Annotated in this window: 203 protein-coding genes, 2 tRNA genes, 1 pseudogene and 1 riboswitch (1 of these 207 cut by a window edge); of the genes and pseudogenes, 105 read left to right on the top strand and 101 right to left on the bottom strand. The window is 62.1% G+C overall.

Annotated elements, in window-relative coordinates:
• Nucleotides 1–246, top strand: partial view of a hemolysin Ahh1 gene (gene ahh1, locus PG897_RS08450; protein WP_024942851.1) — the end only. Its footprint begins 1,620 nt before the window's first position; 246 of the gene's 1,866 nt are visible here — the last part of the coding sequence; its start codon lies off the left edge, out of view; it ends in the stop codon at nt 244–246.
• Between the two features lie 67 nt (nt 247–313).
• On the opposite strand, the gene PG897_RS08445 is transcribed toward ahh1, so the two are convergent.
• A complete protein-coding gene (locus tag PG897_RS08445; RefSeq protein WP_270828867.1) occupies nt 314–1,222 on the bottom strand; it encodes a hydrogen peroxide-inducible genes activator in 909 nt (302 codons plus the stop codon).
• A 146-nt stretch (nt 1,223–1,368) separates the two neighbouring features.
• Between PG897_RS08445 and PG897_RS08440 the strand changes: the two genes are divergently transcribed.
• Nucleotides 1,369–1,971 (top strand): peroxiredoxin C, encoded by a 603-nt coding sequence (locus PG897_RS08440; RefSeq protein ID WP_005299113.1) that lies wholly within the window; start codon nt 1,369–1,371, stop codon nt 1,969–1,971.
• A 212-nt stretch (nt 1,972–2,183) separates the two neighbouring features.
• Here PG897_RS08440 and PG897_RS08435 read toward each other — a convergent pair whose 3' ends face one another.
• The 6 genes from PG897_RS08435 to PG897_RS08410 form a co-directional block, all read right to left on the bottom strand.
• Complete coding sequence (locus tag PG897_RS08435; RefSeq protein ID WP_005299117.1) at nt 2,184–3,149, bottom strand: alpha-L-glutamate ligase-like protein; 966 nt, start codon at nt 3,147–3,149, stop codon at nt 2,184–2,186.
• Between the two features lie 3 nt (nt 3,150–3,152).
• On the bottom strand, nt 3,153–4,691 hold the full coding sequence (locus PG897_RS08430) for an inactive transglutaminase family protein (protein ID WP_005299120.1): 1,539 nt from the start codon (nt 4,689–4,691) through the stop codon (nt 3,153–3,155).
• A gap of 3 nt (nt 4,692–4,694) precedes the next feature.
• Nucleotides 4,695–5,483 (bottom strand): ATP-dependent zinc protease family protein, encoded by a 789-nt coding sequence (locus PG897_RS08425; protein WP_005299122.1) that lies wholly within the window; start codon nt 5,481–5,483, stop codon nt 4,695–4,697.
• Nucleotides 5,484–5,535: 52 nt separating this feature from the next.
• A complete protein-coding gene (gene cmoB, locus PG897_RS08420; RefSeq protein WP_010634491.1) occupies nt 5,536–6,513 on the bottom strand; it encodes a tRNA 5-methoxyuridine(34)/uridine 5-oxyacetic acid(34) synthase CmoB in 978 nt (325 codons plus the stop codon).
• Entirely contained in the window at nt 6,510–7,253 is a 744-nt protein-coding gene (gene cmoA, locus PG897_RS08415) for a carboxy-S-adenosyl-L-methionine synthase CmoA (RefSeq protein ID WP_024942850.1), read from the bottom strand. The genes cmoB and cmoA overlap by 4 nt, the downstream gene beginning before the upstream one ends.
• 393 nt (nt 7,254–7,646) lie before the next feature.
• Nucleotides 7,647–8,495: a DUF72 domain-containing protein gene (locus PG897_RS08410; protein ID WP_024942849.1), complete on the bottom strand. Its 849-nt coding sequence runs from the start codon at nt 8,493–8,495 to the stop codon at nt 7,647–7,649.
• Nucleotides 8,496–8,927: 432 nt separating this feature from the next.
• Between PG897_RS08410 and aspS the strand changes: the two genes are divergently transcribed.
• The 3 genes from aspS to PG897_RS08395 all read left to right on the top strand — a co-directional run bounded on the left by aspS (nt 8,928) and on the right by PG897_RS08395 (nt 13,412).
• Nucleotides 8,928–10,694 carry an aspartate--tRNA ligase gene (gene aspS, locus PG897_RS08405; protein ID WP_024942848.1) on the top strand — a complete coding sequence of 589 codons (1,767 nt, stop codon included), beginning with the start codon at nt 8,928–8,930 and terminating at the stop codon, nt 10,692–10,694.
• Between the two features lie 102 nt (nt 10,695–10,796).
• Complete coding sequence (locus PG897_RS08400) at nt 10,797–11,537, top strand: YebC/PmpR family DNA-binding transcriptional regulator (protein ID WP_005299136.1); 741 nt, start codon at nt 10,797–10,799, stop codon at nt 11,535–11,537.
• A 258-nt stretch (nt 11,538–11,795) separates the two neighbouring features.
• A complete protein-coding gene (locus PG897_RS08395; protein WP_024942847.1) occupies nt 11,796–13,412 on the top strand; it encodes a phosphoethanolamine transferase in 1,617 nt (538 codons plus the stop codon).
• Between the two features lie 111 nt (nt 13,413–13,523).
• Here the strand turns inward: PG897_RS08395 and nagC are convergent, their stop codons facing one another.
• Genes nagC through nagB form a run of 3 tightly spaced genes read right to left on the bottom strand, consistent with a single transcriptional unit; the run spans nt 13,524 to nt 16,698 of the window.
• Nucleotides 13,524–14,738 (bottom strand): DNA-binding transcriptional regulator NagC, encoded by a 1,215-nt coding sequence (gene nagC / locus PG897_RS08390; RefSeq protein WP_010634486.1) that lies wholly within the window; start codon nt 14,736–14,738, stop codon nt 13,524–13,526.
• 4 nt (nt 14,739–14,742) lie between these two features.
• Nucleotides 14,743–15,888, bottom strand: coding sequence for an N-acetylglucosamine-6-phosphate deacetylase (gene nagA, locus PG897_RS08385; protein ID WP_024942846.1), 1,146 nt, complete (start codon nt 15,886–15,888; stop codon nt 14,743–14,745).
• A 9-nt stretch (nt 15,889–15,897) separates the two neighbouring features.
• The gene (nagB, locus tag PG897_RS08380; protein WP_005299147.1) at nt 15,898–16,698 is read right to left on the bottom strand and encodes a glucosamine-6-phosphate deaminase; all 801 of its coding nucleotides are present in this window, start codon (nt 16,696–16,698) and stop codon (nt 15,898–15,900) included.
• Between the two features lie 273 nt (nt 16,699–16,971).
• Between nagB and nagE the strand changes: the two genes are divergently transcribed.
• The 3 genes from nagE to glnS all read left to right on the top strand — a co-directional run bounded on the left by nagE (nt 16,972) and on the right by glnS (nt 23,219).
• Nucleotides 16,972–18,426, top strand: coding sequence for an N-acetylglucosamine-specific PTS transporter subunit IIBC (gene nagE, locus PG897_RS08375; RefSeq protein WP_270828864.1), 1,455 nt, complete (start codon nt 16,972–16,974; stop codon nt 18,424–18,426).
• Nucleotides 18,427–18,548: 122 nt separating this feature from the next.
• The gene (locus PG897_RS08370) at nt 18,549–21,212 is read left to right on the top strand and encodes a beta-N-acetylhexosaminidase (protein ID WP_024942844.1); all 2,664 of its coding nucleotides are present in this window, start codon (nt 18,549–18,551) and stop codon (nt 21,210–21,212) included.
• A gap of 345 nt (nt 21,213–21,557) precedes the next feature.
• Entirely contained in the window at nt 21,558–23,219 is a 1,662-nt protein-coding gene (gene glnS, locus PG897_RS08365; protein ID WP_017781826.1) for a glutamine--tRNA ligase, read from the top strand.
• A 98-nt stretch (nt 23,220–23,317) separates the two neighbouring features.
• Here glnS and fur read toward each other — a convergent pair whose 3' ends face one another.
• Entirely contained in the window at nt 23,318–23,746 is a 429-nt protein-coding gene (fur, locus tag PG897_RS08360) for a ferric iron uptake transcriptional regulator (RefSeq protein WP_005299160.1), read from the bottom strand.
• Between the two features lie 241 nt (nt 23,747–23,987).
• Here fur and PG897_RS08355 point away from each other — a divergent pair, with 241 nt between their 5' ends.
• Complete coding sequence (locus tag PG897_RS08355; RefSeq protein WP_024942843.1) at nt 23,988–24,470, top strand: DUF4442 domain-containing protein; 483 nt, start codon at nt 23,988–23,990, stop codon at nt 24,468–24,470.
• 59 nt (nt 24,471–24,529) lie between these two features.
• On the opposite strand, the gene fldA is transcribed toward PG897_RS08355, so the two are convergent.
• The 4 genes from fldA to PG897_RS08335 are packed head-to-tail and all read right to left on the bottom strand — an operon-like array spanning nt 24,530 to nt 26,452.
• Nucleotides 24,530–25,054 (bottom strand): flavodoxin FldA, encoded by a 525-nt coding sequence (gene fldA / locus PG897_RS08350; protein ID WP_005299167.1) that lies wholly within the window; start codon nt 25,052–25,054, stop codon nt 24,530–24,532.
• Nucleotides 25,055–25,093: 39 nt separating this feature from the next.
• Complete coding sequence (ybfE, locus tag PG897_RS08345) at nt 25,094–25,390, bottom strand: LexA regulated protein (RefSeq protein ID WP_005299169.1); 297 nt, start codon at nt 25,388–25,390, stop codon at nt 25,094–25,096.
• A 20-nt stretch (nt 25,391–25,410) separates the two neighbouring features.
• Nucleotides 25,411–25,632 carry a DUF2788 domain-containing protein gene (locus PG897_RS08340; RefSeq protein WP_005299172.1) on the bottom strand — a complete coding sequence of 74 codons (222 nt, stop codon included), beginning with the start codon at nt 25,630–25,632 and terminating at the stop codon, nt 25,411–25,413.
• Between the two features lie 55 nt (nt 25,633–25,687).
• On the bottom strand, nt 25,688–26,452 hold the full coding sequence (locus tag PG897_RS08335; RefSeq protein WP_201880959.1) for an alpha/beta fold hydrolase: 765 nt from the start codon (nt 26,450–26,452) through the stop codon (nt 25,688–25,690).
• A gap of 292 nt (nt 26,453–26,744) precedes the next feature.
• Here PG897_RS08335 and seqA point away from each other — a divergent pair, with 292 nt between their 5' ends.
• Nucleotides 26,745–27,254, top strand: a complete 510-nt coding sequence (gene seqA, locus PG897_RS08330) for a replication initiation negative regulator SeqA (protein ID WP_005299178.1) — start codon at nt 26,745–26,747, stop codon at nt 27,252–27,254.
• Nucleotides 27,255–27,311: 57 nt separating this feature from the next.
• The gene (pgm, locus tag PG897_RS08325; RefSeq protein ID WP_024942841.1) at nt 27,312–28,961 is read left to right on the top strand and encodes a phosphoglucomutase (alpha-D-glucose-1,6-bisphosphate-dependent); all 1,650 of its coding nucleotides are present in this window, start codon (nt 27,312–27,314) and stop codon (nt 28,959–28,961) included.
• A gap of 84 nt (nt 28,962–29,045) precedes the next feature.
• Here pgm and PG897_RS08320 read toward each other — a convergent pair whose 3' ends face one another.
• Nucleotides 29,046–29,927, bottom strand: a complete 882-nt coding sequence (locus PG897_RS08320; protein ID WP_024942840.1) for a DMT family transporter — start codon at nt 29,925–29,927, stop codon at nt 29,046–29,048.
• Between the two features lie 96 nt (nt 29,928–30,023).
• On the opposite strand from PG897_RS08320, the gene PG897_RS08315 reads away from it, so the two are divergent.
• A complete protein-coding gene (locus tag PG897_RS08315) occupies nt 30,024–30,506 on the top strand; it encodes a MarR family winged helix-turn-helix transcriptional regulator (protein WP_024942839.1) in 483 nt (160 codons plus the stop codon).
• A 24-nt stretch (nt 30,507–30,530) separates the two neighbouring features.
• On the opposite strand, the gene PG897_RS08310 is transcribed toward PG897_RS08315, so the two are convergent.
• The gene (locus PG897_RS08310) at nt 30,531–31,121 is read right to left on the bottom strand and encodes a TetR/AcrR family transcriptional regulator (RefSeq protein WP_024942838.1); all 591 of its coding nucleotides are present in this window, start codon (nt 31,119–31,121) and stop codon (nt 30,531–30,533) included.
• A gap of 112 nt (nt 31,122–31,233) precedes the next feature.
• Between PG897_RS08310 and PG897_RS08305 the strand changes: the two genes are divergently transcribed.
• The gene (locus tag PG897_RS08305) at nt 31,234–31,899 is read left to right on the top strand and encodes a peroxiredoxin-like family protein (RefSeq protein ID WP_024942837.1); all 666 of its coding nucleotides are present in this window, start codon (nt 31,234–31,236) and stop codon (nt 31,897–31,899) included.
• Between the two features lie 77 nt (nt 31,900–31,976).
• On the opposite strand, the gene mltB is transcribed toward PG897_RS08305, so the two are convergent.
• From mltB to PG897_RS08265, 8 genes are all read right to left on the bottom strand, one after another.
• Nucleotides 31,977–33,080, bottom strand: a complete 1,104-nt coding sequence (gene mltB, locus PG897_RS08300; protein WP_010634473.1) for a lytic murein transglycosylase B — start codon at nt 33,078–33,080, stop codon at nt 31,977–31,979.
• Nucleotides 33,081–33,175: 95 nt separating this feature from the next.
• Entirely contained in the window at nt 33,176–33,778 is a 603-nt protein-coding gene (locus PG897_RS08295) for a CDP-alcohol phosphatidyltransferase family protein (protein ID WP_024942836.1), read from the bottom strand.
• Nucleotides 33,779–33,792: 14 nt separating this feature from the next.
• Nucleotides 33,793–34,431, bottom strand: coding sequence for an ATP-binding cassette domain-containing protein (locus PG897_RS08290; RefSeq protein ID WP_024942835.1), 639 nt, complete (start codon nt 34,429–34,431; stop codon nt 33,793–33,795).
• 29 nt (nt 34,432–34,460) lie between these two features.
• Nucleotides 34,461–36,131, bottom strand: a complete 1,671-nt coding sequence (locus tag PG897_RS08285; RefSeq protein WP_024942834.1) for an ABC transporter permease — start codon at nt 36,129–36,131, stop codon at nt 34,461–34,463.
• Nucleotides 36,131–37,327 (bottom strand): ABC transporter substrate-binding protein, encoded by a 1,197-nt coding sequence (locus tag PG897_RS08280; protein WP_024942833.1) that lies wholly within the window; start codon nt 37,325–37,327, stop codon nt 36,131–36,133. The genes PG897_RS08285 and PG897_RS08280 overlap by 1 nt, the downstream gene beginning before the upstream one ends.
• A gap of 17 nt (nt 37,328–37,344) precedes the next feature.
• Nucleotides 37,345–39,495 carry an FAD-dependent oxidoreductase gene (locus PG897_RS08275; RefSeq protein ID WP_024942832.1) on the bottom strand — a complete coding sequence of 717 codons (2,151 nt, stop codon included), beginning with the start codon at nt 39,493–39,495 and terminating at the stop codon, nt 37,345–37,347.
• A complete protein-coding gene (locus PG897_RS08270) occupies nt 39,495–40,076 on the bottom strand; it encodes a carboxymuconolactone decarboxylase family protein (RefSeq protein ID WP_017786574.1) in 582 nt (193 codons plus the stop codon). The genes PG897_RS08275 and PG897_RS08270 overlap by 1 nt, the downstream gene beginning before the upstream one ends.
• Nucleotides 40,077–40,087: 11 nt before the next feature.
• Nucleotides 40,088–40,762 (bottom strand): DUF1499 domain-containing protein, encoded by a 675-nt coding sequence (locus PG897_RS08265; RefSeq protein WP_024942831.1) that lies wholly within the window; start codon nt 40,760–40,762, stop codon nt 40,088–40,090.
• A 51-nt stretch (nt 40,763–40,813) separates the two neighbouring features.
• Here PG897_RS08265 and PG897_RS08260 point away from each other — a divergent pair, with 51 nt between their 5' ends.
• Entirely contained in the window at nt 40,814–41,374 is a 561-nt protein-coding gene (locus tag PG897_RS08260) for a peptide-methionine (S)-S-oxide reductase (RefSeq protein WP_201880912.1), read from the top strand.
• Between the two features lie 14 nt (nt 41,375–41,388).
• Here the strand turns inward: PG897_RS08260 and PG897_RS08255 are convergent, their stop codons facing one another.
• Nucleotides 41,389–41,667, bottom strand: coding sequence for a peptidylprolyl isomerase (locus PG897_RS08255; RefSeq protein ID WP_024942829.1), 279 nt, complete (start codon nt 41,665–41,667; stop codon nt 41,389–41,391).
• A gap of 81 nt (nt 41,668–41,748) precedes the next feature.
• On the bottom strand, nt 41,749–42,123 hold the full coding sequence (locus tag PG897_RS08250; RefSeq protein ID WP_010634464.1) for a hypothetical protein: 375 nt from the start codon (nt 42,121–42,123) through the stop codon (nt 41,749–41,751).
• Nucleotides 42,124–42,702: 579 nt separating this feature from the next.
• Here PG897_RS08250 and tamA point away from each other — a divergent pair.
• Both tamA and tamB read left to right on the top strand, forming a co-directional pair.
• Complete coding sequence (tamA, locus tag PG897_RS08245; RefSeq protein ID WP_024942828.1) at nt 42,703–44,478, top strand: autotransporter assembly complex protein TamA; 1,776 nt, start codon at nt 42,703–42,705, stop codon at nt 44,476–44,478.
• A gap of 79 nt (nt 44,479–44,557) precedes the next feature.
• Nucleotides 44,558–48,325, top strand: a complete 3,768-nt coding sequence (tamB, locus tag PG897_RS08240) for an autotransporter assembly complex protein TamB (protein WP_270828860.1) — start codon at nt 44,558–44,560, stop codon at nt 48,323–48,325.
• Between the two features lie 128 nt (nt 48,326–48,453).
• Here tamB and PG897_RS08235 read toward each other — a convergent pair.
• Nucleotides 48,454–48,538, bottom strand: a tRNA-Tyr gene (locus PG897_RS08235).
• Between the two features lie 52 nt (nt 48,539–48,590).
• Nucleotides 48,591–48,675: transfer RNA gene (locus PG897_RS08230), tRNA-Tyr, on the bottom strand.
• Nucleotides 48,676–48,800: 125 nt separating this feature from the next.
• Between PG897_RS08230 and PG897_RS08225 the strand changes: the two genes are divergently transcribed.
• Nucleotides 48,801–49,310: a VC2046/SO_2500 family protein gene (locus PG897_RS08225; protein ID WP_024942826.1), complete on the top strand. Its 510-nt coding sequence runs from the start codon at nt 48,801–48,803 to the stop codon at nt 49,308–49,310.
• Nucleotides 49,311–49,387: 77 nt separating this feature from the next.
• Here the strand turns inward: PG897_RS08225 and hpf are convergent, their stop codons facing one another.
• Nucleotides 49,388–49,726 (bottom strand): ribosome hibernation-promoting factor, HPF/YfiA family, encoded by a 339-nt coding sequence (hpf, locus tag PG897_RS08220; RefSeq protein WP_010634460.1) that lies wholly within the window; start codon nt 49,724–49,726, stop codon nt 49,388–49,390.
• Nucleotides 49,727–50,096: 370 nt separating this feature from the next.
• Here hpf and PG897_RS08215 point away from each other — a divergent pair, with 370 nt between their 5' ends.
• The 5 genes from PG897_RS08215 to yciA all read left to right on the top strand — a co-directional run bounded on the left by PG897_RS08215 (nt 50,097) and on the right by yciA (nt 57,411).
• Nucleotides 50,097–52,589 (top strand): putative bifunctional diguanylate cyclase/phosphodiesterase, encoded by a 2,493-nt coding sequence (locus PG897_RS08215; protein WP_024942825.1) that lies wholly within the window; start codon nt 50,097–50,099, stop codon nt 52,587–52,589.
• Nucleotides 52,590–52,698: 109 nt separating this feature from the next.
• On the top strand, nt 52,699–54,615 hold the full coding sequence (locus tag PG897_RS08210; protein ID WP_024942824.1) for a transglycosylase SLT domain-containing protein: 1,917 nt from the start codon (nt 52,699–52,701) through the stop codon (nt 54,613–54,615).
• Nucleotides 54,616–54,794: 179 nt separating this feature from the next.
• Entirely contained in the window at nt 54,795–55,793 is a 999-nt protein-coding gene (locus PG897_RS08205) for a LacI family DNA-binding transcriptional regulator (RefSeq protein ID WP_005299251.1), read from the top strand.
• A gap of 258 nt (nt 55,794–56,051) precedes the next feature.
• A complete protein-coding gene (locus PG897_RS08200; protein WP_024942823.1) occupies nt 56,052–56,864 on the top strand; it encodes an NAD-dependent epimerase/dehydratase family protein in 813 nt (270 codons plus the stop codon).
• 148 nt (nt 56,865–57,012) lie between these two features.
• Nucleotides 57,013–57,411: an acyl-CoA thioester hydrolase YciA gene (gene yciA, locus PG897_RS08195; RefSeq protein ID WP_024942822.1), complete on the top strand. Its 399-nt coding sequence runs from the start codon at nt 57,013–57,015 to the stop codon at nt 57,409–57,411.
• Between the two features lie 6 nt (nt 57,412–57,417).
• Here yciA and PG897_RS08190 read toward each other — a convergent pair whose 3' ends face one another.
• Nucleotides 57,418–57,642 (bottom strand): hypothetical protein, encoded by a 225-nt coding sequence (locus tag PG897_RS08190; protein ID WP_005299261.1) that lies wholly within the window; start codon nt 57,640–57,642, stop codon nt 57,418–57,420.
• 111 nt (nt 57,643–57,753) lie between these two features.
• On the opposite strand from PG897_RS08190, the gene PG897_RS08185 reads away from it, so the two are divergent.
• On the top strand, nt 57,754–58,599 hold the full coding sequence (locus PG897_RS08185) for an endonuclease/exonuclease/phosphatase family protein (protein WP_010634455.1): 846 nt from the start codon (nt 57,754–57,756) through the stop codon (nt 58,597–58,599).
• Nucleotides 58,600–58,686: 87 nt separating this feature from the next.
• Here PG897_RS08185 and PG897_RS08180 read toward each other — a convergent pair whose 3' ends face one another.
• Complete coding sequence (locus PG897_RS08180) at nt 58,687–60,234, bottom strand: lytic transglycosylase (protein WP_017779259.1); 1,548 nt, start codon at nt 60,232–60,234, stop codon at nt 58,687–58,689.
• 70 nt (nt 60,235–60,304) lie between these two features.
• Nucleotides 60,305–61,069: a hydroxyacylglutathione hydrolase gene (gene gloB, locus PG897_RS08175; protein ID WP_024942821.1), complete on the bottom strand. Its 765-nt coding sequence runs from the start codon at nt 61,067–61,069 to the stop codon at nt 60,305–60,307.
• Nucleotides 61,070–61,140: 71 nt separating this feature from the next.
• On the opposite strand from gloB, the gene PG897_RS08170 reads away from it, so the two are divergent.
• Nucleotides 61,141–61,863 carry a methyltransferase domain-containing protein gene (locus PG897_RS08170; RefSeq protein ID WP_005299274.1) on the top strand — a complete coding sequence of 241 codons (723 nt, stop codon included), beginning with the start codon at nt 61,141–61,143 and terminating at the stop codon, nt 61,861–61,863.
• A 43-nt stretch (nt 61,864–61,906) separates the two neighbouring features.
• Here the strand turns inward: PG897_RS08170 and rnhA are convergent, their stop codons facing one another.
• Entirely contained in the window at nt 61,907–62,371 is a 465-nt protein-coding gene (rnhA, locus tag PG897_RS08165; protein ID WP_005299276.1) for a ribonuclease HI, read from the bottom strand.
• Nucleotides 62,372–62,423: 52 nt separating this feature from the next.
• Here rnhA and dnaQ point away from each other — a divergent pair, with 52 nt between their 5' ends.
• Nucleotides 62,424–63,158 carry a DNA polymerase III subunit epsilon gene (dnaQ, locus tag PG897_RS08160; RefSeq protein ID WP_005299278.1) on the top strand — a complete coding sequence of 245 codons (735 nt, stop codon included), beginning with the start codon at nt 62,424–62,426 and terminating at the stop codon, nt 63,156–63,158.
• A complete protein-coding gene (locus tag PG897_RS08155; protein WP_024942820.1) occupies nt 63,155–64,423 on the top strand; it encodes a TIGR03503 family protein in 1,269 nt (422 codons plus the stop codon). The genes dnaQ and PG897_RS08155 overlap by 4 nt, the downstream gene beginning before the upstream one ends.
• Before the next feature lie 94 nt (nt 64,424–64,517).
• Here PG897_RS08155 and PG897_RS08150 read toward each other — a convergent pair whose 3' ends face one another.
• Nucleotides 64,518–66,035 (bottom strand): HD domain-containing phosphohydrolase, encoded by a 1,518-nt coding sequence (locus tag PG897_RS08150; RefSeq protein WP_005299285.1) that lies wholly within the window; start codon nt 66,033–66,035, stop codon nt 64,518–64,520.
• A 165-nt stretch (nt 66,036–66,200) separates the two neighbouring features.
• Nucleotides 66,201–68,657, bottom strand: a complete 2,457-nt coding sequence (gene fadE, locus PG897_RS08145) for an acyl-CoA dehydrogenase FadE (protein WP_024942819.1) — start codon at nt 68,655–68,657, stop codon at nt 66,201–66,203.
• A gap of 245 nt (nt 68,658–68,902) precedes the next feature.
• On the opposite strand from fadE, the gene lpcA reads away from it, so the two are divergent.
• The 3 genes from lpcA to PG897_RS08130 all read left to right on the top strand — a co-directional run bounded on the left by lpcA (nt 68,903) and on the right by PG897_RS08130 (nt 71,068).
• A complete protein-coding gene (gene lpcA, locus PG897_RS08140) occupies nt 68,903–69,481 on the top strand; it encodes a D-sedoheptulose 7-phosphate isomerase (protein ID WP_005299294.1) in 579 nt (192 codons plus the stop codon).
• 152 nt (nt 69,482–69,633) lie between these two features.
• Nucleotides 69,634–70,413: a class II glutamine amidotransferase gene (locus PG897_RS08135; protein WP_005299296.1), complete on the top strand. Its 780-nt coding sequence runs from the start codon at nt 69,634–69,636 to the stop codon at nt 70,411–70,413.
• Nucleotides 70,414–70,732: 319 nt separating this feature from the next.
• On the top strand, nt 70,733–71,068 hold the full coding sequence (locus PG897_RS08130; protein ID WP_005299299.1) for an Hpt domain-containing protein: 336 nt from the start codon (nt 70,733–70,735) through the stop codon (nt 71,066–71,068).
• A gap of 51 nt (nt 71,069–71,119) precedes the next feature.
• On the opposite strand, the gene PG897_RS08125 is transcribed toward PG897_RS08130, so the two are convergent.
• Nucleotides 71,120–72,031 (bottom strand): gluconeogenesis factor YvcK family protein, encoded by a 912-nt coding sequence (locus PG897_RS08125; RefSeq protein WP_024942818.1) that lies wholly within the window; start codon nt 72,029–72,031, stop codon nt 71,120–71,122.
• Nucleotides 72,032–72,143: 112 nt separating this feature from the next.
• On the opposite strand from PG897_RS08125, the gene PG897_RS08120 reads away from it, so the two are divergent.
• Nucleotides 72,144–73,328 carry an FIST signal transduction protein gene (locus tag PG897_RS08120; protein ID WP_024942817.1) on the top strand — a complete coding sequence of 395 codons (1,185 nt, stop codon included), beginning with the start codon at nt 72,144–72,146 and terminating at the stop codon, nt 73,326–73,328.
• A gap of 18 nt (nt 73,329–73,346) precedes the next feature.
• Nucleotides 73,347–75,443: an ATP-binding protein gene (locus tag PG897_RS08115; protein ID WP_024942816.1), complete on the top strand. Its 2,097-nt coding sequence runs from the start codon at nt 73,347–73,349 to the stop codon at nt 75,441–75,443.
• Between the two features lie 230 nt (nt 75,444–75,673).
• Here PG897_RS08115 and PG897_RS08110 read toward each other — a convergent pair whose 3' ends face one another.
• From PG897_RS08110 to narQ, 3 genes are all read right to left on the bottom strand, one after another.
• Complete coding sequence (locus tag PG897_RS08110) at nt 75,674–76,249, bottom strand: LON peptidase substrate-binding domain-containing protein (protein WP_005299312.1); 576 nt, start codon at nt 76,247–76,249, stop codon at nt 75,674–75,676.
• 104 nt (nt 76,250–76,353) lie between these two features.
• Nucleotides 76,354–76,992: a two-component system response regulator NarL gene (gene narL, locus PG897_RS08105; protein ID WP_005299317.1), complete on the bottom strand. Its 639-nt coding sequence runs from the start codon at nt 76,990–76,992 to the stop codon at nt 76,354–76,356.
• Complete coding sequence (gene narQ, locus PG897_RS08100; RefSeq protein WP_005299320.1) at nt 76,992–78,704, bottom strand: nitrate/nitrite two-component system sensor histidine kinase NarQ; 1,713 nt, start codon at nt 78,702–78,704, stop codon at nt 76,992–76,994. The genes narL and narQ overlap by 1 nt, the downstream gene beginning before the upstream one ends.
• A gap of 79 nt (nt 78,705–78,783) precedes the next feature.
• A riboswitch (molybdenum cofactor riboswitch) is annotated at nt 78,784–78,923 on the top strand.
• On the opposite strand from narQ, the gene moaA reads away from it, so the two are divergent.
• From moaA to PG897_RS08020, 16 genes are all read left to right on the top strand, one after another.
• Nucleotides 78,911–79,906 (top strand): GTP 3',8-cyclase MoaA, encoded by a 996-nt coding sequence (gene moaA, locus PG897_RS08095; RefSeq protein WP_041203111.1) that lies wholly within the window; start codon nt 78,911–78,913, stop codon nt 79,904–79,906. Its footprint overlaps the riboswitch before it by 13 nt.
• 248 nt (nt 79,907–80,154) lie before the next feature.
• Complete coding sequence (gene napF / locus PG897_RS08090; protein WP_017781797.1) at nt 80,155–80,664, top strand: ferredoxin-type protein NapF; 510 nt, start codon at nt 80,155–80,157, stop codon at nt 80,662–80,664.
• 29 nt (nt 80,665–80,693) lie between these two features.
• Nucleotides 80,694–80,957 carry a chaperone NapD gene (locus tag PG897_RS08085; RefSeq protein WP_201880921.1) on the top strand — a complete coding sequence of 88 codons (264 nt, stop codon included), beginning with the start codon at nt 80,694–80,696 and terminating at the stop codon, nt 80,955–80,957.
• Between the two features lie 147 nt (nt 80,958–81,104).
• A complete protein-coding gene (napA, locus tag PG897_RS08080; RefSeq protein WP_017781794.1) occupies nt 81,105–83,594 on the top strand; it encodes a nitrate reductase catalytic subunit NapA in 2,490 nt (829 codons plus the stop codon).
• A gap of 15 nt (nt 83,595–83,609) precedes the next feature.
• Complete coding sequence (gene napG / locus PG897_RS08075; RefSeq protein WP_201880929.1) at nt 83,610–84,344, top strand: ferredoxin-type protein NapG; 735 nt, start codon at nt 83,610–83,612, stop codon at nt 84,342–84,344.
• Complete coding sequence (gene napH / locus PG897_RS08070) at nt 84,341–85,216, top strand: quinol dehydrogenase ferredoxin subunit NapH (protein WP_201880938.1); 876 nt, start codon at nt 84,341–84,343, stop codon at nt 85,214–85,216. The genes napG and napH overlap by 4 nt, the downstream gene beginning before the upstream one ends.
• Nucleotides 85,216–85,671: a nitrate reductase cytochrome c-type subunit gene (locus PG897_RS08065; protein ID WP_005299342.1), complete on the top strand. Its 456-nt coding sequence runs from the start codon at nt 85,216–85,218 to the stop codon at nt 85,669–85,671. The genes napH and PG897_RS08065 overlap by 1 nt, the downstream gene beginning before the upstream one ends.
• 11 nt (nt 85,672–85,682) lie before the next feature.
• Nucleotides 85,683–86,273, top strand: coding sequence for a cytochrome c3 family protein (locus PG897_RS08060; RefSeq protein ID WP_005299345.1), 591 nt, complete (start codon nt 85,683–85,685; stop codon nt 86,271–86,273).
• 268 nt (nt 86,274–86,541) lie between these two features.
• The gene (gene moaB / locus PG897_RS08055; protein ID WP_017781791.1) at nt 86,542–87,048 is read left to right on the top strand and encodes a molybdenum cofactor biosynthesis protein B; all 507 of its coding nucleotides are present in this window, start codon (nt 86,542–86,544) and stop codon (nt 87,046–87,048) included.
• A 9-nt stretch (nt 87,049–87,057) separates the two neighbouring features.
• Nucleotides 87,058–87,582 carry a cyclic pyranopterin monophosphate synthase MoaC gene (gene moaC, locus PG897_RS08050; RefSeq protein ID WP_010634440.1) on the top strand — a complete coding sequence of 175 codons (525 nt, stop codon included), beginning with the start codon at nt 87,058–87,060 and terminating at the stop codon, nt 87,580–87,582.
• On the top strand, nt 87,579–87,824 hold the full coding sequence (gene moaD, locus PG897_RS08045; RefSeq protein WP_270828855.1) for a molybdopterin synthase sulfur carrier subunit: 246 nt from the start codon (nt 87,579–87,581) through the stop codon (nt 87,822–87,824). Before moaC ends, moaD begins: the two co-directional genes overlap by 4 nt.
• 2 nt (nt 87,825–87,826) lie before the next feature.
• Nucleotides 87,827–88,300, top strand: coding sequence for a molybdopterin synthase catalytic subunit MoaE (gene moaE / locus PG897_RS08040; protein ID WP_024942809.1), 474 nt, complete (start codon nt 87,827–87,829; stop codon nt 88,298–88,300).
• Between the two features lie 103 nt (nt 88,301–88,403).
• Complete coding sequence (gene modA, locus PG897_RS08035; protein WP_099358471.1) at nt 88,404–89,132, top strand: molybdate ABC transporter substrate-binding protein; 729 nt, start codon at nt 88,404–88,406, stop codon at nt 89,130–89,132.
• A 153-nt stretch (nt 89,133–89,285) separates the two neighbouring features.
• Entirely contained in the window at nt 89,286–89,966 is a 681-nt protein-coding gene (gene modB, locus PG897_RS08030) for a molybdate ABC transporter permease subunit (protein WP_026140934.1), read from the top strand.
• Nucleotides 89,963–91,039 (top strand): molybdenum ABC transporter ATP-binding protein, encoded by a 1,077-nt coding sequence (gene modC / locus PG897_RS08025; RefSeq protein ID WP_201880940.1) that lies wholly within the window; start codon nt 89,963–89,965, stop codon nt 91,037–91,039. Before modB ends, modC begins: the two co-directional genes overlap by 4 nt.
• Before the next feature lie 64 nt (nt 91,040–91,103).
• Nucleotides 91,104–91,880 carry an alpha/beta fold hydrolase gene (locus tag PG897_RS08020; RefSeq protein ID WP_270828853.1) on the top strand — a complete coding sequence of 259 codons (777 nt, stop codon included), beginning with the start codon at nt 91,104–91,106 and terminating at the stop codon, nt 91,878–91,880.
• 84 nt (nt 91,881–91,964) lie between these two features.
• On the opposite strand, the gene moeB is transcribed toward PG897_RS08020, so the two are convergent.
• Nucleotides 91,965–92,720: a molybdopterin-synthase adenylyltransferase MoeB gene (moeB, locus tag PG897_RS08015; protein ID WP_024942806.1), complete on the bottom strand. Its 756-nt coding sequence runs from the start codon at nt 92,718–92,720 to the stop codon at nt 91,965–91,967.
• Nucleotides 92,717–93,943, bottom strand: coding sequence for a molybdopterin molybdotransferase MoeA (gene moeA, locus PG897_RS08010; protein WP_024942805.1), 1,227 nt, complete (start codon nt 93,941–93,943; stop codon nt 92,717–92,719). The genes moeB and moeA overlap by 4 nt, the downstream gene beginning before the upstream one ends.
• Before the next feature lie 304 nt (nt 93,944–94,247).
• Here moeA and folE point away from each other — a divergent pair, with 304 nt between their 5' ends.
• Together folE and PG897_RS08000 are read left to right on the top strand one after the other, a co-directional pair.
• Complete coding sequence (gene folE, locus PG897_RS08005; protein WP_005299391.1) at nt 94,248–94,904, top strand: GTP cyclohydrolase I FolE; 657 nt, start codon at nt 94,248–94,250, stop codon at nt 94,902–94,904.
• Between the two features lie 394 nt (nt 94,905–95,298).
• Nucleotides 95,299–96,954 (top strand): methyl-accepting chemotaxis protein, encoded by a 1,656-nt coding sequence (locus PG897_RS08000; protein ID WP_270828852.1) that lies wholly within the window; start codon nt 95,299–95,301, stop codon nt 96,952–96,954.
• A gap of 96 nt (nt 96,955–97,050) precedes the next feature.
• On the opposite strand, the gene PG897_RS07995 is transcribed toward PG897_RS08000, so the two are convergent.
• On the bottom strand, nt 97,051–98,781 hold the full coding sequence (locus PG897_RS07995; RefSeq protein ID WP_201880942.1) for a formate--tetrahydrofolate ligase: 1,731 nt from the start codon (nt 98,779–98,781) through the stop codon (nt 97,051–97,053).
• A 66-nt stretch (nt 98,782–98,847) separates the two neighbouring features.
• Between PG897_RS07995 and PG897_RS07990 the strand changes: the two genes are divergently transcribed.
• Complete coding sequence (locus PG897_RS07990; RefSeq protein WP_024942802.1) at nt 98,848–99,264, top strand: hypothetical protein; 417 nt, start codon at nt 98,848–98,850, stop codon at nt 99,262–99,264.
• Nucleotides 99,265–99,289: 25 nt separating this feature from the next.
• Here PG897_RS07990 and PG897_RS07985 read toward each other — a convergent pair whose 3' ends face one another.
• On the bottom strand, nt 99,290–100,192 hold the full coding sequence (locus PG897_RS07985) for a LysR family transcriptional regulator (RefSeq protein ID WP_010634428.1): 903 nt from the start codon (nt 100,190–100,192) through the stop codon (nt 99,290–99,292).
• 111 nt (nt 100,193–100,303) lie between these two features.
• Between PG897_RS07985 and PG897_RS07980 the strand changes: the two genes are divergently transcribed.
• From PG897_RS07980 to PG897_RS07965, 4 genes are all read left to right on the top strand, one after another.
• Nucleotides 100,304–100,864: a YceI family protein gene (locus PG897_RS07980; protein ID WP_017781777.1), complete on the top strand. Its 561-nt coding sequence runs from the start codon at nt 100,304–100,306 to the stop codon at nt 100,862–100,864.
• On the top strand, nt 100,864–101,601 hold the full coding sequence (locus PG897_RS07975) for a hypothetical protein (RefSeq protein WP_024942801.1): 738 nt from the start codon (nt 100,864–100,866) through the stop codon (nt 101,599–101,601). Before PG897_RS07980 ends, PG897_RS07975 begins: the two co-directional genes overlap by 1 nt.
• 186 nt (nt 101,602–101,787) lie before the next feature.
• The gene (locus tag PG897_RS07970; protein ID WP_017781775.1) at nt 101,788–102,909 is read left to right on the top strand and encodes an adenosylhomocysteinase; all 1,122 of its coding nucleotides are present in this window, start codon (nt 101,788–101,790) and stop codon (nt 102,907–102,909) included.
• Between the two features lie 37 nt (nt 102,910–102,946).
• Complete coding sequence (locus tag PG897_RS07965; RefSeq protein ID WP_019840718.1) at nt 102,947–103,258, top strand: SelT/SelW/SelH family protein; 312 nt, start codon at nt 102,947–102,949, stop codon at nt 103,256–103,258.
• A gap of 62 nt (nt 103,259–103,320) precedes the next feature.
• Here the strand turns inward: PG897_RS07965 and PG897_RS07960 are convergent, their stop codons facing one another.
• A complete protein-coding gene (locus PG897_RS07960; RefSeq protein WP_024942800.1) occupies nt 103,321–105,045 on the bottom strand; it encodes a lysophospholipid acyltransferase family protein in 1,725 nt (574 codons plus the stop codon).
• Nucleotides 105,046–105,197: 152 nt separating this feature from the next.
• The gene (pepT, locus tag PG897_RS07955) at nt 105,198–106,421 is read right to left on the bottom strand and encodes a peptidase T (protein WP_024942799.1); all 1,224 of its coding nucleotides are present in this window, start codon (nt 106,419–106,421) and stop codon (nt 105,198–105,200) included.
• A 33-nt stretch (nt 106,422–106,454) separates the two neighbouring features.
• Here pepT and PG897_RS07950 point away from each other — a divergent pair, with 33 nt between their 5' ends.
• Nucleotides 106,455–106,754 (top strand): hypothetical protein, encoded by a 300-nt coding sequence (locus PG897_RS07950; RefSeq protein WP_017779231.1) that lies wholly within the window; start codon nt 106,455–106,457, stop codon nt 106,752–106,754.
• A gap of 735 nt (nt 106,755–107,489) precedes the next feature.
• Nucleotides 107,490–109,391 carry a biosynthetic arginine decarboxylase gene (gene speA / locus PG897_RS07945; protein WP_017781770.1) on the top strand — a complete coding sequence of 634 codons (1,902 nt, stop codon included), beginning with the start codon at nt 107,490–107,492 and terminating at the stop codon, nt 109,389–109,391.
• A gap of 78 nt (nt 109,392–109,469) precedes the next feature.
• Here the strand turns inward: speA and PG897_RS07940 are convergent, their stop codons facing one another.
• The 3 genes from PG897_RS07940 to PG897_RS07930 form a co-directional block, all read right to left on the bottom strand.
• The gene (locus PG897_RS07940; RefSeq protein WP_024942798.1) at nt 109,470–109,988 is read right to left on the bottom strand and encodes a hypothetical protein; all 519 of its coding nucleotides are present in this window, start codon (nt 109,986–109,988) and stop codon (nt 109,470–109,472) included.
• Nucleotides 109,985–111,967, bottom strand: a complete 1,983-nt coding sequence (locus tag PG897_RS07935) for an alkyl/aryl-sulfatase (protein WP_201880953.1) — start codon at nt 111,965–111,967, stop codon at nt 109,985–109,987. Before PG897_RS07935 ends, PG897_RS07940 begins: the two co-directional genes overlap by 4 nt.
• A 311-nt stretch (nt 111,968–112,278) precedes the next feature.
• Entirely contained in the window at nt 112,279–113,199 is a 921-nt protein-coding gene (locus PG897_RS07930; protein ID WP_024942796.1) for a LysR substrate-binding domain-containing protein, read from the bottom strand.
• Nucleotides 113,200–113,512: 313 nt separating this feature from the next.
• Between PG897_RS07930 and PG897_RS07925 the strand changes: the two genes are divergently transcribed.
• The gene (locus PG897_RS07925; RefSeq protein ID WP_010634417.1) at nt 113,513–113,701 is read left to right on the top strand and encodes a hypothetical protein; all 189 of its coding nucleotides are present in this window, start codon (nt 113,513–113,515) and stop codon (nt 113,699–113,701) included.
• 55 nt (nt 113,702–113,756) lie between these two features.
• Here the strand turns inward: PG897_RS07925 and PG897_RS07920 are convergent, their stop codons facing one another.
• The 3 genes from PG897_RS07920 to PG897_RS07910 all read right to left on the bottom strand — a co-directional run bounded on the left by PG897_RS07920 (nt 113,757) and on the right by PG897_RS07910 (nt 117,840).
• Nucleotides 113,757–114,047, bottom strand: a complete 291-nt coding sequence (locus PG897_RS07920; protein WP_024942795.1) for a hypothetical protein — start codon at nt 114,045–114,047, stop codon at nt 113,757–113,759.
• Nucleotides 114,048–114,344: 297 nt separating this feature from the next.
• Nucleotides 114,345–116,351, bottom strand: coding sequence for a methyl-accepting chemotaxis protein (locus tag PG897_RS07915; protein ID WP_270828850.1), 2,007 nt, complete (start codon nt 116,349–116,351; stop codon nt 114,345–114,347).
• Nucleotides 116,352–116,544: 193 nt separating this feature from the next.
• Nucleotides 116,545–117,840 carry an amino acid permease gene (locus PG897_RS07910; protein WP_005299451.1) on the bottom strand — a complete coding sequence of 432 codons (1,296 nt, stop codon included), beginning with the start codon at nt 117,838–117,840 and terminating at the stop codon, nt 116,545–116,547.
• Nucleotides 117,841–118,097: 257 nt separating this feature from the next.
• On the opposite strand from PG897_RS07910, the gene PG897_RS07905 reads away from it, so the two are divergent.
• The 4 genes from PG897_RS07905 (at nt 118,098) to PG897_RS07890 (ending at nt 121,235) form a co-directional block, all read left to right on the top strand.
• Nucleotides 118,098–118,481 carry a Rid family detoxifying hydrolase gene (locus tag PG897_RS07905; RefSeq protein ID WP_005299455.1) on the top strand — a complete coding sequence of 128 codons (384 nt, stop codon included), beginning with the start codon at nt 118,098–118,100 and terminating at the stop codon, nt 118,479–118,481.
• Between the two features lie 22 nt (nt 118,482–118,503).
• Nucleotides 118,504–119,793 (top strand): L-cysteine desulfidase family protein, encoded by a 1,290-nt coding sequence (locus PG897_RS07900; RefSeq protein ID WP_024942224.1) that lies wholly within the window; start codon nt 118,504–118,506, stop codon nt 119,791–119,793.
• Nucleotides 119,794–119,851: 58 nt separating this feature from the next.
• On the top strand, nt 119,852–120,505 hold the full coding sequence (locus PG897_RS07895; protein ID WP_005299461.1) for a helix-turn-helix transcriptional regulator: 654 nt from the start codon (nt 119,852–119,854) through the stop codon (nt 120,503–120,505).
• Between the two features lie 142 nt (nt 120,506–120,647).
• Nucleotides 120,648–121,235, top strand: coding sequence for a histidine phosphatase family protein (locus PG897_RS07890; RefSeq protein WP_024942223.1), 588 nt, complete (start codon nt 120,648–120,650; stop codon nt 121,233–121,235).
• A gap of 49 nt (nt 121,236–121,284) precedes the next feature.
• On the opposite strand, the gene PG897_RS07885 is transcribed toward PG897_RS07890, so the two are convergent.
• Nucleotides 121,285–124,428 carry a DUF3427 domain-containing protein gene (locus PG897_RS07885; RefSeq protein ID WP_024942222.1) on the bottom strand — a complete coding sequence of 1,048 codons (3,144 nt, stop codon included), beginning with the start codon at nt 124,426–124,428 and terminating at the stop codon, nt 121,285–121,287.
• Nucleotides 124,429–124,582: 154 nt separating this feature from the next.
• Between PG897_RS07885 and PG897_RS07880 the strand changes: the two genes are divergently transcribed.
• Both PG897_RS07880 and PG897_RS07875 read left to right on the top strand, forming a co-directional pair.
• Nucleotides 124,583–125,050 (top strand): hypothetical protein, encoded by a 468-nt coding sequence (locus PG897_RS07880; protein ID WP_017781761.1) that lies wholly within the window; start codon nt 124,583–124,585, stop codon nt 125,048–125,050.
• Between the two features lie 153 nt (nt 125,051–125,203).
• A complete protein-coding gene (locus PG897_RS07875) occupies nt 125,204–125,572 on the top strand; it encodes a VOC family protein (protein ID WP_005299484.1) in 369 nt (122 codons plus the stop codon).
• 114 nt (nt 125,573–125,686) lie between these two features.
• Here the strand turns inward: PG897_RS07875 and PG897_RS07870 are convergent, their stop codons facing one another.
• Nucleotides 125,687–127,270, bottom strand: a complete 1,584-nt coding sequence (locus PG897_RS07870; protein ID WP_024942221.1) for an alpha/beta hydrolase — start codon at nt 127,268–127,270, stop codon at nt 125,687–125,689.
• Between the two features lie 471 nt (nt 127,271–127,741).
• Here PG897_RS07870 and rluF point away from each other — a divergent pair, with 471 nt between their 5' ends.
• A complete protein-coding gene (rluF, locus tag PG897_RS07865) occupies nt 127,742–128,776 on the top strand; it encodes a 23S rRNA pseudouridine(2604) synthase RluF (RefSeq protein WP_024942220.1) in 1,035 nt (344 codons plus the stop codon).
• Between the two features lie 77 nt (nt 128,777–128,853).
• Here the strand turns inward: rluF and PG897_RS07860 are convergent, their stop codons facing one another.
• From PG897_RS07860 to PG897_RS07850, 3 genes are all read right to left on the bottom strand, one after another.
• Nucleotides 128,854–130,734: an exotoxin A binding domain-containing protein gene (locus tag PG897_RS07860; protein ID WP_201883028.1), complete on the bottom strand. Its 1,881-nt coding sequence runs from the start codon at nt 130,732–130,734 to the stop codon at nt 128,854–128,856.
• A 344-nt stretch (nt 130,735–131,078) separates the two neighbouring features.
• Nucleotides 131,079–132,299, bottom strand: coding sequence for a cyanate transporter (locus PG897_RS07855; protein WP_201883026.1), 1,221 nt, complete (start codon nt 132,297–132,299; stop codon nt 131,079–131,081).
• Nucleotides 132,292–132,795: a nucleoside deaminase gene (locus PG897_RS07850; protein WP_024942217.1), complete on the bottom strand. Its 504-nt coding sequence runs from the start codon at nt 132,793–132,795 to the stop codon at nt 132,292–132,294. The genes PG897_RS07855 and PG897_RS07850 overlap by 8 nt, the downstream gene beginning before the upstream one ends.
• 105 nt (nt 132,796–132,900) lie before the next feature.
• Between PG897_RS07850 and PG897_RS07845 the strand changes: the two genes are divergently transcribed.
• Nucleotides 132,901–133,749: a LysR family transcriptional regulator gene (locus tag PG897_RS07845; RefSeq protein ID WP_024942216.1), complete on the top strand. Its 849-nt coding sequence runs from the start codon at nt 132,901–132,903 to the stop codon at nt 133,747–133,749.
• A 22-nt stretch (nt 133,750–133,771) separates the two neighbouring features.
• Here PG897_RS07845 and PG897_RS07840 read toward each other — a convergent pair whose 3' ends face one another.
• From PG897_RS07840 to PG897_RS07815, 6 genes and pseudogenes are all read right to left on the bottom strand, one after another.
• The gene (locus PG897_RS07840) at nt 133,772–134,971 is read right to left on the bottom strand and encodes an MFS transporter (protein WP_024942215.1); all 1,200 of its coding nucleotides are present in this window, start codon (nt 134,969–134,971) and stop codon (nt 133,772–133,774) included.
• A 109-nt stretch (nt 134,972–135,080) separates the two neighbouring features.
• Nucleotides 135,081–135,548, bottom strand: a complete 468-nt coding sequence (locus PG897_RS07835) for a GyrI-like domain-containing protein (RefSeq protein WP_024942214.1) — start codon at nt 135,546–135,548, stop codon at nt 135,081–135,083.
• 40 nt (nt 135,549–135,588) lie between these two features.
• Nucleotides 135,589–135,744, bottom strand: coding sequence for a pleiotropic regulatory protein RsmS (gene rsmS, locus PG897_RS07830; RefSeq protein ID WP_010634402.1), 156 nt, complete (start codon nt 135,742–135,744; stop codon nt 135,589–135,591).
• Nucleotides 135,745–135,826: 82 nt separating this feature from the next.
• On the bottom strand, nt 135,827–136,297 hold the full coding sequence (locus PG897_RS07825) for an acyl-CoA thioesterase (protein WP_017766008.1): 471 nt from the start codon (nt 136,295–136,297) through the stop codon (nt 135,827–135,829).
• Nucleotides 136,298–136,317: 20 nt separating this feature from the next.
• Nucleotides 136,318–136,617: a hypothetical protein gene (locus PG897_RS07820; protein ID WP_024942213.1), complete on the bottom strand. Its 300-nt coding sequence runs from the start codon at nt 136,615–136,617 to the stop codon at nt 136,318–136,320.
• A pseudogene (locus PG897_RS07815) lies at nt 136,614–137,464 on the bottom strand (EamA family transporter). Before PG897_RS07815 ends, PG897_RS07820 begins: the two are co-directional and overlap by 4 nt.
• 62 nt (nt 137,465–137,526) lie before the next feature.
• On the opposite strand from PG897_RS07815, the gene PG897_RS07805 reads away from it, so the two are divergent.
• Both PG897_RS07805 and PG897_RS07800 read left to right on the top strand, forming a co-directional pair.
• Nucleotides 137,527–138,177, top strand: coding sequence for a tellurite resistance TerB family protein (locus PG897_RS07805; RefSeq protein WP_024942211.1), 651 nt, complete (start codon nt 137,527–137,529; stop codon nt 138,175–138,177).
• A gap of 137 nt (nt 138,178–138,314) precedes the next feature.
• The gene (locus tag PG897_RS07800) at nt 138,315–138,833 is read left to right on the top strand and encodes a GNAT family N-acetyltransferase (protein ID WP_080689561.1); all 519 of its coding nucleotides are present in this window, start codon (nt 138,315–138,317) and stop codon (nt 138,831–138,833) included.
• Nucleotides 138,834–138,873: 40 nt separating this feature from the next.
• On the opposite strand, the gene PG897_RS07795 is transcribed toward PG897_RS07800, so the two are convergent.
• Nucleotides 138,874–140,313 (bottom strand): aminotransferase-like domain-containing protein, encoded by a 1,440-nt coding sequence (locus tag PG897_RS07795; RefSeq protein WP_024942209.1) that lies wholly within the window; start codon nt 140,311–140,313, stop codon nt 138,874–138,876.
• 122 nt (nt 140,314–140,435) lie between these two features.
• Between PG897_RS07795 and PG897_RS07790 the strand changes: the two genes are divergently transcribed.
• The 8 genes from PG897_RS07790 to PG897_RS07755 all read left to right on the top strand — a co-directional run bounded on the left by PG897_RS07790 (nt 140,436) and on the right by PG897_RS07755 (nt 146,891).
• On the top strand, nt 140,436–142,007 hold the full coding sequence (locus tag PG897_RS07790; RefSeq protein WP_024942208.1) for a cytochrome ubiquinol oxidase subunit I: 1,572 nt from the start codon (nt 140,436–140,438) through the stop codon (nt 142,005–142,007).
• Complete coding sequence (cydB, locus tag PG897_RS07785; RefSeq protein WP_017779409.1) at nt 142,007–143,146, top strand: cytochrome d ubiquinol oxidase subunit II; 1,140 nt, start codon at nt 142,007–142,009, stop codon at nt 143,144–143,146. Before PG897_RS07790 ends, cydB begins: the two co-directional genes overlap by 1 nt.
• Nucleotides 143,147–143,162: 16 nt before the next feature.
• A complete protein-coding gene (cydX, locus tag PG897_RS07780; protein ID WP_017766001.1) occupies nt 143,163–143,285 on the top strand; it encodes a cytochrome bd-I oxidase subunit CydX in 123 nt (40 codons plus the stop codon).
• A gap of 78 nt (nt 143,286–143,363) precedes the next feature.
• Nucleotides 143,364–144,323 (top strand): MBL fold metallo-hydrolase, encoded by a 960-nt coding sequence (locus tag PG897_RS07775; protein ID WP_201883024.1) that lies wholly within the window; start codon nt 143,364–143,366, stop codon nt 144,321–144,323.
• Nucleotides 144,316–144,645, top strand: coding sequence for a hypothetical protein (locus tag PG897_RS07770; protein WP_024942206.1), 330 nt, complete (start codon nt 144,316–144,318; stop codon nt 144,643–144,645). Before PG897_RS07775 ends, PG897_RS07770 begins: the two co-directional genes overlap by 8 nt.
• A complete protein-coding gene (locus PG897_RS07765; RefSeq protein WP_201883022.1) occupies nt 144,633–145,493 on the top strand; it encodes a DUF692 domain-containing protein in 861 nt (286 codons plus the stop codon). Before PG897_RS07770 ends, PG897_RS07765 begins: the two co-directional genes overlap by 13 nt.
• A 43-nt stretch (nt 145,494–145,536) precedes the next feature.
• Complete coding sequence (locus PG897_RS07760; protein WP_024942205.1) at nt 145,537–146,280, top strand: putative DNA-binding domain-containing protein; 744 nt, start codon at nt 145,537–145,539, stop codon at nt 146,278–146,280.
• On the top strand, nt 146,277–146,891 hold the full coding sequence (locus PG897_RS07755; RefSeq protein ID WP_201883020.1) for an HvfX family Cu-binding RiPP maturation protein: 615 nt from the start codon (nt 146,277–146,279) through the stop codon (nt 146,889–146,891). The genes PG897_RS07760 and PG897_RS07755 overlap by 4 nt, the downstream gene beginning before the upstream one ends.
• An 84-nt stretch (nt 146,892–146,975) precedes the next feature.
• Here PG897_RS07755 and PG897_RS07750 read toward each other — a convergent pair whose 3' ends face one another.
• From PG897_RS07750 to PG897_RS07715, 8 genes are all read right to left on the bottom strand, one after another.
• Nucleotides 146,976–148,157, bottom strand: coding sequence for an MFS transporter (locus tag PG897_RS07750; protein WP_024942203.1), 1,182 nt, complete (start codon nt 148,155–148,157; stop codon nt 146,976–146,978).
• A 580-nt stretch (nt 148,158–148,737) separates the two neighbouring features.
• Nucleotides 148,738–149,541, bottom strand: coding sequence for a 2,5-didehydrogluconate reductase DkgB (gene dkgB, locus PG897_RS07745; protein WP_024942202.1), 804 nt, complete (start codon nt 149,539–149,541; stop codon nt 148,738–148,740).
• Between the two features lie 46 nt (nt 149,542–149,587).
• Nucleotides 149,588–149,884, bottom strand: coding sequence for a putative quinol monooxygenase (locus tag PG897_RS07740; protein WP_024942201.1), 297 nt, complete (start codon nt 149,882–149,884; stop codon nt 149,588–149,590).
• 130 nt (nt 149,885–150,014) lie between these two features.
• Complete coding sequence (locus PG897_RS07735) at nt 150,015–150,986, bottom strand: hypothetical protein (protein ID WP_270828841.1); 972 nt, start codon at nt 150,984–150,986, stop codon at nt 150,015–150,017.
• A 282-nt stretch (nt 150,987–151,268) separates the two neighbouring features.
• The gene (locus tag PG897_RS07730) at nt 151,269–151,634 is read right to left on the bottom strand and encodes a VOC family protein (RefSeq protein ID WP_024942200.1); all 366 of its coding nucleotides are present in this window, start codon (nt 151,632–151,634) and stop codon (nt 151,269–151,271) included.
• A 20-nt stretch (nt 151,635–151,654) separates the two neighbouring features.
• On the bottom strand, nt 151,655–152,041 hold the full coding sequence (locus PG897_RS07725; protein WP_017779401.1) for a DUF6404 family protein: 387 nt from the start codon (nt 152,039–152,041) through the stop codon (nt 151,655–151,657).
• A gap of 142 nt (nt 152,042–152,183) precedes the next feature.
• Complete coding sequence (locus PG897_RS07720; RefSeq protein WP_162791134.1) at nt 152,184–152,405, bottom strand: hypothetical protein; 222 nt, start codon at nt 152,403–152,405, stop codon at nt 152,184–152,186.
• 72 nt (nt 152,406–152,477) lie between these two features.
• Nucleotides 152,478–152,864, bottom strand: coding sequence for a DUF6404 family protein (locus tag PG897_RS07715; RefSeq protein WP_024942199.1), 387 nt, complete (start codon nt 152,862–152,864; stop codon nt 152,478–152,480).
• Between the two features lie 190 nt (nt 152,865–153,054).
• Here PG897_RS07715 and PG897_RS07710 point away from each other — a divergent pair, with 190 nt between their 5' ends.
• Nucleotides 153,055–153,957 (top strand): LysR substrate-binding domain-containing protein, encoded by a 903-nt coding sequence (locus PG897_RS07710; RefSeq protein WP_024942198.1) that lies wholly within the window; start codon nt 153,055–153,057, stop codon nt 153,955–153,957.
• A gap of 92 nt (nt 153,958–154,049) precedes the next feature.
• Here PG897_RS07710 and PG897_RS07705 read toward each other — a convergent pair whose 3' ends face one another.
• The 4 genes from PG897_RS07705 to PG897_RS07690 all read right to left on the bottom strand — a co-directional run bounded on the left by PG897_RS07705 (nt 154,050) and on the right by PG897_RS07690 (nt 159,041).
• Nucleotides 154,050–154,286 (bottom strand): hypothetical protein, encoded by a 237-nt coding sequence (locus tag PG897_RS07705; protein WP_017779399.1) that lies wholly within the window; start codon nt 154,284–154,286, stop codon nt 154,050–154,052.
• A 186-nt stretch (nt 154,287–154,472) separates the two neighbouring features.
• Nucleotides 154,473–156,449: a methyl-accepting chemotaxis protein gene (locus PG897_RS07700; protein WP_201881708.1), complete on the bottom strand. Its 1,977-nt coding sequence runs from the start codon at nt 156,447–156,449 to the stop codon at nt 154,473–154,475.
• Nucleotides 156,450–156,635: 186 nt separating this feature from the next.
• Nucleotides 156,636–158,138: a glycerol kinase GlpK gene (glpK, locus tag PG897_RS07695; RefSeq protein ID WP_201881712.1), complete on the bottom strand. Its 1,503-nt coding sequence runs from the start codon at nt 158,136–158,138 to the stop codon at nt 156,636–156,638.
• Between the two features lie 54 nt (nt 158,139–158,192).
• Entirely contained in the window at nt 158,193–159,041 is an 849-nt protein-coding gene (locus tag PG897_RS07690) for an MIP/aquaporin family protein (protein WP_005299554.1), read from the bottom strand.
• 487 nt (nt 159,042–159,528) lie between these two features.
• On the opposite strand from PG897_RS07690, the gene glpT reads away from it, so the two are divergent.
• Both glpT and PG897_RS07680 read left to right on the top strand, forming a co-directional pair.
• Nucleotides 159,529–160,884, top strand: a complete 1,356-nt coding sequence (gene glpT / locus PG897_RS07685) for a glycerol-3-phosphate transporter (protein WP_005299556.1) — start codon at nt 159,529–159,531, stop codon at nt 160,882–160,884.
• A 101-nt stretch (nt 160,885–160,985) separates the two neighbouring features.
• Nucleotides 160,986–161,744: a DeoR/GlpR family transcriptional regulator gene (locus PG897_RS07680; protein WP_005299558.1), complete on the top strand. Its 759-nt coding sequence runs from the start codon at nt 160,986–160,988 to the stop codon at nt 161,742–161,744.
• A 79-nt stretch (nt 161,745–161,823) separates the two neighbouring features.
• On the opposite strand, the gene PG897_RS07675 is transcribed toward PG897_RS07680, so the two are convergent.
• Nucleotides 161,824–161,961, bottom strand: a complete 138-nt coding sequence (locus PG897_RS07675; protein ID WP_201881713.1) for a hypothetical protein — start codon at nt 161,959–161,961, stop codon at nt 161,824–161,826.
• Between the two features lie 104 nt (nt 161,962–162,065).
• Between PG897_RS07675 and glpD the strand changes: the two genes are divergently transcribed.
• From glpD to tyrA, 4 genes are all read left to right on the top strand, one after another.
• Nucleotides 162,066–163,553, top strand: a complete 1,488-nt coding sequence (gene glpD, locus PG897_RS07670) for a glycerol-3-phosphate dehydrogenase (RefSeq protein WP_201881715.1) — start codon at nt 162,066–162,068, stop codon at nt 163,551–163,553.
• A gap of 99 nt (nt 163,554–163,652) precedes the next feature.
• The gene (gene glpQ, locus PG897_RS07665) at nt 163,653–164,732 is read left to right on the top strand and encodes a glycerophosphodiester phosphodiesterase (protein ID WP_017779395.1); all 1,080 of its coding nucleotides are present in this window, start codon (nt 163,653–163,655) and stop codon (nt 164,730–164,732) included.
• 319 nt (nt 164,733–165,051) lie between these two features.
• A complete protein-coding gene (locus PG897_RS07660) occupies nt 165,052–166,125 on the top strand; it encodes a 3-deoxy-7-phosphoheptulonate synthase (RefSeq protein WP_024942195.1) in 1,074 nt (357 codons plus the stop codon).
• A gap of 118 nt (nt 166,126–166,243) precedes the next feature.
• Nucleotides 166,244–167,383 carry a bifunctional chorismate mutase/prephenate dehydrogenase gene (gene tyrA / locus PG897_RS07655; RefSeq protein ID WP_024942194.1) on the top strand — a complete coding sequence of 380 codons (1,140 nt, stop codon included), beginning with the start codon at nt 166,244–166,246 and terminating at the stop codon, nt 167,381–167,383.
• A gap of 70 nt (nt 167,384–167,453) precedes the next feature.
• Here tyrA and hdfR read toward each other — a convergent pair whose 3' ends face one another.
• The 10 genes from hdfR to PG897_RS07605 all read right to left on the bottom strand — a co-directional run bounded on the left by hdfR (nt 167,454) and on the right by PG897_RS07605 (nt 180,791).
• Complete coding sequence (gene hdfR / locus PG897_RS07650; RefSeq protein WP_005299567.1) at nt 167,454–168,329, bottom strand: HTH-type transcriptional regulator HdfR; 876 nt, start codon at nt 168,327–168,329, stop codon at nt 167,454–167,456.
• Entirely contained in the window at nt 168,329–168,685 is a 357-nt protein-coding gene (locus tag PG897_RS07645) for a DUF413 domain-containing protein (protein WP_010634377.1), read from the bottom strand. Before PG897_RS07645 ends, hdfR begins: the two co-directional genes overlap by 1 nt.
• 302 nt (nt 168,686–168,987) lie before the next feature.
• On the bottom strand, nt 168,988–169,470 hold the full coding sequence (gene eco / locus PG897_RS07640; protein WP_005299572.1) for a serine protease inhibitor ecotin: 483 nt from the start codon (nt 169,468–169,470) through the stop codon (nt 168,988–168,990).
• 230 nt (nt 169,471–169,700) lie between these two features.
• Nucleotides 169,701–170,258 carry an Lcl C-terminal domain-containing protein gene (locus PG897_RS07635; protein ID WP_005299575.1) on the bottom strand — a complete coding sequence of 186 codons (558 nt, stop codon included), beginning with the start codon at nt 170,256–170,258 and terminating at the stop codon, nt 169,701–169,703.
• On the bottom strand, nt 170,255–171,628 hold the full coding sequence (locus PG897_RS07630; RefSeq protein WP_270828836.1) for an Lcl C-terminal domain-containing protein: 1,374 nt from the start codon (nt 171,626–171,628) through the stop codon (nt 170,255–170,257). The genes PG897_RS07635 and PG897_RS07630 overlap by 4 nt, the downstream gene beginning before the upstream one ends.
• A gap of 58 nt (nt 171,629–171,686) precedes the next feature.
• On the bottom strand, nt 171,687–174,101 hold the full coding sequence (locus PG897_RS07625) for a proprotein convertase P-domain-containing protein (protein ID WP_024942192.1): 2,415 nt from the start codon (nt 174,099–174,101) through the stop codon (nt 171,687–171,689).
• 32 nt (nt 174,102–174,133) lie between these two features.
• Nucleotides 174,134–176,200 (bottom strand): prolyl oligopeptidase family serine peptidase, encoded by a 2,067-nt coding sequence (locus tag PG897_RS07620; protein WP_024942191.1) that lies wholly within the window; start codon nt 176,198–176,200, stop codon nt 174,134–174,136.
• Nucleotides 176,200–178,362 carry a TonB-dependent hemoglobin/transferrin/lactoferrin family receptor gene (locus PG897_RS07615; protein ID WP_201881717.1) on the bottom strand — a complete coding sequence of 721 codons (2,163 nt, stop codon included), beginning with the start codon at nt 178,360–178,362 and terminating at the stop codon, nt 176,200–176,202. Before PG897_RS07615 ends, PG897_RS07620 begins: the two co-directional genes overlap by 1 nt.
• A gap of 307 nt (nt 178,363–178,669) precedes the next feature.
• Complete coding sequence (locus PG897_RS07610; RefSeq protein WP_201881719.1) at nt 178,670–180,520, bottom strand: DUF3413 domain-containing protein; 1,851 nt, start codon at nt 180,518–180,520, stop codon at nt 178,670–178,672.
• Nucleotides 180,521–180,563: 43 nt separating this feature from the next.
• Nucleotides 180,564–180,791: a YejL family protein gene (locus tag PG897_RS07605; protein ID WP_005299589.1), complete on the bottom strand. Its 228-nt coding sequence runs from the start codon at nt 180,789–180,791 to the stop codon at nt 180,564–180,566.
• 73 nt (nt 180,792–180,864) lie between these two features.
• Between PG897_RS07605 and yejK the strand changes: the two genes are divergently transcribed.
• The 5 genes from yejK (at nt 180,865) to PG897_RS07580 (ending at nt 187,341) form a co-directional block, all read left to right on the top strand.
• Entirely contained in the window at nt 180,865–181,926 is a 1,062-nt protein-coding gene (gene yejK / locus PG897_RS07600) for a nucleoid-associated protein YejK (protein WP_026140927.1), read from the top strand.
• 395 nt (nt 181,927–182,321) lie between these two features.
• On the top strand, nt 182,322–183,503 hold the full coding sequence (malE, locus tag PG897_RS07595) for a maltose/maltodextrin ABC transporter substrate-binding protein MalE (protein ID WP_005299593.1): 1,182 nt from the start codon (nt 182,322–182,324) through the stop codon (nt 183,501–183,503).
• A 75-nt stretch (nt 183,504–183,578) separates the two neighbouring features.
• Entirely contained in the window at nt 183,579–185,231 is a 1,653-nt protein-coding gene (gene malF, locus PG897_RS07590; protein WP_005299595.1) for a maltose ABC transporter permease MalF, read from the top strand.
• Nucleotides 185,232–185,243: 12 nt separating this feature from the next.
• Complete coding sequence (gene malG / locus PG897_RS07585) at nt 185,244–186,134, top strand: maltose ABC transporter permease MalG (RefSeq protein ID WP_005299600.1); 891 nt, start codon at nt 185,244–185,246, stop codon at nt 186,132–186,134.
• A gap of 70 nt (nt 186,135–186,204) precedes the next feature.
• Complete coding sequence (locus PG897_RS07580; RefSeq protein ID WP_005299602.1) at nt 186,205–187,341, top strand: ABC transporter ATP-binding protein; 1,137 nt, start codon at nt 186,205–186,207, stop codon at nt 187,339–187,341.
• Nucleotides 187,342–187,456: 115 nt separating this feature from the next.
• Here the strand turns inward: PG897_RS07580 and ppk2 are convergent, their stop codons facing one another.
• Nucleotides 187,457–188,272, bottom strand: coding sequence for a polyphosphate kinase 2 (gene ppk2 / locus PG897_RS07575; protein WP_024942186.1), 816 nt, complete (start codon nt 188,270–188,272; stop codon nt 187,457–187,459).
• Between the two features lie 168 nt (nt 188,273–188,440).
• Between ppk2 and PG897_RS07570 the strand changes: the two genes are divergently transcribed.
• The gene (locus tag PG897_RS07570) at nt 188,441–189,241 is read left to right on the top strand and encodes an alpha/beta fold hydrolase (RefSeq protein WP_024942185.1); all 801 of its coding nucleotides are present in this window, start codon (nt 188,441–188,443) and stop codon (nt 189,239–189,241) included.
• A gap of 74 nt (nt 189,242–189,315) precedes the next feature.
• On the opposite strand, the gene PG897_RS07565 is transcribed toward PG897_RS07570, so the two are convergent.
• Genes PG897_RS07565 through PG897_RS07555 form a run of 3 tightly spaced genes read right to left on the bottom strand, consistent with a single transcriptional unit; the run spans nt 189,316 to nt 191,490 of the window.
• Nucleotides 189,316–190,104 (bottom strand): MipA/OmpV family protein, encoded by a 789-nt coding sequence (locus PG897_RS07565; protein WP_024942184.1) that lies wholly within the window; start codon nt 190,102–190,104, stop codon nt 189,316–189,318.
• Nucleotides 190,105–190,160: 56 nt separating this feature from the next.
• Nucleotides 190,161–191,231, bottom strand: coding sequence for an AI-2E family transporter (locus PG897_RS07560; protein WP_017786655.1), 1,071 nt, complete (start codon nt 191,229–191,231; stop codon nt 190,161–190,163).
• Nucleotides 191,232–191,247: 16 nt separating this feature from the next.
• Nucleotides 191,248–191,490: a sulfurtransferase TusA family protein gene (locus PG897_RS07555; protein ID WP_010634366.1), complete on the bottom strand. Its 243-nt coding sequence runs from the start codon at nt 191,488–191,490 to the stop codon at nt 191,248–191,250.
• A 129-nt stretch (nt 191,491–191,619) separates the two neighbouring features.
• Between PG897_RS07555 and PG897_RS07550 the strand changes: the two genes are divergently transcribed.
• Nucleotides 191,620–193,074: a beta-barrel assembly-enhancing protease gene (locus PG897_RS07550; protein ID WP_367273673.1), complete on the top strand. Its 1,455-nt coding sequence runs from the start codon at nt 191,620–191,622 to the stop codon at nt 193,072–193,074.
• A gap of 130 nt (nt 193,075–193,204) precedes the next feature.
• On the opposite strand, the gene PG897_RS07545 is transcribed toward PG897_RS07550, so the two are convergent.
• Entirely contained in the window at nt 193,205–193,687 is a 483-nt protein-coding gene (locus tag PG897_RS07545) for a TlpA family protein disulfide reductase (protein ID WP_024942182.1), read from the bottom strand.
• Nucleotides 193,688–193,747: 60 nt separating this feature from the next.
• Here PG897_RS07545 and arsC point away from each other — a divergent pair, with 60 nt between their 5' ends.
• Together arsC and PG897_RS07535 are read left to right on the top strand one after the other, a co-directional pair.
• Nucleotides 193,748–194,098 carry an arsenate reductase (glutaredoxin) gene (gene arsC / locus PG897_RS07540; protein WP_024942181.1) on the top strand — a complete coding sequence of 117 codons (351 nt, stop codon included), beginning with the start codon at nt 193,748–193,750 and terminating at the stop codon, nt 194,096–194,098.
• Nucleotides 194,095–194,478: a DUF2069 domain-containing protein gene (locus PG897_RS07535; protein WP_124250144.1), complete on the top strand. Its 384-nt coding sequence runs from the start codon at nt 194,095–194,097 to the stop codon at nt 194,476–194,478. Before arsC ends, PG897_RS07535 begins: the two co-directional genes overlap by 4 nt.
• Nucleotides 194,479–194,621: 143 nt before the next feature.
• Here the strand turns inward: PG897_RS07535 and PG897_RS07530 are convergent, their stop codons facing one another.
• Complete coding sequence (locus PG897_RS07530; protein WP_201881758.1) at nt 194,622–196,904, bottom strand: hypothetical protein; 2,283 nt, start codon at nt 196,902–196,904, stop codon at nt 194,622–194,624.
• An 843-nt stretch (nt 196,905–197,747) separates the two neighbouring features.
• Nucleotides 197,748–198,362: an acyl carrier protein phosphodiesterase gene (locus PG897_RS07525; RefSeq protein ID WP_024942794.1), complete on the bottom strand. Its 615-nt coding sequence runs from the start codon at nt 198,360–198,362 to the stop codon at nt 197,748–197,750.
• Nucleotides 198,363–198,537: 175 nt separating this feature from the next.
• Between PG897_RS07525 and iadA the strand changes: the two genes are divergently transcribed.
• Nucleotides 198,538–199,668, top strand: coding sequence for a beta-aspartyl-peptidase (gene iadA, locus PG897_RS07520; RefSeq protein WP_024942793.1), 1,131 nt, complete (start codon nt 198,538–198,540; stop codon nt 199,666–199,668).
• A 111-nt stretch (nt 199,669–199,779) separates the two neighbouring features.
• Here the strand turns inward: iadA and PG897_RS07515 are convergent, their stop codons facing one another.
• Entirely contained in the window at nt 199,780–200,682 is a 903-nt protein-coding gene (locus PG897_RS07515; RefSeq protein ID WP_024942792.1) for a lysine exporter LysO family protein, read from the bottom strand.
• Nucleotides 200,683–201,214: 532 nt separating this feature from the next.
• On the opposite strand from PG897_RS07515, the gene PG897_RS07510 reads away from it, so the two are divergent.
• The 4 genes from PG897_RS07510 (at nt 201,215) to PG897_RS07495 (ending at nt 204,399) form a co-directional block, all read left to right on the top strand.
• The gene (locus PG897_RS07510) at nt 201,215–201,985 is read left to right on the top strand and encodes an ABC transporter ATP-binding protein (protein ID WP_024942791.1); all 771 of its coding nucleotides are present in this window, start codon (nt 201,215–201,217) and stop codon (nt 201,983–201,985) included.
• 64 nt (nt 201,986–202,049) lie between these two features.
• Nucleotides 202,050–202,823 carry an ABC transporter substrate-binding protein gene (locus PG897_RS07505; RefSeq protein WP_017765964.1) on the top strand — a complete coding sequence of 258 codons (774 nt, stop codon included), beginning with the start codon at nt 202,050–202,052 and terminating at the stop codon, nt 202,821–202,823.
• Between the two features lie 139 nt (nt 202,824–202,962).
• Nucleotides 202,963–203,703, top strand: a complete 741-nt coding sequence (locus PG897_RS07500; protein ID WP_005299635.1) for an ABC transporter permease — start codon at nt 202,963–202,965, stop codon at nt 203,701–203,703.
• A gap of 3 nt (nt 203,704–203,706) precedes the next feature.
• Nucleotides 203,707–204,399: an ABC transporter permease gene (locus PG897_RS07495; RefSeq protein ID WP_005299639.1), complete on the top strand. Its 693-nt coding sequence runs from the start codon at nt 203,707–203,709 to the stop codon at nt 204,397–204,399.
• Between the two features lie 51 nt (nt 204,400–204,450).
• On the opposite strand, the gene PG897_RS07490 is transcribed toward PG897_RS07495, so the two are convergent.
• The 3 genes from PG897_RS07490 to PG897_RS07480 all read right to left on the bottom strand — a co-directional run bounded on the left by PG897_RS07490 (nt 204,451) and on the right by PG897_RS07480 (nt 209,002).
• Complete coding sequence (locus PG897_RS07490) at nt 204,451–205,092, bottom strand: energy-coupling factor ABC transporter permease (RefSeq protein ID WP_024942790.1); 642 nt, start codon at nt 205,090–205,092, stop codon at nt 204,451–204,453.
• Between the two features lie 86 nt (nt 205,093–205,178).
• Nucleotides 205,179–205,997 (bottom strand): pyruvate formate lyase 1-activating protein, encoded by an 819-nt coding sequence (pflA, locus tag PG897_RS07485; protein ID WP_017765948.1) that lies wholly within the window; start codon nt 205,995–205,997, stop codon nt 205,179–205,181.
• 65 nt (nt 205,998–206,062) lie between these two features.
• The gene (locus PG897_RS07480; RefSeq protein ID WP_201881735.1) at nt 206,063–209,002 is read right to left on the bottom strand and encodes a sensor domain-containing phosphodiesterase; all 2,940 of its coding nucleotides are present in this window, start codon (nt 209,000–209,002) and stop codon (nt 206,063–206,065) included.
• A 134-nt stretch (nt 209,003–209,136) separates the two neighbouring features.
• On the opposite strand from PG897_RS07480, the gene PG897_RS07475 reads away from it, so the two are divergent.
• The 3 genes from PG897_RS07475 (at nt 209,137) to pbpC (ending at nt 218,281) form a co-directional block, all read left to right on the top strand.
• On the top strand, nt 209,137–210,825 hold the full coding sequence (locus PG897_RS07475) for an FAD-dependent oxidoreductase (protein WP_024942788.1): 1,689 nt from the start codon (nt 209,137–209,139) through the stop codon (nt 210,823–210,825).
• 165 nt (nt 210,826–210,990) lie between these two features.
• A complete protein-coding gene (locus tag PG897_RS07470) occupies nt 210,991–215,880 on the top strand; it encodes an alpha-2-macroglobulin family protein (protein ID WP_024942787.1) in 4,890 nt (1,629 codons plus the stop codon).
• 10 nt (nt 215,881–215,890) lie between these two features.
• A complete protein-coding gene (gene pbpC / locus PG897_RS07465) occupies nt 215,891–218,281 on the top strand; it encodes a penicillin-binding protein 1C (RefSeq protein ID WP_024942786.1) in 2,391 nt (796 codons plus the stop codon).
• A gap of 100 nt (nt 218,282–218,381) precedes the next feature.
• Here the strand turns inward: pbpC and PG897_RS07460 are convergent, their stop codons facing one another.
• Nucleotides 218,382–219,341, bottom strand: a complete 960-nt coding sequence (locus tag PG897_RS07460) for a hypothetical protein (protein ID WP_201885059.1) — start codon at nt 219,339–219,341, stop codon at nt 218,382–218,384.
• A gap of 178 nt (nt 219,342–219,519) precedes the next feature.
• On the opposite strand from PG897_RS07460, the gene thiI reads away from it, so the two are divergent.
• Nucleotides 219,520–220,968, top strand: coding sequence for a tRNA uracil 4-sulfurtransferase ThiI (thiI, locus tag PG897_RS07455; protein ID WP_010634336.1), 1,449 nt, complete (start codon nt 219,520–219,522; stop codon nt 220,966–220,968).
• A gap of 73 nt (nt 220,969–221,041) precedes the next feature.
• Here the strand turns inward: thiI and PG897_RS07450 are convergent, their stop codons facing one another.
• Nucleotides 221,042–221,398, bottom strand: coding sequence for a hypothetical protein (locus PG897_RS07450; RefSeq protein WP_010634335.1), 357 nt, complete (start codon nt 221,396–221,398; stop codon nt 221,042–221,044).
• A gap of 136 nt (nt 221,399–221,534) precedes the next feature.
• Entirely contained in the window at nt 221,535–222,167 is a 633-nt protein-coding gene (locus PG897_RS07445; protein WP_005299661.1) for a trimeric intracellular cation channel family protein, read from the bottom strand.
• 415 nt (nt 222,168–222,582) lie between these two features.
• On the opposite strand from PG897_RS07445, the gene flaA reads away from it, so the two are divergent.
• The 5 genes from flaA to fliS form a co-directional block, all read left to right on the top strand.
• The gene (gene flaA, locus PG897_RS07440; RefSeq protein WP_024942783.1) at nt 222,583–223,500 is read left to right on the top strand and encodes a flagellin A; all 918 of its coding nucleotides are present in this window, start codon (nt 222,583–222,585) and stop codon (nt 223,498–223,500) included.
• Between the two features lie 589 nt (nt 223,501–224,089).
• Nucleotides 224,090–225,004 (top strand): flagellin B, encoded by a 915-nt coding sequence (flaB, locus tag PG897_RS07435; protein WP_024942782.1) that lies wholly within the window; start codon nt 224,090–224,092, stop codon nt 225,002–225,004.
• Nucleotides 225,005–225,042: 38 nt separating this feature from the next.
• A complete protein-coding gene (locus PG897_RS07430) occupies nt 225,043–225,486 on the top strand; it encodes a flagellar protein FlaG (protein ID WP_024942781.1) in 444 nt (147 codons plus the stop codon).
• A gap of 27 nt (nt 225,487–225,513) precedes the next feature.
• Complete coding sequence (fliD, locus tag PG897_RS07425) at nt 225,514–226,923, top strand: flagellar filament capping protein FliD (protein WP_024942780.1); 1,410 nt, start codon at nt 225,514–225,516, stop codon at nt 226,921–226,923.
• Nucleotides 226,924–226,948: 25 nt separating this feature from the next.
• The coding region (gene fliS / locus PG897_RS07420) for a flagellar export chaperone FliS (RefSeq protein WP_270828830.1) at nt 226,949–227,362 on the top strand (414 nt) is incomplete at its 3' end.

Raw genomic sequence — 227,362 nt, 5'->3', positions numbered from 1 at the left:
ACCCGCCGCTGCCTGGACGGCAACAACCTCGGCCAGCTGCAGAGCTGCAGCCTGAGCCTGGGCCAGCGCTGGGAGTGGAAAGCGGACAGCGATGCGCTCAGCAACCTGAGTGCCCATCAGCTGCTGGGTCACGACAAGCAGAGCGGAGCGCTGGGGCTCTACGACGAGAACGGCAATCCGCAGAATGTGAGCGTACGGACCCTGACCTCCTACACCCGCATCTTCGGGCCACCGGCCAGCCACTGACAGAGCAGGGCCTTGCGCCCATGACAACAACGCCGGCATGTGCCGGCGTTTTTTATGGGAGTGAGCTTCAACCCTTGTTGTCGATGAGCGGGGTGAGCAGCTCCGCCAGCTTGTAGAAGGTCTGCACCCGGGTGGTGCTGGGGCGCCACACCAGCCCGATCTCGCGGTAGGGGTGCTCCCCCGGCAGCGGAATGGCCACCAGATCCGTGTTGTCGAGGATGCCCGCATCGATGGCCATCTGCGGCAGGAAGGTGGTGCCGAGCCCGGCGCCGACCATCTGCACCAGGGTGTGCAGGCTGGTGGCGGCAAACGGGTTGATCTTGCTCTTGTCCCGCAGCCGGCAGGCGCTCACCGCGTGTTCGGTGAGGCAGTGTTCCCGCTCCAACAGGAAGATGCTCTGGTTGGGCAGCTCCTTGTAGTCGAACGGGGTGTGCAGGCTGGCCGCCATGCTGGCGGGCATCACCATGTGGAAGGGGTCCTGGCCGACCGTCTTGCAGTGAAAACCGCCGATCTCCACCGGCAGCGCCAGGATCAGCAGGTCGAGCTGGCCCTGCTCCAGCTGCTTGAGCAGGTTGGTGGTGGTGTCTTCACGCAGCAACAATTCCAGCTCAGGATAGGTTTTGCCGCACTCTTGCAGCAGCTTGCTGAGCAGGAAGGGGGCTATGGTGGGAATGCAGCCGAGGCGCACGGTGCCGTGCATGACGCCCCCCTGATGCTGGCCGAGTTCCATCAGATCCCGCGCATCGGAGAGCAAATTGCGAGCCCGCTCGACGATTTCCATGCCGACCGGGGTCATAATGAAGCTCTTGTGGTCCCGCTCCACCAGTTGCAGGTTCATCATGTCCTCCAGAGTCTGGATCCCGGTACTCAGGGTCGACTGGCTGACATGACAGGCCTTGGCGGCGCGGTTGAAGTTCTTGTGCTCGTCGAGAGCGACCAGATATTGCAGCTGTTTCAGGCTGGGCCAACGTTGCATAGGAAAACCCGATTAATGCTATCTATTTAATTTGATTTAACTAATCTACCATCGGGGTTATAGTTTGTCGCTTTAATTAGACGGACTTGGCTCTAGGTAGCCCAATCCTGACAGGATTGTTCACTTCACATAAAGAGGAATTGAATATGGTATTGGTAGGCCGTCCCGCACCCGATTTCACCGCTGCTGCCGTTCTGGGCAATGGCCAGATCGTTGACTCCTTCAACCTGGCATCCCACATCAAGGGCAAGGCAGCCGTCCTGTTCTTCTATCCGCTCGATTTCACCTTCGTCTGCCCGTCCGAGCTGATTGCCTTCGATCACCGTCTGGAAGAGTTCAACAAGCGTGGCGTGGAAGTGATCGGTGTTTCCATCGATTCCGAGTTCTCCCACAACGCCTGGCGCAACACCAAGATCGAAGACGGCGGCATCGGCCCGGTCAAGTACCCGCTGGTTGCCGACATCAAGCACGAAATCTGCAAAGCCTATGACGTCGAACACCCGGAAGCCGGCGTGGCATTCCGTGGCTCCTTCCTGATCGACAAGAACGGTGTCGTTCGTCACCAGGTTGTCAACGATCTGCCGCTGGGCCGCAACATCGACGAGATGCTGCGCATGGTCGACGCTCTGCAGTTCCACGAAGAGCACGGCGAAGTGTGCCCGGCTCAGTGGGAGAAAGGCAAAAAGGGCATGACCGCCTCTCCGGACGGCGTTGCCAAGTACCTGTCCGAGAACGCCGCTTCCCTGTAATCGGGTCGGTACACCGGATAGTGAAAAACCGATGCCCTGGCATCGGTTTTTTATGGCCGCTATTTGGCGGTCTGGCTTGGTAACATTATTTAGTAACCACGGCTCAGTAACCATGCATAGCTCAGCAGGATTGTTGTTGCCGGCAGATTGCCGATAAACGGCAGGCATAAAAAAGCGCGCCCTTTGGCGCGCTTTTGTCATCCAGCTCCGGACTACTCGTCAAAGATACCGAAGTGATCCTTGGCGAAGTTGACCCGCTGCTCCACGTTCATCTTCACCTGACCCAGCTTCTCGATGGTCTTGAGGTTGGGCACCAGGCCGCGGCCGTTGGCGATCTGGATGGCGAGGCCCGGACGGGCGTTGAGCTCCAGCAGCATGGGGCCGCGGAACTTGTCCAGCACCATGTCGGTCCCGATGTAGCCGAGGCCCGACATCTCGTAGCAGGAGGCCGCCAGGGTCAGCAGGGTGTCCCAGTGGGGCACCTTGAGATCGTACAGATCGAGGCCGGTATCCGGATGGTGACGCAGCGGATTGCCAAACTGCACTGCCCGCAGCGCGCGGCCGGTGCGCAGGCACAGACCCACCCCCACGGCGCCCTGGTGCAGGTTCGCCTTGCCGTCGGAGGCGGCGGTGGAGAGGCGCATCATGGCCATCACCGGGAAGCCCTTGAAGATGATCACCCGGGCATCGGGGACCCCTTCAAACGAGTAGCCGTCGAACACGTCATCGAAGTTGATGAGCCCTTCCACCAGCGCCACGTCAGGCTTGCCACCCAATGAGTAGAGCCCCGCCAGGATGTTGGAGACATGACGCTCCAGATCCTGGCCGTTGCTGGCGCTGCCGTTCGGCTTGTAGAAGAGGCCGTCCTCCTGGCGCAGGATCACCAGGATCCCCTTGCCGCCGGAGCCGCGCGCCGGCTTGATGCAGAAGCCCGGCCAATCCTTCACCAGCTCGGTGATGCGGCTCACGTCGTGCTGGGCACGGATGGTGCCGATCAGTTCCGGCACCGTCACCCCCGCATCCAGCGCGATGCGCTTGGTCTGCAGCTTGTCATCCACCAGCGGATAGAGGCTGCGCGGATTGTAGCGGCTGATGTAGGAGTGGTTGCGCTTGTTCATGCCGAGGATGCCTGACTGAGACAGGCTCCACGGGGTGGTGTACTTTTCCCAGAACCACATCTGTTACTTGTCCTTACCCGGGGTGGCACCGGAGCGCATCTCGTCCACCAGCGGCTTGAAGCGCTTGAGCTCGCTCAGCTTGTAGCCGGTGTAGTTACCCATCAACAGCACGGTCGCCATCAGCACCAGCTGCAGACCGAGGAAGTTGAAGGTGAGGTGGCGGATCAGTTCGTTGTCCATGGCCAGGTAGGCGATGATGGCCACCAGCAGGGAGCCGCCGCCCTGGCGGAACACCTCTTTCGGGCCCTCTTCTTCCCACAGGATGGACATCCGCTCGATGGTCCAGGAGAGGATGATCATCGGGAAGAAGGTGATCTTCATGCCGTCGGTCAGCCCCAGCTTGAAGGCAAACGCCGAGAAGATGCCGATCATCGAGATCACCATGATGATGATGGCCGATATCCGCGCCACCAGCAGCAGGTTGAGCCGCGACAGGTAGGAACGGATCACCAGACCCGTGCCGACGATGAGCAGGAAGCCCACCAGACCGGTGATCAGCTGGGTCTGGATGAAGGCGACCGCGATCAGCACCGGCATGAAGGTACCCGAGGTCTTGATGCCGACGATGACCCGCAGAAACACCACCATCAGCACGCCGATGGGGATCAGCAGCAGGCCCTTGAACAGGGTCTGCTCTTCCAGCGGCAGGCTGTGGATGGAGAAGTTCATCATCTCCGATTTTTCAAACTTCTGGGCCAGCGCCACGCTCACCGGTTGCTCCTGCGCGATCATCGAGAAGCTCACCTTGGAGTTGTGGCCACCGGTCACGTCCAGCAGGGCACCGGAGTTGTACTCCCACAGCAGCAGGTTGGCCGGGCGACCCTGTTCACCGGTTTGCGGGTTGAACAGCTTGTAGTCGGTCGGGCTGTTGAACACCTGCAGGTAATCCACCAGCTCCTGACGACGGCGACCGTCTTCCAGGCTCAGGGCATGGACGACACGGGCCGGTACGTCGGCGTTGTTGAGCAGCTCGGCGATCAGGTTGGCACGACTCTTGTGCTTTTTCAGCAGCTCGGCGTTCTGCTCCTGCTTCTCGATCTCCTTGATGATCTCGCGAGTCAGGGTGTAGCCGTCGGCGGAACGCTCCTGGGCACGCTCCAGGATCTGCTGCATGGCGGTGGCGTAGGGCTCGCTCTCGATCTGCTTCTCGATGGCCGGCGGCTGCGGGTTGGCAGCCGGCTTGGCGTGGGCATCGGCCATCATGTCGACGCGGTAGTAGAGCTCTTGACGGCCGGAGGCGGTGCGGATCGACCACTCGGCACGGGCATCGCCATCCTTCTCGACGAAGGAGAGGCCGTAACCCGGGCTCGCGGCGTTCTCGTTCATCAGGGTGAAACCGGGCTGGGTGCCCGGAATGGCCAGGGAGGCGATCACCGGCTCGCCGGTGGCCTCGAACTCCAGCTTGGCTTCGATGGACCAGATCTGGCGTTTTTCACCCGGCGTGAGCGGTACGTCCAGCGCGATGTGGTGATAGAACGTCATCCCCAGGCCGACAATGTACAGCAGGGCAACCAGCAAATAGAACGGCTTACGGGAAACCATGGATTATTTCACATCCTTGAGCTTGGGTTTTGGTTGGATATATTCGCGGGCCACATCAACCACGGCGATGTCTTTGAGGAATTCACGACCCAGCAGCACGGGGAAGGCCATGTCGCTGCGATCTTTCAGGGTAAATTCGGCCTTCTCGGTCATGTCGCCGATACGTACGGCGAGGCGTACCACAGGGCGGCGGTCGAGATCGTCGGCGGAGGCCTGACGCACCCGCACGTGGCGCACCAGCGGCGCTTCAATCTGGATCTTGTCGTCCATCTCCTGATGGCTCAGGAAGAAGCGCACCCAGTTCTTGCCGTTGCGCTCGAAGATGGTGATGTCCTGGGCGCTGATGGAGGAGGTGGTGGCACCGGTATCGACCCGCGCCTGGAAGGCGTCGTTGGCCGCGTCAACCCAGATCCACTCCGCCTCGCCGACCAGCAGCTTGCCGTCGACGGTGTGACCCTGGCTCGGGGCCTGGCACTTCTCGGTCGGGATCGCCATGGGTTTGGGCGGCTCGGGCGGCAGGTGTTCCAGCTTGCTGCCGACTTTGTTCACGGACTCTTTCATGTTGTTGACATCAGTGTTGAGCTGAACCAGCAGGTGCTGTTGCTGCACATACTGCTTCTGTTGCTGTTCCATGGATGTTTGCAGGCGCTGCTCGCTCAGATTGATCTCGTTGCGAAGCTCGGCCAGCGTCAGGGTAGGTACCGGGGGCGCTTTTTCCATCGTGACACACCCGCCGAGACTGAGCAGGGAGAGCAGGGTCATTCCTTTTAATTTGCTTTTCATGTCATTCATTTAACTGTGCTTCCTGGAATTGGGTCAGTGTAACTTCCACCGCGGCCATCGGCTAGTCTTTGGCCTTTCTGGCAATCAGTACGGCACGTTTGGGTGCCGGGTGTCCTTCTACCGTGAGTGCTGGATTGGCTGGATCCAGATAATCACTCAGGGATTCATTAATCATCCAGTCGGTACGACGCTGTTCGTCCGTGCTGGTCATATTCTCGTCGACTATCCGCACATCGGTGAACCCGCAGCGCTCGACCCACAGCTTGAGCGCCGCGCTGGAGGGAATGAACCAGACGTTGCGCATCTTGCCGTAGCGATCGGTGGGCATCAGCACGTCGTTGACGCCGCCGTCGATCACCAGGGTCTCCAGCACCAGCTCGCCGTCGTCCTTGAGCTGGTTGCGCAGCTGCTCGATGTGCTCGATGGGGGATTTGCGGTGATAGAGCACCCCCATGGAGAAGACGGTGTCGAACGCCCGCAGCTCCGGCAGCTCCTGAATGCCGAGCGGCAGCAGGTGGGCGCGCTGGTCGTTGCCCGCGAAGTGGCGAATGGCCTCGAACTGGCACAAGAACAGCGGGCTCGGATCGATGCCGACCGCCAGCTTGGCCCCTTCGCCCACCATGCGCCAGAGGTGATAGCCGCTGCCGCAGCCCACGTCCAGCACGTAACGGCCGGCAAGCGGGCTGATGTGGGGCAGCACCCGATCCCACTTCCAGTCGGAGCGCCACTCGGTGTCGATGTGGATGCCGTGCACCGTGAACGGGCCCTTGCGCCAGGGCATGAAGTGGCGCAGCAGGCTCTCCACCTTCTTGCGCTCCCCTTCGCCGAGGCTCTCGGCCGAGCCGATTTCGACCCGGCTGGTCAGCTCGACGTGGCCGGGGGCTACCTGCGGCAGCTTGTTGAGGGCGCGGTTCCAGCGCGGCAGATCGCCGTGCTGGTTGTCGTGTTGCCAGGCGTGCAGCTGGGCGGGCAGGGTGTGCAGCCAGTGGCTCAGCCGGTTCTTGGCGATCAGCTGATAGAAGTTGGCAAAGTCGATCATGGCTGGGCAGGCTCGCTGGATTTGATGGCGATCATGGAGCCGAAGTTGAAGCACTGGAACCAGAGATCCTGATGGGCGAAGCCGGCCTCCCGCAGGCGGGCCTGATGCACCGGCAGGCTGTCGGTGCGCATCACGTTCTCAAGGGCGGTGCGTTTCTGGCTGATCTCCAGCTCGCTGTAACCGTTGGCGCGCTTGAAGTCGAGGTGCAGGTCGATGAGCAGCTCGTTGACCTGCTCGTCCTCGAAGCGAAACTTCTCGCTCAGGATCAGGATCCCGCCCGGGCGCAGGCCGTCAAAGATGCGCTGGATGAGGGAAGTCCGTTTCTCGGGCGCGACGAACTGCAGGGTGAAGTTGAGCACCACCACGGAGGCGTTCTCAATCTCGATGTCGCAGATGTCCGCCTCGATGAGCTCCACCGGCACCTCGGACTTGAAGCCTGAGAGGTGGGCGCGGGCCCGCTCTATCATGGGGTGGGAGAGATCCACTGCCGTGATGCGGCAGCCGGGCTGGGCAACATGGCGACGCATCGCCTGGGTGGCGGCACCCAGGGAGCAGCCGAGATCGTAGAGTCGGCTCTCGGGCTGGGCGTAGCGGGCGGCCATCATGCCGATGGCGGAGATGATGTTGCTGTAACCCGGCACCGAGCGCTGGATCATGTCGGGAAAGACATCGACGACCTGTTCGTCAAAGCAAAAATCCCCCAATCGGGCGATGGGGGCGGCAAAAATCTGATCGTGCATGCTGGCGCAACCTGACAGCCGGTGCGCGAACCGACTGTTTTGTTCAATTGAATCGTTGGGTGACACCCGTCCGGGTCGTGTCGTCACCGGTTCACGAACGGGGTGGCGGGCCTTGAGATCCATCGGGCCGCTTCCGTTCGCAATGGACCATCATCCTGGTCCTTTTGATGGGCTGCGCCCTGGGCGACAAGCGGTTGTCGTCAAGGGGCGTCGGGGCCCTGTTACCGGAGCCGGATGCTCGCCTGCAATCAAGTGCGATGGGCGGGCAGACCGGGTCCTTGCATGGGGCGCTAGTGTAGAGGAAAGGCGGCCGTTTGTCTTGACGCCAAGCCCCGTCAGAACAGAAAAAAACGGCTTTTTTTCGCGCCGAAGCGGGGGCGGCGAAAGCGCCGCTCAAAAGGGCAGCACGCCCTGGCGCGCGCGATCGTTTTCCCCCGGCCAGGGGGCCATCTCCTGCCCCAGCAGGCGGGCCACCTGACGGGCCAGTTCGGGGGCCTGGGCGTTGTCGGCAGTATGTATAAAGAGGTAGAGATCTTTTCCCTCCGCCAACCACTGACGCCAGTGAGGGAGCCAGCCTGGCAGGAAGGGGTGGTTGTCCTCGGGATGTGGCAGGCCGATGAGCCGCACCACGGGGGCATCGGCGGTGGCCAGCAGGTGCACCGGCAGCCTCGGTTTCTTGCCCTGGGCATCGATCATGGCCGCCGAGGTGGCGGGCACCGAGAAGAGCGGCCGGCTGTCGAGCATGATGCGGTTGATACCTCTCTCCATCAGCAGCCGGTTCAACTGCCGCTCCGCCTCGCCCTTGGTGAAGAAATCGGGGTGGCGCACCTCGAGGGCATAGTTAAATTGTGTCGGCAGCCGTTCGAAGAAGGCCGCCAGGCGAGGAAGACCGTCGGGTCCGAAGCGGGCGGGCAGCTGCAGCTTGAGCAGCCCCAGCTTGTCATGCAGAGGGGTCAGCAGGCGGATAAAGTCGCTCACCTGCTTGTCGGCGCTCACCAGATCGCTCTGGTGACTGATGGTTTGCGGAAACTTGAAGCTGAAACGAAAGTCCGATGGCACCGCGTCGGCCCAGCGCCGGACCGTGTCGGGGGTCGGCGAGGCGTAGAAGGTGGTATTGCCTTCCACCGTGTTGAAGACCCGGGCATAGTGGGCGAGGTGCTCGGCGGGCTTGGCGCCCACCCCCAGCAAGTGACCGGGCCAGGCCGGGTGCGACCATTGTGGCAGGCCCAAAAAGAGGCTCATGAGGGATCCTGTCTGCGGGTTTGTCTCGATTTTCCCCTTTTTTTGCCCCGGGATGTAAAAAACAGGGCAAAGGAGGCTGCTGGCCATTTTACCCAAATGGGGGTTTTCCTCTATAATGCCAGCCCTTTTGTTTGCCAATTTGTTGTGACTCACGCCGCTGTACGCATATTGTGACGACGGCAGCGGCCATGATGCGGCCAAACAACAATCGCTTGCCGATGCCCTCCGCCCGACAACCCGGCCGCTTGCCAGCCGCCTCTGGTCGAGCCGATATCGGCGGCAGGTGTCCGATCCCGGCGGTCGGACGGTACGAGACAGATTTCAAACCGGGCAAGAAGCAGGATCTGGCCAGCTGTGAGACAGACGGTGCTTGCCAGTCGTGCCCGGCGACCCAGGTTAACCGTCTCTCTACAATTTCGAAGGAAGAAGTCCATGCGCTCTATCTATTGCGGACAGGTCAATGAGGCCCATGCAGGGCAGACCATTACATTGTGCGGTTGGGTCCATCGTCGTCGCGATCTGGGCGGCCTCATCTTTATCGACATGCGTGACCGCGAGGGCATCGTCCAGGTGTTCTTCGATCCGGACAAACCGGACGCCTTCGCCCTGGCCTCCGAACTGCGCGGCGAGTTCTGCATTCAGGTCTCCGGCGTGGTGCGCACCCGTCCCGACTCCCAGCGCAACAGCGACATGGCCACCGGCGCCATCGAGGTGTTCGCCCACGAGCTCACCATCATCAACCGTGCCGAGCCGCTGCCGCTGGACTTCAACCAGGTCAACAGCGAAGAGGTGAGCCTCAAGTATCGCTACCTGGATCTGCGTCGCCCCGAGATGGCCAAATACCTGAAGACCCGTGCCAAGGCCAGTGCCTTCGTGCGCCGCTTCATGGACGAACACGGCTTCCTCGACATCGAGACCCCGATGTTGACCAAAGCCACCCCGGAAGGGGCCCGTGACTATCTGGTGCCGAGCCGCGTGCACAAGGGCAAGTTCTACGCTCTGCCGCAGTCCCCCCAGCTGTTCAAGCAGCTGCTGATGATGTCCGGCTTCGACCGTTACTACCAGATCGTCAAGTGCTTCCGTGACGAAGACCTGCGTGCCGACCGCCAGCCGGAATTCACCCAGATCGACGTGGAGACCTCCTTCATGACCGCACCGCAAGTGCGTGAAATCATGGAAGAGATGATCCGTAAACTGTGGCTGCACATCCTGAACGTGGATCTGGGCGACTTCCCGATCATGACCTTCGACGAAGCCATGCGTCGCTACGGCTCCGACAAGCCGGACCTGCGTCTGCCGATGGAGCTGGTGGATGTGGCTGATCTGCTGACCGCGGTCGAGTTCGCCGTGTTCGCCGGCCCCGCCAACGATCCGAAAGGCCGCGTGGCAGCCCTGAAAGTACCGGGCGGCGCCGAGCTCTCTCGCAAGCAGATCGACGAGTACACCAAGTTCGTCGGCATCTATGGTGCCAAGGGCCTGGCCTGGATGAAGGTCAACGAAGCGGCCAACGGCATCGAAGGGGTACAGTCCCCGGTGGCCAAGTTCCTCTCCGACGCCATCGTGCGCGAGATCCTGACCCGCACCGGCGCAGCCGACGGTGACATCATCTTCTTCGGCGCCGACTCCAAGAAAGTGGTGTGCGATGCCATGGGCGCCCTGCGTCTGAAAGTGGGCCGCGATCTGGGCCTGCTGGAGAACAGCTGGAAGCCGCTGTGGGTCATCGACTTCCCGATGTTCGAGGAAGATGGCGAAGGCGGTCTGGCCGCCATGCACCACCCCTTCACCGCGCCGAGCGGCCTGAGCCCGGAGCAGCTGAAGGCCAACCCGGTAGGCGCTTACGCCAACGCCTACGACATGGTGATCAACGGTTACGAAGTGGGTGGCGGTTCTGTCCGTATCCACAACAGCGAGATGCAGTCCACCGTGTTCGACATCCTGGGGATCACCCCGGCCGAGCAGCGCCTGAAGTTCGGCTTCCTGCTGGATGCCCTCAAATACGGTACCCCGCCGCACGCCGGCTTGGCGTTCGGTCTGGACCGCCTCAGCATGCTGCTGACCGGTACCGAGAACATTCGGGACGTGATTGCCTTCCCGAAAACCACGGCGGCCGCCTGTCTGATGACCGACGCCCCCAGTTTTGCCAACCCGACCCAGCTGGGCGAGCTGGCGATTGCGACCACCGTCAAGGGTGACGAATAAGCCTTTATCGGCAACCAGGGCCGCAGCAATGCGGCCTTTCCCGTTTCCCCGGGTAGTCGCAACCTGTGTTACTGAAATTTCAAACTATAACGGAGAGTCCCTATGGCAGGTCACAGTAAATGGGCCAACATCAAACACCGCAAGGCGGCGCAAGACGCCAAGCGCGGCAAGATCTTCACCAAGCTGATCCGCGAAATCACCACCTCCGCGCGTCTCGGTGATGCCGACCCGGCCAACAACCCGCGCCTGCGTGCGGCGGTGGCGGCGGCCCTGACCAGCAACATGACCCGTGACACCATCAACCGTGCCATCGCCCGTGGGGCCGGCGGTGGTGACGGCGAGCAGCTCGAAACCATCGTCTACGAAGGTTACGGCCCGGCCGGCTCCGCCGTCATGGTGGAGTGCCTGACCGACAACCGCAACCGCACCGTGGCCGAAGTGCGTCACGCCTTCAGCAAGTGCGGCGGCAACCTGGGTACCGATGGCTCCGTGGCCTACCTGTTCACCAAGAAGGGTGTACTGACCTTCGTGGGCGCCGATGAAGATGCCCTGATGGACGCCGCCCTGGAAGCGGGTGCCGACGACGTGGTGACCGAAGAAGATGGCACCATCGAGGTGTACACCACCCCGAACGACTTCGGCACCGTGCTGGACGGTCTGGAAGCCGCCGGCTTCAAGCCCGAGAGCGCCGAAGTGACCATGATCCCTTCCACCGAAGCGGAGCTGGATGCCGAGACCGCGCCCAAGCTGATGCGCCTCATCGACATGCTGGAAGATCTGGACGACGTGCAGGAGGTGTACCACAACGGTTCCATCTCCGACGAAGTTGCCGCCACCCTGTAATCAGATCGGCAATATTCCTCGAAACGGCAGCCTCGGCTGCCGTTTTTTTTCATCCGTATAACCCGCATCGACCCGCCCTTCGGCCAGAACAGGCCCCGCCTTAATTCTCCCTTAAGTTTGGTTTTCTACCCTGCCTGCGTCCCGGGGCCCTCGCGCCTACGGCCGGTCTGCACCTCGGGAAGAGGGCGCCGGCGCGGAAGATCCAAAGAGGGGCTGTTGCCAAGCCCCCTGTCTTGTCTGGTTTGTCGGAGTATCGTTATGCGTATCACCTTGGGTGTGATGAAGGTGAATCTGTTGTTGGTGCTGCTGTTTGCACTGCTCTTCAACTGGCCCATTTTCCTCCACTTCTACACCATTCTTACCAAGCTGGAACACGTCAAGGCGGGCTTCGTCGTCTCGATCCCCTTCGTGCTGCTGGCCGCGCTCAACGCGGTGTTCCTGCCCTTTACCTTTCGCTATCTGCTCAAGCCCTTCTTTGTGCTGCTGATCCTGATGGGATCCGTGGTCAGCTACGCCATGCTGAAATACGGCGTCATCTTCGACGTGAGCATGGTGCAGAACATCGTCGAGACCAACAGCGGGGAGGCGGCCTCCTACCTCAATGGTTCCGTGTTGCTCTGGTTCGCGCTGACCGGCCTGCTGCCGGCCTTGGCCCTGCTGTGGGTGAAGATTGACTATCCCCGTCCCTGGTACAAGGGGCTGGGCCTGCGGCTCGGCTCCATCGCCCTCTCCTTGCTGTTTCTGGTGGGGGTGGCCTCCCTCTATTACCAGGATTACGCCTCGGTCGGGCGCAACAACAAGTCCCTCGGCAAGGAGATAGTGCCCGCCAACTACGTACACGGCCTCTATCGCTACGCCACCGACATCCTGTTCGCCACCCCGATCCCGTATCAGCAGCTGGGCACGGACGCCAGGGTGGTGGGGCAGGGCAGCAAGCCGACCCTGATGTTCCTGGTGGTGGGGGAGACGGCGCGCAGCCAGAACTACTCCCTCAACGGTTACGGCAAGGCTACCAACAGCTTCACCGCGAGGGAGTCGGGCATGGTCTCGTTTCGCAACGTGCGCTCCTGCGGCACCGCCACCGCGGTCTCGGTGCCCTGCATGTTCTCCAACCTGACGCGACGCGGCTATGACGACACCCTGGCCCAGTCCCGTGACGGCATGCTGGATGTGCTGCAGCACGCCGGCGTCTCCGTGCTGTGGAAGGAGAACGACGGCGGCTGCAAGGGGGTGTGCAAGAACGTGCCCACCATCGAGATCGAGGCCAAGGATTTTCCCCAGTACTGCCAGAAGGGTTCCTGCTACGATGAGGTGATGCTGGAGGGGCTGGATCGGCAGATCGCGCAGATGAAGGGCAACAAGCTGGTGGCCTTCCACCTGATGGGCAGCCACGGCCCGACCTACTATCGCCGCTATCCCGCCAGTGAACGGACCTTCGTGCCAGACTGCCCGCGCAGCGACATCGAAAACTGCACTAATGAAGAGCTGGTCAACACCTACGACAACACCATCCGCTACACCGACAAGGTGGTGGCCCGTCTCATCGACAAGCTCAAGACGCTGGAGAAGGATTACAACGTGGGGCTGGTCTATCTGTCGGATCACGGCGAATCCCTCGGGGCCATGGGGCTCTACCTGCACGGCACCCCCTACAAGTTCGCGCCGGACGATCAGACCCGGGTGCCGCTGATGACCTGGTTCTCCCCCCAGTTGCAGGCGGACCGCAAGCTGGATCTGGATTGTCTGCAGCAGGAGGCGGCCGGCAAGCGCTTCTCCCACGACAACTTGTTCCACTCCATGCTGGGGATCATGGATGTGCAGACCCAGGTCTACAACGGCGCGCTGGATCTGTTCAAGCCGTGCCGGGCTGGGTGAGTCACCGCGTCCGATTACGCCGCTATGCGGCTAATCGAACCTACGCTCGAAGAATCTATCAATAAAAACGGCAGCCACTGGCTGCCGTTGTTGTTTCGCAAGGCCTCGGCCCTACTTCTGCTCCATGATGATCTGCAGCAGGTCTCCCTCCAGCAGGGCCCGCTTCACCAGCGCGAAACCACCGACGGTGGGTTGATTCTGGAAGCGTGCCTTCACGATGGGCAGGCCGCGATGGAAGCTTGGCAGGGACTGGTGCTCCACGCAGCGGCGGATGGCCGGGAACAGGATCTCTTCGGCGGCGGTGATTTCGCCGGCGATCAACACCTTCTGCGGGTTGAACAGGTTGACCGTGATGGCCACCGCCCGCCCCAGATGTTCACCCACGTTCTCGATCACGCTGCGGGCCAGCTCGTCACCGGCCATGGCCGCCTTGCACACCTCCTGGATGGTGATGTGCTTCTCCTGCAGCGAGCTCAGGTGGCCGCGGCTGATAAGCTCCTTCACCTTGTCGACGATGGCCTCGTTGGAGGCGATGGTCTCCAGGCAGCCGAAGTTGCCGCAGTGACAGCGCTTGCCGAGCGGTTCGACCTGGATGTGACCGATCTCGCCGACGTTGCGGTTCTGACCGAGGAACACCTTGCCCTTGGTGATGATGCCCGAGCCTGCCCCCTGGTGGACGCTCACCAGAATGGAGTCCATGCAGTCGCGGGACTCGCCGAAGAAGTGTTCGGCCAGTGCCAGCGAGCGGGTGTCGTTACCCACGTAGCAGGGCAGGTTGAAGTGGTTTTCCAACAGCTTGGCCAGCGCCAGATTGCGGATCTGGTACTTGGGGGTGTAGATGACCATGCCCGATTCCGGATTGACCAGGCCCGGCATGGTCAGCGCTATGCTGATGAGGTTTCGGCTGCGATCCTGCTGGGAGTCGATGAAGGCACCGATCTCCCGCAGCAGCATGTCTACCACCGGTTGTTGCTCGATCTCGGTCACCTGGGTGACATGCTGGTCGAGCTCCTTGCCGTCGAGATCATAGAGACTCAGCTGCAGGTAGCCGCGACCCAGCTTGGCGGACACAAACTGGAAGCGATGCTTGATGGTGGTCAGGGAGATGGCGCGCCGTCCACCGGTGGAGGCTTGCGGCGAGGTCTCCTTGATCAGGCCATGCTCGATCAGTTGCCGGGTGATCTTGGTCACGCTGGCCGGGGCCAGCTGACTCAACTCGGCAATTTTGACCCGCGAGATGGGCCCCTGCAGGTCGATGAGCCGATACACGGCTGCACTGTTGACCTGCTTGATAAGATCTACGTTTGCTATTTGTCCGCCAGTCATAGTGTCACTGTGTTGTGTAGTGTCCGTTAACCACGGTCCCGCAGACCGTGAAGGCCTGATCAAAGACAGTCAGGTTGGCTATTTTTCCGACCTGGATACTACCGAGACGTGAGTCCCATCCAATGGCGCGTGCAGGGTAAAGGGTGGCCATTCTCAGTGCTTCATCGAGCGGTAATCCGACCTGTTTGACCAGATTCTCCACCCCCTCAATCATGGTGAGGGCAGAGCCGCCGAGTGTACCATTCTCGTCGACGCACTGACCATCGCGGAAATAGACGGTTGCGCCACAAAAATCAAACTTCTCAAAGCCTTCCGGTGCCCCTGCCGGCGCGGTCGCGTCGGTGACCAGCACCAGCCGTTCCCCCAGCATCTTGTGCGCGAGACGCACGTTGGCCCAGTGCACGTGATGGCCGTCGACGATGACGCCGGCGTAGACATCCTTGCGATCATAGATGGCACCCACCACGCCCGGCTCGCGGCCGTTCAGGGTCGGGGTCATGGCGTTGTAGAGGTGGGTCGCGAAGCGAATGCCGCTGTCGAACCCGGCCATGGCCTGATCGTAATTGGCGGCGGTGTGGCCGGCGGAGACCAGAATGCCGGCCTCCACCAGACGACGGATGTGCTCCGGCTTGTTGCGCTCCGGCGCCAGAGTGATCTTGGCGATGGCATCCGCGTTGGTGCAGAAGAAGTCGATCATCTCGTCGGCGGGCTGGCGGATCTGCTCGGCCGGGTGGATCCCCTTGCGCTTGAGGTTGGTGTAGGGCCCTTCCAGGTGCACGCCAAGGACTTCGTTGGGGTGCGCCGCCATGTAGTCGCGGGTGACGGCGACGGCCTGCTTCATGTCCGCATCCGGACTGGTGATCAGGGTCGGCAGGAAGCTGGTGGTACCGGATTTCAGATTGGCGGCCTGCATGGTCGCCAGGGTCTGGGTGGTGATGTGGCCGTTGAACATGACGCCGCCGCAGCCGTTGAGCTGCACGTCGATGAAGCCGGGGCTGAGGTTGGCACCCTTGAGGTCAATCTGTTCGATGCCGGCTGGCAGTTCGGCCTGATGGGAGATGGCGACAATCTGGTCGCCCTCGATCACCACCCCGTAACCGGTCAGCACGCAGCTGCCGGTGTAGAGGGTGCAGTTGGTCAATGCGTACATGGTGACTCCTTACAGACGGCCGATGTTGGCGGCTTCGAGCTGCTGGAAGTAGCGTACCGTCTTGACCTTGAGCTCCATGGTGGAGGGCTCGTCACACACCATCATTCCCTTCGGATGCAGTTGCAGGGTGGAGATGGTCCACATGTGGTTGACGCTGCCTTCCACCGCGGCCTGCAGGGCCTGCGCCTTGCCGTGACCGGTCACCAGGATCATGATCTCCTCGGCATCCATCAAGGTGCCGACGCCCACGGTCAGCGCCAGCTTGGGCACCTGCTCCATGTCGCCGCCAAAGAAGCGGGAGTTGGCGATGCGGGTGTCTTCGGTCAGGGTCTTGACCCGGGTGCGGGAGGCCAGGGAAGAGGCCGGCTCGTTGAATGCGATGTGGCCGTCGTTGCCGACGCCACCCATGAACAGGTGGATCTTGCCGTAGGACTTGATTTTCTCTTCGTAACGCTTGCACTCGGCCACCAGATCCGGCGCGTTGCCGTTGAGGATGTTGATGTTCTCGGGGCGAATGTCGATGTGGCTGAAGAAGTTGTTGTGCATGAAGCTGTGGTAGCTCTCGGGGTGGTCTTCCGGCAGGCCGACGTACTCGTCCATGTTGAAGGTGACCACGTTCTGGAAGCTCACCTCACCGGCTTTATGCAGCTCAATCAGGCGCTTGTAGGTGTTGAGCGGAGTGCCGCCAGTGGGCAGGCCCAGTACGAAGGGGCGATCGGCAGTGGGTTTGAACGCATTGATACGGTCAACGATGTAACGGGCGGACCACAGCCCCACTTGGCTGGCAGATTTCAACGGGATCAGGCGCATTGTAGATACCTCTGTACGGGTTGCGGCCGGGATGTCGGCGGCAAGAAGAGCGGGACGGATTTAAGTTGTTTTATAGCGTAAATAAAGATTGCGAACTAAGCCACATCTATCCGCCACCTTTATCTCGTTTGGGTGATAATGATCACGATTACAGGTTTATTAATTTGCGCAGCGAAATAAAAGCCCTAGACTGCCAATCAAGCCTTGATGGCTTATGCGTCAAACGTGATAAGCACTTAATTTCTAGAAAAACATTAACTAAGGAGAGGAACCGTGAACATTCTCGGTTATTTGCAAAAGATCGGCCGGGCCCTGATGGTGCCGGTAGCGGTATTGCCTGCCGCCGCGATCCTGATGGGGGTTGGCTACTGGATTGACCCGAATGGTTGGGGTGGTGACAGCGCGCTGGCCGCCTTCCTGATCAAGGCGGGTGCGGCCATCATCGACAAGATGGCCATCCTGTTTGCCGTGGGTGTTGCCTATGGCATGTCCAAAGACAAAGACGGTTCCGCCGCGCTGGCCGGTCTGGTCGGTTTCCTGGTGGTGACCACCTTGCTGAGCCCGGGCGCGGTATCCCAAATCCAGCAGATCCCGCTGGACCAGGTGCCTGCTGCGTTTGGCAAGATTGAGAACCAGTTCATCGGTATCTTGACCGGTGTGATCGCGGCCGAGCTCTACAACCGCTTCAGTGGTGTGGAACTGCACAAGGCGCTGGCCTTCTTCTCCGGTCGTCGTCTGGTGCCGATCGTGACCTCCGTGGTGATGATCGTGGTCTCCTTCGTCCTGATGGCCGTCTGGCCGGTCATTTACGGTGGTCTGGTGAGCTTTGGTGAATCCATCGTCAACCTGGGCTCCACCGGCGCCGGTATCTACGCCTTCTTCAACCGTCTGCTGATCCCGATTGGTCTGCACCACGCCCTGAACTCCGTGTTCTGGTTCGACGTGGCCGGCATCAACGACATCCCGAACTTCCTGGGCGGTCAATCCTCCATTGACGCCGGCAAGGCGGTCGTGGGTGTGACCGGCATGTATCAGGCCGGCTTCTTCCCCATCATGATGTTCGGTCTGCCGGGCGCCGCACTGGCCATCTACCATTCCGCCAAGAAAGAGAACAAGGACAAGGTTGCGTCCATCATGATCGCCGCCGCCTTTGCCTCCTTCTTCACCGGGGTGACCGAGCCGCTCGAGTTCTCCTTCATGTTCGTGGCGCCGGTACTGTACGTCATCCACGCGTTCCTGACCGGTATCTCCGTGTTCATCGCCGCCTCCATGCACTGGATTTCTGGCTTCGGCTTCAGTGCTGGTTTTGTCGACATGTTTATCCAGTCACGTAACCCGCTGGCGACCCACTGGTACATGCTGATCCAGCAGGGTCTGGTGTTCTTCGGTCTCTACTACGTGGTCTTCCGCGCAGTGATCGCCAAGTTCAACCTGAAAACCCCGGGTCGTGAAGATGACGAAGCGGTACCGGCACAGGCTCAAACCACCGACCGCACCGAGCTGGCCAAGCAATACCTGGAAGTGCTGGGCGGCCAGGAGAACCTGGTGACCATCGATGCCTGCATCACCCGTCTGCGTCTGACCCTGAAAGATCGCAGCATCGTTGACGAGCGCAAGCTCAAAGCCCTGGGCGCGGCCGGTGTGGTCAAGCTCGGTGAGCAGAACCTGCAGGTGATTCTGGGCCCATTGGCCGAAATCATCGCCGGTGAGATGAAGGCCCTGCGTTAATCGGGCGCCAAGCTCGCCTCAAGTCTAAGTCCATTGTTGACATAACTAAGGGCCCCGCCTCGGGGCCCCATATAAAAAAAGCCAAGAAAATCCAACCTTTACTTCAAATGAGAGCAGCAGTTATGAACTTGAAACATTCTCTGTTAGCCATTGCCATGTCTACCGTTTTCGCCGGTCCGGCACTTGCAGCCGATGCCGCCAAGCAAGCCGTGGTCGACGCCCTCGCCAGCAACCTCGTCGTCAAGTACGAAGTCGTCACCAACGACGGTGCCGGCGCCGGCCTCGACTGTCAGGCGCTGGGCTCCGAGTGGGCGAGCTGCGGCGTTGCCAAGCTGCACCTGACCAACACCGGTGCTGACGTCACCTCCAAAGACTGGAACATCTATGTCTCCTCCATCCGTCGCATCCAGCGGGTAGACAACGACCAGTTCACTATCACCCATCTGACCGGCGACCTCTATCGTTTGACGCCGACCGAGAAGTTCCAGGGCTTTGCCAAGGATGCCACGGTCGAAGTGCCGCTGGTGGTGGAGTACTGGGTACTGTTCGAATCTGACATCATGCCGAACTGGTATGTCGCCAGCGAAGGGGCCGAGCCGAAAGTGCTGGCCAGCATGAGCAACATCGACGATGCCACCACCTACGAGAAGCCGATGCCGGCCGATGGCTGGAAGCGGACCAAGGATGACAACAACATCCTGATGAACAGCGAAACCCGTTTCGCCGCCAACCAGACCAGCACCTTGCTGCCGGCTGGCAAGGTCGACAACCAGATCCTGCCGACCCCGATGAAGCAGGTGGTCAAGGCCGGCCCGCAGGTCGACTTCTCCACCATCAAGCTCAATGCCCTCGACCTGCCGAGCGATCGCGCCGAAGCCCTGAAGGCTCAACTGACCAAGCTGGGTGTTACCCTCTCCGACACCGGCTACCCAGTGACCATCAAGCTCGGCAGCAAGCTCAAGCAGGCTGAAGGCTACGACATGACCATCGGCAAGAAGGGTACCGTCATTCAGGGGCACGACATCGAAGGCGCCTTCTGGGGTGCCCAGTCCCTGATCTCCCTCTTGGGAGTCAACGACAAGCTGGTCAGCCAGATGACCGTCGAGGATGCCCCGCGCTTTGAATACCGCGGCATGCAGACCGACGTGGCCCGTCACTTCAGAAGCCCCGAGACCCTGAAGAAGCTGGTGGATCAGATGTCCGCCATGAAGCTCAACGTGCTGCACCTGGGGCTGACCAACGATGAAGGCTGGCGTCTGGAGATCCCGGGCCTGCCGGAGCTGACCGACGTCGGCAGCCAGCGTTGCCATGACGAGTCCGAAACCAAGTGCCTGATGCCGCAGCTGGGCTCCGGCCCGACCAGCGACAACCAGGGTTCCGGTTTCTACAGCAAGGCCGACTACATCGACCTGGTGCGCTATGCCAAGGCCCGCGGCGTGACCGTGATCCCCGAGATCAACATGCCGGCCCACGCCCGTGCCGCCGTGGTCTCCATGGAGGCGCGTTACAAGCGTCTAATGGCTGAAGGTAAAGAGGCCGAGGCCAACCAGTTCCGTCTGACCGACCCGGCCGATACCTCCAACGTCACCTCGGTGCAGTTCTACGATAAGATGTCTTTCATCAACCCCTGCCAGCCGGGCGCCGCCACCTTTGTGGCCAAGGTGATGGACGAAGTGGCCCAGATGCACCAGGCCGCCGGTCAACCGCTGACCGCCTGGCACTACGGTGGTGACGAGGCGAAGAACATCATGCAGGGCGGTGGTTACCAGGACCCGGCCGTCACCAAGAAAGAAGATCTGGTGGCCTGGAAGGGCAACGTCGACTCCAGCAAGCAGGACAAGCCGTTCGGCAAGTCCCCCATGTGCCAGAAGATGGTGGATGAGGGCAAGATCAAGGACGTGGCCGAGCTGCCGGTCTACTTCGCCAAGGAAGTGAGCGAGATGGTCAAGGGCCACGGCTTCTCCACCCTGCAGGCGTGGGAAGATGGTCTCAAGTACGCCACTGACGCCAGCGTGTTCGCCACCGACAAGACCCGGGTCAACTTCTGGGAAACCCTCTACTGGGGTGGCTTCAACGAAGCGATGAAGTGGGCGCACAAGGGCTATGACGTGGTGCTCTCCAACCCGGATTACCTCTACTTCGACTTCCCGAACGAGGTACACCCGGCCGAGCGCGGCTACTACTGGGCCACCCGCTTCAACGACACCCGCAAGGTGTTCGCCTTCGCCCCGGAAAACCTGCCGCAGAACGCCGAGACCTCGGTTGACCGCGACGGCAACGCCTTCGTGGCCAAGGGTGACCAGGATCCGGTCAAGTTCAAGGGGATCTCCGGTCAGCAGTGGAGTGAAACCGTGCGTACCGACGCGCAATACGAGTACATGGTCTACCCGCGCATCTTCTCCATGGCCGAGCGCGCCTGGCACAAGGGTGGCTTCGAGCTGGACTACGTGAAGAACCGCGAGTTCTCCGGCACCACCAAGTTCGTCAACAAGGCCACCCTGAACAAGGAGTGGAACCAGTTTGCCAACGTGCTGGGTCAGCGCGTGCTGCCGAAACTGGATCAGGCCGGGGTGGAATACCGCCTCTCCGTACCGGGCGCCAAGGTGGTGAACGGCGTGCTGGAAGCGAACGTTGATCTGCCGGGTCTGCCCATCCAGTACAGCCTGGATGGCAAGAGCTGGAGCGCCTACGACGCTGCCGCCAAGCCGAGCGTCAACGGCAAGGTCTACCTGCGTACCACCAGCTTCGACGGCAAGCGCACCAGCCGCGTCACCGAGCTGAACTGATAGCCCTCAGTCCATAACGCAAGGTGGGTCGCAAGACCCGCCTTTCCCAAGGGCGATGGCCATCGGGCTTGGGAAAGGTTGACTGTGCGTGTGAGCCTTTGTTGTGTGTGTATTGTCTGTTTTTGTTTTTCATCACCTTGAACCCCGCCTCGTGCGGGGTCTTTTTTTCGCCAGTCAGTCAAACCGGCCACCAGTGCGGGGCGTTTTGCGGCGCCAGTACCCCGAAACGGGCAAATTCAGGTTGAGACAGGGCGCGTAATGAGGGATCATATCCGGCTTGACGGCGGGGGGTTGAGGGTGCCAGCCGGCACAACTTCCGCCAGTGACGCATTTTTGAGGTGAGCCATGAGTCAGGCGAACAGCCCAACTAACTTTATTCGTCAGATCATTGATGAAGATCTGGCCAGCGGTAAGCACTCCAGTGTGCATACCCGTTTTCCGCCCGAGCCGAACGGTTATCTCCATATCGGTCACGCCAAGTCCATCTGCCTGAACTTCGGCATCGCCCGCGACTACCAGGGCCAGTGCAACCTGCGCTTCGACGACACCAACCCGGTGAAGGAAGATATCGAGTACGTTGAGTCCATCAAGCAGGACGTGCAGTGGCTCGGCTTCCAGTGGAACGGCGAGATCTGCTACTCCTCCGACTATTTCGACAAGCTGCACGGCTATGCCATCGAGCTCATCGAGAAGGGGCTGGCCTACGTGGACGAGCTCTCTGCCGAGCAGATGCGTGAATACCGCGGTACTCTGACCGCGCCGGGCAAGAACAGCCCGTTCCGCGATCGCAGCGTGGAAGAAAACCTGGCCCTGTTCGAGAAGATGAAGAACGGCGAGTTTGCCGAAGGCACCGCCTGCCTGCGCGCCAAGATCGACATGGCTTCCCCTTTCATGGTGATGCGTGACCCCGTCATCTATCGCATCAAGTTTGCCCACCACCACCAGACCGGTGACAAGTGGTGCATCTACCCCATGTATGACTTCACTCACTGCATCTCGGACGCCCTGGAAGGGATTACCCACTCCATCTGTACGCTGGAGTTCCAGGACAACCGTCGCCTGTACGACTGGGTGCTGGACAACATCACCATCGATTGCCACCCGCGCCAGTACGAGTTCTCTCGTCTGAACCTCGAGTACACCGTCATGTCCAAGCGCAAGCTGAACCTGCTGGTGACCGAGAAGCACGTGGACGGTTGGGACGATCCGCGTATGCTGACCGTCTCCGGCCTGCGCCGCCGCGGCTACACCCCGGCCTCCATCCGCGAGTTCTGCAAGCGCATCGGCGTCACCAAGCAGGACAACATCGTCGAGATGAGCATGCTGGAAGCCTGCATCCGCGAAGATCTCAACGAGAATGCCCCGCGTGCCATGGCCGTGCTGCATCCGGTGAAGGTGGTCATCGAGAACCTGGCCGCCGATGAGGTGCTGACTGCACCGGCGCACCCGAGCAATGCCGAGATGGGTACCCGCACGCTTCCCTTCACCCGCGAGATCCTCATCGATGAAGCGGACTTCAAAGAAGAAGCCAACAAGCAGTTCAAGCGACTGGTGCTGGGCAAGGAAGTGCGCCTGCGCAATGCCTATGTCATCAAGGCCGAGCGGGTCGAGAAGGATGCGGACGGCAAGGTCACCTGCATCTATTGCTCTTACGATCCCGAGACCCTGGGCAAGGACCCGGCCGATGGCCGCAAGGTGAAAGGGGTGATCCACTGGGTCAGCGCCACTCACTCCCTGCCGGCCGAAGTGCGCCTCTACGACCGCCTGTTCAAGGTGCCGAACCCGGGTGCCGAAGAGGACTTCGAAGCGGCCCTGAACCCGGAATCCCTGGTGATCATCGAGGGTGCCCGCGTGGAAGCTTCCCTCAAGGATGCCAAGCCGGAGCAGGCTTACCAGTTCGAGCGTGAAGGGTATTTCTGCGCCGACAACAAGCTCTCCAGCCCGGAACACCTGGTGTTCAACCGCACCGTGGCCCTGCGCGACGTGTGGGGCAAGGCCGAGGCCTGATGAAGGAGGGCAGGGGAGACCCTGCCCTTTCTTGTCCGGAATATGGGCACAAAAAAGCCAGCATCATGCTGGCTTTTTTATTGCGCGGGTTCTGCCAATCAATCGTCGTGCTTGCAGTCGCCGGCGGCGCAGTGGCCATAGAGATAGAGGCTGTGATTGGTCAGACGGATGTTGTGCTTCTTGGCGATCTCGGTCTGGCGCTGCTCGATCACCTCGTCGGAGAACTCGATCACCTTGCCGCAGTCGAGGCAGACCAGGTGGTCGTGGTGTTCCTGGGTGGCCAGCTCGAACACCGACTTGCCCCCTTCGAAGTGGTGACGGGTGACGATACCGGCATCATCAAACTGGTTGAGAACGCGGTAGACGGTAGCGAGACCAATCTCTTCACCCTGGTCGATCAGTCGTTTGTACAGATCTTCCGCACTGGTGTGCTGGCAGTCCGGCTGTTGCAGGATTTCCAGGATCTTGACGCGGGGCAAGGTGATCTTGAGCCCGGCCTTTTTTAACGCTTGGTTGTTGTCTGCCATTTCTATTTATTCGCATTCTCGAAGGTGTGGTTATTCTGATTGACTGCCGCTGTAATGGCAACCACGAACTCGCTTGGCCTGTCATTATAGGTCGTAGCTCACCTAAAAATAAACCCAGTAATTCAAGGGCTTTAGCGCGATCGACCGCCTATCCACGAATTGTGCGGATTGTGACGGCGGCTTGCTCACCCGCCGAATGTTGATAAAATGTAACCTTCTTCACTCTGGTCGGATGAGATCCATGGATTGGCTTTTTGACAACGCGGCCTGGGTGCGCTGCGCCCTCAACGCCTGGCCCCCCTTCTGGGGCGCGGGCATCAAGATAGAGACATTGAGCGATGATTTTCGCTTCTGCCGGGTCACCCTCAAGTCCCGCTGGTGGAACAAGAACGCCAACCGCACCCAGTTTGGCGGCAGCATGTTTGCGATGACCGATCCCATCTATCCGCTGATGCTGATGGGTTATTTCAAGAACCGCTATTACGTCTGGGACAAGGCGGGCAGCATCAACTACATCAAGCCGGGCAAGGGCAAGCTGGTGGCCGAATTCAACCTGACCGACGGCAAGCTGGCCGCCATAGTCGCGGCGACCGAAGGGGGAGACAAGCACTTTCCCGAGTTCGAGGTGACGGTACAGGATGGCCAGGGCGAGCTGGTGGCCCAGGTCAAGCGCACCCTCTATGTGCGGGCCAAGCCCGAGCACAGGGGCGGCGAGAGCGCATGACCAGAAAACAACAAGGGCCCCGCGGGGCCCTTGTTGTCAGAGGTGCTGGCAAGCGTGGATCACTCCAGCTCGGCCAGGCACATCTCTTCATGCAGCTGTTTGCACCAGCCCTTGACGCGCTCGGCAGTCATCTCGGGTTGGCGATCTTCGTCGATGCCCAGACCCACGAAGTGCTTGTCGTCCACCAGCGCCTTGGAGGCTTCGAACTCGTAACCGGCGGTCGGCCAGTGGCCGATGACGATGGCGCCTTTGGCTTCGACGATGTCACGCAGGGTGCCCATGGCGTCGAGGAAGTACTCGGCATAATCTTCCTGATCGCCGCATCCGAAGATGGCGACCAGCTTGTTGGTGAAGTCGATCTCTTCCAGCTCGGGGAAGAAGTCGTCCCAGTCGGCCTGGGCTTCGCCATAGTACCAAGTCGGGATACCGAACATCAGCAGATCGAAGCTGTCGATGTCGGCCTTGCTGCTCTTGGCAATGTCACGGACTTCAATCAGTTGTTTGCCCAGTTCTTTCTGGATCATCTTGGCGACAGCTTCGGTATTACCGGTATCGCTGCCGAAAAACAGACCTACACTAGCCATAGTGTTTAGTTACCCGTATCTGGTGTTAATGCTTAACGGTCAGATTGCGATGCCTGCTGCATGTGCAGACTCAATCTGTTGCTTCAGGATAGATTGGATCAGCTCGGCTCGGCTGACGTTCTGTTGTAACGCAAGTTGATTCAGGCGCTCCAGCAATTCGGCCTCCACCTTTAACTCTACCCGCTTCAGGCCGTTCTCTCGATCGCGCTTGAGCTGGTTGCGCTTGTTGATCTTGAGCTGGGTCTCGCGGGGGAGTGGGTTGGTCTTTGGCCTGCCGGGGCGCTTCTCGTTTGCGAACAGATCCAGTGTTGTTCGATCAGTTTGCTGTTTGGCCATACATCACAGATGGAAATAAGTTAGCCGATGCCTGAGCCTTCCCAGCCCAGTTCGATCAGCCCCTTGGCGACAAAACCTGCACAACCCAGGAAGAGTACCAACCAGACGATGAATCGGCCGAAACGGGGCACATTGCCGCGTTTGAGCACGTCCTGAATGGCCAGGCCAATCAATACGAAAATGGCCACAAAGAATAACTTCAGGCCCAGACTCTCGATCAGGTCGATATGTTCACTTAGCATGGATTGCGCACACTCCTTATGACGGGCGCACTATATCACAAAGGATTTGAAACTGTTAACCGCCTGTCGACAGGAAATCCACAACCAGTTTGTTGAACAAAACCGGCTTTTCCGCGTGCAGCCAGTGACCGGTGCCGGCGATGACCCGGGCCTTGGCAGCGGGAAATTGGGCCATAACCGTCTCGGTATGCGCGGGCAGCATGTAGTCGGAATCGCCCCCCTTGATGAAGAGCGCAGGCCCCTCGAAACGGCTCTGTGGATCGGGCCAGCCCATGATGTTGGCGTAGTTGCGCTCAAGGGCCGGCACGTTGAAACGCCAGCCCCAACCCGACTCCCCCTTGGCGAAGGACTTGAGCAGGAACTGGCGCACGCCGGCGATCTCGACATGCTCGGCCAGGATGGCTTCCGCCTCGCCGCGGCTTTGCGGAGCCTGTTCGAGCGTGGCATTGAGGCCGGCAAACACGTTCTGGTGGCGGGCGTGAGGGTAGGCGACCGGCGCTATGTCGGCCACTACCAGCCTGGCGACGCGGGTCGGCGCCTGCTTGGCAACCTGCATGGCCACCTTGCCCCCCATGGAGTGGCCCACGAGCGCCACCTGTTCAAGCCCCAGCTGATCGAACAGGGCGAGCAGGTCGGCGGCCTGGGTCGGGTAGCTCATCTCGTCGGAGTGAAAGGAGGCGCCGTGGTTGCGCAGATCGACGCTGATGACCCGGTATTGTTCGCTCAGCGGGCGTGCCAGCAGGCCCAGGTTGTCCAGGCTGCCGAACAGCCCGTGGATCAGCACGACGGGTTGGCCCTGGCCCTGCTCCTTGAAGTTCAATAATGGGTTTTGTTGCAAAATGACACCTTGTCGGTCGTGAGTACGTTGCTCGCCATGATTTAACGCACTGGAAAGAAAAGGATTTCACTCATCACGGAGCAAAAAAATGTGGTTTTTTTCCTAAAAAAAGCCAGCCAGATCGGCTATCAGTGCGACGGATCACACACTTGGGCCGCTATTATGCCGTATTCTCGATGAGATTCATGCACATCTGTCCGCCCCTTGCTTGGGCTGCCGGGTTTGCCTATGTATAATCGCCGCATCCGAATTTCGACGAGTCCAGCGCATCCCTATGAAAACCATCGAGCTTGATGACGATCTCTACTTCTATATCGCCAGCCAGACCCGGCACATCGGTGAGAGTGCCTCCGATATCCTGCGCCGCCTGCTGGAACAGCCCGCCCGCCAGGCCTCGCCGGTCGCAGCAGAGGTGACGGCGGCTCCGTCGCCCACCGTGGCCGACGCCATGGGGCTGGAAACGCTGCTCGATTCCGGCGAGCTGCAAAAAGAAGAGAAGTCCATCAACCGCTTCATGCAGGTGCTCAGTACCCTCTACCGGGATGATCCGGTCGGGTTTACCCAGGCCACCGAAATCAAGGGGCGCAAGCGCGTCTATTTCTCGCGGGATCCCGATGCCCTGCGCGCCAGCGGCAGCACCACCAAGCCCAAGCAGGTGCCACAAACCCCGTTCTGGGTGATCACCAACACCAACACCAGTCGCAAACAGAACATGGTGGCCCAGCTGATGGCCAGCATGGGATATGGCGACGAGGTGATCGCCCGGGTGTGCGGCGCAATCTAACGGTTCATCAGACTCAGGCCTTGCCGGGCAAGGCCGCCATCAAGCAAGGACAACGCCATGGCACAGCATTCCCACGCCGGTCAGCCGGCCCGTTTGAGCGACCTGACCAACATTCCCCGTCTGGTCAGCGCCTACTACCTCAACAAGCCGGACATGAGCCGCCCCGAGCAGCGGGTTGCCTTCGGCACCTCCGGCCACCGCGGCAGCGCTCTGCACAATGCCTTCACCGAATCCCACATCCTGGCGGTGACCCAGGCGCTGGTGGAGTATCGCCAGCAGGCCGGCATCACGGGCCCGCTGTTTGTCGGCATGGATACCCACGCTCTCTCTGAATCTGCCTTTGCCAGCGCAGTCGAAGTGTTGGCCGCCAACGGCGTCGAAACCCGCATTCAGGCCGGCCTCGGCTTTACCCCGACCCCGGTCATCTCTCACGCCATCCTGCGCCACAATGCTGGCAAGCCCGCCGCCCGTGCCGACGGCGTGGTGATCACCCCGTCCCACAACCCGCCGGAAGACGGTGGCTTCAAATACAACCCGCCCCACGGCGGCCCCGCGGAAGGGGAGATCACCAAGTGGGTGGAGGATCGCGCCAACGCCATTCTGGAAGCGGGTCTGGCCGGGGTGAAACGGATGCCGTTCGCCGAGGCCCTCAAGAGCCCGTTCGTGGTGGAGCACGACTATGTCACCCCCTATGTGGATGATCTGAAGAACGTGCTGGACATGGAGGCCATCAAGCAGGCTGGCATCAAGATCGGTGTCGATCCGCTGGGCGGCTCCGGCGTCGCCTACTGGGACGTCATCGCCAAAACCTATGGTCTGAACATTGAGGTGGTGAACTACAAGGTCGACCCGACCTTCTCCTTCATGACCCTGGATAAAGACGGCAAGATCCGGATGGACTGCTCCAGCCCGTTCGCCATGGCCAGCCTGATCGCCCTCAAGGACAAGTTCGACATCGCCCTTGGCAACGACCCCGACTACGACCGCCACGGCATCGTTACCAAGTCCGGCCTGATGAACCCGAACCACTATCTGGCGGTGGCGATCCAGTATCTGTTTACCCATCGCACCGGCTGGTCTGCCGATGCGGCCGTCGGCAAGACGCTGGTCTCCTCGTCCATGATCGACCGGGTGGCCGGCGAGATTGGCCGCACCCTCAAAGAGGTGCCGGTCGGCTTCAAGTGGTTCGTGGATGGCCTCTACAGCGGCGAGTTCGGTTTTGGTGGCGAGGAGAGCGCGGGCGCCTCTTTCCTGCGCAAAGACGGCACCGTCTGGACCACTGACAAGGATGGCTTCATCCTGGCGCTGCTGGCAGCGGAAATTCTGGCGGTGACCGGCAAGGATCCGCAGGCTCACTACGATGCGCTGGAAGCCAAGTTCGGTCGCTCCAGCTATCGCCGTATCGACGCCCCGGCCAACAGCGCCCAGAAGGCGGTGCTCTCCAAGCTGGATCCGGCGTTGGTGGAAGCCTCCACCCTGGCCGGCGAGCCCATCGTCGCCAAGCTGACCAAGGCGCCGGGCAACGATGCCGCCATCGGCGGCCTCAAGGTGGTGACCGAGAACGGCTGGTTCGCGGCGCGCCCCTCCGGTACCGAGTCCATCTACAAGATCTACATGGAGAGCTTCAAGGGCGAGGCGCACCTGGACCTCATCCAGCAGGAAGCCCAGCAGATCGTCTCCGCCGCACTGGCCAAGGCCGGGGTCTGAGTTCGACTCATCCCCCTGCGGAATGTGAAAGAGGAGCCTTGATGGCTCCTCTTTTTTATTGCGCTTGAGCTGGATGGGTCGTGCTCACGGCTTGCCGCACTGGTCGGTGCACGCCCGGCGGGCCTGCCAGCGCTTGAAGAAGGGGCGGGCAGGCAGCTTCATCAGGAACAGGGATAGCAGGATCACCCCGATGCCGAGCCATTGGCGAGCATCCAGCGTCTCGCCCACCATCAGCACGCCGCAGGAGACCGCCACCATGGGGTTGGTGAGGGCCAGCATGCCCATCACCTCCGGGCCGTGGCGCTTGAGCCCCCACAGCCAGGCCCAGTAGGCCAGCGCCGTATTGAGCAGGATCAGCCAGAGCAGACCAGGGGCGCTTGCCGGCTGTGGCAGCGGCATGGGGCCGGCCAGCCACCAGGCGAGCGGGATCAGCATCAGGCCGCCCAGCAGCAGTTGCCAGGCGGTCAGTGCCAGCAGATCGCTGACCGGCCAGTGGCGCATCCAGCGGCTGGACTGGCCGATGAGCAGGGTGGCCAGCAGGGCGCAGGTCACGCCGACAGGATCCAGATTGGCGGAAGGGTTGAGCAGCAGCAAGACCCCGCCCAGTCCCATCAGGCCCAGCAACAGCCATTTCAGGGATGGCCTGACGCCATCCTGCAACCAGGCCAGCAACATCAGGATCAGCGGCAGAGTGGCACCCAAGGTGCCCGCCACGGCCCCGGGCAGTCGGAAGGCGGCCACGAACAGCAGGGCGAAGAAGGCGGCGATGTTGCAAAACGCCAGCAGGCTCTGCTTGCCCCAGGACAGGGGGGGCAGGCGCGGGTGCACCAGCAACAGGAGCAGGCCGGCTGGCAACGCCCGCCATACCGCCACCCAGTAGGGGGAGTAGTCGGTCAGGTAGAGGCTGACGACGGCATAGGTGCTGCCCCAGAGCAGGGGGGCCAGCAGGGCGATCAGCATGGGCATGTATTTGTCTCTTTATGAAGTATCTTTAAGTAAAGATAAATTAGCCTCTAATTGGTTTACCATCAAGTATCTCGATAAAAAGATAAGTGGCCGAAGATGGAATCAGATCATGTAGACCTGCTGCTGGCCCAGTGGGCCCGGCAGCGACCGGATCTCGACTGCTCTCCCATGGGCGTGCTGGGACGGGTGGCGCGAATGGCGGCGATCGCCGGACGGGAAGTGAGCGAGGAGCTCAAGGAGTGCGGCCTGCTCGGCAGCGACTTCGACATTCTGGCGACCTTGCGCCGGGCCGGCGAACCGCTCACCCCGACCGTGCTCTATCAATCCGCCATGTTGAGCTCGGGGGCCATGACCGCCCGCCTCGACAAACTGGCAGAGCGGGGCTTGATCGAACGCCAAGCCGCCCCGAGCGATCGGCGCAGCTTGCTGGTCTGTCTGACCGAGGCGGGTCGAGAATTGGTTGACCGGGCGGTGGAGCGACACGTGGCCAATGAGCGGCGCCTGCTGGCGCCATTGAGCCTGGCCGAGCAGGAGCAGCTGGCCGCCCTGCTCAAGCGCTGGCTGCTGGAAAACGAGTGACCCCCAGAGCCTGGTGAGCGGTCGTCACGCGTCCGCAGACAAGATGGCCTGCATCTGGGCCAGCACGGCGTTCACCTTGGCGGCGGGCGGATGGGTGCGGCCCAGCACGCGCAATCCCCACACCATGGTCATCAGCAAGGCGGCGGTGGCGTCGACGTCGCGCCCGGCGGCCAGCTCCCCTGCCGCCTGCGCCTGGCGCAGGGCTGCACTGACCCGCAGCTCGACCTCGGCGAGGTGGCTGCTGACGGTCTCCTGAATGAGCGGGTGGTGGCGGCCGATCTCCAGCAAGGTGTTGACCAGCAGGCAGCCACGGTGCGCCTCGCTGGCGATGGCATCCCGGGCCACTGCATCGAGCAGGGCCTGCACGCCCGCCAGGGGGGAGGCAGCTGAACCCAGGATCTGCTCGATCTGCGCCAGGCTCTGCGCCGAATAACGCTGCAGCACCTCCATGAACAACCCCTCCTTTGAGCTGAAGGCGCCGTACAGGCTGCTGGGCTTGAGTCCCATCCGTTCGACCAGCGCGGCAATGCCGGTGTTGCTGAAGCCGGTATCCCAGAAGGCGTTGAGGGCGATTTCCAGTACCTGTTCTCTGTCAAATGATGCGGGTCTTGCCATCTCGATTCCTGCCTTGTGAAACGTTATTTTGGAGTGATCGCTAAAAAACAACTTGACCATGGAGCTTGGTCCGCCTGATATTGTAGCGACCACTACAAAAAGGATGGTCATGATGCACACACTCGAGCAAAAAATCAAAGCGTACGATGAGCAGAAGCAGCGCCAGGTACCGGCCCCGGTGCTGGCCCTGATGGAGGAGGCGACCCGCAGCCTGCAGGCAAGCGGGCTGGAGCAGGCTGCGCTGGGACGCGGAGAGCGGATGCCCGACTTCGCCCTGCCGGATCAGCACGGGGTGGTGCGCCCGCTCTCCCACTATCTGGCTGAGGGGCCTGTGCTGCTCAACGTCTATCGCGGTGGCTGGTGTCCCTACTGCAACATGGAGATGCAGGCGCTCAACGCCGTGTTGCCGGCGCTGCGCGAGCGCGGCGTGAACCTCATCGGCATGACGCCGGAAACCCCCAGTTCGGCGCAGGATACCCTCACCGCCAACGGGCTGGCGATCACAGTGCTGAGCGATGAGGGCAACCGGGTCTCGGCAGCGCTGGGACTGGTGTTCGAGCTGCCGGAGGCGCTCAGGCCCATCTATGCCGGCTTTGGCATCGACATCCCGGCGAGCAACGGCGACGAGAGCTTTACTCTGCCGGTGCCGGCCAGCTACATCATCGGCCAGGACCGCACCGTGCTCTACCACTTCATCAACGCCGATTACACCCGTCGGGTGGAGCCGGCCGCCCTGCTTGCCGAGCTGGATCGTCTGGCGAAGGCGGGGGCGCTGTAAACGCACACTGCGCCCGAAGGCGCAGTGTGGATGATTGGCGAGGCGGCCCCGAGGGCCGCCTTTTTTATCCGGCCGGATCAGTAGCCGCCGCGGGCATCCTTGACCGCCAGCCCCAGCTGCCACACCGCCATGGCGTAGTGGGTGCTGTGGTTGTAGCGGGTGATGGTGTAGAAGTTGGGCAAGCCGTACCAGTACTGATAGCCGGTGCCCACGTCCAGGCGCAGCAGGCTCGCCTCGCTGTGGTTGCCAAGGGTGCTGGTGGGAGTCAGCCCGGCGCGGCGCAGGGAGGCGACCGGGTAGCGGGTCTGGAAGCCGTGTTCGTAGCCGGGCAGCTGGCCCTGACCGCGCACCGCCACCGGTTGTCCCTTCTCCCAGCCGTGGGCTTTGAAGTAGTTGGCCACGCTGCCGATGGCATCCACCGGATCCCACAGGTTGGTGTGGCCGTTGCCGTTGAAGTCTACCGCGTAGCGCTGGAAGCTGGAGGGCATGAACTGGCCGTAGCCCATGGCGCCGGCGTAGGAGCCCTTGGGTTCGGTGGGATCCATCCCCTCGTCGCGGGTCATCACCAGGAAGGATTCCAGCTCGCTGGTGAAGAACTCGGCCCGGCGCGGGTAGTCGAACGCCAGGGTCGCCAGCGCATCCAGGATGCGGGTCTTGCCCATCACCCGGCCCCAGCGGGTCTCCACGCCTATGATGCCGACGATGATCTCCGGCGGCACCCCATAGATCTGCTGGGCGCGGTTTAGCTCGTTCTCGTACTCACGCCAGAAGCTGACGCCGTTCTGTACGTTGTCCGGAGTGATGAACTTGGCACGGTAGCGATTCCAGGCGCCGGTCGGGCCGGTGGGCGGCGTGGTGGTGGGGGCCTGGGCATCCATCAGGCGGATGATCCAGTCATAGCGCTCGGCCTGGGCCAGCACCCGGTGCAGCTCGGCGCCGTCGAAGCCGTGCTTTTGCACCATCCGCTGCACGAAGTTGTTCACATTGGCGCGATTGGCGAAGTCCCCTTTGCTGACTCCCGGCTGGCTCACCTGCCCGTAGAAGGGTTTGCTCGGCGGCGTCTGGTTGATGAAGGCGCTGTTGGGCTGGGGCTTGACCACGGGCTTGGCAGCCGGCGTGCTGCTGCAGCCATAGAGCATGGGAAACAGGGAGAGGGTGAGCACGGAGACAAGGCGACGCATAAGGTTCTCATGAGCCTGAAAAAGAGTGTCGCCATGGTAAAACATTGTCGTCCATGCGCAAGTGTTCCGTAGCGGCCCCCTCCCGCCGTCCTGCCTCAACGCAGGGTGTGGTAGCCGCTCCAGAGCCGGGTCAGGGTGGTGATGGCGCAGAGCAGGGCAAAGCCGTAGGCGAGCGGGGCGAAGGCGGCGGGCCACAGGCACATCAGCACGAACAGGGTTATGGTCTCGCTCCCCTCGGTGAGGCCGCCCAGATAGTAGAGGGACTTGTGGTGGTAGACCGGATTGTCGATGCCCCGCTTGCCCGCCATGATGGCAAATGCCAGAAAGCTCGAGCCGGTGCCCATGAAGGCAAACAGCAGGGTGGCGGCGGGCAGCGCATTGGCGGGGACGGCGAGGGCAAAGCCCAGCACCACGGCGGCGTAGAAGATGAAGTCGAGCGTGATGTCGAGAAAACCGCCGCAGTCGGTGATGCCGGTCTCCCGCGCCACGGCGCCGTCGAGCCCGTCCAGCAGCCGGTTGAGCAGGATGGCCGCCAGCGCCCACTGATAGCAGCCAAAGGCCAGCAGCGGCAGCGCCAGCATGCCGATGGCAAAGCCGGTGAGGCTGACCTGGTTGGCGCTGATCCCGGCGCGACAGAGCGGTCTGGCGAGCCGGGTGAGGGGGCTGCGGATAACGGGGATCAGGTGGCGGTCAAACAAGGTGAACTCCTCGGTCAAAAACGGGATTCGGTGAGCTGGATTATGGTGCCCGGCGCGTCATCTTCGTCGTGGGTCACCAGAATGGCGGGGATGGCCAGCGCCTTGATCTGCGTGAACACCAGCGCGCGAAAGGCGGCCCGCAGCGGCTTGTCGAGGCGGGAGAAGGGCTCGTCCAACAACAATGCCTCGGGCTCGGCCAAGAGCGCCCGCAGCAGGCTGACGCGGGCCTTCTGGCCGCCGGAGAGCGCCCCCGGCAGCTTGTCCGCCTGATCTGTGAGATCCACCTGCGCCAGCGCGGCCACCGCCTTTTCCCGCCGCACTCCGTGCCCCTTCACGCTGGCCGGCATGCCGAACATCAGGTTCTCCGCCACCGTCAGATGGTCGAACAGCAGATCATCCTGAAACAGCATGCCGATGCGTCGCGCCTGGGGCGGCAGCTGGGTGAGCCGGCGCGCGCCCAGGGTCACGTCCCCCTCCAACCGGAATGGGCCGCTTACGGGCAATACCCCCGCCAGCGCCGCCAACAGCGAGCTCTTGCCACAGCCGCTGGATCCCATCAGGGTCAACACCTCGCCCGGTGCCACCTGCAGGGCGGGCAGCGAGAGCAGCAGGTTCTCCTCCAGATAGAGGCGAAGAGGCGTGGTGCTCAGCATATGGCTATCTCCATCATGAGAGTTCATTGTTAGCTGCCCCCCTTGAGCGCCGGATTGATCCGGGCCGGCAGCCAGAGCGCCAGCAGATAGATAACGAGCGGCAGCAGCAGTTGCAGCAGGCCGTAGAGGCCCGCCAGCCGCCGGTTGAGGCCGCTGCCGATGGCCACCGCCTCGGTGGTGATGGTGACCACCCGGCCTGCACCAAACAGCAGGGTCGGCAGGTATTGGGCCAGGCTCACCGCTGCTCCGACACCGAAGGCAAACAACAGCGGACGGGCCAGCAGCGGCCCTTTCACCTGCCACCAGGCTCGCCACGGGGTTGCCCCAAGCAGCAGGGCACTCTGGGTGCTCCGTGGGTCGAACTGGCGATAGGGGCCCTGCAGGCACAAGTAAACGTAGGGAAAGACAAACAGCAGCTGGCTCCAGAGCACCCAGCCCCAGCCGATGCCATCACCCCCCCACCCGAGGCTGAACCAGTCCACCCCGAGCCGAATGCCGAACAGCAGGCTGGCCTGCGGCAGCAGCAGCGGCAGGCAGATGAGCCAGAGCGGCCAGGGGCGGCGGCCCGCCTGCGCTTCCAGGCTCAGTACCGCCATCATCAGCGCTATCGCCCCGCTCGCCAATGCTAGCAGCATGCTGGTGGTCAGCAGCGGCGACAGGGTCGGCAGCAGTTCGAGCCAATGGCGGCCGCTCCACTGGCTCGGCCAGAGGGCGGGAAAGGGCCAGCGCCGGGTCAGCGACCAGAGCAGCAGCGCCCCCAGTACCGCCAGATTGAGGACGATCAGCGTCACCACGCTGCCGGTGGCAAGGGTGTGACCAAGAGCGCTTGGGGTTGATCGTCTGCCATCGAGCCAGCCGGGTTTGCCAAGGGTTCGATGGGCCAGTTCCAGCAGCCGCAGCAGGGCCAGCAGCAGCGCCGTGATGGCGAGCAGCAGCAGGGCGCCGCTGGCAGTGGCGCCGCGCCAGGCAAGGTCCGGGTCCTGATACCAGAGCCACAGGCGAACGGCCAGCGGGGCGGGGGCATCGGGCCCGAGCAACTGGGCCAGATCCACTACCGCCACCCCGTAGGCGGCCACCGCATAGAGGGGCAGACGCAAGGCAGGCCAGAGCGCCGGCAGCAGCAGGCGCCACCAGGTCTGGGGGGCGCTGAAGCCAAGGCTGGCCCCCAGCCACTGCTGACGCGCCACCTTGGCGGGGTCTTGTGCACCGAGCGCCATCAGCAGCAGAAAGGGGGTCTCCTTGAGGGTCAGGGCGAGGATGAGCCCGAGCCCGACGGGATCGCGCAGGGTCTGCCAATCGGGAGGCAGCTCGAACCCGGTGAGAGTCGGCGAGAGCAGGCGCAGCAGCCAGCCGGAGGGGGCGAGCAGAAAGGCAAAGCCGATGGCAAAGGCGACGTGGGGCAGCGCCAGCAAGGGCGAGAGCAGCCGGCGCAGCCAGCCGACGGCCCGGCTGTCGCTGTGGGCCAACAGCATTGCGGTCAGCAGCAGGCTGGCCAGGCTCGAGGCGGCGCCAATCCACAGGCTCAGCAGCGCAGAGTGCCAGATGCCCGGCTGGGCCAGCAGCCGCTGCAGGTGGGCCTGACTCAGCCCCTCGGCCAGCAGTTGCCAGCCCCCCGCCAGCAGCGGGAGGCCAAAAACCAGGGCGCACCCCGCCGTAAACAGGGGGCGCCAATCACTCAAAGAGCGGCCAAAGCGGCTCATCAGTGGCCGTAGCGCTCGGCCCAGGCCGCTTCGAGCCTGAGCTGCCAGCTGGGATGGGGCTCTGCCACCGATTTGAAACGCAGTGCCGGTGCCTGCTGCTGGGTGGCTGGCAGGGCATCGGCGCGCAGCACGCTGGGATCGCCCCAGAAGGCGGGCTCGGCCTTGCGCTCCTGGGCGGCGGGGCTCAGCAGGAAGTTGGCCACCACCTTGGCACCGGCACGGGCGTTGGCGTTGAAGGGGATGGCGAGGAAGTGGCTGTTGGTCAGCGCCCCTTTCGCCATGGCCACCGCCACCACGTTGGGGGGCAGGGTACCATTTTGCACCGCGCTCTGCGCCTCCTGCGGGTTGAAGCTGATGGCCATGGCGAGCTCGCCATCATCGAGCAGCTGGCGGGTCTCGGCGGCGCTGGTGGGGAACAGCTTGCCCTTGCGCCAGAGCGTCGGGTGCAGCTCGTCCAGCCAGGCCCAGAGCGGGGCGGTAACTTTGGCAAAATCGCTCTCGGTCGCCTCCCGATAGAGGGGGGCGGGATCCGGGGTCAGCTCCAGCAAGATCTGCTTGAGGAAGCTGGAGCCGTGAAACTGGGGCGGTTTGGGATAGGTGAAGCGGCCGGGGTGGGCCTTGCTCCAGGTGAGCAGGGCCGCCGCCGAGGTGGGCAGCGGGCTGACCTCTTCGCCGTTGACCATCAGGTTGAGCTGGCCTATGCCCCAGGGGGCTTCCAGCCCCTCCACCGGCACGGTGAAGTCCTCGCTCACCGGCAGGGTACCGTCGACCAGCGCCATGTTGGGCAGCTCCCGGGTAAAGGGGGCGCCGAGCAGCCCCTGCTCCTTGAGCGCCTTGAAGTTCTCGCCGTTGACCCAGAGCAGGTCGATGGGGCCGCCACTGCGCTTGCCGGCCTGCTTGCCGGCCTGCTTGTTGGCCAGCAGCTGGCTGACGCTCTGGGCGATGTCATCCACCTTCACCTGCACCAGCTTGACCTGGTATTCGCGCGCCAGCTCCTGGCCGGCCCACACCAGATAGGCGTTGATCTCCGGGCTGCCGCCCCAGGCGTTGAAGTAGACGGTCTGCCCTTTGGCCTCGTCGAGGGTCTGCTGCCACTGCGGGTTGTCACCAGCGTTGGCCTGGGTGAAGAGGAGGCTGCCTGCCAGCAGGGGCAGGGTGCGCAGCAGCTGTTTGAACGAGGGCAATGAGTGTCGCATCTGGGTTACCTGGTTGGTCAGGCGCCGCGGCGCCAGCGGTGATAACGGGTCAGCAGCGCCAGCAGGGTGGCGGGCTGACGGGCCCGGCGCCACTCGCCCGCCAGGTACTTGTTCCCCTCCATCAGGGTGGGGTAGGCGTGGATGGTGGCGAGGATCTTGCCAAGGCCGAGGCGGTGGCGCATGGCGAGCACGAACTCGGCGATCCGCTCGCCGGCGTGAGTGCCCACTATGCTGGCACCCAGGATCTGATCCTTGCCCGGCACGGTGAGCACCTCGATAAAGCCCTGGCGCTCGCCGTCGGCGATGGCCCTGTCCAGCTCGGCCAGCTCGAAGCGGGTCAGCTCGAAGGGGATGCCCTGCGCCCTGGCCTCTTTCTGGTTGAGGCCGACCCGGGCGATTTCGGGGGTGGTGTAGATGGCGGCCGGCATGACCCGATAGTCGGCCCGAAAGCGCTTGAACGGGCTGAACAGGGCATTGATTGCGGCATACCAGCCCTGATGGGCGGCGGCATGGGTGAGCTGGTAAGGACCCGCTACGTCCCCCACCGCCAGAATGCTGGGGTAGTTGGTGGCGAGGAAGCCATCGACCGCCACAGTGCCGCGCGGGGTCAGCGCCACCCCCAGTTCTTCGAGCCCGAAGCCGCTGACGTTGGCCACCCGGCCCAGCGCCAGCAGCAGCTGATCCCCTGCAACGGTTTGCGTCTCGTCGCCCCGCCGCAGTTGCAGCCGGATGGGGAGATCCGCGGCCGCTGGCAGATAGTCGGCTCGCTCGGCGCGCCAGCCGGTGAGTACCCGCACGCCATCGCGGGCCAGCTGCTCCGCCAGCAGTTCGGCCACCTCCCGCTCTTCACGGGGCAGCAGCTGATCCGAGAGTTCTACCAGGGTGACGGGCACCCCAAGCAGGGCGAAGCTCTGGGCCAGCTCGCAGCCGATGGGGCCGCCGCCCAGCACCAGCAGCTGGCGTGGCGCGCTGCGCAGTTGCCAGAGGGTGTCGGAGGTGAGCCAAGGCACCTGATCCAGCCCCGGCAGCTCGGGCACCAGCGGCCGGGCGCCGGTGGCGAGCACGATATGGCGGCTGGCAAGGCGCTGACCGTTCACCTCCACCTCCCAGGGAGAGACCAGCCTTGCCTCCCCCTGGATACACTCCACCCCCAGCCCCTGATAGCGCTCGATGGAGTCGTGGGGTTCAACCTCCGTGATGACGCGGGCGACCCGTTCCATCACGGCGGCGAAATCGGCGCTGGTCTGGCTTGGGCCAAAGCCCAGTTCACTGGCCCGGCGCTGCTCGGCGGCAAAGCGGGCGCTTCGGATCAGCGCCTTGGAGGGGACGCAGCCGCTGTTGAGGCAATCGCCCCCCATCTTGTGCTTCTCGATGAGGGCCACCTTGGCCTTCACCGCCGCGGCGATATAGCTGGTGACCAGACCGCCGGCCCCGGCGCCAATCACCAGCAGGTTGTAGTCATAGTGCGTCGGCTTGCGGTAGGGGGCGTGCAGCCGATGCAGGGCGAGGCGCCGCTGCAGCCCCTTGAGCAGCATCGGCATCAGCCCGAGCAGGGTCAGCGCCACCATCAGGCCGGGGGAGAGGATATTGCCGGTGCTGGTGAGGTTGGCGAGCTCGCTGCCCGCCAGCACGTAGACGAAGGTGCCGGGCAGCATGCCGAGCTGGCTCACCCAGTAGTAGGTGCTGACTCTGATGGGGGTGAGCCCCATCAGCAGGTTGACCAGAAAGAAGGGGAAGATGGGGATGAGGCGCAGGCTCAGCAGATAAAGCGCTCCTTCCTGCTTCATGCCGGCCTGCAAGCTGGCCAGCTTGTCGCCAAAGCGCCGCTCGACCCAGTCGCGCAGCAAAAAGCGGGCGCTGAGAAAGGCCAGGGTCGCGCCAATGCTGCTGGCAAAGGAGACCAGCAAGAGCCCCCAGGCAACGCCGAACACGGCGCTGCCAGCCAAGGTGAGCAGGCTGGCGCCAGGCAGGGAGAGGGCGGTGCTCACCACATAGACGACGACGAACAGCAGGGCGGCGGCGCCAAAATGGCGCTCGACCAGGGCGGCCAGCTCGGCCTGACGGGCCTGCAGCTGGGGCAGGCTCAGGTAGTGGCCCAGGTCGAAGGCGAAGAAGGCGCCGATGAGGCAGCCCATGACCAGCACCAGCAGCAGGCGGGAGCCTCTCATCAGGCGTCCTTGCTGTTCGGCTGGGCCGGGCGCTCGGGTTGCACCGGCAGCTGGCAGAAGCCCTGCGGGGCGATATCGAGGGCGGCGTTGAACTTGGCCGACATGTTCTGGAAGGCGATGAGGCCGGTCAGCTCCACCATGGCGTCGTCATCGAACCAGGGCTTGAGGCGGGCGGCCTGCTCGTCGCTGACCCCATCGAGGCCCGTCATCGCCTCTGTGTAGTCGAGTACGGCTTTTTCTCGCTCATCGAACAGCGGGCTTTCGCGCCAGTTGGCGAGCGCCTCCACCTTCTCGCTGGAGCCGGCTCTTTTTACCAGGGTCATGGCGTTGATGTCGACGCAAAAGCGGCACCAGTTGAGCTGGGAGACCCGCACCGTTACCAGGGAGCGCAGCACGGGGTCGATGGGGGAGCGCTTGCGGTTGATGACGCCATAGAGGGTGGCGACGGCGGCAAACAGGCGCGGCGAGCGGCCCCAGCACTTGCCCGGAATGAGCACCTGGCCGTAGTTGCGTTTTTGCAGCCAGAAAAAGGGGCGGATGAACCAAGCATATTCCCGATCGGGCTTGACCTCGACGCGCATGGATGACCTTCTTATTGCTTCAAATTGGGTTTGTAGGCCTGACCCAGCCGCTCGTTGAGGCGGATCAGAAACTCCTCTATACGGGCCCGGTTGGTGCCCAAGTCGCTGCGTCCCTGGCGGGAGGCGGAGCGCATGTCGATGCGGGTTTCGCTGGGCCCGGCAAAGACCCGCAGCGCCACGTCATCCTGAAAACCGAACCAGCCGGTGGTGACCACCGCCTCGAGCCCTTGTGGGCTTGGTCGCACCCGCCAGCCGAGCTGCTCCATCAGGGCGTGGGCCTCGGTGATCACCTCGGCCGGGGGGGCGCTGGTAAAGAGAGGACCGGGTTTCCCCTCAAATGCTTTCAAAGGAGCCGGATTAATGGGCAGATCCTGCGCCGTTCTGAGTTCGGCTGCCCAGCGCAGCTGGGGCGGGTTGCTGGGATCCGTGCTCACGTCGTTGACCAGCGGCGTGCGCAGCGCCTGCACCACGAAGGCCAGGGGCAACAGCAGGGGGACGGCGCCCCAGCCGTTGGCGCAGCGGCTGCGAGACCAGGGCAGGCGAACCAGCAAGACGAGGGAGACGAGGGTCCCGAGCAGGCAGAGGGCGAATCCCAGCCACCAGGGCCAGAGGTGAACACGGCTGCCGAGGGCGCCGGCGAGCGGCAGCAACCAGGCCAGCAGTGGCCACCACAAATAACTGGGCATAACGGGGATCCCCTGGTTATGATGAACAAGTGCCCAGAAGGATAAACTTAATTGACTGATAACGTTAGTAAATTTATCTCAATCCTGTTGCTTTTCCCAAGCGTTCCGCTGTGGGCGGACAGCGCCGTGCTGGCGGCGGGGGACATGTGGCGCGCCGAGGCCGTCTACGAGACCCTGCCCGGGGTCAGCCGGGTGGAGCCGGGCTATGTGATTCAGCGGGTGACGACGGGGTCGAGCTGGCGGGAAGTGCCACCGCAGCGCCAGGCGGTGCGCATCGACTATGACCCGGTCAAGGTGGGGTATGGGGATCTGCTCAACGTCTTCTGGCAGCTGGTGGATGGGAACGATGGCGACGGCCAGTATTGCAACCGGGGGCTGGCATTTGCGCCGGCCCTGCTGCCGAAGGATGACTATCAGTGGCGCTTGGCCCAGGTGAGCCTGACACGCTGGCAGGCCCTGCACGGGCGGCCGAGCCGGGTTGCGCTCTGGCCGCAGAGCCGGTTCACCCCGGCGCCGGAGATGGAGGACTGGGCGGCGCGCCACCCCTGGCGTTTCGGCTTCTATGCCCGCCGCTGCGGCGGCTGGCCGGTGGAGCTGAACCCAGAACCCTGAACCGGGCCCTGAACTCAGCTGCGGTAGAGCACCTTGATAAGGTGGAAGCCGAACTTGGTGCGCACCGGGCCGAGCACCGTCAGCAGCTCGCCCTTGAACACGGCATCGTCAAACGACTTGACCATGTCCCCTTTCGAAAACTCCCCCAGATCGCCGAAGCGCTTGCTGGAGGCGCAGGTAGAGAAGCGCTTGGCCATCTGGCCGAAGTCGGCTCCCTTGGCAATCTTCTCCTTGATCTCCAGACACTCTTTCTCGGTCTTGACCAGGATGTGCTGGGCACAGGCTTTTTTCATCGGGGTGCTCCTCGGTAGCGGGCAAATCGGGGGCGCAAAGAGTACTCCAATTCCTGCCGCGCGTCAGCCGTCATCGGCATATCAGCTACGGGCGCGGGCCCCGAGCCGGGTTCTGGGGCGCGCCTGCCAGAGGATCTCCAGCCCAAGCAGGGCATGCAGGCTCCAGATGGCCAGCGGATTGAGCCAGTTGCCCCCCAGTTGCAGGGTCGCCAGGGCGCTGCCCGCCAGCAGCAAGGTGATGCCCGGCAGGCGCCAGTGGGTCGGCAGCGGTGCCAGCATGGCCATGCCCAGCAGGATGGCGAGCCCGAACGGCAGGTTCAGCGCGGTGAAGGCCAGCGCCTGCTGGCCGTTCATGCCGGTCAGCAGGGCCAGCAGGGCGCTGCAACAGGCGAGAAAGGTGATGAATTCGAGTCTATCGGCGATGTAGTCCGCCATCTGTTCGCTGCGTGCGTGCATGCTGTGTCTCCTCTGGTGGGGCAGGGGTCTGATCCAATGGCTCCAGTGTGGGCGAGAAGTGAGCAGGGGGGCAGCGGGATAAATCGATTGGGTTGAACGAGGCTTTGATTGTGTGACGGCAACTGTTTGATCCGGCAAGATAAAATCCGCAGTCCCGCGGAGGGGGGAGTGAGATGGCCGAGTACCGGCCCAGTGTCGGCCAGGGGCCTGGCTGTGCCGCTTGGGGAGGGGGCGTCGCTGCTATCTTGACCCGTTGCCGACAGTTGGTGTCGCGCCCATCGGGAAATCGGGGAGATTGCGCCGTCGGGCCGGATTGGCCGGCAGGGGCCATCTGGCCAGGCCCTGAGGGTCATGGATTGCCCTTTTGGGCCCATAGTGGCATAAGTCTGCGGGGGAATGCCTGAAAAATGGGCGGCCCGCGCGGGCAAAGGCTTCAATAATATGGCGAAATTCGCGGTCAACCCGCTCTGATGTCGAGCCGGGGATATGCTAGGATGAGGCGCGCTTGCGATCGAGTGAGCCTCATATTCGTTCTGAATATCGCATTATTTTAATCATGTTCTTCGGGGAAATTGACGTTTGACAGGATGCAATCCGCCCCTGCCTGCAGGGATCTCACCGCCCGCACGGGCTTTTCGTCGTGGGCTTCGCGCGCTGGGACTGAGCCTCTGTCTGCTGCTGTTCGTCACGCCCGCCATGGCGGCCAAACTCACCTATCAGATCAAGGGATTGAAAGGGGAGAACAAGGACAACGTCGAGGCCTACCTCAATGCTCTGCCGGTCTATCAGGAGCGCCAGTACCGTCCGGCCCGCCCCAAGATCACCGAGAGCGTGCAAAAGGCGCTGCAGGTCTATGGCTACTACCAGCCCAAGATCACCCTGAGCCGGGACAAGAAAACCCCCTCTAAAGTGATCATTGAGGTGGATCCCGGCAAGCCGGTCATGATCTCCCGCCTCGACATCCTGCTGGAAGGGGATGCCGGCAGCGACGAGCTCTACAGCGAGCTGTTGGACAAGCTGCCCCTGAAAGAGGGGGATCCCCTCAACCACGGCAAATACGAATCCATCAAGGCGGATCTGGGCAGCCTGGGGCTGGCCCGCGGCTACTTCGACGCCAAGATCAGCAAGAGCCAGGTCAAGGTGTTCCCGGATCAGGGCACCGCCGAGATCTACATCCTGTTTCGCTCCGGCCCGCGTTACCACTTCGGCGAGATCCGCTACGACGCAACGCCGGAGGCGCTGCGCCTCATCCGTCCCCTCATCAACATCAAGAGCGGCGACCCCTATCTGGCGATCCGGCTGGCGGAGATGTCGCAGGATGTCTCCTCCACCAAGCTGTTCAAGCAGGTGGACATCAAGCCCCTCATCAGCCAGGCCGAGCATAACCGGGTGCCGGTGCAGGTGACTCTCTCCAACCGGGTCGATCACGAGATTGAAACGGGTATCGGCTATGCCACCGACGTGGGGCCGCGCATGAGTGCCACCTGGGAGAAGCCCTGGGTCAACCGCTACGGCCACCGGCTCAACGCCACCGCCAAGGTATCCCAGCCCGAGGCGGAGCTCAGCTTCGACTATCAGATCCCGGTGGGCAACCCGCTGCGGGACTACTACTCGCTGCAGGCCGGCTATCAGTACAAGGACAACAACGATACCCGCTCCGATCTGACCACCTTCAGCGTGCACCGCTGGAAGCGGCGGCCGGAGAGCTGGGACCGGGACGTGTTCATCCGGCTGGAAAACGAGGTCTATACCCAGGGTGCTGACGAGGGCAACAGCTTGCTGTTGATCCCCGGCGTCTCCTGGTCGCGGCTGCGGGTGCGCGGCGGTCTGGTGCCCGACTGGGGCGATCGCCAGCAGCTCACCCTGGAGTTCTCCGACCCCTACTGGGGCTCCGACATCAGCTTTGTGCGGGTGTGGGGGCGCAGCAAGTGGCTGCGCACCCTGGGGGAGGATCACCGCTTCCTGCTGCGGGCCGAACAGGGGGCCATCATAGGGGACAGCTTCTCGCTGGTGCCGCCCTCCCTGCGCTTCTTTACCGGTGGTGACCAGACGGTGCGGGGCTACGGCTACGAGACCATCTCGCCGCGGGGCAGCGACGGCAAGCTGCTGGGGGGCCGCTACGTGAGCGTCGCCAGCGCCGAGTACAACTACCGCTTCAGCGACAAGTGGCTGGGAGCCCTGTTCGTCGACAGCGGTACCGCCACGGTCGACTACAGTGAGGCCTGGAAGATAGGCACCGGGGTCGGTGTGCGCTGGGTGACCCCCATCGGCCAGGTCAGGCTCGATCTGGCGGTGGGCATTTCCGAAGATGAGAAGCCGCTGCGGCTCCACTTCGCGCTGGGGCCTGAACTATGATCCGGCCCTGCTCCACCTCTCTTCTCTTATGTTCTTCTGACCGGCCGCTGCGGCTGCATCTTTCGCGGGGGTCTGCATTGTGATCTGGGTAAAACGTATCTTTCTGTGGCTGATGGGGCTCATCTTCCTGCTGCTCATCGGCGTCAGCCTGCTGGGCTTCACCCATCAGGGCAACAAGTGGCTGTGGCAGCAGGCTAGGGCTGCTCTTCCCTCCCTCAAGGGGGAGCTGGTGGCGGGCCAGCTCGGCTACGGCTGGACCCTGGAAGGGGTCGGCTGGCAGGACGAGCTGGTGGACGTCACGGTGGATCGCGCCGTGCTGGACTGGGATCTGGGCAAGCTGCTGCAGGGCAAGCTCTGGATCAAATCCCTTAACGTTACCCACCCGGTGGTCAAGGTGGCCGACTCGGAGCCGGCCCCGGAAGAGCCGTCGGAACCCTTCGTCTGGCACCCGCTGCCGCTGAAAATCCAGGTCGACAGTCTGACGGTGGCGGATCTCGATGTGACAGTGCCTGGGGTGGGAGTGAGCCTCAAGTCCCTCGACATCGGCGCCACCCTCAGCCGCAAGGGGCTGATCGTGCAGGGGCCGGTGCTGGACGGCCTCAAGGTGACCCTGGCCGAGACTGCCAAACCGGCTGGCGTCAAGGCGGCCCCCAACCCGCAAAACGTGGCCAAGGCTGCCGGCAACGGGAACAAAGCGGCAAATGCGGGCAAGGCGCAACCGCCCAAGCCGGCGGAGCCTATCGCGCTGCCCGCCATCCGGCTGCCTTTCCCCATCCAGCTGGAAGGCTTGCAGGTCACGGCGTTTCGCTATCAGCAAGGTGAATTGATTGAAGGGCTCGACAAGCTGCTGCTGTCGGCCAGCGCCGAGGGGAGCGACATCGCGCTGCGCGAGCTCTCCTTGCGCCACGCCATGGCGGATCTGGCGCTCAAGGGCAAGATCCAGCTCAAAGAGGATTACCCGCTCGCCCTGACCCTGGATGCCAAGGCCCGCAAGGGGCTGCTGGATGGCGAACTGCAGGGGCAACAGGCCAGCCTGACCCTCGGCGGTTCGGTGGGCAAGCTAGCACTGGCGCTGCAGGCCAAGGGGCCGGTAGCCGCCAACCTCAAGGGCTCTCTGGCTGCCCTCGACCCCGACTTGCCGTTTGATGCGGGGCTGGAGTGGAAGAGCCTGGGCTGGCCGCTGCACAAGCCTGCCAAAGACGAGCCCAGCTACCGGCTGGAGAAGGGTACGCTGAGCGCCAAGGGCAAGCTCTCCGGCTACCAGTTTGCCTTGAATACCGCCGGCAAGGGCACGGACGTGCCCCCCTTCAAGCTGGCGCTGACCGGCAAGGGGGATCTGACGCAGCTGAACCAGATAAACCTGCTGCTCAACGCCCTCAAGGGGGAGCTCAAGCTGGACGGCAAGCTCGCTTGGGACAAGGGGGTACGCTGGCAGGGCACCACGGAGTTCAAGGGGATCAACCCGGCCGAGCTGGTGCCCGATCTCAAGGGGGCGCTGGCGGGCAAGATTGTCAGCCGCTTCGAGCTCGATGAGGCAGGTCACTGGCAACTGCAACTGCCCGAGCTGAAGGTGGACGGCAAGCTCAACCAGTATCCGCTGGCCATCAAGGGCAGCGCGAGCGGCAACGACAAGATGGAGTGGACCATCCAGGCGCTGGCGCTGCAAAGCGGCCCCAACCAGCTGCAGGCCAAGGGCAGCCTGAGCCAGCAGGCGTGGAAGCTGGATGCGGATCTCGACGCCCCCAACCTGGCCGGGCTCTACCCCGGGCTCAAGGGGGACATCAAGGGGCAGGTGCGGCTGACCGGCAATCAGCAGGCGCCGCGGGTTACCACAGATCTGGCCGCCAGCCGCCTCTATTATGCCGGCACCGATCTGAAGGGGATCGCCATCAAGGGCAATGCCCTGGTCGGCGACAAGCCGGCAGGGGAGGTGGCCCTGACGGTGGCCAGCCTGGTGCAGGGGACGACCAGCCTCAGCCAGCTGGCGCTCAACCTGAGCGGCGATCTCAACCAGCACGCCCTGTCGCTCACCATGAAGGGCGACCCGGTGGCGGCCAACCTCAAGCTGAGCGGCGGCCTGCGCGGGGATCGCTGGCGCGGCGCCCTCGGCGAGCTCAAGTTGAAGACGCCGCTGCGGCGCTGGGAGCTGAGCGCACCCTGGGATCTGGATGTGGATCTGCCGCGGCAGCGGCTGACCATGGGGGATCTCTGCCTCGGCTCCCAAGGGGCCAGCCTCTGCGTCAAGGGCAGTCAGGTATCGGCCCAGCAGGGCAGCCTGGAGTTTGCCCTCAACCAGTTCGACCTCAAGCGCCTGCGGCCCTGGCTGCCGGACAACTTCCGCTGGCAGGCGGTGCTCTCCGCCGACGGGCGGGCCAGCTGGCGCGGCAATCAGCCGACCCTGCACGCCACCGTGCGCACCACGCCGGGCACCTTCGTGGCCGACGAACTCAAGACCGACTATCAGCGCCTCGAGCTCGGGGTGGACTTCGAGCGCCAGCAGGCGGCCATCCGGCTCGACTTTGCCTCCGGGCAGATCGGCAACATCGATACCAAGCTCTATATCCGGGAGCCATCCGGTCGCGGCAATCTCTCCGGCCAGCTCAAGTTTGACGACCTCAAGCTGACCACCTTCGCCCCGCTCATCCCCGAGGTGCGCTCACTGCAAGGGGTCATCTCGGCCGATGCCCGCTTCGATGGCACTCTGGCCTCGCCGCTGCTGTTTGGTCAGCTCAATCTGCTGGATGGGGAAGTACAGACCCACTCCGACATGGTGACCCTCTCCAAGCTGGTGACCCGCCTCAAGATTGAAGGCAACCGGGCCGAGCTGGACGGCACCATGCTGGTGGGCAAGGGCCCGCTGGCGCTGGGGGGCTGGCTGAGCTGGGCGCAGCTGCCAGTTACCGGTAGCCTCACCATCGAAGGCAAGGAGCTGGAGGCCCAGTATCCTGGCATGGGCCGGGTGCGGGTCTCCCCGGACATCGCCATCTCGCTGGGAGAGGAGACCCGGATCACCGGCCAGGTGGATATCCCCTGGGCGCGGATCCTGGTCAAGAGTCTGCCCGAGAGCGCGGTGGCGGTGTCGGATGACGTGACCGTGGTCTACGACGATCTGCCGCCGGTGCCCAAGGCCGCGCCGCTGCCGATGGAGATCAAGCTGGCCATCCGGCTGGGTGATGACGTGCGGCTGGAGGCGATGGGACTCAAGACCAAGGTGGGGGGCAGCATCAACATTCGCCAGGATCCCTCGCGGCCGCTGGCGGGCAATGGTCAGCTGGTGCTCAACGATGGGCGCTTCAAGGCCTATGGCCAGAACCTCATCATCAAGGATGGCCGCATCCTCTTCTCCGGCCCCCTCGATCAGCCCTACCTCAACATAGAGGCGTATCGGGATCCCGATACCATAGAGGACAAGGTGACGGTGGGGGTGCGGGTGACCGGGCCGGCCAGCAAGCCCAAGATCACCGTCTACTCGGAGCCGCAGATGGCCCAGTCCGAGCAGCTCTCCTACTTGCTGCGCGGCAAGGGGCTGCAGACCAGCGGCGAGGATGGCGGTTTCAACGGCCTGCTGGTGGCGGGCGCAGTCAGCCAGGCCAACGGCGTGGTCTCCAGTCTGGGGGAATCCCTCGGCATGAGCGACGTGGCCCTCGACACCGCCGGCAGTGGTGAGAACACCCAGGTGACCCTGTCGGCCTACCTGCTGCCTGGACTGCAGTTCCAGTACGGGGTCGGGGTGTTCAGCCCCATCGCCGAGTTCAAGCTGCGCTACGAACTGATGCCAAGGCTCTATCTGCAGGCCATGAGCGGGGTGGCCCAGGCGGTGGATATCTTCTATCGCTTCACCCTGTAACGGGCGGCAAGAGACAAAAACGGGAGGCGCAGGCCTCCCGTTTTTATGGGGGCGTTGAAGGTGCCGATGAATGTGGTGGGACGCTGAAAAGCGAAAACCCGGCGCGAGGCCGGGTTTTCTTGAATAGATGGTGGAGGGAGAAGGATTCGAACCTTCGAAGGCAGAGCCGTCAGATTTACAGTCTGATCCCTTTGGCCGCTCGGGAACCCCTCCACGGGGCATTGCTGATTTTGCATCACAACCTGGGGCGTGACGGCACTTGAAATGGTGGAGGGAGAAGGATTCGAACCTTCGAAGGCAGAGCCGTCAGATTTACAGTCTGATCCCTTTGGCCACTCGGGAACCCCTCCACAAGTGCGAGGCGCATACTAACAGATCTTCTGCGGTTGTGAACCCCTCGGCGGGATTTTTCCTGCTCAAAGGATCGGATTTACGGCCGATAAAGGATGAAACCACCGTTTCCAAGAGTTATCCCATGCTACCCAGCGCAGTTCGTGAGCAATGGCTGGTGGACGAAGCCCAGCTCGGGCAACGTCTCAACCAGGATCTCCAGCACGGAGACAGGGCGGACTTTCGTCTGCATCTGGCCCTGCTGACCGATGCGGTGGAAGAGCAGCCCTGGTTTGATCCCAGGCAGCCAGCAAAGGCAGAGAGTCGGGTCTGGCGCAGCCGCTTTGAGCTGCCAGCGGCTACCCCATTGCAGGGGAGCGAGGATGATGCCGAGGCAAGCGTGCTCAACGAACGGCTGCAGCAGGGGGGCTCCATGGTGGATGTGCGGCTCTGGCTGGCGCTGCGTTCGCCGCCGCTGCTCGGTACCCCGCCTGCGCTGGAGCCCGCCGTCTATGACAACCTCTCGCCGCTTGGGCGCGAACGCTGGCGAGGCAAGCTGGCGGATCAGCCCAGACGCGAGGATCCCTTGCTGATGCTGCCCGTGCTAGATGCGCTCAAGGAGGGGGTGGATGCCGGCCTGCACTGGCTCAGCTGAGGGTGTGCCCAAGGCGTCAGGCAGCAAAAAGGCGGGGAGACCCCGCCTTTTGTGTGATGGATGTGTCGTGCCTTGGATCAGGCGTCGGCTTCGTCCGGCAGCGGGACTTCCTTGCCGGCCGCAGCGGCGCGACGGGCGATGGGTTTCTCGGTGTGGCGGTTGATCTGACGCTCCAGTTTTTGCCCCAGTTCGGTGATGGCGGCGTACAAGTCCTCATGTTCTGCCTGGGCAAACAGTTTGCCGTTGGGGATGCCAGCAGTGGCTTCAACGATAAACATCAGACGCTCTTTGGAGACAATCACATGGGGTGTGATAAGAGGCACCTGAAGACGTTCGAGCTTGTCAAAGCGGGATTCAATGCGCTCGCGGATAGCCGGGGTGATCTCGATGATTTTGCTGGTAATTTCGATTTTCATATTGGCCCCCTTCGGGTCGTATTGCTTGTGTCTTCACCTTCAGATTACTCATGGCTGAACATTAAAATGTGATCTGCATCACTAAATGGCGTCTTGCTGCGAAGGGGAGGGGGAAATTGTGATCTTTTCCCGTTCTGCACCAAAAAGCACTTGAGCTCGACGAAACAGGCAGGCAGTATGGGGAAACTTGGATCGTTTCTGTCCCTTCGTGGCAGCGCCGCATGTCGACCTCATGTCCGGTTTTCACCGCTTAGTCTCGCATCTTTCGCACTTCCCCCCGCACCGCCCTTGCCGACGTGCGCGCTGAGAATGTGGGCGCTATCGAGTCGTCAGGGACTTGAACGTGGTTGTTGTGGTGTTGGAGTAGTACATGAAACAGCAAGCCACTCAGATGATGTGGTTTTATGATCGGCAACATGCCCAGTGGAGCCTGTCCGATCATGCCTCCTACCAGCTCTGGCAAGGGGAGGGGCCTCACCCCTGGTTCGGGCAACTGGCGGCAGATGACGAGGCCGGCTTTGCCGACTTTCTCGCCAGACTCTATCACTCCCAGCAACCGGCCCAGTTCATCGGCCACCTCGGCGACGAGAACGGCGAGGTGCGTCACGTGCTCTGGAGCGGCCAGTACGTACCGGCCCAGCAGATGTGCTGTGGCTGGATTGCGCCGCTCGACACCACCCGCAGCACCCAGTTGCCTGCCGATCTCTCCCAGCAACTGCCACTGCTGCAAGACCCTCTGCTGACCCAGCTGGCCCAGGCGCTCTCCGCCCGTACCGGGCTCGATTTCTTCAATACCCTGGTCAGCCAGCTTGCCCACATTCTGGTGGCGGATGCGGTCTGGCTGGCGGAGCGCACCGGCAGCGAGCGGCTCAAGGTGCTGGCCTGTCACGGCATCGACCTCAAGGAGTACGAGCTGGCGGGCATGCCGTGCCAGCAGGTCTATCAGCGCGGCGAGACCTGCATTCTGCCGCTCACCGCCGAGCATCTGCACTGCGCCGGCTTCAAGGCAGGGCAGGGCTACTACGGCCTGCCCCTGTGCGATCGCAACGGCCAGCTGCTGGGGCACCTGGCGCTGCTCTTCTCCGATCAGAGCGCGATCCCCAATCTGGGCTCGGTGCTGACCACCTTCTCCATGCGCATGGTGGCGGAGCTGGAGCGGCTGCAGAGCGATGCCCAGCTGCGCCTCTCGGCGGTGGCCTTCGAAACCCACGAAGGGATCATCATCACCGACCCCGACTTCAAGATCCTGCGGGTCAACCACGCCTTCAGCCAGATCACCGGCTTTGACAGCCAGCGGGTGATCGGTTTGCACCTTGGAAACGATCTCTGGTGCGGGCTGGGGGGGCTTGGCTACGAGCTCGGCAGCCTGAGCCGCTGGCAGGGGGAGACCCAGCGCCTGCACGCGGATGGCTATCCCTATCCTCAGTGGGAAATCGTCACCCCGGTGCAGGATGACAGGGGGGCGATCAGCCACTTCGTCATCTGCTTCGAGGATATTTCCGAGCGCAAGGAGGCGGAGCGCCGCATTCAGGATCTCGCCTACTACGACGAGTTGACCGGCCTGCCCAACCGCCGCCAACTGCACGAGACCCTGGCCCACGCCTTTGGCGAGGCGAGCCGCGACTATCTGATCGGCGCCCTGCTGTTCATCGATCTCGACCACTTCAAGACCATCAACGACTCCCTCGGCCACGCCACCGGCGACTGGCTGCTCAAGGAGGTGGCCAGCCGGCTCAAGCGGCTGGTACGCCAGGGGGATTGTCTGGCGCGCCTTGGTGGCGACGAGTTCGTACTGTTGCTGCCCTCCCTCTCGGCCAGTCCCCCCCAGGCGGAGATGCAGGCCGACCTTATCGCAGAGCGGCTCATCAGCGAGATTGCAGCCCCCTACAACCACGCCGGTCAGGTGCTGCACATCGGCGCCAGCGTCGGCATCACCCTCTTCCCCGGCCGGGAGCAGGGGGTGGACGATCTGCTCAAGCAGGCGGACACCGCCATGTATCAGGCCAAGTCGGCCGGTCGCAAGACCCGGCGCTTCTTCGACGCCTCCATGCAGCTGCAGGCGGATCGCCGGCTGCTCATCCACAACGAGCTGCGCAGCGCCCTCAACCAGCAGGAGCTGACCCTCTACTACCAGCCCCAGCACATGGTGGAGGGGGGAGACATCATCGGCGTCGAGGCGCTGATCCGCTGGCAGCCGCCCGGTCGGGCGCTGGTGTCGCCTGCCGAGTTCATCCCCATCGCCGAGGAGACGGACCTTATCGTCGACATCGGCAACTGGGTACTGTACGAGGCCTGCGCCCAGTACGTACGCTGGGAGGAGAATGGCATCCACATCCCGCAGCTGTCGGTCAACGTCAGTGCCAAGCAGTTTCACGCCGCCGATTTTGTCGACCGGATCCACGACGTGCTGGCCTCCACCGGCATGGATCCCGCCAGCCTGAATCTGGAGATCACCGAATCCGTGGTGCTGGGCCACGCAGAAGACACCATCAGCAAGATGAGCGAGCTCAAGGCGCTCGGCATCAGCTTTGCCATCGACGATTTTGGCGCCGGTTACTCCTCCCTGAGCTACCTCAAGCGGCTGCCGGCGGACGAGCTCAAGATCGACCGCTCCTTCATCCAGGACATACCACGCGATGGCGACAACATGGCCATCGTCGAGGCGGTGATCGCCATGGCGCGTCACATGGGATTCAACGTGACGGCGGAGGGGGTGGAGTCGCGCCAGCAGCTGGAGTTTCTGCAGGCCCAGGGCTGCCACTTCTACCAGGGCTACCTGGCCTCCAAGCCACTGCCGGTGACCTACCTGGAGCGCTACGTGCGGCGCCTCGCCCGCAGTGAAAGCCTCGCCAGCGGCGAGTAAAAATAGTCTCGCCGGCGAGCTGTAGCCCCCGAGGTTAACGGGTAGAATGAGGGAATATGACACCACCGCCAACGGGCGGTGGCATTGCCTCTCAATGGAGACGTCTCTCGTGAAAGCCGTGCAGGGAATCATTTTATCGGCGCTGTGCGTGCCGGGGCTGCTGACGCAGGTGGCGGCGCAGACCCTGGAACAATCTCTCTATCGCCAGGCTTATGACGCGGTGCGGGCCGACGATCAGGCCCGTTTTCAGCAAATTCGTGCCCGTTTGACCCATTATCCGCTGCTGCCCTATCTCGACTACTACCAGCTGGCCTTCCGGCCCGGGGCCGCGGACTATGGCGACGTGACCCGCTTCATCCGCGAGCACGGCGATACCCCCCAGTCCAACCGGCTGGAGCGCAGCTACCTCACCTATCTGGCCCAGAGCCAGCAGTGGTCCCAGTTCCTGCGCTTCTACCCGGCCAAGCCGAACTCCACCGATCTGCTCTGCATGCACTATCAGGCGCGCTACTACACCGGTCAGCAGAGCCAGGCGCTGCAGGAGGCGGGCAAGCTCTGGCTGAGCGGGCAGTCCCGTCCCGATGCCTGCGATCCCCTGTTCCAGCTCTGGCAGCAGGCGGGCTTGCGCACCCAGGAGAAGATCTGGACCCGCATGACCTTGGCCTTCGAGGCGGAGAACCCTAATCTCATCCGCCACCTCGGCGCCCAGCTCGGTAGCGGCATGAAGGCCTATGGGGATCAGATGATCACCCTGTTCGAGCAGCCCGCCAAGGCGATGAACACGACCTATTTCACTAACGCAGCCCCTTCCCGGAAGTTGCTGCTGCTGGGACTGGCCCGCTATGCCAACCAGCAGCCGGAGGCGGTGTTGGGGCAGCTCGGCTATCTGCGCTCGCGTTTTGCACTGAGCGCGGCCGAGCTCAAACCGGTGGAACGGGCGGTGGCCAGACGGCTGCTGCTGGATCGCTCCACCGCCCAGCGCAGCTGGCTGGATGCAACGGTAGTGCGCCAGGCCGACCCGGATCTGCTGGAGCTGCGGGCTAGGCTCGCTATCTGGGAGCAGGACTGGAAAGGGCTCTCCGGTTGGGTCAAGCGCATGCCCATGGGCCTGCAGAAGGAAGATCGCTGGCGCTACTGGCTGGCGCGCTCGCTGGAAGTGCAGGGCCAGCAGAAGCCGGCGCGGGATCTCTATCTGGAGACCGCCAATCTGCGCGGCTTCTACGGCTTCATGGCGGCGCAGCGCACCGGCGTGCCCTATCGGATGAAGAACCAGAGCGTGGCGCACAAGGTGCCGGACTGGCGCACCGCCAGTCGCCGCTGGCCCTTCCTGCTGCGGGTGCGCGAGTTGCTCGACATGAACGAGATCACGGCGGCGCGGGCGGAGTGGATCCACAACATGGATCGCAACCCGGTGGCCCAGCGCCTCGAGTTTGGTCACATCGCCCTCAATCAGGGCTGGCACGAGTTGGCCATTCTGGCCAGCATCCGGGCCGAGGCCTGGGATGCCCTCGACTTGCGCTTCCCGCTGCCGCTCAAGCACACCTTCTCCCAGATGGCGCAGGAGCGAACCATGAACACCAGTCTGCTCTACGCCATCTCCCGCCAGGAGAGCGCCCTCTACCCGCTGGCGCAGTCGCCGGTGGGGGCGAGAGGGCTGATGCAGCTGATGCCGACTACCGCCAAGGAGACGGCCAGCAAGCTGGGGGTGCCCTATCGCAACGAGCAGCAGCTGTTTGATCCCGCCATGAACATCCGCCTTGGCAGCGCCTATCTCAAGCGGCTGCTGGATGTGTATGACGGCAACCGGATCCTGGCGGCGGCGGCCTACAACGCCGGCCCCGGCCGGGTCAAACGCTGGCGCGATCAGAGTGCGGACAAGCCGATGGATGTCTGGGTCGAGAGCATTCCCTACAAGGAGACGCGCAACTATGTGCAGAACGTGCTGTCGTTCGACCTCATCTATCAGCACAAGCTGCAGCAGCCACTGCGCTTCATGTCCGAGCGCGAGCTGAGTCACGCTTATTGAGACGGCTGCCGCCCTGGCGGCAGCCGGATTCCCATTCCTTCCCCAAAATGGTTATTATCCCATAAGGTTTTGTTACAAAAGGAAACCTGCCAGGTGATCGGGCGCCCTCTCTTGGTCTGGCAGGTTCGTTATAATCGCCCGTTCAACACAGACAGGCTTCCCCAACAAAGGAATTGATAGTGGCAACGATTAAAGACGTTTCCCGGTTGGCTAATGTGTCCATTTCAACTGTGTCGCGAGTCATCAACAACACGGCGCAGGTGGCACCAGAAAAGCGTGAGGCCGTATTGGCGGCCATGAAGGAACTGAATTTTCGTCCCAACAGTTTTGCTCAGGCGCTGGTCAGCAAGCGCTCCAACTGCATCGGCGTGCTGGTGGGGGATCTGTGTGGTGGCCCCTTCTTCGCCCAGATGATGCGCGGCATCGAGAGCGTGGTGGACAAGGCGGACAAGTTCACCATCGTCATGTCCGGCAATCACGACGAGGTGCGCGAGCGTCACGCCATCCAGGCGCTGCTGCAGCGCCAGTGCGATGCGCTGATCCTGCACAGCAAGGCGTTGCCCGACGAGGAGCTGAGCGAGCTGGTGGCGGGTAGCACCCCAGTGGTCTTCATCAACCGCCAGGTGCCGGGCGCCGAAGATCGCTGCGTCTGGCTGGACAACCAGGCCGGCATCACCACCGCCTGCCAGCACTTGCTGGATGCAGGTCATCGCAAGATTGCCTTCGTCACCTCGGACGATGAAGAGTTCGTCGATGGCCAGCAACGGATGGCCGGGTATCACCACGCCCTGCAGCGGGCCGGCATCGCTCTTGATCCTGCCCTCATCGGCCGCGCCTTTGCCGACGAGAACGGTGGCTACGTGGCGATGGGCGAGCTGCTGGATCGGGGGGTTGAGTTTACCGCCGTGCTCGGCTTCAACGACGCCATGGTGGCGGGGGCCATCTCTTGCCTGCTGGAGCGCGGTTACAAGATCCCGCAGCAGATTTCGGTGGTGGGCTTCGATGACATTCCCTATGCCCGCTACATCTATCCCAAGCTCACCACGGTGCGTTACCCCATCGAGGAGATGGGCGGCCGGGCCGCCGAGCTGGCGCTGAGCCTGCTGGATCACAAGCCGGCCGAGGGGCTGGAGCTCAAGTTCGAGGCCGAGTTGGTGAGACGGGAATCCGTCGCCTGAGTGGTCGACATTGGCCCTGAACGGGCCAATGTCGCTCCCGAATTTTGCAGAAAAATTGAAAGCGTTTTCAGAAATCCTTTTCAACTGTGATCCGCTTCAAAGCTTTTTGGACTGCCTGCCACTAGCATAGGCCCCACGAATTAGGAGCCTACGCTCCCGATTTTCCCGCTGTGGGAGGTAACTGGTTAATCCAGCTATTTCCTTCGTTACTTTCGACGGTCATCATGGATGGCCGTTTTTTTTTGCCAGGATTTTGTCATGACAACAGAGCGTGAATACCAGACCGGGATCGTGGGGGCAGGCTGGCTGGGACTGCCGCTGGCCCGGGCGCTGCAGGCCGAGGGCCGCCAGGTGGCGGTGACGGTCAGCTCGGCCGAAAAAGCCGCGCAGCTGACAGCAGAGGGGGTGAAGGCCTGGCCGCTGCAACTGGGCTCCGGGCTGGCGGTCCTGCCGTTTCGCTGCCGCGAGCTGGTGATCTGCGTGCCGCCGAGCAAGGTCGAGGATTATCCGACCGCCATCGCGCGGGTGGCTGAATTGGCTAAGGGGGCCGGCGTGCAGCGGTTGCTGTTCGTGAGCGCCACCTCGGTCTGGGCGCCGGGGCAGGGGGAGGATGAACACCCCATGCCTGCCCACGAGCGCGGAATGCGGATGCTGGCCGCCGAGCAGGCGGCGATGGGGGCCGGCATTGCATGCTCCATGGTGCTGCGCCCGGCCGGGCTCTACGGGCCAGAGCGCCATCCCGGCCGTTTCCTGGCGGGCAAGACCCTGGAGGGGGGCGGCCAGGCGGTGAACCTGGTGCATCTGGATGATGTGGTGGCCGCCTGCCTGCTGCTGCTGAAACAGGGCAAGGATGGGGATGCCTACAACCTGAGTGCGCCAGTGCACCCGCGCCGGGAGCAGTTCTATCCCTTTGCCGCGCGCCAGCTGGGCCTGCCGGCCCCGATCTTCATCGAGCCGGTCGGCCGGTTTGCTCCCGTCGAGGGGCTGCGCATCTGCGAGCAGCGCGGGTTTGTCTACCGCTGGCCCGATCCGGCGCACTGGTTTGCCGAGCTGGCAGCTCGGGGGCACTGAGCATACTACCCGGTGCTATGTGTGAGTATGGCGGTGGGGCACAGGCGGCTCCGCTCCTTGGTCGGGCCTGCCGTTTGACGGGCAATTGAGGTTTGCCAAGGGGGAGCTCGCCCCCTATCATGCCGCCATCCATATAGAGAGAGCGGTAATGATGGTAGATACAAGACGTCACCCCGATGGGGAACTGTTGTTGAGAACCCTGGCAATGCCAGCCGATACCAACCCCAATGGCGATATCTTCGGGGGCTGGATCATGTCCCAGATGGATATAGGTGGGGGCATCATGGCCAAGGAGCTGGCAAAAGGACGTATTTGTACCGTATCCGTCGAGGGCATGACCTTTCACAGCCCGGTCAAGGTGGGAGACGTGGTGTGCTGCTACGGGCGCTGCCTGAAGATTGGTCGCAGTTCCATGCGGCTGAAACTGGAGGTGTGGGTCAAGCCGGTACTGCGTGAAAACGAAGCCCAGCGCTACTGCGTCACCGAGGGGATCTTCACCTATGTCGCCATCGACGAACAGGGAAAATCCCGCCCGGTACCGGTCTGATCCGGGTCAGATAAGCCGGGCATTGATGATGGATATTTCCTGCTCAAACCCGGTTTTTTGCCGTATCATGCGTTCCAGCATCTCTTCCGAGCCGACGCACTGCTGGGTGTCGAACAGGCAGAGATCGCACTGGGGATCCCGTCTGATCTGATAGACGGTGGAAAGCTCCACTTGATGACAATTTCCTTGTTGATCATAAAACGTCACGCGGTACTGGTGCTGTCTCGCCATCGTTGAATTCCTTCTGGATGAGCCGGGCCGGACACGAGTTATGAGCCTAGTCGGCAGCGATGACGTTTGGGATGGTCATGACACAATGCAGAGGCAGGTGGTTGTTAGCCAATGAAAAATAGTTATCGCATTCTGGGTACGTCGCTGCTGACGTTGGGACTGGTCGGCTGTTTCGAGGTGCCGGATCAGGATCACCTGGTCACGGCGCAGGGCATCATTCCCGGCGCCAGCTGCCAGAAGCCGCCGCTGGTGGCGCTGGCCTCCACCGCCTTGCCCCGCGAGTTTGGCATTACCGTCTGGAATCTCTACAAGGGTCAGCGCAAAAACTGGCGCGAGGGACTGGACGAGTATGCCAAGGCCCAGGATCTGGTGCTGTTGCAGGAGTCGGCGACCCGCCCCGAGATGCTGGCGTGGCTCAAGGCCGGTGATTTCCAGTGGCAGCAATTGCAAGCCTTTACTCAGGGCGGCGTCTCCTTCGGCGTGATGACGGTCGCCAAGACTCCGCAGGCGTTCGTGTGCGGCGTGCGCTCCCCCGAGCCGCTGCTGCGCATCCCCAAATCCGGTCTGGTCAGCCTCTACCCGTTGCAGGGGGATCCTGACGGTGTGCTGGTGGTCAACCTGCATGCGGTCAACTTCGAGCTGGGGATGGCGACCTTTCGCGAGCAGATCAACGATCTGACCGCCCTCATTCATCGTCACCAGGGGCCCGTCATTCTGGCCGGGGATTTCAATACCTGGAGCGACAAGCGGGAGTTCTGGCTGAAGCGGCTGGTAAGCGATCTGGGGCTGCAGGAGGCGATCCCGATGCCGGATCTGCGCCGGACCGCGTTTGGCCGGCCGCTCGATCACCTCTATTACCGCAATCTGGATCTGGTGGAAGTGAGCAGCCCGGCGACCGATGCCTCGGATCACAATCCCATCGTGGCCCGTTTCGCGGCCCAGGCCATCACCCCCTAAGCCTGTTGATTGGCCGCTACGGCGGCCTGCTCCAGATAAAAAAATACCCCGCATCAGGCGGGGTATTTTTTATGAAGTGATGAACGATCAGCTGTTGTTCTTCACGAACAGGGTCAGCTCCTGACCCGGCTTGAGATAATCGCTCTTGCCCAGCTGATTCCAGCGCATCACGTCCATCACGGCGACCTGAAAGCGGGCTGCGATGGAGGAGAGGGAATCGCCGCGGCGCACCTGATAGACCATGGACTTGTTGCCACCCTTGCCCTGCTTGGGCCAGACCACCAGCTTCATGCCCGGTTTCAGGGCCGATTTGGCGTTGAGACCGTTCCACTTGGCCAGCTCGTCATGGGTCACCCCGTGTGCCTGGCTGATGCTCCACAGATTGTCGCCGGCCCGTACCTTGTACTGGATCTTGCCGCTGCCACGGCTGGCGAGCTGCTGTGGCTTGCTCTGGACGCTCTGGCTGACCACCGGTTTGCTGCCGCTGGTCGGGATCATCAGGGTCTGACCACGGCGCAGGTTGTTGCTGCGCAGGTTGTTGGCCAGCTTGATCTGCTGCACGCTCACCCCGTGATTCTGGGCGATGCGGGAGAGGGTGTCGCCACTGGTAACCTGATAGGAGCGGGTGCGGATGCGCTCGCTCTGCGGCAGGTCGGCCAGGGCCAGCTCCAGGGTATCGGCATATTCAACCGGTACCAGCAGGCGATAGGGGCCCTTGGGCGAGGTCGACCAGCGGGTCAGCGCCGGATTGACCTCTTTCAGCTGGGCCGGGCGCAGGCCCGCCAGCTGGGCTGCCACGTTCAGATCGATCTGACCTCCCGTGTTGACCACCCGCAGTTGCGGTTTGTTGGCCAGCACCGGCAGGGTGACATTGTACTTGTCCGCATTGCGGATCATGTCAGCCATGGCCAAGATCTTGGGCACGTACATCCGGGTCTCGCGAGGCAGATCGAGCGACCAGTAGTCGGTCGGTCGGCCAGCCTTCTGATTGCGGATGATGGCGTTGCGCACCCGTCCTTCACCGGCATTGTAGGCGGCCAGCGTCTGCAACCAGTCGCCGTCGAAGAAACGGTTCAGGTACTCCAGATAATCCAGCGCGGCATTGGTGGAGGCCAGTACATCGCGGCGGCCGTCGTACCAGTTGTCGTGGCGCAGGCCGAAGTTCTTGCCGGTCGCAGGAACGAACTGCCACAGACCCACCGCATTGCTGCGGGAACGGGCGTGGGGATCGAACATGCTCTCGATCATGGGAATGGTAATAAGCTCCATTGGCAGCTCACGCCGTTCGATTTCCTCTACCATCAGATACAGGTAGGGCTCAGCCCGGCTGGCAATGGTCGCCAGATGCTTATCATTGCGCAACAACCAATCACGCTGCTGGCGGACACGGTCGTTCTCCTGCGGATCAAACTGCATATCATCGCTGATACGCACCCACAGGTTATCGGTGTCATCCAGTTCGTCGATCTGTTCGTCACCGAACAGGAAGCGCGCAGAATGTTTTTTATACGCTTTTTTGTTGACTTGGGGGGACTTGATCGGCTCGATTGCCGTTAGCGCCCGGTCATCCTGATGGCTCAGGTTTTGGCAGCCGCTGAGAAACAGCGCCGCCAATAAGGCCGTTCGTACCTTCATCTCGCTCAGGTCATCTTTGGGAAAAACAGCTCGCATCATAAGGGGCAATGGCCCCCTGATCAAGGTTTGTTCAAAAAACATCCTTCCATTGGCGCAGGATCGTGAAGGTATCTACCGGATTTTCCACGCATTTCAGAGCATGTTTCTCAGCAGAAAATTTCACGGAATCCTGTTCGCAACGCAGAAAAACATTGAAGCGCTTCTCATCCCCCAGCCGTGAGGGGAGACTCGGCAGGCCCTGCTGGCGCAGCTTGCTGATCAGCCCGATCTGTTGCTGGATCGCCTGGTTGTCGGGCTCGACAGCGTGGGCGAAGCGCAGGTTGGAGAGGGTGTACTCGTGGGCACAATAAATGAGGGTGTCATCAGGCAGGGCGGCGAGGCGCTGCAACGATCCGAACATCTGGGCCGGGGTCCCTTCGAACAGGCGGCCGCAGCCGGCACTGAAGAGGGTGTCGCCACAAAACAGCATGCCGTGACCGTGGTAGGCGATGTGACCGTGGGTGTGACCGGGCACGTGGATCACCTCGAGGCTCAGGCCGTGCCAGTTGATCTGATCCCCGTCATCGAGCCACTGGCCGTGGTACGCCGGCATGGGGTCAAGCTTGGGGCCATAGAGGCGGGCATGGGGAAAATGTTCCAGCAACTCACCCACGCCGCCCACATGGTCGTGATGGTGGTGGGTGAGCAGGATGGCATCCAGTTGCAGCTCCAGCACGGCCAGCCGTTCCAGCACGGGAGCGGCCTCGCCCGGATCGACGACCAGGCAGTGATTTTCGTGTCGGATCAACCAGATGTAGTTGTCGTTAAAGGCTGGAACTGTGATCACTGGATACATGAGTCTGCTTCTCTTTATGGAGGGTATCTTATATAACTGGATGGCGTTCGAACCCCAAGTTGAGCCCTATTATGCAGGTGGCACGTACCGAACAACAAATCGAGATCCCGACCAGCTGGTCGGCACTGCCCATGGGGGACTGGGTAGCGGCCGAGATCCAGGAGCGACTCGACAGCTGGTGTCCGCATCTGTTTGGTTATCATCTGCTGAAGGTTGGCGCGCTGAGCGCCGAGCTCTCCTGCGGTTGCTCCTCCATTCGCCACCAGATAGGGGTCGCCCCTGGCGGTCGCCTGCTGGATCTCAAGGGGGATCCGCTGGCCTTGCCGGTACGCACCGGCAGCGTGGATGCCTGCCTGCTGGCCCACTGTCTCGATTTTTCGCCCGACCCGCACCAAGTGCTGCGGGAGGCGGAGCGGGTACTGACCGACGATGGCTGGATCATCGTCAGCGGCTACAATCCGCTCAGTCTGGTCGGCATCGGCCACTGCCTGCCTTTCCTGCGTCAACATCTGCCCTGGTCCGCCCGCATGTTCACCCCGGCACGGGTCACCGACTGGTTGCAGCTGCTCGGCTGCGAGGTGATGTTTGACGAGCGCTTCGGCTATTCGTTCATGGGCAGGCAGAGCCGGATTGGCTGGTGGCGGGAGAGTGTGGGGCGGGATTACTGTCGGCCGTTTGCATCTGTCTACGTGATAGCGGCGCGCAAACGGCGCTTCCCCCTGACACCGGTGCGCCGTCGCTGGCGTCTGCCGGGTTCCATCGCCACGCCGGGGATGGCGCGCCAGGGCGGCTAGTCGTCAGCCGCCGGGCAGGCTTATGTGCCAGCGGGGAAGGTGGTCAGGGTTGATAGCCGGTATCTTCGGCCAGCTGTTTGCCGCTGGCGGCCTCGCGGGCCAGCTCATCGCAGCGCTCGTTCTCCGGGTGTCCGGAGTGCCCCTTGACCCAGAGCCACTCGATCTGGTGGCGACTGACTTCCGCATCCAGCGCTTTCCAGAGATCGACGTTCTTGACCGGTTGACGGTTGGCGGTCATCCATCCCTTCTTCTTCCAGCCGATGATCCACTGGGTGATCCCCTGGCGCACATACTGGCTGTCGGTGGTGAGGCGAACCTGGCAGGGCTCGTTCAGGGTGCGCAGCCCCATGATGGCGGCCATCAGCTCCATCCTGTTGTTGGTAGTGAGGCGAAAGCCGGCGGCGATCTCCTTGCGATGCTTGCCGTAGACCATGACGGCACCATAACCACCCGGGCCCGGGTTGCCGAGGCAGGAACCATCCGTATACAAATCAATCTGTTTTAACATGAGGCTTGGGGTAAACTAGCGGGTAAAGCCGAAGTTTGACATAGATTGGATCATGAGCACACCCCAACTGAATCGCCAGATCATTCTGGATACTGAAACCACTGGTATGAACACGGCCGGTGGCCCCGTCTATCTGGGACACCGGATCATCGAGATCGGCTGTGTGGAGGTGATCAACCGCAAGCTGACCGGGAACCACTTCCACGTCTACATCAAGCCGGACCGGCTGGTGGACCCGGAAGCCATCCAGGTGCACGGCATCACCGACGAGTTTTTGCGTGACAAGCCGTCGTTCAGCCAGATTGCCGACGAGTTCATCGAGTTTATCCGCGGCGCCGAGCTGATTGCTCACAACGCACCGTTTGACGTGAGCTTCATGGACTATGAGTTCAGCAAGCTCGGCCTCAACTTCAAGACCGCCGACATCTGCGGCATCACGGATACCCTGGCGATGGCGCGGGACCTGTTCCCGGGCAAGCGCAACAACCTGGACGTGCTGTGCGATCGCTACGGTATCGACAACTCGCACCGTACCCTGCACGGGGCCTTGCTCGATGCGGAGATCCTGGCAGACGTCTACCTGTTGATGACGGGTGGCCAGACCAAACTGAACCTAGCCACCGAGAGCAATGAGAATGAAAGCAACCAGGACACCAGTATCCGGCGGCTGGAGAGCAACCGTCCGCCGCTCAAGGTGATCCGGGCCAGTGCCGAGGTTGAGGCGGTACACGAGGCGCGGCTGGATCTGGTGCAGAAGAAGGGAGGAGCCTGCCTGTGGCGGCAATGAGCAAGCTATGGGGCGGCCTGCTGCTGCTGGCCTCGCTGACGGCTGGGGCCAACGAGGTATTTGCCCCCTCCGACATCCCCCTGCTCGATAATCGCTTCCGCATCGATTACGGGGTGAAGGAGATCACCTTCATCGTGACGCGCAAGCCGGGCACTCCGTCGGTGATCCTGGTGCGGCCCGATGGCAGCAAGCTCTATGTGAGCAAGGTGACGCCGCCTGATGTGGGCTGGCTGGCGCTCAAGGATCAGGATCTCATCACCATCCGCAACCCTATGCCGGGCCCCTGGCAGGCCATCGGCGAGGTGGACCCCGACAACCGGGTGCGCCTGCTGTCGAACATCAAGCTGGAAACCGATCTGTTGCCGACCCAGCTTTATCAGGGGGAGAAGGTCAAGCTCAAATCCTGGCTGCTGATCGACGACGCGCCACCCAAGGATGGTTATTACCTGTCCGATCTCGGCATGACGGTACGGCTGCAGCGTTTCAATGACGCCAAGCCGGAAGGGGAGCCGGTGGTCGATGAGGTGCTCGGTCACTATCGTGACGATGGCAAGGGGCTCGACGAGGTACCAGGCGACGGCATCATGACCGCCGAGGCGGTGCTGGATGTGCCTGCCGGGAAATACCGGGCCATGTACAGCACGGGCAATCAGGTCTTCTCCCGTGCCCGCTATCAGGATGTGCTGATCTATCCGCTACCTGTCAGTTACTCCCTCGCGCCTCCCTCTCAGGAGTTCGGGGCCAAGCTCTCCTTCCTGATCGACGTGGATGAACTGGATCCCGCTTCCGTGGTGATCCAGGGCAAGGCGACCAGCGCGGTCGGGACCAGCATGCCGTTCAATGCGGTGGCCACCGAACCCAAGGTGGAGGTGGATCTCTCTGCCATCAAGGAAGTCGGCCAATATGAGGTGACGGCCACCCTGTTTGGCACAACCCGGCTGGGCCGCGAAATTCAGGTGAGCCTGCCAGTCAAATCCTTCAATATCTTCCCGGTGCTGGCAACGCCGCCATCGGCCGCCTCTGCCGCGTCAGAAGCCTCGGCGGCAATTCCGAGCCAGGTCAAATTCGAGGAAAAGGAGAGCGGCGGCTGGCTGGTCTGGCTGCTGGGTGGCGCTGGCATATTATTGCTGCTCCTGCTCGGCGGCGTGGGCTTCATCGTGCTGCAAAAGCGGCGGGCGCTGAAAAAAGCCATGGCATCGCAAAAAGCCGAGAGCGAGAGCGCCAAGCCGGAGGCCAAGCTGGATCTCAACCTGCCCGAACAGTAGGCGAGGGGAATGCTGGAAGCAGTAAAAAGCCGCCTGTCAGGGCGGCTTTTTCTATATGGGCAGATTATTGGGGTGGTTGAACAACCCATCCAGCTCAATGTTCCCCGACGTAGATATCCTTGTGCTGTTCGCGGATCTCGAGGAATTTATCGAGGTTGGCCAGCATCAGCTCCACCAGCTGGGGGTCGAAGTGCTGGCCTTTCTCCTCCTGGATCAGCGCCAGTACCTTGTCCAGCGGCCAGGCCTTCTTGTAGCAGCGATCCGAGCCGAGTGCATCGAACACGTCGGCCAGCGCCACCACCCGCCCTTCCAGCGGAATGGCATCGCCCTTGAGGCCACGGGGATAGCCGCTGCCGTTCCACTTTTCGTGGTGGTTGCCGGCGATGGTGGCACCAATCTGGAACAGCGCCAGATCGCTGCCGGAGAGCATGTCCTGCCCCAGCTGGGCGTGGGTCTTCATGATCTCCCACTCCTCCGGGGTCAGCTTGCCCGGTTTGTGCAGGATGGCATCCGGAATGCCCACCTTGCCGATGTCGTGCAGCGGAGAGGCGCGCTTGATGAGCTCGCTCTGCTCCTCGCTCATGCCCAGCAACTGGCAGAACAGCTCGGTATAGAGGGCGACCCGCTTGACGTGCAGGCCGGACTCCTTGGAGCGGGTCTCCACCAGTTCGCCAATGCGGTAGATGATCTCGCGCTGGTTGTCGGCGATGACCTCGTTGAGTCGGATGTTCTCCAGCGCCACTATGATGTTTTCGGTGAACAGGCTGAGCAGGCCCGTATCCATCTGGCTGAGCTGGCGAGTGGTCTCGATGTGAAACAGCAGATGATGGCGTGGATTCTGGCAGTAGAGCACCATCTGGTTGCCGTCATAGACGTTGGCGCGATTGTTCATGGCCTGACGCAGGATGACGGGAGCGTCGGCCAGACGCAGCGACGGATGGCCCGGCAGCAGAGGTTCCAGGATCTGATCCCGTACCTCGTAGGCATACTGCTTCACATCATAGATATGTGAATCTTCCAGATTGAGCAGGGCACTGAGCTGCTCCTGGGCCCCTTCGACAAACTGCCGCAGTGCCCGCTTCTCGAAGATCCCCTTGGAGGCCTCGATGACCTTTTCCAGCCCCTGGCGGTTGCTCTCGAGAGTACGGATGTCGCGATAGGAGCGCAGGCTGGCTCGCAGCAGGGTGCGCAGCTTCTGGGAGGTGAGCTCGGTCTTGTCCTTGTAGTCGTTGATGTCGTAGTTGCTGACCACGTCATCTTCCGGGGCCTGGCCCGGTTGACCGGTACGCAGCACGATGCGCACCATCTTGTTTTGCAGATCCTCGCGCACGAATTTGACCACATCGAGACCGGCGTGATCGACCTCCATGACCACGTCCAGCAGCAGCAAGGCCACGTCCGGGGTCTTGGCGAGCAGCTCCTTGGCCTGAGCGGCTGAATAAGCATGCAAAAATTCAATGGGTCTATTATCGAATTCAAACTTGCTCAGGGTGATCTTGGTGATGCGATGCACTTCGGGCTCATCGTCCACAATCATCACCTTCCATCCAGCCTGCTGGTCGTCGAGAAGGGGCAGATCGTCATCGTCAATAATCAGGATTTGGTCATCCATCATGCAATCCTGTTTGGGATCCTGTGCTTACATTAACTGCTTCACTAAGGATAGGAAACTTATTGGGAAATAAAATTTGATCTGTGAAATCTCTTTGTCGTCATCCTGATCCTGCCCCATAAAAAACGCCTCCACTTGGGAGGCGTTTGACTATCTATAGGGCGTTCAGGCGGCTCTGTGATAGGCCGATGGCTCGAACAGGGCCTTGTTGGCGACCAGCTCGATGGGATCAAAATCATCGACGTTGATGGTGCGCAGACGGCTCTCTTCGGCGCGGCGCAACAGGTCCGCTTCGGTCTGGTTGAGTACCCCCAGCGTCAGGCCGGCTTCCGCCACCTTGTCCAGCTGCATAAACGGACGCTTTATGCCGTCAGCCTTGCATACTTTCTCAAACAGCGGCTCGGCAGAGAGCACGTCGTCCAGCGCTTGCTCCAGCAGACCGAAGGGGTTGCCCTCTTCGCGGGTGAGATACTGACCCTGGGCCAGTCGACTGCGGGTTTCGCTCGGGGTTTGCAGCAGGCGGGCTACCTGGTTGTCCAGCTTGTCGCTCGGACGTTTCAGGTCGCGCCCCAGTGGCAGCACGATGACGCGCAGAGCCAACCCAATCCAGCGGTTCGGGAAGTTGCGCAGCAGCTCGTCGATCGCCTCCTGTGCCTTGAATAGGGCATCCTGCAGCGCCCAGTGCAAGAGCGGCAGATCTGCGTGCTGGCGACCCTCGTCCTGATAGCGCTTGAGGGCGCTGGAGGCCAGATAGAGCTGACTCAGCACGTCGCCGAGGCGGGCGGAGACCCGCTCTTTACGCTTGAGCTCGCCGCCCAGAGTGCCCATCGCCATGTCCGACAAGAACGCCAGGTTGGCAGAGAGGCGGGAGAGCTGCTGGTAGTAGCCCTTGGTCTGATCCTTGAACGGCGCGGCGGCGAAGCGGGCACCGCTCAAACCCAGCCAGAAGCTGCGCACCAGGTTACTGATGGCAAAGCCGACGTGGCTGAATATCGCCTTGTCGAAGTCCTTGAGGGCCTGCTCCTGATCCGGGTGGCTGGCCGCCAGCATTTCGGGCAGCACGTAGGGGTGGCAGCGGATTGCGCCCTGACCGTAGATGATCATGCTGCGGGTCAGGATATTGGCCCCTTCCACCGTGACGGCGATGGGTGCGCCCTGATAGCCACGGGCCAGGTAGTTGTTGGGCCCCATGCAGATGGCCTTGCCGCCGTGGATGTCCATGGCATCGATGATGCACTTCTGGGCACGATCGGTGAGGTGGTACTTGACGATGGCGGAGATGACCGAGGGTTTCTCGCCCAAATCGATACCGGTTACGGTCAGTTTGGCGGCGGCGCCCATGATGTAGGCGTTGCCGCCGATGCGGGCCAGCGGTTCTTCAATGCCTTCCATCTTGCCGATGGGCAGCTTGAACTGACGGCGGATGCGGCTGTAGGCGCCGCTCGCCAGGGCCAGCATCTTGACGCCGCCGGTGCTGTTGGAGGGCAGGGTGATGCCGCGTCCGACCGACAGGCATTCGACCAGCATGCGCCAGCCCTGACCGGCCATGGCCGGGCCGCCGATAATGAAATCGAGGGGGACGAACACGTCCTTGCCGCGGGTCGGGCCGTTCTGGAACGGTACGTTGAGCGGGAAGTGGCGACGGCCGATCTCGACACCCTTGATGTGGGTCGGAATGAGGGCGCAAGTGATGCCGAGCTCTTCCTCGTCACCCAGCAAGTGCTCGGGGTCACGCAACTTGAAGGCGAGGCCCAGTACGGTGGCGATGGGGGCAAGCGTGATGTAGCGCTTGTTCCAGGTCAGGCGCATGCCGAGTACTTCTTTTCCTTCCCACTCGCCCTTGCAGACGATACCGAAGTCGGGGATGGAGCCTGCGTCAGAGCCCGCTTCCGGGCTGGTGAGGGCGAAGCAGGGGATCTCTTTGCCGACCGCCAGACGTGGCAGGTAGTAATCCTTCTGCTCATCGGTGCCATAGTGTTGCAGCAGTTCGCCCGGGCCCAGCGAGTTGGGCACGCCGACGGTGGAGGCGAGTACGGCGCTGGCGCCGCACAGCTTTTGCAGCACGCAGGACTGGGCGTAGGCGGAGAACTCCAGGCCACCGTACTTCTTCTTGATGATCATGGCGAAGAACTTGTTGTCCTTCAGGTATTGCCACACCTCGGGGGAGAGGTCGGCCCGCTCATGGGTCACTTCCCAGTCGTTGACCATGCGGCACACCTCTTCCACCGGGCCGTCCAGAAAGGCCTGCTCTTCGGCAGAGAGGGTGCTGACCGGGATGGCGTGCAGCTTTTTCCAGTCCGGGTTGCCAGCAAACAGGTCGGCTTCCCACCAGGTGGTGCCCGCCTCAATGGCCTCTTTCTCGGTGCGGGACATCTCCGGCATGATGGATTTGTAGAGTTTGAACAGCGGCTTGGTCAGTTGATTGCGACGAAAATCCACCAGATTGAGAGGTATGGCGATCACCGCAAACAGTACCCAGACCAGCAGGGGAACGTGGCCATAGAGGGTGCCGGCAATCAGGGCTGCCGCCGTGGCAAGCGTGGAGGTGAACAGAGACGCCCGGCGATAAGCCATGGCGCCGATCACCAGGATCACTCCGAGCAGAGTGAGGGTCGTCGTCATTTTTCGCTCCTTGCATGAGTTGCCGAAATTGGGTGAACTGGGGGTTAACTGATCCAGAGGTCTGACCTGTTGGATGTGGCCTCTGTTGTAATTCATACGCACAAACTTATCAAGCTGTTTACAAGCTTGTTACCTTGGCTCTGTGATCGGCATAACGTAGTGTCGGCGCCATCTTGACGGGCGGGGGGCGACTCCGGGATTGGCTTGTGCGACAATGGCGCCGCCCATATTTTGGAAGAGACATCATGTACCAAGAACTGATCCGCAATGAATTGACCGAAGCTGCCGGCGTGCTCCAGGCGTTCCTGGCAGATGAGCAAAATCTGAAGAACATCGAAGCGGCCGCCAAGCTGCTCGCTGACTCCTTCAAGCAGGAAGGCAAGGTACTCTCCTGTGGCAACGGTGGCTCCCACTGTGACGCCATGCATTTTGCCGAAGAGCTGACCGGTCGTTATCGCGAGAACCGCCCCGGCTACGCCGGCATCGCCATCTCCGATCCCAGCCACCTCTCCTGCGTTTCCAACGACTTTGGCTACGACTACGTCTTCTCTCGCTATGTGGAAGCGGTCGGCCGTCGCGGCGACGTGCTGCTTGGCATCTCCACCAGCGGCAACTCCGGCAATATCCTGAAGGCCATCGAGGCGGCTCGTGCCAAGGGCATGAAGGTGATAGCGCTGACCGGCAAGGATGGCGGCAAGATGGCCGGTCTGGCCGATGTGGAGATCCGGGTGCCGCACTTCGGCTATGCCGACCGCATTCAGGAAGTGCACATCAAGGTGATCCACATCCTGATCCAGCTGGTCGAAAAAGAGATGGCCAAGTAAGGATGTGATCCCGCGCCGGAACCGCTGAATCCTGCGGGTTTATGTTCCGGCCAGCGTGATCCGGTGCAAGAGGTCGGCCGGCAGAGTTCTGAATCCCCGCCGGGCGACCCCTTGAACGTGCGACGATCAAGTAAGCAAGGAGCCCGCAGCCTATGTGCGAACTGCTCGGCATGAGTGCCAATGTGCCGACCGATATCTGCTTCAGCTTCACCGGCCTGATGCTGCGCGGCGGCAAGACGGGACCCCACAAGGATGGCTGGGGCATTACCTTCTATGAAGGAAAGGGCTTTCGTACCTTCAAGGATCCCGAACCCAGCGCCCAGTCCCCCATCGCCAGGCTGGTGCAGGCGCTGCCCATCAAGAGCCGCGCCGTGGTCAGTCATATCCGCCAGGCCAACCGTGGCTGTGTGTCGCTGGAAAATACCCACCCCTTTACCCGCGAACTGTGGGGTCGTTACTGGACCTTTGCCCACAACGGCCAGTTGACCGGCTACAAGAAGCTGGCCACCGGGCGACACAGGCCGGTGGGGGATACCGACAGCGAGCACGCTTTCTGCTGGTTGCTCGAGCGGCTGGAGCAGAAATACCCCAGGCGCCCTGCCAATTTCCCCGCTATGTTCCGCTATCTGGCGACCCTGTGCGACGAGCTGCGCAGCCTCGGGGTATTCAACATGCTGCTGTCGGATGGGGAGTTCGTGATGACCTATTGCAGCAACAACCTCTACTGGTTGACCCGGCGAGCTCCATTCGGGGAGGCACGTCTGCTGGATGAGGATGTCGCCATCGATTTTCAGAGCGAGACGACCCCGAACGATGTGGTGACCCTGATTGCCACGCGGCCGCTGACCGGCAATGAAGACTGGGTCAGGATGGCGCCTGGCGAGTTCAACCTGTTTCGGCTGGGTGAGCGGGTGTCTGCCGATCAGAAGTGATAACACCCTGATCTCAATGTAAAAAAATACCAGGGTAGAATCCTACCCTGGTTCTTCGCAGCAGCCATACAGGCAAAAGGGATGAGAGAGGTGTTGCTGAGTCGCATCATTCTCACGGCTGTCATTGTTATTTAATTGTTAATTTATTGGCAACCATTATGTTGCAATCCGGCCATCTATTGTCTGGTTAGGCGAGCTCGATCACGTTTTTCATCCTATGCCCCGTGCGGGTCTAATTGTTGGCAGGGAAGCAGACGTGACGGTACCATGCCGGGCATCTATAGTATGGTCTGTTTGAATACCACGGGAGGATGATGAAATGGAGTGGCTGGATCAGAAGGTATTGCGACAATTGGCGGAAGATATCGGCCAGGAGATGATGCCGGTGGTGATCTCGGTGTTTATCGAGGAGGTGGGCGAGCAGCTCACTCAACTACGCCCGCTCTATGAGCGGCAGGACTGGACGGCCCTGGCCCGGCTTGCCCACAGCATGAAGTCTTCTTGCGGCAGTTACGGTGCTCAAGTCAGCTATCAGCAGGTGATGGCGCTGGAGCTCGCCTGCAAACAAGCGGATGGGGCCGAGGTCGCCCGTCTGCTCAACGAGCTTGAACAATCCTTGCCCCAGGTGCTCTCCCACCTTGCCAACTACCATTGAGCCCGGGCAGCCGGCGCATGGGCGCCGGACTTGCCAGACTCCACCTGCCCGCTAACGTTGATTGACCAGTTGTTGGATCACCCTGTCCAGGGCCAGTTTCAGTTTCAGGCGATCATGGCGATGGGGCAGCGCGGCTTCACCCAGATCGGCCTGGATCAACCTGCTAGCCAGTTCAGGTTGGTACTCTCCTGCAGGAGCCAGGATGGCGTCGAGCCGTCCCGTACCGACCCGTGATTCCAGCCAGCGCCACTGATCGAGCAGGCTGAGCTGGCCAGCCGGGCCATTCTCCGCCACCAGATTGCAGATGAACACCAGCATGGCGTTGCTCTCGTTGATGGCCTGCGCCACCTCCGCCAGCAGCAGCGGGGGCATGATGGAGGTGAGAAAACTGCCGGGCCCCAGAATGATCATGTCGGCCTGCTCCAGCGCCTGTACCGCCTCGCGGGTGGCCGGAACCTCGGGGCTCAGGCTGAGTGAGAGCGGCGGGGTATCGAGCTGATCGATGGATACTTCCCCAAGGATCTGGTTGCCACAGACGGTGTGGGCACACAGGTCGGTGGGAAATTCAGACATGGGTAACAATTGTGACTCTATTTTCAGCATGTCGCTGATGAGCTTGATAGCATCAAGAGGGCGCACGCAGAGGTTGTCGAGTGCCAGCAGCATCAGGTTGCCGAGGTTGTGGCCGGCCAGTTCACCACGACCGGCGAAGCGATACTCGAACAGCAGGCTGCCGATGCTGGGATCGGTGACCAGTTGATTCAAACAGTTGCGCAGATCACCCCAGGCGATACACTCCTGGCTCTTGCGCAGTCGTCCGGTGGAGCCGCCATCATCCGTGGTGGTGACGATGCCGGTCAGGCGCGATCCCAGGAACGAGAGGGACGAGAGCACGCGGCCCATGCCATGGCCGCCACCGATGGCGACGACCCGGTCAAAATCATTGATGTTCTTTTGCCACATGCGGCTGTCCTGTGCTTGGTCTCGATTGAGAGCATTCTAGTCGATGAAACGGGATAATTGTTTGATTAAGGTATGATTTTTGCTTACCCCCAGCATCATGCACAACTAGGAGATGGTGTTGAACTTTCTGACGGCTCACTCTCTTGAAGAGACCTCCCTGCTGGCTGCCCGACAGATCAGTGAGCGGCTGCTCGCTCAATCACCCGATTCCCCTTCGCTGTTGTTGGTCTATTTTACTCAGGCTCATGATGCCGAGGAACTGCGTCATCATTTCAAACAGCAGTTCCCGTCGTCTCGGCTGATCGGTTGCAGCTCCTGCGGCGGGGTCATGACCCAGACCGGCCACCATGCCCGCCAAGGGCGAGGGGTGGCGGTTGCGGCCATCTACGATGACAAGGGCGCCTACGGTGTGGCGGGTCAGGCGGGGGCTGCCGTCGATGTGCGCCAGCTGCTGCGCAGCGCCATTGCTGACGGGGGGCGCCCCGGCGAGTTGCCGCAACTCATCTTGTTGCATGCAAGCCCGGGCCAGGAGGAGGCGATGCTGGAGAGCATCGAAGCCGAACTGGGCACAACGGTGCCGGTGGTCGGCGGCTCCGCCGCCGACAACAGCGTGAGCGAGGAGTGGCAGTTGTGCTGGGACGAGGGCAGTACTCGCGAGGGGGTGGTGCTGGCGGTGCTCTATCCCGATTGCCAGCTGGCGTTCCAGTTCCACTCCGGCTATGTCCCCACCGAACAGCGCGGCATCATCACGGCGTTGGCAGGACGTGAGATCCTCACCATTGACGATGAACCGGCCGCCACCGTCTATGCCCGCTGGACTGGACGCACGACGCCCTGGCCGGTGGGGCCCATCCTGCGAGAAACCACCTTGTCTCCGCTGGCGAGGCAGGTTGGCACCCTGGATGACATGCCCTATTACAAGCTCTCCCACCCCGAAGCCGTGACAGAAGGTGGCGGATTGCGCCTCTTTACCGATACTCAGGTCGGGGAGCGGTTGCTGCTGATGTACAGCAGCCAGGAGGGCCTGTTGCAGCGCTGTCTGAATGCGACCCGCATCGAGCCAGAGTACGGCATGGCCACCGAGATGCAGCCGTTTGGTGCCCTCGTGATCTTTTGTGCTGGTTGCCGCTTGGCTCTTGGTGATAGCTTATGCCAATTTGTCGATCAATTTCATACCCGGCTGGGGGACATCCCCTTCATCACCCCGTTCACCTTCGGTGAGCAGGGACGTCTGCCACACGGTGAGCTGGCACACGGCAACCTGATGATATCGAGTGTGATCTTTCTCGACAGCTGACACTGCGCTGGAAACAAGATGATTGGTAATACGGAACTGGAAGCCCTTGGCGACAAGCTGCAGACCACCCTGGTGGAGCTGGTGCGCTGTCGGGAGCGCGAGGCCAAATACCGGCAGGAGTCGCAAACCCTGCTGTGCGGGGTGGCCACCCTGGCCGATGCCCAGACGCTGGAGCAGGTGCTGGACAGCCTCATCCAGGTGCTGAAACCCTTCATCGGCTTCGAACACGCGGATGTGGTGGCCTGGGAGGGCGAGGGGGGGCTGACCCACCTCAGCACCCAGGAGGGGGAAGTGGGCCGCCCCTGGCAGCTGACTCCTATCTTCTCCCGGGCCATCGAGGGGGAGACCCTGGTCATCTATGACCCGACCCAGTTGCCCGAGCTGGCGCCGCTGGCCGATGTGACGGGTTGGGCCAGCGTCATGATGACGGGGCTGCGGGCCCCCGGTTTCTCCGGCGTGCTCATCTGCCGCCACTCCCTGATGGGCACCTTCGATCTCAAGAGCAAGGCAGCCATGCAGCGCTGCCGGCCGCTCATCTCCCAGGCACTGGTCAACATCGCTTATCGGGCCCGCTTGCAGGAGCAGGTTGAACTCAAGACCCTGGCGTTGCAGGCGGGTGAGCAGCGTTTTCGCAGCTTTGCCGGCATGGCTTCCGACTGGTTCTGGGAGACGGATACCGAGCACAGGCTGAGCTACGTCTCGGCCCCTGGCCAGCAGGAAGAGATGCTGGTGCATCAGACTGGCCAGAGTCTCTACGACTACGCCTATGATAGGCGGGATCCCGAATGGGGCAAGTACCGCCGGCTCATCGGCCTGCACCTGCCGGTACGGGCGGTGCGGGTGCAGGTCAGCCTGGCGCGGGGGCCGCGCTGGATGGAGATCAACGCCGAACCCTGTTTCGACGGGGCCGGTGTTTTCATCGGCTATCGCGGCACGGCGCGGGATGTGGGCAACCAGATCCGCCGTGAGCAGGAGCTGGCCAGGGCGCGGGACGAAGCGGAAGCAGCCAACCGTGCCAAGTCGCAGTTTCTGGCCATGATGACCCATGAGATCCGCTCCCCCATGAACGCGGTGCTGGGCATGCTTGATCTGCTGCAACACGCCCAGCTCGAACCCCAGCAGCAGACGCTGCTTGGCCATGCCACCCATGCGGCGCGCCTGCTGCAGACCATCATCGACGACGTACTCGATTTTTCGAAGATTGAGTCTCACACCCTGGAGTTTCACTGCGAGACGCTGCAGCCGGCCCAGCTCTGCCAGTCCCTCATCGAGCCGTTGCTGGCGCGGGCTGTCGCCAAGGGCATCGATCTGCGCTGGCAGGTCGATGAGGCCGTGCCGGCCCAGTTGCAAGGGGATCCGGTGCGCCTCTCCCAGGTGATCAGCAACCTGCTTGGCAACGCGGTGAAATTCACCAGCACGGGTCGGGTGTTGTTGCAGCTGGAGTGGCATGATCAGCAGTTGCGGGTGACGGTGACCGACACCGGGATCGGCATCTCGGCCGAGGATCAGGCGCTGCTGTTTGAGCCCTTTTCCCAGGTGGACAGCTCGGCCACCCGCCGCTTCTCCGGCACCGGACTGGGGTTGGCCATCAGCAAGCGACTGGTGGAATTGATGGGGGGCAGCATCCATCTGCGCAGTGCCCCCGGCGAGGGCAGCTGTTTCTGGTTCGATTTGCCGGGCATGGCGCTGCCATGCGAGTGCAGCAGCCGACCCGAGCCGGATCAGCAGCCCATTCAGGCTCTGGATGTGCTGGTGGTGGAGGACAGCCCGGTCAATCAGCTGGTGGTCTCGCTCATGCTGCAAAAGCTGGTGAGCCGGGTCAGAGTGGCCGCCAACGGACTGGAGGCGCTGGCGCAGGTCGCCCAGCAACAGCCGGATCTCATTCTGATGGACATGCGAATGCCGCAGATGGATGGACTGGAGGCGACCCGCCGCTTGCGGGAGCTGGGTTACCGCATGCCCATAGTGGCGCTGACGGCCAACGCCATGGCGGAAGACAGAGCCCGGTGCCTGGCACAGGGTATGGATGATTTTCTGGCCAAGCCCATCAGTCTGATGCGGTTGCGAGAGTGCCTGCAACGTCATTTTCATCCCGCATCACCGGATCGCAGCTAAAAAAAATGGTCAACCTGGGTGGTTGACCAATTCTTCAGCAAATACTGAAGAGAGCACGGGATAAATCGGGTTGTACGATTCTATATGAAAAAGTCGTGCCAACTTTTCAGAACCGGTTTTACAGGGCTTGCAGCGCGATTATCGGTTTTTATTGCGTCCTGCAATTTGCAAAATGCGAAATTGACATTTTCATTATCGGAATATTTGCATTTTGCAAAGCCCGAATTGACTCACTGTGCGATCAGACGGCGCAAGAATTGACGAGCCGCTTCGCTATTTTGTTTGGCAATCAACATCTGCTTCTCATAGATCGGCATCGGCAGGATCTCGAGCCAGCGTTGGCAGAGCCAGGCTGCATCGTCAAACCGCTTGTCCGGATAGAGCTCGTCGAGCTCCGGATATTGTTCGAACACTTCCTGCAACCGGGTGACCAGCGGCTTGTCGCTGAAATTGGAGTGGGTGCTCGGCCAGTTGGGCAGGGCCTCGACCTTGGCGCGGCGCAGACCCAGCTCGTCAGTCTCCATCTCGTGGATGCAGAATCTTTCCATGCCGAGCACGGTGACACCGAGCAGGCCGTCATTCAGGGTGTAAAAGTCGGTGACTTTGACCCGGGTGCCGACCGGCAGGATCCGACCCGACTTGCCCGAGGTGGTTGCCTCTTCCATCACGATGCCAAACCCCTGGTCATTGATGAATGACTCTTTGAGCATCTGCAGGTGGCGCGGCTCAAACAAACGCAGAGGAAGCTTGCCACCAGGCAGGATGTGGGAAGGCAAGGGGAACAGTGCCAAAGGTTGAAGTTTCATGTTCCATCCTCCATTCAGTTGTTACTGAACAGGACAATGCAGCGACTGTGCCAGAGGATGAAAAAAGCCACCGGACGGTGGCTTTGGCTGGGTAAAAAGGGGGCTTAGTTGCGCTGCTCCAGGTACATGACAGCCGCTTCCACGCGGCTTTGCGCCTCTAGTTTCTTGAGCAGGCTCTTGACGTGAACTTTGACCGTGCCTTCGGAAATATGGAGCACGGAGGCGACCTGTTTGTTGGAGAGGCCCTTTGCAATTTCACGCAGGATTTGCATTTCGCGACGCGTTAAGCTCTCCAGCTTCTGCTGCAGGTGATCCAGCTCGTAGATGTTCTCGAGGTAGGGGCGCAGCGGTTCGCTCAGGATCTGCTTGCCGGTCATCACGTCTGCCAGCTGGGCCAGCAGCATATCGGGCTCGGTGTCCTTGAGCAGGTAGCCATCGGCACCGGCCTTGAGCAGGGCCACCACATCCTGACGGGCATCGGAGACGGTCAGGATCACCACCCGGGAGGTCACCTCCTCGGCGCGCAGCGCCTTGAGGGTGTCCAGGCCCGAGAGACCTTTCATGTTGAGGTCGAGCAGGATCAGGTCCGGTTCAGACTCCTTGGCCATGGCGACGGCGTCGGTACCATTGGAAGCTTCACCGACGACCTCGATGTTCTCTTCCAGTGCCAGCAGTTGCACAATCCCTTTGCGCATGAGGGGATGGTCATCCACGACCAGAACACTATATTTCATCTCGTCCATCAGGCGTCTCTTGTTAGGCTGGTGGGAAAGGTCAGATGTACGCAGGTGCCTCTGGGCGGCCTTTCGCTGATGGTCAGCAGGCCATGCAGCTTGTTGGCACGCTCGTTCATGATGCTCAGGCCGTAGTGGTTGACCGCCGAGCTTGCGATCCCTATTCCGACACCATCATCTGAAATCTGAACCTGGATGTTACCATCGGCGAGGGTCTCACAGCTAACATCAATCACTTGTGCGCTGGCATGTTTGATGGCATTGAGGACTGCCTCACGGATCAGCTGCAAAATGTGAATGTGCTGACCCGCCTCTAGGTCGGTATCGGCCAGACCGTAATGGAGCCTTATCTCGGCCTGGGTCTGCGGCTTGAGCTGCTCCAGCATCACCTTGATGGCTTCGCCGAGATTGGCGTCACCAATGCTGAGGCGGAAGGTGCCGAGCAGCTCGCGCAGCTGGGTGTAGGCGCTGCCAAGCCCCTCGTCGATCTGCTGCATGGCGGCTTCGGCCTTGGCGGTATCCCCCTTGGCAAACGAACGCTTGAGCAGGGTAGCCTGGATCTTGAGATAAGAAAGAGCCTGGGCCAGAGAGTCGTGCAGCTCGCGGGCGATGACGGCCCGCTCTTCCATCAGCAGCAGGCGCTGGTGTTGCAGCAGGGTCTGATCCTTGTGCAGCACCTGGGCCAGCAGCATGGAGAAGTTCTTCATCAGCCGCTCGTCGATGGGGTGGCTGCTGATGACGTCGAGCCGGCCATACTCCTGCTCGTCCATCTGCAGATAGAAGCTGACCACCGCCTCCAGATCGCCGGGCCAACCCTTGCGGCCGGTGATGTAGTCCGGCATGGCGTTGTGCTCGAAACGGGTCAGCCGGATGTAGTCGATGTGCTGGTGGGCCGCCGCCCGCTCCAGCAGCTTGAGCAGGGTGCGCCGGCTCAGCGGCGCCGCGTGCAGCTTCTGGGCTGTGCTGTAGAGGAAGGAGAGGGTGTCGTTGGCCTGCTGCAGCTTGGCGGTCTTCTCTTCCACCTTGCTCTCCAGCTCCCGGTAGAGCTTGCCGAGCTCGTCGGCCATGGTGACGAAGGCCCCTGACAGCTCCCCCAGTTCGTTTTCGCAGCGGGGGGGCAGGGTCAGATCGAACTCCTGGCGCTGGATCTGGCGGGCGCAATAGACCAGCTGGTTGAGCGGGGCCACCACCTGCTGGCGGGTAAAGCGCACCGTGAACCAGGCGATGGTGATGATGGAGAGCAGCCCCAGCCCTTCGGCCAGCGCCAGCATGCGCACCTTGAACTCCACGTGATACTGCATCTGGTTGACGAAGTCATCGATGGCGGCGACAAACTGCTCTGTGTTATCCGTATAGCGCCGCGGGGTGGCATTCTCGATGTGCTCGCGCATCACCTGCCACTGCTGCAGCACCTCGCCGTAGGTGCGACGCAGGGAGGCTGGCGTGATCCAGCGCTGGGTCTCCTGCAGCTCGGCGGCGTGCAGGGTCTGCTCGAACTGATCGAGCCGGCTCAGCACCTGCTGGCCCTGCTCAATCTCGTAGGCCATCCGGTAGGCCTGCATCCGCAGGGAGCCGGAGAGGTTGATCGCCTTGGCATCGGGCACCGAATAGAACAGGGTCACCATGGCCACCACGGCGATAAGGCTCGCCATGAACAGGATGAGCACCATGGAGCGCCCGATGGCGCTGCTGACCGAATGTACTTTGAACCACTTTCCCATGCCGGCTCTCTTCCTTCACTGCAGACAATAACCCCACAAAGTAGCATGGGAGTGTACTCCAACTTGTGCTAGCATCGAAAAACTAGATGAACTCCGAGCGGTTTTGCCTAAGTCCTCATGATAGGGGGAAACCGCCGTCAGCCGATGTTCGAGCTGTAAGGGTCAGGAAAGAAATGCCCTGGCCTCCCGTATTTGGAAAGGTGTTTATGTCGCCACTGCAAGATGGTTTTTCCCGTCGTTTTTACTATTTGCGCCTGTCGGTCACCGACGTGTGCAATTTTCGCTGTACCTACTGTTTGCCGGATGGCTATCGGCCACCGGCCGGTGGCAAGGCGGGGCGCCAGCCCTTTCTCTCTCTCGAAGAGATCCGCCGCGTCGTCGGTGGCTTTGCCGCCATGGGCACCCGCAAGGTGCGTCTGACCGGCGGGGAACCCTCCCTGCGCCGGGACTTCACCGCCATCATAGAGACGGTGGCCAATACCCCCGGCATCGAGAAGGTGGCCATGACCACCAATGGGTATCGTTTGAAAGAGCGGGCCAAAGAGTGGTTCGATGCGGGCCTGACCGCCCTCAACGTCAGCGTCGACAGCCTGGATCCGCGTCAGTTTCACCAGATCACCGGCGAGAACAAGCTGGCGGAGGTGATGGAGGGGATCGAAGCGGCGCTGGCCGCCGGTTTCAAGTCGGTCAAGATCAACGCCGTGTTGCTCAAGGGTCTCAATGACCACCAGCTGGATGCCTTCCTGGCCTGGATCCGGCACCAACCCATCGAGCTGCGTTTCATCGAGCTGATGCAGACCGGCGAGATGGATACCCTGTTTCGCGATCACCACGCCAGCGGGGCGCTCATCAAACAGCGTCTACTCGATGCCGGTTGGTTGCAGCAGCTGCGTGGCGACGACGATGGCCCCGCCCAGGTATTCATGCATCCGGAGTCGATGGGTGGGGTCGGGCTCATCATGCCCTACAGCAAGGATTTCTGTGCCGGTTGCAACCGGCTGCGGGTCTCTTCCCTCGGCAAGCTGCACCTCTGCCTGTTCGGCGATCACGGGGTGGAGCTACGGGATCTGTTGACGGATGACGGCCAGCAGGATGAATTGCAGCAGCGGATCCGCAGCGCCCTTGCCGGCAAGGCGGCGACCCACAGGCTGCACGAAGGCAATGCCGGCATGACCCCGCATCTGGCCTCCATCGGTGGCTGAGCAACCTCGCTCGAAAAAATAGCCATCGATTAATAAGCAATCCTCAAATGGGGGTATTTTGTCTTGCCCCCGTTGTTCTTTCCTGCGCCAAGGGTTTGATCCAGCGCAAGAATCCCCCCTGTTTATCTCCCTGGTGGTATATCCCTGAACTTGTCAGGGCCGCAATATACACCCACTCTTATAATAGGTATTGAAAATACCTGTCATGGGACTCACTCGTGCGCCATCACCTGCAACAAGGAGCCGTTATGCCGGATGGGGTCAACCTGTCGCGTCGCAGTCTGTTTCGGGGTCGTCTGACATCGAATGAACCTCGGGTGCAACTGCCCTGGTCCGTCGCCTGGTCCGATTTTGCCGCCGACTGCACCCGCTGCGGTGACTGTCTCACGGCCTGCCCGGAGCAGATCCTGGTCAAGGGCGATGGCGGTTTCCCGACCGTGGATTTTCTGCGCGGTGAGTGCACCTTCTGCGGAGAGTGTGTCGCCGCTTGCAAAGTGCCGATATTTCGTCCGACCACGGAGGCGCCCTGGCAATACATCGCCCATATTGAAGCCAGCTGTCTGGCTCAGGGTCAGGTGTTCTGCCAGCGCTGCCAGGACAGCTGCGAGCCCAGGGCGATCCATTTCTCCCCCGTGCTGGGCCGGGTGCCTACCCCCAGCATCGAGGCCGCAGCCTGCACCGGTTGCGGTGCCTGTGTGAAGGATTGTCCGGTCGGCAGCATCCGGGTGGGTACCCCCGTCAGCGAGGAGTCCAGATGAAGCAGGATGTGTGTGAAGCAGGAGCCACAATGAAACAAGAGTTCCATGTATCGAGCCTGGTGGTGCTGGCCCAGCCCTCCTTGCGTCACCGGCTCGCAGATCAGATCGCGGCCCTCGAGGGGGCCGAGATCCATGCCGTCAGTGACGAGGGCAAGCTGGTGGTGACCCTGGAAGGTCCGAGCCAGCGGCCCATCATGACGGCCATCGATGCCATCAATGCAATGCCGGGCGTATTGTCCGCCGCCCTGATTTACCACCAGTTCGATGAGCTCGATGCCCAGTGCAAGGAGTAGCGCCATAAGGCCGAGCCTGCGTGACTCATCATGATGGCCGCCATGGATGCACAGAAAAACGACGCCAGGGTTCTAGTTCGCCGCCCTGAGCCAAAACCAGTTCGATACACTCGACAACTTACGCGATAAGCAATGTGAGGATATGCCATGAAGCTGAGTCGACGCGACTTTATGAAGGCCAACGCGGTGGCGGCAGCCGCTGCCGTGGCTGGTGTCAGTGCCCCCACGCTGGCGGCCAATCTGATCACCAGTACCGACAAGACTGCCATCACCTGGGACAAGGCGCCGTGCCGTTTCTGCGGTACCGGCTGTTCCGTGCTGGTGGGTTCCCAGGATGGGCGCGTCGTGGCGACCCAGGGCGATCCCGATGCACCGGTCAACCGCGGTCTTAACTGCATCAAGGGTTACTTCCTGTCCAAAATCATGTATGGCCAGGACAGGCTGACCCAGCCCATGCTGCGCATGACCAATGGCAAGTTCGACAAGAACGGCAACTTCGCCCCCATCAGCTGGGATCAGGCCTTTGACATCATGGCCGAGAAGTTCAAGGCCACCCTGAAAGAGAAGGGCCCGACCGCCGTCGGCATGTTCGGCTCCGGCCAGTGGACCGTGTGGGAAGGCTATGCCGCCGCCAAGCTGATGAAGGCCGGTCTGCGTACCAACAACCTGGATCCCAATGCCCGTCACTGCATGGCGTCCGCGGTAGTGGGCTTCATGCGTACCTTCGGCATGGATGAACCCATGGGCTGCTACGACGATATCGAGCAGGCCGACGCCTTCGTGCTGTGGGGCTCCAACATGGCCGAGATGCACCCCATCCTCTGGTCGCGCATCTCCGATCGCCGCCTGTCCCACCAGGACGTGCAGGTGCACGTGCTCTCCACCTTCGAGCATCGCAGCTTCGAGCTGGCGGACAACGGCATGGTGTTCACCCCGCAGACCGACTTGGCGATCCTCAACTACATCGCCAACTACATCATCCAGAATGACAAGGTGAACTGGGAGTTCGTCAACAAGCACACCCAGTTCCGCAAGGGCACCACGGACATCGGCTACGGCCTGCGCCCCACCAACCCGCTGCAGCAGAAGGCCAAGAACCCGGACAACGGCGATTCCACCCCGATGAGCTTCGACGACTTCGCCAAGTTCGTGGCGGATTACGATCTGGAGTCCGTCTCCAAGCTCTCCGGCGTCTCCAAGGACAAGCTCGAGAAGCTGGCTCAGCTCTATGCCGATCCGAGCAAGAAGGTGGTCTCCTACTGGACCATGGGGTTCAACCAGCACACCCGCGGTGTCTGGGCCAACAACCTCTGCTACAACATTCACCTGCTGACCGGCAAGATCTCCCAGCCGGGTTCCGGTCCCTTCTCCCTGACCGGTCAGCCCTCCGCCTGCGGTACTGCCCGTGAGGTGGGCACCTTCGCTCACCGTCTGCCGGCCGACATGGTGGTGACCGAACCCAAGCACCGCGCCATCGCCGAGAAGATCTGGAAGCTGCCGGAAGGCACCATCCCGGAGCAGGTGGGCTACCACGCCGTACTGCAAAACCGCATGCTCAAGGACGGCAAGCTCAACGCCTACTGGGTGATGTGCAACAACAACATGCAAGCCGGCCCGAACATGAATGAAGAGGGGCTGCCCGGTTATCGCAACCCGGCCAACTTCATCGTGGTCTCCGACCCTTATCCGACCGTGACCGCCCAGGCGGCCGACCTCATCCTGCCGACCGCCATGTGGGTGGAGAAAGAGGGGGCCTACGGCAACGCCGAGCGTCGCACCCAGTTCTGGCACCAGCAGGTGAAGGCACCGGAAGGGGCCAAGTCCGACCTGTGGCAGCTGATGGAGTTCTCCAAGCGCTTCACCGTGGAAGAGGTGTGGCCGGCCGAGCTCATCGCTAAGATGCCGGAAGTGAAGGGCAAGACCCTGTTCGACGTGCTCTATGCCAACGGTCAGGTCAACCAGTTCCCGAAAGAGCAGAGCAAGGGGGCGCTCAACGACGAGGCAGAGCACTTTGGTTTCTACGTCCAGAAGGGGCTGTTCGAAGAGTACGCTACCTTCGGGCGCGGCCATGGCCACGATCTGGCGCCGTTCGATCAGTATCACGAAGCCCGTGGCCTGCGCTGGCCTGTGGTGGACGGCAAAGAGACCCTGTGGCGCTATCGCGAAGGGTTCGACCCCTATGTGAAAGCGGGCGAGGGGGTGCGTTTCTACGGCAAGCCCGACGGCAAGGCGGTGATCTTCGCGCTGCCCTATGAGCCGGCCGCCGAGGCACCGGACAAAGAGTACGACATGTGGCTCTCTACCGGTCGCGTGCTGGAGCACTGGCACACCGGCACCATGACCCGCCGGGTCCCCGAGCTCTATCGCGCCTTCCCGGATGCGGTGCTCTTCATGCACCCGGAAGATGCTAAGGCCCGTGGCGTGCGCCGTGGTGAAGAGGTGATCGTCTCCTCCCGCCGGGGCGAGGTGAAAACCCGGGTCGAGACCCGCGGTCGCAACCGTCCGCCCAAGGGACTGGTATTCATGCCCTTCTTCGACGCGAGCCAGCTGGTCAACAAGCTGACCCTGGACGCCACCGATCCGCTCTCCAAAGAGACGGATTACAAGAAGTGCGCCGTCAAGGTCGTTAAGGCATAAGGCGGGGAGCGCGAGATGAGTCGTAGTCGGCGCCAGTTTCTGGCCGACATGGCCAAGGGGGCCTGCGGTGTGAGCCTGCTTGGCGTGGGGCTCGGCGGCATGGCGCGCCAGCAGGTGCAGGCCGTGCCTGCCCAGGCGCTGCGCCCGCCGGCCGCCCTCGACGAGGCCGAATTCCTCGGCGCCTGCGTGCGCTGCGGGCTCTGCGTCGAGGCCTGCCCCTACGACACCCTCAAGCTCGCCCGGCTGTTTGAACCCGTGACCACCGGCACTCCCTACTTCAAGGCGCGCGCCGTGCCGTGCGAGATGTGTGACGACATCCCCTGCGTGGCGGCCTGCCCGAGCGGGGCGCTGGATCAGGCCATGACCGACATCGATCAGGCGCGGATGGGGGTGGCGGTGCTCATCGATCACGAGACCTGCCTCAACTACCTGGGGCTGCGTTGCGACGTCTGCTACCGGGTCTGCCCGCTGATTGACAAGGCGATCACACTGGAGCTGCAGCACAACCAGCGCACCGGCAAGCACGCCATGTTCCTGCCCACGGTGCACAGCGATGTCTGCACCGGCTGCGGCAAGTGCGAGCACGCCTGCGTGCTGGAGGAGGCGGCCATCAAGGTGGTGCCTCGTCAGCTCGCCAAGGGAGAGCTGGGCCACCACTACCGGCTCGGCTGGGAAGAGAAGGCGAAGGCGGGCAAGTCGCTCATCGGCGACAGGCTCACCCTGCCAACCCGCAAACCGGAGGGGCTATGAGTCGTTATCCGGGAGCCGAAGCCACGGCCAGGCTGGGCTGGTGGCGGTCACACCGCTTCCTGCTGCTGCGCCGGCTCTGCCAGTTCGGTGTGCTCACGCTGTTCCTGCTGGGGCCGCTGGCGGGCATCTGGATCCTCAAGGGCAACCTCTCCAGCTCACTGTTGTTGGAGACGGTGCCGCTCACGGATCCGCTGACCCTGCTGCAGTCGTTGGCGGCGGGCCATTGGCCCATCCCCACCCTCTGGCTGGGGGCCGGGCTGGTGCTCGCGGGTTACTGGCTGGTCGGGGGGCGGGTGTTCTGCTCCTGGGTCTGTCCGGTCAACCTGGTCACGGATGCCGCCGCCTGGCTCAGGGGAAGGTTAGGTCTCAAGGGCAACGGTCAGTTCAACCGCGCCACCCGCTACTGGCTGCTGGCCATGGTGCTGGTGGCGCCGGCCATCGCCGGTGTGCTGGTGTGGGAGCTGGTCAATCCGGTGTCGCTTACCCTGCGCGGCCTGTTGTTCGGCATGGGGGCGGGCTGGGCCTTGCTGACGGTGCTGTTCCTGTTCGACCTCTTCGTGGTGGAGCGGGGCTGGTGCGGTCACCTCTGTCCGGTGGGGGCCTTCTATGCCCTGGTCAACCGGGTCGGGTTCATCAAGATTTCTGCCAAGGGGCGCGAGCGGTGCAGCAACTGCATGGATTGTTATGCGGTCTGCCCGGAACGTCCCATCCTGCGCGGCCCCGTTCACGGTGCCAAGCGTGGTCACGGGCCCTTGATTGTGGCTCAGGAGTGTACCAACTGCGGCCGTTGCATCGATGTCTGCGCGGAGCAAGTTTTTGAAATCACTGTAGGTTTTGCCGTCAAGGCAGAGAAAACGTCGGAGAACAAATAATGAAGAAGCTGATTGGAGCAATGCTGGCCTGTCTGATGGCAGGTTCCTTGATGGCGGCAGTCCCCGAGATCACCAACAGCACGGGGGGCATCAAGTCGGAGCGGGGAAGCACGGATCTGGTGACGGATGCCGATGCGGCCCCCATGAAGAACTTTCGCAAGGATGGTGATCTCTACGATCGCCAGTACATGCATCAGCCCCCGCTGATCCCCCACGACACCCGCAACTATGAAGTGGACAACAAGGTCAACAAGTGCCTGGCCTGTCACAGCTTCAAGAACGCCAGCGCCATGAAGGCCCCCAAGATCAGCCCGACTCACTTCGAGACCCGTGACGGCATGACGTTGGGAGAAGTGTCCCCCCGCCGCTACTTCTGCCTGCAGTGCCACGTGCCGCAAGCGGATGCCAAGCCGCTGGTGGAAAATACATTTAAACCAGTTGAAGCCTTGAACTGAGGAACCCATAGATGAAATTACCCGGCTTTATCCAGCGTCTGTGGACCACCTTCAAGTCCCCCTCGAAGGCAGCCCTCTGGGTACTGCTGCTGATGGGCTTCTTCGGCGGGGTCATCTTCTGGGGCGGTTTCAACACCGCCATGGAAGCCTCCAACACCGAAAAGTTCTGCACCAGCTGCCACGAGATGAAGGACAACGTGTTCGTGGAGTACCGCGACACCATCCACTATGCCAACCGCTCCGGCGTGCGGGCCAGCTGCCCGGATTGCCACGTGCCGCACGAGTGGACCTACAAGATCATCCGCAAGGTGCAGGCCTCCAAGGAGCTGTGGGGCATGATCACCGGCAAGGTGGACACCCGCGAGAAGTTCGAGTCGCACCGGCGCGAGATGGCCGAGCGGGAGTGGAAGCGGATGAAGGACACGGATTCGAGGGAGTGTCGCAACTGCCACAACTTCGAATACATGGACTTCTCCCTGCAAGGCAAGCGGGGTGCCCAGATGCACTCCACCAGCCTCGCCAGCGGCGAGAGCACCTGTATCGACTGCCACAAGGGCATTGCTCACCAGCTGCCCGACATGACAGGGGTGAAGGGCTTCTAAGTCTGCACCAGCAACGAGGCCGGGGTCACCCGGCCTCGTTCATATTTCGCCCGGCCAGGGCAAAAGCACCACTGTGCCTCCTTTAAATCCCCCCTCTGGCGGGAGTTTTGATAGAATCGGCCCGCCGTGAGTCGCAGCGCATGACAGCAAGGTCAAAGGTTCAGCCCGGGCGGGCATGGACCGTGCCACCAGCGAGCGCTGTCAGCCGGGATCCTGGCCGCTTTTCTTCTTCTCTTTGCTCACGGTCCTTTGCCATCAGGAGCTGCCCATGGGACAGAAACACAACGCATTCATTCCCCTCAAGATCGCCGTGCTGACGGTCTCCGACAGCCGCACCGCTGCCGATGACAGCTCGGGCGACTATCTGGTTTCCGCCCTCGCTGAATCGGGCCATCAGCTGGCCGACCGGGCGCTCTGCCCCGACAATCTGTTTCGTATTCGCGCCCAGGTGAGCGACTGGATCGCCGATGAGGGAGTGCAGGTGGTGCTCATCAACGGCGGCACCGGCTTCAACGAACAGAACCGGGTGCCCGAGGCGGTCGGGGTATTGTTCGAGCGCACCGTGCAGGGTTTTGGCGAACTGTTTCGCCAGCTATCCTTCGCCGACATCAAGGGCGCCGCCATGCAGAGCCGCGCGCTGGCGGGTCTCGCCAATCGCACCCTGATCTGCTGCCTGCCGGGCTCTACCAGTGCCTGCCAGCTGGGGTGGGAGAAACTTGTCCGCGATCAGCTCGATGCCCGCACCAAGCCGTGCAACTTCGTCTCCCATCTTTGAGGGCCTCTGATGAACCCGACCGAATCCAAGCAACCTCAGCCCGGCCTGACCCATCTCAACCAGAGCGGCGAAGCCCACATGGTGGATGTGACCGACAAGCAGGTGACCGAGCGTGAAGCCCGCGCCGAGGCGTTTGTCGCCATGGCTCCCGACACCCTGGCCCTGATCCTGAGCGGTCAGCACCACAAGGGGGACGTGTTCGCCACCGCCCGCATCGCCGGCATCATGGCGGCCAAGAAGACCTCGGATCTCATTCCCCTCTGCCATCCGCTGGCATTGACCCGGGTGGAGGTAGAGATAGAACCCCAGGCGGCGCAAAATAGGGTCCATATTCGCACCCTCTGCAAGCTCTCGGGCAAGACAGGGGTGGAAATGGAAGCGCTGACCGCCGCGTCGGTGGCGGCACTGACCATCTACGACATGTGCAAGGCGGTGCAAAAGGACATGGTGATCGAACAGGTACGTCTGGTGGAGAAAAAGGGCGGCAAGTCCGGTCACTTCCAGTTGAATGCCGGTGCAGGAGAAAACGCATGATCAAGATACTCTTTTTTGCGCAAGTCAGAGAGCTGGTGGCCTGCGACGAGCTGAGCCTGCCCTGTGACTACGCCAGTGCCGAGGCGCTTCGCGCCGCCTTGTGCCAGCGCGGCGACAAGTGGGCGCTGGCGCTGGAAGCGGGCAAGCTGCTGGTGGCGGTCAACCAGACCCTGGTGCCGCTGGATACGCCCCTTCATGATGGCGATGAGGTCGCCTTTTTCCCGCCGGTGACCGGAGGTTGATGATGAGCGAGGCAACCATGATCGATCGCATCCTGGTACAGCGGGAAGACTTCTCGCTGGCTGACGAATATGCCCGTCTCGCCGCCCGGCAGGACACCGGCGCCGTGGTCAGTTTTGTCGGCAAGGTGCGCGACTTCAATCAGGGGGAGCACGTGAAGGGGCTGGCCCTCGAGCACTACCCCGGCATGACCGAGAAGGCGCTGACGGACATAGTGGCCGAGGCCCGCAGCCGCTGGCCCCTGCAGGAGTGCACCCTCATTCACCGCATCGGCGAGCTGCTGCTCGGCGATCAGATCGTGCTGGTGGTGGTGAGCAGTGCCCACCGCGAGGCGGCCTTCGAGGCCTGCCACTTCATCATGGATTTCTTGAAAACCCGGGCGCCGTTCTGGAAAAAAGAGCTGACCGCCGAAGGGGTACAACGCTGGGTCGAGGCCAAGGAGAGCGACAACACTGCCGCCGCCCGCTGGCAAGCTTGACCTGTTCAAGGGGGCTGGCTCATCGGGAGCCGCGGCCCCTGTTTTCGGGGCCGCCCCCTTGGCTGGGGAGCGATAGAAGCGGCCCCACTCAGGAGGTAAAGGAATGAAACCGCTGTTATCCGTTGTCATCGCCGGGGTCTGCGCCAGTGCGCTGCAGGCTGGTGCCGTGCAGGCCGACGAGGTCAAGGTGGCCGTGGCCGCCAACTTCAAGGGCACCATAGAGCGCATCGGCAAGGCGTTCACCGCCAAGACCGGCCATACCCTGGCCATCTCCTCCGCCGCGACCGGGGTGCTCTACACCCAGATCAGCCACGGCGCCCCGTTCGATCTCTTCCTCTCCGCCGACGTGAAAACCCCGCAGAAGCTGGAGCAGGAGGGCAAGGGCAGCGAGCGTTTCACCTACGCCATCGGCCAGCTGGGTCTGTGGCAGAAGGGGGGGCCGGCTCCTGACGAGGCAACCCTGCGCAACTGGAAGGGCAACCTCGCCATCGCCAATCCGAAGACCGCTCCCTACGGCACCGCCGCCATGGCGACTCTCGATCATCTCAAGATCGATCCCAAGCAGTACCGCCTACTGACCGGCACCAACATCGGCCAGACCTGGCAGTTCGTCGACACCGGCAACGCCGAGCTGGGCTTCGTCGCCTGGGCCAACCTGGTGGAAGCGGGCAAGACCGGCGAAGCCTGGGCCGTGCCGGCCGACTTCTATCCGCCCATTGAGCAGCAGGGGCTGGTATTGAAGAAAGGCGCCGCGGTAGAAGCGCTGGTGGCCTGGCTCAAGGGGCCGGGTCAGGCAGAGATCAAGGCGGCGGGTTATGCGCTGCCCCAGTGATGGCGCAACCACACACCTGCCTGATGATTGGCCGGCCCTCGGGTCGGCCCACTCTTACGATAAGGATGCACACCATGCCGTTGCCTGAATTCATCTGGGAGTGCGGCTCAATCGATGTGTCTGGTGCTGGAACTGGCGTTGGGAGTGCGTCCGATGAGTGAAGGGGATCTGCTGGCGGTCTGGCTCACCCTGAGGCTGGCAGCCAGCACTACCGCCATCCTGCTGCTGCTCTCGCCGCCGTTGGCCTGGTGGCTGTCGCGCAGCCAGCACAGGCTCAGACCCGTGGTGGAGGCCCTGGTGGCCCTGCCGCTGGTGCTGCCGCCGACGGTGCTCGGTTTCTATCTGCTGCTGGCCTTCTCCCCCTCCTATGGCCTGGGCGCCTGGTGGCGCGACACCTTCGGGGCGCCGCTTGCCTTCAGTTTTACCGGTCTGCTGCTGGCCTCCATCCTCTACTCGCTCCCCTTCGTGGTGCAGCCGCTCACCTCCGCCTTCGTCAACATGGGCAACAAGGAGCTGGAGGCCGCCGCCACCCTGGGGTTTGGCCCGCTGGAGCGCTTCTTTCACATCATCTTGCCGATGACGCTGCCCAGCTTCGTGATGGCGGCGGCGCTCGGTTTTGCCCACACCCTGGGGGAGTTCGGGGTGGTGCTGATGATTGGCGGCAACATCCCGGGTGAGACCCAGGTGCTCTCCATCGCCCTGTTTGATCACGTGGAGACGATGGACTATCAAAACGCCCACCTGCTGGCGGGCGGCCTGATGGGCTTCTCGCTGGTGATGCTGGTGCTGGTGTACGGGGTGCTGCAGCGCCGGCAACGGAGGCTGTTCGGATGAACGACACCGGCAAGGCGAAACCGCTGCAACTCAAGGCAAGGCGGGCGTTCGGCGCCTTTAGCCTCGATTGTGAACTGGCCCTGGAGCTTGGGGGGATCCTCGGTCTGTTCGGCCCCTCCGGCTGCGGCAAGAGCAGCCTGCTACGCATCATCGCCGGGCTGGACAGGGCGCCGAGTGACACGTTGAACTGGCAGGGCAGGGGGCTGAGCGATCTGCTGCCCGAGGCGCGCCGCATCGGCCTGGTGTTTCAGGATTCGCGCCTCTTCCCCCATCTGAGCGTGCTCGGCAACCTGCAACTGGCGGCCCGCAAGGGGCGAGGGCGCTGGCAACCCGAGGCGCTGGCAACCCGCCTTGGTTTTGCTGAACTGCTGCCCCAGCCGGCTCACGGCCTCTCCGGCGGCCAGCGCCAGCGGGTGGCACTGGCCCGGGCCCTGTTGGCCGAGCCCGATCTGCTGCTGCTCGATGAACCTTTCTCTGCGCTGGACAGACGCAGCCGCATTCATCAGGCCCACGTGCTCAAGGGTTTGCAGCAGGAGAGCGGCATTCCGATGATCTTCGTCAGCCACGCCATGGAGGAGGTGAGCCTGCTCTGCGATCAGCTGGTGCTGCTGGCGGATGGCCGGGTGGAGGCGCAAGGCCGGCCGAGCGAGATCTTCGCCCGCACCGATCTCTCGCTCGCCAGTCGCGACGACGCCGGGGTGATGCTGGCGGCGAGCCTCTCTCACTACGATGAAGAGGAGCAGATGGCGACCCTGCAGCTCGGCGAGCAGCAGTTGCGAGTCACCATGACCCAGGTGCCGGACGACGGCGGCCCCTTGCAGATCAAGGTGGCCGGGCGGGACGTGGTGATCGCCACCGCTCCTATCGAGCACTCCAGCCTCTCCAACTGCCTCACCACCCGATTGCTGGCCGAACGCGAGGTGCGCCCCGGCCAGACCCTGTTGCAGTTGGCGCTGGGTCAGCAGATACTGCTGGCCCGGATCACAAGCCGCTCCGCCAGACGGCTGGCGCTCGCCCCGAACCAGCAGATCTACGCCTACATCAAGGCGGTGAGCCTGGTCAGCGAGGGTTGAGCGGATTGCAGAAGAGGCAGAAAATCAGGATGGTTCAGCGGATGAGTCGAGAGGCAATGAACTGATGCGCCGCAATCAGGTGATGAAATCCAACGGTCTTGCCCTGCGCAGCGCGGGGGAGGGCCCCTTGTTGTTGCTGCTGCACGGGCTGGGCTCCTCCAGCCTCGACTGGCAGGCGCAGATCGAACGCTTTTCCGAACACTACCGGGTGGTGGCGCTGGATCTGCGCGGCCACGGCCAGAGCATGCAGGAGGGGCCGTTCGACGTGGCGACCCTGGCGGCGGACGTGGTGAACTGGCTCGATGAACAGCCTGAGCCCGCCTGGGTGGTGGGGCTCTCTTTGGGGGCCATGGTGGCGCTGGAGCTGGCGTTGCAGCTGCCACACAAGGTGCAAGGGCTGGTGCTGGTCAACGGTTGCAGCGAGTTCCTGCTGGAGACGCCGAAAGAGCAGGAGCGCTTTGCCCAGCGCCTCAAGTGGCTGCGCTGGTTCGGCCTGCGGCCGCTCGCCTGGTGGCTCGGTCGTGAGCTTTTTCCCGGCCCCGACCTTGCCCAGGTGCGCCACACCTTCCGGCTGCGTTTCGTGCGCAACAAGAAGAAAACCTACAAGGCGCTGCTGGAAGCGCTACCCGGCTGGCCGGTACGCGCCCGGCTTGGCAACATCTGGCAGCCGGTGGCCATCATCTCCACCAGCCACGACTATCTGCCGCTCGCCAAACGGGTGGAGCAGTTCGCCTCCCTGCCCAACGCCACCATCCACACCCCCAACGGCCATCACGCCTGGCCGGCGGAAGATCCCTCCGGCTTCAATCATCTGTTGCAGCGGATCCTCTCTACCCATTGATGAAGTGATGGAGAACAGTGGCAGATAAAAAAAGCCGACCCCAGGGTCGGCTTTTTTGTTGGCGCAAAGGCTCGCTGGGATGGTTCACCCGTGCGAGCAGACCGGGCAGTCGGGGCGCTTGGGCAGCTTCATTTCGCGAAAGGTGCCGCCCAGGCCGTCGATCATCAGCAGGCGGCCGCTGTAGCTCCTGCCCATGCCAGCCAGCAGCTTGATGGCTTCGAGCGCCTGCAGGCTGCCCACCAGTCCCACCACAGGCGCCAGCACCCCCGCCTCGACGCAGGTGAGGGCCTGCTCGCCAAACAGGGCGCTGAGGCAGGCGTAGCAGGGCTCATCCTGCTGCCAGGTGAAGCTGCAGACCTGGCCCTCCAGCCGGATGGCGGCGCCGCTGACCAGCGGCACGCCGTGCTGGCGGGCCTTTTGGTTGAGCAGGTTGCGAATGGCCAGGTTGTCGGTGCAATCCAATACCAGCTGGTGGTGGGGCAACAGGGCATCGAGCAGCGCCTCGTCGGCCACGGCGGTGTGGGTCTCCACCTCAAGCCAGGGGTTGAGGGCGCGCAGGGAGTGGGCGGCGGAGTCCACCTTGTCGTGGCCGATGCGCTCATCGGTGTGCAGCACCTGGCGTTGCAGGTTGGAGAGCTCCACCTTGTCGAAATCGACCAGGGTGAGCCGGCCGACCCCGGCCACCGCCAGATACTGGCTGGCAGCGCAGCCAAGGCCGCCGGCGCCGATCACCAGCACGTGAGCCTGCTTGAGCGCCTCCTGCCCCTCGAAATCGAAAGATTTGAGGATGATCTGGCGGTTGTAGCGCAAGAGTTCGGCATCGCTCAGGATCTCGCTCACAGCAGCAATCCCCCGAACGGTTCGACGGTGACGGTTTCCCCTGTGGCGACCCGGCCCCGCTCGCGCTCAAGGACGATGTAGCAATTGGCCCGCGACAGGGAGCTGAACACGGCGGAGTCTTGCGAGCCGGTGCTGCGTACCTCCAGGCCGTTTGGCCCCTGAGTCAGGATGCCGCGCTGGAAGTCGAGCCGGCCCGGCGCCTTCTTGAGCGGCTCAGCGGCAATGGCGTGCAGCTGGAGCGGGCGCTCGAAACGCTGACCCGCCAGCTTGGCCAGCGCCGGTTGCACCAGCTGATCGAAGGTGACCATGGCGGAGACCGGGTTGCCCGGCAGGCCGAAGAACCAGGCGTGGGGCAGGCGACCGAAGGCAAACGGCTTGCCCGGCTTGATGGCCAGCTTCCAGAAGCCGATTTCGCCAAGCTCCTCCAGCAACTGCTTGGTGAAGTCTGCTTCCCCCACCGAGACGCCGCCTGTGGTGATGAGGGCGTCGGCCTCGCGGTCGGCCTTTTGGAAGGCGGCGCGCAGCTGGGCCGGATCGTCCGGGATGATGCCAAGGTCGAGGCAGTCGCAGCCCATGCGATCCAGCATGGCCCGCACGCCGTAGCGGTTGGAGTCGTAGATGTCGCCGTGGGCGAGGGGGGTGCCGACTGGCTTGAGCTCGTCACCGGTACTGAAGATGGCCACTTTGAGCGGCCGACGTACCGACACGGTGGCAATGCCGAGGGAGGCCAGCAGCGGCATCTCCCGGGCGGTGAGACGAGTACCGGCAGCGAGCACGCTGGCGCCCTTGCGGATGTCTTCGCCGCGGCGGCGAATGTTCTGGCCGGGCACAGGAGTGGTCAGAAAGGTGATCCTGTCGCCGTCGGCCTGAGTTTCTTCCTGCATCACCACCGCATCCGTCCCGGCCGGCACCGGGGCGCCGGTCATGATGCGCACGCAGTGGCCGGCGGGCCACTCACCCTGGTAGGGCTGACCGGCGAAGGCCTTGCCCGCCATGATGAGGGGGGCACCGTTGGCGAGATCCGCCAGCCGCACCGCATAACCGTCCATGGCGGAGTTGTCGAACGGGGGCACGCTGAGGGGGGAGGCGATATCCGCGGCGAGTACCCGGCCAAGGGCCTGCGGCAGGGGCAACTGTTCGCTGTCGCAACAGCCGTCAAGCTGTGCCAGCATGCCCTGCAGGGCGTCGCTCAGGGGGAGTAGTCCGCTGGTATCAAATCCCATGTCATGACCTCATTGTGTGATGGAGGGGGTGTGAAGGGCGGATTATCCCAAAAATCCATGCCGATGGGCAGGTTGCAGCAGGATAAAACCGCTTGGCTGTACAGATAGGCAGCGACCGGGCCGCGCGCCTCCCCCCGTATGGGTAGCGCCGGCGAAGTAAAAGCCGCCAGATTGGCATAAAGTCAGGGAACAGGCTTGAGTTAGCTTGAATTATGACAATAATCGCCGTCTACTATTGCGCCACAACCGAGTGCCGTCATAGCGAGGCGGCCATCACAGTCCCTGAGCGTGGGAGAGGAACAAGATGACGAGCTTAAGTCGGGAAGCCCTGTTGGTCAGGGCCGCCCTCGAGGCCGAGGGCCTCGAAACACCTCTGGTGGCCAATACCCTGGACGGCCAGCAGAAGCGGGAGAAGATCGAGGGCCACATGCGCGCCATCATGGAGACGCTGGGGCTGGATCTGGCCGATGACAGTCTGGCAGAGACACCGCACCGCATCGCCAAGATGTACGTGAACGAAATCTTCTCCGGTCTCGATTACGCCACCTTCCCCAAGGTGACGGTGATCGAGAACAAGATGAAGGTGGACGAGATGATCATGGTGCGGGACATCAGCCTCACCAGCACCTGTGAGCACCACTTCGTCACCATCGACGGGCTGGCCCACGTGGCCTATATCCCCCGCGGCAAGGTGATCGGGCTCTCCAAGATCAACCGCATCGTGCAGTTCTTTGCCCGCCGTCCCCAGGTGCAGGAGCGCCTGACCCAGCAGATCCTGCTGGCGCTGCAGACCCTGCTCGGCACCAAGGACGTGGCCATCAGCATCAAGGCGACCCACTTCTGCGTGAAGGCCCGCGGCGTGATGGACTCCACCTCCTACACCACCACCACCTCCCTGGGTGGCGTCTTCAAGACCCAGCCCGATACCCGCGCCGAGTTTCTGGCCGGTCTGAAAGGCTGATCTGCCAGGAGATGTGTCGCCACTGCGGCATGTCTCCTCGCTTTCCCCTCCTTTTTCCTTCTCCTGACCGCCCGCTGGCTGCCGGATGGTCGCACCGACAATTTTCCTCAAGGGATGGACATCCCCGGTCGATATATCCCGTTATGGCTTGTGCGCATCTTTCGGGAGTGCGTTCAAGTCTTCAAGGTGCCAGGCTTTGGCTGCTCTCTTGGCCGGGTGGGTCTGTCGATAAGAGACCTGCGCTCAGCCGGGCATCTTGTAAAAAATGTCGCCTCGTTCATGCAAGGACATATATTCATCAAGGCTGGATGAGCCGCCATGGAGGCGGTGACAGCGGGCCGTATGCGTACGGTTCAGACGAGCGTTATCTGTTCACTCATATCCAGGACATGCCATGAATACCAGTACCATGACCATTGGCAAGAAACTCACCGCGGGTTTTGCCATGCTCGGCCTGATGATGGCCTTTATCGGCGGCTTCTCGCTGCTGCAGTTTGGCAACATGAACCGGGCCGCCATCGGCTTTACCGACAGCATTTTGCCCGCCGTGGTGCGCACCAGTACCCTGGGCGAGACCATCAATACCCTGCGCCGCTATGAACTGGATGTGTTTCTGGTGGCGGCCGATCCGCAGCAGAAAGCCCACTATCGCGACCTTGGCGAGCAGACCCTGCAAGAGGTCGCCCGGCAGGTCAAGGCGCACGATGCCACCATCTGGGCGGAGGACGTGGAAGAGCGGCGTACCTTCGACATCGTCAAGCAGGACTGGGACAAGTACGTGGCCCTGCACCAGCGCATCCGGCAGATGCAGGATGGCGGCCAGCTGGCCGAGGCCCAGCAGCTGTTCATGAGCGAGGGGATCACCCTCTACACCAACCTGGCCAAGTCGGTGGGGGATCTGATCCGCATCAACCACGGCTACTCAGTGGGCTCCCGTGCCCAGGTGGTGGCTGCGTTTGACAGCGCCAAGCTAAGCATCATAGTGGCGCTGGTACTGGGTCTGCTGCTGGCGGGGGCGCTCTCCACCGTGCTTACTCGACAGATCCGCGATCCGCTGGTGATGTTGGCCCGCCAGGCTCAGCGCATCGCGAGCGGTGATCTGGGCAAGAGCGAGTTGCAGGAGTGGATCCGCGGCAATCGCTTCAAGCGTGACGAGCTGGGTCAGCTCGGCGCCGCCATCGACCGCATGCAGGGTTCGCTTGCGGATCTGGTGAGTGAGATCGCCGGCTCGGTGAGCCAGCTCAGCAGCGCGGTGGAGGAGGTGAGTGCCATCTCCGAGCAGTCCGCTACCGGCATGGCCCGTCAGCAGAGCGAGGTCTCCCAGGTTGCCATCGCCATGAACGAGATGCAGTCCACCGTCAACGAGGTAGCCCGCAACACCACGGACGCCATGAGCGCCGCCAAGGATGCCTCGCGCACCTCGACCCAGGGCAACCAGGTGGTGCGCAGCGCCATCAGCAGCATCGAGGAGGTGTCGGTCAAGATTGAGCAGGCGGGCGCCGTGGTGCAGCAACTGGAGCAGGACAGCACCAACATCAGCATGGTGCTTGACGTCATTCGCGGCATTGCCGAGCAGACCAACCTGCTGGCCCTCAACGCGGCCATCGAGGCGGCGCGCGCCGGCGAGCAGGGGCGCGGCTTTGCGGTCGTGGCCGATGAAGTGCGCTCCCTGGCCCAGCGTACCCAGAACTCCACCGCCGAGATCAGCAAGATGATCGAGGTGCTGCAGGAGCGCACCGCCGAGGCGGGCAGCGCCATGCAGCTGAGCCGTCAGCAGATGCAGGAGAGCGTGGGGCTGGCGCGGGAAGCGGGCAACAGCATCGACACCATCAACGGTGCCGTCACCCAGATCACCGACATGAACACCCTGATCGCCACCGCTACCGAGGAGCAGAATGCGGTGACCGAGGAGCTCAACCGCAGCATCGTCAACATCCACAATGCGGCGGACGAGAATGCCCTGGGGGCCCAACAGACCGCCCAAGCCTGTGTCGAGCTGAGCAAGCTGGCCAATACACTGCACCATATGACCCAGCGCTTTACCCTCTAAGAGCGTTTGGCAGATAGCAAAAGGCCCCGTCCAGTGACGGGGCCTTGTTGTTTCTGGCGTTTGAGGGGGCAGCAGGTCAGGCCGCCAACGCCGATATCAGCTCAACCCGACGATGTCGCCGTGCTCGTCGATATCGATATGACGGTAGGCCGGCAGGCTGCCAAGGCCCGGCATGGTCATGATGGGGCCCGCCAGGGCATAGACGAAGCCGGCGCCGGCGCAGAGCCTCACCTCCTCGATGGGCACCTCGAAGTCGGTCGGTACCCCCTTGAGGGCCGGATCATGGCTGATGGAGAGCGGCGTCTTGGCCACGCAGACCGGCAGGTGGCCCCATCCCTCGGCAGAGAGTTGCGCCAGCTGGCGGCGCGCCTTGTCCGAGAGTCGTACGCCACGCCCGCCATAGCCGCACTCCACCAGGGTTGCCAGCTTGGCGTCCAGGCTCGCATCGTCTGGGTAGAGCAGTTTGACCAGGCCTGGCTGCTCACAGGCGGCCACCACCGCCCGGGCCAGCTCGTCGGCCCCGGCCCCGCCCTGGGTAAAGGCGTGGGAGATGGCGCAGCCAGAGGCGCCGGCTTGCACCGCCTCGCGGGCCAGCAAGGCCAGCTCAGCTTCGCTGTCGGTGGGGAAGCGGTTGATGGCGACCACCACGGGTACGCCGTAACGGCGGGCATTGGCGATGTGCCAGCCGAGGTTGGCGCAGCCCTGCGCCAGGGTCGGCAGATCCTCGCCCAGCAGGCTTTGGGGCAGCGGCTGGCCCGGGCGGATGTCGAGCAGGCCGCTGTTGGCCTTGAGGCCTCGCACCGTCGCCACCAGCACCACGCAGGCCGGGGTCAGGCCGGATTGGCGGCTCTTGATGTTGAAGAACTTCTCCAGCCCCATATCGGAGCCAAAGCCTGCCTCGGTCACCACGTAATCGGTGAGGCCGAGGGCCATGCGATCGGCGATCACCGAGGAGTTGCCGTGGGCGATGTTGGCAAAGGGGCCGGCGTGCACCAGCACCGGGGTCTGCTCCGTGGTCTGCATCAGGGTCGGCTGCAGGGCCTCCTTGAGCAGCACCGTCATGGCGCCCGCCACTTCCAGCTGCTCGGCGGTGATGGGTTTGCCGTGCAGGTCGCGGGCCAGCTGGATGCGGCCGATGCGCGCACGCAGATCGTTCAGATCGCTCGCCAGCGCCAGAATGGCCATCAGCTCGGAGGCGGCGGTGATGACGAAGCGATCGCTGCGCTCGACGCCGTCGGCGGCGCCCCCCTGGCCGATGGTGAGGTGGCGCAGGGCGCGGTCGTTCATGTCGAGGGTGCGCGGCCAGAGGATGTTGTCTGCATCGATATCGAGCCGAGGCAGGCCGGTTCTGGCGCTGAACTGGTCACCGAGTTTGCGCTCATGGAACAGGCGGGCATCGAGGGCCGCCGCCGCCAGATTGTGGGCGGCGGTGAGGGCGTGAAAGTCACCGGTGAGGTGCAGGTTCATCTCCTCCATCGGCACCACCTGGGCGTGGCCACCGCCAGCGGCGCCCCCCTTGACCCCGAACACGGGCCCGAGGCTCGGCTGGCGGATGGTGGCGATGCTGGGCTGGCCGATGTGGTTGAGCCCCATGGAGAGGCCGAGGGTGGTCACCGTCTTGCCCTCGCCAAGCGGGGTGGGGGTGATGGCGCTCACCAGCACCAGCTTGCCCGCCGGTTTGGGGAGCGACTTGAGCAGGTCGAGGCTGAGTTTGCCCTTGTAGTGGCCGTATGGGCTCAGCTGGTGCGAAGGGATGGCGAGGCGCTCGGCCAGCGCATGAATGGAGAGACGGGGGGACTGGCGGGAGATCTCGATATCGCTTAGCATCAGCACCTCGTTGGCATGTCAGGTCAAATATGCGGCGAAGTCTAGTGGAATCAAGAGGGTTATCCAATGAGTAATAATATTTTGTCCGGCAATCGTGAGCTGCATCTAACGCCCATCGAGCTGGATCTCAACGCCCTCTATCACCCGCCCAAGCAGCCACTCACCGCCCTTGGCATCGTCAGCGCCTTCATTCCGCTGTTTGGCTACGGCTGGCAGGCGATGACCCAGGATCCGGAGACCCACTTTCGCCACGAGCTGGCCAAACGTATCAACAAGCACAAGACCGACGAGGCCAACCTCATCCTGATCCTGCAACTGGCCGGCATGCTCGATTGCCACTGCCTGCACATCACTCTGCCCTATGCCCTCGGCGATGAGCAGCTGGCGACCCTGCGCCAGCGGCTGCCGCGCTGGCAGCTGAACCTGCACGACGTACTGCTGGTGGCCGAGTTGCCGCTGCCTGCCGATACCGCCGCCTCATAGCCATCCCATCACCGCCGCAAAGGTGTTAAGCCTTGCGATCCCAGTAGTGGGGGGCGAGATAGCGCTCCTGCACGAATTCGATGAAACAGCGCACCTTGGCCGAGACGAAACGGCGGTGCGGATAGAGGGCATAGAGCCCCACCTGCCCCTTCTCCCACTCAGGCAGCAGTGACACCAGGGCGCCGGAGCGCAGCGCATCGCCGACGATGAAGGTGGGCTGCAAGATGATGCCCTGATCGTCGCAGGCCGCCCGGGTCAGGGCCACCCCGTTGTTGGCCCGCAGCGGCCCCTGCGGGCGCACGCTCAGCTGCTCGCCATCCCGTTTGAATACCCAGTCCGGCTGGGTCAGGGTATAGAGCAGGCAGTCGTGCTGCTTGAGATCCTCCGGGCTGTTCGGCGTGCCCCGACGGGCCAGGTAACCCGGGCTGGCGCACACCTCCAGCCGCATCATGGCCAGCGGCTTGGCCACCAGGGAGGAGTCCGGCAGGTTGCCGATGCGCAGCGCCAGATCGAACCCCTCTTCCACCAGCGCCACCCGCCGGTCGCTGTACTCTATCTCCAGCTTCAGATCCGGGTAGCGTTCGCGAAACAGCGGCAGGGCGGGGGAGAGGTGCAGGTAGCCGAAATCCATCGGCACCGACAGCTTGAGGGTGCCCTGGGGCTGTTGGTTGTTGCGGGTCAGCTGGCTGTGGGTCTCTTCGAGCTCCGCCAGCAGCGCCTGGGAGCGCTGGTAGTAGAACTGGCCCGCCTCGGTGGGGTTGACCTGGCGGGTGGTGCGCGACAGCAGCCGGGTGGAGAGGGACTCCTCCAGCTGCTGCATCAGCTTGGAGGTCATGGCGACCGAGATGCCGAGCTGGTTGGCGGCCTTGGTAAAACTCTGACACTCCACCACCTTGATGAAGGTGCGCATGGCGGCTATCTGGTCCATCTTTCACTCTCAGTTGATAATTATTTTAATAAATCGCTGATTATCTATATCCGGTATGGAGGTTAGCATCTTGGCTGTTGTTGTGAACCCCCAATATGAAGGAACGAACGGATGAAGATGACCAAGGCCCTGCTGGCCTCCTGCCTCTTTATGGCGACGCCCCTGATGGCAGCCGATTACGATGTGGATGCGGCGCATACCACGGTGCAATTCAAGGTGGGACACCTCGGCTTCTCCGAGCTGGTGGGTCGTTTCAACACCTTCAGCGGCACCTTCAGCATGGACGATGCCAACCCGGCAGCGGCCAAGGCGAGCTTCGAGATCGATGCCGCCAGCGTGGACTCCAACCACGAGCCACGCGACAAACACCTGCGCAGCCCCGATTTCCTGGACGTGAAGCAGTATCCCAAGATGACTTTCGTCAGCTCCGGCTACGAGGGCACCAAGGATAAGGGCGTGCTGAAAGGCACCCTGACCCTGCACGGCGTGTCCAAGGAAGTGGCCTTCGATCTGGTCCACATCGGTGAAGGCAAGGATCCCTGGGGTGGCTACCGCAGCGGCTTCAACGCCACCACCACCATCAAGCGCAGCGACTTTGGCGTGAACTACATGGTGCCGAACATTCCGGACGAGATGACCATCGCACTGTTTGTCGAAGGTGTGCGCAAGTAATGGGCGCGGCACTCCTGCTTCAAACCCTGGCGGCTCCTTTGGGGGCCGCTTTACTGTCGTGGCGCTGGCCGCGGCTGGGATACCTGTGGGGCGCCCTGGCGCTCTGGCTGGTGGGCTGCCTGCTGGGCGGTGCCTACGGGCTGCCGGTCAAGGCGTGGCAATGGCTGCCACTCACCCTGTTGGTGCCTGCCCTGGCGGCGCAGCTGGCCGACCAGCGGGCCGCGCTTGCGCTGTTTGCCGCGCTCGGGGCACTGGTGTGGTGGCAGGGGCTGGCCTCGGTGCTGGCAAGCGAGCCCGCCATCTGGCTGGCGCTGTTGCCCGCCATTGGCTGGCTGGGATGGACCGGACTGCGCGGTGACAGCCGCGAGGGGCTCGGCTTTGCCCTCGGCTTCATCTGGCTGGCACTGGTGATCGGCATCGATGGCAGCCTGCTGATTGCCCAGCTGGCCGGTGCGCTGGCGGCCTTCGCCGGTTTCCGTGCCCTGCTCGGGGCCTTTGCCGGCAGCCAGGTGGCGCCCGCGGCGCTCGCATTGGCGCTGGCCTTTATGCAGATGCTCGCCTGGCAATACGTGGAAGTGCCGCTGCTGGTGTTGCTACCGGTCTGGCTGCTGCCGCTGCTGGAGTGGGCACTGCGCAACAAACCCTGGTTCCAGCGCTGGGCCCTGCTGATCCTGCTGGCGGGCGTCGGGGCGGGTCTGAGTCTGTGGAAGGTGTGGCCAGAGGCCTCTCTTTACTGATTTTTAGCATAAAAAACAGGCAATTAACCCAAAAGTTGCCGACTTCGTCATAGTCTGTACAGATAAAGATTGAGCCCCATAGTGGTTTCAGATAAAAAGGATTTTCAATTATCTGGACACACACAGAACCCGGTCTGACCGGGTTCTGTTTGCCTGCTTGTTTGCGGCGCGCTAAGGAGGCCACAGTTGCGCAGTCAAGGATCTGAGCATCTGTTTTTTCGCCATTTCACCGAGCAGGGACGTCTCGACGGTCTCTGCATCCTGCTGGTTACCCATCTGCTTCCCGATCGCCCCCAGTTTATTCAGGCCCTCGATCAGATCGGGCGGATCGGCGCCATCCTGCCCAAACCCAAGTCAGTTCACGGACCGACCCTGACCTGGGCCCAGCAGCACTATCCGGTGCTGCCCCTCAACCGCCAGTGGACCAATACCCCGCAGGGGGTGATAGAGCACATAGCCCCACTGGTGGCGCCCCATGAGCGGCTGATCATTCTCGATATCGGCGGCTATTTCGCCAGAACCCAGGCCACCCTCAGCGAGTATTTCGGCCCCCGTTTCCTCGGGGTGGTGGAGATGACCGAGAACGGCCATCAGCGCTATGAGCAGGAGGTGCTGTCCACTCCGGTCATCTCGGTGGCGCGCAGCCCTCTCAAGCAGGCCGAGGATATCCAGATCGGCCTGAGCGTGGTCTACTCCGCCGAATCCCTGGCCCGCACCCTCAACCGCACCTTCAATGTCTGCCAGGCCGCCCTGTTCGGCTACGGCAAGGTGGGGCGCAGCATCGCCCGCGAGCTCAGGTGCCGCAACCTGCATCTGGAGCTGGTGGAGACCGACGTGCTGCGCCAGGTGGAGGCGCTCTCCCACGGCTTCAAGTTGGTGGGCAAGGCCGAGGCCCTCAGCCGGGCCGAGCTGGTGATCTGCTCCACCGGCAACGGCGCGCTGGACCTGGCGGATCTGCAGCGGTTGCGCCCCGGCACCATGGTCGCCTCGGTCACCTCGGCGGACGACGAGTTTGCGTTCTGTCTCTCCCAACTGCCCTGGCCGAGCGAAGAGGTGTGCCCCCACGTACTGGCGCTGACTCGTCCCGACGGCAGCACCATCTTCCTGCTCAACCGGGGCGAGGCGGTCAACTTCGTCCACGGCGCCGTCATCGGCGAATATGTCTATCTGGTGCTGGCGGAGATCATCGAAGGGGTGCGTCAGCTGGCGTTGCAGCCGCTGGCCCCCGGTCTGTTCGACCTGCCGCAGTCGACCATGCGCACCATTGCCCGCCACTGGCTGGCCGACTTCCACGGGGTTGCCCAGTGAGTGCCTTTTTCTTAGCCGCCATTGATGGAGTGACCACATGAGCGAGACGACCTTGTCCGCCCCCAAACCCCGCATCGAAATCCGCTACTGCACCCTCTGTCGCTGGATGCTGCGCGCCGCCTGGCTGGCCCAGGAGCTGCTCTCCACCTTCGACAGCGATCTGGGCGAGGTGGCGCTGGTGCCGGCCAGCAAGGGGGAGTTTCGCATCCTGGTGGACGGGGTGCTGGTGTGGGATCGGGTGGCGGACGAGGGCTTCCCCGAGGCCAAGGAGATCAAGCAACGGGTGCGTGATGTCATTGCCCCCGAGCGTGACTTGGGCCATGCCGATCGCAAGCCGACTGCAGAGTAAACCGCAGCATCAATGACAAAGAGAGGGAGGCGCAGGCCTCCCTCTCTCGTTGTGGCGTCCGCTCAACGCTCGGCAGCTGTGCCCGGCTCTTCTTCGGCGGGGAGGCCGATATAGCGGGCCCGCTTGTGGGGCTTGAGGCGGCTCACATCCACCCACACCAGGCCATCGATGCAGTGGTTGAAATCGGGGTCGATGCCAAAATCCATGAACTGCACGCCGCCCGGCTCGCATAGCTCGGAGTACTGCTTGTAGAGGGTGGGGATGGCGCAGCCCAGGTTGTCGAGGCGAGCCTTGAGCTCCTTGAGATCGGCGCCGTAATCCAGCCCGGCAAACAGCGGCGGTGTGGCGGGGTAGGGGCGGCGCGAGGGGGCGAGCGCGAGCTCGGGGGCAAAGTGCTGGCGATAGAAGCTCACCAGCAGATCCTTGGCCGCCGCCGGCAGGCTGCCGGAGAGCGACACCGGGCCGAACAGGTAGCGGTAGTCGGGATAGCGGGCCAGATAGGCGCCGATGCCAAACCAGAGGTAATCGAGCCCCCGTTTGCCCCAGTAGGCGGGCTGGATGAAGCTGCGGCCAAGCTCGATGGCAAGCTCCAGCCTGGGCAGTAGCTTCTCTTCAAAGCCAAACAGGGTGTGGCTGTAGAGGCCTTCAAGCCCCTTGCTGGCCAGCAGCTCGGCCACCGGCGCGAAACGGTAGGCGCCGATGATCTCGAGCCGGGCCGGATCCCAGAGAATGAGGTGGTGATAGTCATCGTCGAAGGTGTCGAGATCCCGCCGTCTGCCGGAGCCTTCCCCCACCGCCCGAAAGGCGATCTCCCGCAGGCGCCCCAGCTCGCGCAGGATCACCGAGTGACTCAGCTCGTGGCGTCGGTAGAGATAGATCCCCTGACCGTCTGGGGTGTGGCCGAGGGCCTCGCAGGATTCGATGGCCTGCTTGAGCTGACGGCGCTCCTCCGGCAGGGCGATGGGGGCTTCGGTGGCCAGCAAGCCCCGCTTGCCACGCCCGATGCGATAGAGGTGGCTGCGCACCAGCCGGGCCGCGCTCTTGGCTGGCAGCTCCTGCACCCCGCTCACCGGGATGCGGGCACCTATGGTGATGGCGATGCGTTTGCCCTGCTGGCGAAACAGCTGCTTGACCAGCAACAGCCCGGCCCAGTCGTTGTTGAGCCAGGCGGCGAGATAGAAGGAGAGACCGTTGCGCCCGTCCAGATGGATCGGCACCAGCGGGGTGCGGGTGCGCTGGGCCAGCTTGATGAAGCCTGATTGCCAGGGGCCGTCCTTGACCCCCTTGGGGCCGAGGCGCGACACCTCGCCGGCGGGAAATATCACCAGCGCCCCTTCTCCCGCCAGGTGCTCCCCCATCGCCAGGATGGCGCGCCTGTCGGTCTTGCCCCCCAGGTTGTCCACCGGCAGCAGCAGGGGTCGCAGCGGCGTCAGCTGGGCCAGCAACTGGTTGGCTACTATCTTGACGTCCGGCCGGATGCGGCCGAGCAGGCGCAGCAGGGCCAGCCCGTCGAGGGAGCCGATGGGGTGGTTGGCGACTATGATGACCCGGCCGCTGGCCGGAATGTGCTCGAGCTGGGCCTCGCTCACCCGGTAGTCGAAGTCGAGCTCGGTCAGCGCCTGCTCGACGAAGTCGAGTCCGCGCAGATGGGGGTGGCATGCGGCGAAGCGTTGAAACGCCTGCTCGTGCAGCAGCCAGCGCAGCCCTTGTCGGAGCAGGGGGCGTAGCAGGTCGTTGGCCGACAGGCGGGGCAGGTGTTGTTGTAACAGGGCATCGACACTGAACATGGGCTGGGCTCCGATGAGTCGTTGCCCTAGCATGACGCCCTTTTGTTCCCGCCCCATGGCAGCGGGATGACAGTTTGATGGCAAAGAGGGGAGCCGGTTAACCGGCTCCCCTCTTTGGTCATGCTTTGATCATGGCGGTGACGATGGCCGGTTTAGTCGCGCCAGGACGAAGTCAGGCGCACCAGCTCCACCAGGGTGGCGACCGCTTTTTCCATGGATTGCAGCGGGATGAATTCGTGCTTGCCGTGGAAGTTGTGGCCACCGGTAAACAGGTTGGGACAAGGCAGCCCCATGAAGGAGAGCCGGGCGCCGTCGGTACCGCCGCGAATGGGTTTTATCTTTGGCGCCACGTCGGCGGCCAGCATGGCGGCCTTGGCCAGCTGGACTATGTGCATGTGCGGCTCGATCTGGCTGCGCATGTTGCGATAGCTGTCGGTCAGGGTGAGCTCGATGCGCGCTTTGGGGGCCTCCAGCTGCAACGAGGCGACCCGCTCCTTGAGCTGGGCCTTGCGGGCGGCGAAGCCCTCGTCGTCGAAGTCGCGGATGATGTAGTGCAGGCAGGTCTCCTCCACTGTGCCGTTCATCTGGGCCAGGTGGAAGAAGCCCTGATAGCCGTCGGTGCACTCCGGGGTCTGCTCGGCGGGCATGGCGGCGTGGAAGCGGGCGGCCAGGGTCTGGCTGTTGATCATGCTGCCCTTGGCGGTGCCGGGGTGCACGTTGTTGCCGATAAAGCGCACGGTGGCGCCGGCGGCGTTGAAGTTCTCGTACTCGAGCTCACCGAGCTCGCCGCCGTCCACCGTGTAGGCCCAGCGGGCCGGGAAGCGGTCCAGCGGGAAGCGGTCGGCACCGCGGCCTATCTCCTCGTCCGGGGTAAAGCCGACCCAGACATCGCCGCGGGGGATCTCGGGGTGGGCCAGCAGGTGGTCGATGGCGGTGAGGATCTCGGCGATGCCCGCCTTGTCGTCGGCCCCCAGCAGGGTGGTGCCGTCGGTGGTGATGAGATCCTGGCCCAGGTAGTTCTTCAGGAAACGGTAGTCGCGAATGGCCAGCACCTCGTCACCCTTGCCCAGGCAGATGTCCCCCCCCTGATAGTTTTCGATGATCTGGGGCACCACCTGCTCAGCCTCGTAGTCGGCGGTATCCATGTGGGCGATGAGGCCGATGGCCGGCGCGTCCGGCTGGTTGCCCGGCAGGCAGGCGGTGAGGTAGCCGTGCTCGTCCAGGGTGACCCGGCTCAGCCCCATCTGCGTCATTTCATCACAGAGGGCGCGGGCGAAGACCAGCTGTCCCTCGCTGCTGGGACAGACGGGATTGGTCGCATCGGAGCGGGTATGAAAAGTCACGTAACGCAGAAAACGCTCAAGCAAGGTATCCATTGGCAAGCCTCAAACCTGTGGTGGAGGGTCATTGTGGCCAATCTGGCGGCGGGGCTTTTTGCGTCAGCTCAGTTTTTGCCACATTTTTTGGCGAAGATCGGGTTGGAAAGGTGTAAGGTGGTTGAGGCTGTGGTTGTTGATATCAATGACAGCATAAAATGGTCCATCAACCGCATTTTTAAGCGGTTTGTGATGGGACTCATTTTTCCGTCAATGCCCTTGGTGGCGGGGGAGGGGCGAGGACGGGCCAGACGGGGTTATTTTCAGGGTGAAAAAGGGCGCGTGGCGGGACTTCTTCCCCCGCTTGCCAGGCCCGCTGGCGGCAAGATTTGATCGCCTTATGAAAAGCTGTTTTTGAACACTATTTTTTATTGTCACCGCTGGCGGTAAGTGTGTACACTCCGCGCCGATCCAAGGGCAACCCTGAGCAGGCAGAGGCCGCCAGACTCCCGCAGGATCATACGCCTATAGGGCGAGGCACGCAGAAACGACAGACACTGCTAGGGTATGGTTTCTTTAATACCGGTTAGGCTCCGGTATCAGGGAGAACAACGGACTCTCATTTTCCGGCTGACCGAGTGAGCCATCGGCTCATCATCTTCCCTTGTCATGGGTGGTCACTGGCGGTGAGCTGGCTGTGGTTGTTGTCGTCTATCAACACGCTTGCGTGCTGACGCCTTCGCATCTCTTCCTTGAAACCCTCCCCTGCTGTCGTGACGGCTGCCGAATGATGAACGAACGACGTGGCTGATGTCGTTTGTCATCAAAGTACCGCGGCGCTGGTTGCAGCACCGCATACCGTTGAGCTTGATGTAAAGCCACCAGCCCCACATCAAGACTCGTTACTTCCCCAAGATCCACCAGGCAGCCTAGGCTTGCCGCGATGAACCAGGGAGGTGGCGACAGGTGAACGTTCAGGTCAACCCGCGGCGTCAACGCCCGGTGCCGGACTTCTTGCCTTGCTCGCCCGCAGGCCGCTTCGGCGCGCCACACCTGCTCATCGATGGTCTGGATGTGATTGAGGGTAACGAAGGCGGCCACCGGCCGCTCATTTGCGAGGCATAGCCCATGACTAACTGGTCCAGCAAGGACTCCTTGAAGGTCTACAACGTTCCCTACTGGGGTGCGGGTTTTTTCAATATCAATGACGCCGGTCATGTGACCGTCGCTCCCGACAAGTCACGCCCTGACGCACAGATCGTGCTCTCCGATGCCATCGAACAACTGCGTCAATCCGGGCTGACCACTCCGGTACTGCTGCGTTTCCCCGACATCCTCAAGAGCCGGGTCGATGCGCTGTTCAACGCCTTCGGTCAGGCCATCGAGAAGTCAGGCTATGAAGGGGACTACCTGTGCGTTTACCCGATCAAGGTAAACCAGCAGCGTCGCGTCATCGAGACCATCAGCCAGTCCTACAGCGACAAGCCCCGGCTTGGCCTGGAAGCTGGTTCCAAACCGGAACTGCTGGCCGTGCTGTCCCATCACCATGAGCAAGGCTCGGTGATCGTCTGCAACGGTTACAAAGACCGCGAATATATCCGCCACGCCCTCTTGGGCAACCTGATGGGCCACAAGGTCTACATCGTGGTGGAGAAGCCCTCCGAGCTGGAAATGGTGCTGGACGAGTCAGCTCGCCTCAACATCAAGCCCAACATCGGGGTGCGTGCCAAGCTCGCTTCCACCGGCTCCGGCATGTGGGAATCGAGCGGCGGCTCCATGTCCAAATTCGGTCTGTCCGCCTCCCAGATCCTGGCGCTGATCGAGCGTCTGCGTGGCCTGGGCAAGCTGGACTGCCTGCAGCTGCTGCACTTCCACCTGGGTTCCCAGATCGCCAACATCCGCGACATCCAGGGCGGTATCCGCGAGTGCGGCCGTTTCTACGCCGAACTGCGTCGCCTCGGTGCCAACATCGAAGTGGTTGACGTGGGTGGCGGCCTGGGGGTGGACTACGAGGGAACCCGTTCCCAGAGCCACTGCTCCGCCAACTACAGCCTCTCCGAGTACGCCAACAACGTGGTGTGGGGCATCGGCGATGTCTGCCGCGAGTTCGACCTGCCGCACCCGACCATCATCAGCGAGTCCGGCCGAGCCCTGACCGCTCACCACGCCGTGCTGGTCACCAACATCATTGGTGCCGAAGGGGTGGAGATGAATGACATCAGCGCGCCGGACGAAGATGCACCGACCATTCTGCAGAACATGTGGAAAGGCTGGCTGGACCTGCGCGGCGAAGATCCCTCCCTGCTGGAGATCTTCCACGACTCGGTGGCAGATCTGGGTGACGTCAACACCCAGTACACCATGGGTCTGCTCAACCTAGAGCAACGCGCCTGGGCCGAGATGCTGCACCAGAACACCTGTCTGGCGCTCAAAGAGATGCTCAACCCGGTCAACCGCAACCACCGTGCGCTGGCCGACGAGCTCTCCGAGAAACTGGCTGACAAGTGCTTTGCCAACTTCTCCCTGTTCCAGTCCCTGCCGGATGCCTGGGGTATCGGTCAGGTGTTCCCGGTGATGCCGCTGGCCGGCCTCGAGCGTCCGCTCACCCGCCGCGGCATCCTGATGGACATCACCTGCGACTCCGATGGTCAGGTGGAGCACTACGTCGACGGTCTGGGTGTGGAAAGCACTCTGCCGATGCCGGTCTACGGCGAGCACGAAGAGTGCCACGTCGGCTTCTTCCTGGTGGGCGCCTATCAGGAGATCCTCGGCGATCTGCACAACCTGTTCGGTGACACCCACTGCGCAGAAGTGTGGCTGGACGAGGAAGGCAAGATGGACATCCGCAACGTGGTGCGCGGCGACACCGTCGACCAGCTGCTGCGTTACGTCAACATCGACCCGTCCGTCATTCGCGAGAACTATCAGCGGATCGTCTCACACCCGGCGCTGGACGACGCGGCCCGCAAGGCCCTGCTCGAAGAGCTGGAGCTGGGTCTGCAAGGCTACGCCTACCTGGAAGACGAATAAGCGCTTGCGCTGGTTCGTTGCCCCGATGGCAGCAAAGAAAAGGGAGGCAGATGCCTCCCTTTTTTCATGTCTGAACGGTCATGAGCCCAGGGCCAGGTGCAAGTCGTGCTGCAATTGCCGGCCATCTTCGCCCGGCATGGCAACCACCCCCAGCCGCAGCGCCTCCTCTATGGTGAGGGTGCCGGCCAGCAGGGCGTCGAGGGCCGCCTCGCTTAGCAGCATCATCCGATCCTTGGGGTGCGGGCCGGCAGTATGGAGCTGGAGCAGCAGTGACTCCTTGCCCCGCAGCCTCGACCAGAGCCCGGAATCGACCAGCAGGATGGAGACGCCGCCCCTGACGCCGGCCTGCTGGAAGCGGCTCTTCAGGGTCTGCAGCCAGGCCTGGCTGCGGGTAAACCCCGCCTCGCCGGTGAGGGTGGGGAGACGGGCCACCCTGTCATCATTGACCGCTGCCGCGGTCGCCATGGCAACGTCGAGTGCGCCGGGCCAGCTCTGTTCAAACGGATTGGGGTAGAGTGCGTCATAACCGCAGGTCTGCCCCATCCCGGGGATGAGGCAGAGCAGGGTCATGCACACGCGCAGGGTGCGTCGCATCATGGGGTCACTATGTTGAACCAGAAGTTGAACTTGTCGAGCAGGCCGACGAAGTCGCTGAAGGTCTGCTGGTTTCCCTGAACCTTGATCTCGCCGCTGGCGATCTTCTGCTCCAGCGTGCCCTGGCCCAGCTGGATGTCGTCCAGGGTCTGCTTGCTCAGGGTGAGGGTGACATCCGGCTTGGCGGCATAGTGGGTGGTGTGGTTGAGCACGGCGTTCTCCAGGCTCAGGGTGTGTTGCTCCCCGATGTCGGTGAAGTCCATGTTGATGACCATCTTCTTGCCGGCCGCTTTCTCCGGATTGATCCTCACCGCCAGATAGTCGAACAGCATGCTGGGGCTCATGGCGCGAATGGTGTCCGGCGAGGCGGTGACGGTCGCCCCGGCGGTGGGTACGCCGTTGCGCAGCTCATAGGCCCCCTGCAGATAGACGGAGCGCCATGGGCCGGACTCGGCCTGATAGCCCAGCTGCTCGAGCGCATCGGCCAGCAGCAGCTTGCCCTCCTGGTTGTTCGGGTTGGCGAACACCAGATGCTTGAGCACTTCCGCGACCCAGCGATATTCCCCCTTGTCGAACGACGCCTTGGCTTTTTTCAGCAGCGCCTGTTCACCGCCCATGAACTCGACGTATTTGGGACCGACCATCTCGGGTGGCAGGTTGTCCAGATCGGAGGGGTTGCCGGAGTACCAGCCCATGTAGCGCTGATAGACGGCCCGGCTGTTGTGGCGCAGGGTGCCGTAGTAACCGCGGTTCGGCCAGAAGTCGTTGAGCTCGGGGGGCAGGGCAATCTTCTCCGAGATCTCCTCACCCGTGTAGCCCATGTTCATCAGCCGCACCGACTGGTCGTGGATGTACTTGTAGAGATCCCGCTGCTTCTTGAAGTAGTCGACGATGCTGGCATTGCCCCAGCGCGGCCAGTGGTGGCTCTGGAACTTGACCTGGGCCTGGTCGCCCCAGGTCTCGATGGTCTCGTTGAGGTAGCTGGACCACTTGAGCGCATCGCGCACCTGGGCGCCGCGCAGGGTGAGGATGTTGTGCATGGTGTTGGTGGTGTTCTCGGCCATCCAGAGTGCCTTGCTGTCCGGGAACCAGGTGTTCATCTCGGCCGGCGCTTCGGTGCCCGGGGTCATCTGGAAGACCATCCGCACGCCGTCCAGGGTGACCTCTTCCCCACTCTTGGTGATGAAGCGGGTCGGCAGCAGCAGGGAGGGCACGCCGGTGGAGGTAGTCTGCCCCAGGCCGCCATTCACGCCTCCCTGGGCATTGCGCGGCAGCAGGGCGCCATACATGTAGACGGCGCGGCGGGCCATGGCGTTGCCGGCGATGACGTTTTCCGAGACCGCATGCTCGGTGAACCCTTCGGGGGCGATGATCTGAACCCCGTTCTTTTTCACCTCGTCCGGCGAGGTGAACAGGCCGGCGGCCCCGCCGTAGTGATCCACGTGGGAGTGGCTGTAGACCACGGCAGTGACCGGCCGCTCGCCCAGGGTCTGGTTGATGAAGGCGAGGGCCGCCTTGGCGGTCTGCGGCGAGATCAGCGGGTCGAAGACGATCCATCCCTTGTCACCCTGGATGAAGGTGATGTTGGAGAGATCGAAGCCGCGGATCTGGTAAATCTTGTCGGTCACCTTGAACAGCCCGTACTCCATGTTCAGCTGGGCATTGCGCCACAGGCTCGGGTTGACGGTATCCGGCGCCGTCTTGTCCAGGCCGATGTAGGTCTTGTATTGCTCCAGATCCCACACTACGTTGCCCTTGTCATCCTTGATGGTGAGGGTATCCGGTTTGGCGATGAAGCCGCGCCGGGCGTCCTCAAAATCCTGCTTGTCGTTGAATGGCAGGGTGTGCAGCACATTCTGGTTGGCCTGGATGGTAAATTCGCTGGCCGGCTTGGGGTTGATGATGGCCCAGGCCGGCTGCAACAGCAGGGAGCCACAGAGGCATAGGGTGACAATGGTGTGCGTCGAGAACTTGAGCTTCATCTGTTTTCTCCAGATTGTGGTGGGCAGGCCGGACCAAGTGTAGTCAGACTCTGATGCCTCCCAGTAATAAACAGGGTGAGTGACGGGTAGCCGAGATGGCGCCAGCCATGGCAGGCGCTATCCGGACCCGGAGTGAAACGTAGGGCGAGAGATGCCCCCTGACGACATGTCCCATGAACATGGTCAGCGTTGCTCTGTTATTCGGGCGTTGCGGCATTACGCCGAGGGCACGGCAACGGGGTCGGCACCAGAGTAGTCAAGCCGGCCGCAACAATCATGGCAGCCGGCAATAAACGACAGTTAAGCGGTGGTTAAATGAGGGGGACGCCGGCGCTGATGAGGTGCAGTTGGCGGATAAACCACTGGAGGGCGGGATCCCGGCCCTGCGCCTGGTGCCAGCTGATGTAGACGGGACAGTAACTGGAGGCCCAGGGCAGCGGAAAATCCTTGAGCCGCAGGGTGTCGCGCACCTGTGCGACATGCCACTGGCTGACCACGCAGAGCCACTCGGTCTGGCTGACCAGGGAGAGGGCGGTGAGCAGGGCGTTGCTCTCGTAGGCAATCTTGCGGGGAGGCAGGGCCTGCTCGCTGAGGCTGCGGATGACCCAGTCGTCCTTGCGGCGCACATCCCAGACCACGTGCTCCTCGGCAAAGAAGGTTTCGAAGTCGAGGCTCTCCCCGATGCGCGGATGATCGGCGCGACAGGCCACCCTGAGCTCCAGGGTCAGCAGGGATTCGTTGCAAAAGCCGGTCTCTTCCAGCGCTGTGCTGGCCAGTACCAGGTCGATGTTGCGAAGGCGCAGCGCCTGCTGACGCAGATGCTCTTCAAACATGCCGGGCACCGACTCCACCCGGCAGTGGGGCGCCACCCTGGCCAGATGGGCGAGCAGCGCCGGCAACAGCAGGAGATCGAGGTCCGGGTGGCTGGCGATGCGAAAGATGCGCTGGCTGGTGAGGGGATCGAACGCCTGGTTGAGCAGCAGGGAGCGCTCCATGGTATGCAGGGCGGTGCGGATCTCCCGGTGCAGGGCGAGGGCACGGCTGGTGGGGATGATCCCGCGGCCATCGCGGCGAAACAGGGGCTCGCCGATGAGGTCGCTGAGCCTGCGAATGGCCTGACTGATGGCGGCGGGGGTCATCTCCAGGCTGGTGGCCGCGGCCGATACCCCCTTCTCGGTCATGACGCGATCGAAGATGCGAAACAGGTTCAGATCTATGTGGGAGTGGCTCATCTATGCCTCCTCTGTGGGCCTGGTCGTGTGGCGCCAGGCGCTGGCTGTCGCCGGGCCCCGCCATGGGGTGAAGGGCGCCTGAGGGGCTGCGCAGGATCCGCTGCCCCAGCTCACATTGTGGCGGGCGTGGCTGACTGAGAACTTAACGAGCAGCATATGACCATCGCTGAGGCAGAAGAAGCGCCTTTCGGGGCTCTTTTACCGAGAAATGGTGGCGTCGGCAACCTGGCTTGATCTGCATCAAGTTTGTAACGCTCTGGTTACTTTACGGTCGAAAAAGGATGTGGGTAGTAGGTAACAGAAGGATGGATGTATGGAACTTGAAAGGGACCCGAGATGTTATACCGACGTCTGTATCGACGGTAAGTGGTATCACTATGACCACTGCAGCACGCACGTTTACATGCTGATGGGAGGGGCGGCGCCGAGCATGACGCTGGCTTATGAGCCCAGCAGCGAGGAGGAGTTGATCGAGATGCTCCGCCAGCTCGCCTGCGGTTGAACCATATTGCTGCGGCCATCGGCAGCTTGCCGATGGCCGCGCTTCATCTACTTACTCAATTGCCCCGCTTCTGCCCCAGCAGTGTCTTGCCGAGCGCCTGCACGGCGATGGCCGCGGCGTAACCGGCGTCCGACTTGCCTAGCTCATCGGCCACGTAGAGGAAGTTGGAGCCATACTTCTCCACCGCCTCGCGCGGGTTGGCCGCGTCGATGAAATCCTCTTCCACCTCGAACCCCTGCGCCAGCAGCGCCTCTTTCTCGGGCAGGAAAGTGGGGGAGGCCATGTCAATAAAGGTGTACTGCTGCCGGTTGGAGGCCGGGATAGAGAAAAACTGGTACTTCGCCATTTGCGATACCTCGCCTGAACGGTTGTGTCGTGATGCGAGCTTCCTCTCGCCGAACTTTCGTCGAACTGTTTCTCGGGCGTCGAACTGTTTCTCGGGCGTTGAACTGATCCCCGGGCCTGTGGCAGGCAAAAGGGTAACGTTCGAATCTTGTTGTGGCTGCAGATTACACCGCTTTCTTCTCATAGCACAATGGGTAGTCGATACTTTTTTCGCCAAGAAAAACAATGCGGCCCGGCCGCCTGAATTTGCAAAAAAAACCAGCCCGGCAAGGGGCTGGCGTGGGTGACGGGCGCCGGCTCAGAGCACGAAGCTTTGCACCATGGCACGCAGCTGCTCGGTGAGCTGGTGGATCTGGCGGGCGGCGTCGCGGGCCGCGTTGGCTACCTGCAGCGCCTCGTCGCTGCCATCGGAGATGCGCACCACGTTGCGCTCTATCTCGTTGACCACGGCCCCCTGCTGCTCGATGGCGCTGGCAATGACCGAGTTGGTGTCGACCATGCTGCCCACCCGCTCGGTGATGGCGCCAAAGGCCTGCTGGGCCTCCTGAGCGAGGCCGACCCCCTCCTGCGCCTCGCGGCTGGCGGCGGACATGGCGCTGACCGAGGCGCGGGCGCCGGTTTGCAGCTGCTCGATCATCTGCTGGATCTCGACCGTGGCCCCCTGGGTGCGACTGGCCAGCGAGCGCACCTCGTCGGCCACCACTGCGAAGCCGCGCCCCTGCTCGCCGGCGCGGGCCGCCTCGATGGCGGCGTTGAGGGCCAGCAGGTTGGTCTGCTCGGCGATGCCGCGGATCACCCCGATGACGCCACCAATCTGGCTGCACTGCTGCTCCAGCTGGCCGATGGCCTCGGCGGTGCGCAGCACCTCGCGGTTGATGTGGTCGATGGCGGTGATGGTTCGCTCGACCACTGCCTCGCCCTGACTCACCACGGCCTGCGCCTCCTGGGTCATGCGGGCGGCCTGCTGGGCGTTGCCCGCCATGTCGTGGGAGGTGGCGGCCAGCTCCTTGATGGCGGTGGCCACCTGGTGGGTCTCCCCTTGCTGATCGGCCATCACCTCCTGGGAGCGGCAGGTCCGCGCTTCGATTTCGGTGGCGCTCTCCACCACGTTGACGCCGTTCTCCCGCACCCGCAGCATCAGGGTGCGCAGGGTCTGCAGGGTCACGTTGTAATCCCGGCTGATGGCGGCCAGCTCATCCTGGCCGACGATTTCGATCTGCTGGCCGAGATCCTGGGCGTTGACCCGGGCGGCGATCTCCCGCACCCGGCCCACGGTGGCGCGCAAGGAGAGATAGGCGCCGATCATCAGGTAGAGATAGACCAGCAGGATGGCGGTCAGCGGCCCGGTTACCCACCAGAAGTGGCGCTGGTTGGCGGCCATGCGCTGGTGTAGATCCGCCTCCAGCCGCTGGCGTACCTGACCGGCCAGCGCCGTGATGGCGGCATCCAGCCCATCCCCCAGCGCCAGCACATCCTGGCTGGAGAGCTGCACCTGCTGATCCTTCATCATCTTGTTTTCCAGGGTGTCGACCCCCTGATGGGCCTGCTGCAGCAGGGCGTCGGTCTGCTGGCCCAGCTCGCTGCGATAGGTGGGCGCCATCTCGTAGAGCAGGGTCAGGTCGGCCTCCAGCTCCTGCAGGGTGGCGTTGATGAGGTCGAGGCGAAAGCGCAGCGCGCTATACCCTTGCGCCTGAAACAGGCCGAAGTCGGCGATGGTGGCGGCCCTGTCCCGCACCTGGGCCAGCAGGTCGCGCAGCTGCGGCAGCCGCTCGCTGGCGAGCACCACCATGTAGTAGGTGCCGAGCGCGGGATCCTGCACCAGGCTGCTGGCGGCGGTAATGCTCTTGTAGAGGTGGCGCACCTCGGTCAGCAGCTTGTCGTGGCGCAGGTTGCTCTGATCCACCTCGAGCCCGAGCGCCTCGTTTTGCAGGCCGGCCCAGCCCTGGGCGAGGGCATCAAAGGTGGGGTTTTGCTGTCCACTGGCGGCAAAGGCGGCCAGGCTCGCATCGACGGCTTGGGCTGCGGCCTTGACCTCCTCTTCGTCGACCGGATTCTGCTCATAGCCGTGCCGGGTGACCAGGTTGCGATGGCTCAGCAGGGCCTGCTCGATGGCGGGCAGCGGCGCCAGCTTGACTACGCCGGCCAGCTCCTTGCGGGCCTGGGCATTGTCGTCCTGCAGCCGACCCAGCAGGTTGGTCATGCTGTAGGCCAGCGGCAGCAGCATCAGGCATGACCAGAGCAAAAACTTGTACTTGAAGGAGAGCTGATTGCCGAGCCGGATGGCGGGCATGAATATCCATTTCATATGAAGCCTCGGGCCCCGAGGGGGGCGTGTAGCGGGATGGCTGGATATTACTCCTCGCCGGGGAGGCTCGGTTGGAAGGGCGGTGGAAGTTGTGATCCTCTTGGCTTTTTCACTCAGGAAGGGGGCTGAATGGGTCAAACAGGCGGGCCACCCTCAGGGTGGCCCGCCGCCGATGACACAGGGTGCCGGCAGATCAGTTGAAGGCGAGGAAGGGCGAGACGCAGAGCAGCAGACCGGTGACGATGATGATGTAGAGGGAGACCCCCTTGTACTTGTGCAGCGCTGGCACCTGATAGACCAGGTAGGCCGGGATGAGGCAACCCACCATGCCGAAGATGGGGCTGCAGATGGAGGTGAAGCTCAGCACCGGGGCATTGAGCACGATGGCTCCCCAGGAGAGCAGCACGGTGAACACCATGATCCCCTTGCCCACCAGCCCTTTGTTGATGCGATCTTCCGGCATCACCCGGCGCAGCAGGTTCATCGCCAGCCCCTGGCAGGCTTCACGAAAGCCCAGATAGACGCCGAAGTAGGCGGTCATCACCGCGAAGATGTTGAGGGTGAGGCTGAGCAGCTTGAGGGTCTGGCCCGGCATGCCCTGGGCCACCATGGCCAGCGCCGAGATATTCTCCTCGGAGGCCTTGACCGCCTGCTCGTGGCCCATGGCCAGGGTGAAGGAGACGGCGTAGAAGAACACCACCACGAACAGGATGCCGAAGGCGATGTTCATGGCGCGCATCGCCTTGAAGCGGGCCACTTCCAGGGATTTTTCCCGCGAGCGGTAGGAGATCACCATGGGGCTCAGGCTCTGGATGAAGAGAATGGAGGTGAGGGTAAAGGGGAGCATGACGATGGCATCCTTCAGCCAGTCACCGCTGGCCGGCATGGCGGTGATGTTGGCGGCATCCCACTTGCCCACCATCATCAGGCCGAGCACTGCCACCACGCTGATCTTGGTCAGCACCATGAAGGTGGAGATCTTGAACAGCAGGTTCTCGCCGCGCGAGGCCAGCGCCACCAGGGCGCAGATCAGCACCAGCCCGTAGAAGGGATTCTCGGAGAGCAGTTGCTGGGTGACCCCGAAGCTTTGCAGGAAGGAGGCGCTGTCATTGGTGATGGCGGTGGAGTAGACGAATACCCAGATCACCAGCATCACGAAGTAGAGGGCGCCGAGCAGCACGCCCCAGTTCTTGCCGAGGTAGCCACTGATGACGCTGGGGTAGTCCTTGCACTCGGGTGAGGTGGCCAGGGTATTGATGAAGAGGCGCTGGAACATGTACATGGCCGGGTAGCCGATCACCGCCGACAGCAGAAACACCCACAGCCCCATCAGTCCCACCTGCACCGGCAGGAAGACGATCCCCGCCCCGATGGCCATGCCGATGCTCATGATGACCCAGCCCCAGTCGGTGCTGTCAAAACGAACCGCTTCTTTCCATTCCAGCGTGCCCATCACGGGCCGGGTGAGTGTCGTACTGTGCGCGTCCATAAAATACCTTGTTTTTGTAGGGGTAAAAATCAAGTGCAAATATAGTTGAATGAAAAGTTGCGAAACAATGCCTTTTATCGCTCTTGTACCCAAAAAGGGAGGCTGATCACGCTTTCCATTTGCACTATTACCGAATTTATCGCTGTTTTTGCAGGTTTTTGTTGAATGAAATGATTAATGAGCAAATAATGTTGAACAAGACAAGACTGTTGATTACAAATGATTGCAAAAATAATTGCATTTTAAGGAGTGGCGATATGAAAAAGATCATAGTGGCGGATGCCGCACCCGATGCCATCGGTCCCTACAGCCATGGCACAGCCTATGGCGACCTCATCTTTACCTCTGGCCAGCTGCCGGTGTGCAAACAGCAGGGCGGCGTGGTGGAAGGGGGCATCGAGGCCCAGAGCCGTCAGGCGCTGGAGAACCTCAAGCATGTGTTGGAAGCCGCTGGCGGCAACCTGGATACCGTGCTCAAGACCACCTGCTATCTCGCCGAGATCAGTGATTTTGCCGCGTTCAACGAGGTTTATAAACGCTATTTCCTGAAAGATTGTCCGGCCCGCAGCTGCTTTGCCGTGAAGGATCTGCCGATGGGTGTCAGGGTTGAAGTGGAAGCGATCGCTCACATCGCTGGTTAATGTTGATAGAAAGGGTGTTCTGATGAAGCAAGCGTGGCAGCAGTATCTGCAGATTATTCAACAGGTTGTCAAACCGGCGCTGGGCTGTACCGAGCCCATCGCCGCCGCTTATGCCGCCGCCGTCGCCGCCCGGCAACTGGGCTGCAAGCCCGTCCGGCTGGAGGTGGTGGTGTCGGACAACCTCTACAAGAACTCCATGGGGGTCTATGTGCCGGGCACCGGCAAGATTGGGCTGGCCATTGCCGCTGCCGCCGGTGCTCTCGGCGGCAACGCCGAGGCCGGGCTGGAGGTGTTGGCCGCCATCACGCCGGCCCAGGTCGCAGAGGCGCAGGCGCTGATCGATGCAGGCCAGGTGCAGGTGAGCCGCACCTCGGCCCCCGAGTTCATCTATTGCCGGGTCCGCTTGTTAGGCCTTGATACAGAGGGCACCGAGCACAGCGCCGAGGTGACCCTGTGCGGCGGCCATACCCGCATCGTCGAGCAGCGCCGCAATGATGAAGTGACCTTCACGGCCGAGCAGGGCCAGGGCGGCGCCACCGGCGCCATCTGCGACGGGGTCGACATCAGCATCGCCGCCATTCATGAGTTCGCCACCCAAGTGGAGTTCGAGCAGATCCGCTTTATCCTGCAGGCCTCCGAGCTCAACGGCAAACTCTCCGACGAGGGGATGAACAACCCCTATGGCCTCGAGATCGGCCGCACCATGCAGCAGAACATCCAGGCCGGTCTCATCGGCGAGGACGTGATGAACCGCATCGTGATGCGCACCGCGGCGGCCTCCGATGCCCGCATGGGGGGCGCCAGCCTGCCGGCCATGAGCAACTTTGGCAGCGGCAACCAGGGCATCGCCGCCACCATCCCGGTGGTGGTCATCGCCGAGCGCTTTGGCGCCAGCGAAGAGCAGCTGGCCCGCGCCCTCATCATGAGCCACCTGGGGGCCATCTACATCAAGTCTCACTATCCGCCGCTGTCGGCCTTTTGTGGCAACACGGTCACCAGCGCGGCGGCGGCCATGGCCATGGTCTATCTGGCGGGCGGCAGTTTCGAGCAATCCTGCCACGCCATCCAGAACGTGCTGAGCGACAGCGCCGGCATGGTGTGCGACGGCGCCAAGGCCTCCTGCGCCATGAAGGTGAGCACCTCCTCCGGGGCGGCGGTGCGCGGCTTCCTGATGGCGCTCAACAGCCACGGGGTATCGGGGCTGGGGATCGTGGCGGGCAACGTGGAGCAGACCATTCGCAACGTGGGCCAGATGGTCAAAGACGGCATGTCTGCCACAGACAGCACCATTATTGATATCATGTCCGCCTGAGTGTCCCTGTCGGCTGCCGCCCTTGCCCGGGTCGGCGGCCCTTTTATAAGGTTTCAATGTGAAGCTGCAAGAGCTGAGTCAGACCGATTTCGAGATCCTCAAGGCGATGGAGATCATCGTGGACGGCATCGCCGCCATGTATGGTCAGCACACCGAGGTGCTGCTGCACAGCCTGGATGCGCGCAATCCGTCGATCATCAAGATTGCCAACGGCCATATCACCGGGCGCAGCGTCGGAGCCCCCATCACCAACCTGGCGATGATGAAACTCAAGAGCGGGCAGGATATCTCCAGCCCCTACATGACCAAGTGCGCCACCGGCAAGACGCTGCGCTCGCTCACCACCGTCATTCGCAATGGCGAGGGGCAGGCCATCGGTCTGCTCTGCATCAACACCGACATGGACGCCCCGCTGCAATCCGTGCTGCGCACCATGATGCCGGAGTGTCTGCATGGCCACGATGGTCACGCCACCCCTGAGGTGTTTGCCCGCAACATCGACGAGGCCCTCAACAGCACCATCGACACCGTCAGTGCCGAGGTGCGCGGCAACGAGGCGGTGCCCCCATCCCAGAAGACCCGGGTCATGGTCAACCAGCTGCATGAGCTCGGCATCTTCGAGCTCAAGGACAGCGCCCAGATAGCGGCTCGCCAGCTCGGCATCTCGGTTCACTCCATCTACCGCTATCTGCGGGAGATCAAGAAGGGCTGAGCACGGAGCCTGCCGGCATAAACGGGTCACCATTGACCCGTTTTGTTTTTTTCTTTCCCCCGTCTGTGCCTTGGCTGCCCCGGCACATCTGCTACCATGCCTCTCTTGTTTTTGTTATCTCGTTGAACCTGCTGGAGAAACCATGTCCCGTACCCTCTATCTGCTGCGCCACGGCCAGACCCGTTACAACGCCGAACTGCGACTGCAGGGGCGCTGCAACTCCGAACTGACCGCCAAGGGCGAAGCCCAAGCCCTCGCCATGGGGGCCCGTCTGGCCAAGCTGCTGGCCGAGCCCGCCGACTGGACCATTTACGCCAGCCCCCTCGGCCGGGCGCGCCAGACCGCGGAGCGAGTGTGCCAGCAGCTTGGCTTGGACCAAGCGCGTATCGTCTGGGACGAGCGGCTGGTGGAGTTGGGGATGGGGGAGTGGGAGAGCCGCCGGGTGCCCGAGCTGCTGGCGGCCCACCCCGAGCTCGATCTGGAGCAGCCAGACTGGTACCTGCAGGCCCCCGCGGGGGAGAGTTTTCAGAGCATTCAGGGGCGGGCGCTGAGCTGGCTGCAGGATGAGCACATCGCCGAGCGCGCCATCGTGGTCTCTCACGGGCTGTTTGGCGCCATGTTGCGCGGCGCCTATGCGGATTTGGACTACACCACCACCTGGCTGCAGGAACTGCCGCAGGATGCCTTCTTCAAACTGAGCGGCGGCCGCATCGAGCGGATCCCCTGCTGACCCCAACCAAAAGGGCTTGCCATTGGCGAGCCGTTTGTTGTTTAGTCGTTTAGCCAACGGCCAATTTTGCTGCATCCTTCCACATAAATGGCGGCATCGGGGTACTGAGACGCCATTTAATGTTCATCGGTTGGCTGCCAGTGTGGGATACGTACTCCACCTCACCAAAGTTCACAAAGCCAAGGGTGCGGCCAAATTCATCTTTGCTCTGCTCGCGGACGAACAGAAACAAGCGCTTACCCTCTGCTCTGTGGTTTATGTAACTCAGCCCCTTACCCCGTTCTGGGCGAGCGCTGTTTTGGCTCTGCCAATGAAACAGCGACTCGTTGATGGCGTAGTCGTGATAACGGGTAGTGGGGGAGAAGTGCTGTTCCGCTTTGTTCAAGGTCACGAACAGCAACTCGATATTTTGCTCTGCGATGACATACACCCCTTCGCGAGCCGTGGGTTGCTGCGCGAAGGTGGTCGCGCCAAAGCCAACCAGCACCTGCTCTCTGGCATAGCGAGCATGCAGTTGCAGCGGATTACCCGGAAGGTTTGGCATGGCGCTTTGTTCGTGTTGTACCCGGTTGACCAGCATGGGCAACAGATCTGCCAGCTCGGCCCTCAACTCTGGTTGATTGAGTTGTTTCAGGCTGTGCGCCAAGGAGCTAAAGCCTGCGTTGGGGCCGCTCTGTTGCCAGAAGTCGTAATGGCACATCAAGGCCATACGTTCATTGTGCTCAGGCGTTAAGGTAAAGGCGCTTTCCACCAAGGTTTGTAAGAAGTTCAAGTAATGGAGCGCATCACAACCCAATAGCCGGGTTCTGATAGCCCGGGTATAGAGGGTAGATAGCTTCTCATCGCTCATTTCAGAAACGGTGTGGTTGCGGGCCTGTCTGACCAAGGCGCTCCAGTTACCGCGTTTGTAGATCTCCTCAAGGCTGATGTGAGGGTAGAACTTCAAAAAATTCGCCAGTGTCAGCGGTAAATTGCAATCCTGTGAGAAACGGCGGATCAGGCCCATGAGGCGTGAGGTATTGAGAGTCGCCCTCTTGATATTGCTCAGAATTAACTCTTGGGTCTGTTTTGAGAGTTCGATGCGGCAGCCCAAGGGGGCGTGAGGGAAGCCTTGTTTGATCTCGTGGCTGATCGCCTTATTGGTTTTACCCACCAGTGCCCGGAATTTCTGGGCAAAGTCATACTCCGCATGGGCATTCCCAACAAAGTCCAACACGGTGCAGCACTCTTTATCGCTCGCCAGCCGCAGGCCCCGCCCTAATTGCTGCAAGAAAATGGTGAGGCTTTCCGTTGGTCGTAAAAACAGCAAGGTATCGACTTCCGGGATATCGACACCTTCGTTGAAGATGTCCACCACGCAGAGAATATTGATAACGCCGGTACGCAACTCCTGTTGTTTGCTATGCCGCTCGTCTCGGTTATCGCTGGTGAGGATGTCAGCCTTGATGCCCTTCAATAAAAATGCCTTGCACATAAAATCGGCATGTTCACGGCTAACACAAAATGCCAGCGCTTTGATCTTGGTAATATCGGTGACGATCTCATCGAGGCTCTGAACTATCTTCTGTACCCGCTGCTGATTGTGGGTATAGATATTGGTGAGCTCAGTGATGTCATAACGACCATTTTTCCAGGTCACTTGGCGCAAGTCAGTATCATCATCGATACCAAAATATTGGAACGGGCAGAGATGGCGACGATTGATGGCCTCTGGCAATCGGATCTCCGCTGCGATGACACCACAAAAATCAGCGAGAATATCGCTGCCATCATGGCGCTCTGGCGTTGCGGTTAATCCCAACAGAATGTGAGGTTCAAAGGCGGCGAGCAGACCACGATAGCTGACCGCAGCAATATGGTGAACCTCATCGATGACGATGTAATCGAAATAGTCTGGGCTAAGACGTAAATTAGCCAGCTGGTTATTCAATGATTGCACCGAGGCAAATAGTTGACGGTAGTGAGTAGGCACGGCACCGCCGACCAAGAGTTCGCCAAAATTGGATTGCTTGAGCACACCGCGGTACGAGGCTAATGCTTGGCGCAAGATCTCCTCTTTGTGGGCGACAAACAGGAACTTTGCGTCGGGTTTGGTTTTCAGAAAACGCGCAAAATCAAAAGCGGAGATCAGGGTTTTCCCTGTACCGGTGGCCGCCACCACCAAGTTACGAAAGCGCTGGTGTAAAGTGCGCTCCATCGCCAATTGCTCAAGGATCTCCTGTTGATGGGGAAACGGCGCGATATCAAAGAAATAGGCAGGGCTATTTTTGTCCCCATCGCCACGGGCCTCTTGCAGCGCATGCTGCAATTTTGTACGGCTTTCGAGCTTACCATCAAACAGCTCAAAATCATCGGACTCCCAATAGGTTTCAAAGGTACTCAGGGATTTATCGATAATATGAGGGATCTCTTGCGAGGTGATTTTTAGGTTCCACTCCAAGCCGCTGGTGAGGGCAGAATGAGAGAGGTTGGATGAACCTATATAGCCGGTATGAAAGCCGGTATTTCGGCAAAATAGATAACTTTTGGCATGCAACCGCTCGCGCTGGGTGTTATAGCTGAGTTTGACTTCGGTATTGGGGAGGCTGGCTAAAAATTCAACTGCCTTGGCGTCGGTTGCACCCATATAAGAGGTAGTAATTACTTTTAATTGGCGGCCGCTACAGGTGAACTCCTCCAGCTCATGACGGAAAATACGGATCCCTGCCCATTTGATAAATGAGACCAGCCAACAGATGCTATCTGCCGATAATATCTCCCGTTTAATCTCCGACTCCATCGACAAACCCGCATTGCTGCCGCAGAACAGCTCACTTTGCGTTAGACCGGTCAGAGGGAAAATATCCTCGGCATATTGCTTTAAATTGGCAGAGATGGGGTTATCCAACTGGTAGAGCGCCGTCAGAATTTTTCCCTGACTATCGATGAGGTTCTCGCCAATAAAGTCTGGATCTTGTGTGCGATCCTTTAGCCAAAGTAATAACTGGTTAGCCAGCTCAATCTGCCGTTGCAGCTGATCCTCTCCAGTTACCGAACCCACTGCATATTCCAAAACCCGGCTCAGAAATCGCGATAACCAGACTGCCGCTTCGGCAGGTTCAAGCTGGCGTTCCCCTACGTAAAAGCGCTCGCGGTCGAGTCGAGATGTCAGCAGTTGAGTAATGAGTTGTTCATAAATACCACATTGTTGCATCGAACACTGGCCTTGAACGTTGTACATGAGGGTGGCGAGAAGAGTATCATTTTTTCCAACCAAATCAGTAAGCTGTTGTCGCCTGTTACTCGTTTGAAAATTGCCCCGATTTTCCGTGATACAACTCGGCAGTGGTAACCACAAGGAGGTGGTGATGGATCCGGTTTCTTATCTTTTCTCGGCTTATCTCAATCTGGTACAGCAGCAGGTATCGGATATTTATGGCACTGAGCTCAAGTCGCTGGTGGTGGAGTATGAGGGGGAACAAATCCCCTTTGCCTTCCAGTTCTGGCAGCTGCAGCCGAAAAGCGTCTGCCGCAGCTACGAGCAGGATGCACGGCGCTTCAGCCAATGCACCGTCAAGGCGGCGGCGCTATTTGGCAAGCTGTGCGATCAGTTGTCCCGCCAGGACGACAGCCACTCGCAGCAGCCCCAGTATCGCGCTATGTACTGTGCCGCTTCAGTCAACTACCGCCCCATGATCGCCGACATTCGCGAGAGCAAACCGGATGCGGCCCGGCAGGCTGAGCGCGCCTGCAATCAGGCCATTCTGGCCGCGATGGACAGTGATGATGAAACCCTGCTGGCCCAGCGTGATCAGGCGTGTGGTACCCAACAGTGAAAGCCACCGCCGCCTTCACTCAGCTAGCGGCTCTGCTCGGCCATCTTTGCGCCATTCGGCACATTTGCCAGGTGGGCAATTGGGTATGATTAGGGGGCCCACAGGCCAGTCTGTCTGGCCAGCGCTATCGACACACATCAGCCAGGAGGGGACATGATCAGCCATATCGACCATCTGGTATTGACGGTCAGTGACATCGAGCGGGCCGTCGCGTTTTACAGCTCGGTGCTCAACATGGAAGCCATTACCTTTGGGGCGGGGCGCCGGGCCCTGCGCTTTGGCAACCAGAAGATCAATCTGCAACTGCTCGGGCAGGAGCCGCGCAACCGGGCGCAGGTGGGCTCGGGAGATCTCTGCCTCATCACCCGCTGGCCGCTGGAACAGGTCATCGCCCAGCTCCATTGCCACGGGGTGGAGATAGTGGAGGGGCCGGTAACCAAGAGCGGGGCCTGCGGCCCCATCGAGTCGGTCTACTGCCTGGATCCGGATCACAACCTGATTGAGATCAGCCGTTATCCCTGATGGCGCTTGGCATCGGGTGACGGCCGGTGGATGCCGCCCTGCCTGAGCAAGTACTGAGGGGGCCTACGTCAGCACCATACTGACGCACAGCCTCAACGGGCCCTGGCAAGGGCCCTAGAAGGGAGCCTCGCTCTCCTGCGCATCCTGTAGAAACTGTTCCCGCTCCGCCTGATAGGCGGCCTCGTCTTCGCTGTCCCAGACCGGGGTTGGCTGCTTGCCGGCCGGCGGTTGGGCAGGCGCTGTCAGCGTCTCTATCACCTTCTGCTGCAAATAGGGGTAGAAGGGGTTGGAGGAGGTGCGGGTGAGGGCGCCGGGGTTGACGATCAGCACCCCGCGCTCACCGCGCAGGGCCAACCCCCCCAAATTGATGCCGTATTGCTCACGCTGTTCGGGCCGTGGCGCCATGCCATAGAGGGGGTCATCCATCGGGAAGGGCAGGGCCACGTGGGAGAGGGAGTAGATCTCCCTGGGGTAGTCGATGTCGAGGGGCTGGATCTGCTCAGGCCCACCGCCGGCCGGCAAGCTGCTGGCCTGGGTGCGGGTGCTGGCGGGAGCCTGATTGCCCACCACCGTCAGCCGGTAGGAGAGCGGCGGGCGCGGCAGCAGGTGGCTCAGCGCCAGCTCGGAGGCGCTGCTCAACAGCGGGCCGAACAGGGTGCCGCGGTTGATGTCGAACAGTACCAGCTCGCTGCCATTGGCAGGCAGGAAGTGATAGAGATCGGCGATGATGGAGCGGGTACTGACGGTGTAGTCCATCACCGACTGGAAGGTGAGGGTGGGCGGGAAGGCCGCCAACTCGCCGCTGGCGGCCTGTTCACGCACCTGCTGCTGGATGGCGTGGGTCAGCCGGTAGGACTGGCGCGCGCCGTTGACCGGAAACGAGTTGTACTTGAAGGGATTGAACTCCGGCATGGTGTCGAGCCAGGCGGCGCTGGCAAAGGCGGGCAGCAGGGCGGGCACCGCCTTGAGGCCGGCGAAGCGGGCAAAGCGGGTCACCCCTATCATGGGGGAGATAAGTACCAGCCGATCGGGCCTTGCCAGTGCCCCTGTCTTGTCACCTTCCGCATCGAGCGCATATTTCACCGCCAGTGCGCCGCCGTTGGAAAACCCCACCAGATGCAGTGGCAGCGGGCTTGGCGCCAGTACCCTGGCCTCGCGCACCGCCAGCCGGGTGGCGGCCAGCCAGGTCTCCCAGTCGATGTCGACCAGCCCGGCCGGCACGGTACCGTGGCCCGGAATGCGCAGCCCCAGGGCGATGAAGCCCTGCTCGCGGTAGCGCTGGGCCAGGTGGCGCAGGCTGTAGGGGGAGTCGGTCAAACCGTGCAGGAACACCGCCACCCCTTTCACCTCGCCGCTCGGGCGCAGCAGATAGGAGCGGTTCCAGTCAGTCTCAAAATGAGCCGGATTGATGGGGGCATCCTGATAGTAGCGATTGCTGTCGAGCTGCTGCTCCGGCGGCGTTCTGGCGACTACCTCCCTGGTCACCAGCTCGAACAGCTGCTGTTCGTGGGCCAGATAGGCCTGCCAGTCGCTGCCATCGAGCTGCTCGGCGCTGAACTCGGGCGGCACCAGGGTGTGCCAGGGTTGCAGCGGTTCGGCCTGCCAGGCGAAGTAGGCGATCAGTGCCCAGCCGAGCAGCAGCAAGCCCAGCAGGCTGAGAAGAAGGCGGCGAACGAGGCGGCGGGTGCGAGCCAGCATGGCAGAGTCCTTGGCACTGATATAAAGAGGGGCGGCCCCGCGTCCACGGCAGCCGTACTAAAGCTCGAAAGCTGGCTTAAAGCCTAATGGAAACAAGATGATAAGTACAGGCAGCAGGCCGGGATGAGGTTGATGAGGGGCGCCAGGGGGTGAGGCATTGGGCATTGTCCTGGTGGGGATAAGGCGCTTTTGTGGCGGCACTTGCCGCCTGCGGCGCCGTTTATATGGAGACGCATTGCGCGCCGTTTTGGCGTGACGCGGCGCGCATTTTGCGGGAAGCGGGAGGGGGCGGGTGTAACTATCCTGCGTGTGCGGCAGAGCAATGTGCTAATGTGCCGGCGTTTTTTGCTGACAAGGCCGACCTAGGCCGGTTTTAAAGATGGAGTGATATGCACAATTTTGACCTGGTGAGCCGGCCATCCCGCGCTCTGATGAGACATGAGCAGGCCGTGGGCCGCTGGCAGGTGACCCATGCTGGCTGATGAATCCATGCGTCTGAACAAATACATCAGCGAGAGCGGCATCTGCTCGCGTCGCGAGGCCGATCGCTTCATCGAGCAGGGCTGTGTCTTCATCAACGGCAAACGGGCCGGGGTGGGGGATCAGGTGTTTGCCGGGGATCTGGTGAAGGTCAACGGCCAGGTGATCGAGCCGCGCGAGGCGGACAGCCTGGTCTTCATCGCCCTCAACAAGCCGGTGGGCATCGTCTCCACCACAGAGGCGGGCGAGAAGGACAACATCGTCGACTTCGTCAACCACAGTACCCGCATCTTTCCCATCGGCCGCCTCGACAAGGACTCCCAGGGGCTCATCTTCCTGACCAACCACGGCGATCTGGTCAACAAGATCCTGCGGGCGGGCAACGATCACGAGAAAGAGTATCTGGTGACCGTCGACAAGCCGGTAACCGACGACTTTATCAAAGGGATGGCGGCCGGGGTGCCGATCCTCGGCACCGTCACCAAGAAGTGCAAGGTGAAGAAAGAGGCGCCGTTCGTGTTTCGCATCACCCTGGTGCAGGGGCTGAACCGCCAGATCCGCCGCATGTGCGAGCACTTCGGCTTCGAGGTGACCAAGCTTGAGCGTATCCGCATCATGAACGTCAGCCTCAAGGGGCTGCCGGTGGGCGAGTGGCGCGATCTCGACGGTGACGAGCTGATCGAGCTGTTCAAGCTGATTGAGGACTCCTCCTCCGAGGTGAAACCGGCCAAAGGGGGCCAAGCTGCCGCCGGGCAGGGCGGTAAACCCAAGGCGTCCACCGCGCAAGCTGGCAAGTCGGCACCGGGCAAGAAGCCACGGCGCGACGACGATCACGAGATTGGCGGTCGCCCCAACGTGCCTGGCCCGGAGGCGTTCGAGAAACGGACCCCGGCAGGCAAGGGTGCTACGGGCAAAGGCGGCTTGGCAAAAGGGAGCGCAGGCAAAGGCGCCTCGAACAAGGGGGCCAAACCGGCCGCCGGCAAGCCGCGCGCCGGTCAGGGTGGGCGGCAGAAGAAGGGGCGCTAGGCGCCCTCTCACTCCCCCGCGTTGACAGTGAAAAACACCGGCTACAGGCCGGTGTTTTTGTATCTATGAACCGCGATTCAGAGGTCTTCGCGGGGCTGAGTGGTGTAATCAGGCAGGGTGCTGATGGCGCTCTCTTCCTGCGGCACGCTGGCAGGATCCAGATCGCCGCCGACATTGCGCGGATCGGTCGGTATGGTGGAGGGGATCACTACCGCTTGCTCCGCCAACCGCCAACCCAGAATGGTTTCCAGGCGTCCGCCCTCCTCTTCCGGTCCTGTGATGGCCTCCAGCTGCAGCGGCAGGGGGTGACCGATCAAGCGGCCGACCTCATCGACGGCGCCGGGATCGGCCAATGTCTGCTGGGTCGCGTAGAGGCGGGGCAGTGCGGCGCGCGGCACATACACCCGCAGCAGCACGCCATTGCGGATGCGGCCACGGGCATCCGCTTCCTGATCCTGAGCGTAACCGTAGGCGAGGGCCGGATCGCCGGCGACATAGAATCCTTGCCAGGGGGCAATGGAGGATTGATCCCGTTCATGCACCCCCTCAAACACTATGCTGTGGGCAGCTTCGAGGAAGGTGCCGTGATAACCGACGAAGAGATAACCGCGCGCCAGCAGCTGGCGATGGGCTTGCTCCAGGCGGGTCACCGACCAGTTGCGAGTACCGGCCGTGCTGAAGCTGACCTCGTCCCCGTCACCCAGGAAGCTGGCACCGTTCGGATAGTCCCGCTCCTGCAGGGCATCGGCGCTGTCGGCTGGCGCCAGGCAGTTGAGATCGGCGGCGGGGCAGGTGAGATTGACCACGTCAGCGCTGGCGGCCTGCTCTTGGCTATTGCCCGCCTGCTGGTGGCTGAAGGCATCGCTCTGGGCGGCCGCCATGCTCAGGGCCAGCCGTGCCTGGGTCGGGTTTTCTCGAATGGCTTGCGCCAGCTGCCCTCGTGGCGTTGAGCCATCCTCTGGCGTGGTATTGGCCAGCGCCTGGGTGATCACGGTATCAAGTTGGGACCATGGCAGGCGGGTCAGCAGATAGAGGGTGACGAGATTGTGGACCGGATAGCCGCACTGGCTGAGCTCTTCCCAGCCTCTGGGTTGACGGCTTCTGGCCAGGGATTCAAGGGGGATGGCGCAAACTTGATGAGTGGTGAGGGCCGCCAGACCGTCTCCCTTGGCAAAGTGCAGACGATGACTGATGGCGGTCGGCACGATATGGGTGTCGTGAGAGGCGGGTGCCCCGGCCAATACCCGGTAGACCTTGCCTTCCCAGGTATCACCCAGGTTGCAGGTACGCTGCGACAGGTAGTTGTAGACCGCATCCAGCGGATCCAGCAGGCACAGCACCTTGCCGGTATGCCACTCGCTCCAGCGCTTCTGACGGCTGTGCTGGGTGGGCGCCGCCACGAAGCCGACCCCAGCCGCACTGAGGGTAAGACTGCGATTGATCTCGTTGTTTTCCACGTGCCTGACGAAGAGTGTCGAGTTGCTGGCCATGGTGCGCAGCAGGTCGTCGCTCACTTCGATGCTGTAGATGGGGGAGATATGGCTCACCTCGGATCCTGCATCCAGCTCATGGAAGAAGACCTTGATGCTGGCGGGGGCATCGTCGCCGACGGGAACCAGCCAGTGCAGCGACCAGTTGCCGCGTCCCTGGCGAGTATAGCTGTAGGTGCGTGGGCCCTTGCCCGCGGTGGCGCTGGTCAGGGTGATGGTAGTGCCATCCGTGCGCAGGGTCAGCGCATTGCCGAGGGCCAGCTTGAGGCTGTCTCCACCTTCTTCCAATACCATGGAGTAGTGCAGTACCCCTGATCCCGCCTGGTCACCCAGCAGGCTGGCGACATCGAGCTGGCTGGCGCGCACCCCCTGGGCCAGATCCAGGGTGCAGCGGGTGGCGCACTCCTGCCACAGGTTGAATGACTCGTCGGCCATGACCGGTGAGATGGCACCGCCTAGCATGGCCAAGCCACCGAGTAGAGAAGCCCATTTTGTGTTTGTCTGCATGTGATTTCCTTTGTGTGATAGCAAAGCCACTGGCGCGTGGCGCTCTCCTCCCTGATGAATACCGCCTCTTCCCTGTCAGACGAAACGAGATTAATTCTCGTCTGAGTGCCTTACCTTAATGGGCTCATATGGCAGCACAACCCTCCATATGGGAAGATTTAATGTGTTACAAATCAAATGGATATGAAGTGATTTGCTGATGGTTTGCTCAGCTGGCCCGATACCGGAAAGCGAGCAAAGGATGGGAAGGAATAGCAGGGGGGTGAGCTTGCCTCCTCATTCGGGAAAGAGGAGGCAAGCACAGATCAGTTGATGGGGGCAGGAGCAGGAGAGGCTGTGGCCAGCTTCATGGCACGCGGGTAGCGGCGCGGATCCAGGCGCAGCACCAGCAGGCTCATCAACACCAGGCCGGCCAGCTGCCACTGCCAGGCGGCGGCGAAGTCACCGCTCAGGTGATGCAGGCGGGCCGCTACCCAGGGGCCGGTGGCCGCCAGCATGAAGCCGAACCCCTGCATCAGGGCGCTGAGGGTGCCGGCGCGGCGCGGATCCGGCAGGTGATCCAGCGCGATGACCATGATGAGGGAGAAGCTGCCGCCAAGCCCGGCGCCGCACAGCATGCACCAGAGGATGGGGGCGGCAGTCGGCGCCAGCCAGAGGCCGCCAAAGCCGGTCAGCTGCATGGCGATGGCCAATCCCATCCAGGGGCGCCGGTCGAGCCGGCGGGCGGCCAGCAGCGGCAGGCCGAGGCCGCTCACGGTCTGGGCCAGTGCCAGCCAGGCCACCAGCTCGCCTCCCTGTTGGGGGCTCCAGCCCTGTGCCATGTAGGCCGGCGCCAGCCAGGCCACGACGATGCCGTAACCGCTGTTGATGATGCCAAAGCAGCTTATCAGCAGCCAACTGCGGGGCAGGCTGATGAGGCGCTGCTCGCCACCGCCGGAGACCGCCACCGGCGCTGCGGGCAGCCGTACCCGCCAGCCGAGCCAGCCCATGGCCAGCAGCACCGGCAGGCTCCACAGCGCCAGCGCCTGGGACCAGTCGAGCCGGGCGGCGAGCTGCGGGGTGAGGCTGGCACCCAGCGCCCCGCCCCCCATCATGCAGGCCGAGAAGATGCCCATCACCAGCGGTACCTTCTGCGTGAACGCCTGCTTGATGAGGCCGGGCAGTACCCCCTGCACCAGGGCCGAGCCTAGCCCGCAGAGGGCGGCGCTGGCGATGAGCAGGGCGCCGCTGGCCGCCTCGAAGCGCATGGCGCTGCCCATTCCCAGCAGCAGCAGGGCCGCCCCCAGCAACTGGCGCGGCCCGCTGCGACTGCGCAGGGCCGGGGTGAGCAGCACGCCGCCACCGATGAGCCAGAGTGGCAGCAGGGTCAGCCAGGCCAGGGTGTCCATGCCAAGCCCGAGCGCCTCGGCAATGTCGCGGCTGAGAGGGCCGATGGCGGTGAGAAACGGCCGCAGGTTGAGCCCGATCAGGATCACCAGCACCAGCAGGGCCTGCTGCTGGCGCGTATCGATGCGGGCCTCAAGCATGACTTTGCGCACCATAGAGCTCGGCGGCGGCCAGCGGGCTCGGCAGCTTGATAAGCGGCAGGGGGGGCGGCGCGAGGGGCAGGCCCAGCTTGCGGTAGGCGGCAGTGCTGTCAAAGCCGAACGGGGCCGCATCCTCGTTATCGAAGGCGTAATAGACGGCGGCGATGCCGTTCATCACCAGGGCGCTCAGGCACATGGGGCAGGGGTGACCACTGGCGTAGACGATGGCGCCCGCCAGCGGCCCGACCTGGCTGGCCTGGCGCAGGGCTTCCAGTTCGGCGTGGCGGGTGGGGTCGCCATCCTGGTGCATGCCGTTGACGGCGCTGGTCACCAGCTGGTTGCCTTGTACCAGCAGGGCGGCAAAGGGTCTGCCTCCCTGCCGGCGGTTGTGGAGGGCCAGTTGCAACGCCTGCTCCAGCCACTCCTGATGAGTGGGGTTGGTGGTGAGCGAGGCGATCAGGCGTGAGCCGGCGGGTTCGGCAAGGGAGTGGGGCATGACGGATCCTCGAGGCAAGGGGAGGAGACCAGCCTAGCGGGGAAGCCAGCCATGGGGAAATTAAATGATAGAATGATATCCAGTGGTTTTGTAAATGGAGTCACCATGCTGGATCCCCTCTTGCTGCGCAGCTTTGTCGCCATCGTCGACAGCGGCAGTTTTACCCGCGCCGGTGAACGGGTGCACCTCACCCAGTCCACCATCAGCCAGCAGATGCGGCGGCTCGAACAGCAGCTCGGCTGCCCGCTGCTGGATCGCTCCGGTCGCCAGGTGGTGACCACGGCAGAGGGGGAGAAGCTGCTGGGGCTGGCCCGCAGCATCCTGGCCCTGCTGGCCCGGGCCGAGGAGCAGGTGGCCGAGGCCAGCCTGCAGCTGAGTCTGGGGGTACCGGAGGATTTTGCCGCCGGCGCCATCGCCCCTGTGCTGGCGGCCTTTGCCCGCGATTACCCGCAGGTGCGGCTGGAGGTGCACAGCGGCCTCAGCCACGAGATCTGGCAGCGTTTCGAGGCCGGCGAGCTGGACTTGGCGCTGGTCAAACAGGCGCGGGGACAGGGGGCGCCGTGCGCCTGCTGGCGCGAGCCGCTGGCCTGGGTCGACAGCCGTGCCTGGCCCGCCAGCGAGCGGGATCCCCTGCCACTGGTGGTGTTCCCGAGCGAAGGGCTCTATCGACGGCAGCTGACCGAGGTGCTCGATGGGATGGGGCGGCGCTGGCGCATCGCCTACGTCAGTGCCAGCCTGGCCAGTTTGCAGGGGGCGGTGAGCGCCGGGATCGGGGTCAGCCTGCTGCCCCGGCGCTTGCTGCAGCCGGATCAGCAGGAGCTGACCCACTGGCCGGCGGTGGCGGCGGTGGAGCTGGCGCTGCACCTGGGGGCGGAGCGCGGCGAGCCGCTCACGCGCCTCTGCGAGGCCCTCATCAGCCTGTGTGATCGGGTGATGGGGCCCGCTGAGCGGTGAGGGGACGCAGGCAGGGGCCTGCTTAGCTAACCTTGGTGCGCACGATGAGCAGGGTGATGAGCGCCAGGGTGAAGACGAGCGGAGCCCAGGCGCCGTGATGGCTCACCAGGGTGGCGCCGGCGGCAGCCCCCCCGGCCACCCCCTGCTGCAGGAAGCCGCACAGAGCCATGGCGTAGGCGCCGTGCTCGCGGCCATCGCTCACCGCCAGCGCCATGCTGTTGGGAAAGAGCACCGCCTGCCCGAAGATGATGAGGCAGTAGCAGGTCATCATGGCCACCAAGCCACCGCTGCCCTGCAGGGCGCCCAGAGCCCAGAGCAGCAGCATGCCGCCGGCCGCCAGCAGTATGAGCGCGGCCCCCTGGCGCATCAGCTGGCGGCCTCCCACCCTGGCGACCCGTCGGTTGACCGTCATGGCGCCGGCGAAGTAGGCGATACCGATCAGCAACCCCAGGCTGCCGAAGGTGGTGACCTCGAGGGCAAACCCCTGCTGCAGCACGAAGGGGCTCACCTCCTGCAGGGTCACCGTGATGGCAAAGCCGATGCCACCGGCGCAGGCCGGCCAGAAAAAGCCGGGGCGGCGCAGCAGGCTGGCGTAACGGGCCCACATGCCGCCGCCCGTCGCCGCCGGGTTGGGCCCCTGCAGCGGCAGGCTGCTCATCAAGAGCAGCGCCAGCACACCGACCCCGGCCATCAGCACGAATCCCAGCTGCCAATGGGCATAGCGGCTGATGAGGCCGCCTATCCACTGACCGCCGCCAAGGGCGGTGATAAAGGCGATGGAGAGCACCGAGAGGCGGCGCGCCAGCTCATCCCCGTGCCAGTGATCCCGCACCAGGATGCGGGCGATGATGGCCGCGCCGCCGGCTGCTACCCCTTGCAGGGTGCGCAGGATCAAGAGCAGCGGCCCCTGGCTGGTGGTGGCCAGCAGCAGGCTGAGGCCGACAAACAGCAGCAGTGACAGGGCGAGAGGCAACCGGCGACCGTAGCGATCGGCGGCGGCGCCCCAGAACAGCACCGGCAGGGCGGCGCCGATGACGAACAACGAGATGGAGAGCTCGGCCCCCTGCCGGGTCATGGCGAGATCTGTCATCACCACGGGCAGGGAGGGGAGGTAAACGGTGGTGGCCATCTGGGCCATGAAGACGATGAGGCAGGCCAGCGTCATGATGCGGGCGGAGCGGCTCCAGAGACCAGCCTGGTCGAGACATTCCTGGTTATCCATAACAACTCTCGGGCAGTAGGGGAGCCATATCCTTGCACCGCCCGTGCGCCGAGTCAGCCCCTCGTCTGGGTTAAACCTGGCCGGTTTACCAGGGCAGAGCGCGGTATGTTCAGGCGATGGCCTGGCGCGGCAGCACGGCGAGCCAGAGTTCGACCTCGCCGCTGCCGGTGTCCGGGTCAAAGGCGGCGCCATAGCGCTCGAAGTCTGGCTTGTGGGCCGACTGGTAAGCGGACTGCGCCAGCCACTCCAACGCCAGCTGCCAGGTGTGCGGCATGGTCGAGACATGCCCCCGGTGCAGGAAGACGGCATAGGTCTGGGGCTCGATGCGCATCCGCCCCAGCGTCTTGGGCAGCACCTCCAGCGCGGCGACCTCCACCGCACACATGTATTCGCACTCGGTGGCGGTCACGCCGCAGATGACGCCATAGGCATGCTCGCCCAGCTGGCCCGGCAGCGGACCCAGGGCGCTGAAATCACTCCACTGGCCGCCGAAGTCGGCGTGGGCGAAGGCATGGTGACGGCGCAGGCCGGCAAGCTGCATGGGGCGGCCGGTTTCGAAACGAACGGGATCCGTCATGACACCTCCTGTGCAAGGTGGGGTGGCAAGGCAACCTTGCTCAGCACTCCTTGCCTTCGCTGAGCTTGCGCTGATAGTCCGCGGATACGATGGCCAGCGCCGCCAGGGCGAGGGCCGGCTCAATCCGGTTGGTCTCCAGCAGTTCGATGAGATCCACCGCGAGCTGGACCTCGGGCGGGGCAGTTTCCAATGACATGACAGACTCCGTAACGGGGAAAACGCCATTATACAGGGCCGCTCCCGGATGGGGACCTGTCTGGTGTTGCGGGCGACCCGGCTTAGAGGTGCTGGCGCATCTCCTGGTCGATCTGCTCGCGCAGGGCCATCAATTTGAGGGCGTACTGCTGCAACTGCCGATCGCTCTCGCTCTGCGGTTGCCACTGGGGCACAGGGGTCGGTTTGCCGTGCTCGTCCATGGCCACGAAGATGATGATGCAGTGGGTGGTCTTGTGGCGCTCCTGCTGGGTCGGGTGGCGGCTGTAGACATCCACCGCCAGGTGCATGCTGGTGGTGCCGGTGTGGATCACCTGGGCGTGTACCTCCACCAGCTGGCCTATCTGGATGGGGCGCAGAAAGCGGATCCCCCCCACATAGACGGTCACCGCGTAGCCGCCACACCAGCCGGCGGCGCAGGCGTAGCCGGCCTGATCGATCCACTTCATCACCATGCCGCCGTGCACCTTGCCGCCGAAATTCACATCGGCGGGCTCGGCCAGAAACTGCAGGGTCAGCTCGCGGGGTGGGGTCATGGGGTCTCCTTGATTGAGGGTCATTGCCGGTAGCTCTTGCGATAGGCGTCTGCCTGCTGGCAGGGGGCCAGGTTGTTGAGATCGGGCCGCTTGTTGCCCTCCCGTTGGCCGAAGCTGGCGAACTCCTGCTGGCACTTGGCAGCCTTGCCGCCCGCCTTGATGCAGGCGTCGATCCGCTGTTGCTTGCCCTGTTCGACCAGCTGTTGCTGGGCCTGCTGGCAGGCCGCATCCAGCTTGGCCTGTTTGGCATCTCTGTCCTCCACTGCGGCCAGCAGGGGGAGCGAGAGGGCACAACCGAGCAGCAATACGAGCATCTTCATGATGATTTTTCTCCTGATGGGGGGCGTCCGGCGATGACCAGGGCGATCCCCCCCAGGATGCCCAGGGTCGACAATACCAAGCGCAGCGACCAGGACTCATCCAACCAGATGAGCCCGGCCAGGGCGGCGAGCAGGGGCACCAGCAGCTGGACGCTGGCGGCCAGGGTGCGGCCAAGGTGGGGCAGCACCAGATACCAGAGCGCATAGCCAAGGCCGGAGGCCAGCGCCCCCGAGGCCAGGGCATAGCCGATGGCGGCGGGGCTGGTCTGCAGTTGCCCGAGCAACAGATAGAGCAGGGCGGCCGGCAGACTTGCGCGCAGAAAGTGGCCGGCGTTGGCTGCGACCGGGTCGGCAAAGCGTGAGGCCCGCAGGGTATAGCCGGCCCAGGCGATGCCGGCCACTATCATCAGGGCCGCCCCCAGCGGATCCGGCGCGCTGAGGCCGGGCAGCAGCAATACCACCAGGCCCGCCATGGCGAGCAGCAGGCCGAGCCACTGGCGGCGGGGCAGGGGCTCCCCGCGCAGCAGGGGCGGCGCCAGCATGCTGAGCTGGACGGCGGCAAACAGCAGCAGGGCGCCGGTGCCCGCGGTCAGGGTGAGGTAGGAGAACGAGAACGCCGCGCCATAGGTGATGAGGGCCAGGGCGCCGCCCCAGTCCCCCTGGCGGGGGATTTTTGGCGCGCGCCGCACAGCAACACCAGCACCAGGGCGCCGCTGGTCAGGCGCAGCAGGGTGAAGAGGGCGGGATCCATCCGCTCTTCGAACAGGGCGAGCCGGCAGAGCACCGAGTTGGCGGCGAACGCTATCAGGGTCAGCAGGGTCAGCGACAGCAGGCGGGGCAGCGGCATCCATTCACCTTGAGTTCAGTGGGGCAGGTTCAGCATGGTTCACCATCCAACGAGGAGGTCCCATGAAACAAATGCTGGAGCAATTGATGGGAGCTGGCAAGGGCTGGCTCAACGAAGGTGGCGACAGCCGCAAGGCGCAGATGAAGGGGATGGCGCAAGGGGGCCTCGCCGCCGGTGCCATGGCCCTGCTGCTTGGCAACAAGAAGGTGCGCAAATATGGCGGCAAGGTGGCGGCGGTGGGCGGCGCAGCGGCCCTCGGCGGCCTGGCCTACAAACTCTATCAGGACTGGCAGGCCCAGCAGTCTGCCCCGGCCCAGCCGACCCAGCCCCTCGATACCCTGCAGGGCAATGCGCTGGATGCCAGAGCCGCCCTCCTGGTGCGCGCCATGGTGGCGGCGGCCCGGGCCGACGGCCATATCGACAACGACGAGCGTCAGAAGATCCAGCAGTACCTGACCGAGCAGGGCCAGAGCGATGCGGCCCGCTGGATTGATGCCGAACTGGCCCGCCCCCTCGATCCCCACGCCCTGGCGCGGGAGGTGACCGACATGGAGCTGGCCACCGAGGTCTATCTCGCCTCCCTGCTTGCCATCGACGTGGATCACTTCATGGAGCGCGGTTATCTGGACGAGCTGGCGCGCGCCCTCAAGCTCGATGAGAACCTCAAAGGCAGCATTGAGCGCCAGGTGGCTCAGCTGGATGTTCCCGCCTGACCCCCGCTCAGTACATGGATTGTCGATAAGGCCCCGTGACGGGGCCTTGTTGTTTTCGGATGCCGGCCAAAGGCTGTTGCGGCACTTCTTGTCTGGCCGGGCAGCCACTATGATGGAGCCCGGGTCAAAGGGAGCAGATGAGACCGTCTCATCGCCAGGGCACATCATCGTCAGGACACAGAGGCAAGGAGCATTCATTGGAAATACGCAAGGCACGTGAGCAGGACATAGACGCCATCCTCGAGCTGAATCGGCAGATAGGGGAGATCCACTTCGCGCAGGCGCCGCAGGTATTCTGCCCGCCATCCCCCGAGGAGCGGGCCTTTCTGCTGGCAGCCATCGCCGCCGAAGGGCGCCTGTTTTGCGTGGCCGAGCAGGAGGGATCCGTGGTGGGCTTTCTGACCGCCCGCATCGACATCAACGAGACCATCCCGTTTCTGAGCAAGGAGCCCATCTGCCGTATCGGCACCCTGGTGGTCGATGAGGGGCACCGCTCCCGGGGGATCGGCAAGGCGCTGATCGCCCATTGCGATGAGTGGGGCAAGGCGCAGGGTGCCAGCCAGTTGCGGCTGGAGGTGATGGCATTCAACGAGCGCGCCAAGGCGCTCTACGAGAGGTTGGGGTTCAAGATGCTGTCACAGACCATGGCCAGATAAGCCCGTTTCAACCAGATAATTTCGCAAGGAAAAGGCCCCGTCATGGGGCCTTTTGGTCTTTGACGGGAGCTGTGTCCAGCTGTTGGTGAATCAGTTCGGCCAACCGGGTGAGGGCCGCCTCCAGCTGCTCGCTCCAGGGATGGGAGCTGTTGAGTCGCAGGCAGTGGTTGTGCAGCCCCTTGCTGGAGAAGAGGGCGCCTGGCGCCAGCGAGAAACCGCTGGCCAGCGCCTGGGCGTGCAGGGCGCGACTGTCGAAGCGCGGGTCAAACTCGAGCCAGAGAAAGTAGCCGCCATCGGGGGAGGAGATGCTCACTTCCCCCGGCAGCAGGCGCAGCAGGGCGGCCCGCATCTGCTGCTGGCGCTGGGCCAGGGTGTGGCGCAGCCGGCGAAAGTGGGCATCCACCCCGCCCTGGCGCAGCATCTCGGCCAGCGCCAGCTGGCTGGGCACATTGGTGGAGAGGGTCGACATCAGCTGCAGCCGTTGCACCCGCTCGGCGTGGCGACCCGCCACCACCCAGCCGACCCGAAAGCCCGGTGCCAGGCACTTTGAGAAGGAGCTGCACAGCAGGCTCTCGCCCCGGGTATCCCAGTATTTGATGGGCCTTGGCCGCTCACGGCCGAAATAGACCTCGGCATAGACGTCATCCTCCACCAGCGCCACCCCGCGTCGGTTGAGCAGCGCCATCAGCGCCTGCTTGTGCTCATCCGGCATGGTGTGACCGAGCGGGTGCTGAACATTGCCCATCAGCCAGCATGCCTTGATGGGGCGCTGGGCAAGGGCCTCCTCCAGCAGGGCGAGATCGATGCCCACCCCCGGGATCACCGGGATCTCCACCGCATTGAGCTTGAGCCGCTCGATGGCCTGCAGGGCGCCATAGAAGGTGGGGGACTCCACCACCACCCAGTCACCGGGCTCGGTCAGCACCTGCAGACTGAGGGAAAGCGCCTCCATGGCACCGGTGGTAATGATGATCTGCTGGGGATCCACCGCCAGCCCCTCGCTGGCGTAACGCTGGGCGATGGCCCGGCGCAGCGCCTCGTTGCCGGGGGGCAGGTCTGCCACCGTGCTGAAGGGGTCGAGCCGGCGCATGCAGCTGGCCAGCGCCCGCCCGAGCTGGGGATGAGGGAACAGGGTGGGGTCGGCCACCGACATACCAAGGGGCACCAGCCCCCGTGACTTGCTCGCCTGCAACACCTCGAACACCAGATCGTTGATGTCCACCGAGCCGCTGTAGTGCGCCTGCTGGGGCAGGCTGGCGGCAGGACGGGAAGGCGCCGCCTTGACGTAGTAGCCGGACTGGGGGCGGGCGAGTATCCGCCCCTGGCTCTCCAGCAGCTGATAGGCCTGCAGCACCGTCATGGGGCTCAGGCCATGGGTCTTGCAGCTCTGGCGGATGGAGGGGATGCGCTCGCCGGGTTGCCACACCCCGGCTTCAATCTGCTGTTGCAGGCGGTCGGCCAGCTGACGGTAAAGGGACATGTGATGCAGTAACTGTTATAGGTGTAATTCAATATAACTGCATCTGTTATAGGTGTCATGCTCCGTGGTGTACTTGTCTCGCACAAAACGTGCAAGGTAAATACAACAAAAGAGAGTGACGCATGATCAATCCGGATGACGTGGTCAGCCTGTCGCGCCTGCAATTTGGCGCCACGGCCATGTTCCACTTCCTGTTTGTGCCCCTCACGCTGGGGCTGTCCTGGATCCTGGTGATCGCAGAGTCGGCCTATGTGATGACCGGCAAGGTGATCTACAAGGACATCACCCGTTTCTGGGGCAAGCTGTTTGGCATCAACTTCGTGATGGGGGTGACCACAGGCATCACCCTGGAGTTCCAGTTCGGCACCAACTGGGCCTACTACTCCCAGTATGTGGGGGACATTTTCGGCACCCCGCTGGCGGTGGAGGGGTTGATGGCCTTCTTCCTCGAGTCGACCCTGGTGGGACTCTTCTTCTTCGGCTGGGACAAGCTCTCCCGCGGTCAACATCTGCTGGTGACCATGCTGGTGGCGCTCGGTTCCAACCTCTCCGCGCTCTGGATCCTGATCGGCAACGGCTGGATGCAGAACCCGGTGGGCGCCGAGTTCAACCTGGTGACCCAGCGCATGGAGCTGGTGGACGTGGCCGCGGTGATCTTCAACCCGGTGGCCCAGGTCAAGTTCGTGCACACGGTGGCGGCGGGCTATGTAGCCGCCTCCCTGTTCGTGATGGGGGTGAGCAGCTGGTATTTGCTGCGCCGCATGGAGGTGCGCTTCGCCCTGCGCTCCTTTGCCATCGCCTCGGGCTTTGGGCTGGCCGCCATTCTCTCGGTCATCGTGCTGGGTGACGAGTCGGGTTATCGCACCGGCGAGGTGCAGAAGGTCAAGCTGGCCGCCATCGAGGCGGAGTGGGAGACGGAGCCCGCGCCGGCCGCCTTCACCCTGTTCGGCTTCCCGGATCAGGGGGCCGAGACCACCCACGCAGCCATCAAGATACCCTATCTGATGGGCATCATCGCCACCCGCTCCCTCGATGAGGCGGTGACCGGCATCAAGGATCTCAAGGCCCAGCACGAGACCCGCATTCGCAGCGGCATGGTGGCCGCCGGGGCGCTCGAGCAGATCCGCGCCGGCAACGACTCGGCCGAGAATCGTGCGCTGTTCGACCAGCACGGTCAGGATCTCGGCTACGGGCTGCTGCTCACCCCCTATGCCAGCAACATCGCCAAGGCCGGTGAGGCCGAGATCGCCAGGGCGGTAGAAGACTCGGTGCCGCAGGTGGCGCCGCTGTTCTGGGGCTTTCGGATCATGGTCGGGTTGGGCGTCGTGATGCTCGGGCTGTTCGTGGCGGGTTTCGTCCAGCTCTGCCGCAACCGGCTGCTCGCCTCGTCCCGCCTGCTCAAGGCGCTGCTGTGGAGCATTCCGCTGCCCTGGATTGCCATCGAGGCGGGCTGGTTCGTGGCCGAGTTCGGTCGCCAGCCCTGGACCATCAGCGACGTGCTGCCGGTGTCGGCCTCGGTGTCGCTGCTGCAGCCGGGCCAGCTCTGGTTCAGCCTGATCTCCATCTGTTTCATTTACTCCTGCCTGCTGGTGGTGGAGTTGTTCCTGCTGCGCCGCGTGATCCGCCAGGGGCCCGCCGTGCTGCATACCGGCCGCTACAGCGGTGAACAACCCGAACTTGCGAGGATCGCCTGATGGATTATGAAACCCTGAAACTCATCTGGTGGGGGCTGGTGCTGTTCATGTTGGTCGGCTTCATCGTGATGGATGGCTTCGATCTGGGCATCGCCATGCTGCTGCCGGTGGTATCGAAAGAGGATGAAGACCGCCGACTGGTGATCAACAGTGTGGGGCCGGTGTGGGAGGGCAACCAGGTGTGGCTCATCGCCGGCGCCGGCGCCCTGTTCGCCGCCTGGCCGCTGGTCTACGCCGCCGCCTTCTCGGCGCTCTATGTGCCCATGATAGTGCTGCTGCTTGGCCTCTTCCTGCGCCCGGTGGGGTTTGACTATCGCAGCAAGCTGGCTGATCCCCTCTGGCGCCGCTGGTGGGATCGCGCCCTGGTGGCTGGGGGTCTGGTGCCGACCCTGGTGCTCTCTGCCGCCATCGCGCTGGTGATGCAGGGCCTGCCGTTTCGCTTCGACAGCGCACTGCGCCTGCACTACGGGGCCTTCGATTTCCACTGGAGCTGGATTGTCAGCGTGGTGGCGACCGGGGTGAGCCTGTTGCTGCTGCACGGTGCCAGCTTCCTGCAAGCCAAGGTAACGGGCACCCCTGCACTGCGGGCTCGTGGCCTCGCCATCCTGCTGGCACCGCTGGTGACCCTCTGCTATCTGCTGGCTGGCTGGCATCTGCTGGGGTTGCCGGGTTATCAGCTGACCGGCCTGGCGGGCCAGCCCTTTGACCCCAATGCCGCTATCAGCCCACTGATGAAGGGGGTGATCCCCCACGCCTGCGGCTGGCTTGGCAACTACTTTGACTACCCGCTGCTGTGGCTGGTGCCCCTCATCGGCGCCCTGGCACCGCTGGCCAGCGGCATCGCCGCCTGGCAGGAGAAGGGACGGCTGGCGCTGCTGGCCAGCGGCCTGGCCTGCGCCGCCATGCTCTGCTCGGTGGCCATCGCCCTGTTCCCCTTCGTGCTGCCCTCGTCGCTGGATCCGGCCAGCAGCCTGACCCTGTGGGACGGCACCTCCAGCTTCAAGACCCTGACCATCATGTTCGGGATCGTGCTGGTGCTGATGCCCATCAACCTCGGCTACACCGGCTGGGTCTACCGGGTGGTGCGCGGCAAGCTGGATCGTGCCGGCATCAAGCGCGACAGCCATCAACTCTACTGACCCCAAGGGAGCCGCTATGTGGTACTTCACCTGGATTTTGGGCCTGGGTTTCGCCCTGCTGCTGGGCCTGTGCAACCTGCTCTGGCTGGAAGCACGCTGGGAAGCCGATGAACGGGATGAGCCCCGCTCTCAACCCTGATCCCCCTCGGTCGGGGAGGGCAGACACTGCCTTGCCCCGACCCCTTTCTCTTGTCATCCAACCGACAGGTAATCCGTTATGAAACAGACAATCAAAGCGGTGACGCTGGCCATCGGCTGCGCGCTCGCCACCGCGCCGGCCTGGGCCGAGCCCGTACAACTGACGCCACTGGACAAGGCATTCACCCTGCAGGTGCTCGGTAGCGGCGGCCCCATCTCCGACGATCTGCGCGCCTCCTCTAGCGAGGTGGTCTGGTGGAAGGGCAAATCGCGCATCCTGATCGATGCCGGTGGCGGCGTCTATCTGCGCTTCGGCCAGGCGGGCGCCAAGCTCGAAGAGGTCGACTTCATCGGCATCACCCACTTTCACACCGACCATGTGACCGACCTGCCTGCGCTGCTCAAGGGGGCCTACTTCTTCAAGCGCAGCGATCCCCTCGATCTGGCGGGGCCGCAGGCCGGCTCGGCCTTCCCGAGCATGAGCGGCTACTTTGACGCCCTGTTCAACCCGAGTAAGGGGGCCTATGCCTACCTCGGCGGCTTCAAGGATGGCACCGATGGTCTCTTCCCCATCAATGTGCACGATGTGCCCTACCAGACACCCCAGCCCCATCAGGTCTATCAGCAGGATGGCCTGACCATCACGGCGCTTGGCATCCCCCACGGGGACGTGCCCTGTCTGGCCTATCGCATCGAAAGCGCCGAGGGGACCATCGTCATCTCGGCGGATCAGAACGGCAGCAACCCGGCCTTTGTGCCGTTTGCCAAGGGGGCCGACATCCTGGTGATGCCGCTCGCCATCCACGAGGGCGCTGATCCCGTATCCGCTTCGCTCCATGCCAAGCCCTCGGTGGTCGCCAGGATTGCCGCCGAAGTGAACCCCAAGCTGCTGGTGCTGAACCACTGGATGGGGGTCGGTCTCAATCACAAGAAGGAGGCGATGGCCATCGTCAAGCAGCGGTTCCACGGCCAGGTGGTGGCCGCCCGCGATCTCTCCAGTTACCCCGTTTCATCCGTCAAGGAGTCCAGCCATGAGTAACGCACACAGCAACAAGAGCTCCCGCAAACTGAGCCTCTCCATCGCCATGACCGGCCTGATCGCGCTGACCCCCGGGCTTGCGCTGGCGGCCACCCCGAGCGAGGCGCCGGTGAAGGCGGCGCCGAGCGAACAGCACGGCGGCAAGTGTGCGGCCGGCAAGTGCGGCACCGAGAAGCGCTTCGAGAAGCAGGCCCTCGACAGCGATCCGCAGGGCCGGCTGGTGCGCGCCCGCGATGGCAAGTGTGGTCTGGCGGAGCAGGGGATCAACGGCGAGACCCAGCGCCAGGAGAGCAAGATGACGGAGGGGGTATGCGGCCAATAAGCGCCAGCAGCCGTGGCGTGGGGCTGCGCCAGGAGCATCTGGCCCAGCTCTGTGCGGTGCCTGCCCGCCCCGGCATCGATTTTCTCGAGCTGGCGCCGGAGAACTGGATGGCCATTGGCGGCGCCAGGCGGGAGCAACTGCAGCAGATCGCCGCGCGCTATCCGCTGGTGGCCCACGGGCTCAGCCTCTCCCTCGGCGATTGCCAGCCGCTCAATATGACCCTGCTCGGCCAGATCCGCGCCTTTCTCGACGAGTTTGGCATTGAGATCTACAGCGAGCACCTGAGCTTTTCCCGCGATGCCCGGGGCTATCTCTATGAGCTGCTGCCGGTGCCGCGCCAGTGGGAGAACCTCCCCTATCTGGCGGAACGGATCCGGCAGGTACAGGATGCGCTGGCCCGCCCGTTGGTGCTGGAGAACATCTCCTACTACCACGGCTATGAGCACGAGATGGCGGAGGAGGCGTTTCTGACCGAGCTGGTGGCGCGCAGCGGCTGCGAGCTGCTGCTCGACATCAACAACGTTTTTGTGAACAGCCGCAACCACGGCTACTGTCCCGAGCGGATGATTGCCGGGCTGCCGGGCCAGGCGATCCGCTACTTCCATATCGCCGGCCATCTGGAAGAGGCGGACGGCACCCTGCTGGATACCCATGGTCGTCCGGTCTGCGAGGAGGTGGTGGCGCTGGCCCGTTATACGGTGCAGACCCACGGCCTGCGCCCCCTGCTGCTGGAGCGGGATCATCATCTGCCCCCCTTGCCCGTGCTGGAGGCCGAGCTGGCCCGGGTCCATCAGGCCTGCTGCGAGGTGATGGCGCATCCTGCGGGTCGGGAGGTGTGTCATGACTAGGCGAGAGCAAGCGGCATGGCCTGCCGCAGCGGTCCCGCCCCGGCTGTGGCAGCAGACCGAGTGGCTGGCCGGTTGCATACGGGAGTCGGCAGTCGAGCTAGCCCCCCACTATGTGCGCAGTGTGCGGGCCAATGTCGAGGCGGTGCTGGAGAGTACCTTCGCGCTTACCCTGAACCACCTGACGCCGGTTGAGCGCGATGCGCTGGTGAATGGCTTCGTCGCCCACCATGGCGCGATCGAGCCCGCCTTTCACCAGATTGCCACCGAGCTGGTGCGCCATGTGCAACTTCGCCAGGGGGAGGGTTGGCTCAACTGGCCCGGGCTGCGGCTGGCGCTGCTGGAGTATGAGTGGGCCTGCCTGTGCGTCGAGATTGACGAGGCGCAGGTGCCGCACCCGCTCGCAGGGGAAGCGGTGGAGATGGGCAGCCCGCTCTGGCTCAATCCCACCCTGCAGTTGCTGACGCTGCCCTTTGTGATCCAGCAGGGGCGGGTGGTGGCAGCCGGTCAGGCGCCTCAGCTCTGCGCCCTGTTTCGCTGCCCTGCCCATCAGCTGGTCAGCCAGGCGCTGCGCGAATTCGATGTGGCCCTGCTGCAGCTGCTTGGGCAGCAGCAAGGGGTCAGCGTGGCCGGGTTGGCCGCCCAGGTGCACCCCTATCGCAGCGGTTTTGATCTGCTGGGGTGGGCCCGCCATTTTCACCGGCTCGGCCTGCTGGTCACTCAACCGCCATCCATAGAACCCCCATCCATTGAACGTCAGGTACCCCCTTTCCAAGGAGACATCCCATGAACAACACCCTTATCCATTGGTACGAGCGGGCCGTGGCCCAGTGCAAGCGGCTCGATTTTCTGGCCCTGCTGGCCATTCGCCTCTACCTCATCCCGGTCATCTATGTGGGGGCCCACTCCAAGGTGGTGGGGTTTGCCGGCACGGTCGCCTGGTTTGGCGCGCCAGCCTCGGAAGGGGGGCTCAACCTGCCGTTCCCGACCCTGCTCGCCTTTCTGGCGGCGGGCACCGAGGTGCTGGGCTGCATCTGCATCGCCCTTGGTCTCTTTACCCGGGTCATGGCCATTCCGACCATCTTCCTGATGAGCGTGGCGAGCGCCATGGTGCACTGGAAGCACGGCTGGGATGCCATCGCCACCGGCAGCATGGAGGCGACATTGCGCCTCAACGGCTTTATCGAGTGGCTGGCCGCCAACTTCCCCGGTCGTTACAACTACATCACCGAGCTTGGGGATCCCGTGATGCTCAACAACGGGATGGAGTTTGCCGCCACCTACTTCGTGATGCTGCTGGTACTGCTGGTACTGCTGGTGTATGGCGGCGGTCGCTACGTCAGCCTCGACTACTGGCTGGCACGCGCCGTGACAGGCAAGGGCGGGCCGCAAGCGGCATAACAAAAACAAAATAAACAGAGCGTGAAAGCGAAACGAGCGGCATCAGCCGCTCGTTTCTATTTTGCAGAGCAAAGGCCTGCGGCTTCAGTACTGGGGGCAGGCCTGTGCCATCCGGGTGGCTTGCCGCTCGCTGACATGGGTGAGGCCGTAGGCCAGCAGCACGATCAGCGCGCCGATCCAGGGGGTGTGCATCAGACCCAGGTGTTCCACCACCAGGCCGCCGACCACTGAGCCCAGCGCGATGCCGACGTTGAAGGCGGCGATATTGAGGCCGGAGGCCACATCCACCGCCCTCGGCGTGTGTTGCTCGGCCTGTTTCACCACCAGCACCTGCAGGCCCGGCACGTTGCCAAAGGCAAAGGCGCCCCACACCAGCACGGTCAGTACCGCCAGCACCGGGTGCGGCGCGGTGAAGGTGAGCACCAGCAGCACCATGGCGAGACCGGCAAACAGCAGCTTCAGCGCTGGCAGCGGGCCCATCTTGTCGGCCAGCTTGCCGCCCCAGATATTGCCGACGGCGACCGACACTCCGTACACCAGCAGAATGAGGCTCACCGCGCCGGCGCTAAAGCCGCTCACTTGCTGCAAGATGGGGGCGAGGAAGGTAAAGGCGGTGAAGGCGCCGCCGTAACCGAGCGCTGTCTTGGCGTAGACCAGCAGCAGCGGCTTTTTGGTCAGCACCGAGAGCTGCTCGCGGATGGTCGAGGCCGCCCCCTTGGGCAGGTTATTGGGGATCAGCAGCAGGCTGCCCACCATGGCGACCAGGCCCAGCAGGCTCACCACCAGAAAGGTGTCGCGCCAGCCGAAGACCTGACCAATCCAGGTGCCGAGCGGGACGCCGGTCACCAGGGCTATGGTGAGGCCGCTGAACATGATGGCGATGGCGCTGGCCGCTTTCTCTTTGGCCACGAGGCCGGTGGCAATGGTGCTGCCCACCGAGAAGAAGACCCCGTGCGCCAGCCCGGTGAGGATGCGGGCGACGATCAGGCTTTCGTAGCCGGGGGCTTGCCAGGCGAGCAGGTTGCCGGCGGTAAAGAGCGCCATCAGCCCCACCAGCAGCCACTTGCGCGGCACCTTGCCGGTCAGTGCCGTCAGCACGGGAGCGCCGATGGCCACGCCAAGGGCATAGAGGCTGACCAAGAGGCCCGCCGAGGGGAGCGAGACATTCAGCTGCTCGGCGATGGTGGGGATGAGCCCCACGATCACAAATTCGGTGGTGCCGATCGCAAAGGCACTTAAGGTAAGGGCAAACAACGCCAGTGGCATAACAACTCCTTGGATGGTGACTCCCGACGGGAGAATGGCGCCAGTATGCCGAGGTGGTTTGTTGGCAAAAATGACGGCGACATCAAATTACTTTTGCCAAATAAGCAGCAATGGAACAGTGGAAGGAGGAGTGGCTGAGGCAACGCGGCAAGTACAACTGGTAGCGCACGAGGTGGGGGCAGAGACAACGCGTACGGCAGCAATCCGTGCATAGCGAGCCAGGACAACGAGAAAAGAGGAAAGAGGAAAAAGTTAAGAGGAAAGATTTAAGAAACAAAGGGTTGAGGGAAGGCGCTGGGAGATCGGCACGGGCGGCTGTGGTGCTGTGTTGGAGACAAAAAAGCGGGAGGCATGATGCCTCCCGCTCAGGTTCTCGTCGATGTTGTCGGGTTTTCTTTGCTCCCTTCTCCCCTTGCGGGAGAAGGGTTGGGGATGAGGGGGGCCTGATGACCCAAAAAGAGGAGCTTGCCCTCACCCTGACCCTCTCCCACAGGGAGAGGGGATAGCCCGTGGCTGCAATAGGCTCGTGCGGGTTGCCGCTATCCGCCGCCGAAGCGAGAGACCATGGCTCCACTCTCGTTTAATCCCAATCTGGCGCAAAGTCCGGGTCGGCACAGCGCTCGCCCCGCTCCAGGGTGGCGATGGCGGCCAGCTCGTCGGCAGTGAGGGTGACCTTCAGCGCCGCCAGGTTGGCGGCCAGGTTCTCCCGCCTGGTGGAGCTCGGGATCACCGTCATGCCCTGGGCCAGCAGCCAGGCCAGCGACACCTGGGCCGCCGAGACGCCGTGGCGATGGCCAATTTCCATCAGCAGCGGCTCGGTGAGCACCTTGCCATAGGCCAGCGGCATATAGGCGGTGATGGCGATGCCGTGATCTTTGCAGAACTCAACTACCTTGCGGTTTTGCAGCAGCGGGTGGATCTCCACCTGCTGGTGGGCGATGGCGCCCGGCCCCAGAATGTCGATGGCCTGTTTGAGCTGGGCCACGGTAAAGTTGGAGACCCCGATCTCGCGGGTCAGACCCCGGGCCTTGGCCTCGGCCAGCTGCTCTAGATAGACCGCCATAGGCACCTCATCCCTGGGGGAGGGCCAGTGGATCAGCGCCAGATCCAGATAGTCGGTGCCCAGTTTTTCCAGGCTCACCTCCAGGCTCGGGATCACCTTGCCCGGGCCGAACTCGCTGGTCCACACCTTGGTGGTCAGGTAGATATCCTGGCGGGGCACGCCGCTCTCGCGCATCAGCTGGCCCACTTCGGCCTCGTTGGCGTAGATCTGGGCGGTATCGATATGGCGGTAGCCAAGCTCGAGCCCTTGCAGCAGAGAGTCGCGCAGGGGTTGGCCGGTCAGGCGAAAGGTACCAAGACCCAGGTTGGGCATCTTCATCATTTATTCCTCAAATGGGTTGTAAAAATGCGCTCGGCGGCGCGGCACATCAGGCGTCCAGCGGTTGATAGCGGCGAATGGTGCTGCCGGCAAACCAGGGCTCGGCCGTGGTGACAAATTCGGTGAAATGGGGTTGGCCTTGATGGGCGCTGAGGGCGGCCTCGCTCTCCCACACCTCGTAGAGCATCCAGCTGTGGGGATTGTCCAAATCCTGATGCAGCTGGTAGCGCAGGCAGCCAGCCTCCTGCAAGGTGGCCGCGATCAAGGGGTCCAAGGCGGCGCGAAACTGGGGGGCGAATTCGGGTTTGGCTTCAAGCTGGGCAATCACAATCACGGGGGATGACATCTGAACCTCCTTGCAAAAACGAAGGGTCAGTATGCCCGCCGTCTATCACAGGAAACAGGGCGCTGGCCACAAAACAGTATTGAAGGGAGAGCAGCAATCGCGGTAGTGAGATTTTTTATGACTGATTATCTTAATTTGTCATTAGTGACCCTGTTTCTGCTATATGAACCAGTCTTTTGATAATTGAGGATGAGTTCAACGATTGTGTCTGATCTATTTGTAATGAATACCTAAAAAGATTAGCTAGTCTATGTATCTCATCAGTAATAAATTCATTATCCATATCGATGTAGGCCATTAGAAAATATGCGGATATTCTACGGTTGATATTTTCAACATATTCTGAAGTCGTTGGTGCAATATCGCTGGCAACATATTCAAAAAGGCAATATATATAATAAAGTAAATATGGAAGCCTTGTGTATAAATATCGTTGCTGACTATAAATTTGTTCAACACCTGAAAAAATAAAATTTATGTTCAGTAAATCTGTTTTTATCGATGAGTGTTCGGTAAAAAGATGCATCGCATGATTACAAACTCTATCGAAGCTATCATAGCTCTTTTTGTCATACCGTAATTCAGAAATATATTGACTGCTGAATATTTCCCTTAACCCCATCTTATCTAAAACAATGTCTATTCGTTGAGCATGGCCTACTGGCCCACCTCCATTTTTAGGTCTGAGAAATAATGGGTTTTTAGATAAATGCTCTACAAATGAATTTTTATCTATCGCCATTGACTCAAGCAGATATAAGCTTTCCTGTAATGGTTTTCGCAACAATATAAAGGAAACTGCCATTTTACCTTTTTTGGATGTAGATAGGCATTCAAAAATACAATGTAACATGTCTGATAAGACTGCTGGCAGCACAACAGTTCGTATTACTAAATTTCTTTGCTCACTTCTGTTATTTTCTTCAAGCCAATCCAAGATATGTTGGTCGGTCTTTTCTAAAGAAGAAACTTCTTCTTCATTTATATTTATAGACTGATTGAAAACATCATGCATCTCCCCAGACTTAATAAATTCCACCATGACATCGTGAATATATAAACACAATTCATGAGAACGCTCAAATTCTGTCGGGAACATCATTTTTCAGTGTTATCCTGTAATAGTCCTAGCGCCGAAATATAATAGCATGATATCGCATAGAATAAGCAGCTGAAAAATGCTGACTTGCTTCCCAATAGGGGTTAGATGCAGTCTGGCCCAGACCAGACTGCAAATTCATTTTTCGGGGTTCAACAAAGTGGAAGCTGCAGCCAGCGGGAAAATCGAACAGGGACACTAACTATGGTGCCCCCGCGCTAGCTACCTTGCTCTGGGTCTCAGCAATATGGGGCTATAGAACACCAGCAGGGCGCCCTTTTGCCATCAGGCGCTGGCCGGCTCCGACCAGACCGCAAATTCATTGCCGCTGGGCTCGACGAAGTGAAAGCGGCGGCCACCGGGAAAGTCGAACAGGGGGCGAACTATGGTGCCTCCTGCGCTGGTCACCTTGGTCTGGGTTGCGACAATATCGGCACTGTAGAACACCAGCAGGGCGCCGCCTTGCGCACTCTGGCTGCAGAGGTCTGCGCGATAGAAGCCGCCATCCAGCCCTTCTCCCTCGAAGGCGCAGTAATCGGGGCCATAATCGGCAAATTGCCAGCCGAAAGCGGCCTGAAAGAAGGCCTTGGTGGCGGCAAGATCCCTGGCCGCAAACTCCACATAGTTCAGTTTTTCATGGGCCCTGGTCATGAGGATCTCCTTGTCGGTGATTATTTCGGTTGCCAGCGTTTTTGCGTGCGGATCGTGGAGTGGGGCAAAGCGTCCCAAGGAGTCAGTTTGAGCTGCTTGCGCCGAAACCAGAGCCAGGTCGCCATCAGCAGACCAAACCCTATGCCAAACAGCAGGCTCTGGCGCAGGGCGAATGCTGGCGTTACCTCATGTTGCCAGCCGAAGAACCACATCAACACCCCCCAGATAGCGCCAGTGGGGATCCCCAGAGCAAGGACATTGACCAGAAAGCGTTCGTAGTGGGGCGGCCTGATGGTAAACCCAGCCTTTCGTAGCAGCCAGGTGATCGGCGGGTTGTAGTTGAGCGTCTGCACGCCCTTCTCTGCCAGCTCCCGGTGGGCGGCCGCCAGTCTACGTTCGAATTCCATGATGTTTTTCCTTGAGGTGTTTGGTGCCATACGATGCCGGCTTACCGCATTCTACTGGCAAACCCCGAGTGGCATGTGAGCGTGCCGTCACGTTATCTCCTTGTCGTGGCCTGGCCTGGCCATCTCAGGCTGTGGTTACCCATCACGCCAGGGCCGTCATGATGGCTGGATGAAGCCTTCTAGCGACCACCATGCCAAGTAAAATGGAGATAAAGAGAGGGAGAGGATCCCGGCTGCGTCGATAGCTGCGCCAGTTGCCATTATGGTGACGGAACAGCCGGTAGGTGAGAACCACAAGACAAATTGCGGTTTGAATGAAGCAGTTAACTGAAAAACTGATCATGAATTTGACGAAATCGGGCAAGGTGGGAGTCCGTGTCTGTGAGGTTTGCTTTGCAAAAGGGGCATGGCACCTGGTGTCAATCCGCAGGGTTCTTCACGCTTTTTCTGTCGCGCCTGCACTGGTGGATTGGCATGCCAGCTGTTCCCATGGGGTCAAATCAAGCTGCCTGCGCCTTTGCCAGAGCCTGATTAAGGTAACGAGACCAAACAGACCAGCGAATAGAGCTGTGCTGAACAAGGATGATACGAAGGATCTTCCCTCTGGGTGCCAAACGAACGTCCACATAATCAGACCCCAGATCGGCGCGATACTGAGGCTGGCATAAAGAAAATTGACCAGCCAGCCCGCGTAATAAGGTGGCTTGACGGTGCAGCCGAGTTTGCGCAGCAACTTGAACACCCATGGGTTGTAGTCGGATTCCTTGATGCCTTGGTCAGCCAGAGTCTGATGGGCTATGGTCAGCCGTTCTTCAAATGTCATTGATTTGCCTTATATCGAAGCGGCGTCATATGGTACTTTTTTTGCGGCATTCTACGGATTAAGCAGGTTGAGGGATAGCGCGCATATCTGGTTTTTCTCCCTGAAATACCGGCACGGCTGCCAGAGCGCCCTTGCCAACCCAAGGACATTGCGCCTATAAAGGCCCATTACTCTTGTCTGGATTGCAGCAATGAAGACCCATTCTGATGAACTGACCCTGTTTGTAGCGGTGGTGGAGGCGGGCAGCTTTCGCCAGGCGGCGGAAAACCTCGGCATGGACAATTCGGTGGTGAGCCGCGGCATCAAGCGGCTGGAAGAGAAGCTCGCCACCGTGCTGCTCAATCGTACCACCAGGCGGGTCAGCCTGACCGAGGAGGGGGGCTGGTTCTATCAGCGGGCGGTGAAGATCCTGACCGAGATGAGCGAGGCGGAGGGGCTGCTGCTGATGCGCCGCGAGCAGCCGGAGGGGGTATTGCGGGTCGATGCCGCCACTCCTTTCATCCTGCACCGGCTGGTGCCCATCATCGGCGAGTTTCGCCGCCGTTATCCCGCCATCGAGCTGCAGCTGCACAGCTCCGAGGGCTTTATCAACCTGATGGAGCGGCGGGTGGACATGGCCATTCGCATCGGCGAGCTGACCGACTCCTCCCTGCGGGCATTGCCGCTGGGCCGCTCGCGGCTGCGGCTGCTGGCATCCCCCGACTATTTGCGCGAGCGCGGCACCCCGCGCCAGCCGGCGGATCTGCTGAGCGGGCACGAGCTGCTCGGTTTTTTGCATCCCGATCACCTCAACCACTGGCCGCTCTTGAGCCAGGAGCAGGGGGATCGCTTTCCCATTAGCCCGACCCTGCGCGCCAGCAGCGGTGAAACCCTGCGCCAGCTGGCGCTGCGGGGGCAGGGGATCGTCTGTCTGTCGGATTTCATGACCGGGCCGGATCGGACGAGCGGGGCCCTGGTGGAGGTGCTGGCCCGCAGCAACAGCGGCGCCTCGCGTCCCATCAATGCGGTCTTCTACTCCGATGCCCAGCGCGACATCCGGCTGCGGGTCTGGCTCGATTTCCTCAAGGAGCAGCTGGGCAGCCATGCCCTGTGATCCAGCGGTCGGGTGAAGGGGCAGAGGGCTGCACCGGATAAGCAGACGGCCGCCTCAAGGGGCGGCCGTCTGCCTGGGAAGGTGGGGAGGGCTTAGCGGGGCAATCTGCCCCATACCCGGCTGAGCAGAGCGCCACCGATGGCAGGTGGCACGGCCAGCAGCAACGTCCCATACCAGGGGAGCTCAGCCAGGGTGGCGGCCAGGACGATGCAGGTGAGCACCAGCAACTGGGCAACCATCATCAGCAAGGTGCCTTCACGGGGGGTCAGCGCCGCCTTGTGGGTGACACAGGTTTGGGCGGCGGGGGTGTGAGTGGTGGTCGGCTTCATGGCGATGTCCCTGGGTTGCGTCTGATATGACTCAACGATGACTAGCAATGGCCGTTCCAAAGTTTTTCGTGTTACTTATCAAATGGTTGTGTGTGTTCGTGCCATTCCCGTTTCGGGAGTGATGCAAAATCGTTCGCAAAATGAAAACGCCACCCCAGGGTGGCGTCTTGTCTGACCGACAGCGGCTCAGCCGATCCGGTATTGGCGGATCTGCTCGTCTATCGCCTTGGCCAGTTCGAACAGCTCGCGACTGGCGGCATTGCTCTCTTCTGCGTGCTCCCGTTGATGTTCGGCCACCATGGCCAGCTCGTCCAGCGCTGTTCTGGCTTGTCCCATCTGCTGATCCTGCGCCTGGGCCAGCGCACTGATCTCGTTTATTTCGAGGGCGGTCTGCTTGATCTGGCGGCTGGCATCCATCAACACCGCCCTGGCCTGATGCATGCGGTCATGGCTCTCTTCACTCAGGGTGCGGGAGTCAGCCATGGAGCCGCTGGCCTGGCGGGTACCCTCCTGCAGGCGCAGGATGAGATCCTGCACATCCTTGGTGGCGGTCTGGGTGCGCACCGCCAGCTGGCGCACCTCGTCGGCCACCACGGCAAAGCCGCGCCCCATCTCGCCCGCCCGCGCTGCCTCGATGGCGGCGTTGAGCGCCAGCAGGTTGGTCTGGTTCGAGACGTCACGGATGAGGTTCATGATCTGGGTGATGTTGTTGCTGTCCTTGACCACCTCTTCGAGCAGGGCGGAGGAGCTGCCGATGCTGCTGCGCAGGGTATCGAGCTGCTGGGCGCTCTGACTGACGTCCCGTTCGATGGCGAGCATGTGATCGGCGATGCGGTGGGTCACCTCGTTGACCCCCTCAGAGCGACCGGCAATCTGCTCGGCATTGTCGCCGATGAGGGCGACCACGCTGCTCAGCTCCTGGATGCTCTGGGCCTGCTGGCAGGCCTCTCCTGCCAGGGCCTGCGCCTGATGCAGGGATTGGGAGGACTGGGCCGAGAGGGCGCTGCCTGACTGCTGGAAGCGGGAGAAACTCTGGTTCAGGCTCTGGATCAAGCGGTTGAAGCTCTGCGCCATCTGGCCCAGCTCCGACTGATCCGAGAAGTCGAGACGGGTCGCCAGATCCCGATCGGCGGTGATGTGGTGCATGCCGTCGGCGGCCTGGCGAATGGGGCGGCTGATGGAGTGGGCGAGCCAGGCGGAGGCCAGCATGGCGAGCCCGCCGATAGCCAGCGACACCATGATGATAAGCCGGCGGGATTCGCTGCGTCCCTCCTCCAGTTCGGCTGCATTGATCTCGCCTATCAGCAGGCGATTGAGTGCCGGAATGTAGCGCACGGCGATCAGATAGGTCTCTTTCCCAAGCGTCAGCGCCTGGACCGCGACCTGTTCTCTGGCTGCCGGGATCAGCGTCCTGACGGTGTCGAGGAAGGCGCTCTGATGGTGGGCAGCCTCTTTGAGCTCCTGCTCTGGGTGGATCTCGATATGACCCTCCATGTCGGCCAGATAGACCTGCCCGCTCTTGCCTATCCGGTAGCTGCTGATGAGTTTGCGCAGTGCGCTCATGTCGATGGAGGTGCCGGCCACCGCCAGAGTCTTGCCCCCTGCCGTGACGGCGGTATTGATATAGAGGGAGGCGCGCTTGTCAAAGTCGGAGATGTCGAGGTTCAGCTCATTGGACTTGCCCCGTTTAAGAAAGCCGTAAAACCACTCGTCTTTGGGATCCGATGCGCTCAGTCTCTTCTGGGCCGTGGTGCCGTTGCTGAAGTTGAGCAGGGTGGCGCTCTGGCGCGGCGCGATAAACACATTGCCCCCGATGCGTTGCTGCAGTGCTAGAAAATAGCGCTCCATGATCGGCCACTGCTCGGCGGGCATCTCCTGGCTCAGCCAGTCGATGACAAAGCTGTTGCCGGCCAGTGCCTCGGCCTCGGTCAGGTGCTGGGTCAGTTCGGCGGTCAGCTGGTTGGCGATGCGCTCCACGCTGCTTGGCAGCTCATAGCGCTCCACCCGCTGCTGTGCCTGGTCGTGGGAGATCTGCTCCAGGATCAGGGTGATGCAGCTGATGGCAATGATCATCAGGATGGCTACTCCGAGCAGGATCCGGCTGCGGATCCCGAGCCCCGACCAGAGTGATTGCAATCTAACAAGGTGTATCGCCCGCTCCATAACGCTCTCCTGTATTAAATAAGGTCGCATATGCGACCCAAGAGATGATTATAGATAGATAACTCAATTGAGAATGGCTGACATGAAATCGTCATCAAGGCAGGGGCGGCTGGCAGGCCATAAAACAAGAGGCCGACATTGCTGTCGGCCCCTTCAATTTTTATTTCAAGGATATCGCTTGCCCGATCACTCCTCTTCGGCCCAGCGGCGTGAACGCTCGACTGCCTTCTTCCAGCCGTTGTAGCGTTTGGCGCGATCGTCGCGGTCCATCTGCGGGACGAACTCACGGTCCACGCTGAACTTGTCTTCCAGCTCTTCCGAGCTCTTCCAGAAGCCGACGGCAAGGCCAGCCAGGAAGGCGGCGCCCATGGCGGTGGTCTCGATCCGGGTCGGACGCACTACCGGGGTGTGCATCATGTCGGCCTGGAACTGCATCAGGAAGTCGTTGGCTACCGCGCCACCGTCCACCTTCAGGGCCGCCAGCTTGATGCCGGAGTCCTGCTGCATGGCGTCCAGCACATCGCGGCTCTGATAGGCGATGGATTCCAGCGCGGCACGGATGATGTGGTTGCGGTTGGCGCCGCGGGTCAGGCCGACCATGGTGCCGCGAGCATACGGATCCCAGTAGGGGGCACCCAGACCGACGAAGGCCGGTACCAGGTAGACGCCGTTGGTGTCGCCCACCTTGGAGGCGAAGTAGTCGGTATCGCGGGCATCGTGAATGATCTTCAGCTCGTCACGCAGCCACTGGATGGTGGCGCCGCCCATAAACACCGCACCTTCCAGCGCGTAGTTCACTTCCCCTTTCGGGCCGATGGCGACCGTGGTCAGCAGGCCGTTGCTGGAGCGAACCGGCTCGGTGCCGGTGTTCATCAGCATGAAGCAGCCGGTGCCATAGGTGTTCTTGGCCATCCCTTTCTCGAAGCAGAGCTGGCCGAACAGGGCAGACTGCTGGTCACCGGCGATACCGGCGATGGGGATGCGGGAGCCGCCGCCACGGGTGGTGTAGCCATACACCTCGGAAGAGGGTTTCACTTCCGGCAGCATGGAGGCAGGGATGCCCAGCTCGTCCAGCATGCGCTGATCCCACTTCAGGTCGCGGATGTTGTAGAGCATGGTACGGGAGGCGTTGGTCGGGTCGGTGACGTGTACTTCACCGTTGGTCATCTTCCACACCAGCCAGGTGTCGATGGTGCCGAACAGCAGCTCGCCATTCATCGCCTTCTCGCGGGCCCCTTCGACGTTGTCGAGGATCCACTTCACCTTGGTGCCAGAGAAGTAGGCATCCAGCACCAGACCGGTGTTTTCACGCACGTACTCTTCCAGGCCGCGGGCCTTGAGCTCTTCACAGATGGCCGCGGTACGACGGCACTGCCAGACGATGGCGTTGTAGATGGGTTTGCCGGTGGCCTTTTCCCATACCACTGTGGTTTCACGCTGGTTGGTGATGCCGATGGCGGCGATCTCTTCGCTGCGCAGGCCAGTCTTGGCCAGCACTTCGGTGAAGACGGAGGACTGGGTCGCCCAGATCTCCATCGGGTCGTGCTCCACCCAGCCCGCTTTCGGGTAGTGCTGGGTGAATTCGCGCTGGGAGGTACCGACTATGTTGGCGTCCTGGTCAAACACGATGGCGCGGGAGGAGGTGGTACCCTGGTCCAGAGCGACGACATATTTCTTTTCAGCAGACATGATGTTCTCCACGTTTTTATTTTCCACGTTTTTACACGTTGGGGAGGGCCGCTCTTAGGCGGCGGCCTCTTCTTTGGCGGTTTGGGCAGCTTGCTCGGTGGCGGCAACACGGTTGCCCGGCACACAGGGAGCCAACACTTTCACATAGAGGGCGGTACCAATCTGGGCGCCGACGATGGGGCCAAGGATGGGGACCCAGAAGTAGGGGTTGTCACGACCACCGGTCAGGGCCACGTCACCCCAGCCGGCCAGGAAGGCGAACAGTTTGGGGCCGAAGTCACGAGCCGGGTTCATGGCAAAACCGGTTAACGGGCCAAGGGAGGCGCCGATCACCGCGATCAGGATACCGATCAGCAGGGCGGCGGCGAAGCCTTTGGGGGCGCCGTTGTTGTTGTCACCCAGTGCCATGATGCCCAGCATCAGCACGGCGGTGATCACCAGCTCGACGGTGAAGGCCTGCATGTTGGAGAGCAGGGCATTCGGGTAGGTAGAGAAAATGCCGGCGGTGCCGAGGCTCTCGACGCTGCCGCGTACCACGTTGTGGGTCACTTCCCACTGGCTGAAAAGGTTACCATAGAGGAAGTAGACCAGCGCCGCGAAGCAGAAGGCGCCGGCAACCTGGGCGATGATGTAGGGCACTACCTTGCGCTTGTCGAACCCGCAGAAGGTCATCAGGGCCAGGGTGACCGCAGGGTTGAGGTGGGCACCTGAGATGCCGCCGGTCACATAGATGGCGATGGCGACGCCCAGACCCCAGGTAATGGAGATTTCCCATTGCCCGAAGTTGGCACCGGCCAGCACCAGTGCGGCCACGCAACCGACGCCGAAGAAGATCAGCAGGCCGGTTCCGATAAACTCGGCGATGCACTCGCCAAGCAGGGTATTGGGTCTTTGTATGCTCATACCGTTATTCCTTATATCCACCCAGAGTAGGTTTGATGTTCCGTTTTGTTGTTTTTCATTCCCATTGTTGCGCCCGAAAACGTTTCTTCTTGTTTTTTGAGCTGACGCAAACGTTATGCTCGTTTGCGCTCGTTCTCGGACGAGAGAGAAAATAAACCGAAATCGACCATTCACCACTCCCTCCCCGCAGGAAATGTGGACAAGATCCCACTCATTGCTAAGAAAATGTGACGGAAAGCAAGTTGATACCATGATTATACCACTTAGTGGGTAGCCAAAAGCCTTGCTACACAAGGGATTGCGGCTGATGAGTGATTACTCATCTGACACTTTCTTTTGTAATAAAACTGCAATATTTCCGACTACATCACAGATTAAATGTTCACATATGAGCACAATAGGCTCGCTTTCGAATCGGGACTCCTCTGATTGGTCAGCATGGACAGGGCACCCTCAACCGCCCACAACAACAATAAGGAAGCAGAACATGCTTAGTCTCTTCAGGCCTGCACCACACATAGACAGGCTCCCGGCCGACAAGGTCGACCCCTTCTACAAACGCATGCGTTGGCAGGTGTTCTTCGGGATCTTCTTTGGTTATGCCGGTTACTACCTGGTACGGAAAAACTTCAGTCTGGCCATGCCTTATCTCATCGAGCAGGGCTTCTCCCGCGGTGATTTGGGCCTGGCCCTGTCCGGCGTTTCCATCGCCTACGGTCTCTCCAAGTTCCTGATGGGGAACGTGTCGGACCGCTCCAACGCCCGTTACTTCCTCTCCGCCGGTCTGCTGCTGTCGGCCGGTATCATGTTCATGATGGGGACCATGCACTGGGCCACCTCCAGCATCGCCATCATGTTCGTGCTGCTGTTCCTGAACGGCTGGGCACAGGGCATGGGCTGGCCGCCCTGCGGTCGCACCATGGTGCACTGGTGGTCGCAAAAAGAGCGGGGCGAAATCGTCTCGGTCTGGAACGTGGCCCACAACGTGGGTGGCGGCATGATAGGCCCGCTGTTCATTCTGGGGATGGGCTGGTTCAATGACTGGCGCAGTGCCTTCTACGTGCCGGCCGCAGCGGCAGCCGCCATCGCGGTGATCGCCTTCTTCGTGATGCGTGACACCCCGCAATCGGTGGGCCTGCCGCCCATCGAAGAGTTCAAGAACGACTATCCGAAGGATTACAACGAGAGCCACGAGCAGGAGTTTTCCGCCAAGGAAATCTTCATGAAGTACGTGCTGCACAACAAGCTGCTGTGGTACATCGCGATCGCCAACGCCTTCGTCTACCTCATTCGCTACGGTGTGCTGGACTGGGCGCCGACCTACCTGAAAGAGGCCAAGGACTTCAGCGTCGACAAGTCCTCCTGGGCCTACTTCCTCTATGAGTGGGCCGGTATTCCGGGCACCCTGCTGTGCGGCTGGATCTCCGACAAGATGTTCCAGGGCCGCCGCGCCCCGGCCGGTATCCTGTTCATGGTGCTGGTGACCATTTCCGTGCTGGTTTACTGGTTCAACCCGGCCGGCAACCCGACCATCGACATGATGGCCCTGGTCGCCATCGGCTTCCTCATCTACGGTCCCGTCATGCTGATCGGCCTCTATGCTCTGGAGTTGGCACCGAAGAAGGCGGCCGGCACCGCGGCGGGCTTCACCGGTCTGTTCGGTTACCTGGGTGGCGCGGTTGCGGCCAACGCCATGCTGGGTTACACCGTTGACCACTTCGGCTGGGACGGTGGCTTCATGGTGCTGACTGCCTCCTGCTTGCTCTCCATCGTGCTGCTGGCGATGACCCTCAAGCACGAGAACGAGTCGATTGCCGCCAAGGCTGCTGTTCATAAGGCATAAAACGTGATCCTGCCCTTATCGATTGGAAAAGGGATCAGGTAAACTGCCCAAGGCCCCGCATCTGCCGGGGCCTTTTTTCGTCTCATCATCGGAGTTCAAGCGTGAAGCAAACCCAACGACATCTGGAGATCCTGGACGTCCTGACGCGGCAGGGCTTTGTCTCGACCGAGGATCTGGTGACCCATTTTGACGTCAGCCCCCAGACCATTCGCCGGGATCTCAACGATCTTGCCGAGCAGAACAAGATCCGGCGCCACCATGGCGGGGCCTCCCTGCATTCGAGTACCGTCAACACCGCCTACAGCGCCCGCAAGGTGATGCAGCTCAAGGAGAAAGAGCGCATCGCCCGGGAAGTGGCCGCCAACATCCCCGACGGCTCGTCGCTGTTCATCGACATCGGCACCACCACCGAAGCCATCGCCCGCGCCCTGCTCGATCACCGCGAGCTGCGCGTGGTCACCAACAACCTCAACGTGGCCAGCATCCTCACCGCCAAGGATGACTTCACCGTCATCATCGCCGGCGGCGAAATTCGCAACCGGGACGGCGGCATCGTGGGGGAGGCGACCCGCGACTTCATCGGCCAGTTTCGGATGGACTACGGCGTCATCGGCATCTCTGGCATCGACAGCGACGGCTCACTGCTCGATTTTGACTACCATGAGGTGAAGATCGCCCAGGCCATCATCGCCCACTCCCGCCAGGTGTTCCTGGCCGCCGACCACACCAAGTTCGGTCGCAACGCCATGGTCAACCTCGGCAACCTCAGCCAGATCCACGCCCTGTTCACCGATCAGGAGCCGCCGGAGAAGCTGATGCGGCTGATGTCCCAGCATCAGATCGAGTGTCACATCTGCTGAGTCACCGTTAATCCGCTCCAGCATCAGGCCGCCATCGGGCGGCCGCTTCGTTTTCAGCTTTCCGCCTTTCTGCTCGCCTTCATCCCACTGCCGATGCCGCGCTGATCACCCCAAAAAGCGCGAACTCGCTCACAGCCTTGCCCCCGTTTTCCCCATGCCCTGCCGCTTTATCACCGACCGACAGCATTTTTAGCATTGCCAAAACAATCGCGATCACATTTTCTCCATAAAATGTTCGTTTATCATTTTTTCATGCTCTAATATGAGCGAAATCAAACATTGCGACGGTTTCGCAAGATCAAAATAAGAAAGTAGGTGAACATGAGCGAACATTATGATCTGGTCGTCGTCGGCGGCGGCATCAACGGCGTCGGCATCGCGGCCGATGCGGCGGGGCGTGGGCTGAAGGTGGCGCTGTTTGAAGCGCAGGATCTCGCCTCTGCCACCTCTTCCAACTCCAGCAAGCTGATCCACGGCGGCCTGCGCTATCTCGAACACTACGAATTCCGGCTGGTGAAAGAGGCGCTGGCGGAGCGGGAAGTGCTGCTCGGCATGGCCCCTCACATCGCTCGCCCCATGCGTTTTCGCCTGCCCCATCGCCCGCACCTGCGTCCGGCCTGGATGATCCGCGCCGGCCTGTTCCTCTATGACAACCTGGCCAAGCGCGACAAGCTCAAGGGCAGCTGCGGCGTGCGCTTCCTGCCGCAGGATGGCCTCACCGCCGGCATCAGCAAGGGGTTCGAGTACTCGGACGCCTGGGTCGACGACGCCCGGCTGGTGGTGCTCAACGCCATGATGGCGCGCGACAAGGGCGCCGACGTGCAGACCCGCACCCGCTGCGTCAAGGCGGTGCGCGGCTCCAAACACTGGACCCTGACTCTGGAGCGGGAGGGGGGCGAGCAGTTCAACGTCACCTGCCGCGGCCTGGTCAATGCAGCCGGCCCCTGGGTCAAGACCTTCTATGACGAGAGCCTGCACGAGAAATCCCCACGCGGCATTCGCCTCATCAAGGGCAGCCACATGATAGTGCCGCGCATCCATGAGCGCGAAGAGGCTTATATCCTGCAAAACGAGGACAACCGCATCGTCTTCGTCATCCCTTATCAGCAGGACTACTCGCTGATTGGCACCACCGACGTGGAGCACAAGGGCAGCCCACGCGAAGCCAAGATCAGCGACGCCGAGATCAACTACCTGTGCAAGGTGGTCAACGCCCACTTCACCCGCCAGATCGCCCCCAAAGACGTGATCTGGACCTACGCCGGGGTGCGCCCGCTGTGCGACGACGAGTCCGATTCGCCGCAGGCGGTGACGCGCGACTACACGCTGGAGCTCAGTGGCGAATCCGATGGCGCGCCGCTGTTGTCGGTGTTCGGCGGCAAGCTCACCACCTACCGCAAGCTGGCCCAGGCTGCCTGCAACAAGCTCAAACCCTGGTTCAGCCAGATGGGGGATGACTGGACCGCCAACAGCCGGTTGCCCGGTGGCGAGTTCGACTGCTCGGTGCGCGAACTGGCGCGCGCCTTTGCGCTGGAGTTCGACTGGCTCGATGATCGCAGCGCCCTGCGCATTGCCGAGGCCTATGGCGCCCATGCCCGCCTCTGGCTCAAGGAGCCCAGTGGTCAGCACTTTGGTGCCGGTTTGTACGAAGCCGAGGTGCGCTACCTTATCGAGCGGGAATGGGCCTGCACCTTGGAAGACATCCTGTGGCGCCGCAGCAAGCTGGGGCTGCGCCTCTCCGACGCCGAGCAGCAACAACTGGCTGCCTGGCTGAGCGAACACCATCACGCCCTGCCAAAAGCGAGCTGATCCCCTGCGGGCGGCCTCGGCCGTCCGCCGTAAAACTGCAATAAACCTCTGTTATAACAATAACCTACATCCCATAAACAATAACAAAGAGCACCGCGCATGAAAAAACATACTCGCTCCCTGATTGCCCTTGGTCTGGGGGCTGCCTTGGCATTGCCCGCGTTGGCCGCCGAGGAAGGCAAAATCGTGATCGCCCATCGGGGCGCCTCCGGCTACCTGCCCGAGCACACCCTGGAGGCCAAGGCATTGGCCTATGGCATGGGGGCCGACTATCTGGAGCAGGATCTGGTGATGACCAAGGATGACCAGCTGGTGGTGATGCACGATCACTTCCTCGATGGCATCACGGACGTGGCCGAGCGCTTCCCCGGCCGGGCCCGCCCGGATGGTCGCTACTATGTGGTGGATTTCACCCTGGACGAGGTGCGCTCCCTGCGCATGACCGAGCCGTTCCAGCTGGTGGACGGCAAGCAGGTGCCCGTCTATCCGGCCCGCTTCCCGCTGTGGAAGTCCAGCTTCAAGATCCACACCTTCCAGGAAGAGATCGAGATGATCCAGGGGCTCAACAAGAGCACCGGCAAGAACATCGGCATCTACCCGGAGATCAAGGCCCCCTGGCTGTTCCGCCACGAAGGTAAGGACATCTCCAAGGCGGTGCTCAAGGTGCTGAAGGAGTACGGCTACACCAGCAAGAACGACAAGGTCTATCTGCAGTGTTTCGATACCAACGAGCTCAAGCGCATCAACAGCGAGCTGATGCCTGCCATGGGGATGGATCTCAAGCTGGTGCAGCTGATGGCCGAGACCGACTGGAACGAGACCATGGTCTACGATGCCAAGGGCAAGGCGACCCCCTACAACTATGACTGGATGTTCAAGCCGGGCGCCATGAAGGAGATCGCCGCTTACGCCGAGGGGATCGGCCCTTGGAAGCCGATGATAGTGCCGGAGCCGGGTACCCTGGGCAAGCCGACCTTCACCGGCATGGTGAAAGAGGCCCATGCGGCCGGCCTCAAGGTGCATCCCTATACCTTCCGTCAGGATGAGGGCCAGATCCCGGCCTACGCGAAAGACTTCACCGATCTGCTGAACATCTTCCTCTATCAGGCCGATGTGGATGGCGTGTTCAGCGACTTCCCCGACAAGGCGGTCGAGGTGATCAAGACTCACGGCAAATAATAAAAGAAGAGCAACACGGGAATGCAAGCGGGGCCAGGTGCCCCGCTTTTTTATGTCTGCTGGCAAGGGAAATCAGTAAGGGTGTAACTATAAGTTTACGATTTTGGTGTTTTGATCATGTGGCGAGCACTACTTTCTGGCCGAAAGGGTCTCTTTTGTGGTCATTTATCCATCTGCTAGCGAATAAATCCGCTAGTTTCACTTGATTGTTTGTTTTTAATTGGTAAGGTGGGGGCGGTTGCGTAACAAAGTGCTGACTTGTGTAAACAAAGCTGAACGGTCGGCGCAGTTGGCTTGAAACAGTAGAGAGAATGAGAAAATGCAAAGAGACCCCCTCAACAACATCCATATCCAGTCCGAACAAGTGATGATCACGCCTGCCCAGCTCAAGGAGAAACTGCCCATCTCCGATCGCGCGCTGGCATTCGTGCAAGGGGCCCGCAATACCATCGCCGACATCATCCACCGTCGCGATCACCGTCTGCTGGTGATCTGTGGTCCCTGCTCCATCCACGACATGGACGCCGCCAAAGAGTACGCAACCAGACTCAAAGTGCTGCATGACGCCTATCAGGACACTCTCTACATTGTCATGCGGGTCTACTTTGAGAAGCCACGCACCACGGTCGGCTGGAAGGGCTTCATCAACGACCCGAACCTGGACGGCACCTTCGACGTGGAGCTGGGGCTGCACCGGGCCCGCGAGCTGCTCTGCTGGCTGGCCGAGCTGGAGCTGCCGCTGGCCACCGAGGCGCTCGACCCCATCAGCCCGCAATACCTGGCGGAGCTCTTCTCCTGGTCGGCCATCGGTGCCCGTACCACCGAATCCCAGACCCACAGGGAGATGGCGTCCGGTCTCTCCATGCCGGTTGGCTTCAAGAACGGCACCGACGGCAACCTGGGTACTGCCATCAATGCGCTGCAGGCGGCCTCCAGCCCTCATGCCTTCATGGGGATCAACCAGCAGGGCCAGGTCGCGCTGCTGCAAACCCAGGGCAACCCGGATGGGCATGTGATCCTGCGCGGCGGCAAGCACCCGAACTACGACTCGGTCAATGTGTCGCTCGCGGAAGAGGCGTTGGAGAAGGCGGGCCTGCTGCCCGGCCTGGTGGTGGATTGCAGCCACGGCAACTCCAGCAAGGATCACCGCCTGCAGCCCAAGGTGGCTGACAACGTGATCCATCAGATTGAGGAGGGCAACCGCTCCATCATAGGGGTGATGCTCGAATCCAATCTGTTCGAAGGCAATCAGTCGAGCGAACAGCCCAAGTGCGAGATGCGCTACGGTGTCTCCATCACCGATGCCTGCATCGACTGGGAGACCACGGACGCGCTGCTGGCCCGTTGCCACAGCCAGCTGACGGCACCACTTTTGGCCAGAACCAAGGCATAAGCCGTGGTATCTTGTCAGCACTGATTGAACAATCGAGGTGTCACCGGCCGAGGCGGTGACACCTCGTTGCCTCTTGAATCACAGGGCGTCGCTGCGGGCGGCGCCGCAGGGACCGGATATGGCTGAAGAGTTGAATGCCCTCAGGGACAAGATAGACGCGGTGGACAAGCAGCTGATTGATCTGCTGGCCGCCCGTCTCGCCCTGGTGGGGGAAGTGGGGGAAGTGAAGAGCCGGCACGGCCTGCCCATCTATGCACCGGATCGGGAGGCGAGCATGCTGGCCCGCCGCCGCGCCGAGGCCGGGGCTCTGGGAGTGCCGGGGGATCTCATTGAAGACGTGCTGCGCCGGGTGATGCGCGAGTCCTATATTCTGGAATCCGCCAGCGACAAGGAGCACCACTTCAAGTGCATGAAGCCGGACCTTGGCAAGGTGGTGATCATCGGTGGTCAGGGGCAGCTCGGTCGTCTGTTTGGCAACCTGTTCAGTCTCTCGGGCTACCGGGTCGAGACCCTGGGTCAGGCCGACTGGCCGCGCGCTGACGAGATCCTGCACGGCGCTGGACTGGTGATGGTGGCGGTGCCCATCGACGTCACCTGCCAGGTGATCGATCGGCTCGGCAACCTGCCCGAGAACTGCCTGCTGGTGGACGTGACCAGCGTCAAGAGTGAACCGCTTGCCCATATGCTGGCGGTGCACAAGGGGCCGGTGCTGGGGCTGCATCCCATGTTTGGGCCGGACGTGGCGAGCCTCGCCAAGCAGGTGATCGTCTGCTGTCAGGGGCGCGACAACGATGCCAGCCAGTGGCTGCTGGAGCAGATGACCATCTGGGGCGCGCGTTTGCAGCAGGTGGAGGCCAGGGCCCACGACGAGGCGATGACCTTTATCCAGGCGCTGCGCCACTTTGCCACCTTCGCTTACGGCTGGCACCTCTCCCGTGAGCAGGCCAACCTCGACCGCCTGCTGGCGTTGAGCTCCCCCATTTACCGGCTGGAGCTGGCCATGGTGGGACGGCTGTTTGCCCAGGATCCCCACCTCTACGCCGACATCATACTGTCGTCGCCGCAGAATCTGGCGATGATCCGCCGCTACTACCAGAACTTCGGCGAGGCGCTGGGGCTGCTGGAGCGGGGAGACAGGGAGGGCTTCATCGAGGCCTTCAGCCAGGTTTCGGGCTTCTTTGGCGAGCGGGCGGACGAGTTCCTGCGCGAGAGTCGCACCCTGCTGGCCCAGGCCAACGATCGTCGCCATCACGGCTGACGATGACCAAAAGCAAAAGGGGCCAACAGGCCCCTTTTGCTTTTGCATGCCAGCGCGCGTTGCGCCGCCTCTATTCCGGCTGCGGCAAGCGCAGATCGGCGCCATCCCAACCCAGCGGCAGGGTGAGCAGCTGATCGATCAGCTCCCGCCGATCGGACTTTTCCAGATAGGCGAGGTAGAGCGGACGGCTCAAGGCCTGGGCGCCTTCCACCAAGTGCAGACGCCCCTGCTCCAGGAAGGGGCTTACCATGCGCCTTGGCAGGTAAGCTGCGCCGCCGTTGGCCAGCACGAACTGCAGCGCCATATTGGCGGAGCTCGAGTGCAGCACCGGGGTCTTTTGCAGGCTCTGCAGCCGGCTGGGCTGCGGCTCAAAGCTGGTGCCCCAATCCAGATGAATGTGCGGCATCTGCATCAGGCTGTCGGCGTTGGCCGCGCCATCCCGGCTCACCAGCTCGAACACCAGCTCACCGATGGGGTGCAGGGCAATCTCGTCGATCTTGGTCGGCTCGGAGAGCAGGGCGAGATCGAGGGAGCGCTCCAGCAGCTGGCGACACAGATGCTCGCGGGAGGCGGTCTCGAGCCGCACCGCAAGACCCGGGGCCAGGGCATAGACATGGTTGAGCCAGTCATTGAAGTCGAGCTCCCAGAACACCGCGGGGGCGCCGATGGCGAGCTGCTGGCTGAAACCGGGGGAGAGGGCCACATCCTGCTTGGCGCGGCCCAAGGTATGCAAGATGGCGTCTGCGTAGGGCAGCAGACGCTCACCGGAGGCGGTCAGGCGGATGTTGTTGCGATGGCGGGCAAACAGACTGACCCCGAGTTGCTGTTCGAGCTGGCGGATCCGAAAGCTCACCGCCGACTGGGTCAGGTAGAGATTTTCAGCAGCCCGGCCGAAGTGCCGGGTCTTGCTGACCTCGATAAAGGTCCGAAGCAGTTCGGTATCCATTAATCGATGGACTCGTCGCTACCGCTGCCACCTTCAAAACCGCCGCCACTCGCTTCCTCGTTGGCACCGCCGGCGACGGTGCACAGACGGTGCACGCGCTTGGGACCGATCACCTTCAGATACTTGAACCACACCTTGGCGTGGGGGTTGTTGCCGGCGGCGCCGGACTTGACCTGCTCGATGAAGGCGCTTTCCACGTCATCGCGTGCGGCCAGGTTGCCCTGATAGAGCGCCAGCATGGCGGTACCGTATTTTTCCAGACTGTCCGCTTCGGCCACAGTGAATTCGCCACTGCGACGCAGGCCACGGGGAAAATGTTTGAAGTCGTTGAAACGCTTGTCTGATTCGAAGCTCATAGTGCTCTTTTTCTGGTTAGTTTGACCTTTGCGGGCAAGTATCATCAGGCCGTCGCAGAGTGCAAAATCAATTTTTTCACTATATTGATAAATCTCTTTCATCGAAAGTGATTTGCCGCGGATCCATGGGCCCGGGTCGGCTGAAAAGGGCAAAAAAGTGAGAAAAAAAGCGGAGTTATGTCAGGTTCTATAAAGGTTGGCGGGGTGGGAAACAGCACAGTTTGTTACAAATAAAGCGCCATTCGGCGCTCTATTTGATGTCATTCATGAACCAAAGCGGGAGGTTTGGTCTCGGTAGAGACTCACTCGATCATGGCTGGCTGAGCCAGGGTATCGGCACGCCACAGACGGTAGCGCACTTCATACTCCTGCGGTACGTAGAGCACGAACGGCAGCTTGGAGTTGTAGTTCACGAAGAAGCCCTGGCCGTAGATCTGGACGAAGGTCTCTTTCTTCTGGCCATCCGGGCAGGCCATCAGGGTGCTGATGGGATCGGACACCTTGCCGAGCATCAGGTAGTTGTAGCCCCAGCCTTTGACGCTGTGCTGTTCCAGGTTGCCGGCAAAGCGCGGCACATTGCAATCGACCATCATTTTCTTGCCGACCTGCAGCTCGACCATCATGTCGGCTTCGTTCTCGACTTCCGGCAGGCGGATCACCACACGTTCCTGGTTCACTTCGGCGGCCGGGAACATGCTGATATCAAATTTTTTCGGTTCGGCGGCGAAGGCATGGCCGCCCAGCAACAAGGCGCCCAGCAGGCTAAAACGCAATACGGTTTTCATCTGTACCTCATGGGGTTGGTTCAACGCCGCTAGACTAACCGCTCTGCCCGTTTCATGCCAGCGATCTGCTACGTAAAAACTGCGTAAAATGATGCAGATCCGGCACACAATGACGTCTTCTGGCTATTTTCTGACAGGGCGCAGATCCGCCGAACGACAGGCCGGGCCGCAAACGCGGGTGGCCAGCCGGGATCCTGTGTTCATCGGGATCCCCTGGCCACCCGACTCCATCAGCGCACCAGCAGCACCTGCTTGGCCCAGGCGCCGGGGGCCCGCATGCCGACGGCGCCGCTGGTGATATCCAGGTAGGCGACCCCCTTGCTGGCTGGCACCGGGGTGGAGGACCAGAGGTAGACGTAACCGTCGTTCACCTCTTTGCCGTCACCGGCCATGGCGCGGGGGAAGATGGTTTCGTTGAGCGCCGGCTTGTAGCAGGCGGACTCCAGCACGCTGGCCAGCTCCTTGATGGTAGGCAGGCGCCAGCCGCCGTGGCCGCCGAAGTTGTACAGCGCATGGCTTGGCTCGGTGCGGATCCGCTCGGCGGTCAGCAGGGCCTGCTGCCAGTAAAGCCGGGTCGGTTCGCCTTGGCAGCTCTGGTTGCGCCAGGTCTGGCCGAGCTGGCAGCGCATCCAGGTCAGGCCGGTGGATCGATCCGTGACGGTGCCGTTGCCGCGGTCGATGAAGCGGGCAGTAGGGCTGGTTCTGGGCATGTTGTCATCACAGATGGCGGTGGCCAGGGCGAGGGGACTGCCAAGGGTCAGCAGCAGGGTCAACATCAAGCGGTTCATCGGGTTACCTCCGCCACCAGTCGCAGTTGCAGACCGTTGGCATCATCGCTGTTTTGAACTGTGGTGGCGTAGTCGGTGCCGGCGTCATCGCCAAGGAAGATGTGGGCGATGGCGCTGATGGGGGCGCTCTCCAGCCGGCGCGAAGGGGTCAAAGTCTGGCTCCAGTAGTAGCCGCTGAAATCCTTGCTGGTGGTGCCGACATCGGGGAAGTAGCGCACGTCCATGCTCACCGGCTGGCCGTCCTGGCGGGAGAGGGAGCCGTAGTGCTGCAGGCTCATCAGCTCGCGCGAGTGGGGCATGCGCCAGCTGGTGATGCCGCACAGCTGCTGGGCGTTGAGCCACTGGCGGTACTGCTCCGTGGTGCAGATGGCCTCGCCATCCGGGCAAGCGTAGTCCAGCTCCTGCTGGGTGGGGTGATAGTCGTCAAGCTCCCAGGCGAAGGTGCGGTGCAGATCCCGCGGACTGGCGGGATCATCGAGCTTTTTTTCCCAGACCAGGCCGGTATTGAGATCCTCCACGCACTCCCAGGCGGGGGCGTCATCGGCCAGCGGCTGTCCCTTGCCGTCGAGCTTGCGATAGCGCAGCGGCGCCTTGTTGAGGCTGGCCTCCTGCCCCGGGTGGTCGGCGGGTTCTTGGGTGATCAGGTAGTCGACCCCGTCCGTGTAGGTGGTGACGCCACTGCCGGTGATCAGTGGATGGGAGTGCTGTTGCAGCAGCCGGGCACTGACGCGCTCCTGCTGGCTGGCCAGCTCGCCGTGCAGGGCAAAGTGGCCAGCCAGCTCGGGCAGCAGGCTGCCGATGGCAGGCCACACCAGCATATGCAGGGTGGCGGTGGAGAAGCCCTCCTGGGCCTTCAGATCGGTCTCGACGACCGCCTGCAGCAGCTGGCCCAGCGCCAGGTTGAAGTCGCTCAGCCGGGAGAGGGCGGCCAGATCCTGACCCGGTTGCAGCGGCGCCAGCGCACTCAACAGCTCGCCGAGGGCTTGCCTCGGGGGCTGCCCCTCGGCGATGCGGTATTGCAGCAGGGTGCTGAGCGGGCTGGGGGTCAGGTGCTGATCATCGAGCCGGGCTGCGGGGTGGAGCAGCACGGGGGCGGCCGGGTTGCTTGGCAAGAACAGCAAGGTGCTGGTCAACAGGGCCGGGGCGCTGCCGCTCAGCCGGTGAGTACCGGCCGCGCCGCTGACACTGGGCTCCCCCTCATCACAAGATGCATTCTGGTTGAGGTTGACGCACAGGGTGCCGGCTTCGGGCAGGGTCACGGTCAGGCTGTAGTCGGGGACCGCCAGCGGCGCCTCGTCCGAGCCGCCACCGCCACAGGCGGTGAGCAGGGGGGCCAGCAGGCAGGCCAGGCGGGAGTAATGTGGTGTCATCTCTAGTCCTTGGGGAGGGGGCCTTGGCCCCCTCTTCTTATATATGGATGGGGTGGATTCAGGTGCGCTGGCGCAGGCGGCGCCAGAGTGCCAGCGGTAGCAACCAGAGCAGGTTGGCTGCCCCGCCGCCGCTGCCGTCGTCCACCTGGAAGTGGATGATGCCGTCATCGGGTGGAGTGACCGGCTTGCTGCACTGGGCGCCGGTGCGCTGGCTGATGCTCCAGCCGTTGATGCGGCCCTGGTTGCCGGGCTTGCTGTCCACTATCTCCAGCGTCCAGCGACCGGCCAGCGGCTCGCCTTCCAGCGCGCTGAAGGGCTGCAGGGGCAGCAGCTCGGTGGGGAAGACCCCCTTGAGGCGCGGCAGCGGGCTGTAGCCCTTGTCCCAGATCTGGATGCGGGTGCCGGAGGGGGAGTTGAGCCAGATCTCCAGCTCATCGAGCGCCGGGTGTTGCAGATCCAGGTTCAGCTGCAGCCGATCGCTCACCCTGGCCTCGCTGCTCTCCAGCAGCAGGCTGGTTTCACTGAGGCCACGCACCTCGTCGCTGATGGCATCGCTCAAAGTGAGCGGCTGGCCGCTGGCGCGGCTGACGATGGGGGCGCCGATGGGCAGGGTCAGCGACTGTTGCCACTGGCGCTCGGTCGGGCTGGTACCGCTCATGGCGAGGCTGACCGGCAGCGCCACCTCGTCGCCACAGGCGAGCGGGCTCTGGGCCAGCAGGCGCAGGGTGGTGGTCATGCTGGCACCCGCCGCGAGGGTCGCCGGTTGCCAGTTGTAAGGATCGGCCTGCAGCCCGCTTGGCAGCTGGAGGGCCAGCTCGTTCAGGGTCACCGGCCCCTTGCCCTGGTTGGTAAGGGTCAGTTGCACCGACTGGCGCTGCCCCAGCTCGATGACGCTGCCATCACTCAGGCCCACATTGACCGGTGCCTGCAGCAGGCCGTGCTGGCGAAACGCCTGCTCCAGCAGCCTGGCATAGGGGCGCGCCGGGTAGAGGCGAGCGGCGGTATCCACCGTGATGCGGGCCAGCTGCGGCATGCGGATGGCCGGGCCGAGACCGAAGTGGGATTCGATGATCAGGCGATCAAACTCGTCCCGCGCCCCTTCGCCCTGCTCGGCGACCGCTGCCAGCAGCGCCTGGAACAGCGGGGTGCCCCACAGCTGGTCGCCATTGCTGCCGTTGATGGTGCGGTGGGCCGGATAGTTGTAATCCGGGTGGTAGCGGGCGCGTAGATCGTCCAGCTGACGCGGGGTGCGGTCGGTGAAGCGGGCATCCCAGTTGAACACCATGGCGGGCTCGAACTGTCGACCTGCTTCGCTGCGCTGGCGGTGGCTGGCGGCCAGGTAGTCGCTGAAGCCTTCGCCGATGGCGCCCCAGTCCGCCTCGTCCCCGAGATCCGGCACTATGTGATGCTGCACCGCGTGGCCGAACTCGTGCCAGATCACCATGGGATCCTCGGCATCGGGCACGCCGCTGCGACCCAGCTCCAGCCTGCGTTCGAACGGATCGTAGAGGGAGTTGTCCTGATAGCCGGCCTCGGTGTCGATGTCGAGCGCCCCCGGGATAAGGTCGCTAAAGCCGAGGCGCTTGAGGTGGCGCTGGGCCAGATCCAGGTGGTAGTAGGCGTTGATGTCGGCAAAGCCGCGATCATCGCGGGTCAGGCGAAACCCCTGCGGGCTGTCGGCGCTGAAGGGGGCGGTATCCGGCTCCATCGCATCCACCACCCGGGCGTGGGGGCCGCTCAGCAGATAGCGTCCTCCCGCCAGGGTGACCGGCAACGGCACCTTGTCCTGATAGGCGGCGTCCGCCAGTTGCAGGGCTTCGTGCCAGACCAGACCGGCGTCGCGCAGCTGGGTGCGGGGATCCGGATCGAATACCCGAGCCTCCAGCTGGGTGTCGCCTGCGTCGACGGTGCGGCTGGCCCGGGTGGTGGCCGCATCCATCCAGCGGCCGAGCTCGCGGCTGCCGTCACAGCTGGCGAAGAGCTGCACCTGGCTGGCCTTGGCGTTGCCCGCCTGATGCTCGCGCACCCGCTGGCGCAGGGCCGGCACCAGGGTGTCGCCGTCGCGCCAGTACCAGGCCTCGACCGGACCAAGGGTGTCGATCTCGCTGCCGCCATCGCGCAGCTGTTCCAGCAGGGGATCCAGATTGCCGGCGGCATCGCAGCCGGGTTCGCGGCTATTCAGCGGCCGGCTGTTGTGATAGATGCGCCAGGGCTTGCCGGCCTTGTCGACGCTGACGGCGGCCTGGATAGTGGCCACCGGCAGGCCGTTGACCAGCTGGCGGAAGCTGTAGTGATGGCCGAGCAGGCTGGCCCTGTCGTAGTCGGGGGCGAGCGTCACGCCGAGACGCTGTTCGAGCCACTGCTGCGGCGTCGTGGTCAGCGGTTGTTCATCGACAAACTGCAGCTCGGCCGCCAGCAGTGGCTGGGAGAGCAGGGTTGCCGCCAGCCAGAGGGCCAGGGAAGAGGGTTTCATGGTTTACTCCAACACAAAAATGAGAAAAGGGATCACCGGCGGGCGCCCGCCAGGGTGAGCAGGAAGGCGTACTCGCGGGCCGCCTGCTGGCGCGCGTTGCCCGGGCTGGTGCGGTGGCCGCCGTCGAGGGCCGTACTGAGCAGATAGGGGCCCGCTCCCGTGCTGTGTTCCCGCAGGCGGGCCACCCACTTGAGCGGCTCCCAGTAGGGCACCTGACTGTCGTGCAGCCCGGCCGTCACATAGACGGGGGGGTAGGGGGCCGCGTGCAGGTTGTCGTAAGGGCTCAGGCGACGCATGGCGGCGTAATCGGCGGCAATGGCCGGGTTGCCCCACTCGGCGTACTCCTGGCGGGTGAGCGGCAGTTCGGGATCGCTCATGGTGCCGATGAGATCGACGAAGGGCACCTGCAACACGGCCCCGGCGAAGCGGGTCGGCGCCTGGTTGAGGGCCGCCGCTACCAGCAGGCCGCCGGCGCTGCCGCCCATGGCGAACAGCCGGGCGGGGTCGATGGCGGGATCCCGGGCCAGCGCCTCGGCCACGGTCAGGAAGTCGTCCACGCTGTGCTGCTTGTGGCGCCCGCGTCCGGCCAGATACCACTCATCCCCCAGCATGCCGCCGCCGCGCACGTGGGCGATGGCGTAGACGAAGCCGCGATCCAGCAGGCTCAGCACCTGCGGCTGGTAGTAGGGGCGCATGGGGGTACCATAGGCGCCATAGCCGTAGAGCAGCAGCGCCTTGGGGGTGTGGATGTCCTTGCGCCACACCAGGGAGACCGGCACCTTGACGCCATCCTTGCCCACCACCCAGCGGCGCTCGCTCTGGTAGGGGGAGGGGAGGGCGGCCCGGGCGTCCGGCAGCCAGCGGCCGCTGGCGAGATCGAGCTGGCGTTGGTGCGGCGGCTCGGCCATGCCCTGACGGCGGATCAGGATCTGCCCGCTGGCGGGGTCGTGAGCGCCCTGGATCCAGGCCGTGCCGGCCCCCTCGGTCAGCAGCAGGCGATGGCTGAGCCGGCCGCGGCCATCCAGCACGTCGAGCCAGTCATCCCCTTTGTGGCGATACTGCAGCACCGTGTAGTCGGCAAACAGGCGCCACTTCTCGAGGCTCCTCTGCTCGCCGGACCAGAGCGGCTGCCACTCTCCCTTGGCCACCTGGCTCAGGTCGGCCACCTGATAGAGGCCGAGGGCACCGTCCCGGTTGCTCTTGAGCAGCACCCGCTCCCCCTGGGTATCCAGGTAGTACTCGAGGCCGGCCTGACGGGCCTTGAGCAGAGCCGGTGTGCCCTCGTCCAGCAGATACTGCTCGGCGCTGTCGTGGTTGTTGCTCTGCAGCAGCAGGTGGCGCCGATCCGTGGTGCGATAGAGGCTGAGCAGCCAGGCAGGGTCCGCCTCCTGGTGGATTTGCTGCTCCTTGCCATCGCGCCAAGCCCACAGCTGCCAGGGGCGCAGGGTGCGAGGTTCGTTGGCGATGGTGTAGAGGGTCTTGCCATCCAGGCTCCAGAGCAGATCGGCGGCCCGGTGGGTCAGGGTGGCCAGGGGCTGGCCGTCGGCCAAGTTGAGCAGGGTAATGCGGTAGTCCCTATCGCCCTGCAGATCTTCGGCCAGGGCCAGCCAGCGCCCGTTCGGGTGCAGGGCCCAGCCGGCGAGCTCGTAGTAGCCGCTGGCCGGTTGGCGGGCCGCCAGTCGTTGACGGGGTTCAGCCTGCTCGCCGCTGCGCTGCCACAGGCTGCCGTCGGCTTCCATCCGCCACTGGCTGCCCGCCTCGCTCAACCACTCTTGCGGCATGGGCTCGCCGCGCGCTTGCGCCTGCCACTCGGCCTGCAGAGCCTGCTCCAGTGGCCGCTGAGCGGCGAGCTGCTGCTCGGTCCAGCGGTTCTGCTCGCCCAGCAGGGCCAGCAGGGCGGGATCCTGGCGGCTGTCGTCGCGCCAGCCGCCGTAGGGATCGAGCCGGGCCCGCTCCCCCGGCATCGGTAGCGGGCGGTGAGGAATAAGCGGCGCCGACGCGGCGACGGCCTGGCTCGGGGCGCCGGCAGCTGCAAGGGCGGCAGGCTGGGTGGGCGCCGGAGTGGCCAGCAGGCTGGCCAGCATCAGGAGTGCGTGCATCAGAGCCCCACGAAGGTGTAGCGCAGGCTGGCGCTCAGGGAGCGGCCCGTCTGGGTGTAGAGGCCCGCATCCGTGCCTGCTTCCAGCCCGGCGACGTCCTGATAGCGGGTGTAGCGGGTGTCGAGCAGGTTGTCGAGCTTGAGGTTGGCCTTGAGGGCGTCGGTGATCTGCCAGTCGGCGGTCAGGGCGAAGCTGAGCCAGCCTGCGGTTTTCAGGCACTCGCCCTGCTGCTGGGTCAGGCTGTTGCCACAGCTGGGCACCCGGCTCATGGCGGCGGCGTAGTCGGCCTGCAGCCCCAGGCTCCAGTCGTTGGCCTGATAGCTGAGGCGGGTGTTGCCCTCGAGCGGAGTGAGGTTGCGCGGCGATTCGCCCTGGCTGGTCTTGCCGTCGACCCAGCCCAGCTTGGTGGCCAGCTCCCATTGCGGGGTCAGCCAGTAGCTGGCGGCGACTTCGGCGCCCCAGGTCTCGGACTTGGCGACGTTGCGATATTGACGCAGCATGACCCCGTCGCTCAGGCGGAAGCCCACCTGACGCCAGTCGACGAAGTTGTAGTAGCGGTTGTAGAAGAGGGCCGGCTTGATGCTCCATTCGTCCCCTTCGCCGCTCACCCCCCACTCGAAGCTGTGGCTGGTCTCCTCCTTGAGATCCGGGTTGGCGATGATCTCGAACGGCGGCAGGGCAAAGTAGTGGGGGATGTTGCCGTACACCTTGTCGTAGGAGGGGGCGCTGAAACCGTTGGCGTAGCTCAGCCAGCTGCGCCACTGCTTGTTGAAGCGGTAGCTGGTGGCCAGGCTCGGCGAGAGGTGCCAGCTGTGGTTGCTGTCGCCCCGGCCATCCTGCGGGCTCAGCCACTGCTGATCCATGCGCAGGGTCGGGGTGAACTGCCACTGGCCCAGGGTCGCCACGTCCCCCAGCCAGATGCCGGCCCGATCGGTGCGGGCGCTGCTGAAGGGGGCTGACTGGGTGGGTTGGGGGATGCCGGCTTCCAGCATCAGCTTCTCCACCGGTCGCTCGTGCCGGGTGCGCGCCAGCTCGAGGCCGTAGCTCAGCTTGTGCTCGACGGCGCCGGTGACCAGATCGCGGCGGATATCCAGCTCGCTGCCGAGCAGGTGCTCGGTGAAGGTGGCCAGCTCCCGCTCGCTGCGATAGCGGGGGTAGCCGCTCAGCTCGTCATTTTGCAGCAGGCTGCGCTTGTTGGCGGTGTTCTTGGCATAGTTGCCGTGCAGGTTCCAGGTAAAGCGGTCGGCCAGCGGATGGCCCAGATCCTGCGCCTCCCAGCTCAGCTTGCCGCCCTGGGAGCGCTGGCTGCCGTTCTCGCGATACTGGCGCACCTGCCACTTGCCGTCGGGCTGGGGAATTTCGCGCGGCCCCTGATCCCGCTTGGCGTTGTCCTCGAAGTAGTCGATCTCGAGGCGCAGCAGATGGTGCTGATTGAGGGTCAGGCTGGAGCTGGTGGAGGCGCTGAGGCCATCGAGATCCGCCGGGATGCGGCTCTGGTCGTAGTTGGCAGTCTCGTGCCCCTGCCAGCCGGAGAGGCGCAGCAGGTGGGCGCTCTCGCCCCAGCGGGCGGCGCCGGTGGCGCTCAGTTTCTGTTTGTCGCTGCTGCCGTCGTGCAGCACCTTGCTGCTGAGGTAGCCATCCTGCCCCTGCAGGTAATCTTCCGGCTGCTTGGTGGTGATGACCACGGTGCCGCCGATGGCGTCCGAGCCGTGCAGGGCGGAACCGGCTCCCTTGGCCACCTCGATCTGCTTGACGTCATCGAGATCGAAGCTGAAACGGCCCACCTTGTCGTTGAGATCGTCGGCGCCGAAGCCGTCGCTGACCCGGACCCCGTCCTTGACGATCAGCACCCGGTTGCCACCGATGCCGCGGATGCTGATGTTTTGCGGCCGACCCGCCGAGCCGGTCACAGAGACGCCGGGTTCGTTCTTGAACACGTCGGTGAGCTCGGTGGCTATCTGGCGCTCCAGATCCTCTTCGGTGATGACGGTGATGGAGCCCGAGATGTCGGACAGTTTCTGCTCGACCCGCTGACCCTTGACGATTATGGTCTCGCGCGCCTTGGGCGGGGTGGTGCCGGAGGTGTCTATCCCTGCGGGATCGCCGGCGGCCAGCGCTGTACCGGACAGCAGCATGGGCCAGTAGTGAAGTAGTGTTTTCATTTTGAGAATAATTATTATTTAAGCCTGAAGGCCGCGGATTATTGCAGAGAGGTCCAATCAGATCAACGATTGATAATCATTATCATTTTGTTTTTATGATCCTGATCAGGCTGCATTTTTTGATGAAGACATCAGTAGCAAAGTGGGCCAACGTTTGCGCCTGCAGGACGCAGGGCAGGCAGACGGGGGGATGAAATAGGGGAGGGTGGCAAGGTGTTGGCTGAGGGTTTGGCAGCTCATGCCAAGGTTATGTCGGCAATAAAAAACCCGCTCGAGGAGCGGGTTTTCAAGGGATACAGGACGGGCCTCAGGGGGCGCGGTAGAAGCGGTTCAGCTCGTTCATCACCTGGATCATGACCCCCATGTCCGGGGTGCCGTGTTTGATGGGACGGTAGCTGTTGCGCTCCAGCAGCTCGAAGTCACCCTGCTTGTTGAAGTGGGTGATGGTGTTGCCCTGATAGATGGCAAAGTCGCGCTGATCCCCCGCCAGCAGCCAGTTGCGCGGGCTGTTGTCAAACAGGTTGCGGCCTATGCTGTAGTCCCGCTGCGGGTTGCGCACCCCCAGCATCCCCTGCATCAGGGTCGGCACCAGATCCAGGTGGCTGCTCACCGGGCTCGTCGGCAGGGTCTCGTTGCCCGGCCAGGCTAGCACGAAGGGCACCTGCACCTGATAGGGTGAGTAGTTGGTGCCATAGCCCCAGCTGTTGCTCTGGGTATCGTTGAACTCCTGGCCGTGGTTGGCGGTGACCACGACGATGGTCTGCTCGCCAATGCCCTGCTGCTGCAACTGGGTCAGCATCTGCTCCAGCAGCTGATCGGTGTAGAAGACCGAGTTCTTGTAGCGGTTCTCCAGCTTTTGCAGGTTTTCGGCCTGATAGGCGGTGGCCGGGTTGAACTTGGTGAGCTCCGGCTGGAAGGGGCCCTTGATGCCGGCCGGCAGCTGGTAGTCGCCCGGGCTCGACAGATAGACCAGCGAGAACCAGGGGCGGTCAGGGGAGCGCTTGGCGAGCCACTGCTGCCAGTCGCCGACAAGCTGGGTATCGTCGGTCTGCTCGGAGACGAACACCTGCTTGCGCAGGCCGGAGAGGATGCTCTGGCGATACTGCTGGGCATCTTCCAGCGCGCCGAACAGGCCGAACTGGTAGTCCTGGCGCAGCATCTCGTCAAACAGCACCGGCGGGGTCTTGTCGTTGCGAATGTCGTCGTAGTAGTGGCCAGGCAGGCCGTAGAACAGGCTGAACATCCCCATGGCGTCATCGTTGCCGCCACTCATGTGGTTGGCAAAGTTGAGGTGCTGATCCGCATAGCGCTGCAGATTGGGCATGTTGATGTTGTTGAGCATGTCGGCCCGCAGGGAGTCGACCACCACGATCAGCAGGTTTTTGTGGGTCAGCGGGGCGTTGACGCTGAGCGGGCGCAGCGGGTAGCGCAGCCGGCTCGCACTGTCGCCATCCTGGGACTCGGCCTTCTTCTCGTACTGATCCAGATCCAGCCAGCCGTGCTTGGCGAGGAAGCTCTTGGCGGTCATCGGGTAGGAGAGCGGGAAGTTGGCGCGCTGCATGGTGATGGGCTGATACAGGGTGGCATCGGCCCAGCTGTTGACCACGTGGGTCAGGATGAAGCAGACCAGCAGGGCCAGCCCCACCTGATTGCCGTACTGGCGGCGCTTGCGCTTGTTGATCTTGCGCCACACATAGGCAGACAGCAGCAGCTGCACCAGGAAGATGGTGGGTACCGCCACGAAGATGATGCTCCAGATCGAGCCCTCCTCGGTCTGGGCCTGATCCAGCAGCAGCTGCCACACCTGACCGTTGAGGTGGAACTTGAACAGCTGGAACACCTGGGTGTCGATAAGCAGCAGCACCAGCGCCAGGGTGGCGATGATGGCGGAGATGAAGCGCAATGGTTTCTCCCTGGGCAGCACGAAGCTCAGGGGGAAGATCGTCAACAGGTAGGTGACAAAGCTCAGAAACGAGAAGTGACCGATCCAGCTGATGATGAGATAGGTCACGCCGAGCGTGGTCGACGGCCAGCTGATCGCCCCCAGATAACGGGTGGCGATCAGCATGGCCAGAATGATGTTGAAGAAGGAGAACCAATGCCCCCAGGTGATCAGGCGAGAGACATTATCACGATAGGGGTTGCCGGTTTCGACCATAGTGATCCATCTGCTTGAAAAACATCAAAGAATGCGAAGAGACTCAATGAGCGTCGTGGCGATGATCGACCGAGGCGGTGAGCGCCTGGATGAATTTCTCGGTGATCGCCTGACGCTGGGCCGGGGCCATGCCATTGATGATGTTGGTGGTCAGGTTGCCGAGCACCATCAGACTGAGGTCCACCGGCGCCTTGTGCTTCTCCAGGGCGGTGATCAGGTCGTTCATCAGGGCGTCAAATTGCTCGTTATTGTACTTTGATACGATGGGCATAATCTTGGGTTCATCTTGGTTCAAAGCGCCTTATAATACTTCACCCTTTCGGCTAACACTATGGCTTTGTGACATGAGTCTCGATATCGACAAGATCATTCTTCACTCCCTGCGCCAGGGCGGCGATGGTCAACCTCACGCCGACACCCGCAGCCAGCTTCTGCCTGCCGATGAGGCGGTACAGGGGCTGATGGCGGAGCTGCACCGCATTTACAACGGCAAGGGGGGCAAGGGCTTTGGCTTCTTCGCCGACCCCGAGGCCGCCGTCGCCGAGCTGGCAGAGGGGGAAGAGGCCCCCAAACAGCCCTCTCCCCTGTTTCGCATCGCGCTGGAAAAGCTGCTGGACGAGCAGCTCGAATTCGTGCCCTTCTCGGTGGAGATGACCCAGCTGCTGGTCAAGCAGCTGGTGGAGCACGCCCTCGACGAGCAGGGGGTGCTGCTGTTTGCCAAGTACAACTACGTGGGTGTGGATTATCTGATGATCGCCCTGCTGGAGGGCAAGGAGAGCGTCACCGTCAGCGAGGCGCTGGAGCTGCGCCACATCCAGTATCTGGATATCGGCAAATTGAACCTGGTGGCCCGCATCGATCTCACCGAATGGAAAACCCAGGCTGATTCGCGCCGTTACATCACCTTCAGCAAGGGCCGGGTCGGTCGCAAGCTGGGTGATTTTTTCATGGATCTGCTGGGTGCCCGCGAGGGGATGGATGCCAAGATCCAGAACAAGGGGCTGCTGCAGGCGGTGGACGACTATTGCGACAGCCGCCAGCTCGAACCGGCCGAGCGCAACGACTACAAGAAACAGGTCTTCAAATATTGCACCGAGCAGGCCAGCGCCGGTGAAGAGATCGAGATCAGGGAGCTGTCAGCGGAGCTCTCGTCAAAAGAGGCAGGGGAGGGCGACCTCGATTTTTACAGCTTCATCGGTCAGGAGTACGAGCTGGAAGAGCGCTTCCCGGCCGACCGCTCCACCCTGCGCGGGCTGACCAAGTTCGTCGGCTCCGGTGGTGGGCTGACGTTGAGCTTCGAGCAGAAGCTGCTCAACAGCCGGATTTTCTACGATCCCCAGACCGATACCCTGACCATCAAGGGGGTGCCGCCCAACCTCAAGGATCAGCTGTTGCGCCAGTCGTAATGTGATCTGCTTTCCACTTTTGGCAAAAAGACACCGCAGCCTGCTGCGGTGTCTTTTTATTTAACGGGGTAGGTGGCAGCGAAACCAACTCGGTGATTTGTTAACAAATTAAACAGAATAATCCCTGTGAAAGGGTTTTCAATGAGGTGAAAACCCTTTCATTCATGTTTATTTATTTCTCTTTGGTAATTTAATTTCTTAATTTGGCGATAAATATGCCAATAAATGGCGTTAACCCCCTGAAATAAGAAAATGTTTTCAGAACTTTCCGGAAGAAAATACGTAATTGCGTTTCAAAAATGCGAGTTGCGTCATGTGAGGCGGTAACGGCTTGGGATAATATTCATCTCGCACACAATGCTCTTGCAGCGCGGAACTAATACAAGGAAAGGCTCATGAAAAAGAAATTGCTGTCATCCCTGATCGGTCTGGCTACTCTGGGTGTGGCTTGCTCTGCCACTGCCGCCATTGACGAAGGCCAACTGACCATATGGATCAACGGTGACAAGGGATACAATGGTCTGGCCGAAGTAGGTAAGAAATTTGAAGCCGAAACCGGCATCAAGGTGACGGTTGCTCACCCTGATCAGGTGGAAGTGAAATTCCAGCAAGCCGCTGCTACCGGCAACGGCCCGGACATCTTCTTCTGGGCTCACGACCGTTACGGTGAGTGGGTCAAGGCCGGTCTGCTGGTCCCCGTGACCCCGAATGCCGCCACCAAAGCCAAGTTTGAACAGTTCGCCTGGGATGCCATGACCGTCGATGGCAAGACCTACGGTTATCCGGTTGCCGTCGAAGCCGTCAGCCTGATCTACAACAAGGATCTGCTGCCGGAGCCGCCGAAGACCTTCGAAGAGATCGCCAAGATTGACGAGACTCTGAAGAAGAGCGGCAAGCGCGCCATCATGTGGGCCTATGACACCCCCTACTTCAGCTACCCGCTGGTGGCTGCCAACGGTGGCTACGCCTTCAAGAAGACCGCTACCGGTTATGACGTGAAAGACACCGGCGTGAACAACGCGGGTGCCAAGGCCGGTGTCGGCTACATCTCCGAGATGATCAAGTCCGGTCACCTGGAAAAAGGCATCGACTACGGTGTGATGGACGCCAAGTTCAACAAGGGCGAAGTGGCCATGATGATCAACGGTCCCTGGGCCTGGAGCAACCTTGACAAGAGCGGCATCAAGTACGGCGTTGCCTCCCTGCCGACCCTGAAGGGTAAACCGGCCAAGGCCTTCGTCGGCGTGCTGGGTGCCACCATCAACGCCGCCAGCCCGAACAAGGATCTGGCCATCGAGTTCCTGGAAAACTACCTGCTGACCGATGCCGGTCTGGCGCCGGTCAACGCCGACAAGCCGCTGGGCGCCGTGGCGCTGAAGTCCTTCCAGAAGACCCTGGAAGCGGATCCGCACATCAAGGCCACCATGGTGAACGCCCAGAATGGCGAGCCGATGCCGTCCGTGCCTGAAATGAGCCGTTTCTGGTCCTCCTTCGAAACTGCCCTCAAGAACGTGACCTCCGGCCGTCAGAGCGTTGACGAAGCCCTGGATACCGCTGCCAAGCGTATCGTTCAGTAAGCACGCACTACCCGGGAGGCCGCAATGGCCTCCCACTCTCTCAAATCTCTCTTGGCGTTATAAAGGTTAATTGGCATGGAAGTAGTACCTTCTATCGAATCCTATGCCGGTCCGAAGGATAAGCACACCTGGCTTAAGTGGACCATTGCTGCCCTGGTAGCCATCCTCAACGGTTATGCAGCCGTGATGATGTACGCCAGCGGTGAGTGGGTATTCGCTCTGCTTGATCTGGTGGTGGTCTCCGTCGGTCTGTATGTCTTCATGAACAAGAAGACCTATGCCCACCGCTATATCTTCCCCGGTGTGGCTGGCATGGTTGTTTTTATCATCTTCCCTCTTGCCTACACGATCGGCATCGCCTTCACCAACTATTCGGGATCCAACCTGCTCTCCATCGAGCAGGCGCGGGATTACCATCTGAAAAAAACCTATAAGGTGGCGGGCGGTGAATTCGATTTCACCCTCCTGGGTGGTGAGAACAATCAGTTTCAGCTGCTGCTGAAACAGGACGACCAATCCTTTATCAGTCAACCCGTTACCCTGATGAACAACAAGGCCCGTGAGCTGGCTGTCCGCGAGGGCAGGGTTCATGACAAGGTACAGGTTGTTCAGCTGCAACCCCTGGCCGGTGAGGCCGTGGATCAGGTTGCGCCCATCCGGGCCATCGTCGACCACCGCACCCACCTGAGCGCACTCGATCTGGTGCTGCCGGATGGCGGAACCCACCTGACCCTGAGCAGCCTGCGCAAGTTCGCCGCCCAGAAACAGCAGTACACCCGTCTACTGGACGGTGCCGTGCTCAAGTCCGGGGTGGTGATCAAAGACAGCAACCTGCTGCGTGACAACCAGAGCGGCGAGCTGATGCTGCCCAACGGCGACACCGGCTTCTATCAATACATCGACGAGCAGGGCCAGTTTGTCGGCAAGAGCGTGGCACCCGGTTTCGTGGTGAGCGTGGGCTGGAAGAACTTCGCCCGTATCGTCACCGATCCGGGCATCCAGGCGCCGTTCCTGCAGATCTTCGTCTGGACCGTGATCTTCTCCGCCTGTTCGGTGGGCTTCACCCTGGCCATCGGCATGGTGCTGGCCTGTCTGGTACAGTGGGAGTCCCTCAAGGGGCGCGGCTTCTACCGGGTCATGCTGATCCTGCCCTATGCCATCCCGGCGTTCATCTCCATCCTGGTGTTCAAGGGCTTGTTCAACCAGAACTTCGGCGAGATCAACCTGTTCCTGGAAGCAGCGTTCGGCATCAAGCCTGACTGGTATACCAACCCCTTCCTGGCCAAGGTGATGATCCTCATCGTCAACACCTGGCTTGGCTACCCCTACATGATGATCCTCTGCATGGGCCTGCTCAAAGCCATTCCGGAAGATCTCTATGAGGCGTCCGCCATGGACGGTGCCGGTCCGGTGCAGAACTTCTTCAAGATCACAGTACCGCTCCTGATGAAGCCGCTGACGCCCTTGTTGATTGCCTCGTTCGCGTTCAACTTCAACAACTTCGTGCTTATCCAGTTGTTGACCAACGGCGCGCCGGACATCATTGGCGCCAGCACCCCGGCCGGGACCACCGACCTGCTGGTGAGCTACACCTACCGGATCGCGTTCCAGGGCTCGGGTGGTCAGGACTACGGTCTGGCCAGTGCCATCGCCACCGCCATCTTCCTCATCGTGGGTGCGCTGGCCTTGCTCAACCTGAAATTGTCCAAAGCCGACAAGCAACTGTAAGGAGGCTTCAACATGGCAATCGTACAACCCAAATCGGTCAAATACCGGGTGTGGGCAACCCACCTGGTGATGTGGGGCTTCCTGGCACTGATCATCTTCCCGCTGATCATGGTCATCGCCATCTCGTTCAGAAACGGCAACTTCGCGGTAGGGGAGATCATCCCCTCCAACCCGACCCTGGATCACTGGAAGCTGGCGCTGGGCATGTCCATCACCAACGCCGACGGCAGCATCACGCCGCCGCCGTTCCCGGTGCTGACCTGGTTGTGGAACTCCATCAAGATCGCGGGCATCACCGCCCTGATGATAGTGGTGCTCTCCACCACCTGTGCCTACGCCTTCGCCCGCCTGCGGTTCCGTGGCAAGTCCACCATCCTGCAGGGCATGCTGATCTTCCAGATGTTCCCGGCGGTGCTGGCACTGGTGGCCATCTATGCGCTCTTCAACAAGATTGGTGACTACATCCCCTGGCTGGGTCTCAACACCCACGGCGGCCTGATCCTGGCCTACATGGGCGGCATCGCCCTGCACGTCTGGACCATCAAGGGCTACTTCGAGACCATCGACTCCTCCCTAGAAGAGGCGGCGGCCATCGACGGTGCCACCCCGTGGCAGGCATTCCGGTTGATCCTGCTGCCGCTGTCGGTGCCCATCCTGGCGGTGGTGTTCATCCTGGCCTTCATCGGTTCCATCACCGAGGTGCCCATGGCCTCCATCCTGCTGCAGGATGTGAACAATCTGACCCTGGCGGTCGGGGCCCAGCAGTACCTCTATCCGCAGAACTACCTGTGGGGTGACTTCGCCGCGGCCGCCGTGCTGTCGGGCTTCCCCATCACGGTCGTCTTCCTGCTCGCCCAGCGCTGGCTGGTGGGTGGTCTCACTGCCGGCGGCGTGAAAGGTTAACGGTTCATGGCCGGGGGAGCCGACTCCCCCCGCTATCACGATTTGCAAAGATTCAAGAGCGGAGCTCGACATGGCTGAAGTAGTACTCAACAACGTTCGCAAAAATTACGACCCGGCTGTCCACAAGGACACCCTGCGCAATATCAACCTGGCCATCAAGGAAGGGGAGTTCATCGTCTTCGTCGGCCCGTCCGGTTGCGGCAAGTCCACCCTGCTGCGGATGATCGCCGGTCTGGAAGACATCACCAGCGGCGAGCTGACCATCGGCGGGCGCTACATGAACGACGTGCCGCCGGTAGAGCGCAACGTGGGCATGGTGTTCCAGTCCTACGCCCTCTATCCGCACATGAACATCTACGAGAACATGGCCTTCGGCCTCAAGCTCAAGAAGATGGACAAAGAGAACATCCACAAGCGGGTGATGCGCGCCGCCGAGATCCTGGGTCTCGAGCCGCTGCTGGACCGCAAGCCCAAGGCGCTCTCCGGCGGTCAGCGCCAGCGGGTCGCCATCGGTCGCTCCATCGTCCAGCAGCCGCAGGTGTTCCTGTTTGACGAGCCGCTGTCGAACCTCGACGCCGCCTTGCGGGTCAAGATGCGCATCGAGATCGCCAAGCTGCACAAGGAGCTCAACTCCACCATTATCTACGTGACCCACGACCAGGTGGAGGCCATGACCCTGGCCAACCGCATCGTGGTGCTGAGCCCGCTCAAGGCGGACGCGACCACCAACCTGGAACAGTTCGGCACCCCGCTCGAGCTCTACCACAACCCGGACAACAAGTTCGTGGCGGGCTTCATCGGCTCTCCCAAGATGAACTTCCTGGCGGGCGAGCTGGTGGAGATTGGCGAGCAGGAGTGCCTGGTCAAGCTGACCACGGGCGACAGCGTGCGGGTGCGGGTCGATGCCCGCCGCGGCGCGGTTGGCGACAAGGTGGAGCTGGGCATTCGTCCCGAGCACCTGGTGCCGCTCGATCACGCCCATGCCGACAGCCGCGTGAGCGGGGTGGTGCAGGTGGCTGAACACCTGGGGGCCGAATCCTTCGTCTACATGGACGTGGCGGGCCACGACTTCACCGTCAAGGCGAGCTCCGACGTGGACGTGGCCACCGGCCAGCAGTACAGCGTCGGCATTCCGGCCGAGGCCTGCTACCTGTTCGATGCCAAGGAGCAAGCCTTCCCGCGCACGGCCAAATACATCCGCACCTGACAAGGGGCGGCTGCCGAGGTTTCCTTTTCTTTATATTCAATGCCTTTTTGCCGGTCGCAAGACCGGCTTTTTATTGCCTGCCGTTTGGCGAGAACGGCAGGCGAGGTGGCAGTGCTCAGGCCTCGAGCGCAGCTGTGATGTCCGGTACAAAGTGCTGGCTGGTGAGCGGCGGGCGCTCGTAACCTTCGGTGCTGATAGGGGGCAGCTCTATGTGTTCGTAGTGGATCGCCTCGTAGGGCACCTTGCCCAGCAGGTGAGAGATGCAGTTGAGGCGGGCGCGGCGCTTGTCGTCTGCCTCCACCACGAACCAGGGGCAATCCTCGGTATCCGTGTAGGTGAACATGTCATCCTTGGCGCGGGAGTATTCGACCCAGCGCGAGCGGGATTGCAGATCCATCGGGCTGAATTTCCAGCGCTTGATGGGGGTGCTGATCCGCTCCTTGAAGCGCTTCTCCTGCTCCTCGTCGCTGACCGAGAACCAGTACTTGATGAGGGTGATGCCGGAGCGAGTCAGCATCCGCTCGAACTCGGGGCAGGCGCGCAGAAACTCGCGATACTCGTTGTCGCTGCAAAAGCCCATCACCCGCTCGACCCCGGCCCGGTTGTACCAGGAGCGGTCGAACAGCACCATCTCGCCGGCAGCGGGCAGGTGGGCCACGTAGCGCTGAAAGTACCACTGGGAGCGCTCCCGGTTCGAGGGGGCGGGCAGCGCCGTGACCCGGCAGACCCGGGGGTTGAGTGGCTCGGTGATAGCCTTGATGACGCCACCCTTGCCGGCGGCGTCCCGCCCCTCGAACACTACCACCACCTTCAGCCCCTCCTGCTTGACCCACTCCTGCAGCTTGACCAGCTCCTCCTGCAGATGGGCCAGGTGGTGCTCGTAGGTCTTCTTGTTCAGGCGCGGGCGCTTCTTGCTCTTGTCCTTCGGCATGATTGTCTCCTTATTGAGTCCTTTCCAGATTGCACCAGGCAGGCGTTACTGCCAAGGGGGTCGTGTTACACTGCCGCCTCACGAGCCGCCGGCAATAGAAAAACATGACGCCAGTGATGGCGATGTGCACTGCCGTCTCATCACCGGCTGTTGGCAACAGGAGAAAACATGAAGCAAGTTATGGAGATAGCAGGCCGCCAGATGGCCTATCTGGACGAGGGGCAGGGCCCGGTCGTGCTGTTTGGTCACAGCTACCTGTGGGACAGCGCCATGTGGGCGCCCCAGGTGGAGGCCCTCAAGGGGCAGTACCGTTGCATCGTGCCCGAACTGTGGGGCCACGGTGATTCCGATGCGCTGCCCGAGGGGGGCTGCACCCTGGCGACCCTGGCCCGCGACCACCTGGCCCTGCTCGATGCGCTCGGCATCGACGAGTTCGTGCTGGTGGGTCTCTCCATCGGCGGCATGTGGGGCGTGGAGCTGACGCGCATGGCGCCCGCGCGCCTCAAGGGACTGGTGCTGATGGACAGCTTCGTCGGCCTCGAGCCCCAGATCACCTGCGAGCGCTATCTCGGCATGCTGGCCATGATCGAGCAGCTTGGCACCATCCCGGCTCCCATCGTCGAGCAGGTGGCGCCGCTGTTCTTTGCCGACCAGCCGGATGCCGCCCTGATGAGCGGTTTCAAGGCGCGCCTCGCCGCCTGGCCGGCTGACAAGGTGGCCGCCATGGTGGCGGTGGGCCGCAGCTTCGTGACCCGCGAAGATCGCATCGAGTGGCTGGAAGAGATGAGGCTGCCTGCGCTGGTGATGACGGGTTGCCAGGACAAGGCCCGCCCTGTGCTGGAAGGCTACCTGATGGCCGAGGTGCTGGGCTGCCCGTTCAAGGAGATCCCGGCGGCCGGCCACATCGCCTCGCTGGAGAACCCTGCCTTCGTCAACGACGCACTGGCCGAGTTTCTGGCCCGCCTGTGACAGCGTTCTCTGCCGGATAACAAGAAAAGGAGCCATAGGCTCCTTTTCTCTTTGGTGTGGGTGTGGTCTGGGCGTTACCAGATATAGCCGAGCCCCAGCCCGGCATAGAGTTCCCCCTGATGCTGGACGAGGGGGCTGTCCGCGATGTCGCCGTCATAGCGCTCGTAGTTGATGCCAAAGCCGCCGATCCAGTTGGCGTTGAAGCGATAGCTGCCGATGAGGGAGACCATGGGGGAGAGGGTGGTGCCGGTGTTCCATGTCGGCCTGTCCGCCCTCGCTTCGTCTTGCGAGACACCGCCGAAGTAGTAGTTGGCGAGGTTGTGGCTGCGCAGCATGACGCCGGCCCCCGGCATCAGCAGCAGCGGGCCGCGGATGATGGGGAAGTTGGCCCACAGCATCAGCTCCTGGCCATTGCTGGTGCCGGTCACGTCGCTGGTGGCCCGCACGCTCCAGAGAGCATAGGGGGTGATGAGATCGGCCCCGATCCCGGCCTCGAACTCACCTTTGCGCTTGTCGAGGCCGTGCAGGAAGGGATCATCGTCCGGATCCAGATTGCCAAAGCGCATCCGGCCGAAGGCGTAGGTGGAGAGGCCGCCATTGCGGCTCAGGTAGTAGCGGGCCCGATCCCCCAGGTACATGAGGTTGTCGCCAAAGTAGAGGGCACCCGGGATCGGCAGCAGGGTGTCATCCTGGTGCTGATAGCGGGCCTGACCGCCGATGACGGCCCCGCCCAGCACCAACCCTTTGGGGATGGGGCTGTCGGGGCTGTCGCTGGAGAAGGCGCTGAGCGCCCCGATATCGAGATCGGCCCGGGCCGGCAGGGTGGTCAGGAGCAGGGCCGCCAGCCCCGTCCGTGTGAGCATTTGCAATATCTTCATGGACACTCCGTTGTCATCGATGGCCAGGCACGACTATCGCATTATTTGGGCACGGCGGGCAGCTCTTCGCGCTTGGGCCAGGCATTGAGCACTGCCTTGACCAGGGTGGCGAGGGGGATGGCGAAGAAGACCCCCCAGAAGCCCCACAGGCCGCCAAACACCAGCACGGCAACGATGATGGCCACCGGATGCAGGTTGACCGCCTCGGAGAAGAGCAGAGGTACCAGCAGATTGCCGTCGAGGGCCTGGATCACCAGATAGGCCACCATCAGCCAGGTGAACTCGGGGGTCAGCCCCCACTGGAACAGGGCCACCATGGCCACCGGCACCGTCACCGCGGCGGCACCTATGTAGGGGATCAGCACCGAGAAGCCCACCGCCACCGCCAGCAGCGCCGAGTAGCGCAGCCCCATCAGGGCGAATGGGATATAGGTCGCCACTCCGACGATCAGGATCTCGATCACCTTGCCGCGGATGTAGTTGAGGATCTGCTCGTTCATCTCCACCCAGACCCGGTTGACCAGGGTGCGGTTGCGCGGCAGGAAGCGGCGCAGCCCCCCCATCAATATCTCTTTGTCCTTGAGCATGAAGAACACCATCAAGGGCACCAGGATGGCGTAGATGAGTATGGCCACCACGTTGATGAGGGAGCCGAGGGAGGCGGTCACCAGCTGCTCGCCCCCGCTCAGGATACGCTGTCGCATGTTGTCGATAACGGTCTCCACCAGGCTGACATCGACCAGCTCGGGGTACTGCTCCGGCAGGGTGCGCACATAGTCCTGAGCATGGGAGAGCATGGCCGGGGACTCCTTGGCCAGGTTCAGCCCCTGGCTCGCCAGGGTCGGGATGAGCCCGAGGAACGCCATGGCGGTGAGGGCGATGAACAGCAGCAGGATAAGGCTGGTAGCCAGGGTGCGCGAGAGCCCGGCCCGCTGCAGCCGGCTCACCGGCCACTCCAGCAGGTAGGCCATCACCAGTGCGACCAACAGTGGTGCCAGCAGATCGCCAAACAGCCAGAGCACGGCGAAACAGGCCGCCAGCAGCAGAAACAGGGTGACGGCATCGGGATCGGAGAAGCGGGTCTGATACCAGCGCTTGATGACTTCTAACATGGCGACATCCTTTACGTTACTGGGGCTGGCTGTGGTGCCTGGCCCCGACCACCAACTGCAAAGAGAGGGTATTGTCCGGCGCTTCCTGCAAGGTGAAGGGGTGACCCTGGCGCTGCAGATAGGCGGGAATGTCCTGCCGGGAGCCGGCATCGGCCAGCCGGATGGCGAGGGCTTGACCGGTTTTGGCCTCCCGCAACCAGAGCTTGAGCCGGATCAGCGGCTCGGGGCAACGCCAGGGGGTCAGGTCGAGGTATTCCATGGAGGCTCCATCGCGCGTGATGGCAGCTATTATGGCCGTGATGAGAGCACGAAACAACGCTTGTAGCCCTTGATGGGCAAGGGTATTCTGCCGGTGTCCCGGTAGGGTCTGATTGGAGATAGAGATAACGTGGCACGCTTTTCCCCCCTGATGGCATCGCTCCCCCTGCTGGCTTCCCTGATGGGCGCCACTTTCCATGCCCAGGCCAGCAACCAGCTTCCCGACATCGGCACCGCCGGGGTGGCCGCCCTGCCCATCGAGCAGGAGGTGCGCTACGGCAACGCCTTCATGCGCTTTGCCCGGGCCGGTTTGCCGATCATAGATGATCCCGTGTTGAGCCAGTACATCGACGATCTGGGCCAGCGGCTGCTCTCCAACGCCGACGGGGTGCGTTTCCCGTTCACCTTCTTCCTCATCAACGACCCCAGCATCAACGCGGCCGCCTTCCTCGGCGGGCGGGTCAAGGTGCACACCGGCCTGTTTCTCTATGCCGACAGCGAGAGCGAGCTCGCCTCGGTACTGGCCCACGAAATCACCCACGTGACCCAGCGCCACATCGCCCGCTATATGGAAGCGCAGGCGAGCAGCTCCGCCATGACCCTGGCCGGCCTGGTGGGCTCCATTGCGCTGGCGGTGATCAACCCCACCGCAGGGATCGCTGCGCTGCAGACCACGCTGGGTCTCTCCATGCAGTCGGCCATCAACTACACCCGCGACAACGAATACGAAGCGGACCGGATCGGTATGAAGACCCTCTACGACGCCGGTTTCGATCCCATGGGCATGGCCAACTTCTTCCAGAAACTGGCGGCCGAGTATCGCTACGCCAGCAAGCCGCCTGAGATGCTACTGACTCACCCGCTGCCGGAGACACGGATCAGCGAGGCGCGCGCCCGGGCGGGCAGTTATGGCCGTCGCAATCTGCCGCCGAGCCTCGACTTCTGGCTGGCCAAGGTGCGCATCCAGGTGCGTTTCGGCACCGAGAGCCCGCAGGCCCTGCTCACCTATTTCGACAACCGGTTGCAGAAGGGGGACTACCCGCTCAAGGATGCGGCCATCTACGGCAAGGCGCTGGCGCTGCTGCAGCTCAAGCGCACCGACGAGGCCGACGCCCTGATGCAGGAGCTGGTGACTCGCCACCCGGAAGATCTGTTCGTGGTGGACGCCCTCACCGACATCGACTTGGCCAAGGGGCGCAGCGCCCAGGCCATCGCCCGGCTCGAGAAGTTCCGCACCCGCATGCCGGACAACGAGGTGGTGGTGGTGAACCTCGGCAACGCCTACCTGGAAGGGGGCAACTACAAGAAGTCCATCGCCATTCTCGACCCCTATGCCCGTGAGCACGAAGAGAACAACCTGGCCTGGAGCCTGCTCTCCGATGCCTATCGCAAGGCGGGCAGGATGACCGAATTGCACATGGCGCGCGCCGAGATGCTCTCCCTGCGCGGTGACTACCAGGCGGCCATCGACGAGCTGATCGTGGCGCGCGGTACCACCAACGACAAGTTGACCCTGGCAAGGCTGGAGGCACGGATCACCGAGCTGGAACGGGCCAAGAAGGATCTCGACAGCCTCAAGGGCTGACGGGCCAGCGGCTCGCACGCACGACAAGGGCGCACCAGGGTGCGCCCTTGTCGTTGATGCAGGTGGCCGATGGGCAACAACAGGGGGAAGGTTGGGGAAACAGAGCGGCCGGCGGCAAGGGGTCAGGCGTTCAGTGGCCAGCCGGCTTGACGGAGGCCCTGAGGGCCTCTACCCGCGATGGGGTGAGCTCCCCCACCAGGCTCTGCAGGAGGTTTCCTTTGCCATCGAGCAGATAGCTGGTGGGCAGCCCGGCGGGACGGGGGAAGGGGAGGCTCGCCTCCTGCCGGGGGATGAGCAGCGGCACCCTGATGTGGTACTGCCCGGCCAGTTTGCGAAGCTCGGCCGGTGTGGTCGGGTCATAGTTGACCATCACCACGGCGATCTCTCCCTCCTGCGCCAGCGCCTCCAGCAGCGGCAGCTCCCGCAGGCAGGGGGCGCACCAGGGGGCGAAGTAGTTGACCAAGAGTGGCTTGCCGGCAAAGTCAGCCAGGGCCAACGGCAGGTGCTGGCTGTCGGTGAACTGGGGGGCCGGGCTGCAGGCCGTCAGCAGGCCGGCCACAATCAGCCAACAAATTCGTTTCAATTCCTGCACTCTCGCGCTTACCCTGACCATCAGTTTCCCCTACAATAGCGCCGTTTCTTGTCCCATCTTGCGATTAATCAGGGAGTTATCATGAGCGAGACCCAAATCTACCACAATCCGCGCTGCTCCAAGAGCCGTGAAACCCTGGCCTTGCTGGAACAACACGGGATCGCCCCTGCTGTGGTGCTCTATCTGGAGCAGGCTCCGAGCGAGGAAGAGATCCGCACCCTGCTGAGTCAGCTGGGATTCAGCGATCCGCGCCAGCTGATGCGCACCAAGGAAGATCTCTACAAGGAGCTGGGGCTTGACGAGGTGAGCGGCGACGCCCTCATTCGCGCCATGCATCAGTATCCCAAACTGATCGAGCGCCCCATCGTCATCAAGAACGGCCAGGCCCGCATCGGCCGCCCGCCCGAGCAGGTGCTGGAGATCCTCAAGTGAGCACCCGCTTCGCCCGCCTGCTGACCCTGGTCGGCTTTTTCGGCCTGCTGATCTGGGTGCTGCTGTGGCACCTCTGGCTCTCGCCCCATCCCGACCTCAACCCCTGGCTGCTGCCGGTGATCTGGACTGTGCCGCTGCTGTTCCCGCTCAAGGGGATCGTGCAGGGCAACCCCTACACCCACGCCTGGGGCAACTTCGTGCTGATGCCCTACTTCCTGCACGCCCTGACCCTGATCACCACGGATGAGGGAGAGCGGTGGCTGGCGGTGGTGGAGCTGCTGTTCACCGTGCTCGCCTTCATCGGCACCATCTATTACGCCCGCCTGCGCGGCCGCGAGCTGGGGCTGAGCATTCGCAAGAAAAAGGATGCCGACAGCTGACCCGCTGGGTTTCTACCCTGGCTTGCAGGGGAAAACGGGCTGTCGCTGCGAGCACAGTGCGAGCGCGCATCCAAATGAAAAGTCCCTGCCAAGGCAGGGACTTTTTTATGGCCAAAGTGGCCTTGGCTACGCTTGCCGTTGGCTTAGAAATGAATGGTCAGCTGGGGCGCTTTGGCCGGGGTTGCCTCCGAGGTATAGACATATTTATCGTAGAAACTGGCATAACCGGGATCGAGCGTGAAGCTCAATCTTGGTTGTTCATAGGTATCGCCACTCCCCGTTTTTGCCCTGTCCAGGGCGGCATTGAACAAGTCAGTGACATCAACCCAGGCCACCTGTTCACTGGAGTAGGTGATTTGGTCGCTGAACTTGGGCCGGTACTCTTTCCAGCTGTTTTGTCGCATCGCCCAGGTTGAGGCGTTGGCGCTGAAGAAGTAGTAACTCCAGTAACTGGAAATATATACGGTGCCGGGATCGTTCTGTTCAATTCTCAATGAAACCGAGCTCGGTTTTCTGTTGCCATATTTGGCGACGTATTCACCCAGGTTGAATGAGAGAAATCCCCAGGTCATGGCAGGATTGTAAGCACCATCGGCGCCGAGAGTCAGGTAGTTGTTTTGAGACTGACTGACTTGTTTGGGATCATAGGTATAATAGGCCATGTCTTCATCGGCATAGATGGCATAGGTGCCATCGCTTCTGACCTCATGGGGCTTGTTATATTCCCCTTCTGCCGCGCAATAGTTCTTTATGGTGACCTGACTTGATGGTACACCGAGACGAATATCAAGACCTTGCTTGGGAGTCAGCGTCACATTGCCCAGTTGTCCTGAATTTATCAGGCGCTTGGCATCGCTATCCGGATCCAGCGTGTCCTTGGTATAACTCAAGGTGGCGGGATACTCTTTCATGGTCAAATAGTAGGGAACGAATTTCCCCTCGGCGTCCGTTTTATTCACCATGGTGATGTCTTTATTCAAGATATTGTCATGGAGGGTGGCGGAATTATTCTTCGCCGTGACGATCAGGGAGATGCTATCCACAACCCCTTTTCCCCCCTTGAATGAAATGCTCGGGCGCTTGCTGTTCAAGCGGTCGTACAAATACATCAAGGGCACATCATCGGTGACTACCGTATACAGCTTGGAACTGCTGCCATTGGTAGACATAGCGGCATAGGAGAAGCTGTCATTATTGCCATCTATATCGTGAAGGTTGGTGAACTGTGGGGTGACATCCGCACTGACCAGATATTTGATCTTCAATCTCCCGGTGAGATTGACGCCGGTATTCTCGGTCGTGTTCCAGCCACTCATGGTCAAGCCCGACTTGGCATTGCTTGCCAGCACGACGTTGGAGGGGATGAAGGTGGTGACCAGCTTGTATCCCTGGGAGCTGGAGCGATCACTATAGGTCTTGTCGACACGGACCTTCGGGGTGGTCAACAGGGTGAACAAGCCCATGGGCTCATCATAGAGCGGGAACGAGATATCACTGGCACCATTTTCGCCAAAATCTTGCCAGGCGGTGGACAAACTGCCCGGCATTTTCAGTTTGACCGTGATGCCAGGATCTGAGGAGGTCGTTTCACCCCGCAAATACACCTCCGAGAAGGAGATTTGTGGAATGATTGGGCTGTAGCCGGGCACGGCCGCCGCCTGTGTTCCGAAGATGGATCCCACGCCAGACAGGGTGCCGGCCAGTGCCTTGAAGCCTGCCGTTACACTGCTTCCCCCCGGGGCCAGCTCCATCATGCCGCCCAGAAAGTCGCCTGCGGCACCCAAGGCATCGCTGGCCACGGCATTGGAGGTGGCGGAGTCGTTGATGCCGCCGAAGACATTCTGCAGGTCGGAGAGATTGCTGACGGTATAATTGCCGGCCTGTTCCAGGTTGTCGCTCAAGCTACCCGAGACGTCCATCAGATAGGCCGCCGGATCGCCGATACCCTCGTCGGTGATATTCTGCGAGATACCGGTGGCATGCCCATACAGTTCAACATTGGCGATCGCTTTTGGACTGATCTTGATGTTCAAGTCAATCTCATCTGAACCGGCGGAACAGGGATCCAGATTCACCTGGAAGTCGGTCACCCCCCAGCCACCATCCTGCGCGTTATTGATGGCGCCAAAGCCGGTCTTGCTGCTGGAGTAGAATCGGGCATCCGCGCTCTGGTTGCTGTCAAAGAGCTTGGATTTGCCAGTGGTGGAGAGCGTCACCGCAACGCCGGTGCCTATGGTGTAACCGGGGAAATATCCCATCACCCGCAGTTTTGCCGTCATCCGGTTGTAGAGGATGAGATAGGGATATTGATTGGTTGAAAATGCATCATCTCCATCGGCAGACCAGACGGACTTCGCATTGGCATAATGCTGCATCTTGTAGCCAAGATTGAATTTGAGGAGCTCCCAACCGCTATTGGGGTCCACGTCGGGTATTTTGTCTGCGATGGATCTGGCTACCCGCCTGGTGCAGCTTGTGGCGGGAGGAAGCTGATTACCCGGGCCCATGATATCCGAGGTGATGGCTGCGCCACCCGGAATATTGTAGAGCGATTCTATTTCGCAGATATAGAATGGGCTGGTCATCAGCTCATCTTCTCCGCTTATCGAAGACATGCCAACTTGCAGGTGTTGGGTACGCCAGTCGAAAATATTCTTGCGCTGTTGTTGAATTGCCTCTGCCGTATTTGGGTAGCGCGCATGATCCGGGTGGGTAATGACGGCTTCCTGTTTCCAACGAGCATCTATATCCAGCGGAGTGGCTGCATGCGCCATCAATGGAAGCATGGCACTGACGGCCATCCATAATGTTGAATGCCTGATCTCCATTATCATAATTCTCCAGGTTTTAATCGCTATTGTAAAATCTTACAATTGACAGATATCGAGAATATTATTCTCGCAATGAATATGTCAGCGAGTTTTAAATGAAACATATCCATTACCGTGAGGGTAATAATTAATACTGGCTAGTCAATGACTTTTTTATTATTCTGGAGGTTATGGATAATAGCAGCGGCATTCGACAGGCGTTTTTATATGAAAATAATGTCAGTCAGAGCTGGTGTGGCACCATTTATGTGGAGCCTTCATTGATGTTGATTTTTTACAGCCAGAGCGATATATGAAAATATATATTCAATGAATGAAATATTTTCCATCAAGGGGCATTGTCAAGCAAATATTCCTTACCCCAGCTCAACCGGAGTTATGCTCCCGTGAAGTACGGGGAGCGAAAGAGAGTGTGTTTGCCGTCATTTCGCGGGGTACTCATGGTTGCGGCCGTTCATCCCCGCCACGATAGTGGACCAGCTGCTGCACGCTGAACTGCATCAGCTGGGGATAGAAGCGCAGAAAGCCCTCTTCGCACTGCTGCCAGCGGGCCGCGTCCAGGGTCGTGAGCGCTTCTCCCAGAGGTTGCGGGCGGCGCAGCCGGCGACCTATGCCGTTGAGGGCCTGCGCCAGTCCCTCTTTGCGCTGATAGGAGGCGATCCAGTCCTGCTCTGCCATCCGCTTGAGGGGTAGGGGCAGACCCTCCGGCAGCTGGGTTGCATCTGCCAGCAGGTGCCGGTAACTCTGCTGTAGGAAGCGGGGCAGGGCCTCGTCATGAAACTGCGGCCAGTGCAGGCTGAGCCAGTGGTCGTAGAGCATGTCCACCAGGATGCCGCCAAAGCGGCGCCAGGGGGCCTCGAAGCAGGCCACCGCCGCCCTGTGTTCGGGGTGGCCGTCGGTGAAGGCGTCTATCTTGCGGTGCAGCCAGATCCCCTCGTCAAATTGCGCGGCGAGGCCGGTGGGCAGGGCACCCTTGACGAAATCCCCCAGCAGGTTGCCGGTGAGGGAGCTGTGGGTATGGGCTGCCAGATGCAGGTGAGCCAGATAGTTCATGAAGGGGGAACCAGCCAAAGGGATTGCCGCTGAGCCTAGCGGATCCGGCGGCCCTTGCCTATGAAAACGGCCGCCTGGCCGTGAGGAAGTGCTTCCCTCCCTGACCGTCGGCTGGGTAGAGTGCAGCATGGCTGCCGCTTGACGGCGCACATCAACCTCACGAGGAGCATGCCGCATGTTGACCCTGATCGAAGGGGCCGAACTCTATGGTCCGACCCCGCTTGGCCGCCAGGATCTGTTGGTGGCCGATGGCCGCGTCGCCTGGCTCGGGCAGGGATTGTCTGTCCCCGCCGACTGGCCGCTGACGCGGGTGGACGGTCGCGGCCGCTATCTGGTGCCCGGACTGGTGGATCCGCTGGCCCACATCACCGGCGGTGGCGGCGAGGGGGGCTTTGGTTTTCGCACGCCGGAGCTCTCGGCAAGGGAGGCGCTGAGTGCCGGGGTCACTACCCTGGTGGCGGCGCTTGGTACCGATAGCCTGACTCGCAGTCCGGCTCAGGTGCTCGGCAAGGTGCGCGAGTTTCGCGCCGCCGGGGTGAGCGCCTTCATGTATACCGGCTCCTACCATCTGCCGGTCAAGACCCTCACCGGCACGGTGGAATCGGACATCATGCTCATTCCCGAGGTGCTGGGGGTGGGGGAGGTGGCCATCAGCGATCACAGATCCAGCGCACCGACCCACGACGAGCTGGCCCGCCTGGTGAGCGAGGCGCGGGTGGCCGGGCTGCTCGCGGGCAAGAGCGGGGTCAGCTTCTTTCATCTGGGGGACGGGCGCGGGGCGCTGGCACCGCTGCGGGCCTTGCGCGATGGCACCGACATCCCGCTGCGCCAGCTCTACCCCACCCACTGCAACCGCAATCCCTGGCTGTTTGCCGAGGCCATCGAGTGGGGCCGGGCCGGCGGCTGGGTCGATCTCACCACCTCGAGCTTCCCGGACCTGCTGGACGATGGTGAGTTGCTGGCGGCCGACGCCCTGGTGGCGCTGCTGGCGGCCGGGGTACCTGCCGAACGTATCAGCTTCAGTTCGGACGCCAACGCCAGCCTGCCGCGCTTCGACAGCGAGGGGCGTCTCATCGAGCTGCGCTGCGGCCAGATAGGCAGCCTGTGGCAGGCGCTGGTGGAGAGTTGCGGCAAGGGGATCGCGCTGGAGGTGGCGCTGGCGGTGGTGACGGCCAATCCGGCCAGGGCGTTGGGGTTGGCGGCCAAGGGCACGCTGGCGGTGGGGCAGGATGCGGATCTGCTGCTGATCGACCCCGACACGCTCACCATCGAGCGGGTGATGAGCGGCGGCCGCTGGCGCAGCTGAATATCGGAGTTAATGGGGAATCCGTGATGTCAGGCCACCCCTCTTTTAAACAACAAGCCCGGCAGCAGTGCCGGGCTTGTTGTTGACCGTGGGCCAGTCAACGGGTCGAGATCAGATGGCCAGGAAGCCCAGGATTAGGATGGGGCCGAGCAGGCTCAGGATAAAGCCGGAGACGATGGCCACCGGCACCACCTGGATGCCGCCGGATTTCTGGATGACCGGCAGGGTGAAGTCGAGTGCGGTGGCGCCGCCATAGCCGATGGCGGCGGAGGGGTGACGGCGCATCAGCATCGGAATGATCAGGATGGCGATGAGCTCGCGCCCCAGATCGTTGATGAAGGCGGCGGAGCCCAGTACCGGCCCCAGCTTGTCGGCCACCAGGATGCCGGAGAGTGAATACCAGCCGAAGCTGGAGCTGAGGGCCAGGCCGTGGGCTAGCGGCATGCCGAGCAACTGGGCGGCCAGCAGGCTGCCTAGCCAGCTGCTGACGATGACGGTGGCGGCGATCTTCATGCCCCAGGGGTTGAGCAGGATCTGGCGCAGCCGCATGCCGGAGTTACGCATCTGCACCCCGATGAGAAACAGCAGCAGCATCAGGGCCCACTCGCTCCACTTGTCGATGGGCAGGGCGCGCAGGTCCACCAGCAGCCCCAGCAAGACGCCACCGAGCACCACGAAGCAGAGCTGCAGCGACTCCCACAACAGGTGCAGCTTGCTCGGCATCTGGCCGTCGCTGGCTTCATGCGTAGGAGGGGAGCGCCGATCCAGCCACCAGAGGGCCAGCAGGTTGCACAGGGTAATGGCGGCGAGCATGACGCCGGCCACCTTGAAGATCACCGCCAGGTTGCTGCCCAGGTTCTCCACGTAGGCGAGCCCCAGCCCCATCAGAAACAAGATGAGATAAACCATCTTGCCCAGCGATTGATTGACCAGCTTGATCAAACGGGCGGAGGAGAGGGGTACCAGATAGCCGATCACAAGCGGCAGCAGGATCAGCAACACATTGAGCAACATCGGGGCCTCGATCACAAAAACTGACAAAAATGACACCTTATCATCACTTATTGGCCCTGTGTCACATATTTGTGTGTTTGCCTGCCTCATCCGGAACTTTTTATCGATTTGTTATGTTTCTGGTATGAAATGAGGCCCCGTTTCGGGGCATCTCCCCACCCTGGTGCAATCCAAAAACGGCGCGAGTCGGCGATTTTTCAACGGGATGCGAGGGCGGGCCTGGTGAATAAAGCCACTTCGTCTGCCTTATGGCATGATGGGCGGAATTTTCTTGCCAGTAGTGCGCTGCGGGTATAAAAAGGCGGTGTTATCGAACCGGGGTGATTAGCATTTTATGCAGACAAAGTGCTGAAAAATACCTGTTTGGCCAATAAAAATACAGACAAAACACCAAAGACCTCGGTTCTGTATTGTTTTTTGACTATCCGAGTGATATTTTCGCTGAAGGTTGCCATCGGTTAACTTTTTGTTAAATAAGCGATGGCGTGAGTCACGCCCCAGCGGCGTCTAGGGACAGACAAGGTTGTAATGGATGAGCGACGTTGCCGCACTGGAAGTTCGTGATCTGCACAAGTATTTCGGCACCCACGAAGTGCTCAAGGGCATCGATATGACCGCCCACAAGGGGGATGTCATCTCCCTTATCGGCTCCTCCGGCTCGGGGAAGTCGACCTTTCTTCGCTGTATCAATCTGCTGGAAACACCCTCTTCCGGCACGGTTTCCCTCCATGGCGAGCTTATTCGCATGAAAACCAACCGCACCGGTGAACGTCTGCCGGAAGACATGCGGCAGGTGGAGCGCATTCGCAGCCGGCTGGCCATGGTGTTTCAAAGCTTCAACCTCTGGTCGCACATGACCATCATGCAGAACATCATCGAGGTGCCGATCCAGGTGCTCAAGGTGCCCCGCGCCGAGGCCATTGCCAAGGCGGAACAACTGCTCAACCGGGTAGGGCTGTGGGAGCGGCGCGACTACTACCCGGGTCACCTCTCCGGCGGCCAGCAGCAGCGGGCGGCCATCGCCCGGGCCCTGGCGGTGGAACCCGAGGTGATGCTGTTTGATGAACCCACCTCGGCGCTCGACCCCGAGCTGGTGGGCGAAGTACTCGGCCTGATGCGCGAGCTGGCCGAAGAGGGACGCACCATGCTGGTGGTGACCCATGAGATGTCGTTTGCCCGCGATGTGTCGAACAAGGTAATGTTTTTGCACCAGGGCCGCGTGGAGGAGGAGGGCAATCCCAAGGAGATCTTCGCTCATCCCAAGTCCGAACGGTTCAAGCAATTCATCTCCTCCATCTATTGATGGCCGGAGCTGAGCCCAACAATCTGCAATTGCAACAGTCGATGACTTTATCAAGGAGAGATACATGAACAAGCTGATGCTGGCGACTGCCATGGTTACTGCCCTGTCCTCCGGCAGCCTGATGGCCAAGGAGTGGAAAGAGGTGCGGATCGGTGTCGAAGGTGCCTACCCCCCCTTCTCCTGGACCGAGCCGAGCGGCGAGGTGAAAGGCTTTGACATCGACATCGCCAACGCCCTGTGCGAGGAGATGAAGGTGAAGTGCACCCTGGTCAAGCAGGACTGGGACGGCATCATTCCGGCGCTGTTGTCGCGCAAATATGACGCCATCATCGCCACCATGGACATCACCGAAGAGCGCAAGAAGAAGGTGGACTTCACCCAGAAGTACCAGCACATTCCGGCCCGCTTCGCTGCCAAGAAAGGCACTGAGGTGAAACTGGAGAAGGCCTTCATGGATGGCAAGACAGTGGCCGTGCAGCGTGCCACCTCCATGGACACCTTTATTACCGACAACTTCCCCAACGCCACCATCAAGCGTTACGGCACCGCCGATGAGGCCTATCTCGACCTGAAATCCGGCCGCGTCGACTACGTGCTGGCCGACTCAGCCGCCATCAGCGACGGTCTGCTCAAGAAAGAGGGCGGCGATGCGTTCGAGTTCGTGGGCCCGAAACTGACCGATCCCAAGTGGTTTGGTGAAGGCGCCGGCATTGCGGTGCGCAAGGCCGACAAGGATCTGAAAGAGAAATTCAACGCCGCCATCCTGGCGCTGCGTGCCAACGGCAAGTACAAGGCGATCAACGACAAGTACTTCGACTTCGACGTCTACGGCGAGTAACTCCCAAGGCTCGCTGCCAGAGGCAGGAGCCAGGGCGTGACACGCACAATAGCGACAGGTTGACCCTCGTCTGTAGTCATCGGGCCCGTCGTCTCTCGCCAGGGAGTGATGGGCCCGCTTAGTTGCGATGGAACTGCATATGTTTGATTTGAAAGGATACGAAACCTCCCTGCTGGAGGGGGCCTGGGTCACCCTGGAGGTGGCGCTGGCCTCCCTGCTGCTGGCGCTGGTGCTCGGCATGCTGGGGGCGCTGGCCAAGCTCTCTCCCTACAAGTGGGCCCGCGGCTTTGCCACCGCCTACACCACCGTCATCCGCGGCATTCCCGATCTGGTGCTGATGATGCTCTTGTTCTTCGGCGGTCAGGTGCTCATCAACAACCTCTGTACCTGGGTCAACGAGACCTACAACAACTACCTGCTGGCGAGCAACCCCAACCAGGAGTGGGTCTCCCTGCTGCCCGATTACATCGACATCAGCCCGTTTGCGGCCGGGGTGGCCACCATCGGCTTCATCTTCGGCGCCTACATGACCGAGACCTTCCGTGGCGCCATCCTTGCAGTGGACAAGGGCGAGCTGGAAGCGGCCCGCGCCTTCGGCATGCGGGCAACCCAGGTGTTTCGTCGCATCCTGTTTCCCCAGATGATGCGCCACGCCCTGCCGGGGTTTGGCAACAACTGGCTGGTCTTGCTGAAAACCACGGCGCTGGTCTCCATCATCGGGCTCGATGACATGGTACGCAAAGCGTCCCTGGCGGCGGGCTCGACCCAGCTGCCCTTCACCTTCTACATGGCGGTGGCCCTGATCTTCCTGATCTTCACTGCGGTCTCCACCTCGGCACTGAAATGGGCCGAGCGTCACTATGCGATAAAGACGAGGTAAGCCATGGATTTTTCAATCATTCTCAGCGAATGGCCCACCTACTGGCAGGGCCTCTATACCACGGTACTGCTGGTGGCCGCCTCCCTGATCCTCGGGCTGATGCTGGCGGTGCCGCTCGGTATCCTGCGCAACAGCCGCAACTGGCTGATCAAGGGGCCGATCTGGGCCTACATCTACTTCTTTCGCGGCACCCCGCTCTTGGTGCAGCTCTTCATCATCTACTACGGCGCCGCCCAGTGGGAGTGGCTGAAAAACAGCGTCGCCTGGGATCTGTTTGCCGAAGCCTGGTTCTGCGCCCTGCTGGCGTTCACCCTGAACACCGGGGCCTACACCGCCGAAATCGTGCGCGGGGCCGTGCTCAACATGCCAAAGGGGCAGATTGAGGCGGCCAACGCCTTCGGCATGACCCGCTGGCAGACCCTCACCCGCATCATTTTGCCCAACTCGTTTCGCCGGGCACTGCCGGCCTACAGCAACGAGGTGATCTTCATGCTGCAGGGCTCGGCGGTGGCGGGCATCATCACCATCGTCGATCTGACCGGCGCCGCGCGGATCATCAACTCCCGCTACTACAGCCCGTTCGAGGCGTTCCTGACCGCCGGCCTGCTCTACATGCTGCTGACTTTCGTCATCGTCTGGCTGTTCAAGAAGTGGGAAGCCCGCTGGCACGCCCACCTGCGCCCCCGCACCGTGTAATGGCCATAAAAAAAGCCCGCAATTGCGGGCTTTTTTGTCGCTGCGTGTCCCTCAGCGGCCCAGGTATTCCCGGTCGAAGAAGGTGTTGACCCAGTGGGGGCGGTAGATGGCGAGCAGGGTCATGGTCATGCCGTTGAGCAGGGCTTCGGGGAAGAGCAGCAGTGGCCAGATGGAGAGGTAGTCGGCGCTGATGGTGTACCAGGGATAGGTGTCGCTCAGACCCATCAGCAGGGCGCTGGCCACCACCTTGACCGAGATGGAGAGGGCGCCGCCAAGAAAGGCCACCACGAACAGATAGACGAACAGGTGGCGCGGCAGCCAGGCCCAGCTGGCCAGAAACAGCAGCCAGGTGGTGGCGACCGGCAGGGCCACGCCGATGAGGGCCTGCCAGCCGATGTCGGCCAGGGGGATGACCCCGAAGTAAGAGAGGACCAGCAGGGTGAGGCAGGGGGCGAGCAGGGCGAGGCGCCAGCCCAGCAGCAGGGTCAGGCTGGTGAGGCCGAGAAAGTGCACCTCCAGCCCGTCGTGCAGGCCGGCCCGCAGGGTCCAGAGCGGCACCAGCACGATGGCGCCGCCAAGGCAGAGGTGCTGGTAGAGCGGATTGTCGTGGAGGGTGCGCAGCAAGGTGCCACGCAGGCTGAATGTGAGCAGCAGTACCCAGAGCAGCAGGGCGGCGGCTTGTCCTTCACTCATGGCAGATCCTTGTCCGGTGACGGCATGCAGGTGGGCGAGGCCCGATGTGAAAGGGGCCGGCGTTTTCCCGGCCAGCCCCTGAGCTATCAGTATTTGACGTTGTTGTGGTACTTGGCGAGGATGCCCTGGACGCGGTCCATGGTCTCCTTGCTGGGCGGCTTGATCCCGGTGAGATCATAGGTGTCGCCCAGTACGTCCCACTTGTGCTTGCCGAGTTCGTGATAGGGCAGCAGTTCCACCTTCTCGACGCACTCTCCCAGCTCGGCGATGAACTGGCCGAGCCCTTCGGCGCTCTCGTCATCGTCCGACCAGGTCGGTACCACCACGTAGCGGATCCACATGGTCTTGCCCTTGGCGGCCAGGTAGCGGGCAAACTCCAGGGTGTACTTGTTGCTGACGTGGGTCAGCGGAATGTGCTTGTCGTCGTTGATCTGCTTGATGTCGAGCAGCACCAGATCGGTATTGTCGAGCACCTTGTCGAGCTGTTCGTCGTAGTGACGGACGAAGCCGTTGGTATCGAGGCAGGTGTGGATGCCCTTCTCCTTGCAGGCGGCGAACAGTTCGGCGATGAAATTTTGCTGCAGCATGGCTTCGCCACCGGAGGCGGTGACGCCGCCACCCGAGGCATTCATGAAGTGGCGATAGCTGGTGATGTCGCTCATCAACTCCGGCACTGTCACCTCGCGGCCGCCCTGGGTGTCCCAGGTGTCGCGGTTGTGGCAGTACTTGCAGCGCATCAGGCAACCCTGCATGAACACGATGAAGCGTATTCCGGGGCCATCGACGGTGCCGCAGGTTTCAACGGAATGGATCCGGCCAATGACCCCGGATGTATCGGTGGTCACACTGGTTTCAGCGGCGGTGCCGCTGACTTCGACAGCAGGGATCCGATTAATGACAGACATAGACGACTCCAATGATTCGAGCAGGCCGTTATTTTATTACATAAAGCCCTATAAATCCTACATGTTTAGCCCGGAGCCGGGGCACCCAGCAGGCTCTCGAGGGCTTTGGCGGTGAGCGGCCTGCTGGTCAGGAAGCCTTGATAATGCTGGCAGCCGAGGGCTTTGAGGATGGCGAGCTGCTCTTCGTCCTCGACCCCTTCGGCGGTGACGGTAAAACGAAAAACCTTGGCCAGTTCCAGGATCGCCTTGACGATGGCCTTGTCCTGCTCGCTGTGCACCAGGGTCTGGATGAAGCTTCTGTCGAGCTTCACCTCGTCCGCCGGCAGGTCGCGCAGGTAGGCGAGCGACGAGTAGCCGGTGCCGAAATCATCGATGGAGAGCAGGATGCCGAGCTCCTTGAGCTGGCGCATCCTGGCGATGCTCTCCAGCCGGTTCTCCAGCACCACGGATTCGGTCACCTCCAGCAGCAGGCGGGAGGGGGGCACCCCGGTATCGCGCAATATGTATTCCACCTGCTGCACGAAGCCTGCGGTGTGGAACTGGCGGGCGCTGACGTTGACCGACAGATGGGGAATGGCCAGCCCGCGGTTGAGCCAGAAGCTGTACTGGGCGCAGGCGGTCTTCATCACCCAGTAGCCGATGTCCTGGATGAGGCTGGTCTCCTCGGCGATGGGGATGAACTCCGCCGGCGGCACCATGCTGCCATCGCTGCGTTGCCAGCGCAGCAGCGCCTCGATGCCGGAGAGCGCGCCGTTGTCGACCCGGTATTGCGGCTGGTAGTGCAGTTGCAGCTCGTGGTGGCGCAGGGCATCGCGCAGCTGGTTGTTGAGCGCCAGCTTGCTCTTCTCCTTCTCCGCCATCGCCTCGCTGAAGAACACATAGTTGCCCTGGCCGGATCGCTTGGCCATGTGGGTGGCGGTGTCGGCCTGCTGCATCAGCACCAGGTGATCCTTGTCCTCGCTGGAGAAGAGGCTGATCCCCACCGAGGCGCTGCAGTGCAGCTTGTGATCCTCGATGTCGAACGGGATGCGAAACAGCCCCATCAGCTCGCGGGCGAAGTGTTCTGCCAGGATCTTGGCGGTGACATAACCCTGGCCCAGGGCGCTGAACAGCAGGGCGAACTCGTCCCCCGAGATGCGGGCCAGCACTAGGTTGTCCTGGGGCAGGGTCTTGAGCCGCTCCACCACCGCCTGCAGCAGCAGATCGCCGCAGGCATGGCCGAGGGAGTCGTTGATCGACTTGAAGTTGTCCAGATCCACCAGCAGCAGGGCGCCCCACTGGCCGCTGGCCTCCTGCAGGGTGCGCTGCATGATGTCGTTGAGGCTGCGGCGGTTGTAGAGGCCGCACAGATCGTCGTAGTAGGCGAGCTGCTCGATGTGGCGCGCCGCCTCCTTCTCCTGGCTGATGTCATAGAAACTGCAGACATAGTGGCTGATCTCGCCGTGCTCATCCTGCACCCCGCTCACCATCAGCCGCACCGGAAAGAGGTGGCCATCCTTGTGCAGACAGCGCTCTTCGCCCATCCAGAACTCCTGGGCCGCCACCGCCTCGCGCACATCCTGCGCCAGGTGATCGCCATAGTAGGTGGGCCTGAGCCGGACGATATGCTGGCCGATCATCTCATCGTCGGCAAAGCCGGTGATGCGGGTAAAGGAGTTGTTGACCTTGAGGATGATCCCCTTGTGATCCATCACCAGCAGACCATCGTGGGTGTTGAAGGCCACCTCGGCCAGCCGCAAGGCTTCGTCGGCGGCCAGCCGCTGCAGTTCGACGGCGGCCCGTTCGTGCTGGCTGCTGAGAGCGTCGAGCAGCGGCATGGGGTCGGCCAGCGGCGTGTCGAGCAGCAGGGTGAGCTGGCCGATGGGGGCGCCCTGCGAGCCGTGCAGCGGAATGCCGACATAAACGGGGGCATTGAGTGCCAGCAGCTGGCTGGCCTGGGGATAGCGCAGGGGCAGGTCTTCCACATAGACAGCCTGGCCGTGCTGGAACAGCTCCTGGCCCGGGCCCGGGTCCATCTGGATGGGCTTGAGCACCGAGAAGGTTTCCCCTTCCAGCACGCAGCGCGGGATCATCCAGAGATCCTGACCGCGTGGCTGGTACTCGCCGATCCAGCCGATGCGCGCGCCACTGACGCTCATGGCCCAGCGCACCAGGGCGCGGCAATAGGCGATGCCGGTCAGCAGGGTGAGCTCGGCAGGCATCGCCAGCACGGCGGGCTGGACCGGTTCCGGCACCGGTTGCCAGTGGCCGAGCAGCTGGGCGCTATGACGCACCAGCTGCAGCATCTCTTCGCTCAGCGGGGTGGCGTTGAGGTATTCGAGGCTCAGCACGCCGATGAGTTTTTCCTGCTCCAGCAAGGCACCGTCCAGACGCGAGCTCACGCCGGCATTGGCCAGATAGTAGTGATGACTCAGCATGGGCTGGTGCGCGGCTTCCGAAAAGCTCAGGGACTTGCGGGTGCGCAGGGCGCGGATGTAGCGACTGTCGCCGCGAATGGCGGCTACCTCGTCGGCACCGAGAGTGAAGACCGGGGTCAGCTGCTCGCTGCCGAGGGGGCCGTTGGCCTGATAGTGCCAGAGGATGAGGCGATCGGCCCCCAGGCTCTCCTTGAGGGCCTCCAGCATGGCGGCAAACTGCTGCTGGCTCGCCATCTGGCTCAGGCGCGGCAGTTGCAGTGCCAGGTCGGCCACCGGCTCCTGACGCAGGGTCTGCAGGCAGATGAGCCAGAAGGCATCTTGTTCGTGGGAGAGGGCAATATGCCACTGCTGGCCGGCAAAGCGCAGTACCAGCTTGCCGCCATGGCCGCTGGCCAGCAACTGTTCGATAGGCAGGCGCAGCGCATCCGGCAACTGGGCCGGCCAGGGGCCTCTGGGCTCATCGAGCCAGTAGAGCGGGGTTTGCATCACATCGGTCAACGCGACCAGCCGTTGGCTGCGCACGTCCAGACGAAAGAACAGCGGTGTCTGGTTGGCAGAAGAGAGATGACTGAGCGCGGTTGACGACATGAACTGATAACATCCTGTTGAACGACTGTCGGGTGGCAAGAATACTGCAAAATTGGTGCAAACAAAATTTCATTGAAATCTAAATTAGAAAATACTAATTTAATGTCAATTTGTCGTTGACTGGAGTCTTGCTGATGAAACGGATCCTGATTGTAGGCGGGGTAGCGGGGGGCGCGTCTGCCGCCGCCAGAGCCCGCCGTCTGAGCGAAGAGGCGGAAATTGTGATGTTCGAGCGGGGCGAGTTCGTCAGCTTCGCCAACTGCGGGCTGCCTTATCACATCGGTGGTGACATCCCCAACCGGGATGCCCTGCTGTTGCAGACCCCCCAAAGCTTCAAACGCCGCTTCAACGTGGATGTGCGGGTCTTTCACGACGTCATCGAGATAGACAAGGCCGGCAAGAGCCTGCTGGTGCGCAACCTGCTGACCGGTGAAGAGCGGCGCGAACCCTACGACGTGCTGCTGCTTAGCCCGGGCGCGGCCCCCATCCGGCCTCCCTTCCCCGGCATCGACAGCCCGGGTGTGCACACCCTGCGCAATATTCCCGACATGGATCGCATTCTGGCGGCGCTGGCGCACGATCAGCCGCGCCATGTCACCGTGGTGGGGGGCGGTTTCATCGGGCTGGAGATGATGGAAGCGCTGCACCAGCGCAAGCTGGACGTCACTTTGCTGGAGCTCTCCGATCAGGTGATGGCACCGGTGGATAAGGAGATGGCCAACATGCTCCATGCCCGCATCCGGGAGGAGGGGATCGACCTGCGCCTGCGCACCGGCCTCTCCGCCATCGAGAGTCTGGATGTGCTAGCGGAAAAAACTGCTGCCGTGGCCACTGAACAACGGGGTGGGCTGCGACTGACCCTGAGCGATGGCACCCGGCTCGATACCGGCTTGCTGATCCTGGCCATCGGCGTCAAGCCCGAGACCCTGCTCGCAGCCAAGGCGGGGCTGGACCTGGGGCCCCGCGGCGGCATCAAGGTGGATGTCGCCATGCGCACCTCGGATCCCTTCATCTATGCGGTGGGGGATGCGGTGGAGGAGACCGACTTCGTCACCGGCGAGTCTGTGCTGATCCCGCTGGCGGGGCCTGCCAATCGGCAGGGGCGCATCGCCGCCGACAACATGCTGGGCCGCGCCGAAACCTACAAGAAGACCCAGGGTACCGCCATCTGCAAGCTGTTCGATCTGGCGGTGGCCAGCACCGGGCTGAACGAGAAGCGGCTGCTGCAGCTGGGGCTGCCGTTCGAGAAGGCCTATGTCCACCCGGGCAGCCACGCCGGTTACTACCCCGGTGCTCACCCGGTCAGCCTCAAGCTGCTGTTTGCCCCCGATGGCAAGATTTACGGCGCCCAGGCCATCGGCAAGGACGGGGTCGACAAGCGCATCGACGTGCTGGCGGTGGCCCAGCGCGCCGGTCTCACCGTGTTCGATCTGCAGGATCTGGAACTCACCTATGCACCGCCCTTCGGCTCGGCCAAGGACGTGATCAACATGGCGGGCTTTGTGGCCAGCAACCACTTGAAGGGGGATACCCTGCTCTGCCACGCAGCCGAGGTAGAGGCTCGTCACCCCCATCAGCAGGTGCTGGACGTGCGCAATGGCCCCGAGCTCGACAAGCTGGGTCGCATTCCGGGGGCGATGCACATTCCTCTGGATGAGCTGCGCAATCGCCTTCATGAACTGCCCAAGGATAAAGAGCTGCTCATCAGCTGCCAGGTGGGCTTGCGCGGCCACGTGGCCTGTCGCCTGCTGAGCCAGCACGGCTTCAAGGTGAAAAACCTCTCCGGCGGCTTCAAGACCTGGCAGATGGCGGTGATGGAGTAACCCGCCACAGCCGCAAGCGAGCGCCGACCCCAGGGTCGGCGCTGTTGCATCTGGCGGGGGGCCGCCGGCGTTTTAACGCAATGAGCTTTGTGTCAAGCGAGCCTGATCCCTTATCCTGTTGGCTATTGCGCTGCACTGGCAGCGAGCCAATCAGGGATGACATTTATGCGCCGCGTCGACTCTCACCCTCGCTTCTCTCGTTCCTCACCACAACAGGTGGCCATCCCCGGGCGCCGCTGGCCGGCCCTGCTGCTGGCGGGGCTCACGGCGCTGCTGCTGAGCGGCTGCGGCCCCGACAAGCCTGTCGCCAATGAGCCGACCACACCGCCAGCTGCCCAGCAGGAGGTAGGGGCGCCAACTTCTGTAGTGCAGGCCAATGCCCGTCAATATCGGGATGCCCCGGCGCTGGCGCTGGTCTTCTCCGGCCCATTGGTGCCCAAGGCGAAGTGGCAGAGCTGGCTTTCTGTGAGTGAGGGAGGCAAGCAGGTGCAGGGGGAGTGGATCCTGGCCGATGATGGCCGCACCCTCTACTTCCCGAACGTGCAGCCCGATAAAAGTTACGAGGTGAGCCTCAAGGCGGGGCTGGGCCCATCCCCCCAGCGCTGGACCCTCAAGACCCGGCCGCTGGAGGCGGGAGCCTCCTTTACCGCCAGCGGCATGGTATTACCGCTGCGCGACGAGCTGCGCCTGCCCATCAGTGCAGTCAACGTGGATGAGGTCAATATCGACTTCTTTCGGGTCAATGCGGAATATCTGCCGCGCTTTCTGGCCGAGTATCGCCCCGGTGCTGGCATGGGCAACTGGGAGCTTGAGCAGATCACCAAGCGGGCCAAGCGGGTGTTCAGCGGCCGCTATGCGCTGGAGCTCGATGCTAACCGGCGCGAGACCCGCCTTATCAATGTGAAGGAGCCGCAGCTGGCGGAGGCTGGCGTCTACTTTGCGGTGATGTCGCCCCTTGGCAACTACGACTGGCGCAAGGAGACCACCTATTTTGCGGTGAGCGACATGGGGCTCAGTGCCCGCCGCTACCGCGATCAGCTGGAGGTGTTCGTGAGCTCCCTGGCAAGCGCCGACCCGCTCAAGGATGTGCAGCTCTCCCTGCTCGACGAGAAGGGCAACCGGCTGAAGGTGCAAACCACCGATCCGCAGGGCCATCGCCGCTTCGATCAGGTGCAGGGGGCCCGCCTGCTGCTGGCCGAGCAGGGCAACCATCTGGCGGTGCTGCGCCTCGATGGGGCAGCGCTCGATCTCTCCACCTTCGATCTCGGCACCCAGCCCTGGCAGGCTCAGCAGCTCTATCTGTTCAGCGGGCGCGACCTCTATCGTCCCGGCGAGCGGCTCGACAGCGAGATCCTGCTCAAGGGCCAAGATGGCCAGCTGCTGCCGGGCATGGCGGTGGAGCTGGAGGTGAAACAACCGGACGGCCAACTGCTCGAACAGAAACGGCTGCTGCCCGATAGCCTTGGCGCCGCCCACTACGGTCTGCGTTTGCCGGATGATGCGCCGCTGGGGCGCTGGACCATCAACCTCAAGACCGCCGCCGGCAGTCGCTTCGAGTGGCCCTTTCTGGTGGAGGAATTTCTGCCGGAGCGGCTGAAACTGCAGCTTGGCAAGGGGCCGGATGGGGAAGTCACAGATCTGGACGCGGCCCTCACTCTGCCACTGCAAGGGGACTATCTCTATGGCGCGCCAGCGAGCGCCACCAAGGCCAAGGCGGAGGTGAAAATCAGCCGCGCCACCATGCCTTTTACCCAGTGGCAGGAGTTCACTCTGGGTGACGTGCTGCTCGCCGAGCAGGCCAAGGATCTTGAACCGCTGAGTCTCACCCTCGATGCGCAGGGGCAGGGGGCTTTTTCGCTTGCTGATGAGCTCGACAATGTGAGTGCTCTCGGGCCGCTGGAGGTGGCCTATCGGGTGTCGCTTTCCGAACCCGGTGGCCGCGCCGTCAATCGCAACCGCACCCAGTATGGCTGGCCAGCGGGCAGCCAGTGGCCGGCGCTCAAGGCCGACTTTGTGGCGGATCGGGTGGAAGGGGGCAAGCCGCTCCCCTTCCAGATCCTCAACCTCGATGCGCAAGGTCAACCGGTGGCGGGAGCGGTGAAGGTGCGCCTTATCAACGAGTACCGCGATTACTACTGGCACTACGCCGATGGTGAGGGGTGGAAGTACGAGTTCAACAGTCAGCCCTATCTGGAGCAGGAGCAGACCCTGCAGCTGGATGGCAAGGGGCCGACCCCGCTCACGCTGCAACTGGCGGCGGGCTGGTATCGATTGGAGGTGGAGAACAGCCAGGGCCATCAATCGAGCCTGCGGGTGGAAATAGGCAGTTACGCCTGGGGCGGCGGTGGCGAGCAGGCTCGGCCCGACAAGATTGCCATCACCCTCGACAAGCGCGCCTATCAGGCGGGTGACAAGGCCAAAGTGACGTTGGTTGCCCCGCGCCCCGGCAAGGGGCTCTTGTTGGTGGAAGATGGCGACGGCCTGCGCTGGTGGCAGCGCATCGAGCTCAAGGGGGAGGGTGGCGATGCCAAGGATGCCCGCGGCGAGTTCGAGATCCCGGTCAGCCCCGAGTGGCAGCGCCATGACCTGCATATCTCGGCCCAGATCGCCGCGCCAGACAGCGCCTCCAAACCGGCTGGCAAGCAGCAGGGGCAGAGCCTGCGCTCGGTCGGTCTGGTGCCGCTCACCCTGGATCGGGAAGCGCGCCGTCTGCCGCTTACCCTGAGCGCGCCTGATAAAGCGGTGCCGCTCACCCGGCTGGAGGTGACCGCCACTTCCACCCCCAACAGTCAGGGGCGGGTGGTGCTGGCGGCGGTGGATCGGGGTGTGCTCAATATCAGCGACTACCAGCCCCTCGACCCGTTCGAGATCTTCTTTGGTCGCAAGCGCTTCGCCCAGGATTTGTTCGACAACTACGGCCAGGTGATCCCGCCGCAGGATGGCAAGCTGGCTCGCCTCAACTACGGGGGCGACCGGGCGCCGCTGAAAAAGGGCGGCGCGCTGGAGAGCCGGGTCGAAATAGCAGCGCTGTGGAGTGGCGAGGTGAGTTTCGATGAACAGGGCAAGGCGGTGATCCCGCTCGATCTGCCCAACTTCAACGGCGAGCTGGCGCTGATGGCGCTGGCCTGGAACGAACAGCAGGTCGGCGAGGCCGAGCGCGCCGTCAAGGTGGTGGCGCCCCTGGTGGCCGAGATCGGCTGGCCGCGCTTTGGCGCCAGAGGGGATGAGACCCGGGCGCTGGTGCAGCTGCGCAACATGAGTGGCGAGGATCAGGCCCTCTCCCTTGTCTGGACCCTCAACGGCGGGCTCAAGGCAAACGGTGAGCTGCCCGGCACCCTGGCCCTGAAAAACGGCGAGGAGCAGTGGCTGACCCTGCCACTCACCGTTACCGGGGCAAGCGGCGTGGCAAGCCTGCAGTTGGCGGCCAGCGGCAAGGATTTTGCCATCAGCCGTGACTGGACTCTGCCGCTGCGCTCCCCCTGGCCGGCCGAGACGCGCCAGCGCTACCAGATGCTGGCCCCCGGCCAGCAGATGAGCTTTGCGCCAAGCGAGCTGGCCGGTCTGGATCGCAGCAATCTGCAGGGGCTGCTCAGCCTCTCCGGCACCCCTCCCTGGGATCCAGCAGCCCAGTGGCAGGCGCTGGCTGACTACCCCTACGCCTGTCTGGAGCAGACCCTGTCCCGTGCCTGGCCTTACTTGCTGACCACGGCGGATGAGCGGGCCGCCTGGCGCAAAACCGCAGAGGGCAAGAAGGCGGCGAGTGAGGCGGATGTGCAACGCGCCCTGCTGCAACGGCTGCAGCGGTTGCAACTGCCCAGCGGTGGCTTTGGCCTCTGGGATGGCCGCTCCGACGAGGAGCAGTGGCTCACCGCCTATGCTGCCGACTACCTGCTGGCGCGCAAGGAGGCGGGCGACGCAGTGCCGGAGGCGATGCTCAATCAGGCGCTGAACCGGTTGCAGAGCTATCTTACCGACAGTCAGTATGGCGAGCGCTGGAGCAGTGCACCCGAGCACAGCCGGCTGGCCTATCAGGCCTACAGTGCCTATGTGCTGGCCCGGGTGGGCAAGGCGCCGCTCGCTACTTTGCGCCTTATCTGGGAGCAGCAGGCCGATCACACTCGCTCCGGCTTGCCGCTGCTCCACCTCTCGCTGGCCCTCTCGGCCATGGGGGATGAGCAGAACGCCGCCAAGGCCCTCAACCGGGCGCTAGGGACCGAGCGCGGTGATGACTATCTCGGGGATTACGGTTCACAGTTACGCGATGGAGCTCTTGAGCTCTCCTTGCTGCGCCAGCACAAGCTGGCTGCGGATCGCTGGCCCGCTCTCAGTGCCAAGGTGGCCGATACCCTGGCTCACCGTCAGTGGCTCAGCACCCAGGAGCGGCTCGCCCTGCTGCGACTCGCCCGCTTCGATCCGGCCGTCGACTGGCAGGCCAGGATGAGCTCCTCGCTTGGCAGTGGATCCCTGAGTGGTTCGGCCCCGTTGCAGCAGGGTGCCCCCGAGGCACTGGCGGCGAGTACCGTCACCAATGAGGGCAAGGGCTCCCTCTATGTGCAGCGCACTCTGGTAGGTTACCCCGAGAAGGCTCCTACCCGGTTGAGTCAGGGGATAAGCGTGACCCGCAGCTGGTTCAACAGCGATGGTCAGCCGTTTGATCCCGCCAAGGTGAAGGTCGGCGATCTGGTGGTGGTGCGGCTCAACGTCAGCAGTGAATCGGCGGTGCCCGATGCCCTGCTGGTGGAGATGCTGCCCGCTGGCTTCGAGCTGGAGAACCCGGCCCTTGGCAACAGCATCAAGCTCGAAGAGCTCTCCATCGAGGGGAAACCGGCGTGGCAGAGCGAGTGGAACGACTATCTCAAGCATCAGGAGTTTCGCGATGACCGCTACACGGCGGCGCTGGATCTGAGCGAGGGAAGCAACCAGCAATTGGTCTACCTGATGCGGGCGGTGACGCCGGGCCGCTATCAGGTGCCGCCGACCCAGGTGGAGGATATGTACCGCCCCGAGCTCAGGGCCGTGGGTGAGGATATCCACGAGGTAACTATCTCTGAGTAGCTGGCGCTTGATGGGTCGCAGACGCTCTCTGGGCAACGACCCCTCCCTTGAGCGGGTTCGCCCGCTCACTTTCTGGCAGCGTGGCTGGCTGAAATTAGGCCGCGCTGGCGGGCGCTGGCTTGGCTGTCTGCCGCGCTGGCTGCGCTTTTCTGGGCTGGGCGTTGTAGCACTGCTCCTGTCATTGCTGGCGCTGGATCGTATTTTTCCGCCGCCGCCACTCGACCCGGCCTACGCGCGGGTGGTGCTCGACATGAAGGGGCGACCGCTGCGCGCCTTTGCCGATACCAGCGGGGTGTGGCGCTACCCCGTGACCCTGGAGCAGGTCTCCCCCCGCTATATCGAGGCGTTGCTTGGCTACGAGGATCGCCATTTCTGGCGTCATCCCGGGGTCAATCCGGTGGCCATGGTGCGCGGGGTCTGGCAGTGGCTGCGCTACGGGCGAGCCGTGTCGGGCGGTTCGACCCTCACCATGCAGGTTGCCCGCCTTATCGAGCCCTATCACAGGAGCGTGCCCGGCAAGCTGCGTCAGATGGCCCGTGCGCTGCAGCTGGAGTGGCACTACGACAAGCGCACCCTGCTCACCGTCTACCTCAACCGGGCGCCGTTTGGCGGCAATCTGGAGGGGGTGCAGGCGGCAAGTTTTGCCTACCTTGGCAAAAGCGCCGCCAAGCTGACTTATGCCGAGGCTGCGCTGTTGGCGGTGCTGCCGCAGGCTCCCAGCCGCAACCGGCCGGACCGGCACCCCGAACGGGCTCGCGCGGCTCGCGACAAAGTGATGCAGCGGCTGGTAGCGCAGGGCGTCTGGCCCGAGGAGGTGTGGCTGGAGGGGCGCATCGAGCCGGTGCTGGCCCGCGGTCACTTCACGCCGATGGAGGCACCGCTCTTTGCCCGCCTCGCCGCCGACAATCAGGCCGGGGCGCTGGTGCACACGACCATAGACGGGGATCTGCAGCGCTGGCTGGAGGGACGGGTGGCGAGCTATATCCGTCGCTTCCCGGAGCAGACCTCAGCGGCGTTGCTGTTGGTAGATAACAAAACCATGGCGGTGCGCGCCTATGTGGGCAGTGCCGAGTATGGCAATTTGCGCCGCCACGGTTATCTGGACATGGTGCAGGCGATCCGCTCCCCCGGCTCTACGCTGAAGCCCTTTATCTACGGTCTGGCCATGGATGAGGGGCTGGTGCACTCGGCCTCCCTGCTCTCCGATGCGCCAAGGTTGGGATCTGACTATCGTCCCGCCAACTTTTCCGGCGCCTTTCAGGGGCCGGTGACCCTGGCCCAAGCGCTGCAGCAATCCCTCAACGTGCCGGCGGTACAGGTGCTGGAGGCGCTTGGGCCGGACAAACTGGTCAGCCGTCTCGACAACGCCGGGGTGCGACTGGCACTCTCCGACAAACCCAATCCGGCCATTGCGCTGGGGGCGGCAGGCATTCGGCTCGAGCAGCTGGTGGCGCTCTACAGTGCGCTGACCCGTGAGGGACAGGTAGCTATGCCGGTCTGGCTGGCGGGGCAGCAGGCGGTGTCGCGCCCCTTGCTGAGTCCGGGAGCAGCCTGGATCATCTGGCAGATATTGAGCGTGCAGGGGCGGGCGGATCAGCCCTTTGCCAGCGAGGCGACCGGCCGGGTCAACCGACTGGCCTGGAAGACCGGCACCAGCTATGGCTATCGCGACAGCTGGGCGATGGGGGTTTCTGGTCGCTGGACCATAGGCGTCTGGTTGGGGCGCCCCGACGGCACCCCCATGCCCGGTTTTTACGGCCAGAGCGCGGCAGTGCCGCTGCTGCTCTCGGTCTACTCGCGGTTGGCTGACAGCAGCCCCCTGCCGGCACAACCCAATACGGTGAGCGAGGCCGAAGTTTGCTGGCCGCTGGGGCGCAAGGCGAGCGCGACCCTGCCTGAGGCCTGTCTGCAGCGCCAGAGCGCCTGGCTGCTGGAAGGGCGCGATCCCCCCACCTTGCCGGATCCCATGGATTGGCCTTCGCCGCTGCGCCAGGTTGCGTTGACCGTTCAGGGAAAACCCACTCTGAGCCGCTGTCAGGATGCGGCGCAATCCGGTTTTCGGGCGCTCTGGCCATTGTCGCTGGAGCCGTGGCGGGGGCCTGGCGAGCGGCGCCAGGTGCTGCTGGCAAGCCACTGTGCGGGGGAGGGGCAGAGCACCGAGCTGCATGCTCCCATTCGCATCCTGGCGCTGGGAGAGGGCAACCTTGTTCGCAGCCAACGCTATCGGCTGCAGCCCAAGGTGCTGGGGGGCGTCGGCAAACCGGCCTGGTTTCTCAACGGTCAGCGGCTGCGCTGGGACGGGGATCAGGTGCTGAGCGAGGCGGGTCGCTATCAGCTGGTGGTGGTGGACGAGGCGGGTAACAGCGATCGCATCGAGTTTCGCTTGGAAAATCCCTCCTGAGGGGAGGCGCCTGTTTTTGGGGGGTCAGAATATTGACGACATCGGGGGATGACTCCGATGCCGTCAGCGGATTGTCGATCCTCGGCAGGCCGTCTTGGCGTCAGGGCTTGACCTGCCCCAGCCGGGTGAAGAAGTGCTGACTCTTGCGCTGGTGGAAGTGGCTCTTCTTGATGGAGTGAAACACCAGCTTGCTGTCCGGGTGGCTCGCCTTGAGGCGATGGATCATCGCCATGGCCGGTAAGCCAGTACTGACGAGCGTGGTGAGCGGCAGACTCTGGGTCTGCGGCCCCAGCAACTGGTTGAGCCCCTGCTGCGCCTGCTCGAAGCGGGTCAGCATGGCGGGCTCGGCGTAGCCGCTGCCCAGCATGGCGAGCAGGGCATCGAGCGCCTGATTAAACTCGGCCAGCTGCTGGCGAAAGCCGCTGCGACTGCGCAGGGCGATCAGCTCTGCAAACGGGATGTCGGCCAAGTGAGTGGGCACTTGCAGCGGGATCTCCAGATGGAAGCAATCCTGGCCACCGCGGTTGTGATAGCGCGATTCGAGCAGGTGGAGCAGCCGGTCCAGATAGTCGTGATCGGTGATGAGGGCCCCCTCATTGGCGAGTGCCCACTCGCGGGCGAGCCGCATGGAGAGCAGGTTGGCAAAGCGGCGCGCCATCCTGAACCCGCCCTCCTCCCGGCTGGCAAAACCGTGAGTCAGGCAAAAGCCGTGCAGCCGCTCCAGCCCCGCCTGGGCCGGGCAGAAACAGTCGTGGTTGGCCGGCGTGCGCCAGCGCCCGATCAGCTCCTTGTTGCCAAACACCTTGTGACGCACGAAGTCGGGGGCGACAAGGCCGGCAATCTGACTCTCTATCTGGGGGGTGATGGCGGCAAAGAAGGCGGCATCCGGCCGCTCGGCCAGCAGATCCGTCTCCTGCTCGAGGGTTTGCAGCAGGGCGGTGAGGCCGCTCTTCTCACTGACGGTGAAGACGAAGGCGAGCCGCTCCAGATAGAGCAGGGCAAACTTGAGCCACAGCTCGTCGCGCACTTCCATGCCGGGGTAGTAGATATAGGTCTTCATCGAATGGGTCTGTGGTCAGGAATGTTGCCAGGGCGCAGGTTCGGGAATATACGCAAGATTGCCTCGCTGCGGCAAACATTGCGTGGGGGAATGTGAGCAAACGCTCATCCAGTAGGCGCTGGCCACAAAGTTCTGATATAATTCGCGCCCTTAAATCAAGGTCACCCGAGTCATTACCATGAAGTTCATTATCAAGCTGTTCCCGGAAATCACCATCAAGAGCAAGTCGGTTCGCCAGCGCTTTATCAAGATCCTGCAGGGCAATATCCGCAATGTCCTGCGCCGCTTCGACGACGATGCCCGGGTGCGGATGGATTGGGACAAGCTGATCGTGAGCTCCCGCAATGACCAATTCCGTGAACAGGCCATCGAAGCCCTGGCCTGCATTCCCGGCATTCAGGCCTTCCTCGAGGTGCAAGCCAGCAAGTTTACCGACCTGCACGACATCTTCGAGCAGGTGAAAGCCGTGTGGGGTGACCAGCTCGAGGGCAAGACCTTCTGCGTGCGCGCCAAGCGCCACGGCAAGCACGAGTTCTCCTCTCTCGAAGTGGAGCGCTACGTGGGCGGTGGCCTGAACCAGCACTGCGTGAGCAACGGCGTGCGCCTCAAGAACCCGGATGTGAAGATCAACCTCGAGATCGACGGCGAAGAGCTGTTCATCGTCAGCGCCATCCACCAGGGGCTGAGTGGCATGCCCATCGCCACCCAGGAAGATGTGCTGAGCCTCATCTCCGGCGGTTTTGACTCGGGCGTGGCCTCCTTCCAGTTCATCAAGCGCGGCTGCCGGGTGCACTACTGCTTCTTCAATCTGGGTGGTGCCGCTCACGAGATCGGTGTCAAGCAGGTGGCTTATCACCTGTGGAACCGCTTCGGCTCTTCCCACCGGGTGCGTTTCACCGCGGTGGACTTCGAGCCTGTGGTGGCCGAGATCCTCGAGAAGATCGACAACGGCCAGATGGGCGTGGTGCTCAAGCGGATGATGATGCGTGCCGCCGCCAAGGTGGCCGACGAGTTCCAGATCCCGGCGCTGGTGACCGGCGAGTGCGTGGGTCAGGTCTCCAGCCAGACCCTCACCAACCTGAACGTCATCGACCGAGTGACCGACAAGGTGATCCTGCGCCCGCTCATCACCTGGGACAAGCCGGACATCATCAGCGAAGCGCGCCGCATCGGTACCCTGGAGTTCGCCGAGACCATGCCGGAGTATTGCGGTGTCATCTCCAAGAAGCCGACCGTGAAGGCCGATCTGGCCCGCATCGAGGCGGAAGAGGAGAACTTCGACTTCGCCATTCTGGACAAGGTGGTGGCCGAGGCCCGTTACCTCGACATTCGTCGCATCGGTGAAGAGACTGCTGCCGAAGTGCAGGAAGTGGAGACTACCGCCGAGAGTGGTGACAACGAGGTGATCCTCGATATCCGCTCCATGGATGAGCACGACGAGAAGCCGTTGCTGGTGGAAGGGCGTGAGGTCATGCATATCCCCTTCTTCAAGCTGGCTACCGCCTTTGGTGATCTGCCCAAGGAGAAGACCTACCTGCTCTACTGCGATCGCGGCGTGATGAGCAAGCTGCAGGCGCTCTATCTGAAAGAGAAGGGCTTTGCCAACGTCAAGGTGTACCGTCCGTAAGGTGACGTTCCTGCGTGCATAAAAAAATCCGGCCAATGTGCCGGATTTTTTTATTTCACTTGCAGGTTGAGGCTCAAGGGCAGGGGACCGGGGTAAAGGTGGACTGCCCCTGACAGCGCCATCCCATTTCCGCCTGGCGCATCTGCCACAGGTTGTTGCTGCGAAACAGGGTCAGGATGTAGATCATGTCGCTCTTGGTGCCATCGAGGGCTACCGAGAGTACCAGATCGTTGTCCAGCTGCTGCGCCTGGATGCGACTGGGTATGTCGCTGTGGCCGACGAAACGCAGGGCCACTTCACGATAGTCATTGACCCAGCTCTGCTGGGCGGTGCTTGCCTGACGGATCTGCTGGTTGAACTGCTGCACCGGGGTGGACGCGAGCCGACCAAACAGTACCTGAGCTTCAGCCTGCGCCGTTGCCACATTCATCAGTAACAGTGATGCGATGAGTCCAAGTTTTTGCATGAGGGATTCCGGCTTACAACACTGCATCCTATGACAACAGAAAAGCCTGCTTGGTTCAACGCAACCGGGCCGGGAGTGCGACCTGACGCCGGTTGTGAGGTCAATTGCGCTGCAGCGAGAAGGTAGGCAGTGACAGATGCCAGTAGATGGCGGCCACCCGCAAACCAAACACCGCCGTCATGCAGATGAGCATGGCGGTCACCTGATCCACGTTTATCTCCAGCGCCAGAGTATAGAGGATCCCCCCCAGGATGCAGGCGGTGGCATAGATCTCTTTTTGCAAGACCATGGGCACCTCCCGGGCCAGCACGTCACGGATCATGCCGCCGGCCACCCCTGTCATGGTGCCCATCAATACGGCGATCAGTCCCGATGTACCAAAGTTGAGGGCTTTTTGTGCTCCGATCACGGTAAAGAGCGCCAGCCCGAAGGCGTCGGCGACCGGCAACACGTACCAAGGCATGCGACGGGGCAGCTTGACCATCCACATGCCGATCAGTGCCGTGGCGATCACCACCCAGATGTAGAGAGGGTCCCGTACCCAGAAGACCGGGGTGGCCCCCAGTATCATGTCGCGGATGGTACCGCCGCCGATGGCGGTGACCGCTGCCAACACCATGACGCCAAAACCGTCCATCCTGAGACGACCCGCCACCAGTACGCCCGAAAACGCGAATACCGCAGTACCAAACATGTCGCTGATGTAAACAATCTGCTCAACCAGTGTCTGCATGGAGAACAACTCACGTCCAATTGTTGATGGGGCCGCGATTTTAGGGGGGATTGCGGTGTCTGACCAATGGCTGCCTGCAAGAAGTGGGAGCCAGACCCAGTTTTTCTCGGCTGCAATGGCACCAGCCAGCGCGATGCATCTGAGCGGCGTCATGTCGCAGGGGAGGTGGACATAGACCTGCGCCCGGCCCGTTGTCGCAAGCCTGATGAATTCAATGAGCAAAACAGGGCACTTTTTTCCTCAAGTTCAGCCGGAACATGCCGATATATAGGGTAAGCGGCGTTAATGCGATGAAGCGTTGAAAATAATGCTAAAGACATCGAAAAAGAGGCCGTTAAATAAGAAGCATCGAACAGGAAAGACAATAAAGTTCGAGCAAATTAAATAGTAAATTTAATAGCTTAGGAGAATAGTCATGGGTCTTTATATCAATACGAACGTTTCATCGCTCAACGCTCAGCGTAACCTGATGAACACCAACAAATCTCTGGATACATCCTACACCCGTCTGGCATCCGGTCTGCGCATCAACAGCGCCAAAGACGATGCCGCCGGTCTGCAGATTTCCAACCGTTTGACCTCCCAGATCAATGGTCTGGATCAGGGCAACCGCAACGCCAACGACGGTATCTCCGTCGCCCAGACCGCCGAAGGCGCCATGGAGGAAATCACCTCTATGCTGCAACGAATGCGTACCCTGTCCCAGCAATCCGCCAATGGCTCCAACAATTCGGATGACCGAGTGGCATTACAGGCTGAGTATAAACAACTGAATACAGAAATTAACCGTATTGCAAAAGACACAACGTTTGGTGGTCAAAATTTACTCGATGGTAAGTACAAGGGCACTTTTCAAGTCGGTGCGGATGCTGGGCAAACTATTTCTTTTAGACTAGACAAATTCGCATTCTCGCTAAGTGGAATTGCTGGTGGTACTACAGGTAAAGCAACAGTAGTTGCTGATACGACCACTAGTGATGCTTTCAAGGTAACTAAATCAACTACAGGGAATGTAAATTTTAGTGATATCAAGTCAATTACCAGCTCATTAAATGCACAAAAATCAATGGCTAACCTAGACTTTATGATTAAAGCAGTTGATAGTAAAAGGGCTGACTTGGGCGCAGTACAAAATCGTTTTGATTCTACCATTCGTAATCAGGCTAACGTGTCTGAGAATGTCAGCGCTGCGCGCTCACGTATCCGTGATGCTGACTTTGCCACTGAAACTGCCAACTTGACCAAGCAGAACATTTTGCAGCAGGCAGCCTCGACCATACTGTCTCAGGCGAACCAGCGGCCGCAGTCTGCACTTTCCTTACTACAAGGCTAACAAAAGAAAACAGGGCGGTTGTTCAGGCCGCCCTGGTCAAGAGATGGAACAAAGGGGTGTTCGGGTCGCACTCTGTTCTATCGTGAGAGAAATGCTTCTCTACTACTTATGTAGTATGCAATGCCAAGTGTTGTCCAGTTGTTCAGTTCTGTCACGCTTGGTCATATTCTCCTGAGCGTATGCTCGTTTTAGGCCGGTTTACCGGCCTCTTTTTATTGTGCCGTCAAATTGACGCCACTCCACCATAGAAAGCACAAACTGTGCCAACATTCTGATTTCATCTCCTTCGCACCAGCGTTAGGGCGCACTCCCGAGCACTGGGGACGGCTTGCCACCATCTTGCCGCTTGCCGGATAAAACTTGCCGCTTTAGGCAACAATTTTCCTAAAGCTTATGTGAATGTTGCCGCTAACTAAGATGAAGCAATCGAGGGGTGTTCGGAATCCAACGTTTGCACTACTGCGGGTGGCCTGTTCGTTCAAACAGACACCCGCCAGAAGAATCAGGCTCGTTCAACCTGTTCTTCTAACGGTGGGACGCCGCTTTGGCGGCGCAACCCGCAGTCGCATGTTCTTCGGGAGAATATTTTATGGCCATGTATATCAACACGAATACTTCATCACTGAACGCCCAGCGTAACTTGATGAACACCAACAAGTCCCTGGATACGTCCTATACCAGACTGGCTTCCGGTCTGCGTATCAATACAGCCAAGGACGATGCTGCTGGTTTGCAGATCTCTAACCGCTTGACTTCACAAGTCAACGGGTTAGATCAGGGTAACCGTAACGCGAATGATGGTATCTCTGTTGCGCAAACGGCAGAGGGTGCAATGGATGAGATTACCAACATGTTGCAACGTATGCGTACGTTATCACAACAATCGGCTAACAGCTCCAACAACTCGGATGATCGAGTAGCATTACAAGCTGAATATAAGCAATTAAATACAGAGATAAATCGTATCTCCAAAGATACAACTTTTGGCGGTCAAAATTTACTTGATGGTAAATATAAAGGCACGTTTCAAGTTGGTGCTGATGCTGGTCAAACCATTTCATTTCGATTAGATAAATTTGCGTTTACTCTAAGTGGCATCGCTGGTGGGACAACAGGCAAAGCAACAGTGGTTGCTGACACAACGACTAATGATGCTTTTAAAGTGACAAAAGCCACTACGGGCAATGTGTCTTTTACTGATATTAAATCTATAACAAGCGCCTTAAATGCACAGAAATCAATGGCTAACTTGGATTACATGATTAAAGCTGTGGACTCAAAGAGGGCAGAGCTTGGTGCGATTCAGAATAGGTTTGATTCGACCATTCGCAACCAGTCCAATGTGTCCGAGAACCTGAGCGCTGCACGTTCTCGTATCCGTGACGCAGACTTTGCGACCGAGACAGCCAATCTGACCAAGCAGAACATTCTGCAACAGGCAGCGTCCAGCATCCTGGCGCAAGCCAACCAAAGACCGCAATCTGCTCTGTCCCTGCTGGGCTAACAGAAAAGCAGTGATGAGAAAGTAAAAGGAGCGACGATATGGCCAATGAAATTGGGATCCCGTCATCGGTCACTCCTTCTTCTCTTCAGTCAAGTAGCAAGAGCGGCCAATCGGCCGCTCAAGTGCTATCTGGCACGACGGAAGAGCAGCGGGTGATGGCACAACAGGATGTGAAAAGACAGCAGGATGCTCTGGGTGGTGAAAAAATCGCCAAACAGGGTGTATCCAATGCCGATATTGAAAATGAGGTCCAAAACTTGCAGGAGTTCAGCAAGTTGCAAGGTTGGACTGTCAATTTCAGTGTTGAGAATGATCTGGATCAGGTGGTCATCAAGGTGATGGACGCCGAGACCAAGTCAATGATCCGGCAGATCCCGAGTGAGGAGCTGCTGGCCATCAGCAAGCGGATCAAGGATCTGCGTGAGGGTGATGTATCCGGCGGCGGTTCGCGGGTCGGGCTGCTGCTCGATAACGAGATCTGATACGAAAAAATTAAGAGGAGAGAGAGTATGCCCACCATTACGTCTGCCGGTGCCGGCTCCGGACTCGATTTGGAGTCAGTGATTGCTGCCAGTGTCGATGCCAAAAAGGCACAACTGATGCAGCCCATCACCACCAAGAAGACCAACACTCAAATCACTCTCTCCGGTGTGGGGCAGCTGAAGTCTGCCATCGCCTCGTTCGTGACCACTCTGCAGGCCATGGCGAAGGATGATGCGTTCAACAAGCGATCCATCAACATTACCCAGGACAAGGACAAACCCGTGCTCAAGGTGGAGAGCAAGGCGGGGGCCTCCAACGGTCAATATGACATCAGTGTCGAACAATTGGCGAAGTCCAGTAAATTTGACGGTACCTTCGACTCGTCGACGACCCCCCTCATCACCCAGGACGGGAAACTGACGTTCAAGGCTGGCGATAAAATGTTCGATGTCGACGTCAAAGCTGGCGATTCGTTGCAATCCATCCGAAAGCGCATCAACAATGACGCAGACAACTTCGGTCTGAGCGTCAACATCATGAATACCTCAGATGGTAAATCCAAGCTGATGATCGACTCCGGGGTCAGCGGCGACGGCAAGGATCTGCAGATCACCGGCAGCACCACCGAGTTGACCGACAACCTGGTGTCCAAGTTGACCCAAAGCCAGAGCGCTCAGGATGCCAAGATCAAGGTAGATGGCAACGCCCTGACGAGTGCGACCAATACCTTTGATGGCACCATAGTCGGGCTCAAACTGACCGTGCTCAGAGAGTCGGATAGCACGACCTCTACCGATGTAGGTGGCAATCCGGTCAAGACCTACAGCTCGAACAAGGTTGACATTAGCACTGACAAGGCCGGTATCAAAGATATGGTCAAAAGCTTTGTCGATGGTTACAACGCGCTGGTGAAGAAGAGTAATGAGTTGGGCAAACGTAGCTCTATCGTGGCTGGAAAAAACCAAAATGATGGTGGAGCGCTGGCTGGTGATGCGACAACACGCGCAGTGATCAACATGATGGGCGGTGCTATCAACGAGCCCTCACAAAAATCCTCAACCTATTCAACGATTTTCCAGATGGGTATCAAGATGGATAACAAGGGGGTATTGTCTATCGACGATACCAAGTTCAGCGAGGCCATCGACAAGAACTTTGATCAGGTGGTTGCTGTGTTTGGCGGCAAGGATGGGGTTGCAGGCAAGCTGGCCAGCCAGCTGGAAACCTACTCCAAGACCGGTGGCCTGTTGGCCAAACGGGAAGATTCGCTCAATACCGATCTGCGCGAAGTAAGCCGCAAGGAGTCGGATATTACCGCCCAGCTGACCAAGTATCAGGAGACCTTGCGGGCCCGTTATGGCAGCCTGGACAGTATGCTGGCTAAGATGAACAAGTCGGCCTCTTATCTGAATCTGCTCAATACCAAAACGAATTAATACGTAGTCAGGAGCCGTGCCTCTTATGTATCGGAAAAATATCAAGGCTTACACCACCCAGAATCTGCAGTCCGAGCTGGCGGTGGCAGATCCCTACCGGGTGATCCAGCTGTTGATGCAGGGTTGCCTCGAGCGTCTTGCCCAGGCCCGTGGTGCCATCGAACGTCGTGATTTCGAGGCCAAGTCCCAGTCCATCTCCAAGACCATGGCCATCATCAACGGTTTACAGGACTCTCTGGATCTTTCTTATGGTAAAGTTCCAGAGGATCTTTTTGCTCTGTATGACTATATGAAGGTACGGATGATGGATGCCAGTCGCGACATGGACATGGCCGCCATCGACGAGGTGATGAACCTGATGCTCGCGAATTCAACTTCGAAGTGCGACACTCGCCTATGCCGCCTGACGGTACTCTTCGAATACCTTGACAGGCTGCCT

The organism is Aeromonas sp. QDB20 (assembly GCF_027707805.1).
Classification (GTDB): Bacteria; Pseudomonadota; Gammaproteobacteria; order Enterobacterales; family Aeromonadaceae; genus Aeromonas; species Aeromonas dhakensis.
Note: the sequence above shows the minus strand (reverse complement) of the source record. Positions and strands in the feature narration are given on the sequence as shown.

What these genes read in the sequence shown, in the direction of transcription:
- PG897_RS07935 (WP_201880953.1), bottom strand. Translation starts at nt 111,967, where the DNA reads ATGAAGCTCAAGTTCTCGACGCACACCATTGTCACCCTATGCCTCTGT.
- aspS (WP_024942848.1), top strand. Translation starts at nt 8,928, where the DNA reads ATGCGCTCTATCTATTGCGGACAGGTCAATGAGGCCCATGCAGGGCAG.
- PG897_RS07885 (WP_024942222.1), bottom strand. Translation starts at nt 124,428, where the DNA reads ATGCAACAATGTGGTATTTATGAACAACTCATTACTCAACTGCTGACA.
- PG897_RS07990 (WP_024942802.1), top strand. Translation starts at nt 98,848, where the DNA reads ATGAGTAATAATATTTTGTCCGGCAATCGTGAGCTGCATCTAACGCCC.
- nagB (WP_005299147.1), bottom strand. Translation starts at nt 16,698, where the DNA reads ATGCGCCTGATCCCGTTGAAATCTGCCAGCCAAGTGGGGCTGTGGTCC.
- PG897_RS07475 (WP_024942788.1), top strand. Translation starts at nt 209,137, where the DNA reads ATGAAACGGATCCTGATTGTAGGCGGGGTAGCGGGGGGCGCGTCTGCC.
- speA (WP_017781770.1), top strand. Translation starts at nt 107,490, where the DNA reads ATGACTAACTGGTCCAGCAAGGACTCCTTGAAGGTCTACAACGTTCCC.
- PG897_RS07855 (WP_201883026.1), bottom strand. Translation starts at nt 132,299, where the DNA reads ATGCTTGAGGCCCGCATCGATACGCGCCAGCAGCAGGCCCTGCTGGTG.
- napF (WP_017781797.1), top strand. Translation starts at nt 80,155, where the DNA reads ATGCCGGATGGGGTCAACCTGTCGCGTCGCAGTCTGTTTCGGGGTCGT.
- PG897_RS07965 (WP_019840718.1), top strand. Translation starts at nt 102,947, where the DNA reads ATGAGCGAGACGACCTTGTCCGCCCCCAAACCCCGCATCGAAATCCGC.
- PG897_RS08275 (WP_024942832.1), bottom strand. Translation starts at nt 39,495, where the DNA reads ATGAGAGGCTCCCGCCTGCTGCTGGTGCTGGTCATGGGCTGCCTCATC.
- PG897_RS08060 (WP_005299345.1), top strand. Translation starts at nt 85,683, where the DNA reads ATGAAATTACCCGGCTTTATCCAGCGTCTGTGGACCACCTTCAAGTCC.
- PG897_RS07845 (WP_024942216.1), top strand. Translation starts at nt 132,901, where the DNA reads ATGCTGGATCCCCTCTTGCTGCGCAGCTTTGTCGCCATCGTCGACAGC.
- PG897_RS07910 (WP_005299451.1), bottom strand. Translation starts at nt 117,840, where the DNA reads ATGGACGCGCACAGTACGACACTCACCCGGCCCGTGATGGGCACGCTG.
- PG897_RS08110 (WP_005299312.1), bottom strand. Translation starts at nt 76,249, where the DNA reads ATGAAACTTCAACCTTTGGCACTGTTCCCCTTGCCTTCCCACATCCTG.
- PG897_RS07890 (WP_024942223.1), top strand. Translation starts at nt 120,648, where the DNA reads ATGTCCCGTACCCTCTATCTGCTGCGCCACGGCCAGACCCGTTACAAC.
- PG897_RS07505 (WP_017765964.1), top strand. Translation starts at nt 202,050, where the DNA reads ATGAACAAGCTGATGCTGGCGACTGCCATGGTTACTGCCCTGTCCTCC.
- PG897_RS07765 (WP_201883022.1), top strand. Translation starts at nt 144,633, where the DNA reads ATGCGGCCAATAAGCGCCAGCAGCCGTGGCGTGGGGCTGCGCCAGGAG.
- PG897_RS08285 (WP_024942834.1), bottom strand. Translation starts at nt 36,131, where the DNA reads ATGAGCCGCTTTGGCCGCTCTTTGAGTGATTGGCGCCCCCTGTTTACG.
- PG897_RS08440 (WP_005299113.1), top strand. Translation starts at nt 1,369, where the DNA reads ATGGTATTGGTAGGCCGTCCCGCACCCGATTTCACCGCTGCTGCCGTT.
- PG897_RS07610 (WP_201881719.1), bottom strand. Translation starts at nt 180,520, where the DNA reads ATGGTCGAAACCGGCAACCCCTATCGTGATAATGTCTCTCGCCTGATC.
- PG897_RS08370 (WP_024942844.1), top strand. Translation starts at nt 18,549, where the DNA reads ATGAACTTGAAACATTCTCTGTTAGCCATTGCCATGTCTACCGTTTTC.
- PG897_RS07500 (WP_005299635.1), top strand. Translation starts at nt 202,963, where the DNA reads ATGTTTGATTTGAAAGGATACGAAACCTCCCTGCTGGAGGGGGCCTGG.
- napG (WP_201880929.1), top strand. Translation starts at nt 83,610, where the DNA reads ATGAGTCGTAGTCGGCGCCAGTTTCTGGCCGACATGGCCAAGGGGGCC.
- PG897_RS07755 (WP_201883020.1), top strand. Translation starts at nt 146,277, where the DNA reads ATGAACAACACCCTTATCCATTGGTACGAGCGGGCCGTGGCCCAGTGC.
- cmoA (WP_024942850.1), bottom strand. Translation starts at nt 7,253, where the DNA reads ATGCACGATCAGATTTTTGCCGCCCCCATCGCCCGATTGGGGGATTTT.
- PG897_RS07515 (WP_024942792.1), bottom strand. Translation starts at nt 200,682, where the DNA reads ATGTTGCTCAATGTGTTGCTGATCCTGCTGCCGCTTGTGATCGGCTAT.
- ybfE (WP_005299169.1), bottom strand. Translation starts at nt 25,390, where the DNA reads ATGGCCAAACAGCAAACTGATCGAACAACACTGGATCTGTTCGCAAAC.
- PG897_RS07905 (WP_005299455.1), top strand. Translation starts at nt 118,098, where the DNA reads ATGAAAAAGATCATAGTGGCGGATGCCGCACCCGATGCCATCGGTCCC.
- PG897_RS08120 (WP_024942817.1), top strand. Translation starts at nt 72,144, where the DNA reads ATGGTGTTGAACTTTCTGACGGCTCACTCTCTTGAAGAGACCTCCCTG.
- eco (WP_005299572.1), bottom strand. Translation starts at nt 169,470, where the DNA reads ATGAAAACCGTATTGCGTTTTAGCCTGCTGGGCGCCTTGTTGCTGGGC.
- nagC (WP_010634486.1), bottom strand. Translation starts at nt 14,738, where the DNA reads ATGACTGGCGGACAAATAGCAAACGTAGATCTTATCAAGCAGGTCAAC.
- PG897_RS08445 (WP_270828867.1), bottom strand. Translation starts at nt 1,222, where the DNA reads ATGCAACGTTGGCCCAGCCTGAAACAGCTGCAATATCTGGTCGCTCTC.
- ppk2 (WP_024942186.1), bottom strand. Translation starts at nt 188,272, where the DNA reads ATGCCGAAGGACAAGAGCAAGAAGCGCCCGCGCCTGAACAAGAAGACC.
- PG897_RS07460 (WP_201885059.1), bottom strand. Translation starts at nt 219,341, where the DNA reads ATGAAGACCTATATCTACTACCCCGGCATGGAAGTGCGCGACGAGCTG.
- PG897_RS07800 (WP_080689561.1), top strand. Translation starts at nt 138,315, where the DNA reads ATGAGACCGTCTCATCGCCAGGGCACATCATCGTCAGGACACAGAGGC.
- PG897_RS07480 (WP_201881735.1), bottom strand. Translation starts at nt 209,002, where the DNA reads ATGTCGTCAACCGCGCTCAGTCATCTCTCTTCTGCCAACCAGACACCG.
- folE (WP_005299391.1), top strand. Translation starts at nt 94,248, where the DNA reads ATGACGAGCTTAAGTCGGGAAGCCCTGTTGGTCAGGGCCGCCCTCGAG.
- PG897_RS08190 (WP_005299261.1), bottom strand. Translation starts at nt 57,642, where the DNA reads ATGGCGAGACAGCACCAGTACCGCGTGACGTTTTATGATCAACAAGGA.
- PG897_RS07620 (WP_024942191.1), bottom strand. Translation starts at nt 176,200, where the DNA reads ATGCACGCACTCCTGATGCTGGCCAGCCTGCTGGCCACTCCGGCGCCC.
- iadA (WP_024942793.1), top strand. Translation starts at nt 198,538, where the DNA reads ATGTTGACCCTGATCGAAGGGGCCGAACTCTATGGTCCGACCCCGCTT.
- PG897_RS07470 (WP_024942787.1), top strand. Translation starts at nt 210,991, where the DNA reads ATGCGCCGCGTCGACTCTCACCCTCGCTTCTCTCGTTCCTCACCACAA.
- PG897_RS08255 (WP_024942829.1), bottom strand. Translation starts at nt 41,667, where the DNA reads ATGAAAAAAGCCTGTGCCCAGCACATCCTGGTCAAGACCGAGAAAGAG.
- PG897_RS07770 (WP_024942206.1), top strand. Translation starts at nt 144,316, where the DNA reads ATGAGTAACGCACACAGCAACAAGAGCTCCCGCAAACTGAGCCTCTCC.
- mltB (WP_010634473.1), bottom strand. Translation starts at nt 33,080, where the DNA reads ATGCGTCGCCTTGTCTCCGTGCTCACCCTCTCCCTGTTTCCCATGCTC.
- PG897_RS08085 (WP_201880921.1), top strand. Translation starts at nt 80,694, where the DNA reads ATGAAACAAGAGTTCCATGTATCGAGCCTGGTGGTGCTGGCCCAGCCC.
- lpcA (WP_005299294.1), top strand. Translation starts at nt 68,903, where the DNA reads ATGTACCAAGAACTGATCCGCAATGAATTGACCGAAGCTGCCGGCGTG.
- PG897_RS07660 (WP_024942195.1), top strand. Translation starts at nt 165,052, where the DNA reads ATGCAAAGAGACCCCCTCAACAACATCCATATCCAGTCCGAACAAGTG.
- PG897_RS08395 (WP_024942847.1), top strand. Translation starts at nt 11,796, where the DNA reads ATGCGTATCACCTTGGGTGTGATGAAGGTGAATCTGTTGTTGGTGCTG.
- tyrA (WP_024942194.1), top strand. Translation starts at nt 166,244, where the DNA reads ATGGCTGAAGAGTTGAATGCCCTCAGGGACAAGATAGACGCGGTGGAC.
- gloB (WP_024942821.1), bottom strand. Translation starts at nt 61,069, where the DNA reads ATGTATCCAGTGATCACAGTTCCAGCCTTTAACGACAACTACATCTGG.
- PG897_RS07875 (WP_005299484.1), top strand. Translation starts at nt 125,204, where the DNA reads ATGATCAGCCATATCGACCATCTGGTATTGACGGTCAGTGACATCGAG.
- nagA (WP_024942846.1), bottom strand. Translation starts at nt 15,888, where the DNA reads ATGTACGCATTGACCAACTGCACCCTCTACACCGGCAGCTGCGTGCTG.
- PG897_RS07630 (WP_270828836.1), bottom strand. Translation starts at nt 171,628, where the DNA reads ATGACACCACATTACTCCCGCCTGGCCTGCCTGCTGGCCCCCCTGCTC.
- glnS (WP_017781826.1), top strand. Translation starts at nt 21,558, where the DNA reads ATGAGTCAGGCGAACAGCCCAACTAACTTTATTCGTCAGATCATTGAT.
- cmoB (WP_010634491.1), bottom strand. Translation starts at nt 6,513, where the DNA reads ATGATCGACTTTGCCAACTTCTATCAGCTGATCGCCAAGAACCGGCTG.
- fldA (WP_005299167.1), bottom strand. Translation starts at nt 25,054, where the DNA reads ATGGCTAGTGTAGGTCTGTTTTTCGGCAGCGATACCGGTAATACCGAA.
- PG897_RS08135 (WP_005299296.1), top strand. Translation starts at nt 69,634, where the DNA reads ATGTGCGAACTGCTCGGCATGAGTGCCAATGTGCCGACCGATATCTGC.
- PG897_RS07730 (WP_024942200.1), bottom strand. Translation starts at nt 151,634, where the DNA reads ATGACCAGGGCCCATGAAAAACTGAACTATGTGGAGTTTGCGGCCAGG.
- cydB (WP_017779409.1), top strand. Translation starts at nt 142,007, where the DNA reads ATGGATTATGAAACCCTGAAACTCATCTGGTGGGGGCTGGTGCTGTTC.
- PG897_RS08315 (WP_024942839.1), top strand. Translation starts at nt 30,024, where the DNA reads ATGGAATCAGATCATGTAGACCTGCTGCTGGCCCAGTGGGCCCGGCAG.
- fur (WP_005299160.1), bottom strand. Translation starts at nt 23,746, where the DNA reads ATGGCAGACAACAACCAAGCGTTAAAAAAGGCCGGGCTCAAGATCACC.
- PG897_RS08170 (WP_005299274.1), top strand. Translation starts at nt 61,141, where the DNA reads ATGCAGGTGGCACGTACCGAACAACAAATCGAGATCCCGACCAGCTGG.
- PG897_RS07715 (WP_024942199.1), bottom strand. Translation starts at nt 152,864, where the DNA reads ATGACATTTGAAGAACGGCTGACCATAGCCCATCAGACTCTGGCTGAC.
- PG897_RS07705 (WP_017779399.1), bottom strand. Translation starts at nt 154,286, where the DNA reads ATGAAGCCGACCACCACTCACACCCCCGCCGCCCAAACCTGTGTCACC.
- PG897_RS08185 (WP_010634455.1), top strand. Translation starts at nt 57,754, where the DNA reads ATGAAAAATAGTTATCGCATTCTGGGTACGTCGCTGCTGACGTTGGGA.
- yciA (WP_024942822.1), top strand. Translation starts at nt 57,013, where the DNA reads ATGATGGTAGATACAAGACGTCACCCCGATGGGGAACTGTTGTTGAGA.
- PG897_RS07750 (WP_024942203.1), bottom strand. Translation starts at nt 148,157, where the DNA reads ATGCCACTGGCGTTGTTTGCCCTTACCTTAAGTGCCTTTGCGATCGGC.
- PG897_RS07495 (WP_005299639.1), top strand. Translation starts at nt 203,707, where the DNA reads ATGGATTTTTCAATCATTCTCAGCGAATGGCCCACCTACTGGCAGGGC.
- PG897_RS07725 (WP_017779401.1), bottom strand. Translation starts at nt 152,041, where the DNA reads ATGGAATTCGAACGTAGACTGGCGGCCGCCCACCGGGAGCTGGCAGAG.
- fliD (WP_024942780.1), top strand. Translation starts at nt 225,514, where the DNA reads ATGCCCACCATTACGTCTGCCGGTGCCGGCTCCGGACTCGATTTGGAG.
- PG897_RS07925 (WP_010634417.1), top strand. Translation starts at nt 113,513, where the DNA reads ATGGAACTTGAAAGGGACCCGAGATGTTATACCGACGTCTGTATCGAC.
- PG897_RS07850 (WP_024942217.1), bottom strand. Translation starts at nt 132,795, where the DNA reads ATGCCCCACTCCCTTGCCGAACCCGCCGGCTCACGCCTGATCGCCTCG.
- napA (WP_017781794.1), top strand. Translation starts at nt 81,105, where the DNA reads ATGAAGCTGAGTCGACGCGACTTTATGAAGGCCAACGCGGTGGCGGCA.
- PG897_RS08430 (WP_005299120.1), bottom strand. Translation starts at nt 4,691, where the DNA reads ATGGTTTCCCGTAAGCCGTTCTATTTGCTGGTTGCCCTGCTGTACATT.
- PG897_RS08310 (WP_024942838.1), bottom strand. Translation starts at nt 31,121, where the DNA reads ATGGCAAGACCCGCATCATTTGACAGAGAACAGGTACTGGAAATCGCC.
- hpf (WP_010634460.1), bottom strand. Translation starts at nt 49,726, where the DNA reads ATGAAAATCGAAATTACCAGCAAAATCATCGAGATCACCCCGGCTATC.
- PG897_RS07570 (WP_024942185.1), top strand. Translation starts at nt 188,441, where the DNA reads ATGAAGCAAGTTATGGAGATAGCAGGCCGCCAGATGGCCTATCTGGAC.
- PG897_RS07835 (WP_024942214.1), bottom strand. Translation starts at nt 135,548, where the DNA reads ATGACGGATCCCGTTCGTTTCGAAACCGGCCGCCCCATGCAGCTTGCC.
- arsC (WP_024942181.1), top strand. Translation starts at nt 193,748, where the DNA reads ATGAGCGAGACCCAAATCTACCACAATCCGCGCTGCTCCAAGAGCCGT.
- PG897_RS07960 (WP_024942800.1), bottom strand. Translation starts at nt 105,045, where the DNA reads ATGTTCAGTGTCGATGCCCTGTTACAACAACACCTGCCCCGCCTGTCG.
- PG897_RS08400 (WP_005299136.1), top strand. Translation starts at nt 10,797, where the DNA reads ATGGCAGGTCACAGTAAATGGGCCAACATCAAACACCGCAAGGCGGCG.
- PG897_RS07430 (WP_024942781.1), top strand. Translation starts at nt 225,043, where the DNA reads ATGGCCAATGAAATTGGGATCCCGTCATCGGTCACTCCTTCTTCTCTT.
- PG897_RS07615 (WP_201881717.1), bottom strand. Translation starts at nt 178,362, where the DNA reads ATGAAAACACTACTTCACTACTGGCCCATGCTGCTGTCCGGTACAGCG.
- PG897_RS08225 (WP_024942826.1), top strand. Translation starts at nt 48,801, where the DNA reads ATGCTACCCAGCGCAGTTCGTGAGCAATGGCTGGTGGACGAAGCCCAG.
- pepT (WP_024942799.1), bottom strand. Translation starts at nt 106,421, where the DNA reads ATGGATACCTTGCTTGAGCGTTTTCTGCGTTACGTGACTTTTCATACC.
- PG897_RS08320 (WP_024942840.1), bottom strand. Translation starts at nt 29,927, where the DNA reads ATGCCCATGCTGATCGCCCTGCTGGCCCCCCTGCTCTGGGGCAGCACC.
- PG897_RS08265 (WP_024942831.1), bottom strand. Translation starts at nt 40,762, where the DNA reads ATGCCCAGTTATTTGTGGTGGCCACTGCTGGCCTGGTTGCTGCCGCTC.
- PG897_RS07915 (WP_270828850.1), bottom strand. Translation starts at nt 116,351, where the DNA reads ATGAAATGGATATTCATGCCCGCCATCCGGCTCGGCAATCAGCTCTCC.
- PG897_RS07560 (WP_017786655.1), bottom strand. Translation starts at nt 191,231, where the DNA reads ATGTTAGAAGTCATCAAGCGCTGGTATCAGACCCGCTTCTCCGATCCC.
- seqA (WP_005299178.1), top strand. Translation starts at nt 26,745, where the DNA reads ATGAAAACCATCGAGCTTGATGACGATCTCTACTTCTATATCGCCAGC.
- PG897_RS07510 (WP_024942791.1), top strand. Translation starts at nt 201,215, where the DNA reads ATGAGCGACGTTGCCGCACTGGAAGTTCGTGATCTGCACAAGTATTTC.
- PG897_RS08200 (WP_024942823.1), top strand. Translation starts at nt 56,052, where the DNA reads ATGACAACAGAGCGTGAATACCAGACCGGGATCGTGGGGGCAGGCTGG.
- PG897_RS08155 (WP_024942820.1), top strand. Translation starts at nt 63,155, where the DNA reads ATGAGCAAGCTATGGGGCGGCCTGCTGCTGCTGGCCTCGCTGACGGCT.
- rsmS (WP_010634402.1), bottom strand. Translation starts at nt 135,744, where the DNA reads ATGTCATTGGAAACTGCCCCGCCCGAGGTCCAGCTCGCGGTGGATCTC.
- PG897_RS08065 (WP_005299342.1), top strand. Translation starts at nt 85,216, where the DNA reads ATGAAGAAGCTGATTGGAGCAATGCTGGCCTGTCTGATGGCAGGTTCC.
- thiI (WP_010634336.1), top strand. Translation starts at nt 219,520, where the DNA reads ATGAAGTTCATTATCAAGCTGTTCCCGGAAATCACCATCAAGAGCAAG.
- moaB (WP_017781791.1), top strand. Translation starts at nt 86,542, where the DNA reads ATGGGACAGAAACACAACGCATTCATTCCCCTCAAGATCGCCGTGCTG.
- moaA (WP_041203111.1), top strand. Translation starts at nt 78,911, where the DNA reads ATGTCGCCACTGCAAGATGGTTTTTCCCGTCGTTTTTACTATTTGCGC.
- fadE (WP_024942819.1), bottom strand. Translation starts at nt 68,657, where the DNA reads ATGACGACGACCCTCACTCTGCTCGGAGTGATCCTGGTGATCGGCGCC.
- PG897_RS07995 (WP_201880942.1), bottom strand. Translation starts at nt 98,781, where the DNA reads ATGCTAAGCGATATCGAGATCTCCCGCCAGTCCCCCCGTCTCTCCATT.
- PG897_RS07740 (WP_024942201.1), bottom strand. Translation starts at nt 149,884, where the DNA reads ATGTCATCCCCCGTGATTGTGATTGCCCAGCTTGAAGCCAAACCCGAA.
- yejK (WP_026140927.1), top strand. Translation starts at nt 180,865, where the DNA reads ATGAGTCTCGATATCGACAAGATCATTCTTCACTCCCTGCGCCAGGGC.
- PG897_RS07870 (WP_024942221.1), bottom strand. Translation starts at nt 127,270, where the DNA reads ATGCTGGCTCGCACCCGCCGCCTCGTTCGCCGCCTTCTTCTCAGCCTG.
- PG897_RS08130 (WP_005299299.1), top strand. Translation starts at nt 70,733, where the DNA reads ATGGAGTGGCTGGATCAGAAGGTATTGCGACAATTGGCGGAAGATATC.
- PG897_RS07525 (WP_024942794.1), bottom strand. Translation starts at nt 198,362, where the DNA reads ATGAACTATCTGGCTCACCTGCATCTGGCAGCCCATACCCACAGCTCC.
- PG897_RS07625 (WP_024942192.1), bottom strand. Translation starts at nt 174,101, where the DNA reads ATGAAACCCTCTTCCCTGGCCCTCTGGCTGGCGGCAACCCTGCTCTCC.
- glpT (WP_005299556.1), top strand. Translation starts at nt 159,529, where the DNA reads ATGCTTAGTCTCTTCAGGCCTGCACCACACATAGACAGGCTCCCGGCC.
- PG897_RS07565 (WP_024942184.1), bottom strand. Translation starts at nt 190,104, where the DNA reads ATGCTCACACGGACGGGGCTGGCGGCCCTGCTCCTGACCACCCTGCCG.
- PG897_RS07700 (WP_201881708.1), bottom strand. Translation starts at nt 156,449, where the DNA reads ATGGAGCGGGCGATACACCTTGTTAGATTGCAATCACTCTGGTCGGGG.
- PG897_RS08020 (WP_270828853.1), top strand. Translation starts at nt 91,104, where the DNA reads ATGCGCCGCAATCAGGTGATGAAATCCAACGGTCTTGCCCTGCGCAGC.
- PG897_RS08425 (WP_005299122.1), bottom strand. Translation starts at nt 5,483, where the DNA reads ATGAATGACATGAAAAGCAAATTAAAAGGAATGACCCTGCTCTCCCTG.
- flaA (WP_024942783.1), top strand. Translation starts at nt 222,583, where the DNA reads ATGGGTCTTTATATCAATACGAACGTTTCATCGCTCAACGCTCAGCGT.
- PG897_RS08340 (WP_005299172.1), bottom strand. Translation starts at nt 25,632, where the DNA reads ATGCTAAGTGAACATATCGACCTGATCGAGAGTCTGGGCCTGAAGTTA.
- PG897_RS07985 (WP_010634428.1), bottom strand. Translation starts at nt 100,192, where the DNA reads ATGGACCAGATAGCCGCCATGCGCACCTTCATCAAGGTGGTGGAGTGT.
- narL (WP_005299317.1), bottom strand. Translation starts at nt 76,992, where the DNA reads ATGGACGAGATGAAATATAGTGTTCTGGTCGTGGATGACCATCCCCTC.
- PG897_RS07580 (WP_005299602.1), top strand. Translation starts at nt 186,205, where the DNA reads ATGGCTGAAGTAGTACTCAACAACGTTCGCAAAAATTACGACCCGGCT.
- hdfR (WP_005299567.1), bottom strand. Translation starts at nt 168,329, where the DNA reads ATGGATACCGAACTGCTTCGGACCTTTATCGAGGTCAGCAAGACCCGG.
- narQ (WP_005299320.1), bottom strand. Translation starts at nt 78,704, where the DNA reads ATGGGAAAGTGGTTCAAAGTACATTCGGTCAGCAGCGCCATCGGGCGC.
- glpK (WP_201881712.1), bottom strand. Translation starts at nt 158,138, where the DNA reads ATGTCTGCTGAAAAGAAATATGTCGTCGCTCTGGACCAGGGTACCACC.
- flaB (WP_024942782.1), top strand. Translation starts at nt 224,090, where the DNA reads ATGGCCATGTATATCAACACGAATACTTCATCACTGAACGCCCAGCGT.
- PG897_RS07605 (WP_005299589.1), bottom strand. Translation starts at nt 180,791, where the DNA reads ATGCCCATCGTATCAAAGTACAATAACGAGCAATTTGACGCCCTGATG.
- PG897_RS07775 (WP_201883024.1), top strand. Translation starts at nt 143,364, where the DNA reads ATGAAACAGACAATCAAAGCGGTGACGCTGGCCATCGGCTGCGCGCTC.
- PG897_RS08435 (WP_005299117.1), bottom strand. Translation starts at nt 3,149, where the DNA reads ATGTGGTTCTGGGAAAAGTACACCACCCCGTGGAGCCTGTCTCAGTCA.
- PG897_RS07795 (WP_024942209.1), bottom strand. Translation starts at nt 140,313, where the DNA reads ATGTCCCTTTACCGTCAGCTGGCCGACCGCCTGCAACAGCAGATTGAA.
- modB (WP_026140934.1), top strand. Translation starts at nt 89,286, where the DNA reads ATGAGTGAAGGGGATCTGCTGGCGGTCTGGCTCACCCTGAGGCTGGCA.
- PG897_RS08355 (WP_024942843.1), top strand. Translation starts at nt 23,988, where the DNA reads ATGGATTGGCTTTTTGACAACGCGGCCTGGGTGCGCTGCGCCCTCAAC.
- PG897_RS07900 (WP_024942224.1), top strand. Translation starts at nt 118,504, where the DNA reads ATGAAGCAAGCGTGGCAGCAGTATCTGCAGATTATTCAACAGGTTGTC.
- PG897_RS07450 (WP_010634335.1), bottom strand. Translation starts at nt 221,398, where the DNA reads ATGAATGTGGCAACGGCGCAGGCTGAAGCTCAGGTACTGTTTGGTCGG.
- pbpC (WP_024942786.1), top strand. Translation starts at nt 215,891, where the DNA reads ATGGGTCGCAGACGCTCTCTGGGCAACGACCCCTCCCTTGAGCGGGTT.
- PG897_RS07690 (WP_005299554.1), bottom strand. Translation starts at nt 159,041, where the DNA reads ATGAGCATACAAAGACCCAATACCCTGCTTGGCGAGTGCATCGCCGAG.
- PG897_RS08215 (WP_024942825.1), top strand. Translation starts at nt 50,097, where the DNA reads ATGAAACAGCAAGCCACTCAGATGATGTGGTTTTATGATCGGCAACAT.
- PG897_RS08115 (WP_024942816.1), top strand. Translation starts at nt 73,347, where the DNA reads ATGATTGGTAATACGGAACTGGAAGCCCTTGGCGACAAGCTGCAGACC.
- napH (WP_201880938.1), top strand. Translation starts at nt 84,341, where the DNA reads ATGAGTCGTTATCCGGGAGCCGAAGCCACGGCCAGGCTGGGCTGGTGG.
- PG897_RS07805 (WP_024942211.1), top strand. Translation starts at nt 137,527, where the DNA reads ATGAAACAAATGCTGGAGCAATTGATGGGAGCTGGCAAGGGCTGGCTC.
- PG897_RS07445 (WP_005299661.1), bottom strand. Translation starts at nt 222,167, where the DNA reads ATGCAGACACTGGTTGAGCAGATTGTTTACATCAGCGACATGTTTGGT.
- moaD (WP_270828855.1), top strand. Translation starts at nt 87,579, where the DNA reads ATGATCAAGATACTCTTTTTTGCGCAAGTCAGAGAGCTGGTGGCCTGC.
- cydX (WP_017766001.1), top strand. Translation starts at nt 143,163, where the DNA reads ATGTGGTACTTCACCTGGATTTTGGGCCTGGGTTTCGCCCTGCTGCTG.
- moaC (WP_010634440.1), top strand. Translation starts at nt 87,058, where the DNA reads ATGAACCCGACCGAATCCAAGCAACCTCAGCCCGGCCTGACCCATCTC.
- PG897_RS08125 (WP_024942818.1), bottom strand. Translation starts at nt 72,031, where the DNA reads ATGTGGCAAAAGAACATCAATGATTTTGACCGGGTCGTCGCCATCGGT.
- PG897_RS07930 (WP_024942796.1), bottom strand. Translation starts at nt 113,199, where the DNA reads ATGAGCCACTCCCACATAGATCTGAACCTGTTTCGCATCTTCGATCGC.
- PG897_RS08280 (WP_024942833.1), bottom strand. Translation starts at nt 37,327, where the DNA reads ATGCGACACTCATTGCCCTCGTTCAAACAGCTGCTGCGCACCCTGCCC.
- malE (WP_005299593.1), top strand. Translation starts at nt 182,322, where the DNA reads ATGAAAAAGAAATTGCTGTCATCCCTGATCGGTCTGGCTACTCTGGGT.
- PG897_RS07880 (WP_017781761.1), top strand. Translation starts at nt 124,583, where the DNA reads ATGGATCCGGTTTCTTATCTTTTCTCGGCTTATCTCAATCTGGTACAG.
- pflA (WP_017765948.1), bottom strand. Translation starts at nt 205,997, where the DNA reads ATGTCTGTCATTAATCGGATCCCTGCTGTCGAAGTCAGCGGCACCGCC.
- moaE (WP_024942809.1), top strand. Translation starts at nt 87,827, where the DNA reads ATGAGCGAGGCAACCATGATCGATCGCATCCTGGTACAGCGGGAAGAC.
- malG (WP_005299600.1), top strand. Translation starts at nt 185,244, where the DNA reads ATGGCAATCGTACAACCCAAATCGGTCAAATACCGGGTGTGGGCAACC.
- PG897_RS07635 (WP_005299575.1), bottom strand. Translation starts at nt 170,258, where the DNA reads ATGAACCGCTTGATGTTGACCCTGCTGCTGACCCTTGGCAGTCCCCTC.
- PG897_RS07555 (WP_010634366.1), bottom strand. Translation starts at nt 191,490, where the DNA reads ATGGAATACCTCGACCTGACCCCCTGGCGTTGCCCCGAGCCGCTGATC.
- dnaQ (WP_005299278.1), top strand. Translation starts at nt 62,424, where the DNA reads ATGAGCACACCCCAACTGAATCGCCAGATCATTCTGGATACTGAAACC.
- PG897_RS08410 (WP_024942849.1), bottom strand. Translation starts at nt 8,495, where the DNA reads ATGAGCCTCTTTTTGGGCCTGCCACAATGGTCGCACCCGGCCTGGCCC.
- PG897_RS07710 (WP_024942198.1), top strand. Translation starts at nt 153,055, where the DNA reads ATGAAGACCCATTCTGATGAACTGACCCTGTTTGTAGCGGTGGTGGAG.
- pgm (WP_024942841.1), top strand. Translation starts at nt 27,312, where the DNA reads ATGGCACAGCATTCCCACGCCGGTCAGCCGGCCCGTTTGAGCGACCTG.
- modC (WP_201880940.1), top strand. Translation starts at nt 89,963, where the DNA reads ATGAACGACACCGGCAAGGCGAAACCGCTGCAACTCAAGGCAAGGCGG.
- dkgB (WP_024942202.1), bottom strand. Translation starts at nt 149,541, where the DNA reads ATGATGAAGATGCCCAACCTGGGTCTTGGTACCTTTCGCCTGACCGGC.
- PG897_RS07645 (WP_010634377.1), bottom strand. Translation starts at nt 168,685, where the DNA reads ATGAGCTTCGAATCAGACAAGCGTTTCAACGACTTCAAACATTTTCCC.
- PG897_RS08250 (WP_010634464.1), bottom strand. Translation starts at nt 42,123, where the DNA reads ATGCACGCACGCAGCGAACAGATGGCGGACTACATCGCCGATAGACTC.
- rnhA (WP_005299276.1), bottom strand. Translation starts at nt 62,371, where the DNA reads ATGTTAAAACAGATTGATTTGTATACGGATGGTTCCTGCCTCGGCAAC.
- PG897_RS07940 (WP_024942798.1), bottom strand. Translation starts at nt 109,988, where the DNA reads ATGATGCGACGCACCCTGCGCGTGTGCATGACCCTGCTCTGCCTCATC.
- PG897_RS07790 (WP_024942208.1), top strand. Translation starts at nt 140,436, where the DNA reads ATGATCAATCCGGATGACGTGGTCAGCCTGTCGCGCCTGCAATTTGGC.
- modA (WP_099358471.1), top strand. Translation starts at nt 88,404, where the DNA reads ATGAAACCGCTGTTATCCGTTGTCATCGCCGGGGTCTGCGCCAGTGCG.
- glpQ (WP_017779395.1), top strand. Translation starts at nt 163,653, where the DNA reads ATGAAAAAACATACTCGCTCCCTGATTGCCCTTGGTCTGGGGGCTGCC.
- PG897_RS07820 (WP_024942213.1), bottom strand. Translation starts at nt 136,617, where the DNA reads ATGAAGATGCTCGTATTGCTGCTCGGTTGTGCCCTCTCGCTCCCCCTG.
- PG897_RS07545 (WP_024942182.1), bottom strand. Translation starts at nt 193,687, where the DNA reads ATGGTCAGGGTAAGCGCGAGAGTGCAGGAATTGAAACGAATTTGTTGG.
- PG897_RS08305 (WP_024942837.1), top strand. Translation starts at nt 31,234, where the DNA reads ATGCACACACTCGAGCAAAAAATCAAAGCGTACGATGAGCAGAAGCAG.
- glpD (WP_201881715.1), top strand. Translation starts at nt 162,066, where the DNA reads ATGAGCGAACATTATGATCTGGTCGTCGTCGGCGGCGGCATCAACGGC.
- PG897_RS08290 (WP_024942835.1), bottom strand. Translation starts at nt 34,431, where the DNA reads ATGCTGAGCACCACGCCTCTTCGCCTCTATCTGGAGGAGAACCTGCTG.
- moeA (WP_024942805.1), bottom strand. Translation starts at nt 93,943, where the DNA reads ATGGGATTTGATACCAGCGGACTACTCCCCCTGAGCGACGCCCTGCAG.
- PG897_RS07490 (WP_024942790.1), bottom strand. Translation starts at nt 205,092, where the DNA reads ATGAGTGAAGGACAAGCCGCCGCCCTGCTGCTCTGGGTACTGCTGCTC.
- PG897_RS07840 (WP_024942215.1), bottom strand. Translation starts at nt 134,971, where the DNA reads ATGGATAACCAGGAATGTCTCGACCAGGCTGGTCTCTGGAGCCGCTCC.
- PG897_RS07975 (WP_024942801.1), top strand. Translation starts at nt 100,864, where the DNA reads ATGGGCGCGGCACTCCTGCTTCAAACCCTGGCGGCTCCTTTGGGGGCC.
- PG897_RS07920 (WP_024942795.1), bottom strand. Translation starts at nt 114,047, where the DNA reads ATGGCGAAGTACCAGTTTTTCTCTATCCCGGCCTCCAACCGGCAGCAG.
- PG897_RS08000 (WP_270828852.1), top strand. Translation starts at nt 95,299, where the DNA reads ATGAATACCAGTACCATGACCATTGGCAAGAAACTCACCGCGGGTTTT.
- PG897_RS08270 (WP_017786574.1), bottom strand. Translation starts at nt 40,076, where the DNA reads ATGCGCGTCGAGGTCAAGCCCGATCGGGAATATGCTTGGTTCATCCGC.
- PG897_RS07825 (WP_017766008.1), bottom strand. Translation starts at nt 136,297, where the DNA reads ATGACCCCACCCCGCGAGCTGACCCTGCAGTTTCTGGCCGAGCCCGCC.
- PG897_RS08150 (WP_005299285.1), bottom strand. Translation starts at nt 66,035, where the DNA reads ATGGATGACCAAATCCTGATTATTGACGATGACGATCTGCCCCTTCTC.
- malF (WP_005299595.1), top strand. Translation starts at nt 183,579, where the DNA reads ATGGAAGTAGTACCTTCTATCGAATCCTATGCCGGTCCGAAGGATAAG.
- rluF (WP_024942220.1), top strand. Translation starts at nt 127,742, where the DNA reads ATGCTGGCTGATGAATCCATGCGTCTGAACAAATACATCAGCGAGAGC.
- PG897_RS07735 (WP_270828841.1), bottom strand. Translation starts at nt 150,986, where the DNA reads ATGATGTTCCCGACAGAATTTGAGCGTTCTCATGAATTGTGTTTATAT.
- PG897_RS08180 (WP_017779259.1), bottom strand. Translation starts at nt 60,234, where the DNA reads ATGAAGGTACGAACGGCCTTATTGGCGGCGCTGTTTCTCAGCGGCTGC.
- PG897_RS07980 (WP_017781777.1), top strand. Translation starts at nt 100,304, where the DNA reads ATGAAGATGACCAAGGCCCTGCTGGCCTCCTGCCTCTTTATGGCGACG.